The organism is Streptomyces sp. NPDC001668 (assembly GCF_042893155.1).
In the GTDB taxonomy this organism is placed as follows: Bacteria; Actinomycetota; Actinomycetes; order Streptomycetales; family Streptomycetaceae; genus Streptomyces.
Genome location: NZ_JBIAUQ010000005.1, coordinates 1 through 229223, shown reverse-complemented (window position 1 = coordinate 229223; position 229223 = coordinate 1). Strand labels below are relative to the sequence as shown.

The following is a 229223-nucleotide window of genomic DNA, read 5'->3' as shown; positions in this document are numbered from 1 at the left end:
GCACGTTCGGTCCTGCCGGGAGGTAGGTGCGTCCCGCGGCGATCTCCGCGCGCAGGAAGTCGCCCATCCGGGAGATCTGCCCGGCGACCGGTTCCAGGGCCTTCGCCCAGCCGGCTTCGACGATTTCATGCAAGGGTCGTGGTGCCACGGCGTCACCCTACTGCCGTACGGCAGACGGAGATCAACCGGTGGCCAAGGCCCCGGCGTAACCCGGCCGGGATCACGCGACCACCGCCGCCCGCACGCACAGCACGTCCGGCAGGTGCGAGGCCAACTGCCGCCAGCTGTCGCCGTCGTCGGCCGAGGCGTACACCTCGCCGTTGCGGTTGCCGAAGTAGACGCCGGCCGGGTCCGCGTCGTCCGTGCACATCGCGTCCCGCAGCACCGTGCCGTAGTGGTCCTCCTGCGGCAGGCCCGCGGTGAGCGGCTCCCAGGTCTTGCCCGCGTCCGCCGTGCGGAAGACCCGGCAGCGACGGCCGGCCGGGACACGGTCCGCGTCGGCGTTGATCGGGAAGACGTACGCCGTCTCCCCGCGGTGCGGATGGGCGGCCGCCGCGAAGCCGAACGTGGACGGCAGTCCCTCGCCGATGTCCGTCCAGTGCGCGCCCGCGTCGTCGCTCCTGTACACACCCCAGTGGTTCTGGAGGTACAGCCGGTCCGGATCGGCCGCGTCCCGGGCGACCTTGTGGACGCACTGGCCGAACTCCGGGTCCGGGTCGGGCAGGAACACCGCGGAGACACCGGAGTTGGACGGCTCCCAGCTCACGCCGCCGTCCTTGGTGCGGAACACCCCGGCCGTGGAGACGGCCACCGTCACCGCGCGCGGGTCCCGCCTGTCGGTCAGGACGGTGTGCAGGCCCTCACCGCCGCCGCCCGGCACCCACTTCGAACGGGTCGGATGCTCCCACAGGGGCCGGACCAGCTCGAAGCTCTCCCCGCGGTCCTCCGAGCGGTACAGCGCGGCCGGTTCCGTGCCCGCGTACACCACGTCGGGCTCGGCCGCCGCCGGGTGCAGCTGCCAGACCCGCTCCAGGGAGGCCCCGGTGTCCTTCGGGAACTTCACGGCGGGCCGGGCAGGCTCCGTCCAGGTGCGGCCCAGGTCGTCGGAGTGGAACACCGAGGGACCCCAGTGCGCGCTGTCGCCGCCGGCCAGCAGCCGCGGACGCTCGCCCCGGGTGTCGATCGCGACCGAGTACACGGCCTGCGCGTTGAAATACGGGCTCTCGTCGAATTCCCAGGTGCCGCCGCGCCCGCGCCCGATGAACAGGCCTTTGCGCGTGCCCACGGCAAGCAGCTTCTCGGTCATGCCGATCTCCTCCGTGACGTCTTTGTCCCAGACACCGGCCAGTCTGCACCCCGCCACTGACAGTCACCTCTGGAAAGGGCTTCACCGCAGGTCAGCGCGGGGATGGTAACCGGCCGCAGCGATTGACGGGCGGCTTTCGCCAAGATGCCCGCACCGGGCGGGCGGCCGGTGGGATCGTCGTGACGGAGAACTCGCCGTGAGCCGTGAGCATCGGGGCGGGCTCTGCCGTATGGGAGGTCGGTCCGGCATGTTCGTGCGCCCGTCGCTCATGAGGAGGATGCCCTCGATGGCGTTCCGTGGTCCCAAGGTCTGGCTGTGGCGCTGGCGGCGCAACCCGCTCAGACGCCGCGCCGACGCCCTCGAGGCGTGGGTCGTGCTCGGTGCCTGGCTGCTCACCCTGGTGGCCGGGGTGCTCGCCGGTCTGGGGGTGAACCGGGCCGTCGGGCATCAGCTGGCGCTGGAGCGGGTCGAATGGCGGCCCGTCGTCGCCCGGCTCGCCGAGCAGGCCCCCGGCACGGCCGACCCGGGCACGTCGAGCGGCGAACGGGTGTGGGGCGAGGTGGCGTGGACCGGGGCCGACGGCTCGGCCCACACGGGCCAGGTCCGCGTCGACCCCGGCAGCACCCAGGGCACCGCGGTCACCGTCTGGACGGACGCCCAGGGCCGCCTGATGACCCAGCCCGCCACCGAGGGCCAGGCCAGGATCCGCGCCGCGATGATCGGCGTCCTGGTCGGCCTCAGCACCGCGGCCGTGCCCTTTGTGGGCGGCCGGGTCCTGCGCGGCCGCATGGAGCGCCGCCGCCTCGACCAGTGGGACACGGACTGGGCGCACTTCGGACCGCTGTGGGGCGGCAGACGGGCCGACGGGAGGTGACGCCGGCGGGCGCGGCGGCCCGGTGTGCGGTGTGCGGGTGACACCTCGCGAACCGCACCCGGTGACCGCGGCGCGCTCCCTCCCCGTGGCCCCTACCCGGCCCCCAGAACCTCCCGGCAGGCCCGCACCAACCGCTCGTCGTCCAGCACGTCCTGGCTGCCGTATCCGCCGGACGTCGATGCCAGATGCCGTCGCCGGGCCGCCAGTTCCGCACGCACGAGATCGTGCAGCGGGGCTCCGACAGGGCCCAGGGCGGCAAGACAGGCGGTGACGGTCCGGCGGGTGTACGGATTCTCCGTCCAGGCCGTCCGCAGGACCGGCGCGGCGAGCTCCCCGTCCCCGGAGATCCGCCACACGGCACACGCGGCGGACACCCGCTCCCACAGGTCCTCCGCCCGGACCATCCGCCGCAACCCCGGGAGGGCCCCGCCCGCCTCGGGCCCGAGCCGCGCCAGCGCGGTCGCGGCCGCTCGCCGCCCGGGCTTCCCGTCCGCCAACTCACCGGTCAGTACCGGCAGTACGGCCGAAGCGTCCCCTGCCACGGACCACAGCGCCCCCGCGGCGACCGCCGCGTACTCCGTCTCCAGGAGCTCGCGCAGCACGGGTGTCACCACGGTGGCCGCCCCTCGCCCGAACGCGTCGAGCGCCCGAACAGCCGACTCCACCACGGCGTCCCGCAGCCGCAGCCGCAACGGCAGGCCCCGCAACAGCCGCAGCACCTCCGGTACGGCCTCCCCGTCGCCCAGGGCGGTGAGCGCCGACAACAGCGGCACCGCCCGCTCGAAGGTCCCGGCGGAGTCCGGCACGACCTCGCCGAGCCGTCGGCGCAGGGCCGGCGCGAGCTGGGCCGCCGCGGGGCCCAGGTGGCCGATCACCCGGCCCAGGTCGTCGGGGACGAGCGGCCCCGCCAGCACCTCGGCCAGTACCGGCGTCGCCCGGGAATCCCCGCTCCTGGCAAGGGCCTTGAGTGGACCGCCCAGGGTCGGCGCCACGCGCTGCCGGCGCCGTGTCCACAGGTCCGGCCGGGAGGTCACCAGGGCGGCCAGGTCGTCGGCGGCGGGTGCGGCCAGGCCGAAGAGGTCCTCCAGGACGGACACCGCCGCATCACGCAGCCTGCCCTCGTCGGTGGCCAGTTGAGCGCCGATCAGGGCGACCGGCTCCGCCCATTCGGCGCGCCACTCACGGAACAGCCCCGCTGACATCCACACCGCGTTGCACCGGTCCACGGCATCCGGACTGGTCAACTGGCCAATCAGCAGGGCGGTTCGTTCGTCGAGCCGGTCACCGAGCCCGCGGTGCAGGGTCCGCAGCAGCTGCGAGCCCTCCTCGTCCGAGGGCCGCAACCGCCGCAGCCGACGCGCGAGGGTGTCGGAATGGGGGCAGCCGACGCCGTCGCGCCCGGTGGACCGCCGCGCCGACCGCTCTCTGAGCAGCCCCACGGCGACCGCCACCAGGTCGGGCGGCAGCCGGTCGGGGGCGCACTGGGCGAGCTGGCCGAGAGCGGCGAGGCGCAGCCCGGGGGCGTGCGGCGCGGTGCTCTGTGCCGTGAGCAGGTCCAGCGCCCCGGCCGCGTGCCCGGGATGCCGGCGTACGAAAAGGCCCAGGCTCTCGGTGAGGGCGTTCAGGACCCCATCGTCCCGCTCCAGTGTGCAGCGCTCCCGCAACAGGCCCAGGACGCGGACCGGTTCGTCCAGGAACAGCACGAGCGCCCCCGGGGCGGCCCGGCGGACGGAGGGGTCGGCGTCCCCCGCCAGCCGGACGAACACCTCGGCGCCCGCGCGCAATCCGACCCGGGCCCGCGCGCGCAGACCGCCCCCGACGACGTCCTCCCGGTTCGCGCTCTCCGTGCCGATGCTGACGAGGAGTTCGACGATGCCGGACCGGTCCGCCACCTCCCCGCTCGCCACGAGCGCGAGCAGAAACGGAACGCAGGCCAGTGTCGAGTCGTACACGTCTCCCTGGTGGTGCACCGCGCCGTACATCCCGTCGAGGGCGGTCTCCCGCTCGACCGGGTCCGCGGAGGCGAGCCCCCGCAGCAGCCCGGGCACATCCCCCGCACTGCCGTACGCATGCCGCAGCGAGGCCCAGTCGACCTCGTCGATCCCCGTGAACACGTTGTCCTCCCAGGCGAAGTACCAACTGATCGGAGTCTGCACCACGGGACTGACAACGAAGCGGAATCAGTGTGTGACGCTGAGCGATCCGGACAGGGAGGTGGTCCGGTTCTCGCCATCCGGGCCCGGAACGGCCTCAGTTGACGCCGGGCAGGGCCCTCCCGAGGACCGCGTCCACGTCCGCGGCGCCGGGCAGCGTGCCGAAGGCGTGCCCCCAGTCGCCGCCGAGCCGGGTCGCGCAGAAGGCGTCGGCGACCGCGGGCGGCGCGTGCCGGACGAGGAGGGACGCCTGGAGGGTCAGGGCCATGTGCTCCACCAGCCGGCGGGCGCCCGCCTCGGACGCCGTGGCCAACAGGTCCTTCAGCCGGGCGACGGCCCCGTCCAGACGGGCGTCGGCCCCCTGCGCCAGGGCGAGTTCGCCGAACAGCGCCTGAGCGGTGTCCGGCTCACGGCGCAACGCCCGCAGGACGTCCAGGGCGTTGACGTTCCCGGATCCCTCCCAGATCGACAGCAGGGGCGCCTCCCGGTAGTGCCGGGGCATGCCCGAGTCCTCCACATAGCCGTTGCCGCCGAGGCACTCAAGGGCCTCCGCGGTGAAGGCCGGACCTCGCTTGGTGACCCAGTACTTGCCGACCGCGGTGGCGATACGGCGGAACGCCTGCTCGCCGCTGTCGCCGCGCACGGCACGGTCGGCGGCGCCGGCGAGCCGCAGCGTGAGGGTGGTGGCGGCCTCGGACTCCAGCGCCAGATCGGCCAGGACGTTGCGCATCAACGGCTGGTCGATCAGCCGGGCGCCGAACGCGCTGCGGTACCGGGCATGGTGACCCGCCTCGACGAGCGTCCTGCGCATCAGAGTCGCCGACATCATCACGCAGTCCAGCCTGGTGCAGTTGACCATCTCGATGATCGTTTTGACGCCGTGCCCCTCGGGCCCGACCAGCCAGGCCATGGTCGCGTCGAACTCGGGCTCGGAGGAGGCGTTCGACCGGTTGCCCAGCTTGTCCTTGAGGCGCTGGATGCGGAAGGTGTTGCGGCTGCCGTCCGGCAGGACACGCGGGACGAGGAAACACGACAGCCCGCCGGGCGCCTGCGCCAGCACCAGGAAGACATCGCACATGGGCGCCGACGTGAACCACTTGTGCCCGCGCAGCGTGTACACCCCGGACTCCGCGGTGGGCGTCGCCGTCGTGGTGTTCGTCCGGACATCGGAGCCGCCCTGCTTCTCGGTCATCCCCATGCCGGCGAGCAGGCCCCGCTTCTCGGTCGGCACCCTCAGCTCCGGCTCGTACTCGCGGCCCGTCAGCAGGGGTTCGTAGACCTTCGCCAGCTCAGGCTCCCTGCGCAGCGCGGGGATCGCCGCGTACGTCATCGACGTGGGACAGCCGTGGCCCGCGTCCGTGTGCCCCCACACCAGGCCGCCCGCCGTGCGCGCGACGTGAGCGCCGACGCGGTCCTCCGCCCAGGGAGTACCGGCCAGTCCCTCCGCGACGGCGGTCCGCATCAGGTGGTGCCAGCTCGGGTGGAAGTCGACCTCGTCGACCCGGTTGCCGTACCGGTCGTGGGTGCGCAGCACCGGCTCGTGCCGGTTGGCCTGATCCGCCCACTCCTGCGCCTCGGCGCTGCCGGCCAGCAGACCGAGACGCCGGATGCCCTCCTCGGCCCAGTCGGCGCCCTCGCGGCGCAGCCCTTCCAGGAGCGCGGGGTCGTCGCAGGCGTCGTAGGGGGCCAGCGGAAGGGGCTGGTTGGTGACGGAGTGGGTGGCGGACTGTTCCGGCGCGGAGAGGGAGACCATGGAGTCCATGTTGCACTTCGTCTGCGGCCGTAGCAATAGTGCAACAAGAAGGGGGTCGTACAGTACGTGACCATGCGGAGGAACGTGTCGGAGCAGTCCGGTGAGGTCGACCTGCGGCCGCTGTCCGCGCGGTCCGTCGTGCTGAGCCTCCTGCTCGGCGCGCACCCGCCGGAGATGCCGGTCAAGGACCTGGTCCGCGCGGTGGAGCCGTTCGGGGTCGGCGGCTCCACGCTGCGTGCCGCGCTCAGCCGGATGGTGGGCGCCGGTGACCTGCGGCGCGCCGACACCGTCTACGGCCTCAGTGAACGCCTGCTGGCCCGGCAGCGCCGCCAGGACGACTCCGTGCACCCCCGCACGCGCGCGTGGGACGGCGACTGGGAGATGGTCGTGATCACCGCGACGGGCCGCGGACCGGCCGAACGCGCCGACCTGCGCGCGCGGCTGACCGTCCTCCGGCTCGCCGAACTCCGCGAGGGCGTCTGGCTGCGCCCCGCCAACCTGCTCCGGGCTCTCCCCGACGACCTCGACGGGATCGCTCAGCGCTGCACGGCCCGTCCCGAAGGCTCCGGACCCGAGCTGGCCGCCGCCCTGTGGCCCCTCGACGCCTGGGCGGCCGACTCCCGGGCGCTGCTCGCCCATGTCGCCCGCGCGGAGCGGCCCGCGGACCGGCTCACCGGCTTCGCGGCGGTCGTACGCCATCTGCTGACCGACCCGGTGCTGCCGCCCGAGCTCCTGCCGCCCGGCTGGCCGGGCGCGGAACTGCGCTCGGCGTACGCGGCCTATCAGGCCGAGCTGGCGGAGACGGTCCCGCAGGACCGGCTGCGCACATGACACGGCGTACATGACATGGCGTACATGACCCCGCGCACACGACAAGGCGGCCGTGCGAAGCGCCGTGCGGGGACGCTTCGTACGGCCGCCTTCACCTGCCGAGCGGCTACTTGTAGGTGATGTCGGACGTCGCGTACTTGCAGTAAGTACCGTCCGGTCCGGAGCCGTTCGTGGTGGGCTCCTTGCCGGTGTTGTTACCGATGTACTTCTGGCACGGGACGATCTTCTTGCCGGAGTCGCCCACGATCGTGATCTTCTTCAGGGTCGCGCTGTCGCCGTAGTTGGTGTTGATGCCGACGAGCTTGTTCCCCGAGTAGGTCGCCTCGATGGTGTTGAGGTTGATCGTGCGCTTGTACTGCGTCGAGCAGTTGCCGCAGGAGCGGACGAAGGTCCCGAAGTTCTGCACGGCGAAGTTGGAGATGTTGAGCGTGCCCGCGCCGTTGAACTGGAACACCTTGTCGCTGGCCGACTTCGCGCCACCGCCGGAGACGGTGTACACGTTCGACGACGAGGAGCCGCGGAAGGTCGCCGCGTCCTCGCCGACGTCCTCCCACCAGACGTTCTGCAGCGTGCAGCTGCCCGCGCAGTGGATGCCGTCGGCGGCCGGGGCGCCGATGATGACGTTCTTGAGGACGGTGCCGGCGGCCAGGTTCAGGATCGGACCCTGGTCCTCGTCCTGGCTGTCACTGCCGAGGTCGCCCGTGCCGTACAGGCGCTTCATCCCGTAGTCCTTGGTGCCGGACAGTTCGATGGTCGAGGAGACCGCCTGGCTGCCGTTGGCCGTGGGCCAGGTGGCGGCGCTCGCCGTCGGCGCGTTGAGTGTCATGATCATGACAGCCGAAAGGCCGAACGCGGCCGCGGCTCCCGTCAGCGCGCGGGTACGCGCGCGTGGGCGTGCCGAAGAAGTCATGTCCCGAATCCTTCTTCCTTGTCGGGGGGTGGACTGGTTGGGGGGTGGTCAGAGCTTTCCGGCGCCCGCGCCGCCCGTCACCGAGGCGACGACGGAGGAGGCGGGCTCGGCGGTGTAGCCGTACGGAGCGGTGGTGAACGTGCCGACCTGCGAGATCTCGGTGGCGGCTCCACCGAGGTCGTTGCCGCGCAGGTTGGCGTAACCGTCCACGTCACTGTTCCGGTTCGTGGTGACAGCGACTCCGGTGCTGCGGAAGACGTTGTTCTCCACGAGCATCTGGGCGCCCATGCGCGAGTGCACGGCGGTCTCGGCCCCGACGACGTAGTTGTCGTAGAAGTGCCCGGTGCCGAAGCGCAGACTCGGGATGCGCGAGTTGACGTTGTTGAACCAGTTGTGGTGGTACGTCACCTTCAGGTGGCCGGTGTCCTCGCTCGCGTTGTTGTCGCTGTGGCCGACGAGCGAGCCCTTGAAGTGGTCCTTGAAGGTGTTCCACGACACCGTGACGTAGTCCGAGCCGTGGTTGATGTCCAGCAGCCCGTCGTAGTAGTCCTTGTCGTGATCGCGGTCCGCCGAGAAGGAGTTGTGGTCGATCCACACCTTCGTCGAGGCCTGCACCTCGATGCCGTCGGCGGGCGCGAGCGGCTTGCTGATGTTCAGGTTGCGGACCACGACGTTCGTGACCTTCTTCAGCCGCAGCCCGCCGCCGGTGAACCCGGACGACGAACCGACGCCCAGCACGGTGGTGTTGGAGCCGATGTCGACGCTGCCGCTCAGTGAGATCAGTCCGCTGACCTTGACGACCTTCGCCGTGTTTCCGGTGACGGCCGCCTTGAAGGCGCTCAGGGTGGAGACGGTGACCGCTGAAGCGCTGCCGCCGCCGGTGGTCCCGGCGCCGAAACCGATGGGGGAGGTCTCGGCGGCCCCGGCCGGCTGCGGAACGGCCAGGGCGGCCGCCGTCGCGAGCGCGGCCGCACCGGCGGCCAGAGCGGATCTTTGCGTGTGTGTACGTGGGGGGCGAGTACGCATGCGGGGTGCGTCCCTTCGTGGTGCCTGCCTGGTGCTTGGTTGGACATGTACGTGAAGAATGTTCGTCATGCTGAACGCTGTACACAGTGCAGAGCGGCGATGCGGGAGCCCAGTGGGGTGGGCCGATCACATCGCTGAACGGAACGTAGAGGGTAAGCGCTTTCTGGTCAACGCTTTGCGCAGAAGACATTCGGCCACCCAGGTGGGGGAGGGGGGCGGTCGGCGCGAGCGAATTCTTTCGATGTGTGGGAGCGCTTCCATGGTGGCCATGTGCATGCCACCATGCTCGCCGGAGGCTTCCCTTCCGCAAGATTTCCGAGGACTTCCGAGAGGGGTGAGCCGGTGGCGGTTCCACACATGGGTACGTTCGTCAGCGCCCTGATGCTCAGCCTGCTCGTCCTGGGAGTCATGACCGGGGCCGAGGCCGGGAGGGGCTTCCGGTACGAGGGCCGACGGCATGTCCCCATGACGACCGCGGACGGCGCGGACACCTGGAGCCTCGCTCCCCCGAGCGACGCGGGCCGGCCGCGGGCGGCCGATGTGCCCCTGGCCTTCCTGGGCGTTGCCGGGAACATCGGCAACGGCGAGACGACCCGCGGCATGCAGCCGTCCGCAAGCGCCAGTCACCCCCAACCGCGTTGCCGGCCGGCCCTGTTGACCCAGACCGACTCATCCCGCTGATCCGTCCGAAAGAGAGGGGCAAGGACATGTCCACCACCCCCAGGAGACCGCTGCGCTCGGTGCTGCTGGCCCTGCTGTCGTTGCTCGCGGCGGCGCTCGTGGCCGCCCCCGGCGCGTCGGCCCGCACGGAGGCCGTCCCCACGGCGGCCCTCACCGAGATCACCGGCTTCGGTACGAATCCCAGCAATCTCCAGATGTACCTGTACGTGCCGGACAACGTCACCGCGCACCCCGCGGTCGTGGTGGCCGTGCACTACTGCACCGGCTCGGGACCGGCCATGTACAACGGCACCGAGTGGGCCCGACTGGCCGACACCTACGGCTTCGTGGTGATCTACCCCTCGGTCACCCGCTCCAGCAAGTGTTTCGACGTGTCCTCGCCGCAGGCGCTGAAGCGGGGCGGCGGCAGCGACCCCGTCGGCATCAAGTCGATGATCGACTGGACGGTGAACACTTACTCCGCCGACACCGCGAGGATCTACGCCACCGGCATCTCCTCCGGCGCGATGATGACGAACGTCCTGCTCGGTGACTACCCGGACGTGTTCGCGGCGGGCGCGGCCTTCGCCGGCGTCCCCTTCGGCTGCTTCGCGACGACCGACGGCTCGGAGTGGAACAGCGCCTGCTCGGGCGGCACGATCACCCATACCCCGCAGCAGTGGGGCGACCTGGTACGCGCCGCCTACCCCGGCTACAACGGCACCCGGCCGCGCATGCAGGTGTGGCACGGCACCGAGGACGACGTGCTGCGCTACCCCAACTTCGGGGAGGAGATCAAGCAGTGGACGAACGTCCTCGGCGTGAGCCAGACCCCTGCGGCCACGGACACCCCCCAGTCCGGCTGGACCCGCACCCGCTACGGCGCCACCGGTGACCGGGCCCCCGTCGAGGCCGTCAGCCTCCAGGGCGTCGGCCACAACCTCTACGCCGGCGGGATGGCCGCCCGCGCCCTCACCTTCTTCGGCCTCGACAGTTCGGGCCCGGCGCCTCAACCACAGCCGGGCGCCTGCAAGGTGACGGCCACGACCAACGCCTGGAGCACCGGACTCACGGCCTCGGTCACCCTCACCAACACCGGCACGACCGCGATCAACGGCTGGCAACTCGCCTTCACCCTCCCCACCGGCCAGACCATCACCAACGGCTGGGGCGCCACCTACAGTCCTGCCTCCGGCGCGGTGACGGCGACGAACGCGACGTACAACGGCACGATCGCGCCGAACGCGAGCGTCAGCATCGGCTATCAGGCGAACCACAGCGGGAACAGTGCGGCGCCGGGAAGCTTCAGCCTCAACGGGACCGCTTGTACGGCGAGTTGACCGGCGGTCGGCCGTCAGGCGAGGCGAGCGCGCCGAAGGCGGTGCCGGGAGCGACGCTCAGACCGACCGGTGGCACTGGTCCCGAGGGCCGGCCCCCGCGTCCGCAGGGCCCCGGGAAGCCTGGAGAAGTGGAGCCGCCGTGACCTCCCCCGCCGTCAGCAGTCGTGCCCTCCCGCACCCCGAGCGCGGCGAGATCCGGCTGGAGGGCATCCTGCACGCCCTGTCCGACCCGGGGCGCCTGCGGATCGCGCGAGAGCTCGCCGCGGCCGACGGCGAGCTCTCCTGTTCGCACTTCGATCTGCCCGTCACCAAGTCGACGACCACCCACCACTTCCGGGTGCTGCGCGCGCTAGACGATCTCTTCCCGGGGCTTCTCGACACCCTCCTCGACGCCGCCGCCCGCCAGGCCGTCCGGGTCGGGAGCGGCTGAACCGGCCCTTGAGGGCAGGTGGTTGAAGAGCAGGTTCAGCACGATCGCGGTCAGGCAGCCCGCGCTGATACCGCTGTTCATCACCGTCTGGAACCAGTCGGGGAACTTCTGGTAGATCGTCGGCACGCCGACCGGCAGCACCCCCATGGCCACCGAGACGGCCACCACCGTCAGGTTGTTGTTGCCCTTGAAGTCCACCTGGGTGAGCGTCCTCAGGCCGCTCGCCGCGACCGTCCCGAACATCACCAGGCCCGCCCCGCCCAGCACCGGCGCCGGGATCGCCGCGACCACCGCACCCAGCTTGGGCAGCAGGCCCAGCAGCACCAGGATGCCGCCGGCCGTGGCGACGACCCAGCGGCTGCGCACCCGGGTCATGCCGACCAGGCCCACGTTCTGGGCGTACGCCGTGTACGGGAAGGTGTTGAAGACGCCGCCGAGGACGGTGGACAGGCCGTCGGCGCGCAGGCCGTCGGAGAGGGAGCGCGGCTCGACCCGGCGGTCCGTCATCTCGCCGACCGCGATCAGGTCACCGGTCGTCTCGGTCATCGTCACCAGTGCCACGACCAGCATCGACACGATCGCCGAGAACTCGAAGGTCGGCGCCCCGAAGTGGAACGGCGTGCTGATGCCGACCCAGTCCGCGTCCCCGACCCCGTCGAAGTCCGTGAACCCGAAGGGGACGGCCACCACAAGGCCCACCACGATGCCGACCAGCACCGCGATCCGGCTCAGGAACGCCGGCGCGAACCGCTGCACGCCCAGCACCACCGCCAGCACGAACACGGCCAGCGCGATGTTCCTCGGCGCGCCGAAGTCGGCCGAACCGACCCCGCCCGCCGCCCAGTTGCCCGCGACCGGCAGCAGGGAGACACCGATGATCAGGATCACCGTGCCCGTGACCAGCGGGGGGAAGAAGCGCAGCAGCCTGCCGAAGACCGGAGCGAGCAGCATGATCGCGAGGCCCGCGACGATCACCGAGCCGTAGATCGCGGGGAGTCCGCCGCCCGTCGTGCCGATCAGGACCATCGGGGACACGGCCGCGAAGGTGCAGCCCTGCATGATCGGAAGGCGTACGCCGAAGCGCCAGAAGCCGACGCACTGGATGAGCGTGGCGATACCGCACACCAGCAGGTCGGCGGTGATCAGATACGCCAGGTCCGCCGGCGACAGCTTCATCGCGCTGCCCACGATCAGGGGGACGGCCACGGCGCCGGCGTACATGGCGAGGACGTGTTGGAGGCCGAAGGCGGTGAGCTGTCGTACCGGGGGTACTTCGTCCACGGGGTGCACAGGGGAGGTTTGGGCCATGTCCGAGACCGTAAGCGCGTTGAACAGTTTGTTGATTTCGGGTGTGTTGCCGGTTCGTTAGGGCGTCGCTAGAAGCCGTGGGCGGCGCTGCGCAGCGACTGCCAGTCCGGGAGCTTCACCACGCCCCGCCCCAGCGACGCGCCGAGCTCCGCCTCCGCGCGCTCGATGGCGCACCACCCCGCCCACTCCACCGGCTCGACCCCCGCTGCCCGCAGCGCCTCCAGCGGATCCCCGGGCAGTTCTTTGTGTACGAGCCCGGGGGCGTCCTCCATCAGCGAGGTCACCGTCTCCTTGGCGTCCGGACGGTTGGTGCCGATCACTCCTGTCGGGCCGCGCTTGATCCAGCCGGCCACGTACTCTCCCGGGACGGCGGAACCGCCGTGCACGACACGGCCGTTGACGTGGGGGACCGTGCCGCTCTCCGCGTCGAACGGCAACCCCTCCACCGGCATTCCCCGGTAGCCCACCGAGCGCAGCACCAACTGGGCCTCGATCTCCTCGAATTCACCGGTCCCGCGCACTCCGCCGCGCCCGTCCGGCACCGTCCTCTCGAAGCGCACCGCGCCCACACGGCCGCCGTCGGCCAGGAATTCGACGGGACGCAGGAAGAAGCGCAACGAGATCCTGCGGGAGGACGGCTGTGACGGGCCGGTCGCCCAGCCCCGCAGCACCTCCACGTTCCGGCGCTGCGCCGCCGGCAGGGCAGAGGGGTCGAGGCAGGCCGGGTCCAGGGCCAGCTCCTCCGCGCGTGCGGCCACTTCGGTGTCCGGCAGGGACCCCAGCTCGCGCAGCTCCTTGGTGGTGAAGCGGGCCTGGGAAGGGCCCCGCCGACCCACCATGTGGACCTCCGCCACCCGGCTGGCCGCCAGCGCGGTGAGCGCCGGATGCGGGATGTCGGTCGGGCTGAGCTCCGTCATTCCGCGTGCCAGCATCCGCGTCACGTCTACCGCGACGTTCCCCACGCCGATGACCACCGCCGACCGGGTTCCGGCCACGAATCCGTCGGCCGTGGAGTCGGGATGCGCGCTGTACCAGGACACGAACTCCGTCGCCGACCAGCTGCCCGGCAGATCCTCGCCGGGGATCCCCAGGTGCCGGTCGGTCGCGGCGCCCACGCAGTACACCACGGCGTGGTACAGCTCGCGCAGCCGCGCGGCGGACACCCCGCCCGGGCCGATCTCGACACCGCCGAGGAACCGCACCCGCTCGTGCTCCAGGATCGCCCGCAGGCTGTTCTGCAGCGACTTGATCTTCTCGTGGTCCGGTGCCACGCCGTAGCGCACCAGTCCGTACGGGCACGGCAGCCGGTCCAGGACGTCGACGAGCACGTCGGGATCCTGCTGGACGAGGCTCTGGGCGGTGTAGCACCCGCTGGGCCCGGAGCCGACGACGGCGACACGCATACCTTCAGGATCGCACCATCGCCGCTGCGCTCACAGGGTGCTGCGAGCCAGGAGTCCGCGTGTCCGTTCGTATGGAATGTGATCATGCGGTTACGTTGCGTGTGTGCTAGAAGCATCCTTTCTTAATCTTTCTGATCGCTGTCCGACGGACGGCAGCGTGTCCGTGTGGCCCGCGTGGGAAGTGCGGGAGGGCGACGGCGCGACGGCGTGGTTCCACGTCCGGCTGGTCTTCCCCGACGGCGCCCGGGTCGACGCGCTCGCCGTGGTGGCCGGGCAGGGCGTCTCCCTGGAGGACGTACGGGCGGTGCCCGCCCTCTCGCTCGACGACCTGGGGGCGCTCGCGGACTGGATCGAGGGGCCGCTCTTCGCCGCTTGCGGAAGGGAGCCCGAAGTGGAGCCCGAGGGGGAGGCCGAGGAGGCCGGACCGCGCCGTGCCCGCCCCGCCTGGCCGCGTGGCATGGAGGGGCGTTGGCTGATCGCGCAGGAGTACCGGGCCGCCCAGGAGGACGGAGTCGACCCGGTCCTCGCCGTGATGTGCGCGACCGGGCACAGCCGCCGCAAGTCGCTCCGGCTCATCTCCCAGGCGCGTGACGCGGGCTTCCTGACACCACGTCACGCACGGCGCTGAACAGACCGGTTCATCCGCCGGACGTTCGGAGCATGTCCCGCATCCGGTTGATCTCGCTCGTCTGCTGGGCCACCACGTCGTCCGCCATCTCCTCGATCCGGACGTTGTTTCCCTGCCCCTTCACGTCCGTCGCCATGGTGATCGCCCCCTCGTGGTGGGTGATCATCAGGGTGAGGAAGAGCTGGTCGAACGCCTTCCCCTTCGCCGCGCGCAGCTTCTCCAACTGGGTCTCGGTCGCCATGCCGGGCATCGTGGCGTGCGTGTGGCCGTCGCTCTTCTCGGACTGGCCGTGCTCCTTCAGCCAGGCCCGCATCGCGGCGATCTCCGGTCCCTGGGCGGCCGAGATCCGCACGGCGAGCGCCTTGAGCCTCGCCGACTCGGCGCGGTCCGGGGCCAGTTCGGTCAGCTCCAGGGCCTGGGCGTGGTGAGTGATCATCATCCGGGCGTACGTGACGTCCGCCGAGTTGGGGGTGTCGTCGTCGGACCGCTGCTCCTCGGCGTCCTGAGCGGACAGCGTGCGGTTGGCCTCGCCCGGTTCGCCCGGCACCAGCACCGAAGGCCCGGTGGCCGAGGCCGACTTGGGGTCCGCGCCGGAGTCGCAGCCCCCGAGGGCCAGGGCTGCGAGGGCGGCCAGGGCCGCCGTCAGCAGGGGCGCGCGACGAAAAAGCACAGTGGTCACCCGTGGTCCTTTCATTAACAGTTCGTTGCCCTCTGTTGATCTGTGCATGGTGAAGACGATACTGCGGTGACGCGTGAACCGTTCCACATGAACGGCACAGGGAGGAAACAGTGATCCTGTTGAGAGAGTCCCGAACCCGGCACAGACGACTGGGAGTTGCCGCGGCCGCCGCTGGCCTCCTGGCCGCGCTGCTGACCGCCGGTCCGGCCGTCGCGACCCCCGACCCCGGGGACGGTCCGGCCGCGGGCAAAGGAGTGTCCAAGAGCACCGAGGCCGAGGTGAAGGCGGCGATCGCCGACGGCGAGATACCCGGCCAGGACGAGATCGTCCACTCCGACAACATCGAGCACCTCGTCAACATCCCCAAGGACGCACTGCCCGGCACCAATTCGGACCTGGCCTTCCAGGGCAGGTACGCCTTCGCCGGCAACTACGACGGCTTCCGCGTCTTCGACATCAGCAACCCGAAGGCGCCGAAGACGGTGGCCCAGGTGCTGTGCCCCGGCTCGCAGAACGACATTTCCGTCTCCGGGAACCTGCTGTTCCTCTCCACCGACTCCTCGCGCAGCGACAGCAGTTGCAACAGCACCACCCAGCCCGCGACCGAGAAGTCGTCGTGGGAGGGCATGAAGGTCTTCGACATCAGCGACAAGAGGAACCCGAAGTACGTCGCCGCCGTGGAGACCGCCTGCGGCTCGCACACCCACACCCTGGTGCCGGAGCGCAGGAACGTCTACCTGTACGTCTCCTCGTACTCGCCGAGCGCCACCTACCCCGACTGCCGGCCGCCGCACGACGGCATCTCCGTCATCAAGGTGCCCCGCAACGCCCCGGAGAAGGCGGCGGTCGTGAACTTCCCGGTGCTCTTCCCGGGCGAGGGTCCCGACGGCGGTGGCAATCCGGGTTCGCCCACCAACCCGGGCGTATCCAAGACCACCGGCTGCCACGACATCACGGTGCTCCCGGAGAAGGACCTGGCGGCGGGCGCCTGCATGGGGGACGGCATCCTGTTCTCCACCAAGGACCCGGAGCACCCGAAGGTCATCGACCGGGTGCAGGACAACGTGAACTTCGCGTTCTGGCACTCGGCGACCTTCAACCAGAAGGCGAACAAGGTCGTCTTCACCGACGAGTTGGGCGGCGGCGGTGCGGCCACCTGCAACGCGCAGATCGGTCCGAACCGCGGTGCGGACGGCATCTACGACATCGTCGGCAAGGGCGACAAGCGGAGGCTGGTCTTCCGCGGCTACTTCAAGATCCCCCGCCACCAGGCCGACACCGAGAACTGTGTCGCGCACAACGGCTCGCTGATCCCGGTCAAGGGCAAGGACATCATGGTCCAGGCCTGGTATCAGGGCGGTGTCTCCGTCTGGGACTTCACCGACTCCACGAAGCCCAAGGAGATCGCCTACTTCGAGCGCGGCCCGCTGAGCACCGCCACCATGCAGACCGGCGGAGCGTGGTCGGCGTACTACTACAACGGCTACATCTACTCGAACGACATCGCCAAGGGCTTCGACGTCCTGAAGCTCAGTGACAAGCGCACGGACCCGGCCAGGAAGGTGCGACTCGGCGAGCTCAACGTCCAGACGCAGCCGGACTACTTCGACTGATCCTCGGACTCCCGGCCCGTCTCGAAGAAGCGCGACAGATCCGTGTCGTACGTCCCGTCGGGTGCCTCGGTGCCCGGCGGGACGCCCTGCTCCCAGTCGAGCCGGTAGCGCGTGAACAACTCGGCGCGCAGGATCGTCATCGGCAACGGGACGTTCGGCAGCACCATCGCGTACACCGCGCCCATGAGCTGCGAGCGCAGCATCGGGTAGTCGGTCTCGACCGTCTGTGAACCGTGCCGCTCCATCGTGTCCCGCAGCAGTTCGGCGAGGCGCTGCTGCTCGGGGCACTCCACGAAACCGATGCCGTCCAGCAGGCCCGCCATGTGCTGGCGCATCAGCACCGTCCGGTCCCGGGCCAGGCCCAGGACCGCGTCGATGGCCCGGGCCATCCGCTCCCTGCCGTCCTCGGTGCGCGGTTCGCGCTCCAGCGCCTCCTCCAGTGTGCGGTGCATGAGCCGGTGCACGGCGGACTGCACGAGCTGGCGCTTGCCGGGGAAGTAGTACGACACCAGACCGCGCGCCGAACCGGCCCGGTCCGCGATGTCGCCGAGGGTCGTGGCCTCGTAACCGCGCTCGGAGACCAGCTCCAGCGCCGCCTGCAGAAGCCGCTCCCGGGAACGGCGGCGCAACTCTTCATTGACCGAGGCGCTGCGCGGGGACATCCTGAAACTCCTGCGTTGACTGGCTATCAGCCAACTATACTCAACGCGTCCGGACCGGCTCACGAAAGGCCTGGTCGGGGCTGCCGCCTGCTCTGGGCGACGCGGGGGATCGTCCAGGGTGGGCGAGCACACGCCCCAATGGTGTCCTCAGGCGACCTTCCAACGGGGCGGCCACCCGGTTTTCAGCCACTTTTTTGGCGTCGATTCCAGGCGTCGGTCCCGGGCTTCAGTCCACCAGGCCGAGGACCGTCCGCAGCGCGTCGGGCCGCTCCGCCGCCGGCAGATGATCCACGAAGTGGACCGCACAGCCAAGGGCCGCCGCGCCGCCGTCCGCCCGCCGGTCGTCGCCGACCATCAGGACGTCCCGGGGCCCGACGCCCAGCGCCGTGCATGCGGTCTTGAAGAGTCGCGGGTCCGGTTTCTGGACGCCGTGTTCGTACGACAGCACATACGCGTCGACGTACGGATCGAGGCCGTGTGCACGGAAGACCGGGCGCAGGTCCCAGCCGATGTTGCTGACGACGCCCACCTTGATCCCGCGCTCGCGCAGTGTGCGCAGCACCTCGGCGGCATCGGGGTACGGCTGCCAGGCGGCGGGGAGCATGTGCCGCTCGTACAACGCGTCGTGCAGGGCGGGATCCGGCAGCGGGACGAGCCGGGAGAGTCCGGTGTACGCGGCCCGGTGCAGCTCGGCGCTCTCGTCCCGGACTCCCCACACAGCGGCCAGCTCGTCCGGCATCGGCACCCGGGGCGCCACACCGCCGGGCAGCGCCCCCACCTTCTCCAGCTCCCGCGCGGCCCTCGTCAACTCGGCCTCGTCGAGGGAGAGTCCCGCCTCGTCGAGGACGGCCCGCAACCAGGACTCGGTGGACTCGATCCGGAAGAGGGTTCCCGAGAAGTCGAAGAGGACGGCAGCCATACGATGATCTTACGGCCCGCGTTCCAGCCCGCGGACAGCCAGGTGGCAGCCGTCCTTCACGGCCGGTACCGCTGGTGGACCGTCACCGCGAGGGTCACGAGCATCGCGCCCAGCAGCCAGCCGCCGAGCACGTCCGAGGGCCAGTGGACGCCCAGCCAGATGCGGGTGAGGCCGACGCCCACGACGGAGATCACGGCGAGGGTCAGGGCTGTGAGCCACAGGGCGCGGCCGGCGCCGTAGTGGTGGAGGAGCCACAGGAGGAGGCCGCAGACGACCGTGGCCGTCAGGGCGTGGCCCGAGGGGTAGGCCGCGAAGTGGGCGGTGTCGACGGGATCGGGCCAGACGGGGCGTGCGCGGCCGACCGCGGACTTCAGGACCTGCTGGATCAGTGTGCCCAGCGCACATGTGACCACCAGCCATACGGCGGTCCAGCGGGCGTTGCGGCGCCACACCAGCCAGATTGCCGCGACCGCGGCCAGGAGGCGCATCGCCCAGGGATCCCAGATCCAGTCGGTGAGGATGCGGAAGACGTGCGTGAGCGCCGGCTCGTCGACCGCCCAGCCATGGGTGGTGTCGGCGATGTCGCCGTCCACGCTGAGCAGCGGATGCCACTTGACCACGACCAGCACGAGCAGCAGCAGCGAGCACAGGGCGAGGGCCCCGGTCGCGCGGGCCGCGGTCCGGTGCTCCGGCGGACGGGGCGGAGAGTCGACGGACGGGGTGTGCATGGTGCGATCCTCGCCGACTTGTGTGGCTTGAGGCGAATTCCGGGGCGTGGGTGGGCTGGACGGTCCGTTGCCGGGTTCCCTGTCCTCCACGGGTGTATGCACCGATGCGTGACAGGGGAGCTCGACCGGCAGGGTCGCGGCGGTCAGAGCGTCAGCAGCATGGCCACCATCGCGATGCCCATCGACAGGCGGCACGCGCGCGAGAGTTCGGGCCGGTCGCCCCAGCCGACGCTGCCGGCACCCGCGGTCGCCGGTATCAGGCGGGCGCCGGACAGCAGGACGTATCCCACGAAGTAGAGGAGCAGGACGCCCGTCACCGCGGGGACACCCGAACCGCCGTGGTGCCCGGGAGAGGCCGCCATCACCACGGCCATGTAGACCATGGCCCCGGCTCCCACCAGGTGGTGCAGATGATGGGTGCTCGTGCGCGCCGCCCACAGCGCGCGCAGCGCGGCCCCGCCGAACACCGCCGCGCACAGCGGCCAGGCCCACGACGGGGGCGTGAACACCGCGGCCGGTACGGCCATCGCGGCCATCCCGAAGCCCATCAGCGCCTCGCCGCCCGCGGTCCGGCGCTGTTCCTCGACGCTGCTGCGCATCCGCAGCAGGCAGTACGCCCCGGTCGCCGCGCAGAGCGCCACCAGCAGCCAGCCGGGCGAAGCCGGTCCGTGCACGCCCACCTCCCCGCTCGACGGTCGGCCAAGGCATGCCCGGGCCACGCGGCGCGCAATCGAGCGCAAGGGTGTACGCGGGGAGCGTGCGACGGAGCACAGCAGGTCAGGGGGAGGGCCCGGATATCGTTTACAGGTAAAACACCTGTTAAAGTGTTGACCCATGAGCAGTGCGACCCCCCGTTCCGGCACTCCCCGTGTACGCCGACTTCCGCTGGCCGGCGTGCTGAGCCTCGGCAGGCCCTCCGACATCTGGTTCAAGCCCGCCCTGAGCGTGGTGGTCGCGGTCGCCCCGCCCAACCTGGCCCTGCTGGCCCTCGGCCGGCTCGATCTGGCGATGTACACCATGGCCGGGTCCCTGTGCGCGCTGTACGCCCACAACCGGCCCTACGCCGCCCGGGCCCGAGCGCTGGCCTGGGTGGTGCTCGGCATGGTCGCCGGCCTCGGCGTCGGCCTGGTCGCCGCCTCCCTCACCGGCAGCGCGGTGGTGCTGGTCACCGTCGGCGCGCTGGTGGCCGCCGTGCAGAAGACGCTCTGCGACGCGACCCGGATCGGCCCGCCGGGCCATGTCGTCCTCACCTTCATCAGCTCCGCCTCCCTGTTCGCCCCGCAGACCCTCGCCCAGGTCCCCGGCCACCTCGTCCTGGCCCTCGCGGCGGGCGCCTGGGCCTGGCTGGTCGGCATGGCGCCCGGCCTGCTCCGGCCGCACGGCCCGGAACGGAGGGCCACCGCCCGCGCCCTGCATACGGCTGCCACGTACGCGGAGAACCCGCGCTCGCAAGCGAGCGGAGCCGCGCACGCCGCCGTCCAGGCCGCCTGGCAGACCCTCCTGTCGGCCGGCGCCCGCTCCGGGACCCGGCGCGCCCTCGCACGCCTCGTCGTCCGCGCCGAGGTCGCCCTGGCCGCCCCGGCCGACGCGGACCCGGACCGCCTGCGCGCCTGGGCCCGCGAACTGCGCGGCACGGCACCGGTCCCGCAGGCGCCGGACGACGACGAACTCCTCGGCGTGGAGATCGAACTCACCACCCCCGCCCACCCGGTGTGGCGCATGCTCGCCCCCCTCGCCGTACGCACCGCCCTGGGCTGCGCCCTGGCCGGTTACGCCTCCCTCGCGCTCGGCGTCGGCCGCCCCTACTGGGCCCTGGTCACCGCGGCCTCCCTCTACCAGGCCAACGTCACCCTCACCTGGAGCCGGGGCGTCCAGCGGATCGTCGGCAACCTCGTCGGGGTGCTGGTGTTCGCCGCCGTCGTCCCGCTCGCCCACCTCGGGCCCGCCGCGCTCGTCCTGTGCTGCCTCGCCTTCAACTTCGGCGCCGAGGCACTCATCGCCCGCAACTACTGGCTCGGCAGCATCTGCGTCACCCCGATGGCCCTGCTCATCACCGAGTTCGCCGGACACCAGGAGCCGGGCCGGCTGATCGCCGAGCGGATCGGGGACACCCTCGTCGGGGCGCTGGTCGGCTTCGTCGCCGCCGTCGCCGTCACGAACCGGCGCGCGGGCGATCATGTCGAGCTGTCGCTGACGGCCGTCGAGCGCGCCCGGGAACACACCGCCCGCATCCTGGCCGAACCGCACCCCGCGCCCGGCGCCCTGGACTCCGCCCGCCGCGCCCTCGCCGCCGCCCTGGTCGACCTGCGCACGACCGTCGAGGCGGCGTCCGGCGAATGGTGGCAGCGCGCCCTGCCGCAGGAGAGGGTGGTGCGCGCCGAACAGGCCGCACACCGTACGCTCGCCGCGACGATCCGGCACCACAGAGCGGAGGACGTACGTCCATGACGGCACCGAACGGCCGACCGGCGGACCCCACGAGAAACGACACCGTCGCCGCCGTCGTCCGGCAGTGGCAGACCGTCCACCCCGGCCTCGACACCGGCCCAATGGAGATCATCGGCCGTGTCAACCGCTGCGCCGCCCTCCTCCAGCAGGCCGAGGACGCCCCCTTGCGCCGGGCCGGGCTCAGCCGCCCCGAGTTCGACCTGCTGGGCGCGCTGCGCCGCACCGGCCACGAGCTGACCCCCGGCGACCTGGCCCGTGAGACCTTCTCCTCCGGCGCCGCCGTCACCAAGCGCCTCAAGCAGCTGACCGAACGGGGCCTGGTGGAGCGCCGGGGCGACACCCGCGACCGGCGCGTCGCCCACGTCCGGCTCACCGACGCCGGCCGTGACCTGGTCGACGGGATCCTGCCCGAGCAACTGGCCTACGAGACGGCCGTGCTCGCCGTCCTGACCCCCGAGGCGCGGGAGGAACTCGCCGCCCGGCTGGGGGAGTTGCTCGGCCGCCTGGAGGGCAGCCTGGGCGTGCGCGTCTGACGCCCCGACCTGCGGTTTCGGAAAATTCGCCCCCCGCCGCCTGTTGACGCGGTCCACCCGCGCTTCTTACGTTCGTCCAGGTCGGTACGGAGCATCGACCGTCGTACGGAATATCGAACGAAGGATGGATGCCGTGGCTGCCGAAGGTCCCGCCCGCGAGAAGCTCACCATCGACCTCGGCACCGAGACCGGCCCCTTCCACGGAGGGGCGAGCGGCACGCTCTACGGCCTCTACGGTGACGGCGTGCCCAGCCGTGTGGTGGTCGAGGGGATGTACCCGCGCACGGTGACGACCAAGGCCCAGGACGGCGTCCAGCACCCCGGCGGCGACGCCCTGGAGATCCTGCCGCCCTTCGTCGCGGCGGGCGGCAAGGACGTCTACGTCTATCTGCCCGACTTCTACCGGGGGTTCCCGTACGAGTGGCCGGGCGCCACCGGTGAGGAGCGGCTCGCCGGGCACCTGGACGTGATCCGCCGCCAGGTCGAACAGGTCCTGACACTGGGGGAGTTGAGGTCCCACATCGTCTATGTGCCGTTCAACGAGCCCGAAGGCAACATGTTCGGCGACGGGGAGTGGAGCTACGACCGGGTCTCCTGGCGGAGCGAACCGGACCACTACTTCGCCGCCTGGGAAGCCGCCCACCACCTCATCAAGGAGCTCGACCCGGACGCGCGCGTGGCCGGACCCAACACCTGCGTCCTGTACCCCGAGGTCCGGGGCTTCCTGGAGTTCGCGAAGGCGCACGACGTGCTGCCCGACATCGTCACCTGGCACGAGCTGTCCTCGCCCGCCGAGGTCCGCACCAACATCGCCAAGTACCGGGAACTGGAAAGGGAGTTGGGTATCGGCCCGCTCCCCGTCAACATCAACGAGTACGCGCACAACTACCACGTCTCCGTCCCCGGCCAGATGATCCAGTGGATCGCCGCGATAGAGGAGTCGAAGGTCGACGCCGACCTGGCCTACTGGAACATCGCCGGCAACCTCAACGACTCGGCGGTGGAGGCCAACAAGGCCAACGGCCAGTGGTGGCTGTACAACGCCTACGGACAGCTGAGCGGAAATACCGTCCGCGTTCTCGCCCCGCACCCCAACGAGCAGTACACGCTGCAGGGCATCGCCACTCTCGACCGCGACAAGCGCCAGGCCAGGGCGCTGTTCGGGGGAGCGGACGCTACGGCGGACATCGTGTTCGAAGGCCTGGACGCCGAGGTGTTCGGATCCGTCGTCCACGTACGGCTCACCGAGATTCCGTGGACGGGCCAAGTGGGCCCGAGCGCAGAGCCTTTGCGCCTGCTGGACGAGGAACTCCCTGTCTCGGACGGCAAGGTGACGCTGAGTCCGGAGGGACTGAACGCCATGTCCGCCTACCAGGTGATCCTGTCGCCGGGCGGCCACGGAGCCGTGCTCCTGCCGCCCTCGGTGCGCTGGAAGCAGACCTACGAGGCCGAGGACGCCACCTACACGGGCGGCGGTTACTCGAAGAACGGGCCCGAGGGTTCCCCGTCCGCCGTGGACCGGTTCGCGACCTCCGGCGGCTACCACGTGGGCGGACTGCGCACCGGCTCCGACGGCGTGCTCGCCTTCGACGTCGAGGTCCCGCAGGACGGGACGTACGACCTCGTGGTCTTCGCGGGCTCCCACAACCTCGCCGACCTGGTGCGCGAGCAGGGACCCACCAACGTCTTCCTGCGCGTCGACGGCGAGGACCCGCGCGAACTGCGGCTGCCGCTCGGCTACAAGCCGGCGGTGTGGGGACACACCGACACCCGGGTGGAACTCTCCGCGGGCCGCCACCGGATCACCCTCGCGGCCCAGGACCCCGACCTCGGCGTGACCAAGGGCGACGCGTGCGTCGACAAGCTGGACCTCGTGCTGCGGGAGGAGGACGAAACCGCCCTGTACGACGCCGAGTTCGCGGACCTCCGCGGTGGCGCCCGGGTCAGCCACGCGCACCGCGGCGCGTCGGGGCCCGCAGTCGCGGTGCTCCCGCGGGGCGGCACCGTCACCTTCTGGGTGCACGCGGCCGACGACGGCGAGGCCTCCGTGACCGTCGACGTACTCGGGCCCGGAGAAGGCGTGTTGAGCGTCAACGGTGAGGAGATCGGGCGCGTCGAGCGGGGCGCCGTACCCCTCTTCCTGGCCGGGGGCGTCAACAGAGTCACGGTCACCGGCACTTCGGACCGGCTGATCGTGGACCGGCTGCGGATCGCGCCCTCGCGCGGTCTGTTGCCCGCCACCGAGTACGCGGCCGAGGAGGGCGTCCTGACCGGCGCGGCGAGGGTGACCGGATACCCGTACGCCACGGGCGGCAAGGCGGTCGAGGGGGTCGGCGCCGGGTCCGCGAACGCCCTCGCCCTGACGGTCACGGCGGACCGCGCCGGACGGCACGCGCTGACGATCCGCTACTCCAACGGCGAGCAGCCCCCCTCCACGCACTACAACCCGGACCCGGTCTGCCGCCACGCCGACGTCTCCGTCAACGGAGCCCCCGCACAGCGCGTCCTGTTCCCGACCACCTTCCACTTCAACAACTTCTGGAACCTGTCCGTACCCGTCACCCTGCGCCCGGGTCTCAACACGCTCACCTTCACCGCCGACCAACTCCCCGACTTCGGCGGCGACACCAGGAACGAGTTCGGCCGGCGTTCCGCCTACGCCCCCGTGATCGACCGGGTCACGGTGACCCCGATCGCCCCCGCGGAGGCCGATGCGCGTCCCCTCTAGAGCACGTCGGTCGCGGTGCGCCGGTACCCCGAGCGCCGGTCGTCGATGGCCTGCCAGCGGTCGCCGTAGATGTTCCTGACGATGGCCGGCTCCCGTACGAAGTCGTGCGGGAAACCGAGCGGCACCGCACTCACCTCGTCCAGACGGGCGACAGCGTCGGCGTCGAGACGGACGTCGACGCTGCCCAGGTTGTCGGCGAGCTGACTCTCCCTGGTGGCCGCGACGATGGGGACGACGTTGCCGGGTCGGCCGAGCAGCCAGGCGAGCGCCACCTGGGCCGGGCTCCAGCCGCCCTGTTCGGCGATCTCCACGACGGCCGTGACGACCTGCTCCTCCTGCGGGCTCGGCTTGTCGCCGCCCCAGGTGTCCAGGCGACCGGTCTCACCCCGCCGGTACTTGCCGGTCAGCTTCCCGCCCGCCAGCGGCGACCACGCCAGCACCGCCTGGCCGAACGCCCGTGCCTGGGGGAGCAGTTCACGCTCCGGAGTGCGCTCCAGCAGGTTGTAGTGCAACTGCGAGCCCGCGAAGGCGGTCCAACCCCGCAACTCCGCAAGGGTGTTGGCCTGGGCGATCTCCCAGGCGGGCCAGTCCGAGACCCCGACGTAGAGCACCTTGCCCGTGCGTACGAGGTCGTCGAGCGCCCGCATGACCTCCTCGACCGGCGTGAAGTTGTCCCGGGCGTGCACCCACAGGATGTCCAGCCGGTCGGTGCGCAGCCGCCCGAGGCTCGCCTCCACCGACTGCACGAGGTTCTTGCGGTGGTTGCCGGCCGAGTTGACGTCCCCCGCACGGGTCCCGCACGTGAACTTGCTGGCCAGCACGAACTCCTCGCGCCGCCCGTCGAGCAGTTCACCGAGGATGCGCTCCGAGGTGCCGCCTGAGTAGTTGTTGGCCGTGTCGACGAAATTGCCTCCCGCGTCGGCGTAGGCGTCGAGAAGCCTGGCGCTGGTCTCCTTGTCGGAGCCGTAGGCGGGATTCTCGCCCATGACCATCGTGCCGAGGCTGAGCTCGCTCACGCGCAGACCGGTCTTGCCGAACAGTGTGTACCGCACGATCAGTTCCCCCTTCAGGCAGGTCGTGCGCACGACGGTAGAAGCTGGAGCGCACTTCAACGCAAGCCGCTTCCGGGACGGCGGCCCCGCGGCCGACGGTCCGCTTCAGCCCCGCCCGGCCGGCGCCGCCAGCTTGCGCAACCGGCGCCAGTTCAGGCGGGGTTGGGCCGTCGGCACGCCCGGACGTTTCCTCGGGACGCGGACGCGGAGCGCTCCGGGGGCGATACGGCAGTGCACCGGGGCGGGCAGGACCAGGGCCTCGCCGTCGACGCCGACCTCGATCTCCGGCTGGTCGGCGGAGACGACCACCTCGCGCGCGGACAGAACCGTGAGGCCCTCCGGATCGGGGTCGAGCAGCAGCGCCGCCGCCTCGGCCGCGCTGTCCACCCTGACGCCGAGGATGCCGAGCAGCCCGGAGTCGAGCCGCTCGCGGCGGCCGAGGCCCACCGGGTCGCCGGTGCGGTAGGCGTTGTTGCTCACCAGGACGGCCTGCGGGCCGTCGATGGTGACGGCGTCGATCCGCGCGGTCAGCCGCGGGCCGCGCTGCCGGGTGAGCAGATCGGGCAGGAGTTCCAGGGTGGTGCCGATCTTGTCGTCACGGTAGGCAGGACTCTGCACGACCGCCGCGTACGCGCCGAAGGAGGCGTTGTTGACGAACGGGTGGTCCGCGACGAAGCCGAGATCCACCCGGAGTTCGACCCCGTCGGTGAGCGCGTCGAGGCAGGCCGCGGGGTCGGTGCGGTCGAGGCCGAGGTCCAAGGCGAAGTGGTTGCGGGTACCGGCGGAGACGACGAGGAACGGCAGGTCGTGTTCGGCGGCGACGGCGGCGACCAGCGCCTGGGTGCCGTCGCCGCCCGCGACGCCGAGCAGGTCCGCGCCGTCCGCCACGGCCGCCTGTGCCAGCGCGGTCACGTCCTGGTTCTTCTCCGGGTCGAGCAGAACGACCCGCGCCCCCAGCCGTTCGGCCTTCTCGCGCAGCCCGAACCGCTCGACCTTCCCGCCTCCGGAGCGGGGATTCATGATCAGGAAGGGCCGCCGCACGGACCGCGCCCGGTGCTCCTTCATACGCTTCGGACGGGTGCCGGTGCTGCGCAGCGCGTAGCGCCCGCTCCACACGGCCACGCTCCACAGCACCGGCGACAGCACGAGCACCCAGCCCAGGGTGACCACGAAGAGGACGAGGACGAGGGCGGGGACGACGACCGCGAGCCCCGCCGCCAGCCAGCGCTCCGGGCCGCGCCGCGTCAGCGTCCACCACACCGCCGCCGCGGTGACGGCCGCGCCCGCGAGCCCGGCCGCCAGCAGCAGAACGCCGCCGAGACCGCCGTACGCGAGGGGGAGCAGCACCGCGAGGGCGGCCGCCCCCAGGGAAGTCCTGGCCGCCCACCGCTGTCTGCGAAAGGCCGGGGCGTTCACGTCCACGCTCATGTGCTCCTCCACTGCTCGACGCCCTCGGGCGACGGGGGCCGGCGGAGCATATCCAAGTCGTCGAAACGGCCGGTACCAGGTGTGATGCCGACGGGTGACGGCGGGGTCAGATGCCGGGCCGGTACCGGATCGGATGGTCCGCCGGTACCTCCACCAGCACGATCGGCGTGCCGTCGGGGTCCGCCACCCACATCTCGACCAGCCCCCACGGCTCCTTCACCGGCGGCCGCACGATCTCGACTCCCTTGGCCAGCAGTTCCTCGTGCGCCGCGGTCACGTCCGCGACCTGGAGCCACAGCCGGACATCCGCGGCCGGCGGAGCCTCGGAGCGTCCCGACAGCTCCAGGAACCCGCCGCCGAGGAAGTAGACGGTGCCCCGCTCCGGCCCCGTGCCGAACTCGCGGTACACCGCGAGGCCCAGCTGATCGCCGTAGAAGACTCGGGAACGCTCCGGATCCGTGGGCCGCAGCAGGACGCGGCCGCTCAGTACGTGCACCATGCGGGCGAGCCTATCGGGGGCGCTACTCTCGACCGTGCCCGTGTCGTGCCCCTGAAGTGGAGATACGCCCCATGGAGACCACCGCCGGCCTCACCTTCCGTGACGCCACCGACGCCGACGTGGACACGCTGGTCGCGCTGGTCGAGTCGGCCTACCGCGGGGACGACAGCCGGGCCGGGTGGACCACCGAGGCGGACATCCTGGAGGGGCAGCGGACGGACCCGGAGGGTGTGCTGGCGGTCATCAAGTCGCCCGACAGCCGGTTGCTGACGGTGGAGCGGGACGGGCAGGTCGTCGCCTGCTGCCAGCTCGAACACCGGGGCACCTACGCCTACTTCGGGATGTTCGCGGTCAGCCCCGCGCTCCAGGGCGGCGGTCTCGGCAAGGTGATCATCGCGGAGGCGGAGCGGATCGCCCGGGAGACCTGGGGCGTCACCGAGATGCACATGACCGTGATCTCCGTGCGCGACGACCTCATCGCCTGGTACGAGCGGCGCGGCTACCGCCGTACGGGAAAGATGACGCCCTTCCCGTACGGCGACGAGCGCTTCGGTGTTCCGCAGCGCGACGACCTGCAGTTCGAGCTGCTGGTCAAGTCGCTGGTGTGACGTTCCTGCCGCGGCTGAGGCGGCTCACGCGGTGAAGCGGCCGGTGCGCTTGATCTGCGGGTAGTCGGTCGTCGCGCCGTCCAGCTCCAGGGCGCGTACCAGCCGCAGATGGTCCTGGGTGTTCACCACCCAGCCGATGATCTTCAGGTCCGCCTTGCGGGCCGCCTCCACGACCTCCAGGGTCAGCCGGCGGATGTTCAGACAGACCGTCCCCGCACCCGCCTCGACGGCGCGCTCGACGATGTCGGGGCCGAAGCGGCTGCCGATCAGCGCGGTCCGGACGCCGGGGACCAGCCGGCCGATCTCGGCGATCGCCTCGTCGTGGAACGAGGACACCTCCACCCGGGAGACCAGATCCCGCCGGATCATGACCTCGGCCAGCGCCCGGGCCGCCGCGATGTCCTTGATCTCGGCCTGGAGCGGCGACCGCACCGCGTCCAGCACCTCCTCGAACACCGGGACGCGCTCCCCGCGCCCCGCGTCCAGGGCGCGCAGTTCGGAGAGGGTCTTCTCGGCGATCGGGCCGGTTCCGTCGGTCGTGCGGTCCACGTCGGTGTCGTGCATGACGACGAGGGCGCCGTCCTTGCTCAGATGCAGATCGAGTTCGATGACGTCGAGGCCGGCCTGCTGGGCGGCGACGAAGGAACGGAGGGTGTTCTCGGGTTCGGTACCCATGACTCCGCGATGACCGATGGTAAGGAAGTTCAAGGTTCAACTCGCTTCCGTCGACGGCGGCTCGGTGCAGAGCCGCAGCCTAACGGCTACGCCGCGTGATGGACCCGTGCGTACACGAGGGATCGCGGTGACGTGTGGGGGAGCGGTATCTCTTACCCGGAATCACGGTGTTCATGGCACGCGACAGGAAAAAGTTCGGTGACCATTGGGGTCGGCAGGATAACTTCCCGTAACCGCTCTTGCTGGGTGGAAGCTCGTATGTATACGGTCTCCATACGCGAGCTTCTCCCGTGGAGGATGGGACATGACGGAAATTCTTGTGCAGGCGGCTTCGGGGGACCAGGTTCCTCCGGTGACCAGGGTGGTGGAGCACCCGGCATGGCCCGTGCTCAAGGATGCCGTGGAGCGGATCCGGCCATGGCAGTCCAAGGACGGGTCGATCGACTTCGAGGCCGAGAGCGCACCCGCGCGCGGGGACGCCGAGGCGGCGGTACGGCGTGTCGTCGACGCGGTGCAGGAGCTGTCGCCCCTGCTGCCGCACGACGCGGACTACCACGGCGCGCTCGTCAAGGACCTCCTGCGCTGGTCCGAGGGCGGCTTCGAGGTGCCCGACTTCCTCGACTCCCTGCTGGCCTTCCAGCCCGCCGCGAACCGCGCGGACGGCCTCCAGCACCTGGTCGTCTTCCCGATGTACACGCAGAACGGCAACCCCGACCGCAACCTGGAGGCGGTCGTGCTGCGCATGGTCTGGCCCGACTGGCTGGCCGAGCTGGAGCGCACCCGCTACGACAACCCGCTGTTCTGCGGCATCAAGTTCGAGGACTTCACGGCCGGCTACGACACCAACTCGGCCGTCCTCTTCCCCGAGACCATCGCCGTGCGCGAGGCGCCGGAACGATTCTCCTGGGGCGGTATCTTCTGCGACCGCGAGGCCGCCCGCTTCCGCCGGGTCACCGACGCGGCCGTCGACATCCTCGGCCTCGAGCTGCCCGAGGACATCGCCGCGATGGTCCACGACCAGAAGCGCTGCGAGGAGGCCTTCGTCCTGTGGGACATGGTCCACGACCGCACCCACAGCCACGGCGACCTGCCCTTCGACCCGTTCATGATCAAGCAGCGCCAGCCGTTCTGGATGTACGGCCTCGAAGAACTGCGCTGCGACCTCACCGCCTTCAAGGAGGCCGTGAAGCTCCAGGAGGACGGCGTCCCGCAGGCCCGTGACGTGCAGTACGCGGTCCTCTTCGACCGCATGTTCCGCTTCCCGGTCACCGGTGAGCGGGTCCGCAACTACGACGGCCTCGGCGGCCAGCTCCTCTTCGCCTACCTGCACAAGCACGATGTCGTGCGCTGGACCGACAACAAGCTGTTCATCGACTGGCAGCGGGCCCCGCAGGTCACCAACCAGCTGTGCGGCGAGATCGAGGACCTGTACCGGGCCGGGATCGACCGCCCGAAGCTCGTCCACTGGTTCGCCGCCTACGACCTGGTCTCCCAGTATCTCGCTCCGCACCCGGGCTCCAAGTGGGCCAAGGGCCCGGACGCCCTCGACCTGTCCCAGCCGCCCCGGAAACTCGTCGATGACGTGCTTCCGGACGAGTTTCCGCTGAGCATGTTCTATGAGGCCCTCTCCAAGAAACTGAAGAACGTGATCGCCTCCACGCGGGGCATCACGGCGGAGAGTGCCGAGCGGGTCGCCGCGTGAGCGACCGCACCACAACAGCTCAGGAGGCGAAGCGCATGGTGGGGAACGGAGCTCTCGACGGTGCGGTGATCGCGGTGGCCGGTGCGGGCGGGCCCGCGGGCCGCGCGGCACTGCTGCGGCTGGCCGAGGCGGGCGCGACCGTCGTCGGCGCGGACAACGACCCGGAGCGGCTCGCGGAGGCCGTGGACGCGGCACGCTACGCCTCGGGCGGCGCCACGGTCACCGGCGAGCCGGTCGACCTGCTCGACCTGGAGTCCACCCGCGACTGGGCCGCGCACATCGAGAAGGACTTCGGCCGGGTCGACGGCCTGGTCCACCTCGTCGGCGGCTGGCGCGGCAGCGAGACCTTCATCAAGTCGAGCCTGGACGACTGGGACTTCCTGGAGCTGCTGCTCATCCGCACCGTGCAGCACACCTCCCTCGCGTTCTACGAGGGTTTGCAGCGCAGCGAGCGCGGCCGCTACCTCCTGATCAGCGCGGCCGGCGCGACGAAGCCCACCGCGGGCAACGCCTCGTACGCCGCCGCCAAGGCCGCCGCCGAGGCCTGGACGCTCGCTCTCGCCGACGCCTTCCGCAAGGCCGGGGGCGCCGACGGGCCGAGGTCCGCGGCTGCGATCCTGGTGGTGAAGGCACTGGTGCACGAGGCCATGCGCGCCGAGCGGCCCAACGCGAAGTTCGCGGGCTTCACGGACGTCAAGGATCTGGCCGAGGCCATCGTCGATGTCTGGGACAAGCCCGCCGCCGAAGTGAACGGAAACCGTCTGTGGCTCACCGAGAAGCCGTGAACCCGACCGCCTTTACGCAGGCTCGACGCCATCACGACCCGGACGTCCGCGGCTTCGCCAGCGACAACTACGCCGGGGCCCACCCGGAGGTGCTCGCCGCCCTGGCCCTGGCCAACGGCGGGCACCAGGTCGCGTACGGCGAGGACGACTACACCGAGAACCTCCAGGGGATCATCCGCAGCCACTTCGGGGCCACGGCGGAGGCGTTCCCGGTCTTCAACGGCACCGGCGCCAACGTCGTCGCGCTCCAGGCGGTCACCGACCGCTGGGGCGCGGTGATCTGCGCCGAGAGCGCGCACATCAACGTCGACGAGGGCGGTGCCCCCGAGCGGATGGGCGGCCTCAAGCTGCTCACCGTGCCCACCCCGGACGGCAAGCTCACGCCCGACCTGATCGACAGGCAGGCCTACGGCTGGGACGACGAGCACCGCGCGATGCCGCAGGTCGTCTCGATCACCCAGTCCACGGAACTCGGCACGCTCTACACACCGGACGAGATCCGCGCGATCTGCGACCACGCCCACGCGCACGGGATGAAGGTCCACCTGGACGGCTCCCGCATAGCCAACGCGGCCGCCTCCCTCGACGTGCCCATGCGGACGTTCACCAACGCGGTCGGCGTCGACATCCTCTCCCTGGGCGGCACGAAGAACGGCGCGCTGTTCGGCGAGGCGGTCGTGGTCATCAACCAGGACGCCGTCTCCCACATGAAGCACCTGCGCAAGCTGTCCATGCAGCTGGCCTCCAAGATGCGTTTCGTATCGGTGCAGTTGGAGGCCCTGCTCGCCAAGGACCTGTGGCTGCGCAACGCCCGCCACGCCAACGAGATGGCCCAGCGCCTGGCCGAGGGCGTCCGAGCCGTCCACGGCGTCGAGATCCTGTACCCGGTCCAGGCCAACGGCGTCTTCGCCAAGCTCCCGCACGACGTGAGCGAGCGCCTCCAGAAGCGCTTCCGCTTCTACTTCTGGGACGAGGCCGCGGGCGTGGTCCGCTGGATGTGCGCCTTCGACACGACCGAGGACGATGTGGATGCCTTTGTGGCGGCGTTGAAGGAGGAGATGGCGCGCTGAGGCATGGTCGGCGGGCCGGGGGCGGCTGGGGTGTGTGCTGGCCGGGGTGAGGGGGTCCGGTGGTGTCCGGCCCGGCGGGGGAGACGTGTGGAGTGGTGTCGATCAGGCGATGCCGTGCGGCGGCGCTGCGTCGGCGTGATCCGCTTCTGGGCGGCCGCGGGCGTGGTCCGCTGGATGTGCCCTTCGACACGGCCGAGGACGATGTGGATGCCTTTGTGGGGGTGCTCAAGGAGGAGATGGCGCGCTAGATGTGCCGGCCCGGCGCGTTGGTGGCACGCGGGCCGGGCCGGAGGCCGCCTGTGCTTGCATGCCGGTGTGGATGGGACGAAACTGCGGGTCCGGCCGAGGACCGATGACGACGTCGAGGCCTGCGTGCGGGCCTTGGCGGAGGTCCATCACCGCGACGGTTATCCGGTGAACTGGCCCGCCCGGCCCGGCGAGTGGCTGGCGCGGGAGGCCGTGCTGGGGAGCTGGGTCGCCGATCTGGACGGTCGGGTGGCGGGCCATGTGAGCCTCTGTCGCGCCGGTGAGGGCGATCTGGCCCCGGTCCTGTGGAGCGAGCGCAACGGCACGAGCGGGGAACAGGCCGCCGTGGTCGGCCGGTTGTTCGTCGCCCCGCAGGCGAGAGGGCACGGGATCGGCGCCCTGCTGATGGGGCGGGCAGTGGAGGAGGCGCGGCAGCGCGGCCTGCACCCGGTGCTGGACGTCGTCGCCTCCGACACCGCCGCCGCGGCCCTGTACGAACGACTGGGCTGGACAAGGCTCGCCACGGTCGGGCAGCGGTGGAGCGCGGACCAGGTGGTGACCATCCACTGCTACTCCGCATAAATATACCGAGCATCGTAAAATAATTGACTCACGGGTGATCGTCTTCCTATGCTCTGCGGGCATGGAGCTGATCCAGAACACCCCCGACCTTTCCGCTTACTTGGTCGCAGACGAGGTCATCAACCACGATCACCCGGTGGTGAGGGAGACGGCCGCACGTCTCGCCCGGGAAGCGGTCGACTCGTATGCCTATGCGCGGCTCGCCTTCGAGTTCGTCCGCGACACCATCCCGCACTCCCAGGACTCCGGAGACCTCCGCGTCACCTGGCGGGCCTCCGACGTCCTGGAGCAGGGCACCGGCATCTGTTACGCCAAGGCCCACGCGCTGGCCGCCCTGCTGCGTGCCGAGGACATCCCGACCGCGCTCTGCTACCAGAAGTTCAACGTGGTGCACGGCCTGGTCGCCGTGCGGTTCAACGGCGCCTGGCACCGCCAGGACCCCCGCGGCAACAAGCCCGGCGTGGACGCCCAGTTCTCCCTGGACGGCGAGCGGCTGGCCTCCACGCCCGCACCGGAGTCCGACGAGAGGGACTACCCGGTCCTGTACGCAGAACCCCACCCGGCCGTCCTGAGCGCCCTCAAGGCCGCACCCGACGGGCCGCACCTCTGGAACACGCTCCCCACCGAACTCTCGGGCGGCTTCCTGTAGGAGAGACTGGCGCCGACGCCGACGCGGGACATGGAGAGGGCGGCCACCGGACCGACCGAACCGCGGGAGAAGTTCGACCGACTACCGTGTCTCGGCCTCCCGCACCGCTTCCGGCGTGGGCGCCGTCCCGCCGAGATGCGCCGGCATCCACCACGTGTCGTCCGGCCCCTTCGGCCGCACCGGGTAGGCGCGCTGAGCGGCTTCCAGGAGCTCGTTGACCCGCTCCCGGACCTGCCGCGTGATGGCTCCGGCGTACTTGTCCCGGGAGGCCTCGATCGCCTCCCCGACCCGGATGGTGACCGGGATGTGGCTGCGCTTGAAGTTGCGGGGGTGCCCCTTGGTCCACAGGCGCTGCGTGCCCCACACGGCCATCGGGATCAGGGGGACGCCCGCCTCCTGCGCCATCCGCGCCGCACCCGACTTGAAGCTCTTCAGGGTGAACGACTGCGAGATGGTCGCCTCCGGGAAGACCCCGACGATCTCGCCCGACCGCAGCGACTCCAGAGCGTGCGCGTACGCCGTCTCGCCCTGCTTGCGGTCGACCGGGATGTGCTTCATCCCGCGCATCAGCGGACCCGAGATCTTGTGACGGAAGACGGACTCCTTCGCCATGAAGCGCACGAGACGCTTCTGCGGGAGCGCGGCCAGGCCGTTGAAGACGAAGTCCAGGTAGCTGATGTGGTTGCTCACCAGTACGGCGCCGCCCGAGCGCGGGATGTTCTCCGAACCCTTGCAGTCGATCTTGAGGTCCCAGGCCTTGAACAGTGCCTGGGCGAATCCGACGACGGGACGGTAGACAAGCTCTGCCATGGGCGGGGTGAGCCCTTCCTGCTCTGCCTGGGAAGCTCCCGGCATTAAGTTACGCAGCCGTAGGTTTACGGCATCTCGCAGATCGTGCCCGAAGAACGGACGGGGAGCCAGTCCTGGTGCCCGCCCAGGGAGAGATTCTCGTCACGTCCCTCTCTTGATCCACCTCGGGGTTTTAAGCCGTCTTTACTCCGCGCGTACCGTCACCCGCCGCACGAGCAGGTACATCTCGCAGCCGAGGCAGTACCCGAATGCGGCATTGAGGAACGCCGCCGCGAGCGCCGCTCCGGTAGCGGTGAGTCCGAGCCACTCCGGCCCGATTCCGTACCCCACGAGCCCCAGGCCCGCGAAGGCGAGGCCCACCGCCTGCGCGAACCTCGGCGGTTCCGGCGCCTCGAACTCGGTCGGCGGCCCGATTCGCGGTCGTACGGCCCTGCGGAACAGCCAGCCGTACGGCGAGCGGCCCACCCCGCCCGCCGCGCCCAGCGCGAACGCCAGCGTCTGCCAGGCCAGCAACCAGACGCTGCCCGTGATCAGGACGGCCGCCAGAACGACGGTCGTCACGGCCGCGCCGAAGCGCGGTCCTCGTACGTCAATGTCCATGAATCAAGCATTCCGCAACGGGCAGACCAGGGGGAGGCGGGAATCTTTGCAGTCTCGTGAATGCTTGTGCAGGTGATGACCGGACTTGTGGTGTGCGTGGCGGTGCTCGCGGCGGCGAGCGCGTATGGAGTGCTGCAACGGCGGCGGAGCGGGAGAGTGCGGGTGCGCGGGCGCGACGACGGCAAGAGGCTCGGTGCGGCCGAGCTGGGCGAGGATCTCGGCGAGCGCGCCACGCTCGTCCAGTTCTCCAGCGCCTTCTGCGCGCCCTGCCGGGCAACACGGCGGGTGCTGGGGGAGGTCGCCGGCATGGTGCCGGGCGTGGCGCATGTCGAGATCGACGCGGAGAAGAACCTCGACCTGGTCCGCGAACTCGACATCCTCAAGACGCCGACCGTGCTGGTCCTCGACGCCGACGGCCGGGTCGTACGGCGGGCCACCGGCCAGCCGCGCAAGGCGGACGTCATCGCGGCGATCGGGGAGGCGGTTTGACCCCGGGCGCGCCCACGGTGAGGCATCTCCCATATGCCGGAACGTACTTGACTGCGTACCGCACGTATCGTCAGCCTGACCGTATGCCTACGGAACTCCTTCTGTTCGGGCGGGTCCACGTCGATCTGGCCCGCACCGCGAGCGCGCGCTGTCCGGCCTGTTGAGCAGCCACGGTCCCGCTCGACACTCCTCGCAGAAGGAACACCGCATGACGGCCACGTCCGACCTCGGCGGCCCCCGCCTCGCCTCTCCCGACCTCCTGCGCTCCGTCTTCCGGCGGCACGCCGCGGGAGTCGCCGTGATCACCGCGAGGGGTGACGGCGGCCCGGTCGGCTTCACCGCCACCTCCCTCGCCTCGGTCTCCGCCGAACCGCCCATGCTGTCCTTCGGGATCGGCACGGGCGCCTCCAGCTGGCCCGCGATATCCCGGGCCGACCACGTGGGGGTGCACATACTCGGCGAGCACCAGGAGGAGCTGGCGGCCACCTTCGCCCGCAGCGGGGCCGACCGCTTCGGCGCGCCCACCTCCTGGAGCGAGGGCCCCGAAGGTGTCCCCGTCCTCGACGGCGTGCTCGCCTGGATGGTGTGCCGGGTGCACGCGCGCGTGCCCGCCGGTGATCACCGCATCGTGCTGGCCGAGGTACGGCTCGGTGACCCCGCCGGCGCCGGCCGCCCGCTGGTCTACCACCAGGGCCGCTTCAACGGTCTGCGCGACTGATCGGCTCATCTGCTCTTCCGCTGTTGTGCGGGGCCGTCGAGTTCCGATTACGCTGCGTTGCAAAGGTCACAGTTCAAAGCGCTTGCTTAGCGGGCATGAACTGGATGTACTGGTGAGTAATATTGCGGTCGGAGCGCAGCCCGCCCCGACCGGGATCGGCCGCTTGGGGCGCCTATGCTGCCTGCAAGAGGCAGCCGAAAATGACGATGCAGTAGGAGAGCCGGCGTGAGCTTGAGGATCGTTGTCACTGTGAAGTACGTGCCCGACGCCACCGGCGACCGGCACTTCGCCGATGACCTGACCGTCGACCGGGACGACGTGGACGGTCTGCTCTCCGAACTGGACGAGTACGCGGTCGAGCAGGCGCTGCAGATCTCGGAGAACTCCGACGACGACGTCGAGGTCACGGTCCTGACCGTCGGCCCCGAGGACGCCAAGGACGCGCTCCGCAAGGCCCTGTCCATGGGCGCCGACAAGGCCATCCACGTCGAGGACGACGACCTGCACGGCACCGACGCCATCGGCACCTCCCTGGTGCTGGCCAAGGCCATCGAGAAGGCCGGCTACGACCTGGTGATCTCCGGTCTGGCCTCCACCGACGGCACCATGGGCGTCGTCCCGGCCCTGCTGGCCGAGCGCCTGGGCGTCCCGCAGATCACGCTGCTCTCCGAGGTCTCCCTCGAGGACGGCACCGTCAAGGGCCGCCGTGACGGCGACGCCGCCTCGGAGCAGCTGGAGGCCTCCCTGCCGGCCGTGGTCTCGGTCACGGACCAGTCGGGCGAGGCGCGTTACCCCTCCTTCAAGGGGATCATGGCCGCCAAGAAGAAGCCGGTGGAGTCCTGGGACCTGTCCGACCTGGACCTGGAGGCCGAGCAGGTCGGCCTGGAGGGTGCCTACACCACGGTCGACTCCGCCACGGAGCGCCCGGCCCGCACGGCCGGCACGATCGTCAAGGACGAGGGCGAGGGCGGCAAGCAGCTCGCCGAGTACCTCGCGAGCCAGAAGTTCATCTGAGGGTTCTGGCCCGCTGAGGCTCAACCCCCTTACCGCCCCTTAAGCCTTCGCAATCCGCAGGAGAGCATTCCCATGGCTGAAGTTCTCGTCTACGTCGACCACGTGGACGGTGCCGTCCGCAAGCCCACCCTGGAGCTGCTGACCCTGGCCCGCCGTATCGGCGAGCCCGTCGCCGTCGCGCTGGGCAACGGCGCCGCCGACACCGCCGCCACGCTCGCCGAGCACGGCGCCGTCAAGGTCCTCACCCACGACGCCTCCGAGTACGCCGACTACCTCGTCGTACCCAAGGTCGACGCGCTGCAGGCCGCGGTCGCCGAGGTCTCCCCGGCCGCCGTGCTGGTCCCCTCATCCGCCGAGGGCAAGGAGATCGCCGCCCGGCTGGCGCTGCGCATCGGCTCCGGCATCATCACCGACGCCGTCGACCTGGAGGCCGGTGACGAGGGCCCGGTGGCCACCCAGTCGGTGTTCGCCGCCTCCTTCACCACCAAGTCCCGTGTGAGCAAGGGCACCCCGGTGATCACGGTCAAGCCCAACTCCGCCGCCGTGGAGGCCGCCCCGGCCGCCGGTGCGGTCGCCGAGCTGAGCGTGACCTTCTCCGCGCTGGCGACCGGCACCAAGGTCACCGGCCGCACCCCGCGCGAGTCGACCGGGCGTCCGGAGCTGACCGAGGCCGCGATCGTGGTCTCCGGCGGCCGCGGTGTCAACGGTGCCGAGAACTTCGCGATCATCGAGGCCCTCGCCGACTCCCTCGGCGCGGCTGTCGGCGCCTCGCGTGCCGCGGTGGACGCGGGCTGGTACCCGCACACCAACCAGGTCGGCCAGACCGGCAAGTCCGTCTCGCCGCAGCTGTACATCGCCAACGGCATCTCCGGCGCGATCCAGCACCGCGCGGGCATGCAGACCTCGAAGACGATCGTGGCGATCAACAAGGACGCCGAGGCCCCGATCTTCGACCTCGTCGACTACGGCGTCGTCGGCGACCTCTTCGACGTCGTCCCCGCCCTCACCGAGGAGATCAACACCCGCAAGGGCTGATCCCGCTCCGGGTGTACGAGGCCCCCGCGACCGCTCCGGCGGTCGCGGGGGCCTCGGCTCATCCCAGGGTCACGGTGGCCTGCACGGGCAGGTGGTCGCTCGGGAACTGCCCGTTCAGCGAGAAGGTGTTGACGGCGGCCCGGTGGACGGTGATCCCGGGCGTGGTGAGGATCCAGTCGATGCGGTCGCCGTCCGGGGTGAGGGGTCTGTAGCCGTGGAAGGTGGCGTACAGCTTGCTGCGCTCGGCGGCCGCGTCCCAGGTGTCGACGAGTCCCGTGGCGAGCAGGATGTCGTAGGCCCGGTTGTCGTGGGCCTCGGCGTTGAAGTCGCCGGTCACCACGACCGGTAACGTCCGGTCGAACCCGGCGATCGTCTGGCCGAGGAACCGCGCGGAGCGCTCGCGCGCGTACTGGCCCACATGGTCGAAGTGGGTGTTGAGGACGTAGAACTCCCGTCCGCCTGAGGCCCGGTCGCGGAAGCGGACCCAGGTGACGATCCGGGGGAGCGCGCCGCCCCAGGTGTTCGAGCCGATCACCCTGGGCGTGTCGGAGAGCCAGAGCGTGTCGTGCTCGACGGGGGCCAGGCGCCGGGTGTCGTAGAAGACCGCCGTGGACTCGTCGTGGCTGCCGCCCTCACGGCCGGTGCCGATCCAGTCGTAGTGCGGTCCGAGGTCGGCGTGGATGTCGCGCAGCTGCTGGTAGAGGCCTTCCTGGGTGCCGATCAGGGTGGGGGCCTCCCGGCGCAGCAGGCGGCGCATCACCGGGCGGCGGGCGGCCCAGCTGTTGGGTTCGGAGGTGCTGGCGAAGCGCAGATTGAACGTCATGACATCGAGTCGGCGGTGGGACGGCTTGGCGGCGGAGGCCGGCAGCGTGCCCATCAGCGGCACGGTGACGGCGGCGGCCACGACGGTTCTCAGGCCCATACGACGCGTCATTCTGTGGGTGTCCGACATGTAGTTCCCTCCCGACGGGACAGGATGAATGGTGGAACCGGAGTGCGGTAGAGGGCGTAGGGGTTCTCGGCATCTCGAATGAACGCGGTGGCTCATGCTGTGGACGGGGTGTTGACCGTCGGGAAGCTTCGCGGATAACTTCGCTCTACGGATTGTTGATTCCGTAGAGCGGAAAACTGGAGGGTGTGGGATGGGCCAGGGCCAGCAGGAGCAGGTGGCGACGAGCCTCGCGGGTGCCGTCAGCGAGGAGATCAGCGCCTCCCTCGCGCCGGTCGACGCCGAACTGGAGCGCCGCTACCCCGGCGACCCCGGCACCCGCCAGCCCGTGCACACCGTCTACGTCCCCGGTGACGCCTTCGCCGCCGACACCGTCCGCTCCTGGGGCGACAAGGCCCTCGCGGCCCTCGACGAGCACGCGCCGGACGCCGCGTCCCTCGCCGCCGTCCTCGGGCTCTCCGACGAACTCGCCGAACCCGTCCACGCGCGTGTGCGCGCCAAGCTGGAGCGCGAGCCGATCGAGGACCTGCGCGTCGACTTCGAGGACGGCTACGGCCCGCGCCCGGACGCCGAGGAGGACGAGACGGCGGCCCGCGCGGCCCGGCTGATCGCCGAGGCGTACCGCAACGGCACGGCGGCGCCGTACATGGGCATCCGCATGAAGTGCATGGAAGCGGCCGTCCGGGACCGGGGCATTCGGACCCTCGACATCTTTCTGACCGGTCTGATGGCGGCGGGCGGCCTGCCCGAGGGACTGGTGCTGACCCTGCCGAAGGTGACCTACGCCGAGCAGGTCACCGCGTTCGTCCGGCTCCTGGAGGCCTTCGAGAAGGCGCACGGACTGGACCCGGGCCGGCTCGGCTTCGAGATCCAGATCGAGACCAGCCAGTCCATCCTCGCCACCGACGGCACCGCCACCGTCGCCCGGATGATCCAGGCCGCCGAGGGCCGCGCCACCGGACTGCACTACGGCACCTTCGACTACAGCGCCTGCCTCGGCGTGTCCGCCGCCCACCAGGCCAGCGACCACCCCGCCGCCGACCACGCCAAGGCGATCATGCAGGTCGCGGCCGCGGGCACCGGCGTACGGGTCTCGGACGGCTCCACGAACGTCCTGCCGGTCGGCCCGACGGCGAAGGTCCACGACGCCTGGCGGCTGCACTACGGCCTCACGCGCCGGGCCCTGGCCCGCGCCTACTACCAGGGCTGGGACATGCACCCCGGCCACCTCCCCACCCGCTACGCGGCCGTGTTCGCCTTCTACCGCGAGGGCTTCGAACAGGCCGCGAGCCGCCTCACCCGGTACGCCAACCGGGCCGGCGGCGACGTCATGGACGAGCCGGCGACGGCCAAGGCGCTCAGCGGCTATCTGCTGCGCGGGCTCGACTGCGGTGCCCTCGACATCGGCGAGGTCGCTCGGCTGACCGGGCTGACCCGGGCCGACCTGGAGGGCTACAACGCGCCCCGGCGCGGTGATCTGACCGTCTCCACGAAATAGTCTCCACGAAGGCGAGGGAGACGTAGCGGCCCTGTCACAGTCGCAACCACCCACTGGAGTTGTCACTCCTGCCCCGTAGTCTGTACCGCACGCATTGACGTGTCACAGGAACGGGGCAGCGGTGTCTTCGGGGGAGACCAACGAAAAGGGCCAGGACGAGGCCGGTCGCCTGCTGGCCGGGCGTTATCGGGTCGTGGCCCAGCTCGGGCGCGGCGGCATGGGTGTGGTCTGGCGGGCCGTCGACGAGGTCCTGGGCCGCGAGGTCGCCGTCAAGGAACTGCGCACCTACACCGACGCCGACGGCCCCGAACTCGCGGATTTGCGGCTGCGGATGCAGCGTGAGGCCCGGGCGGCCGCGCGGGTCCGCCATCCCGGCGTCGTCGCGGTGCACGACGTGGCCGAGGTCGACGGGCGCCCCCTGATCGTCATGGAGCTGGTCGAGGGCCCCTCCCTGGACCAGGTGCTGCGCGAGCAGGGCACTCTCGACCCGCGGGAGGCGGCCGGCATCGGCGCCAAGGTCATGGACGCGCTGGCCGCGGCCCACGAGGCCGGAGTACTGCACCGGGACGTCAAGCCCGGCAACATCCTGCTCGACCGCTCGGGCCGCGTGCTGTTGACCGACTTCGGCATCGCCACCATGGAGGACCCGGGCGACGGCTCGGCCACGAACCTCACCCGCACCGGCCATCTCGTCGGCTCCCTGGACTACATGGCCCCCGAGCGCGCCCAGGGGGCCGATCCGGGACCGGCCTCCGACGTGTGGGCCCTCGGTGCCACGCTGTACGCGGCCGTCGAGGGAGCCTCGCCGTTCCGCCGTACCTCGACGTTCTCCACGCTCACCGCGATCGTCGGCGAACCGCTCCCCGAGTCCCACCGGGCCGGCCCCCTCGCTCCCGTTCTCCAGCGTCTGCTGGACAAGCGGCCCAAGGCCCGTCCGGGAGCCGAGGAGGCACGCCTGCTGCTGCAGGCCGTGGCCGACGGGGCCGGGGCCGGCATCGGGGCGGACAGTGACACGACGACCTTGCGGGGTGCTGCGGGGCAGTCCGAGGCCGCTGCGGAGCCGTCCGGGCCGGGTGCGGCCCAGGGGGGTGGGCCGGCCCAGGGTCCGGGTGCTCGCGAAACGCCGGGGACCAGAGAGGCACCCGCGCGGCAGACCGGGCCCGCGGCGGCGTCTGGGCCCGCAACCCCCGGGCAGGACGGCCCCCCGGCGCCGTGGTGGGTGGGGGCCGCTTCTCAGGACGATGCCGCCGGGCAGGTCGGCCCCCCGGCGCAGAGCTTCGGCGCTCCCTCTCAAGGCGGCGCTCCCTCTCAAGGCGGCGCACCCTCTCAAGGCGGCGCTCCCTCCCAACCCGGCGGTCTGCCGCACGGCTCGCCCGCACCTTCGGTTCCACCCGGCTACGGGATGTCCCGGGACACGACCCCGATGGACCCGTCCACCACGCCCCGTCGCAACCGACGCGCCCTGCTCGTCGCCGCGGCCGTCGCGGCCGTTCTCGCGGTGGCCGGCACGTCCGTCGCCCTGATGAACAACTCGGGCAAGGCCGAAGCGGACGCCCGGCCCATCGCGTCCGGCACGAGTGAGCCGGCCACCTCCTCCCCTTCGGTGCGCACCGAGGACGACCCTTCAGGCAGCGCCGCGCTGACGGACGGCGAGGCCAAGAAGACCCCGAGCGCGAAGGAGACGCCGGGCGAGGACGGCAGCGCCAAGCCCACGAGCCGTGCCTCCGCGTCCTCCACGGCGAAAACCGGCGGCGGTGGTGGCGACGCGGGCGGCAGCGGCTCCGGAGACGGCGGTACGACCGGGGACGGCGACCCCAGCACCCCGGCACCCGCCCCGGCCTGCACCGCCATCGGCGGCGGCAAGTACAACTGCACCGTCTGGAAGACCGCCAAGTCGTACACCGCCTCCGGCGCCGAGGCCGGTGTCCTGGGCGCGGGCACCAACTATTTCTTCTGCCAGTCGAACCTGGGCCGCCGCGAGACCTCCGGCCAGTGGACCAACGTCTGGTGGGCCAAGACCGACGACGACAGCGGCAACACCGGCGTCTACGTCAGCGACGTCTACATCAAGGGCGGGAACAACGACGAACCGGTGCCCGGGCTCCCGGTCTGCTGAGGCGTCACATACCGCTCAAGACCGGACTCCGTCACCCGCTTCTCGTCGGCGAACAGCCGGGTCCCCGCCTCGCACAGCAGCCGGTCGGCGCGGGCCCGTGCCACGAACTCCTCCGGGGTGACCCCGAACAGCGCCCGCAACCGGGCCGATCCCACGAGGAGTTCGGTCAGCAGTTCCCGCTGGCCGGGGTGGGTGCGCGGGGCGCCGGTGCCGTCGTGCAGGACGCCGTGGCGGTTGACGTACGAGTGGACGCCCGGCAGTGTCACGCCGCCGGGCAGTTCGACCCGCACCTCGGGCGCGGGCAGCCAGGCGCGCCCGTAGTTGCCGTGCGGCAGCGGCACCCCCTCGCTCGCGTCGACGACCGCGAGCTGTTCGGCGTCCAGCCAGAGGACGAACAACTCCCGTACCGTGCCCGGTGCTTCGAAGGGCGACGCGGACACATAGCCCATGCGGCTGACGTGCGCGGAGACGCCCACGTCGACGCCGGTCACCCGTGCCTTGACCATCGGGATCGGCGAGGTGATCCCGAACTCGCGCATCTTGTGCCGCAGTTGGCCCGGACTGGCGTTGGAGCCGATCGCGAGGACGGGCGTACGGTCCTCCTGCCACCGCCGGTCACCGGGCAGCGGACCATTCAGGGGTACCAGCCGGTCGCCGTCGAGCAGCGCGGAGTCCGCCGGCCAGGCGCCGGGATAGATCAGCGGGTGATCGCGCGGTGCCTCGGCCAGGCCGAGTGCCTCCAGGGTGCGGTCCTGCATGGCCGGCTCAGTCCGCCGGCGGCAGCTCGCCCGAGCCGCGGGTGATCAGTCGGGTCGGCAGCTCGATCCGCTCCGGTGTCAGCAGCGTGCCGTCCAGCTGCCGGAACAGCCGCTCGGCGGCGGTACGTCCCAGCGTCGCCGCGTCCTGGGCGACGACCGTGACACCCGGCTGGAGCAGATCGGCGAGTTCGATGTCGTCGAAGCCGACGAGGGCGACCCGGCGGGTGTGTTCGGCGAGGACCCGGATCACGGTCACCGTCACCCGGTTGTTGCCGGTGAAGATCGCGGTGACGGGGGAGGGGCCGGAGAGCATGTCCTCGGCCGCCCGGCGCACCCGCTGCGGGTCGGTGACGCCCAGCGACGTCCAGGCGTCTGCCACCTCGATGCCGGCGTCCTCCATGGCGGCCCGGTACCCGCGCAGCCGCTCGGCGGCGGTGTGGATGCGGGGCATGTCGCCGATGAAGCCGATCCGCCGGTGGCCGTGGGCGATGAGGTGGGCCACGGCGTCGCGGGCACCGCCGAAGTTGTCGGAGAGCACCACGTCGGCGTCGATCCGGCCCGCCGGACGGTCCACGAACACCGTGGCGACGCCCGCCTTGAGCTCCGGCTCCAGATAACGGTGGTCGTCACCGGCCGGGATGACCACCAGGCCGTCCACGCGCCGGGCGCACAGGGCCAGCACCAGCTCCTGCTCGCGCTCCGGGTCCTCGGCGCTGGAGCCGTTGATGAGCAGGGCGCCGTTGGCCCGGGCGACCTCCTCGACCGCGCGGCTGAGCGGGCCGTAGAAGGGGTCGGCGAGGTCCTCCAGGACCAGGCCGATGCTGGCGGTACGGCCCTTGCGCAGCACACGCGCGCTGTCGTTGCGGCGGAAGCCGAGGGCCTCGATGGCCTCCCGGACCCGGTGTTCCGTCTCGGGTGTGACCCCCGGTTCGCCGTTGACCACGCGTGAGACCGTCTTGAGCCCGACGCCGGCTCGCGCGGCCACGTCCTTCATGGTCGGACGGTTGCCGTACCGGGTCGTGGCGAGGCGGTCCGCTCGGCTGTGGGTCTCGGGCACGATACGACGTCCTGTCCTGTGGTCGACGGGGGTGCGGCGGTCCATGATTTTGTATGAGGATGTGGCGTCGAGCATAGAGCCTGGACAACGTTGTCAGATGCGGGAGACACTGTCCACCGCAATCTGTCGGCCGGCGCCCCCACCGCGAGACCGGCCTGTCCATTCCTCAAGGCTGACCGGGGAGAACTGACACTGATGCACACCGACCTCGTGGCTGCGCTCGACATCGGCGGCACCAAGATCGCCGGAGCGCTGGTGGACGGCCACGGCCGGATCCTGCTCCGCGCCCAGCGCGCCACGCCCGCGCAGGAGGACGGCGAGAGCGTGATGCGCGCCGTCGAGGAGACCCTCGGCGAGCTCACCGACTCGCCGCTGTGGGGGCGCGCGGGCGCCCTCGGCATCGGCAGCGCGGGCCCGGTGGACGCCTCCACCGGCACCGTGAGCCCGGTGAACGTGCCGGGGTGGCGCGACTTCCCGCTGGTCCGCAGGGTCCAGGAGGCAGTCGGCGGGCTCCCCGTGGAGCTGATCGGCGACGGTGTGGCCATCACGGCGGCGGAGCACTGGCAGGGGGCCGCGCGCGGGCACGAGAACGCGCTGTGCATGGTCGTGTCGACCGGCGTCGGCGGCGGGCTGGTGCTGAACGGCCAGCTGCACGCCGGGCCCACCGGCAACGCCGGTCACATCGGTCACATCAGCGTCGAACTCGACGGCGACCCGTGCCCGTGCGGTGCGCGCGGCTGTGTGGAGCGCATAGCCAGCGGCCCGAACATCGCCCGGCGCGCGCTGGACAACGGCTGGCGACCCGGCCCCGACGGCGACACCTCCGCCGCCGCGGTGGCCGACGCGGCCCGGCGCGGCGACCCGGTCGCCGTGGCCTCCTTCGCGCGGGCGGCCCAGGCGCTGGCCGCCGGCATCGCGGCGACCGCGACGCTCGTGGAGATCGACATCGCGGTCATCGGCGGCGGTGTCGGCAAGGCGGGCGACGTCCTGTTCGAGCCGCTGCGCAAGGCGCTGGGCGACTACGCGACCCTGTCCTTCGTCCAGCGCCTGACGATCGTGCCCGCGCAGATGGGCACGGACGCCGGGCTGGTCGGGGCGGCCGCGGCGGCGCTGGCGAAGCGGCCCGACACGGCCGCGGTGATCTGACAACAGGCCCGGAGAAACGTTCACTTGGCGGCCGGCTCCGGAGGCGGCCCCGGCTGCCCAGTGGGTACGGCGGCTCTCAGCAGCTCAACCGCGCGTCCCCCCGGTCGGCGTGGTCCGAGTCGATGCCGTCGCCGCCGTCGCCGCCGTCGGTGACGACCAGCCGGACCAGCCGGGCGCCGGTGACGTCCGCGGTGAGCGGCTGGGCCGGCATGGCGTTGGTCAGGACGCCGGTGGACGCCACCTTGGTGCCGTCCGCCCACACCTCGAAGGCGACCGTGCCTGGCGTACACCACTCCACCGATGGTGATCGGATGACCGTCGCACGCGGGGCTCTCCCCGTCGGCGTCCCCTGGGGAGCGGTGACCGGCCAACTCGTGCGCAGCGAACGGCCCGTGGACAGGACGGTGGCGGAGGTCGGCGACGTCGCCTTCAGGGCCCAGTCCTCGGGGCCGGACAGCCGTACGGAGACCCGCCAGGACCAACAGGACGCCGTCCAGGCCGAGTTCGACGACGGGCGGGTTCTGCGCCACCCGCGGTCGGCGGACACCCGTAGGAGAACCGTGCCGTGCGCGGGGACGTGGCCGAGCTGGAGCCCGCGGTGCTGTAGCTCCGGTGCCGCCACGGGTCGCGCAGGGTCAGGACGCGTTGGAGTGTGGTGGAAGGGAGTCGCACGGCGTACGGCAGCGTGACTCGATCCGGGCGGTGCCGTTGATCAGCCCATGAAGAAGCGCAGCATGCTCGCCATCGCCTCCCTCGCCACCGGCTTCGTCGTCGCGGCGGTCACTCCCTCGCACGCCCTGGGCGAGGACCTCGACCACATCGACGTCGACAAGACCCTCAGCACCCTCGACCACACGGTCGCCAGCGACAGCCTGGACGGCCTGGACCAGTCCGCGCTCGGGCAGAACGACTGACGAGGGCCGCGCGGGCCGCGGCACCGGCCCCCTCGTCCTGAGGGGGCCGGTGCCGCTTTCGTGTGCCCTCATCTGCGGCTGGTTTCCGTGGCAGGGTGGAACGGGCAAGCCTCAGGGGGCCAAACAGAAGAGGGGGAGTCCGTGATCGTCTGGATCAACGGCGCGTTCGGTGCGGGGAAGACCACCACCGCACGGGAACTGATCGAACTGATCCCGAACAGCACGCTCTTCGACCCCGAGGACATCGGCGCGGCGGTCGTGCGTCTCCTGCCGCCCAAACACCTCGCCGAGGTCGGTGACGTCCAGGACCTGCCGATCTGGCGACGACTGGTGATCGACACGGCGGCCGCGATGCTCGCCGAGCTCGGCGGGACCCTGGTCGTCCCCATGACCCTGCTGCGCCAGGAGTACCGCGACGAGATCTTCGGCGGGCTCGCCGCGCGCCGGATCAGTGTCCGGCATGTTCTCCTCGCTCCGGCGGAAACGATCCTGCGTGAACGAATAGCCGGGCGGGAGACCCCGCCGACCCTTCCGCCCGCCGGGGCGGGGCAGGGGCACTGGGCGTACGACCACATCGAGCCCTACCGGGCCGCCCTCGCCTCCTGGCTCGGCGCCGACGCCCACCTGATCGACACCAGCGCGCTCACACCGTACGAGACGGCCGCCCGCATCGCCGAGGACCTCGGCGCCGGGACGGTCCCCGCGTGCGACATCGTGCAGACCCCGGAGCCCACCTCCGAGACCGTGGCGGCCGGGGTCCTCCTCTTCGACGAGCAGGACCGGGTGCTGCTCGTCGACCCCACCTACAAGGCCGGCTGGGAGTTCCCCGGCGGTGTCGTCGAGCCCGGCGAGGCGCCCGGGCGGGCCGGGATGCGCGAGGTGGCCGAGGAGACCGGCATCCGCCTCGACGACGTCCCCCGCCTCCTCGTCGTCGACTGGGAACCCCCCGTGCCTCCCGGATACGGCGGACTGCGCCTCCTCTTCGACGGCGGCCGGCTCGACTCCGTCCGGGCCGGGGCGGTGCTGCTGCCCGGCCCCGAACTGCGGGGCTGGTGTTTCGCCAGTGAGGAGGAGGCGGCCGATCTGCTGCCACCGGTGCGCTACGAGCGGCTGCGGTGGGCGCTGCGGGCCAGGGAGCGCGGGGCCGCGCTGTATCTGGAGGCTGGGATTCCGGTCGGTTGATGTGCGGGGAGGCCCCGTCGGCTCGACTGCCGACGGGGCCTCGTCATGTTCCGGGCACGTTCGAGTCAGGCAAGCGGAGTGCGAGAACCCGCCAAGGGAATCGTCGCGCTACCTCCATGTCAGAGCTAACGAAACTTCTCGCCTTCACCAACTCTTGGCAACGAGCGCAAACAATCCCCTTTTCGGTCATTTTCCGCCTTGACCGGTCTCTCGGCGTGTTGCGACAGTCCGCTCAGCCTCACGGCGCCGACAACGGCCGGCGACCGAAGCCTTTCCTTCAGGGAACAGCCCCATGTCGAGACCCTGTCCGCCGGCGACGGCGAAAACGCCGCGCCAGCCCCAGCACATACCCGGGACGTCCGCACGATGACGACGCAACAGCAGCCGATGCCCGCCGACACCGGCACCCCGCGAGCCGGCGGCCCGTCGCCGGACCCGCGGGGCGACGGCACGGTCATCACCGGGCGTTCGCCCGCGCGGATGGCCTGGCGGCGCATCAGACGGGACAAGATCACCACGGCCGCGTTCGTGATCACGGTGCTCTTCATCCTGATCGCGCTGCTGGCCCCGGTCCTGACGGCGATCACCGGCTGGGGGCCGATCACCCCCGACGGCAGGGCGATCGACCCGGACACCGGCAACTTCCCGCGCGGATCGCTGGGCGGCATCGGCCTCACCCACCTCCTCGGGGTCGAACCGGGCACGGGCTACGACCTGTTCGCCCGGATCGTCTACGGCCTGCGCACCTCGCTGCTCGTCGGCTTCGCCTCCGCCGTGCTGTCGACCGTCGTCGGGGTCGTGGCCGGTCTCGCGGCGGGGTACTCCGGCGGCTGGGTGGACTCCGTGCTGTCGCGGATCATGGACGTGATGCTGGCCTTCCCGCAGCTGCTGTTCATCATCGCGCTGACCCCGGTCATCCAGAACGCGATGCAGACCGACAGCCACGGCGGCACCGACGAGAACCTCCGGCTGCTGGTCCTCGTCCTCAACATCGCGGTGTTCGCCTGGGCCTACACCGCCCGGCTGGTGCGCGGACAGGTCCTGTCGCTGCGGGAGCGGGAGTTCGTCGACGCGGCACGCATCATGAGTGCCGGCCGGTGGCACATCCTGTTCCGGCAGCTGCTGCCGAACCTGTGGGCGCCGGTCCTGATCTCCTTCGCCCTGGCCGTCCCGCAGAACATCACCACCGAGGCGGCCCTGTCCTACCTCGGCGTGGGTGTCATCCCGCCCAACCCGGACTGGGGGGCGCTGCTCTCGGACGCCTCGCAGTTCTTCCTCCAGGACCCCATGTACCTGTTCGTCCCCGGAGTCCTGCTGCTGATTCTCGTCCTGGCGCTGAACCTCCTCGGCGACGGCGTCCGGGACGCCCTGGATCCCCGCGCGGCACGCGGCTGACGCGGTCCCCCCCAACACCGGCGCGAGCGGCCCCACTTGAGCCGCCGTCGCCGAGCCGTAGAAGAACGGAGTGTTACCTCATGACGCGCAGAAGGCGCTCGATCGCGCTCGCGGCCACCGCCGTGGCGATCGCCCTGGGGGCCACCGGATGCGGGGGCTCCTCCAGCACCACCGGGAGCGGCTCCCCGACCAAGGGCGGCACGCTGACCGTCCTCGACCACGCCGACTTCGACCACCTCGACCCCCAGCGCGTCTACACGACCGAGGGTTCGAGCATGGACCAGGAACTCGTGCGCACCCTGACCGGCTGGGACGAGACCGGCTCCCAGCCGAAACTCGTCGGCGACCTGGCCACCGACACCGGAACGCCCAGCGCGAACGACACGGTGTGGACGTTCCATCTGCGCAAGGGAGTCACCTGGCAGGACGGCAAGGCGGTCACGTCCCAGGACGTCAAGTACGGCGTCGAGCGGTTCTTCTCGCCCGACATCAACGGCGGCCCGCCGTACGCCAGTCAGTGGCTGGTCGGCGGCTCCTCCTACAAGGGCCCCTACTCGGGCAAGGAGCTCGCCTCCATCCAGACGCCGGACGCGTCCACGATCGTGTTCCATCTCGACCAGCCCGTCACCGACTTCAACCAGGCGACCGCCATGCCCGGCTGGTCCGCGGTGCCCAAGGCCCACGACACCGGCTCCACGTACGACACGCACGTCTGGTCCGACGGGCCGTACATGATCAAGTCGTACACCAAGAACAAGGAACTCGTCCTGGCCAAGAACACCCACTGGAAGCAGTCGACCGACCCGATCCGGCAGCAGAACGTCAACGAGATCGACGTCAAGCTCGGCCAGGACCAGTCGGCGATCGACCAGCAGATCAAGTCCGACGCCGGAACCGCCCAGACCTCGATCATGCAGTGGCCGATCGCGGGCTCCGACCTGACGACGATCGCCGGCGACCCGTCCCTGAAGTCGCGCCTCTACAACATCCCGGCCCCGGGCATCAACTACCTCGCGATCAACACCACCCGGGTCAAGGACCTGAAGGTCCGTCAGGCCATCGAGGACGCGATCGACAAGACCACCGTGCGCGGCGCGTTCGGCGGCAAGGCGTACGGCGGCTACGCGAGCACGATGCTCAGCCCCGGCATCGGCGGCTACCAGAAGTTCAACCTCTACAGCACCAACCCCGCCGGTGACCTGGCCAAGGCCACGGCGCTGATGAAGCAGGCCGGCAACCCCAAGCTCACCATGTCGCTGGCGGTGGAGAACACCACCACCGAGGAGCACTTCGCCGACGCCGTGAAGACCTCGCTGGGCAAGATCGGCATCACGGTCAACATCACGCCGATCGACGCGGCGAACTACTTCAGCACCATCGACAACGTGAAGAACCAGTACGACCTCACGTGGGGCGACTGGATCGCGGACTGGCCGAACGCCTCCACGGTGCTGCCCGTGCTGTTCGACGGACGGCAGATCGCGAAGCTGCCGCAGTCCAACCAGGACCTGTCGTACCTCAACGACCCCGCGGTCAACGCGCAGATCGACAAGATCGCCAAGATGACCGACATCAAGCAGGCCGACGCCGCCTACGGCGCCCTGGACCAGCAGATCATGAAGGACGCCGCCGTGGTCCCGCTGATGTACATGAACTTCAGCGAACTGGCGGGCTCCAAGGTCGGCGGGGTCATCTCGGACCCCATCCTCGCCGAGCCGAGCCTGGTCCACGCGTACGTCAAGAGCTGACCGCCACGACCTGATCGACAAGAGCTGACGCTTCCCTCCCATGCCCGCCGGCGGCCCCGGCCGGCGGGCACACCCCCTCTCACGTCAGGGCCCAGCACGACATGCTTCGTTACCTCATCCGGCGCCTGCTGGCAGCGGCCGCGATCCTGCTGGTGATCACCGTGATCACCTTCGTCATCTTCTTCGCACTGCCGTCCGACCCCGCGCTCCTGGCCTGCGGGAAGACCTGCTCGCCCTCCCGGCTGGCCGAGATCAAGCATTCGCTCGGGCTCGACCAGAGCTTCCTGACCCAGTTCTGGGAGTTCTTCAAGGGGCTCTTCGCCGGCCGGGACTTCGGCGACCAGAGCGTGCGCGTGCACTGCGACGCGCCCTGCCTCGGGATCTCCTTCCAGACCGACACCCCCGTCCTCAGCACCCTGCTGGGCGACTTCCCCGCGGACCTGTCGCTGGGTCTCGGGGCCGCGGTGTTCTTCCTGATCCTCGGCGTCGGCCTCGGCACCCTCGCCGCGGTCCGCCGGGGCAGGGCGGCCGACAAGGCGGCCGTCGGACTCGCCCTGCTGGGTGTCTCCGTGCAGATCTACTTCGTGGGCCTGCTGCTGCTCTACCTGTTCGTCGACAAGTGGCAGATCCTGCCCGCCTCTGGTTACACCCCGATCACCCAGGACCCGAGCGCCTGGTTCCAGGGCCTGATCCTGCCGTGGGCCACCCTCGTCATCGTCTACCTCGCCCTGTACACCCGGCTCACCCGCTCCTCCATGCTGGAGGTCTTCGCCGAGGACTACATGCGCACCGCCCGGGCCAAGGGCCTGTCCAATGGCAGGGTCGTCCTCAAGCACGGCCTGCGGGCCGCGATCACCCCGATCATCACCATCTTCGGCATGGACGTCGGCTCGCTGATCGGCGGCTCCGCGGTCATCACCGAGTCGGTGTTCGGCATCAACGGCATCGGCAAGCTCGCGGTCGACTCGGTGCAGAACTCCGACCTGCCGGTCATCCTCGGCACCACGCTCTTCGCGGCCACCTTCGTCGTGCTCGCCAACGTGGTCGTCGACGTGGTCTACGGCCTCGTCGACCCGCGTGTCCGCCTCGCCTGAGCCCCTCACCGCAGCAAGGAACTCCCGTGTCCCTCCTGACCTCACCACAACCGGCGGACGTCGATCCCGCGGCCGCCCCCTTCCTCGACGTTCGGGACCTGCGGGTGCACTTCCCGACCGAGGACGGGATCGTCAAGTCCGTCGACGGCGTCTCCTTCACCCTGGAGAAGGGCAGCACCCTCGGCATCGTCGGCGAGTCCGGCTCGGGGAAGTCGGTCACCTCGCTGGCCCTGCTCGGGCTGCACAAGGGCACGCGTGCCGAGGTCTCGGGCGAGATCCGGCTGGACGGACGGGAGTTGGTCTCCCTGCCCGAGCGCGACATGCGCGCACTGCGCGGCCGTACCGTCTCCATGATCTTCCAGGACCCGCTGTCCGCCCTGCACCCCTACTTCACCGTCGGCGCGCAGATCGCCGAGGCCTACCGGGTCCACCACAAGGTCTCGAAGAAGGAGGCCCGGGACCGCGCGGTGGAGATGCTGAAGCGGGTCGGCATCCCGCAGCCCGAACGTCGGGTGCGGGACTACCCGCACCAGTTCTCCGGTGGCATGCGCCAGCGCGCGATGATCGCCATGGCGCTGGTCTGCGACCCCCAACTGCTCATCGCCGACGAGCCGACCACCGCCCTGGACGTCACCGTGCAGGCGCAGATCCTCGACCTGATCCGCGATCTCCAGGAGGAGTTCGGCTCCGCGGTCATCCTCATCACCCACGACCTCGGTGTGGTGGCCGACATCGCCGACGACATCCTGGTGATGTACGGCGGCCGCCGCATCGAGTACGGCACCGTGCACGACGTGCTCAAGGAGCCCCAGCACCCCTACACCTGGGGTCTGTTGGAGTCGATGCCGCAGATCACCGGAGACGTCGAGCGGCGGCTGAACCCGATCGCCGGGTCCCCGCCGAGCCTCATCAACCCGCCCGCCGGCTGCGCCTTCCACCCCCGCTGCACCTTCAAGGGCTGGGTCCCCGAGGGCCGTTGCGCGGTGGAGCGGCCCGAACTGGTGGCCGTCCCCGGCACGGGCCGGCACCTCGCCGCCTGCCACCTCACCCCGGAGACCAGGCAAGAGATCCGCGTCCGTACGGCCGCGGGGGCCGCGCAGTGACCGCGGCGGACCGACAGGAGCAGCCCGTGAGCACCACCCAGCCCGCTGCCGGGGAGGCCCTGCTCGAAGTCACCGGCCTCACCAAGCACTTCCCGATCCGCCACGGCATCGTCTTCCAGCGGCAGATCGGAGCCGTGCACGCCGTCGACGGCATCGACTTCACGGTCGGCGCCGGGCAGTCGCTCGGCCTGGTCGGCGAGTCCGGGTGCGGCAAGTCGACCACGGGCCGCCTGGTCACCCGGCTGCTGGAACCCACGTCCGGAAAGGTGGTGTTCGACGGCGAGGACATCACCCACACCACGGAGAACCGGATGAAGGAGTCCCGCCGGAACCTCCAGATGATCTTCCAGGACCCGTACTCCTCGCTGAACCCCCGGCACACGGTCGGCACGATCGTCGAGACCCCGATGCGGCTCAACGGCATCAACCCGCCGCAGGGCCACAAGAAACGCGCCCAGGAACTCCTGGAGACGGTCGGCCTCAGCCCCGAGCACTACAACCGCTACCCGAACGAGTTCTCCGGGGGCCAGCGCCAGCGCATCGGGATCGCCCGCGCGCTCGCCCTGCGGCCGAAGCTCATCGTGGCCGACGAACCGGTCTCGGCGCTCGACGTCTCGATCCAGGCGCAGATCGTGAACCTGCTCCAGGACCTCCAGCGGGAGTTCGGCATCGCGTTCGTCTTCATCGCCCACGACCTCGCCGTCGTACGGCACTTCTGCGAGCGGGTCGCGGTGATGTATCTCGGCAAGATCGTCGAGGTCGCGGACCGGCAGACGCTGTACACCCGTCCCCGGCACCCCTACACCCACGCCCTGCTGTCCGCCGTTCCCGAGGCCGACCCGGACGGCACCCGGCGGCGCGAGCGCATCCGGCTCGCCGGGGACGTGCCCTCACCGGTCGATCCGCCGTCCGGCTGCCGCTTCCGGACCCGGTGCTGGAAGGCGCAGGAGCGGTGCGCGACGGAGGAGCCGCCGCTGGTGCGGCTGGCGGGCAACGCCGCGGACCACCTGACGGCGTGTCACTTCCCGGAGGAGCCGAGCGTCGAGGCGCGGGGTGAGGACATCGTGCTCGATCCGGCGCTGACGGTTCCGGGGGACAGCGCGTCGACCTCGTCGTGAGGGTAGGGGGTGTGTCTGCTCTCCTGTTCCAGTCGGCGGTTGAAGTCACCGACCACGACCGCGAGTCGGGCATGGCGTGAGATGAGCTCGGCGGCGGCCCCGGGGATTCCCTCGGGGCGCCGGCCGTCTGCGCAGGCGCGGATGAAGTCCTCACGCTCGTCCCGGGCGAGGCCGTACTGGTCGACGACCAGCCAGTGGACCAGGTAAGCGAGGGCGTAGGCGCGGTCGTAGTGGTGGTGGCGGTCGTGGAAGTCGCGTTCAGGCGGGGTGAGTTCGAAGCGGCCGGACAGGGCGAGCCCGTAGTCGGTCAGGTAGAGCTGGTGTCCGTCGGTGAGGATGTTGCGGAAGTGGGCGTCGAAGTGGACGAGTTGCTGCTTCTGGAGGAAGTCGGTAACGGCTTCGAGGCCTTGTTCCACGAGGGCACAGGCCGAGTCGGCGTCAGCTGAGCGAAGCTGGTCGTGGAACCAGTCGTGGAGGGTGTGCGGCTGGTACTCCAGGAACAGCGCCAGGCTCTTGGACGCGGTGCGCAGGGCCTCGATGCGTTCACGGCCGCCGCCCCAGTAGGCCACGGCCCGCTCCACGTCGGCGAGTTCCTTGGGAAGCGACTGCTGTGCCTCGGGCAGGACCCGCCAGTGGTGGAGCAGCGGGAATCCCTGGAAGCGGCCGGCGCGCACCCAGTTCGTCGTCATCTCGTGCACGGCAAGCTCGCGCCAGGCACCGAAGCCCGGGCTGCCGATCGCGCCGATGCCGTAGTGGCAATGGGCCGGCAGGTCGAAGAGGTTCGCGGTGGAGCGGACGTGGTCGGGGTGGAGTTCGGTGTCGGTGAGCGGCACCCGCTTCACGAACACCCGCACGCCGTCCACCTCCACCGACGTCGTCCGTCCGCCGATTCCGTCACCGGCAGGCGTGCCGGACGCCACGAGTTCCGCGAGGCCGCGGTCGCTCAGGAGGGCGAGGGTGGTGGCGGTGTCGGCGTGGCTGCCGAGGCGCGCGGGGAAGACCATGACCCCATGATCGGTCCTCCGTGGCCGCAGCAGGTGATGAGGGCACCGAGAGCCGCCAACTTCTCGAAGGAGCGCGGGGTTCGGGCCCGGTCGACGTTGAACACCCCGGGTATCACCTTGCCGTCCACCGGGGCGGTGGCCACCGTGTTTCCGGTGAACAGCACCCCGTCGGCGGGGAGATGGAGCGCCATGCTGCCGGGCGTGTGGCCGGGGATGTGAAGGACCCGCGCGCCGCCGCCGACGTCGAGCAGATCGCCCGCGGACAGCTCCGCGACCTGCGCCGGCCGCTCGAACCCGCCCCGCGGCAAGTGCCGTAGAGCCTCCGCGTGCGGAGGGCGCTCCCAGTCCTCGAACACCGGGGCCGGACCCGGAACTTCACCTCGCAGGCGGCGATCGAGTCGGCGGAACCCGGCGGGCCCGCGTCGATCAGGGTCGATTCGTCGCCGTCGCGCCAGAGGATCGTAGAAAGGCCCCCGTCCGTGGACGAGGGCCTTCTGGCGACAGCAGAGCAGCAGAGCCGTCGGATCAGCTCGCCGCGTAGTTGCGCAGGAACAGGGCCTCCGCCACCGACAGACGCTCCAGCTCCTCCGGGGACACGCTCTCGTTCACCGCGTGGATCTGGGCCTCCGGCTCGCTCAGGCCGATGAGGAGGATCTCGGCGTGCGGGTAGAGCGACGCGAGGGTGTTGCAGAGCGGGATGGAGCCGCCCTGGCCGGCGTACTGCATCTCCTGGCCCGGGTAGGCCACCGCCATCGCGTCGGCCATCGCCGCGTACGCCGGGCTGGTGGTGTCCGCGCGGAACGGCTGGCCCTGACCGATCTGCTCGGTACGCACGCGCGCGCCCCACGGCGTGTGCGTCTCCAGGTGCGCCTGGAGCAGCTTGGTCGCCTCGGCCGCGTCGATGCCCGGCGGCACCCGCAGGCTGACCAGGGCGCGGGCGCTCGCCTGCACGGACGGGGTGGCGCCGACGACCGGCGGGCAGTCGATGCCGAGGACCGTCACGGCGGGGCGGGCCCAGATGCGGTCGGCGACCGTGCCCTCGCCGATCAGCTCGACGCCGTCCAGGACCTTGGCGTCCGCCCGGAACTGCTCCTCCTCGTACTGGAGGCCGTCCCAGGACGCGTCCGGCGTCAGGCCGTCGATCGTCGTCGAGCCGTCCTTCGCGCGCAGCGAGTCCAGTACGCGGATCAGCGCCGCCAGCGCGTCGGGGGCGGCCCCGCCGAACTGGCCCGAGTGGAGGTTGCCCTCCAGGGTGTCGACCTGGACGCGCACCATGGTCATGCCGCGCAGGGTGGCGGTGACCGTGGGCAGACCAGCACGGAAGTTGCCCGCGTCGCCGATGACGACGGTGTCCGCCTCCAGGAGCGCGGGGTGCTGCTCGGCGTACCGCTCCAGGCCGCCGGTGCCCTGCTCCTCCGAGCCCTCCGCGATGAACTTCACATGGACCGGGACCCCGCCGTCGGCCTTGAGGGCGCGCAGCGCGAGCAGGTGCATGATCACACCGCCCTTGCAGTCGGCGGCTCCACGCCCGTACCAGCGGCCGTCGCGCTCGGTCAGCTCGAACGGCGGGGTCGTCCAGCCGGCCTCGTCCAGCGGCGGCTGCACGTCGTAGTGGGCGTAGAGGAGGACGGTCTTCGCGCCCGCGGGGCCGGGCAGGTAGCCGTACACCGACTGGGTGCCGTCCGGGGTGTCGAGCAGCGCGACGTCCTGGAACCCCTCGGCGGTGAGGGCGTCCGTGATCCAGCGGGCGGCGGCCTCGCTCTCGCTCCTCGGGAACTGGTCGAAGTCCGCCACCGACTTGAACGCCACCAGTTCGGTGAGCTCCGCCCGCGCCCTCGGCATCAGCGAGGCGACGGTCTCGGCGACCGGATTCGACGACATGGGCACGCTCCTTGTGGGTGCGACGTTGTAGCTGTGAGTGCCGTAGATCCTCCCACAGTGGTCTGTGGGCGGGCCCGCCGTAGGATGCGGGAGACAGGTGCGGCAACGGCTTGATCGGGAGCAGCAGACCATCGTGAGCAGCGAGAACTCTTCGGCGGACGGCACTTCGGCGGACGACTCTTCGGCGGACGGCGTGCGGGACGACGCGCAGCGGGTGTGGGACGTCGTCGTGGTGGGCGCGGGCCCCGCGGGGGCCTCGGCCGCCTACGCGGCGGCGGTCGCGGGACGGCGTGTGCTGTTGCTGGAGAAGGCCGAGCTGCCGCGGTACAAGACCTGCGGCGGCGGGATCATCGGTCCCTCGCGGGACTCGTTGCCGCCCGGTTTCGAGCTGCCGTTCCGGGACCGGGTGCACGCGGTCACCTTCTCGAACAACGGCCGCTTCACCCGGACCCGGCGCTCCAAGCAGATGCTGTTCGGGCTGATCAACCGGCCCGAGTTCGACCAGCAGCTCGTCGAGCACGCCCAGAAGGCGGGCGCCGAGCTGCGCACCGGCGTCACCGTGCAGCGCGTCGAGCAGCACGGCTCGGCGGTCCCGGACCGGCGCACGGTCGCCGTGGTCCTCCAGGGCGGCGAGACGCTGCTCGCGCGGGCGGTCGTCGGGGCCGACGGCAGCGCCAGCCGGATAGGGGCGCATGTCGGCGTCAAGCTCGACCAGGTCGACCTCGGCCTGGAGGCGGAGATCCCGGTGCCGGAGACCGTCGCCGAGGACTGGAAGGGGCGGGTGCTCATCGACTGGGGCCCGATGCCCGGCAGTTACGGCTGGGTCTTCCCGAAGGGGGACACCCTGACGGTCGGGGTGATCTCGGCGCGGGGTGAAGGGGCCGCCACCAAGCGGTACTTGGAGGACTTCATCGGGCGGCTCGGTCTCGCCGGGTTCGAACCCAGCATCTCCTCCGGCCACTTGACCCGCTGCCGTGCCGACGACTCGCCGCTCTCGCGCGGGCGGGTGCTGGTGTGCGGTGACGCGGCCGGGCTTCTTGAGCCGTGGACCCGCGAGGGAATCTCCTTCGCGCTGCGCTCCGGGCGGCTGGCGGGGGAGTGGGCGGTGCGGATCGCCGAGGCCCATGACGCGGTGGACACCCGGCGGCAGGCGCTGAACTACGCGTTCGCGATCAAGGCGGGCCTGGGCGTCGAGATGAGCGTCGGCAAGCGGCTGCTGACCGCGTTCGAGCGCCGTCCCGGTCTGTTCCACGCGGCGCTGACGGGCTTCCGGCCCGCGTGGAACGCGTTCCGGGAGATCACCCAGGGCTCGACCTCGCTGGGCGAGCTGGTCCGGGGCCGGCCGATGGCCCAGCGGGCGCTGGCCGCGCTGGACCCGCGTCCGGCCGGGGCCCCCGAAGGCGGGGAGGTCAGCTCTTGACCGTGATGCGGAAGACGGGGTGGTCGGGCGCGATGCGGCGCAGGTCGGCGTCGGAGGAGTCGGGGCCGACCCCCTTGAAGAAGACGCCGACCTCGGCCTTCCAGCGCTTGAGGTAGGCGCGCAGAAGCGGGACCTTGTCGTCGTCGCCCACCTCGGTCGCGGTGAACGCCTCCACGCGGTTGCCGAGGTGCAGTTCGCCGCCGCCGGCCGCGCGCATGTTGTGCGTCCACTGGACATGGCCGCGCGGTGCCACCAGGTACTGCCGGCCGTCCACCGTCAGCAGGTTCACCGGGGTGGTCCGCCACTCGCCGCTCTTGCGGCCGCGCACCGCCAGGACACGGGAGCCCCAGACGCTGAGGCCACGGCGGGTGAGCCAGGCCACCATGCGGTTGAAGACGTTGACCGTGAACCAGCCGGGCTTCTGGACGTGCGTGGACACGAGGACCCCCATTGTTCGAGAGAGCGGTGCTCTCGTTTTCGGTGGGACCAGTCTGCACGGATCGGCGTTCCAAAGCAAGAGCGGTGCTCTCGAATGTGTGCACTGCTCTGCTTCTGTGGAACACTGATCCGCATGAGCACCGCACAGGGAGCCCGGGCCCGCGCCCGGATCGAAGTCACTGCCGCCATCAAGGACGAGGCGCGCCGGCAGCTCGCGGAGCAGGGCGCGGCGAAGCTCTCGCTGCGGGCCGTGGCCCGTGAGCTGGGCATGGTCTCCTCGGCGCTGTACCGCTACTTCCCGAGCCGCGACGACCTGCTCACCGCGCTGATCATCGACGCCTACGACTCCCTCGGGGAGAGCGCGGAACGGGCGCACGCGGCCGTCGCCGGGGCAGGGCCGTTGGAGCGCTGGGTCACGGTGTGCGAGGCGGTGCGCCACTGGGCGCTCGGTCATCCGCACGAGTACGCGTTGATCTACGGCTCCCCCGTCCCCGGCTACACGGCACCCCAGACCACGATCCCGCCCGCCGCACGCGTCGGCCTCCTCCTGATCGGCATCGTGCGCGACGCCCATCAGGGCCCCGGCCTCGCGGAGCTGGCCCCGGTCCCCGAAGACCTCCGGGCGGAGTCCGCCCGCATCGCCGCCGACCTCGCTCCCGACCTGCCGTCCGAGGTGGCCGCGCCTCTGGTGGCGGCCTGGGCCCAGCTCTTCGGCCTGGTCGGCTTCGAACTCTTCGGCCAGTTCCACCAGGTCGTGGAGGAACGCGAGCCGTTCTTCCGGCATGCGGTGCGGGGGTTGGGGCGGGGCGTGGGGCTGCGGTAGCGCTCCGCTGGATGTGCCGCTGGTCGTGCAGGCCAGGCGGCGTGTCGCCCGCGGTGCCGTCGGGTGCGGCCCCTGCCGCCGTCGTACTTCCCCGGGAGTACGAGTGATCGCCACGCTCGGGGGACGCCCGCCCGGGCGGGGACGTCTAGCGTGGCTGTCATGGATGGTGAGGTGGGCGGGCGCGGGGGAGGTCCGGCGCGGTGGTGGCGTGGGGCCTCGTGGTGGCGGGGGCCCCGGGGGGACGGGCGCAAGGCCCGGTGGCCGTGGCCGTCCACGGTGCTGCTCACGTTCTTCGTGCTCGGGGGGTCGAACTACGCGGCCCATCAGCAGGTCGAGCGGGCCCCCCTCGATCTGTTCGCTCGCTCACTGCTGGTGATCGGCTCGGGACTGCTGCTCTGGCGGCATCGGCAGCCCGTGCTCGTCGTGTTCGGGACCGCGGGCGCCGCGATGCTCTACCTGGGCGCCGGATATCCGTACGGGCCCGTGTTCCTGACCGTGGCCCTCGCCTGCTTCAGTGCCGTCGTGGCCGGGCACCGCAAGGCCGCCTGGAGCGCGCTCGGGATGCTGTGGGCAGGCCACGTCCTGGTGGCCCACTGGCTCTACCGGTGGCTGCCGCCGGCCGGCGACCCGGCCGCCCCCTGGGGGCAGGAGGGTGTGATCGCCGCCTGGGTCGTCGCCATCGTCGCCGTCTCGGAGCTGGCCCGGACCCGGCGTGAACAGTGGGCCCGGGACCGGGCCGAGCGCACCCGCGCGGCACAGCGCCGCGCCGACGAGGAGCGGCTGCGGATCGCCCGCGAACTCCACGACGTCCTCGCGCACAGCATCTCCGTCATCAACGTCCAGGCCGGCGTCGGCCTCGCCCTCCTCGACACCGACCCCGAACAGGCCCGCACCGCCCTCACCACCATCAAGGCCGCCAGTAAGGAGGCGCTCGGCGAAGTGCGCCAGGTGCTCGACACCCTGCGGACGCCCGGTGACGCACCGCGCGCCCCGGCACCCGGCCTCGACCGGCTGCCCGAGCTGGTGTCGCAGGCCGCGGACGCGGGACTCACGGTCGACGTGGAGGGAACCGCGCCGACCCTGCCGCCCGGCGCGGACCTCGCCGCCTTCCGCGTCGTCCAGGAGGCGCTCACCAATGTCGTACGGCACTCGGGATCGCGGCACGCGCGTGTGCGGCTCGATCACGACGGGGACGCGCTACGGCTCCGTATCGAGGACGACGGACCCGCGACCGGCACCGACGCGGGTGGCAGCGGCAACGGGCTGGCCGGCATGCGGGAGCGGGCCGCAGCCCTCGGTGGCACGATCGAGGCGGGCCCGCGTCCCGGGGGAGGGTTCCGGGTGCTCGCCGTACTGCCGCTCACAGTGAAGGCCAAGGAGGAACACCGGTGATCCGCGTACTGCTCGCCGACGACCAGTCACTTGTGCGGGCCGGCTTCCGGGCGCTGCTCGACGCGCAGCCGGACATCGAGGTGGCGGGGGAGGCCTCGGACGGTGAGGAGGCGGTGCGCAAGGTGCGCGAACTGCGGCCGGACATCGTCCTGATGGACATCCGGATGCCGCTGCTCGACGGTCTCGCCGCGACCCGGCGCATCACCGGGGACACCGCCCTGCGGAACGTGAAGGTGGTCATGCTCACCACCTTCGAACTCGACGAGTACGTCTTCGAGGCGATCCGCTCCGGGGCCTCGGGCTTCCTGGTCAAGGACACCGAACCGGAGGAACTCCTGCGCGCGGTGAGGGCGGTGGTCGGCGGTGACGCGCTGCTCTCCCCGGGGGTGACCCGCCGTCTCATCGCCGAGTTCGCGGCCCGCTCCAAGGAGCCCGCGGCCGAGGGCGCCCTCGCCGAACTCACCGAGCGGGAACGGGAGGTGATGGCCCTGGTCGGCATCGGCCTGTCCAACGAGGAGATCGCCCGCCGCCTGGTCGTCAGCCCCCTCACCGCCAAGACCCACGTCAGCCGCACCATGATCAAACTCGGCGCCCGTGACCGGGCCCAACTGGTGGTGCTGGCCTACGAGTCGGGGTTGGTGCGGCCCGGCTGGCTGGGCTGACGCCTCTCCCGCCGGAAACGCACCAGCACGCTGACCACCCGGGCGGCGAAGACCACGGGTGCGATCGTGAGCCCGACCCGCACCAGCAACTTCTCCACGATGCCCGGCAGTTCGAACAGCAGCGCCGGCCCCGCCACCGCACCGAACAGCACCGCCGCCGCGAACAGCGCACTGCACAGCGCGTATCCGACCTCCACGGTCATGGCATCCCGCTCGGCCTGGTTCCGGCGTCCCCCGTACGTCTCCATCCCCGGAGTCTCACAGCCGCGCGCCCGGCGGAGCAAGCAGGCTCCGCCGGGCACACGGTGTCGGAGGCGTCCCCCGGTCGCGCTAGTCGCGTACGGCGACGCGCTCCGCCTCCCGCGCAGTGGACTTGGCGACCACGACGGACTGCCGCGGCCGACGCGCGCCGCGCGCTCCCGTCAGGGTGATCAGCAGCCCGGCCGCGGCGATCGCGGTGACCACGATCAGTCCGGGGCGGTAGCTGTCGAGGACGGCCTGCGGGGTGGCGTGCTCGGGTGCGCCCGCGGTCACCACGGCGGTCACGACGGCCAGGAAGATCGCCCCGCCGACCTGGACCGAGGTGTTGAGCAACCCGGAGACCATGCCCTGCTCGTGGTCCTCGACGCCGTTGGTGGCCTGGATGTTGAGCGAGGGGAAGACCAGCGCGCAGGCCGCGCCGATGAGCAGCATGGACGGCAGGATCGCGGCCGCGTACACGGGGTTCAGGTCGACCCCCAGGAACAGCGCGTACCCGACGGCCATCAGCGCGAAGCCCGCCGGGATCAGCCGGTGGGTCCCGAACCGGTCCACGATCGAGCCGACCTTCGTCGAGGACACCGCCACCAGCGCGCCCGCGGGCAGGAAGGCGAGCGCGGTGTGCAGCGCCGACCAGCCGAGCAGCGACTGCATGTACAGGGTCACGAGGAACTGGAAGCCGACGTACGAGCCGAAGAAGGCCATGGCGCCCAGTTGGGCACGGATCTGGGTGCCGGAGCGCAGCACGCCGAGCCGGATCAGCGGGCCCGGCGAGCGCCGCTCGACCAGGACGAACACGCTCAGCAGCACGGCCACGGCGAGGAAGGACAGCAGCGTGCGGGCCGAGGCCCAGCCGGACGCGGGAGCCTGGACGACGGTGAAGACGAGCAGCAGCATCGAGGCGGTGCCGAGGACGGCGCCGGGCACGTCGTAGCCGTTGTGGTCCTTCTCGCGGGCGCTGCGCGGCAGCAGCTTCAGGCCCGCGACCAGGGCGGCCAGCGCGATGGGCGCCGGCAGCAGCATGGTCAGGCGCCAACTGGCCTCGGTGAGCAGGCCGGAGAGCACCAGGCCCATGGAGAAGCCGGTGGCGGCGCAGGTGGTGTAGATGGAGAGCGCGCGGTTGCGCAGCGGGCCCTCCGGGAACGTCGTGGTGATGATGGACAGGCCCGCGGGCGCGGTGAAGGCGGCGCTCAGGCCCTTGATGAAGCGGCTGGCGATCAGCAGCGGCCCCGAGTCGACGAGGCCGCCGAGCAGCGAGGCGACCGCGAAGACGCCGAGGGCCACCAGGAACACCTGACGCCGGCCCAGCAGGTCGGCGGCGCGGCCGCCCAGGAGCAGGAGACCGCCGTAGCCGAGGATGTAGCCGCTGACGATCCATTGCAGCGTCGAGGTGGAGAGGCCCAGGTCGGCGCCGATGGACGGGAGCGCGACGCCGACCATCGACACGTCCAGGGCGTCCAGGAACATCGCGGCGCACAGCACCAGCAGGGTGCCCCAGAGCCTGGGTGTCCAGCGGACCGCTGAGGACGGGTCCGCGGAGGTGGTGAGCGGAGAGGTCATGCCGACGACACTACATGCGCATGCATCGAATGCAAGGGCATTTAATTCCGATGCAATAATGCGTCTTCTCTGCTACGGTGCCGCGCATGGTGGCGAAGAGGCCCGAGCAGGTACTCGCGGAGCAGTGGCGGGACATCCTGGCGCTGCACGCGCGCACACAGTGCGAGCTGGACCGTGCTCTTCATCAACACGGCCTGTGCGGCAGCGACTTCGAGGTGCTGGACGTCCTGGCCGACGGCGGCTGCGCCTACCGGGTGCAGGAGATCTCCGAGCGGGTTCATCTGAGCCAGAGCGCACTGTCGCGGCTGATCGCACGTCTGGAGAAGGACGGTCTCGTCGAGCGCGGGATGTGCGCGGAGGACCGGCGGGGCGTGCGCGTCTCGCTCACGTCGAAGGGACGCGCGCTGCACCGGGCCGCCCTGCCGGTGCAACGCGCGGTCCTCACAAGGATGTTGGAGCCTTCCTAGCCCACGGCGGACTTCTCCCGCCACAGCTCCGCGACCGAGGCGTCCCCGGTCACCCGCGGCAGCGGCAGCCGGTTCCACAGCGCCGGATACAGCCGCGCGGCCGGCCCGGACACCTCGCAGTCGGCGTCCCCCACCTCGTCTCGCTCGGTCGCGGGCGGCTCCTCGGTCAGTCGTACGGTCCACACGGCGCCGTCCGTGTCACTCGCCCGCACCCGCAGCACCCGGGGCTCGGCGCTGCGGACCCGGCTCTTCTCGCGGGCGTGGAAACCGCGCAGCAACTCGTCGATGCCGTCGGCCGCGAAGTCCCGCCCGAACTCCTCGGGCGTACCGCCGCGCGCCGCCTCCGCGTCGAAACGGTGCACGGCCGTCTCGTGCGCCTGCCGCCGGGCCCAGAAGGCGAGCGGCGAGGGGGCGGGCAGGAAGTGCCAGCAGCGGACGTCGGGTGCGGCCGAGTCCAGCGTGTCGACCAGACGGCGGTGGCCGGTGCGGAACCAGGCCAGCAACTCCGCCCCGTCGAGGGCCGGTTCGTCGCCGAAGGGGCGGAAGCCGGTCAGCTCCTCGGCCACGAACGCCGTCGCCCAGCGATGCACCGCGCCCGTGTGCCGCAGCAGGTCCCGCACCTGCCATTCCGGGCAGGTCGGGACCTTGGCGTCGGTGCCGGCCTGCTCGGCGGCCGACGCGAGCAACTGGCCTTCGCGGTCCAGGATGCGGATGAACTCGGCTGTCTCCATGGGAGGAGTGTGCCTGACGGCACCACCTCGCCCGCCACTGATTTCGCCGGGCTACCAGTCGCGGGCGGCGTGGAGCAGGTGGTCGCGGACCAGCGCCACGTGGGGATGGCCCGCGGTGCCGGGCCGCTGCACCAGGAACGCCGTGTTGATGGGCGGATCGTCGGGATCATGGAGCAGGACCAGCGCCCCGGAGGCCAGTTCCGCTGCGCACAGATAGCGGGGGAGCACGGTGAATCCGGTGCCCCCGACGACCGCGGCCTTGACCGCGTTCAGGTCGGGCATGGTCACGGCGGGCTGCCGTACCAGGCGTCCGCCGAACACATGCCGCCAGTAGCGGCGCACGATGGGCAGGTCCTCGGCGTAGGCGACGAGCGGGACGCCGTGCAGCGCCGCCGCGAGGTGTTCCGGCGCGCCGAGCCGCTCGGCCCAGGCGGGGGAGGCGACCAGCACGAACTCCTCGTCGTTGAGGGGCAGGGCCGTCAGAGCGCGGCCGCGCGGCCGGAAGGTGGCGATCACCAGGTCGTGGCGGCCCGCGCGCAGGCCCTCCAGGAGCGGTTCGGTCAGACCCGGCGTGACGCGCAGCCGTACCCCTTTGTCCACCAGGGGAGCGACACCGGGCAGGACGCACCGGGACAGCAGCTCGGCCGGACCGGCGAGATGTACCGGCTCGGCCGGGGTGTCCTCCGCGCTCCCGGCGAGTCCCGCCACCGTGGCGAGCGCGTCCAGGGGCTGCACGATCCGGGCGGCGAGATCGTCCGCGTACGGCGCCGGGGTCACGCCCCGCGCCCGGCGTTCGAACAGCTCGCGGCCCAACTGCCGTTCCAGGGTGCGGATCTGGGTGGTGACCGTGGGCTGGGACAGGCCGAGGAGGGGGGCGGCGGCGGTGAAGGAGCCGGTGCGGTACACGGTCAGGAAGGTCCGCAGCAGGTTCAGGTCCAACGGGACGCCGGCGATCGGCCCGGCGATCCGCCCCGCGATCTGCCCCGCGGTCTGTCCCGCATCTTCGGAGCCATTGGTGTTCCTATCCCTCATATGCGCGACCCTATTGGATTTCTATGGCAGGGCAGGACTACGGTTTCACCATGTCGAAGATCCTCTTTGTGATGACCGGTGCCGACCACTGGACCCTGGCCGACGGCACCCAGCACCCCACCGGCTTCTGGGCCGAGGAGGCCGTCGCCCCCTACGAGGCCTTCAAGGCCGCGGGACACGAGATCGTCGTGGCCACCCCGGGCGGTGTCGTGCCGACCGTGGACAAGGGCAGCCTCGCGGCCGAGGTCAACGGCGGCCAGGAGAACGCCGACCGTATCGCCGGGGTGCTCACCTCGGCCGCCGAACTCCAGCGTCCGCTCAGGCTGGAGGAGGTGAACCTCGACGACTACGCGGCCGTCTTCTACCCCGGCGGCCACGGACCGATGGAGGACCTCGCGGTCGACGCGGAGTCGGGCCGGCTGCTCACCAGCGCCCTGGAGAGCGGCAAGCCCCTCGGTGTCGTGTGCCACGCCCCGGCCGCCCTGCTCGCCGCCACGAAGGCGGACGGCTCCAACGCGTTCGCCGGGCGCCGGGTGGCCGCCTTCACCAACGCCGAGGAGACCCAGGCGGGCCTCGCCGACAAGGCCAAGTGGCTGCTCCAGGACCGGCTCACCGAGGCCGGCGTCCAGGTCGAGACGGCCGAGCCGTGGGCTCCCCATGTGATCGTCGACGGCAACCTGGTGACCGGCCAGAACCCGGCGTCCTCCGCACCGCTGGCCGCCGAACTCCTGAAGAAGCTGGGCTGAGCCGGCGCGGCCGGCGCGTGACCGGTCCTGCCGGCCGCTGCACGGCGGGTCGGACGCCGAGGGCGGGCAGGACCACGGCGTCGATGCAGCCCCGGACGAGGGCCGGGTCGGCCGGCGTGTCCTCGAGAAGGTGGTGGGCGACCACGAGGCCGAGCAGGCAGTGGGGGACGCAGGGCACGGCCGGGGCGCCCGCGCGGATCTCGCCGCGCTCGACGGGGTGACGGGCTTCTGGTGCCGCAGCGCCTCGGCGACCAGCTGGCTTTCCCGTCGACTGGCGGTACAGGGTGGCCTTGCTGCACCGGGTGCGGGCGGCCACGGCCTCCGTGCTGAGGCCGGCGTAGCCGACCTCCCGCAACAGTTCGAGCACGGCCGTATACAGCTCCGCCTCCCGCTCCGGTGTCAACCGGCGGCGCCGCCCGCCCGGCTTCACCGCGGTCGCCGAGGCCGTACGTCCGCCACTGTCGCCGTCCGTGCCCGAGCCTCTGAGGCTGCTCAAGTCGCTTGGCGGAGACGGGACATGGCCGTCACGATGAGCCGCATGCCGAAACTCACGGGACTGAACAAGAAGCACGACCACGTGCTCCTGATCCGGGACGCGGACGTCGTCGGAGAGGCCCTGCGGCAGGCGCTGGCCGCGGCCCCGCCCGAGGAGCGCCCGGGCCTGGAACGCGCAGTCGCGCTCGTGGAGTCCACCGCCGCCGCCACCGAGGCAGGGCTGCGCGCCCGCTGGGTCCGCTCGCGGCTGGCCGCGGTCGGCTTCACGGGTGACATCACCTCGGTCGCGGCGGTGCGGGCGCTGCGGAAGGCGGAGCCGAGGCTGAGCCTGTTGGCGGCGGTGGAGCTGCAGAAGGACGCGGTGGCCCATCCGGAGTGATCCGGCTGGGCCCGGGGGCGTGCGAGGCGGGGTCGTCGCTGCTCGCCATGCGGTGTGCACGAGGTCGAATCCCCGTAGCCGCTGGCCGTACCCGCCGCCTGGCCAGGTCGCTCAGGGCTGTGTCCGTCAGCGGCCTCCTGCCGCGGGGGCCTCCCGGGCCCCGGACCACGCACAGGATGCGTGTCGCCGCCCCGTGGTCGAGTGCGCCGGGGACCGGCTCGCCCAAGACCGTTCGGGGTTCGGGGCTCGCGGCTGGGCGGACTCACACCCGCTCCGTCCACAGGGACGGTTACAGGGTGGCCGCGCGGCGGGTCAGCGCGGCGATGACCGCGGCGGTGGCGGCGAGGGCCGCGACGCTGGTGAGGGCGGCCGGGAGGGAGAACCAGTCGGCCATGAAGCCGATGGCGGGCGGGCCGAGGAGCATGCCGCCGTAGCCGAGGGTGGAGGCGACGGCGACCCCGTCGGGGCCGGCCAGCCTGCCCGCGCGTTCGACGGCCACCGGGAAGAGGTTGGCGAGACCCAGCCCGGTGATCATGAAGCCGAGGAGCGCTGCCCAGACGGAGGGGGCGAGGGCGCCGAGCAGCATGCCGAGCGCGGCGGTGGCGCCGCCGCCCACGAGCGTGCGGGTCTGGCCGAGCCGTTCGAGCAGTCTGGTGCCGGTCAGCCTGCCGATCGTCATGGCGAGCGCGAAACACGAGTAACCGACCGCCGCGACGCCGGCCGTGGCGTCCAGGTCGTGCTCCAGATGCAGGGCGCTCCAGTCGGCCAGGGCGCCCTCGCCGTAGGCCGTGCACAGCGCGATCAGGCCGAAGGTGACGACGAGGCCGCGAGAGCCGGTGCCCGGGCGGTGCGCGGTGGACTTCCGGGGCGGACTGTCCTGCACGGTGGACGTCCGGGGCGGACTGACCTGCGCGGGGGCCGGGGGCCGGATGCGCAGCAGGGTCCGGCCCGCGACGGCGGTGACGAGCAGACCGATCACGGTGAGGCCGAACAGGTGCCGCGTGGGCGACAGGGCTCCGGCGACCAGCCCGCCGAGCCCGGCGCCGAGCATGCCGCCCAGGCTGAAGGCCGCGTGGAAGCTGGGCATGATGGGCCGCCGCAGGGCGCCCACGAGATCGACCGCGGCGCTGTTGAAGGCGACGTTGATGCTGCCGTACGCGGCGCCGAAGACGAGCAGCACGGCGCCGAGTGCCGTCGCGGAGTGGGTGAGCGGCGGCAGCGCGACGCTCAGGGAGAGCAGGACCGCGCAGACGACGGTGACCCGGTGGGTGCCGTAACGGCGGCACAGCCGTCCCGTGAGCATCATGGTGATCACCGCACCGGCCGAGACGCCGAGGAGTGCGAGGCCGAGGGCGCTGGCGGAGGCTCCGGTCTGCTCCTTGATGGCGGGGATGCGGACGACCCACCCGGCGAAGACGAAGCCGTCGAGGGCGAAGAAGACGGTGAGGGCGATACGGAGGCGGGTGAGGTCGTTGTCCGGCACGGCGATGCGCGTTCGCATTTTGTTTATTAGCGGCACAAAGTCAGCGTAGGTGCGCGCTCGATTGTCGGCAAGGGTGTTCGGGTGAGCGGGCCGGTCGCGTCAGGCGCCGCTCCTTTGAGGCCGGGGCCCGCACCGTGCGGGGAGCGGCGCACCGGGCACCGCCCGGCTTCACCGGCACCGGCATCGGCACCGGCACCGGCATCGGCACCGGCACCGGTATCGGCACCGTCATCGGATCTGCACCCGTCTGCACGCCAACTTCACCTGCCCACAGGGGAGTCGGATGCGGTGAGGTTGGATGCTGGAAGTCTTCGCGGAGCTGTTGAGGGCGGGAGGAGCGCTTTTGGTGGTCCTTGGTGCACGTGGTGCCACGACCGCCGGGGCGGGGGCGGTCGAGATCATGCGGCTCGGCGGGCTGTGGCGGGTGACCCGGCCCTGGCATCCGGCGTTGCGGCCGTACGTGCGCAGCTACGTCGGTTACTGGGAAGCGGTGGCCACGCCGTACGAGGCGAGGCTGGTGCCGACCGGGCGTGCGACCCTGTTGATCAGTCTTGCGGAGCCGTTCTCGCAGGTGCGGAGACTGGGCGTGCGCGGTGGGGACAGCGGGAGCATCGGGTCGCTGGTGGTGGGCCTGGAGGACCGGCCCGCGATCTGCACGCATCCCGGCGGCCAGGAGGCGATCCGGGTGGAGTTCACGCCGCTGGGCGCGTACCGGCTGTTCGGCATGCCGATGAGCGAGTTGACCAACCTGGCCGTCGGGGTCCGGGACGTGCTGGGGCCCGAGGCCGGTGAGCTGGTGGAGCGAATGGCGGCCACACCGGACTGGGCCGCCAGATTCGACCTTCTGGACGCGGCACTGCTCGCCCGGCTCGAGTTCGGGCCCCGGCCCACGCCCGAGGTGGGACATGCCTGGCACCTGCTCTCCGGCAGCGCGGGGACCATCCCGATCGCCCGCATCGCCGCCGAAGTGGGCTGGAGCCAGGGCTACTTGAGCCGTCGGTTCACCCAGCAGATCGGGCTCACCCCCAAGGCGTCCGCCCGGGTGCTGCGCTTCCGGCACGCCGTGGCGTTGCTCGGGCGCGGTGCCGCGAGTCTGGCCGACATCTCCACGGCCTGCGGCTTCTACGACCAGGCGCACCTCAACCGCGAGTTCCGGGCCATCGCCGGAACCACGCCAGGACAGATGACGGCCGCGCGCCGGGTGGAGGGCGCGGTGGCTCTCACCACGAGTGCAGATTCGTCCAAGACCGAGGAGGAAAGGGGCGGATAGCGTCCCCGCTGGTACCACCGAGGGGTGAGGCGCCCCCGTCGGTGGGGCCGGTGGCCGGTCGGATGGCGCGGGGGACCGTCCGACCGGTCTTCCGCTGTCGCTTTCGCCGTCGTTGCCGCTTTCGCTTCGTCAGGACGGCTCGTCAGGACCGCTCACAAGGGCGGCTCGTCAGGACGGCTCGTCAGGACGGTGCGGTCTCGCCGGTGCGGTCTCGCGGTGCGGCGACGGGTGCGGTGAGGTTTTGCTCCTCGGGAGAGGGCTTCGGCGCCGAGGCCGCGGACCTGGCACAACTCGTGCTTGACGGCGGCGGGTTCGGCATCGCCGGGCATGTGGTCGGTGAGTTCTTCCAGGGTGATCTGCTCGCTGTCCGGATGGCTCGCGCCGTTGAACCGGGCGCGGATCCCGACCTGTGGTGGCGTCGGGTCGCGTCGGCGCGCACCCCGGCCGGTACTCCGCGGAGCTCTGCTCACCTCGGCCGTCTCCGCGCGCCGCGACACGGTCCCATCGTCAGGCGATTCGCGCACACCCATTGACCTTCGTGATGCGTACATCTAGCCTCCGTCCTCATATGTAGATGACGTTTTCGTATGAGGACCGCGTTCAGCCGGATGACTCCATGGAGTGCTCCGCGGAACTCTCCTCACCGCACTGCCAGTTCAAAGGAGAGCTGACACATGCCGCTCGTAGTGGTCGGGATCAGCGTTCTCGTCCTGCTCCTTCTGATGACGAAGCTGAAACTGAACGGCTTCGCCGCACTTCTCCTGGTCGCTGTCGGTGTCGCCCTGGTGCGGGGCATCGCACTGGAGGAGATCCCGGACGTCCTCTCCGAGGGCATCGGGGACCAGATCGGCGACACGATGCTCACCATCGGGCTCGGTGCCATGGTCGGCCGGGTGATGGGGGACTCCGGCGCCGCCCAACGGATCGCCGGCCGGCTCCTCGACGTGTTCGGCCCGCGCTGGGTGCAGGTCGCCATGGTGCTGTCCGCGATGCTCATCGGCGTGACGATGTTCTACGAGGTCGCCTTCGTCATCATCGTGCCGGTCGCCTTCACCCTCGTCCGCGTCACCCGGGCGAACCTGCTCTGGGTGGGGCTGCCGATGTCGATCGCCCTGTCCACCATGCACAGCTTCCTGCCGCCGCACCCGGGCCCCACGGCCGTCGCGGCCACCTTCCACGCCTCCGTCGGACTCACCCTGTTCTACGGCCTGTTCATCGCCGTCCCGGTCGGCGCGTTCATCGCGCTGCTGTGGCCGCGCCTGCCGTTCGTCCGGCGGATGAACCCCGAGATCCCCAAGGGCCTGGTCAGCGAACGGGTCTTCGAGGAGGAGGAGATGCCCGGCATGGGCTGGTCGCTGGCGGTGGCGCTGCTGCCCGTCGTGCTGATCGCCGGTGCCGCCGTGACCGACCTGGCCACCTCCGGGGACAGCGCCGGGCTGCACTTCGTCGCGTTCATCGGCTCCGCGCCCATCGCCCTGCTGCTCACCCTGCTCGTCGCCGTCTGGGTGTTCGGGCCGCGCATGGGGCGCAGCCTGGCGGAGGTCAGCACCTCGTGCCGGGAGGCGGCCCAGGCGATGGCGATGATCCTGCTGGTCATCGGAGCGGGCGGCGCCTTCAAGAACGTCCTCGTCGAGGGCGGGATATCCGACTACATCAAGGACGCGACCGACGGCTGGTCGATCTCCCCGATCATCCTGGCCTGGCTGATCGCGGCCATCCTCCGCATCGCCCTCGGCTCCGCGACCGTCGCCGTCGTCACCGCCTCCGGTGTGGCACTGCCGCTGCTCGCGGGCAGCGGGGTCCACGCCGAGGTCATGGTGCTCGCCGTCTCCTGCGGATCGATCGCCTTCTCGCACGTCAACGACCCGGGATTCTGGATGTTCAAGGAGTACTTCAACCTGTCCGTCATCGACGCGATCAAGGCACGCACCACGTACACGACGGTCCTCGCGATCCTGGGCCTCGGCGGTGTACTGGTCCTGGAACAGGTGCTGGACGCCCTGAACGTCTGACCACCCACCTCTTCAAGAAAGACACCGGCCCCATGAGTCAGCCCGTCGTCACCAAGTTCTCGGTCCACCCGGTCGCCGGCCGGGACTCCATGCTCCTCAACCTCTCCGGCGCCCACGCCCCCTACTTCACCCGCAACGTCGTCGTCCTGGAGGACTCCGAGGGGCGCACCGGCCTCGGGGAGGTGCCGGGCGGCGAAGGCATCACCCGCACCCTCCGCGACGCCGAGAGCCTCGTCGTCGGTGCCCGCGTCGGCGACTACAAGCGCGTCCTGCGCCAGATCCACGACACCTTCGCCGACCGTGACCAGGGCGGCCGCGGCGCCCAGACCTTCGATCTCCGTACGACCGTCCACGCGGTCACCGCCGTCGAGTCGGCGCTCCTGGACCTGCTCGGACAGCACCTCGACGTCCCGGTCGCCGCATTGCTCGGCGACGGCCAGCAGCGTGCCGCCGTCCGGGTCCTGGGCTACCTCTTCTATGTCGGCGACCCGGACCGCACCGACCTCGCCTACGTCCGCGAGCCCGACGCGGACGTCGACTGGTACCGCGTCCGGCGCGAGGAGGCGCTGACCCCCGAGGCGATCGTGCGCCAGGCCGAGGCCACCTACGACCAGTACGGCTTCCGCGACTTCAAGCTCAAGGGCGGGGTCCTGCCGGGCAGCGAGGAGGTGAAGGCCGTACACGCGCTCAAGGAGCGCTTCCCCGAGGCGCGGATCACCCTCGATCCGAACGGTGCCTGGTCCCTGCGCGAGGCGGTCGAGCTGTGCCGTCCGCTCGTCGGCACGCTCGCGTACGCCGAGGACCCGTGCGGGGCGGAGGACGGCTACTCGGGGCGGGAGATCCTCGCCGAGTTCCGCCGGGCCACCGGGCTGCCCACCGCGACCAACATGATCGCCACGGACTGGCGGCAGCTGACCCACGCCCTCGCGTTGCAGTCGGTGTCCATCCCGCTCGCCGACCCGCACTTCTGGACCATGCAGGGCTCGGTCCGGGTCGCCCAGCTGTGCCACGCCATGGGGCTGACCTGGGGCTGCCACTCCAACAACCACTTCGACATCTCACTCGCGATGATGACCCACTGCGGCGCGGCCGCCCCGGGTGAGTACAACGCCCTCGACACCCACTGGATCTGGCAGGAAGGCATGGAGCGGCTCACCGTCGACCCGCCCCGGATCACCGGCGGCGAGGTCGCCGTCCCGGACGCGCCCGGCCTCGGGGTCCGGCTGGACCGCGACCGGCTGGAGGCCGCGCAGGAACTGCACGAGGAGGTGGCCTCGGCGGGCCGTGACGATGCCGCCGGGATGCAGTACCTGATCAAGGGCTGGACGTTCGACGCGAAGGGTCCGTGCCTGGTGCGCTGAGCTCCGCGGGGGCCGACGTCGTTGACATGAGCAAGACAGGTTATTAGCATCCGTGCCACCTTGGAAAGCGCTTTCCAGTTCATGCCTCGACTTCCCCCCACGGGATCCGCCCCCACCGGATCCACCCCCCACAAGAGGACCCGCACATGAACCCACGAAAGACCGCGGTCGCGGCCGCGCTCGCCGCCGCGCTCCTGGCCGCTCCCGGCATCGCCCAGGCCGCCCCGCCCGCCGGTCCCGCCCCTCAGGAACAGGTCGCCGCGGCCACCATCACCTGGACCCTCGAACGGGCGAGCAACCCCACCGCGGACCAGCAGTCGGCGTACACGCAGATCACCTCCGCGATGAACGCCGCCGTGGCCCGCTACAACAACCTCAGCGATCTGGGGAAGTCCATCACCGTCCGCTACGACACGAGCGTGCCCACTGCGGACGGCAATCTCAACGGGACCATCCGCTTCGGCAGCAACCGCAGTTACATGACCGAGCGGACCGCTCTGCACGAGATCGCCCACACCATCGGCGTGGGCACGAGCTCGGGCTGGTCCTCCCTCGGCGGCAGCGGCACCTGGACGGGTGCTCAGGCGACCGCACTCGTGCGGCAGTTCGACGGTTCCTCGGCCAAGTTGTCGACCGGCGGCGGCCACTTCTGGCCGTATGGACTCAACTACGAGAACGAGTTCTCCGGCACCGCGGCCGACCGTCACGTGCAGATCGTCGCCGCGATGGTGCGTGACGGTCTGTGAGCTGAGGGGTTGGTGTCCGGGGGGCGAAAACCGCCCCCCGGACACGGTGTTCGTGCGCAGGACCGGCCCCCGCGGGGAAGGGCCCTGTCGTCCGGCACCTCACCCGCGCGTACTGGAGGCTCCCTTGGACGCCCATGGCACTCCCGGCACTTTCCGGCTCGGCCCGCTCTCCCGCCGCAGATTCCTCCAGGCCGCCGGTGTCACGGCCACGGCCGTCGCGGCCACCTCCTCACCCGCCTCCTCACCCGCCTCGGCGACCGCCTCCTCCACGGCGGTCGTCCTCTCCCTGACCGCCGCCACCGGCGGTTCCGCGACGCTCTCCCCGGCCGGCGACCGGCTCGTCGCCGAGGTGCAGAACGTGCTCTGGTCGATTCCGCGGACCGGTGGCACCGCCCTCGCGCTCACCCCGCCCGGCCTCGAACCCACCCGCCCGCAGTTCTCGCCCGACGGCAGCCGCCTCGTCGTGTGCGCCTATCGCGGCGGCGGCTTCCACCTCTGGACGCTCAGGCCCGACGGCCGTGACGTACGACAGCTCACCGACGGGCCGTGGGACGACCGCGGGCCCGCCTGGTCGCCGGACGGCACCCGGATCGCGTTCGCCTCCGAGCGCGGCGGCGACACCGTGACCGGCAGTCCCTACCGCGTCTGGGTCGTCGACGTGAGCTCCGGCGCGCTGACCCGGCTCACCGGGCGCCCCGGCCAGCAGGGCCCGGCACAGGGCGGTGCCTGGGAGGACTTCGACCCCACCTGGTCGGCGGACGGCCGGCGGGTCCTGTTCGTCCGCGCGGCCGTCACCGCCACGGGCGCCCTGCGCGCCGACACCGTCGCCTCGGTCGCCGCCGACGGCTCGGGACCGGTCACCGTCGAACACACCGACGGCTCCGGCGCCCAGCTCATGGCACCGGCCCTCTCACCCGGCGGCCGCCTCGCGTATCTGCGCACCACCCCCGCGCCCAGCGCCTCGTGCACCCTCGTCGTGGACGGCACACCGGTCGCGGTCGACGGCGACGTCCTCCCGGCGCCACCCCGCTGGACCGGCGGGGGACGGCTCCTGCTCACGGTGGACGGCCGCTTCCGGCTGGTCGACCCCGAGGCGCCCGCGGCGGCGGAGGAGATTCCGTTCACGGCCGCGATGCCCGTCGAACGGCCCCGCTACCGCGGGAAGTCGTACGACTTCGAGGGCACCGGCATCCGGCCCGTGCGCGCCCTGCATCTGCCCGCGCTCTCGCCCGACGGCCGCAGTCTCGCCTTCGCGGCACTCAACTCCCTGTGGACCGCCGGGACATCGGGCGGGCGCCCGCCCCGCAAGATCCTCCAGGTCTCGCCCACCCGTTATGTGTCGGGGCCGACCTGGACACCCGACGGCACGGCCCTGCTGTACGCCGACGACCGTGACGGACTGTTCGCCGTGCGGCGCCGTGACCTGAAGTCCGGCGCCGAGACCGTGCTCGCCGAGGGCGGCCGGGTCTTCCCCGCCCTCTCTCCCGACGGAACCCGGCTGGCCTGCCTGGACATGGCCGGGAACCTGGTCGTGCGCGACCTGCCCGACGGCGGTGAACGCACCCTCGCCGCACCGCTCGGCGCGGGCGGACTGCCCGGCCGTCCCAGCTGGTCGCCCGACGGCCGCTACCTCGCCCTGTGCGACCGCAACCGGCTCAACCAGCGCTTCCGCGAGGGCTACAACCTCATCCGGGTCGTCGACACCACCACCGGCACCGCCGTCCTGCACGCCCTCGCCCCGCACACCTCGCTGTCCGACCGCTACGACTCGGGGCCGGTCTGGTCGCCGGACGGCCGCTGGATGGCCGTCATCGCAGAGTCCGCCCTGTGGCTCCTCCCGGTCCGCCCGGACGGCACCCCCGACGGGGAACCGCGCCGCCTCACCGCCGAGCCCGCCGACCACCCCTCCTGGTCGGCCGACGGCCGCACCCTGCTCTACCTCTCCGCCGGCACCCCGCGCCTGATCGACGTGCGCAGCGGCAAGGCCCGTACCGTCAAGGTCCCGCTGGCCTACCGGCGCCCCCGGCCCGCCGACACCCTCGTACGCGCCGGCCGGTTCTGGGACGGCACCGGCCCCGAGGTCCGCGAGGACATCGACATCGTGATCCGTGACGGCCGGGTCGCGGAGGTCTCACCGCACCGCGCCGGACGGCCGGCCGCACGCCGGATCGACGCGAGCGAGCGCACCGTGCTCCCCGGACTGTGGGACGCGCACACCCACCCCTGGCAGAGCACCTACGGCGGACGGCAGACCGCCCTCCAGCTCGCCTACGGCATCACGACCGCCGTCTCCCTGGGCGGCTTCGCCTACGAGCAGGCCCGGATCCGGGAGGCGGTCGCCGCCGGAGCGCTCGCCGGGCCGCGGCTGCTGACCACCGGTGAGCTGCTCGACGGTGCCCGGGTGGCCTACAGCATGGGCCGCGCGCACCGCACCCCCGAGGGCCTGCGGCGCTCGCTGGCGCGCGGGGCGGCGCTGGACTGGGACTTCGTGAAGACGTACGTCCGCGCCCCGGGCTGGGTGATGAAGGAGGCCGCCGCGTTCGCGCACGAGCGGCTCGGTGTGCGCAGCGGCAGCCACCTCCTCACGCCGGGCGTGCAGCTCGGCCAGGACCTGACGACCCATCTGCAGGCCACCCAGCGGCTGGAGTCCGGGCACGCGACCAGTGCGACGGGCCGCGCCTACCAGGACGTCCAGGAGATCTACACCAGGGCGGGCTTCCACCTCGTCGCCACCCCGTTCACGGCGCTCGCCCTGCTCGGGGCCGACCCGGCACTCGCGGAGGATCCCCGGGTCACCGCCCTGATGCCGCCGTGGGACACGGTGCTGGTCCGCCAGCAGGCCGGGCAGCCGCCCACCGCCGCCCAACTGGCCACCCTCGACCGGGAGTTGGAGGTGTACCGGCGGATCCTGGCCGACGGCGGTCGGATCGCGCTCGGCACCGACCAGCCGCTCGTGCCGGTCGGACTGCATCTGCACCTCGGGCTGCGGGCCCTGCACCGCGGCGGCCTCTCACCGGTCGAGACCCTGCGCACCGCCACCCTGCTGCCCGCCCGCGTCTTCGGCGCGGACGACGACCTGGGCACCCTGGAGGAGGGCAAACTCGCCGATCTCACGATCGTCGACGGTGATCCCTTCACCGACTTCGACACCCTGATCCGCACGGTGGCGGTGCTGCGCGGAGGCGTGTCCTTCGAGCAGGCGGACCTCGTGGGCGCCTTCGACTCCCTGCGCCGCTCCGACGCGTCCCCGGATGTGTCCTCCGACGCGGAATGGCTCGCGGTGAGCCGGCAGCTACGGCGTGAGGGGTGCTGCGATCCGGGGACCGCGCTGTGAAAGATGCGGAGAGACACGGAGAGATGCGGTGAGATACGCAGCGATGCGGGGCTGACGCCTGAACGCCCACGGGTCCCCGGATCTGACTTGTCCGATTCCTGTGCTGCGCGCACTCTGGGTCTGTGAGGCACCTCACCGCGCGAATAGAGCAAGAATGGCCACTTTTGATCAAGGGAACGGTCACAGCGGGTGGTCAGCCGAGGTCGCGACGGTCACCCTCAGCCTGGACGGCGTCGTCACAGGCTGGAGCGAGGGCGCTCGACGCCTGCTGGGCCATCGCGCCCCGGAGGCCGTAGGGCGCGCCGCGACCGATCTGCTCCTCGGTGAGGGGGCTCCCGAGGCGACCGGGCTCTCCCTCACCGGCTCCCGGGAATGGAGGGGCACGGCGGCCCTACGGCACCGGGACGGCCACCGCGTCGAAGCGACCCTGCACGCCCAGCCGTCGCTGGACGGCGACGGCAGGGCCCGGTCCTTCGTCGTGGCCCTCTCCCCGGCCCCCGCCCCGGCCATGCTGGAGTGGGCCTTCGAGCAGTCCTCGATCGCGCTCTCGACCCACGCCACGGCGTCCGGCGCCTGGCGGCGGAACGCGGTCGCGCTGGGCGGCGGGGAGCGCACTCCCCAGGAAGGCGCCGAGCGGCCGGCCCCCGCCCTCGCCGATGAAAGCTTCCTCGAGAGCGTGCGCCGGGTCGCCGAGGAAGGTACCCCGCTGCGCTACGAGTGCCCGGCCCCGGAGCCGTCCGGCGCCCTGGGCGGCACGGCAGGCGCCGCCACCCGTCAGCGTGCCTGGGTCATCGAGCTCTGGCCCGTCCGCGACCCCGGCAGCGGCGAGGTCGTCGGCGTCGGCACCGCCGCCTTCGACAGCAGCGACCAGCACGCGGCCCGGCAGCGGCTCGTCCTGCTGCAGGAGGCCGGCGCCCGCATCGGCACCACCCTGAACGTCACCCGCACGGCCCAGGAGCTCGCCGACCTCGCCGTGCCCCGCCTCGCCGACTTCGTCAGCGTGGACCTTCTCGACTCGGTGCTGCGCGGGGACGAGCCCGTGCCGGGACCGGTCGACGCGGCCGTGGTGCTGCGCCGGGTCGCCCATCAGTCCGCCGCGGAGGGGGAAGGCGTGCCCGAGGCCGCCATCGACCTCGGCGGCATGGACACCTACCCGCCGTTCTCGCCGCCCGCCCGCTGCCTGGCCGACGGCAAACCGGTGCTCAGCGGCGCGGACGAACCCGACTTCGCCGCCTGGATCGCCGGGCACGAGACCCGTACCGCCCGGGTGGCGGAGTTCGGGTTCCACTCCGTCATGGCCACCCCGCTGCGCGCCCGCGGCATCACCCTCGGCGTCGCGGTCTTCACCCGCGGCGCAGGCTCCCCGCCCTTCGAACCCGACGATCTGATCCTCGCGGAGGAACTCGCGGGCCGGGCCGCGGTCGGCGTCGACAACGCCCGCCGCTACACCCGCGAACGCACCAACGCCCTCACCCTCCAGCGCAGCCTGCTGCCCCGGGACCTGCCCAGACAGGCGGCGGTCGAGGTGGCGTACCGCTATCTGCCCGCCGGGACCGGCGCGGGCGTGGGCGGCGACTGGTTCGACGTCGTGCCGCTGTCCGGCACCCGTGTGGCCCTGGTCGTCGGGGACGTCGTCGGACACGGCATCCACGCCTCCGCCACCATGGGCCGGCTGCGCACCGCCGTCCGCACCCTCGCCGACGTCGACCTGCCCCCGGACGAACTCCTCACCCACCTCGACGACCTGGTCATGCACCTCGCGACCGACAAGGAGGACATCGACCCCGACGAGCCCTTCTTCGTCAGCGGCGAGATCGGCGCGACCTGTCTGTACGCCGTCTACGACCCGGTGTCCCGCGTGTGCACCTTCGCCAGCGCCGGTCACGTGCCGCCCGTCGTGCTGCTCCCCGACGGCACGGCCCGCGTGGTCGAACTGACCCCGGGGCCGCTGCTCGGCGTCGGCGGGCTGCCCTTCGAGTGCACCGAGCTGGAACTGCCCGAGGGCAGTCTGCTGGCCTTCTGCACCGACGGCCTGGTCGAGGCCCGCGACCGTGACGTCGGCCTGGGTCTCGACCGGCTCTGCGAGGCCCTGGCCGGGCCCGTCAGCTCGCTGGAAGCCACCTGCGACACCGTCCTGAGGGCCCTGCTGCCCGCGAGCCCCTCCGACGACGTGGCCCTGCTCCTGGCCCGCACCCGCGCCCTGCACGCCGACCAGGTCGCCGCCTGGTCGCTGCCCTCCGACCCGTCGATCGTGGCCGACGCCCGCGCCCAGGCCACCCGCCAGCTCACCGCGTGGGGCCTGGAGGAGGCGGCGTTCGTCACCGAGCTGGTGGTGAGTGAGCTGGTCACCAACGCCATCCGCTACGGCGCCGTACCGATAGGCCTGCGGCTCATCCGCGACCGGACGCTGATCTGCGAGGTCTCCGACGCCAGCAACACCGCCCCGCACCTGCGCCGGGCCCGCACCTACGACGAGGGCGGGCGCGGGCTGCACATGGTCGCCCAGCTCACCCAGGGCTGGGGCACCCGCCAGGGCCCGCAGGGCAAGACCATCTGGGCCGAACAATCCCTCCCGGCCGGCTGACCATGGCAGCGCTCACCACACGGGACGGCCTCGGCGGCGGCACGCACACGCTGGGGCTCCTCTACCCGCCCGCAGGCCGGCGGGGCGACTACACCACCATGCAGCTCGCCTTTGTCGGAGGGGTGGCCGAGGCCGCCGCCGCCCACGGCTACGACCTGCTGCTCGCGCCCGCCGGCCGGCACGAGGACCCGTCGTTCCTGCGGATGGTCGACGACCGGCGGGTGGACGGCGTGATCGTCATGGAGATCCGCCGGGAGGACGACCGCGTCGAGCACCTGGCCGAGGCGGGCTTCCCCTTCGTGGCCATCGGCCGCAACCACCGGGCCGAGGTGGCGGGCTGGGTCGACCTGGACTTCGCCGGTCTGGCCGGCGGCTGCGTCCAGCACCTCGCCGACCTCGGCCACCGCAGGATCGCCTTCGTCAACAGGTCCGAGCAGCTCTTCGACAGCGGCTACGGCTTCGCCCGGCTCGGCGACGAGGGCTACACCGAGACGATGAAGAAACTGCTGCTCACCCCGCACGCCTACCTCTGCGGCGACGACCTCGCGTCGGGGGAGGACGTCGTGGAGCGCATCCTCGCCGAGGACCCGGCGACCACCTCGCTGGTCACCATGAACGAAGCCGCCCTCGAAGGCGTCTACCGCGGACTCACCCGGCACGGCCGCAGCGTGCCCCGCGACTTCTCCGTCGTCGGCGTCGCGGCCAGCCCCTGGGCCGAACAGGTGAACCCGCCCCTGACCGCCGCCGAGATACCCGCCAAGGAGATGACCCGGGTCGCCGTCGACCTGATGATCCGCCGCCTGCGCTCACCCGGGTCGCCGCCCCGGCACGTCCTGCTGAAACCTCTGATCACCCTGCGCGGGAGCACGGGACGCTGCCGCTCGGTGCCGGGCTCGGAACCCGAGTCCGAACTACCCGATTTCCCCGATATCGACCTGGATTTCTGATACGTCGGTTTCTGTGCCCGATCATCGAACCTCTGGGAGCAGACCATGTCGTACCCCGTCGACCGCCGTGGCTTCCTGCGCGTCTCCGGCGCCGCGGCGGCCACCGCCGCCCTCGGTCTGGCCTCCTGCAGCTCGGACACGTCGGGCCCGGTGACCCTGAGCTGGTGGGACTACTTCACCCTGGACAACTTCCAGCCCGGGATGAACCGCCTGATCAAGGACATCGAGGCCGGTGTCCCGGACGTGCGGATCGAGCGGCGGAGTTTCCCCTTCGCCGAGCTGGAACGGCAGATCACCCTGGGCGCGATCTCCGGCGACCTGCCCGACCTCGCCATCGTCGACAACGTCTCCATGAACACCCTCGGCGGCAGCCGCCTGCTGGCCGACCTCACCAGCAGAGTCGAGAAATGGGGCCAGGCCGATCAGTACTACAAGGGCCCGTGGTCCGGCTGCCAGGTTGGCGGAAAGACCCTCGGCATCCCCAACAACAGCAACTGCCTCGCCCTCTACTGCAACACCCGCATGCTCAAAGCAGCCGGCGTCGAGCCCCCCACCACCTGGGACGAACTGGCCTCCGCCGCCGGGAAGCTGACCAGCGGCGACCGCTACGGTCTGGCACTGAGCGCGATCAAGACCGAGGAGGGCGTCTTCCAGTTCCTGCCGTTCCTGTGGCAGGCGGGCGGGGACCTGGACAGCTTCCGCACGCACGGCGCCACCGCGCTCACCTTCCTCGACGAACTGATCGCCAAGGGCTCCCTGTCCGAACAGTGCGTGGGCTGGACCCAGCAGGACGTCAACACCCGCTTCCTCAACCAGCGGGCCGCGATGCAGATCAACGGCCCCTGGCAGATCCCCACCCTCAAGAAGGCGGACTTCGACTGGAACGTCGTCGCCCTGCCCCGCGACAAGGAGGCCGCCACCTGCCTGGGCGGGGAGAACTGGGTCGTCATGGCGGACAGCAAGCACGTCGACAAGGCGTGGGAGGTCCTGGAGTACACCCAGCGCCCCTCGGTCCTGGTGCCCTACCTGGTGTCCTTCGGCGAGCTGCCCGCCCGCAAGGACCTCGCCGACCGGGGCAGCTGGGCCTCCGACCCGGCCCTGCGGCTCTTCCTCAGCCAGCTGCCCCTCGCCCGGCCACGCCAGTACGGCGCCCACTACGCGGAGGCCTCACAGGCCGTCGCGGAGGCCGAGCAGGCCGTGCTCACCGGGTCCGCGTCCCCCGCGGCCGCGGCCAGGACCGCGGCCGGGAAGATCGACAAGGCTCTGGGCGAGCGATGAGACAGCCTCCCTCGCCCTCCGCGCGCCGCCGCCGCACCGGCTACCTGTTCTGCCTGCCGGGCCTGGCCTTCCTCGTGCTCTTCCTTGCCTACCCGCTCCTCTACAACGTGTGGACCTCCGTCCACGACGTCGACCTGGGCCAACTCCTCGGCGGGGCCGAGCGGTTCAACGGACTGGACAACTACCGGACCGTCGTCGACGACCCCGCCTTCTGGCACTCGGTGCGCCTCTCCCTGGTCTTCACCCTGGGCTCGCTGCTGCTCCAGTTCACGATCGGCTTCGCCCTGGCCCTGCTCTTCGCCCGCCCCTTCCCCCTGGGCGGCCTGCTGCGCTCCCTGCTGCTGGTGGCCTGGCTGCTGCCCCCGGTGGTCAGCGGCACCCTCTTCCGCTGGATGCTGGACGCGGAGTCCGGCGCCTACAACGCCCTGCTGGAACCGGCGGGGCTGTCCCACGACTGGCTCACCGACCCGTCCACCTCCCTGGCCGGCGTGATCTTCGCCAACGTCTGGGTCGGCGTGCCCTTCAACATGCTGCTGCTCCTGGTCGGACTGCACACCATCGACCCCGAACTCCACGAGGCCGCCGCCATCGACGGAGCGAGCGCCTGGCAGCGGTTCCGCCACCTCACCCTCCCGCTGATGCGTCCCGTCTCGGTGACCGTCCTCCTCCTCGGTCTCCTGTACACCTTCAAGGTCTTCGACCTCGTCTTCGTGATGACCGGCGGCGGCCCCGTCGACGCCACCCGTGTGCTCTCCCTCTACGTCTACGAGGTCTTCTTCACGTTCTTCCGGTTCGGCGAGGGTGCGGCGGCGGCCCTGCTGCTGCTCGTCGTACCCCTGCTGGCGGGCGTCTGGTACGTACGACGGCTGGGGCGCGAGGAAGAGGCGCCGAGCGGGGGTGCCGTATGAGACCGCCACGCCACCCCTGGCTGCTGACCGCGACCGCCACGCTGATCACCGCCGTCTTCCTGCTGCCGGTGTACTGGATGGTGAAGACCAGCCTGACCCCGCCGGAACGCATCCAGACACCCGACCCGCAGTGGGCACCCGACCGGGTCACCGGCGAGAACTACTCGACGGCCCTGGGCTACGAGGGCCTGACCCGAGCCCTGCTCAACAGTCTCGTCATCTCCAGCGGGGTGGTCGCGCTCACCCTGCTGCTCGGCGTCCCGCTAGCCTACGCCCTCGCCCGGCTCCGGATGCGCGGCTCGGGCGCGATGGTGCTCGCGCTCCTGGTCGCGCAGCTCCCGCCCGCCATCGTGCTGGCGGCTCCGCTGTTCATCCTCGAACGCCGGGCCGGTCTCACCGACACCTACCTGGGTCTGATCGCCGCCGACACCACGCTCACGCTGCCCTTCACGGTGATCGTGCTGCGTCCTGTGCTGCGCAGCGTCTCCCCGGAGCTGGAGGAGGCGGCCCTGGTCGACGGCTGCGGGCTGCCCGGTGTGCTGCTGCGGGTCGTCCTGCCGCTCATGGTGCCCGGGGTGGTCGCGGCGGCCGGGCTGTCCTTCCTAATCGGCTGGGGGGAGTTCCTGTTCGGGCTCACCCTCGCCGAGGGGCCGGACGTCCAGCCCGTCACCGTCCTGCTGAACGCCTTCATCGGGCAGCACGGGACGTCGTGGGGCGCCCTGATGGCCACCGCCACCCTCATCAGCATCCCGGTGGTCTGTGTGTTCGCCGTCTTCCAGCGCTTCATCGTCGGCGGGCTCACCGCGGGCAGCGTGCGGGGCTGAACGCCATGCATCCCCGTGACGGCACACCCTGGGTGGCACCGCCTCCCGCCCTGGTCCCGGTCCTGCTGGACCCCCTGGCCGGTGCGTCGGTCGCCTCGGCGGGCGAGGACGGCGTGACCCTCGCCGTCCGCACGGCGGCCGGACGCACGGGCACGCTCCGGCTGCGTCCCGCGACGGGCAACTGCCTGCGGGTCACCCTGCGCCTTGACGGCGTACCCACGGCACCGCGGGCGTCCGTCGTCACCGCGCCGACGGACACCCGCTGCACGGTCGAGGCATCACCGGACGCTGTGACTCTGCGGCTGGAGTCACTCTGTCTCGAGGTCCGTCTGACGCCCCTCACCATGGAGGTGACGGACCGTCACCTCCGGCAGGCGACCGACGTGAGCGACCCCGGCGACCGCACGACCGTCCTGCCGCTCGGCGTCACCGAGCTCGCCGACGGCCAACTGGCCTACCACGACAGCTGGTTCACCGATCCGGACGAGCACTTCTACGGCCTCGGCGAGCGCTTCACCGGCCCGGACCTGCGCGGACAGCGCGTGGCCTGCTGGGTGGAGGACGCCCAGGGCTCCACCGGCACCCGCTCCTACAAGGCCGTTCCGTTCTTGCTCTCCAGCCGGGGCTACGCCGTCCTCGTGGACACCACCGCCGCCGCCTGCTTCGACCTCGCCCACAGCAACACCGGCGCCTGGTCGCTGACCGTCCCCGACGAGGAACTCGACTACTACCTGATCACCGGAACCCCCACCGAGTGCCTGCGCACCTACCGCGACCTGACCGGACCCGCCCTGCTGCCCCCGGAGTGGGCCTTCGGCCCCTGGATCTCCGGCGGCTTCCGCCACGACAGCGCGGACGAGGTGCGCGAGCGGGCTCGCCGTATCCGCGAACTCGGCTTCCCCTGCGACGTGTTGCACATCGACACCTACTGGCAGCGGCCCGGCTGCTGGTCGGACATGGAGTGGGACAGCGAGGCGTTCCCGGACCCGCGCGGGCTCATGAGCGACCTGGCCGCACAGGGCTTCCACGTCTCGCTCTGGATGAACCCGTACCTCAGCGTCGACAGCCCCCACTTCACCGAGGCCGACCGCAACGGCTGGCTCCTGCACACCACTTCGGGCGGCACCTGGATCGGACAGGTCTGGGGCGGCGCGCACCCGGACTCGGCCGTCCTCGACCTGACCCACCCGGGCGCCGCCGACTGGTTCCGCGGCCGGGTCCGCCAGGTGCTGGCCACCGGCGTCTCGGTCCTGAAGACCGACTTCGGCGAGGCGGTCCCCGTGGCGGCGGTGGCGTACGACGGCATGACCGGCGACCGGCTGCACAACCTCTACCCCCTCCTCTACAACGACCTCGTCGCCGAGGCCACCCGGGAGACCGCGGGCCACGGCCTCACCTGGGGCCGCTCCACCTGGACCGGCGGCCAGCGCCACGGCGCCAAGTGGACCGGCGACCCCAACGCGAGCTGGCAGGATCTGGCCTCCACCCTGCGCGCGGGCCTGTCCCTCTCCTTCTCCGGTCACCCCTTCTGGAGCCACGACATCGGCGGCTTCCACGGCACACCGGACCCCGAACTCTTCGTCCGCTGGGCCCAGTTCGGACTGCTGTCACCGCTCAGCAGGTTCCACGGCATGACGTCCCGGCTGCCCTGGGACTTCGGCGAGGAGGCCTACGCGGCCGTCCTGCGCGCGGCCCGGCTGCGCACGAGTCTGCTGCCGTACGTCCACCGGGCCGCCGCCGACGCGGTCCGCACCGGCGAACCGCTCGCCCGCCCCATGGCCCTGGACCACCCCGACCGTCCCGACGCCCACGCGGCCGACCTCCAGTACCTGCTCGGGCCGGATCTGCTGGTCGCCCCGCTGTACGCGCCGGGAGGACGGCGTCAGGTGTGGTTCCCGCCGGGGGAGTGGCTGCCGTACGCGGGCTCCGGAGGGCCGATCACCGGCCCCGCCTGGCGTCGGGTCCGCATCCCCCTGTCCGCCGCCCCCCTCTGGCTGCGAGCGGGAGGGCACGTTCTGTGAGCAGGGCGTCGCCCACCGCCCCCGTCGTGTGCGCCGACTGTCCGGGGCGCTCACGAGGTGGGACGCTGGGGAGGGCAGATCCGCCGAGGGGACTCGGGAGGGCCCGATGGGACGTGACGTGCCGGCCCTGGTGTTCACGCGGGAGGACCGCCGACGGTACCGGGACAAGATGCACACCTGCCTCGACGTCCTCGCGCAGATGCTGCGCGAGTCCGGCTTCGAGAGCGAACGGCCGCAGGTCGGGCTGGAGATCGAGCTCAACCTCGTGGGCGAGGACGGCCTCCCGGCCATGCGGAACACCGAGGTGCTCCAGGCGATCGCCGACCCCGCCTGGTCGACCGAGCTGGGCCGCTTCAACCTGGAGATCAACATCCCGCCCCGCCTGCTCCTGGCGGGCGGCCCCGGCTCCTGGGAGCAGGAGATCCGCGACGCCCTCAACCACGCCGAGGAACGCGCCGCGGCGGTCGGCGCGCACCTGATCATGGTGGGCATCCTGCCGACGCTGGGCGAGACGGACGTCGGCGAGACCGCCCTGTCCGGCGATCCGCGCTACCGGCTGCTCAACGAGCAGATCTTCGCGGCGCGCGGCGAGGACCTGCGGATCAAGGTGGACGGCGTGGACCGCCTCGCGATGTACGCCGACGCGATCACCCCCGAGGCCGCCTGCACCAGCACCCAGTTCCATCTCCAGGTCGCGCCGAAGGAGTTCGCGGACTACTGGAACGCGGCCCAGGCCGTCGCGGGCGTGCAGATCGCGCTGGCGGCCAACTCGCCGTTCCTCTTCGGCAGGGAGCTGTGGCGCGAGACCCGCATCCCCCTCTTCGAGCAGGCCACCGACACCCGGCCCCAGGAGATCAAGGCACAGGGCGTACGGCCCCGGGTGTGGTTCGGAGAGCGGTGGATCACCAGCGTCTTCGACCTGTTCGAGGAGAACGTGCGCTATTTCCCCGCACTCCTGCCGATCTGCGACGACGAGGACCCGCAGGAGGCGCTCGACGGCGGAGGGGTCCCGGAACTCGGCGAGTTGACCCTGCACAACGGCACCATCTACCGCTGGAACCGCCCGATCTACGCGGTCACCGACAGCGGCCCGCACCTGCGCATCGAGAACCGGGTACTGCCCGCCGGGCCCACCGTGGCCGACATCATCGCCAACGGCGCCTTCTACTACGGCCTGACGCGCGCCCTGGTCGACGAGGACCGGCCGGTGTGGACGCGGATGTCCTTCTCGGTCGCCGAGGAGAACCTGCACACCGCCGCCCGTGACGGCATCGACGCCCGCCTGTACTGGCCGGGGGTGGGCGAAGTGCCGGTCACGGAACTGGTGTTGCGGCGGCTGCTGCCCCTCGCCCACCGGGGGCTGGAGCTGGCCGGCATGGACGCGGAGTGGCGGGAGCCGCTGCTCGGGGTCATCGAGCAGCGGTGTGTCACCTCCCGCAACGGCGCCCTGTGGCAGGCGGAGACGGTCCACCACCTGGAGAAGGCGGGCTGTGACCGCCAGGAGGCGCTGCGGCGGATGACGACGACGTACATGGACTACATGCACCTCAACGCGCCCGCGCACACCTGGCCCGTGGACTGATCACCGCCACCCGTCCGAAGACGTCAACGGCACCGGCTCGGGCCGCTCCACCGACGTCGACAGCTCGATCCGCCGTCCCTCGGCCGACGAGCGGAGCAGGGCGGTCATCGTCTCCAGTACGTGCAGGGCGAGTTCACCGCTCGCCCGCGGTGCCCGCTGCCCGTCGGCGGCGGCGGAGACGAAGTCGACCAGTCCCACTCCCCGGGTGGCGTCGAGGTAGCCCGCGGACGGCGGGAGCGTGCGCCACCCCTTCTCGTCGGCGCCGAGTCCGAGGAGCCGTACCTCGCCGTCGAAGTGGTTCGGGTCCGGGACCGTGAGGGTGCCTGCGTCGCCGTGCACCTCGATCGGCGCGGCCGTGGTCGCCACTCCGTCGAAGCTCGTCGTGATCGTCGTCAGGGTCCCGCCCTCGTGTTCGAGGACCCCGGAGACATGGCTGTCCACCTCGACCGGGATCCGCTCGCCCGCGCGCGGGCCGGACCCGATGACCCGCTCGGTACGGAGCCGGCTGGACGCCCCGATCACGGCACGCACCGGACCCAGCAGATGCACCAGGGCGGACAGGTAGTACGGCCCCATGTCCAGCAGGGGGCCGCCGCCGGCGGTGTAGTAGAAGTCGGGGTGGGGGTGCCATCGTTCGTGGCCCGGGGTGACCATGACGGCCGAGGCGAACATCGGGCGGCCCACCGCCCCGGCCTCCACCGCCGCCCGTGCCGTCTGGACGCCGGTGCCCAGGACCGTGTCCGGCGCGCAGCCCACCCCGACCGCCGCCTTGGCCGCGGCCTCCAGGACGGCGTGGGCGTCGGGGAGTTCGGCGGTCAGCGGTTTCTCGCCGTAGACGTTCTTGCCGTGGGCGACGGCGCCGAGGGCGATCTCGGCGTGCGCCGCGGGGACGGTGAGGTTGAGCACCGTGTCGACGTCCGGGCTGCTCAGCAGTTCCTCGACGGACAGGGCCCGCACGCCGGGCAGTTCGGCGGCGACGGCGGACGCACGGGAGGCGTCCAGGTCGGCGACCGCGGTGACGCGCACGGTGGAGTGGCCGGCGAGCGTGTCCAGGTAGGCGCGGGAGATGACGCCGAGACCTACGACGCCGATGCGGTGCGCGTCGCCCACAGCATGCCCCTCTCTATGACGGTACGGACGTTCGGGTTCTCCAGTACGTCGACGCTGTGCCCCGGGGTCGTCACCACGACCCGTCCGGCGCCCCACCGGCGGGTCCAGATCGCCGGTGAGGTGACCGGGCGGTGCCAGGGCTGCCACGGCTGGGCGGGGTGAGTGGTGGTGGCGAGGACGTCGATCAGGTCGTCGTGCAGCACCCAGTACTGCTCGGTGTGCAGCTCGAAGTCGTCGAGGCCCGCGGTGACGGGGTGTTCGCGACCGAGATCGGTGAGGTTGACGGTGTGGGGCAGGAAGTTGTCGTCCTCGCCGCCCCGCCGCTCGCACGGTTCCTTGCCCGGGTGGGTCGCGAACTGGCCGCCCACCAGGTGGAGATAGTCGGAGGAGGCCCGGAACGAGTCGGCGATCCCGCCGTGCCAGCCGGTGAGACCGGTACCGGCCACCACGGCCGCGCTCAGCCCCGACAGCTGTTCGGAGGTGATCTCCGACATCGTCACGCACTGCACGACGAGGTCGGTGGCGGCCATCTCGGCGGTGTCGGCGTAGACCTCGGTCGACGACTCGATCCGGATGTCGTAGCCGTTGTCCTCCAGGAAGGGCAGGAACAGCTCCGTGGCCTTGACCGGCTGGTGTCCCTCCCAGCCACCTCGGACCACCAGGGCTTTCTTCCGTGTCATCTCGTTCCTTCGTGAGGCGGGAAAGGGCTCCTGGTCAAGATCCCCCGGACGGGCCCCACACATCCACGTTTCCATGGGCCGGATTCCGACAACCTCGCTATTGGTATGGACCTGTCAAGGCTGAGCGGCTAGGCTCTGCCGGGCCACACCACTGAGAGCGCTCTCAGAGAACTCTGCTGTTCCACCCCACACCGTTGGAACGACGAAGGGCAATCTCCATGAGACGCACCGCGATCACGCGCGCGGCCCTGGCCGTGCTGCTCCTGCTCGGCGCCGGAGCGACCGCGAGCACGGTCCCCGCCACCGCCGACGAGACGCAGCCCGCCTCCGCCGGACTCCTCGCGGCGATGCAGCGGGACTTCCACCTCACGCAGGCCGAAGCCGAGGCCAGGCTCGCCGCCGAGCAGCGGGCCACCGCCCTGGAGCCCAAGGTCCGCCGGACGGCGGGCACTTCGTACGGCGGCTCCTGGTTCGACGCCGGCCAGGGCACGCTGACCGTCGCGGTCATACCGGACACCTCCGCCGCGACCGTCCACCGGATACGCGCCACCGGAGCCACGGTACGCACTGTCGCCCACAGCGCCCGCGAACTCTCCGCCACCCAGGCTCGGCTCGACAGGCTCCCCGCACCGGACGCCGTCAGCAGCTGGCACGTCGACCCGAAGGCCGGAGCGGTGGTGGTGAACATCGTCCACGGCCGACAGCGTGACAACGATGTCCGGGAGTTCCTCGCCCGCGCCCGGAAGGCGGGTCCCGTCACCGTGCGGGAAGTGGCGGCCGCGCCGACCACCTTCGCCGCCGGAACCGTCGGCGGAGACCCCTACTACACCGGCAACGTCCGCTGTTCCATCGGCTTCTCGGTCTACGGCGGCTTCGTCACCGCAGGCCACTGCGACCAGCACGCCGGCAGCGTCTACGGCTGGGACCGCAGCTACGTCGGCACCTTCCAGGGCTCGTCCTTCCCGGACAACGACTACGCCTGGGTCAACGTGGGCAGCGGCTGGTGGACCGTCCCGGTCGTGCTCGGCTGGGGCACCGTCTCCGACCAGCTCGTGCGCGGCTCCAACGTGGCACCCGTCGGCTCCTCCGTCTGCCGCTCGGGCTCGACCACCCACTGGCACTGCGGCACGGTCCTCGCCATGAACGAGACCGTCAACTACAGCCAGGGCGCGGTCCACCAGATGACCAAGACCAGCGTCTGCGCCGAACCCGGCGACTCCGGCGGCTCGTTCATCAGCGGCGACCAGGCCCAGGGCGTCACCTCCGGAGGCTGGGGCAACTGCTCCAGCGGCGGCGAGACGTGGTTCCAGCCGGTCAACGAGATCCTCAACCGGTACGGGCTGACCCTGCACACGGCCTGAGCATCGACCGGGTGGGCCCGGCCCGTGCGAACTTCAGGCCGGGCCCACACCGGGCCGACCCGCGCGCCCGGCTCATGTGATGTCGGCCACCGAGAAGGTTCCCGGGCCGCTGACCCCGTACAGCACGTTCCTCACCAGCTGCGTCTTCCCGCTGCCGAGATCCTGCAAGAAGAAGGCGGCGGACACGCCGGGGCCGTTCTCCCAGCGCGCGTAGAACGCCGTGCCGTCGTGGACGGTGGTCAGCCACAGGTCGCCCTTCGGCGCCTCGACACGGCGCAGGGTCCTGCCGGTTCGCGCGTCGATGCGGGCGACCGCCGCCGCCCCCGTGCCGCCCAGCAGGGCCACGACGGCGACGGCCGCCCGCAGTTTCCGCCGGCGACGCCTGCGCGGGACCGGCCCGGCGTCGCCGAGCGCCGAGGTCTCCATCCGCGTTGTCGGCATCTCTGGGGCGCGGGACGGTTCTTCGGCCGGATTCCCTTCGGAAAGCTCCTCGGGGAGCCCCGCCAGTAGTTCCCCGAGCCGGGGCTCGCCGTGCACGGTGTGGTACGCGGCCAGACAGGCGTTCTCCGCCGCGGCTGAACTGTTCCGGCCTCGTCGTCCGGTCGAACTCTCGGGGGGAACGCAAGGGGTCGATCCCGGCACCTGCCTCTATCCTGTGGAGGCATGGAGGGGGCTCGGGGCGGGAGTGCGTTCGGTGAAGTACCGGAATCCGAGGGGTCGTTCGGTCCGTTTGTCGTCGCCGGGCCGCCGATGTATCTGAGGGCCGCGCATGTCGACCTTCCCGCGGAGAATCCCGACCCGACCGTGCTGCCCACGATCACCCTGCTGGGCCGCGGCTGGGGGCCCGGCGGCGATCCCGGGGAACTGCCGCTGCCGCCCGGGCAGTTGCTCGCGGGACAGTACCGGCTGATCCGGCCGCTCGGCTACGGCGGCATGGGCGAGGTCTATCTCGCGCTCGACACCAAGGTCGACGACCGCGAGGTCGCCATCAAGATCCTGCACCCGGAGCAGGCGGCCGCCGCGGTGGGGGCCCTCGCCCGGGAGCGGCGGGCCCTGGTCGACCTCCGCCACGACGACATCATCCGGGTCTTCAACTACGGCCATCACCCCGAGGTCGGCGACTTCCTCGTCCTGCAGTACGTGGACGGGCTCACCCTGGAGGAGGTGCGGGCACGGGCGAAACTGAACCCGGCGGAGTTCGGCGACCACCGCTTCCACGAGTTCGTGCTCGCCTACGGGGTGCGGATCCTGTCCGCCCTCGCCCATCTGCACGCCGACCGGCCCGAAAAGGTCTACGGCGACCTGAAGCCGGACAACGTCATGCACGACGGCACCACGACGAAGATCATCGACGTGGGCAGCGTACGTCCGGCGGGGGCGCCGGGCATGACCACACCCGGCTTCAGCGCCCCCACCGTGGGTCCGAACGGCGAGTCCAGGCACCGGGACGACCTCTTCAGCCTGGGCGAGACACTGCGACGCCTGAGCGGACTCGGTACGTCCGCGGAGGATCTGGCCCGGCTGGGGGATCTGGGGACGCTGGGCGCGGTTGCGGTTGCGGTTGCGGGGGAGGGGGAGGCGGCCGGAGGTGGGGTGGGGGAGGACGCCGGGAGGGCGGCGGGGCCGGCCGCGGGCAGGGGCTCGGTCGCCGGCGAGGCGGCGGGTGTTGCGCCGGTACCAGGCGTCGCCCCGACGTCGGACGGTGAGGACAGCGCGGGGGCCGCTCCGGTGCCGGGTGCCGGTGGCTTGTCGGGGGTTGAGGAGGCGCCGGGCGGCGACCCGCCCCCCGGCGCACCGGAGTCCGCCCATGTGCCCGTCCCGCCAGAGGCACACGCCGTCGCCGGGGCGCCGAGCTCCGGAGTGGCGTCAGCGGCCGGAGACCGGACGGCCGTCCAAGCAGGACCGCCGGCCAAGGAATCGTGGGAGCCCGGCGATGCCACCGCCCCCGTTCCCCGGGGCCTCGGCCTGCTCTCGCTCGCCCGTGTCCTGCGTCGCGCGACCTTGAGCGAGCGCGCCGGGCGGTTCGCCGACGCGCGGGAGATGGAGCAGCAACTGCGGGGTGTGTTCCGCGAGTTGAGATCGCTGCGCACCGGCGCCGAGACCTTCGAACCCTCGCCGCTGTTCCTCCAGTCGCCCTACGCCCTCGACGGCGCCCTCGGCTCCGCGCCACCCCTCGCCCACTGGGCCGAACCCGACACACCGTCCCCGTTCGCCCCGCCCTCGCCCGCCGAGGTCTCCCAGCGCTTACCCGTCCCGCGCCCCGACCCCCACGACGCGCACCACGCCGAGCTGAGCAGGCTCGCCGACGCCGACCCGGAGGCCCTGCTCCAGCACATCGGCGACTGGCGGGACTCCACGGAGGTCCATCTCCTGCGCTGTCGGCTGCGGTTGCGGAACCCGGCCGACGGACCGGACGCCGCCGCACGCGAACTGCGGGCAGCCGAGGCACGGATCGGCCCCCGACGTGCCCCGTACGACTGGCGGCTGGACTGGCACCACGGGCTCCTCGCCCTGGCCCGGGACGAAGTGGACGCCGCCTGGCGGTACTTCGACCGGGTGTACGCGGCGATCCCCGGCGAGTACGCGCCCAAGCTGGCCCTCGGCCACTGCGCGGAGCGCCTCGGACGCCGGCACGAGGCCCTGACCCTCTACGAGGCGGTCCGGCTGCGCAACCCGTCCCTCGGCAGCGCCGCCTTCGGCGCCGCCCGGGCCCGCCTCGCGCTGGACGGGGAGAGGGCGCGCGAGGAGGCCGTACGCGAACTGGACGCCGTACCACAGCACTCGCGGCACCGGACCGCCGCGCGTACCGCGGCCGTGCGGATCGGGATCGAGTACGTGCGCAGGGCCGGACGGGACGACGAGGTGCCCGGGCGGCTGGGTGAGGCGGTGGGGCGGCTCGCTCTGCTCTTCCACGCGCACGGCCTGACCGACGAGGAGGCCAGGGTCAGGATGACCGTAGAGGTCTGGGAGGCCGTCCAGGGCGCCCTCGACCGCGGTGCCCTGGACGCTGCGGGCCTCGCGGTCCTGTCCGCCGGCGCGGACCCCCGGCTCGGCCTCCCGCCCGACGAACACGGCCTGCGCGAGGACCTGTCCCGCCGCTATCTCACCCTCGCCCACCAGGCCGCCCGCTCCGTCGCCCCCGAGGACGCGGCCGTGGCCGAAATCCTCCTGGACCGCGCCTACGAGGTCCGCCCGCTCGCCTTCCGACACCACAGGGACAGCCCATGGCTCGGCAAGAGAGTCGCCGACTGGTTCCGGACGGCCGCCCACGCGCCGTCGCGCAGGACGCCCTCCGCCTCACGCGGGCCGTCACCGCCGTAACCGCCGAACTCGCCCGCCGGGTCCACCGCTACGCCTGGCCCGCCACCGCCGGCCACCGCAACCGCGCCTACCTGCGGGACCGGCTGGTCGCCCTGCCGCTGCTCGCCGTGGTCGCGTTCGGGGCGCTCGGCTGGGCCTACGCGGGCGTGCGCGGCGACTCCGCGTACATCCGGGACCGCGCGGCGCCCGCGCTGGTCGACCTCGCGGACGCCCGCGTCTCGCTGCTCATCGCGCAGGGCGTGGCCGAACGGAACCTCGCCGAGGGGCGGGCGGCAGAGCTCAGCGGGCTCAGCGAGCGGTACCGGACCCGCGTCGCCCGCGCCACACAGAGCCTGAACCAGGTCACCCGCAGCGGAGCCCTCACCGTCGGCGAGGAACAGGAGCTGCGGGTGGTGTCCGCGCTGGTCGTCGACTACACCGGCTGGATCGGCCGGGCCCAGGGCCACGCCACCGACCCGGTCCTGCGCGACGCCGAACTCACGTACGCGCGCAGCATGCTCTGCTCCCGGCCCGTCGCGGCGACCGGACAGAACCCCTATCCGGCCTGCCCGGCCGCCACCGGCTCCGCCGCCACCTCGATCGTCGACCGGGTGACCGGCCTGGAGGCGGGACTGCGCGACCGGCTCGCCGACCGGGCCGCCTGGGGCGCGGACACGATCGCCGCGGCGGTGATCGCCGCGCTGGCCTTCGCCCTGCTCGGCGCCGGGCTGTGGCGCACGGCGTCCTTCCTGCACCGCCGCTTCCGGATCCGGCTGAGCATCCCCCTCGCGGCCGCCGCCCTGCCGCTGCTCGCCGTTCCGTTTCTGACCGTCGACGCGCTGCTCGCCCTGGACGCCCAGCACGAGAGCGTCCCCGTCGCGGAGGCGCTGGCCGAGCGGACCTCGCCGAAGACGGAGACGGTCGCCGAGGAGAGCCCCTTCGCCGGACCGGAGCCGCAGGCCATCGAGACGCTCGGGGCCCGGATCGACGAGAACCTGGCGGACGGGCGGCTCGCCTTCCTCGACGGCCTCGCCCCGTTCGTGTTCCCCGCGGGCCTCGCCGCCGCGGCCGTGATCGCCGGGACCCTGCACGCCTACCGCCGTGAGTACCTCGTCGTAGCCCGCCCGGGAGCCGTCGCATGAGCCGTCTGCTGCGTGTCCTCCTCGTGGTGTGCCTGCTCGCCCTGGTCCCCGGCTGCGGGTCCGACACCCGCGACCCGCTGGTCGTCCTCGGCCCCTGGACCGGGGAGGAGGGCAGGGCCTTCGAAGCCCTCCTCGACACACTGGACGACGGGACCGGACGGACGTACACCTACGAGGGCACCCGCTCGCTCCGCGAGACGCTCGTCTCACAGCTGGAGGCCGACGACCCGCCGGACGTGGCGGTCCTCAACAGCATCGGGGAACTCACCGAGTACGCCCGCCGCGACAAGCTGAAGCCGCTCGCCCCGGAGACCGCACAGCGTGCCATCCCGCCCTGGGTGCCGGCTCTGATCGTGGACAACAAACTGCGCCCGTACTGGGTGCCTCTGAAGGCCGATCTCAAGAGCCTGGTGTGGAGCAAACGGGACGCGGCCGGCAAGAAGCCCACCTGGTGCGTGGGGCTCGCCTCCCAGGCCACCTCCGGCTGGCCCGGCACCGACTGGATCGAGGACCTCGTGCTCCACCAGGCCGGCCCCACCCTCTACGACGAGTGGGCCAGGGGCCGCCTCGACTGGCGCGACCCGGCCGTCGAACACGCCTGGACCACCTGGGCGAAGCTGCTCGGCAAGCGCTCCCCGGCCTCGGTGGAACGGTCCCTGACCACGTCGTTCGAGGGCGTGCCCGGAGCCGACGGACAGCCGCGCGGCCTGCTGGACTCACCCGGCTTCGACTGCACCCACGAGCACCAGAGCGCCTTCATCCGGTACGTCTACGCCAGCGACGACGTGACCGTGGAGCCGGCGGCCCGCTATCTGGACGGGCAGCCCGCATACCGGGATGTCTTCGAGGTCGCGGGTGACATGGCCGCCGTCTTCAGTGACGACCCGGACGCCCAGGAACTCGTGGACCGGCTGTCGAGCACGGCCGGGCGGAAACGCTGGTGGGCAAAGGCCGATCCCGCGGTACGGCCGCTGTTCCCCGACACGGCCGGGCTGTCGCCGCCCGCCTCCGCGACCCCGGTCGAGCGGGAGATCGACTCCCTGCTCACCTCTCGCGCCCGCGTCCTGTGCTTCGACGCCTCCGACGTGATGGCGCCCGAACTGCGGGACGCCTTCCACCGAGCGGTGCTGGAGTTCTTCCGCGACTCGACCCAGCGGCAACTCCACTCATTGCTCCAGCAGTTGGAGACCGTACGGGTCCAGGTGAACAGGGATTCCGGCACCGACCGCACGTTCCGGCCACCGCAGCACATCTGTGAGTGAGAGTTCCGTGCCGGTCCCGTCCCCGTCGTGGCGGAGTACGCGGTCGTCGGCCCGGCCTGACATGGTGGTGTCATGTGCTGGAGCGCGACAGCGGATCTCGTGGCGGGGGCGGGCATCGCGTCCGTCGGGGCGGCCTGTCTGATCCGGACCCGCAAGGCCAGGGACCTGCCCCTCGCCGCGCTGCCCCTGCTGCTCGGTGCCCACCAACTGGTCGAGGCCCACGTCTGGCACACCGGCGGAGGAACCGGCGCGGCCACCGTCGCCTGGGCCGTCATCGCCCTGCCGGTGCTCGCGCTGTGGGTGCCGGTGGGCGTGTGGTGGGCGGTCCCGGAATCCGCCAGATCCCGGGTGACCCCCTTCGTGGTGGTGGGCGCGCTGACCGCCGCCTTCCTCGCCCACGGCCTCGCCACCCGCCCCGTACGGGCCGAGATCCGCGGCCACACCATGGCCTACATCATCGGACTGCCCCGGGCTGAACTGCTCGTCGCAGGCTACCTGATCGCCACGGTCGGCGCGCTGCTGCTCTGCGGCGACCGTTGGCTCACGGCGCTCGGAGTGCTGGCGGGGGCGGGTGCCCTGGTGTGCTGGCTGCTGTGGCGGCTGGAGTTCGTGTCGACCTGGTGCGCGTTGGCGGCGGTCTGCTCGGTGGTGCTGTACGGATGGGTGCGCAGGCGTCCCGCCACGAGGCCGGCCCTTGCGGCGTGGGGCGCCTCGCGCTGATCAGTGCGCCACCCACTGAGGGGGCGTGCCGGCACCGTCCGTCTCCGCTGAACTTCCGTGCGCGCAAGGGACGTTCAGGCGGGCGGCCGCCCCGAGCTCTCCCGGACCACCAGCTCCGGCACCGAGACCGGGTGCGGGGCGATCGGCGCGGACTCCTCCAGCACTCCGTGCAGCAGGGCGAACGCGGCCCGGCCGAGGCCCGTGAAGTCCAGGCGTACGGTCGTCAGGGAGGGCGTGAGATAGGCGGAGTGCGGGGCGTCGTCGAACCCGGCCACACTGACCTCGCCCGGCACCGACCGGCCGGCCTCGTGCAGCGCGCGGAGCACGCCGAGCGCGAGGTCGTCGTTGCCGCACAGGATCGCCGTGACGGCGGGGTCCTCGGCGAGTTCCAGGCCCGCCGCATGGCCGCCGGCGGGTCCCCAACTGCCCTGTACGGGACGGGGTTCGGGAGCGCCGGCCTCCTTCAGGGCGCGCCGCCAGCCGGCGGTCCGGGCACTGGTGCGGCGGGTTCCGGAGGGGATGGCGACGTAGTGCACGGTTTCGTGGCCGAGCGACAGCAGATGCCGGGTCGCCTCGTAGGCGGCCTCGCGGTCGTCGGTCCACACCCAGGGCCGGTTGCCGGTGGGCGCGCTCGCCGGCGTCTCGACCACGCCGACGACCGGCAGGCCGGCCGGGACCGCCTCCAGGGCCCGGACTCCCGCCGGGTCGTAGGCGATCACGATCAGTCCGCCGCCCGCGTCGGCGGCGCGCTGCACCTCCACGGTGACGGCGGCCTCGTCGGCCGACTCCAGGACGCCCACGCCCACCGAGTAGGCTGCCGCACGGGCTGCCTCCTCGACACCCTGGAGGATCGAGGCGTAGCCGTAGTGCGTGGTGTTGGCGGTGAGCACGGTCACGGCCCTGCTGCGACCCCTGGCCAGGGCGAGCGCGGTGGCGTTGCGGCGGAAGCCCAGCTCGTCGATGGCGGCGAGCACCCTTTCCCGCGTCGACTGCTTGACGCTGGGGTGGCCGTTGATCACCCGGGAGACGGTCTGGTAGGAGACCCCGGCGGCCGCGGCGACATCGCGGATGCTTGCCGGACTGCGGGTGTGACCGGTCACATTCATTCCAGGATTGTGACCGGCGTGAAACCGGACGTCAAGAGAACGTAACGGTGAGCCACACGGGGGACGGTGGTGTGAGGCCGGGATCTACGTCGGGGGAGCGGCTTGCGGGTGCGACGGGACATCGAGGGCCTGAACGGCTGGACGCTCCATCGGCTACGCCACAGTGTCCTGACACGCGACGCTGAGGGCGGCACCTCCACCCCGATGCTGCCGGCCCGCTCCCGCCACGCATCCGTCCGCTCCCTGGAACGCTACGCCCGCCCCGGGGTCGACGCAGTCGCCCGACACGTCGCCGAACGCGACCCCGCCGCCCGCCGGAAGCGCTGACGCCTCCAAGATCAACTACTGGCGGCTTCTGGATCCACCTCGGTGATCCCCCTTGAGCGGCGCACCTCGGTGATCCCCCTTGAGCGGCGACGGCAGGAACACCTGACGAGCCGTTCGGGCGCTGTCGCGAGGCGGGGAACGAGCCGACCGTAGGCAACCATCCCGACGGTCCTCACCAAGGTCTGGGGTGCCACGACCGCCGCGGCCGCAGCCATGCCGTCCGGCACAGGCCGACGCCTCGCCGAACCGCCGGCGTATCGCTTAGCGGGGCCTGAGTCCGTCGACGACGACGTCCAGCATTCGGTTCAGCTGGGGGCGCTGCTCGGGTGCGCCGGCCACGGAGAGCAAACCGGCGAGGATGCCGCCTACCTCGACCGGGTCGATGTCGCTGCGCAGTTCTCCTGCTGTGGCGCCGGCCTCGAGCACCATCGCCAGGACCTGCTGGACCTCGTCGCAGACCGGTCCGGTGCCGAAGCGGCCGGAAGCGCTCATGGCGACCAGGGCCTCGCAGATGCCGCGTCGTTCACCGGCCCAGTCGGCGAATCGGAGCATCCACGCGTGGAGGGCCTGCGCGGGTGGCTCGGTGGCCAGCAGGGTGCGCGCATCTTCGCGCAAGGGCCGGATCTGGTCCCGGTAGACCTCTTCGACCAGATCCTCTCGGGTGGGGAAGTGCCGGTACAGGGTGGCGTTCCCCACTCCCGCGCGTTTGGCGATCGCGTCCAGCGAGATCGGGCGTCCGGAGGCGAAGGCTTCGGCAGCCGTGGCGATCAGCTGCTCGCGGTTGCGCTGCGCGTCGGCGCGCAGGGTGCTGCGGGGAGGTGTCATGACCTTCGCGATCGTGAGTGTCGGATGAGGCTCGGGAACGATTCGGGGACGTCCCCGGTTCAGTGTACGGTGAGACAAACGGGGAGTTCCCCGATTACGGGTGGTCTCACCCATCGCTTCAGCGACGAAAGGTTTGCCATGCCTACAGCGGTCATCACCGGGGGGACGACCGGGATCGGCAGAGCGACGGCCGAACTGCTGCACGCCCGCGGCTACCAGGTCGCGGTCACCGGACAGAATCCCGAATCCGTCTCGCGGGCGCGGTCCGAGCTCCCCGGTGACGTGCTTGTCGTCCGATCCGACGGGCGCGTGCTCTCCGACACCGACGCCCTGATGTCGGCGGTGTCGGCGGTGTCGGCGCGGTTCGGATCGCTGGACCCGCTCTTCCTCAACGCCGGGATCTTCCGTCCGGCACCGGTTGCCGAGGTGACGGAGGAATCGTTCGACGAGCACGCCGACCTCAACTTCTTCTCCTCATGAACGACGGCGGCTCGATCGTGCTGACCGTCGGCATCGGATCCCGTCGCGGCACCCCTGGCGCCACGGTGGGGGCGGCGACACGCGGCGCGCTGCCGGCCATGTTGCCCTCGCTCGCGCTCGAATCGGCCCCGCACAGGATGCGCGTCAACGCCGTGAGCCCCGGGGCCACCGACACCCCGCTGCTCAACAAGCTGGGGGTGCCCGAGAGCGGCCGGGACGCCATGCGCTCGAAGATCCCCTTCGAACGCTTCGGATCCAGCCAGGAGGTCGCGGAAGCAGTCGCCTTCCTCGCCTCGGACGCCGCCGGCTGCATCACCGGCCAGGACATCACCGTGGCCGGCGGCTACGGGCTCGGCGCCTGAAACCCGGGCGGGTCGACCACCAATCCGCACCTCTCGAACGCCACGAACCGCACCTCACAGGAGAACGCGATGGCACTCACTCTCGACACTTATCGGCTGCTGGGCCGTTCCGGACTCCGGGTCTCACCGCTGGCGCTGGGCACGGCGACCTTCGGCACCGAGTGGGGCTGGGGCGCCGAGCGCGACGAGGCGCGCAAGCTCTTCGACCGCTACACCGAGCTCGGCGGCAACTTCTTCGACACCGCCAGCACCTACACCAACGGCAGCTCCGAGCGACTGCTCGGCGAATTCGCCCGCACCAACCGCGACAAGATGGTGCTGGCGACGAAGTACTCGACGCTGCGTCAGCCCGGTGACCCGAATTCCGGGGGTACGCACCGCAAGAGCATGCTGGCGTCGGTGGAAGCCAGTCTGCGGCAGCTGAACACCGACTACATCGATCTGCTCTACGTGAACGTATGGGACTTCAGGACGCCGGTGGAGGAGATCCTGCGCGGCCTGGACGACCTGGTGAAGCAGGGCAAGGTGCTGTACGTGGCGATCTCCAGCGCCCCGGCCTGGCAGGTGTCGCGCATGCAGGCGATCGCCGACCTGCGCGGCTGGTCGCCACTGGTCGCACTGGAGACCGAGTACAGCCTGATCGAGCGCACCGCGGAGCGTGACCTGATCCCGATGGCACGCGAGATGGGACTCGGCGTGGTCCCCTTCTCTCCGTTGGGCGGCGGGGTGCTCACCGGCAAGTACAGCCGGGAGGACCAGAACCAGGCGGGCTCCGTTGTCGGCGAAACCGCCGGCAACCGCAAGAGCCTCAACGTCGCCCTGGGATGGGTCACCGACCGCAACCTCGCCATTGCCGATGTGGTGAAGGAGGTGGCCTCGGAGCTGGGCCGCACACCCGCCCAGGTCGCACTGGCCTGGACTTTGAACGCCCCGGGCGTGACGGCACCCATCATCGGCGCCCGCACCCTCGCGCAGCTGGAGGACAACCTGGGTGCCCTGCAGGTCGACCTCACTCCTTCCCAGCTGGCCCGCCTCGACGAGGTCAGCGCCATCGACCTCGGCAATCCGCACAGCCTGCTCGCCAGCGATCACATCCGCACGGTCACTACAGGCGACATGAAGATCGAAACCCTCGGCTGATTCGCGTCATGAACGGCGACATCCAGACATATCACCACGTTTTTGATGAGGGAACGGAGCAACCTCGGCATGGGTGAGTACAGCGACAAGAATGTGGTGATCACGGGGGGCAGCAGCGGCATGGGGCTCGCGCTGGCGGAGCTGCTGGTGCAAGGCGGAGCCCGCGTGGTGATCACCGGCCGTTCTCAGGCCAAGCTCAACGCGGCACGCGAGCGGCTCGGCGGGAATGCCGTGGCCGTCCAGGCGGATGTGGCCTCACTGTCCGACCTGGATATGCTCGCCGGCCGTGTAAAGAGCGAGCTCGGCTCGATCGAGGCGTTGTTCGTCAACGCCGGCATCTCACCCCTCACGCCCCTCGAGTCGACGACCGAGGACGTGTACGACGAGCTGTTCGCGATCAACGTCAAGGGCGCCTTCTTCACTGTGCAGAAGCTCGCTCCGCTGCTGAGCGCGAACGCCGGCATCGTCCTCACCACCTCGATCGCGAACGTCATCGGCATGGTGGACACCAGCGTCTATGCGGCCGGCAAGGCGGCGCTGCGCTCGATGGCCCGCACCTTCTCCCGCGAGCTGCTTCCGCGGGGAGTCCGTGTCAATGCGATCAGCCCGGGTCCCATCGACTCGGGGATTCTGGAAACGATGAACTTGTCCAAAGAGGCCGCCGACCAGTTCAGGGCGGAGCGGACCGCGAGCAACCCCATGAAGCGCTACGGCACCGTCGAAGAGTTCGCCAAGGCGGCCGCATTCCTCGCCTTCGATGCCACGTACACCACCGGCATCGAGCTGGCCGTGGACGGCGGCGAAACCCAGCTCTGAGCTCGTCTGCCCTCCCGCCACGGGCGTAAGGCCCGCTACCACGGCGGTTTCAGGGGGCTCCGCAACACGTGGTCGTGTCGATCAGGCCGAGAGCAGTTCATGCAGGCGCTCGGCCGGGGTTTCCCAGCCGAGCGTTTTGCGTGGGCGGCCATCGAGTTCGGCGGCGACGGCGTCAAGATGCTCGCACCAGGAGCGTGTCGACGGACCCGTACCGTCGCGGCCTGGCTACGACGGGGCCGTACCGTCGCGACCAGGTCACGACAGGCCCGTACCGTCGCGACCAGGTCAGCGTGGCCGATACGCCCTCGGCAGCGGCAGCCCGCGCTCGGCCATGATCTGCCGTACCCGGTTCGGGTAGTTGGTGATGATGCCGTCCACGCCCATGTCCATGAGCGCCTCCACGGTGGCCGGGTCGTCACAGGTCCACGGGATGACCTTCAGCCCCCGGGCGTGGGCCTCGTTCACCATCGTCCGGTCGGCGTAGAAGCGGAAGTCGGGGTCGCCGACCTTGCCGCTCTGCGGGAAGCCGTAGTTGGGGGAGAGGGCTTTGACGCCGGGGACCGTGGCGGCCGCCCTGACGAAGTCGCCGCCGTAGTCGTCGGCGTCGATTCCGCCGAGCCACGGGGACGCGCCGGGCTTGCCGACCTGGAGGAAGTCGTAGTTGGTGAGCGCGACGAGTGGCCACTTCGGGGCCAGCTCGTGCATCGCCTTCAGCGCGCCCCAGTCGAAGGACTGGATGGTGACCTGCTTCTCGATGCCCGAGCGGTGGATCTCCTCGTAGACCCGGCGCACGAACAGCTCGCGCGGCGCGGTCTGTTCGGGCGCGCCGGCCTCGACCTTGGTCTCGATGTTCAGCTTGACGTGCTTGGCGCGGTAGCTCTTGACCAGGTTCAGGACGTCCTTCAACTCGACCATGCGGAAGCCCTTGACCACCTCCTGCTCGGGGAAGCCCGGCAGTTGCTGGAAACCGCAGTCCATGGTCTTTATCTGAGCGAGCGTCAGATCCTTGATGTACTTGCCGACATACGGGTACATCGGGTCGCCGGCCGTCACCGGCCCCGTGTCGCGGCACTTGACGGGGCTGATCTGCCGGTCGTGGTTGACGACGACCTTCCGGTCCCTGGTGACATGGGTGTCCAGCTCCAGCGTGGACACCCCGAGCCGCATCGCCTTTCCGAAGCCCTCCAGGGACTCCTCGGTCGTCATGCCGATACCGCCGCGGTGGGCCTGGAGGTCGAAGTACGGCTTCCGTCCGTTCTGTTGGTGGCCGTCGTACGCCGTCGCGGGCGGGGCGGCCGACAGTGCGAGCACCGGCGCCAGAGCCAGGCCGGCGAGGACATGTCTTGAGGACATCGACACCTCACTCGTGTGGGTCGGGACGCCCACAGACGCTAGTGAGGGCACGGGCAGGTTCAACCCCTCGGACGTGATCCGGCCGTGAATGTCCGGGGAACGGCGGGGCCGGGCCGGGAGCAGCGAGAGGGGACGGCGTCTGCTGCGCCATGCGGCCCGGCAGACGCCGTCCCCCCTCATCCCGTCCAGGCGGCGTCAGTTGCGGCGGCCGGCCGGATCCTGCACCGGAGTGTTCCGTTCACCGCCGGAGACCGGTGCGGGCGCGGCCGGTGTCTCCTTCGCGCGGTCCGCGTGCCCCGGCCACCAGGCCGCGTGGCCGATCAGGGCCGTGAGGCTGGGGGTGAAGAACATCGCCATGACGAACGCGGCCACGGCGATACCGAAGGAGACCGCGAAGCCCATCTCCGTGAGCAGGGCGTTGCCTGCCAGCATCATCGTGGCGAAGGTCGCCGCCAGGATGAAGCCGGCCGCGGCCACGGTCGGCCCGGCGTGCCGTACGGCCATACCGGCCGCCTCGCGTGGTTCGCGGCCTTCGCGGGCCTCCTCCCTGAGCCGGGCGATCATCAGGATGTTGTAGTCGGTGCCGATGGCGACCACGAAGAGATACATGATCACCGGGAGCATGAACATCAGCCCCGAATGGCCGACCGCGCCCTGGAAGATCCAGACCGTGGCGCCGAGCGTCGCACCGAAGCCCAGGCCCACCGAGGCCATCAGGTACCAGGGGGCGACCACGCTGCGCAGCAGCAGCCCCAGGATGATCATGATCAGTACGGCGGCGACGGGGAAGACCGTCCGGTAGTCGTGGTTGACCGCGGTGTCGATGTCCTTGTAGATCGAGGACATGCCGCCCACCAGGGCCTCGGTGCGGGGCGGGGCGTCGGCGTGCGCGACGTCGCGGACCCGTCCCACCGTCTCGATGGCCTTGTCCGTCGACGCCTCGTACTTGAGGGTGACGGTGAAGTCGATGGTCGTGCCGTCCTTGTTCAGCTGCGACAGACGGGCGTTCGCGACACCGTCCACGGCCCCGAGCTTCTTCACATACGCGTCGAAGACCGTGGTGTCGATCGCCTTGCCGTCGGTGCTGGACAGGTAGACGTCGGTGGGTGCGGCGGCACCCGCCGAGTACGCCTTCTGCATCTCGTCCTGGACGACCATCGACTCCTTGGTCTTGGGCATGGAACCCGAGGCCAGGTCGAACGTGGCGTTGAAGCCGAGCGTGCCGAGCGACAGCAGGACCAGGACGAGGCCGGAGACCGCGGCGGTGAGCCCGGGACGGTTCTGCACACCCCGGCCCAGGGCGGCGAACCGGGCGTTCTCCGGCTCGCGTTGCCAGGACTTGGAGGGCCAGAAGACCTTCGGGCCGATGAGGGAGACGACCGCCGGGATCAGCGTCAGGCCTGCGATCAGGGTCACGGTGACCGCGATCGCGAGGGCCGGGCCCATCTGCTTGAGGAAGCCCAGCGTCGACAGGACCAGCGCGAGGAACGCGATGATGACCGCTCCGGCGGCGGAGGCGATGGCCTCGCCGACCCGGTCGACCGCGTTGATCATGGCCTGCTTCGGTTCGTCGCCGAGGCGCAGGCGTTCGCGGTAGCGGAACATCAGGAACAGGAAGTAGTCGGTGCCCACACCGAAGAGCACCACGATCAGGATCGACGAGATGGAGCTGTTGGCCTGGAGGTCGAACAGCTTGGTGGCGTACGCGATCAGCCCGTTGGCGATCGCCGACACCAGTCCGATCGTGATCAGGGGCAGGAAGGCCAGGATCGGCGCCCGGAAGATGATCAGCAGGGTCACCAGGATGATGACGAAGGTGCCGATGCCGATCAGTGCCTCGCCGCGCTTGGACGAGTCCTGCTGGTCGAGGGCCTGGGCGGCCGAGCCGCCGAGCTTGACGTCGAGGTGCGTGCCCTTGGCGAGTTGCTTGACGTCGTCGCGCAACACCTTGGCCGCGTCGGCCTGTTCGGGCTGGCCGGCCTTCCTGCTGTCCATCTGGACCAGGGTCATGGCGTACCTGCCGTCCGAGGACGGCTGGCCGGGGACGACCTTCTGCACCTGGTCGATCTTCTTCTTGCCGAGCTCGGAGGTGATCCGGGCGACGTCCTTCTGGTCGGCGGCGGTGAGCTTGCCGCCGTCGGTGCGCTGGTACAGCGCGATCGCGGACGGGGTGAAGGCGGCGGGGAACGCCTTCTCCTGGATTTCCGCCGCTTTGATCGACTCGTAACTCTTGGGGAGGAAACTGCTCTCGTCACTGTTCGAGGGCAGGGTCGGAGCGGTGGCCACGATCGCCACCGCGGCGATCAACCACGCAACGATCGTCCAGACGGGATGCCGGACGACAGCGTTGCCAATACTTCGGAACATGCGGAAGGTCCTCCTGGGAAGGAAGATCACCGCAACCCGGGGAGCGGTCCCTGGCATCGGCGACCCCCGGCGGCCCTCCAGGGCGCTCCCCCGTCGGACCGGCCGGAATGGTTGTCTTGAGCTCTTATCCTAGGGATCAAGGGTCAAGATCGCTTGACCATTGGTCAGCACGTCGTGACCGGCTGCGGGAGCAGGTGGGCGTAGCCGACCCGGACGTCGACCACGCCGGCAGCAAAACTGGTTCAGCAGCGCGCGCGTCAAACGCCCTTCAGGACACGATCAAGGGCCGCCCGTCCGACAGGTCCCCAGTGCGGCTTGCCGCCGGGAAGACCCCGATCTCCGTTCTGCCCCATGAGCATCAGGAAGAGGCTCTTCATGGCGGCCAGCCCGCGGGCCCGCCGGATCGACGCCTGGTCGGCCTGTGCGTACGTGTCGAAGAACCGTGAGGCCGTGTCCGCGGGCAGCAGCACCCATGCGGCGGCGAGATCCCACGCCGGATCGCCGGCGAACATGTCGCCGAAGTCGACAATGCCCGAGAGCGTGCCGTCCGAGACGACGACGTTCGCGGGATGGAGGTCACCGTGCACCCACACCCTCGGGCCCTCCCACTCGGCGGCCTCAACGGCTTCGTCCCAGACGGCCCGGACATCGGCGGCAAGGCCGTCGGGGACGACGGCCCGCAAGAAGTTCTCGAAGCCCTCCGTGCAGTTCCTGGGATGGCCACCGCGGTCCGCAGCGGTCGGTGCCTCGGTCGGCGCCTCCACATGGAGCGCCCGGAGGAAACGGGCCAGCGTGTCGGCCGCGTGGTCGCCGCGGGTGATCGAGCCGTGGTCCAGTGGCTCGCCGGGAACCCACGTCATCACGGTCCAGTGCTTGGGGAAACGCTCGGACGGTTCACCGAACCGCACCGGGGCCGGGACCGGCAGCGGCAGGCGCGGGGCCAGCACCGGTAGCCACCGCCGCTCCTTGAGCTGGTGCTCCGGGGTGGGGTCCATGCGCTGCATGCGTACGGCCAACTCGTCGCCGAGGCGCCACATTTGGTTGCCCCAGCCGCCCGCCACCTCTCGGATGGCCAGCCCCGCAAGGTCTGGATGCTGCTCCTGCAGCAGGTCACGGACGAGGTCTGCGGTGATCTCGGTGTCGGTCATCGAAGTCACTGTACTGAGGCGGTAGGGGATGCCGCCCTCGCCCTCCTGGCAGCAACTGTCCACCGGAGTCTCGGTGGACTCGACCATCGTCCGCGCGCATCAGCATCGCCGCCGGCGTTCGCACCGACCCACCCCCGGACAAGATCCGTGTGCCGCGGCCCAGCCCGTGCCCCCGTTCCCCCACCCCGTTCACGCGAGTGCCTTCTCGGGGTCGTACCCGTAGATCCAGCCGTTGCCGACCAGGGGATCGGCGTCGGCGAACGTCGCGTCGCGGGCCCGCTGTTCGGGGCCGTCGGGCAGGTGGTTGACGTCTCGGCGGGCGTGACTGACCTGCTGGAGGCGGGTGGTGCGGGCGAGGCGCGCGGACTCGTAGCGATGCAGGGCCTGTTCGGGGTCGTCGGGCGCGTCCGCCAGGCAGCGGGCCAGCACCGCGGCGTCTTCGACGGCCTGGGCGGCGCCCTGCGCGAAGAACGGGAACATCGGGTGGGCGGCGTCCCCGAGCAGCGTGATCCCGCCCCGGCTCCACCGCCGTAGCGGCTCCCGGTCCAGCAGTGCCCAGCGGCCGGGGGTGCCCCCGGCAGCGATCAGGTCCGTCACCCGGGGGTCCCAGCCGGCGAACTCGGCCCGGAACTCCTCGACGCCGGCCGTCGCGCTCCAGGACTCGTCGGTGTAGTCACCGGCCGGGGCGAAGGCGACGACGTTGACGGCCCGGCCGCCGCCGACCGGGTAGTGCACGAAGTGCCGGCCCGGTCCGAGCCAGATGGTGTGGGCGGGCCGGCGGGCGAACTCCGGCGCGGCCGCGGCGGGCACCAGCGTGCGGAAGGCGCAGACCCCGGAGTACCGCGGCGGCGTCGGCTCGGTGAGCGCGCCGCGCACGACGGAGTGCACCCCGTCGGCGCCGATCACGACATCGGCCTCCTCCGCACTGCCGTCGGCGAAGCCGAGCAGCACACCACCCCGAGCCGTCTCGTCGACCGACGTGCACCGGGCGCCCAGCCGGATCCACTCGTCCGGCACGGCGGATCGGAGGGCGTCGAGCAGATCGGCCCGGTGGACGACGTAGGTCCGCTCGCCGTAGAGCCGCTCGCAGACGCCGGTGAGCCGCTCCACCGAGAGCACCGACCCGTCCGCCCAGCGCCGTAGCTCCCAACCCCAGTCCAGCGCCACGGCCCGGCGCAGGAACCGTTCCAGCACGCCCAGGCGACGCAGCAGCCGTACGGCATTGGGGGCCGCGACCAGACCGGCGCCGACCTCGGCGAACACGGACGCCTGCTCGTGGACGCCGGCCGTCAGCCCCGCGCGCCGCAGGAATCCGGCCACGGCCAGACCGCCGATGCCGCCGCCGACGACCGCGATCCGCGGGCCGTGCGCGATATGGGGCATACGTCCAGCCTATTCGGCACCCGGGACCCTGCACCCGGCATTCGACGTCCGGCCCTCGGCATCCGGCATCCGGCATCCGGCCCGCGGCACCCGGCATCCGGCGCGCCCGAGCGGAGGCGGGTGTCGTCGGTCGTGGGAAGGGCGTCCGGGCAGTTCGGAGGGGTGGAGGGCCACCCGGTCGGAGCATCTTCTGTGGTTCTCGTCACCCCGGTGCTCGCAAATTTACTAGGACGTCCTACTATTTTCTCAGCCCGCGTTTTTCGACGTGTCCTGGGAAGGCTCCGCCATGAGCGATCTGCATCGCCCCGTCCACCCCGTCCGCCTGGTCACCGCATCGGCGCTGTTCGACGGGCACGACGCCTCGATCAACATCATGCGGCGGATCTTCCAGTCACAGGGCGCCGAGGTCATCCACCTCGGCCACAACCGGTCCGTGCGGGAGGTCGTGGACGCGGCGCTGGAGGAGGACGCGCACGGCGTGGCGGTCTCGTCCTATCAGGGCGGACACGTGGAGTACTTCGAGTACCTGGTGGCCTCGCTCCGCAAGCAGGGAGCCGAGCACATCAGGGTGGTGGGCGGCGGGGGCGGTGTCATCGTGCCCGAGGAGATCACCCGGCTCCGTGAGAGCGGGGTGACGATCTTCTCGCCCGAGGACGGCCAGCGGATGGGCCTCGCGGGGATGGTCAACACGGTCGTCAAGGACTGCGACTTCGACCTCTGGGACGGCAAGCCGGCCGACCTCACCGCGGTCCTGGCCGGCGACCGGTTCGCGATCGCCCGCGCCCTCACCGGCGCCGAACTCGGCAAGCTGCCGGCGGAGTTCCTCCAGGAGCTGCGTGCCACGGCGGCGGCGCGGCACGTGCCGGTGCTCGGCATCACCGGCACCGGCGGCTCGGGCAAGTCGTCGCTGACCGACGAACTGGTGCGCCGGTTCCGGGTCGACCAGCGGGACGCCCTGCGGATCGCCGTGATCGCGGTCGACCCGACCCGTCGGCGCGGTGGCGGCGCGCTGCTCGGCGACCGGATCCGGATGAACTCCCTCGACGGCGAGCGGGTGTTCTTCCGCAGCCTCGCCACCCGCGGCAGCCGCGAGCTGCCCGAGCACCTCTCCGACGTGATCGACGTCGTGAAGGCGGCCGGGTTCGACCTGGTGATCGTGGAGACGCCGGGCATCGGCCAGGGCGACGCGGCGATCGTGCCGTTCGTCGACGCCTCGCTGTATGTGATGACTCCGGAGTTCGGTGCCGCGTCGCAGCTGGAGAAGATCGACATGCTCGACTTCGCCGACGTCGTCGCCATCAACAAGTTCGAGCGGCGCGGCGCCAAGGACGCCCTGCGGGACGTGGGCCGCCAACTGGTGCGCAACCGCGAGGCGTTCGGGCAGCGGCCCGAGGACATGCCGGTGTACGGCACCTCCGCGGCCACCTTCAACGACGACGGTGTCACCGCGCTCCACCAGCACCTCACCGCCCTCCTCGCCGAGAAGGGGCTGCCGCTGTCCGAGGGCGCCCTGCCGCGGGTCGGCGTACGGCACTCCTCCGGCATCCGGCAGGTGGTTCCTCCCGAGCGGGTGCGGTACCTCGCCGAGATCACCGACACCGTCCGCGGCTACCACGCCGACACCGAGCGGCTGGCCGAGGGGGCGCGGCGGGTGCAGCGGCTGGAGCTGGTCGGCGCCGAGCTCGCGGACGCCGGTTCCGACGCCGCGAACGTGCACGCGCTGCTCGACGAGGCCCGCACCCGCCTCCCGCACGACATCGTGCGGCAGATCGAGAACTGGCCCTCCGTGATCGCCTCCTACTCCGGTGACGAGCAGGTCGTGAAGGTCCGGGACCGGGAGATCCGCACCAAGCTGACCCGCGAGTCCCTGTCCGGCAACAAGATCCCCCGGGTCGCCCTGCCCCGCTTCACCGACCACGGCGAACTGGTCCGGTTCTGGCGGAACGAGAACCTGCCCGGCCACTTCCCCTTCACCGCCGGGGTGTTCCCCTTCAAGCGCGACGGCGAGGACCCGGCCCGGATGTTCGCCGGCGAGGGCGACCCGTTCCGCACCAACCGCCGCTTCAAGCTCCTCTCCGAGGGCCAGCCGGCCACCCGCCTGTCCACCGCGTTCGACTCGGTGACGCTGTACGGCCGCGACCCCGACGAGCGCCCCGACATCTACGGCAAGGTCGGCACCTCCGGCGTCTCGGTGGCCACCCTGGAGGACATGAAGGCGCTCTACGACGGCTTCGACCTGGTGGCGCCCACGACCTCCGTCTCCATGACGATCAACGGACCCGCGCCGGCCGTCCTCGCCTTCTTCCTCAACACCGCGATCGACCAGCAGACCGAGCGCTTCCGCGCCGAGGAAGGCCGCGACCCGTCGCCCGAGGAGGCGGCCGACCTGCGCGCCAAGGCGCTGGCGAACGTGCGCGGCACCGTGCAGGCCGACATCCTCAAGGAGGACCAGGGCCAGAACACCTGCCTGTTCTCCACCGAGTTCAGCCTGCGGATGATGGCCGACATCCAGGAGTGGTTCATCGCGCACCAGGTCCGCAACTTCTACTCGGTGTCCATCTCCGGCTACCACATCGCCGAAGCCGGCGCGAACCCCATCAGCCAGCTCGCCTTCACCCTCGCCAACGGCTTCACCTACGTCGAGGCGTACCTCGCCCGGGGCATGCGCGTCGACGACTTCGCCCCGAACCTGTCGTTCTTCTTCTCCAACGGCATGGACCCCGAGTACTCGGTCCTCGGCAGGGTCGCCCGCCGCATCTGGGCCGTCGCCATGAAGGAGAAGTACGGCGCCGGGGAGCGCAGCCAGAAGCTGAAGTACCACGTCCAGACCTCCGGACGCTCCCTGCACGCCCAGGAGATGGACTTCAACGACATCCGCACCACGCTCCAGGCGCTCATCGCCATCTACGACAACTGCAACAGCCTGCACACCAACGCCTACGACGAGGCCGTGACCACCCCCACCGAGGAGTCCGTACGCCGGGCCCTGGCCATCCAGCTGATCATCAACCGGGAGTGGGGCCTCGCGATGAACGAGAACCCGCTCCAGGGGTCGTTCATCATCGACGAACTCACCGACCTGGTCGAGGAAGCCGTCCTCCAGGAGTTCGAGCGGATCAGCGAACGCGGCGGTGTGCTCGGCGCGATGGAGACCGGCTACCAGCGCGGCCGCATCCAGGACGAGTCCATGCTCTACGAGCAGCGCAAGCACGACGGCTCCCTGCCCCTGATCGGCGTCAACACCTTCCGCAACCCCCACGCAGACACCGCCGAGCCCGGCGTCGTCGAACTCGCCCGCGCCACCGAGGAGGAGAAGCAGTCCCAGCTGGAACGCGTACGGGACTTCCACGCCCGCCACCAGGACGAGGCCCGGCTCGCACTGGACGCCCTCAAGGACGCGGCGGTGCGCGGCGAGAACGTGTTCGCGGTGCTCATGGAGGCCACCCGGGTCTGCTCCCTCCAGCAGATCACCGAGGCCTTCTTCGAGGTCGGCGGCCAGTACCGCCGCAACGTCTGACCGTCCTCGGGATGACAGTCGTCATGAGCGGGGCGGTATTGCGCTCCGCTCACGACGACTGTCCGAGGGCAGGCGTACCCGGAATCAGTCGGCGGTTCCCGCCTCCGCCGCCGTCCCGCCCCCGACCGCGTCCACGACATGCCGCAGGAAGCCCGCCGCCGTTCCTCCGTCGCACACGCGGTGGTCGAAGGTCAGGGACAGGGTGACGACCTTGCGCGCCTCGACCCGGCCGTCCACCGCCCACGGGCGGTCGGTGATGCGGCCCACGCCGAGCATCGCGACCTGGGGGTGGTTGAGGATCGGCGTGGCGCCGTCGACGTCGAGGACGCCGTAGTTGTTGAGGGTGAAGGTGCCGCCGGTGCGGTGACCGACCGTCAGCGCGTCCTGCCGTGCCAGATCGGTCAGGCGGCGGAGTTCCGCCGCGAGCGCGTCCAGGGGCAGCCGGTCCGCATCCCGTACGACGGGCACGACCAGGCCCTTCGGTGTCTGCGCGGCGAAGCCGAGGTGCACCTGGGGGAGGCGGACGACCTCCTGACGGTCGGTGTCGACACGGGAGTTGAACTCCGGGAACTCGGCGAGCCCGGTGAGACAGGCCCGGGCGAGCAGGGCCAGCAGGCCCACCCCACTGGAGGCCCGCTCCGCGAGCAGCGCGGTGGCGTCCACGTCCGCCCAGATCGTCACCGCGGGAGTCTCACGATGGGCACGGAGGTACTTCTCGGCCGCCGCCTCCATCGGCACACGGACTTCGGATGCCTCGACGTCCTCGACCCGGTGGCCATGTGCGGTGGCCCAGCGCTCCGGCGCCCTCGTCCCGTATCCCGTCAGCACCGCACCCGAACCGCCCTCGGACTCCGCCACGGACAGCAGCGGCGCTCCCACCCGTACGGCCTCACCGGCCGGGCAGTGCAGGGCGGTCACCGTTCCCGCGAACGGACTCGGCAGCGCCACCACCGACTTGGCGGTCTCGACCTCCGCGACCACCTGGTCGTGCGAGACCGTGTCGCCCACCGCGACCTTCCACTCCAGGAGTTCTGCGTCGGACAGTCCCTCGCCCAGGTCGGGAAGGGTGAAGGTACGACTCGCCGGAGCGGGCGGCGCGGGACGGCTGAGGGGCCGACCGGCGACCCCCGAGAGCTTGCGCAGCCCGGCGACCACTCGCGGAACCCCCGGAAGGTGCGTGCCCTCCAACAACGGTGGGGGATAAGGGATGTCCAGGCCCGTGACCCGCAACACCGGTGCGCGCAGGGCGTCGAAGCACCGCTCCTGCACCAGCGCCGCGATCTCCGCGCCCACGCCCGCGAACCCCTGGGCCTCGTGGACCACCAGACAGCGCCCGGTGCGCCGTACGGACTCGGTGAGTGTCCGGTCGTCCAGCGGGACCAGGGTGCGCAGGTCCAGCACCTCGACGCCCAGGCCGTCGGCGGCGACCTCGGCGGCGGCTGCCAGCGCGACGGCGACCGAAGGGCCGTAGGCGACCACGGTGGCGTCGGTGCCGGGGCGGCGGATCGCTGCGGTGCCGAAGGGCTCGGTGCGGGCGGGGAGTTCGGTCTCCTCCTGGGTCCAGTAGTGCCGCTTCGGCTCCAGGAAGATCACCGGGTCGGGGTCCTCGATCGCCTCGCGCAGCAGGGAGTAGGCGTCCGCCGCCGTCGCCGGGGTCACCACCTTCAGGCCCGCCGTGTGCGCGTAGTACGCCTCGCTGGAGTCGCTGTGGTGCTCGACCGCGCCGATGCCGCCGCCGTAGGGGATGCGCACCACGATCGGCAGGGCCACCCGCCCGCGGGTCCGGTTGCGCATCTTGGCCATGTGCGAGGCGATCTGCTCGAAGGCCGGGTAGGCGAACGCGTCGAACTGCATCTCCACCACCGGCCGGAAGCCCGCCATGGCCAGCCCGATCGCGAGCCCCGCGATGCCGGCCTCGCTGACCGGGGTGTCGAAGCAGCGCCGGTCGCCGAAGGTGTCCGTCAGCCCGTCGGTGATGCGGAAGACCCCGCCGAGGCGGCCGACGTCCTCTCCGAAGACCAGGACACGCTCGTCCGCGGCGACCGCGTCGCGCAGGGCGGTGTTGAGTGCCCGCGCCATCGAAGTCGTCCTCAGGGCCTGGGCGGCCGTGGTCGATGCCATCTCAGTGCCTTTCCGGCTCGCCGTGCAGTGCGTCGCGTTGGGCGAGCAGTTGGGGGGTGGGGGTGGCGAGGACGTGGTCGAACAGGGTGGAGGGGTCGGTCTCGGGCTCCCGCGCCAGACCTTCGCGCAGCCGGGTCGCGTACGCCTCGGCCTCCTCCGCGACGGTGCTGACGTCCGCGTCGCTCAACAGGCCCCGCTCGCGCAGCGCGTCCTCCAGCCGGGCGAGAGGGTCCCGGGCCCGCCAGTGCTCCTCCTCGGCGGCGGTGCGGTAGCGGGAGGGGTCGTCGGCGCTGGTGTGCGGACCGACCCGGTAGGTGTGTGCCTCGACCAGCCAGGGCCCGCCGCCCTCGCGCGCGTCCTCCACGGCGGCGGTCAGCACCGCGAGCACGGCGCCCGCGTCGTTGCCGTCCACCTGCTCCGCGCGGACGCCGTAGCCGATGCCCTTGTAGGCCAGGCCGGGGGCGGCCGTCTGGGCGGACAGCGGCACGGAGATGGCGTACCGGTTGTTCTGGATCAGGAACACCACCGGCGCCCGCAGCACCCCGGCCAGGTTCACCGCCTCGTGGAAGTCGCCCTCGCTGGTGGCCCCGTCGCCGACCAGCGCCAGGGCGACCGTGTCCGAGCCCTTGAGGCGCTCGCCGTGGGCCAGTCCGACGGCGTGGGCCGCGTGCGTGGCCAGCGGGGTGCACTGCGGCGCCGTGCGGTGGCGCGTGGGGTCGTAGCCGCAGTGGGCGTCGCCGCGCATCAGGGTGAGCGTCTCGACGGGGTCGATGCCCCGGCTGACCAGCGCGACGCAGTCCCGATAGGTGGGGAACAGCCAGTCGGTGTCGCGCAGGGCGAGGGCCGCGCCCACCTGACAGGCCTCCTGGCCGAGGCTCGACGGATAGACCGCGAGCCGTCCCTGGCGGGCGAGCGCCGTCGCCTGCTGATCGAACCGGCGTCCGAGGACCATCCTGCGATACGCCTCCAGCAGGAGTTCGGTCGAAACTCCTTTCTCCAATTCTGGAAAAAAGGAAACCGGAACCTGGGAGGGGAGCCAGAAGGAGGGGTCTGCCCATTCTGGTGCCGCCCTATGCACCGACGCATCTCCCATTTCCCACAGTCCTTTCGTCGAGGCGTGTGCGAAAGGGATGCTGTCCGCTTCCCCGACTGCCGTGCAGGGGTGGCCGGGTGAAGTGCCGTTGAACATCGATCACCCTGTTCGACCGGGTGAACGTGGAGTGGTGAGCGTCCATCAGGCGTCGCCAAACGGTCATGTGCGTGTCACCACCGCTTTCCGTGGTGCGGGTTCCAATTGACCGGCCAGACACGGCACTTCGGAAAGCGAGCGAAAATGCCCCGAGCGCTCCCGGGAACACGTCACTACACGGTTGTCTGCTCTTCATGCGGAACCCGCTACGAGGACGACGGACTCATGCTGGACTGCCGTGCCTGCCGGGAACCGGCCTTCCTGCGCACCGAGTACCACGGGGCGCACACCGCGAGCGCGACCGGACTGTTCCGCCATGCCCCGCTGCTGCCCGTGGCGCGGACCTTCCCCGGGGTGCCGGGACCGGTGGTGTACCCCGCGGAGCGGCTCGGCCGGTTGCTGGGCCTGGACCGGCTGTGGGTGGCCTTCAACGGGTACTGGCCCGAGCGCGGGGCGCGGTTGCCCACCTGTACGTTCAAGGACCTGGAGGCCTACACCGTCCTCGGACGGCTGCCCGCCGACCCGCCCCTCCTCGTCATCCCCTCGGCCGGGAACACCGCCGCCGCCTTCGCCTGGGCCGCCACCCGGTTCCGGGTCCCGTGTCTGCTCGTCGTGCCCGCACCCGCCCTGGAGCGGATGCGCTTCCCCGCCCCGCTCGACCCCTGCGTACGCATCGTCGCCCTTGACGGCGCCGCCAGCTACAGCGACGCCATCGCCTGCGCCGACCTGCTCGCCCGGATGCCGGGGCACCACGCCGAGGGCGGCGCGCGCAACGTCGGCCGCCGCGACGGACTCGGCACGGTCATGCTCGCCGCGGCGGAGGCACTCGGACGTCTCCCGCAGGTCTATGTGCAGGCCGTGGGCAGCGGCACGGGTGCCATCGGCGCCCACGAGGCGGCCCGCCGGATCCGTACCGCGGGCGAGACCCTGCCCCGGCTGCTGATGTGCCAGAACCAGCCCTTCGCCGCCCTGTACGAGGCCTGGTGCCACGGCGGACAGCCGCCCGTGAGCCGTGAACTCGAGCCGTTGGCCCGTGAACTCACCAATCGCCGCCCACCGTTCGCCGTTCGCGGCGGAGTCCGGGACGCGCTGGAGGAGAGCGGCGGCCAGGTCCGATGTACGGACAACGAGGCCGCGCTCACCGCGATGGCGCTCTTCGAGGAGACCGAGGGCATCGACATCGAACCCGGCGCCGGAGTGGCCGTGGCCGCCCTCGCGGAGGCCGTTCGCGACGGACAGGTGCGCCCCGACGAACTCGTGCTCCTCAACATCACCGGCGGCGGCCGCGCACGGCAGTCCCAGGACGTCCCCCTCGTGCCGGCCGAACCCTGGCTGAACGTCACCTGGCCGGGCGGCGAGTCGGGCCCGCACCGCGTCGCCGAGCAGGTGGAGCGCCGGCTGACGGGCGTCGCGACCGCGGGGGCCGCACGATGACCGACCGTTCTGCACCAGCCGAGGTGCCGGTGACGACCGGGGCGTCCGCGCCTGCCGACGGGCTCGCGGCGACAGGGACGTCTGTGCCGGCGGACGAGTCGTCGACGGTTGAGGCGCCCGCGCCCGCCCGCCCGCTCCGCCTGTCCGCCGCCCAGCGGTCGATGTGGTTCGGCCAGCGTCTCGACTCCGCCGCCGCAGCCGCCTACAACGTCGGTGAGTACACCGAGATCCACGGCCCCGTCGACGTCGACCACTTCCGCACCGCCCTGCGTCAGGTCGTCGCGGCGACCGAGACCCTGCGGGCCCGCTTCACCGCCGAGGGCGACACGGTGCACCAGATCGTCGAGCCGGACCCCGCCTGGGAGCCGGCCGTCGTCGACCTAGCCCGAGAGGCCGACCCCGCGGCCGCGGCCGCCGCCTGGCGGCAGGCCGACCTCGCGGTGCCCTTCGACCTCGAACGCGCCCCCCTCTTCCGGTACGCGCTGCTGAGGCTCGGCGACGAGCACTGGATCTGGTACCACTGCTACCACCACATCGCCGTCGACGGATTCAGCTGCTCCCTCATCGCGGCCCGCGTCGCCGACGCGTACACGGCCCTCGCCGCGGGCGCCGCGCACACCCCGCCCGCGGCGCCACTCGCTCCACTGGTCGAGGCCGACGAGGCCTACCGCGCAGACGACCGCCGTACGGCCGACGGCCGCCACTGGGCCGGCGCCTGCGCCGACCGCCCCGACCCGGCCGGCCTGTGCGACCACCCGCCCCGGGTGACCGACGGCTTCCTGCGCAGGACCGGTCAGCTCGCCGACGCGACGGGCGACCTGGTCCACGCCGCCGCCGCCCACGCCGGCACCCGCTGGTCCCGCGTCCTGATCGCCGCGACCGCCGCCTATCTGCACCGGCTCACCGGAGCCCGGGACGTCGTCCTCGGCCTCGCCGTCACCGCCCGCGAGAGCGACACCGAGCGCGCCACCCCGGGCATGGCCTCCAACGTCCTCCCGCTGCGGCTGTCCGTACGCCCCGACACCTCCGCCCACGACCTGGTGCGCCAGGCCGCCGCCGTCACCCGCGACCTGCTCGCGCACCAGCGGTACCGGGGCGAGGACCTGCGCCGCGAGCTGGAGTGGCCCGGCGGCGACCGCAGGTTCTTCGGTCCCGTCGTCAACATCATGGCGTTCGGGCCGGAGCTGAGGTTCGCCGGTCACCCGACCACCCGCCACAACCTGTCCACGGGCCCGGTCGAGGACCTCGCCGTCAACGTGTACGAGCGGGCCGACGGCAACGGCATCCGCATCGACCTCGACGCGAGCGCGGCCTGCTACACGGAGGCCGAACTCGCCGCCCACCACAGCAGGTTCACCCGTTTCACGGAACACTTCGCGGCCGCCGTGCCGGGTCCCGGCACCCCCGTCGGCCGAATCGAGGTGACCCTGCCCGAGGAGTCGGCAGCGGCCCGGTCCGACGGCCGGCTGCCCCGGAGGGCCACGGGCACCGTGCCCGCTCTCCTCGCGGCCCAGGTCGCCGCGACGCCCACGGCGACGGCCGTCGTCTGCGGCGAACAGACCCTCACCTACGCGGAGTTGAACGCCCGCGCCAATCGCCTCGCCCACCGTCTGCGGCGCCTCGGTGTCCGCCCGGAGGATCGCGTCGCCGTCCTCACGCGCCGCTCCGAACACCTCGTCGTGGCCCTCCTCGCAGTCCTCAAGTCGGGCGCCGCCTACGTCGGTCTCGACCCCCGCGCCCCGGCCGCCCGCACCCACCGGATCCTGGACGGAACAGCGACGGCGGTCCTCCTCGCCGACGGGACGACGGCCGCGGCCCTCCGGGCGGACGGCACCACACCGTCGTACGACTGCCAGGTGGTCCTGGCCGACGACCTGCCCTCGCTCGCCACCGAGCCGGACACCGACCCCGAACTCCCCCCGCACCCGGACCAGTTGGCCTACGTCAGTCACACCTCCGGTTCCACCGGGACCCCCAAGGGCGTGGCGGTCACCCACCGGGACGTCACGGCGCTCGCGACGGACAGCGGCTTCGCGGGCGGAGCGCACACGCGGGTGCTGGTCCATTCGCCCGTCGCCTTCGACGCCTTCACCTACGAGCTGTGGGTCCCGCTGCTGGCAGGCGGCACCGCCGTGGTCGCGGGCCCGGACGAGGACGTGGACGCGGCGGCGATCAGGCGGCTGACGCGTCGCCACGGGCTGACCGCGCTGTGGCTGACGGCCGGGCTGTTCCGGCTCGTGGCGGAGGAGGACCCCGGCTGCTTCACCGGGCTCCGCGAGGTCTGGGCCGGCGGCGACACGGTCCCCGCCGCCGCCGTCCGCGCGGTCCTGGAGGCCTGCCCCGGCCTGACCGTCACCAACGGGTACGGCCCCACCGAGACCACCACCTTCGCCGCCACCCGCCCCTGCCCGGGAGCCCGGCCGGTACCGGATCCGCTGCCCATCGGCCGGCCGCTCGACGGCATGCGGGCCCACGTCCTCGACGGCGCCCTGCGGCCCGTGCCGCCAGGCACGGTGGGGGAGTTGTACCTCGCCGGACCCGGCGTGGCCCGCGGCTATCTGGGCCGTCCGGGCGCCAGCGCGGAACGCTTCGTGGCCGACCCGTTCGGGTCGCCCGGCGGGCGCATGTACCGCACGGGGGACCGTGTACGGCTGACCCCCGACCGCGAACTCGCCTTCCACGGAAGGGCGGACGACCAGGTCAAGCTGCGCGGCTTCCGCGTCGAGCCGGGGGAGGTCGAGGCGGCCCTCGCCGGGCACCCGGACGTCGGGCAGGCGGTCGCCGTCGTGCGCGAGGACCGGCCCGGGGACCGCGACCTCGTCGCCTATGTCACCGCCACCGCGGGCACGGAGGCGGACGCGCTGCGGGAGTACCTCGGCGGGTTCCTGCCCGCCTACCTGGTGCCTTCCGCCGTCGTCGTCCTGGACCGGCTGCCGCTGACCGCCAACGGCAAGGTGGACCGCGCGGCCCTGCCCGCTCCGGTGCGCACCGGCCGGGACGGGGCCCGTGGCGCGCGCACAGCCCGGGAGGAGGTGCTGTGCGCGCTGATCGCCGACGTCCTCGGTCTCCCCGACGTCGGCCCCCAGGACGGCCTCTTCGCCCTCGGCGGCCACTCCCTGCACGCCCTGCGGCTCGTCCACCGCATCCGGACCACGCTGGGCACCGACCTCAACCTGCGGGACGTCTTCGAAGCGCCGACCGCGGCCGCCCTGGCCCGGCTGGTCGCCTCCGCCGAACCGGCCCGCCCGGTACTCCCGCTGATCAGGGGCGCCGAGGACGAGGAGGCCCCGCCGGCCTCCGCCCAGCGGCGTCTGTGGTTCCTGCACCGCGCCGAACCGACCGGCGCCGCCTACCACATTCCCCTCGCCGTACGACTGACCGGCGCACCCCTGGACCGGGACGCCCTGCGCGCGGCCCTGGCCGACGTGAGCGGCCGGCACGAGATCCTGCGCACCGTCTATCCGGACACGGACGGCACCCCGCGTCCCCGGGTGCTGGCCCACGCGGCCCCGGAGCTTCCCGTCCAGTCGGTGGCAGAGGCAGAACTGCCGTCCGTGACAGCAGAGTTGGCGTCCCACGAGTTCCGTCTGGCCACCGAGGCACCCTTCCGTGCCCACCTCCTCGCCGTCGGCTCCGAGGATCACGTCCTCCTGCTGGTGCTGCACCACATCGCCGCCGACGGCTGGTCCCTCCAGCCGCTCCTGCGCGACCTGGCCACCGCCTACCGGGCCCGAGTCGCGAAGCAGGCCCCCGACTGGGCGCCGCTGCCGGTCCGCTACCAGGACTACGCGCGCCGGCAGCGCGAACTCCTCGCCGGCGACCGTGACCGGCAACTCGCCCACTGGCGGCGGACCCTGGCGGGCCTGCCCGACGAGCTCGCGCTGCCCGTCGACCGGCCCCGACCGGCCCGGGCCACCCATCGGGGCGGCGACATCCCGGTGCGCTGGGACGCGGACCTGCACCGGCGGCTGCGCGACCTCGCCGCCGACCGGGGCGCGACGGTGTTCATGGCCGTACAGGCCGGGCTCGCCGCCCTGCTGACCAGGCTGGGCGCGGGCACCGACATACCGCTCGGCACACCGGTCGCGGGCCGCCCCGACGAGGCCCTGGACGACCTCGTCGGCTGCTTCGTGAACACCCTCGTGCTGCGCACCGACACCTCGGGCGAACCGACCTTCCGGGAACTCCTCGACCGGGTGCGCGAGACCGACCTCACCGCCCACGACCACCAGGACCTGCCGTTCGAGCAGCTCGTCGAAGCCCTCAACCCGTCGCGCTCACTGGCCCGGCACCCGCTGTTCCAGGTGATGCTCGCCTTCCGCCCGACCGCCTCATGGCGTCTCGAACTGCCCGGCCTCGACGACCGCGCGCTCGCGGTGGAGACCGGCGCGACCAAGATCGACCTCACCTTCAACCTCGGCGAGCACCGGGCACCCGACGGCACCCCGCACGGCATCGAGGGCACCCTCCAGTACAGCGCCGACCTGTTCGACCGCCACACGGCCGAGGCGCTGGCCGCCCGCCTGGAACGGCTGCTGCGGGCCGCGCTCGACGCGCCGGACCGGAAGATCGGCGATCTCGACGTCCTCGCACCGGACGAACGCCGACGTCTGCTGTCCGATCTGACCGACACCGCGCGAGCCGTCCCGGACACCACGTTTCCCCGCATGTTCGAGCAGCAGGCGGCCGCTACGCCGGACGCCCTCGCCGTGACGGACGCCCGCACCTCGTTGACGTACCGCCAACTCGACTCCCGATCCGGTGACTTGGCGCGCGTCCTGCGCGAGCACGGCGCCGGTCCCGGCCGGGTGGTCGCCTTCGCGCTGCCCCGCTCGGTCGACCTCGCGGTCGCGGTCCTGGCCGCCCTCAAGGCGGGGGCCGCCTATCTCCCGCTCGACCCGGACCACCCCGCCGAACGCACGGCCCACCTCCTGGGCGACGCCGACCCGGTCTGCGTCATCGCACGGCAACCGGTCGACCCGGGCCGCCCGCACGTGAGCCCCGACGCCACACCCACCGATCCCACGGTCGCGCTCCCCGCGGCCAGGCCCGCCGACCCCGCCTATCTGATCTACACCTCCGGGACCACCGGTCGCCCCAAGGGTGTGGTTGTCGAACACCGCAACCTCACCACCTATGTGGCCCGCTGTGTCGAGGCCTACCCGAGCCTGCGCGGCACCTCGCTGCTGCACGCCACCATGACCTTCGACGCGACCGTGACCACCCTGCACGGAGCGCTCGCCCTGGGCGGCCGGGTACACATCGCGGCCTTCCACGAGGCGGGCGCCACCGAGGTGCCCGGCGGCCACAGCTTCCTCAAGGCCACCCCCAGCCACCTCCCGCTGCTGCCCGCGCTGCCGTACGACCTCTCGCCCACCGAGGAGTTCATGCTGGGCGGCGAGGCCCTGGTCGGCGAGGCGCTGCGCGCGTGGCGCCGCGACCACCCCGGGGTACGGCTGGTGAACCACTACGGGCCCACCGAACTCACCGTCGGCTGCACCGACCACCGCATCGAGCCGGGCGAGGAGCTGCCCTCCGGGCCGGTGCCCGTCGGCCGCCCCATGTGGAACACCCGCGTCTATGTACTCGACTCACGTATGCACCTGGTGCCGCCGGGCGTCGGGGGCGAGCTGTATGTGGCCGGAGACCATGTGGCCCGCGGCTACTGGAGGCGGCCCGGCCTGACCTGCGAGCGGTTCGTCGCGGACCCCTTCGGGCCGCCCGGCGAGCGCATGTACCGCACCGGGGACCTGGCCGTGCGCCGCGTCGACGGGGTCCTGGAGCTGCGGGGCAGGGCCGACGGGCAGCTGAAGATCAGGGGGCTGCGGATCGAGCCCGGCGAGGTCGAGGGGGCACTGACCGGCCACCCCGCCGTCACCCAGGCCGCGGTGGTGGTACGCGAGGACACACCTGGCACGCGGCGCCTCGTCGGCTATGTCGTCGGGGCCGCCGTCGGCGACCTGCACGAGATCCGTGCGCACGCCGCCCGGAACCTGCCCGCGCACATGGTTCCCGAGGCGCTGGTCGTCCTCGACGCACTCCCCATGACCCCCAACGGCAAGCTCGACCGGGCCGCCCTGCCCCCACCCGGCACCCACTGCCCGGCGGACGACAGGGAGCCGCGCACCCCGCAGGAGGAGACACTGCGCGCCCTCTTCGCCGAGGTGCTCGGCCGGGACGCCTCCGAAGTCGGCCTGGACACCGGCTTCTTCGACCTGGGCGGCGACAGCATCACCTCCATCCACCTTGTCAGCAGGGCCCTCGCGGAGGGGCTGCGCCTGACACCCCGGGACGTGTTCGAGCAGCGCACGGTCGCGGGCCTCGCGGCGGTGGCCGCCTCCGCGCCGACCGCTCCCGCGGCCGCACAGGACGCACCGACGGGCGAACTGCCGCTGACACCCGCCCTGCGCCGGCTGGTCGAACGCGGCGGCCCCATCGAGGCGTTCAGCCAGTCGATGCTGCTCGTCACGCCGGAGGACGCCGACGAGGAGCGCCTGAGCAAGGCCCTTCGGACGGTGATCGACCACCACGACGCCCTGCGACTGCGCCTGAACGGCGACGGTACGGCCGTCATCCCGCCCCCCGGCACCCTGGACGCCACCCGCCTGCTGGAGCGGGCCACCGTCCTGGATCTCCACCGGCCCGCGCCCCGACTCGATCCGCGCACCGGCGATCTGGTGCGCGCGGTCTGGTTCGACGCGGGCCCCGGCCACCGCGGGCGGCTGCTGCTGACGGTCCACCACCTCGCCGTGGACGCGGTGTCCTGGCACCTCCTGCGCACCGACCTCGCGGCGGCGTGGCGGGGCGAGGAACTCACCCCGCAGGGGACGTCCTTCCGGGCCTGGGCCCGTCTGCTGGAACGCGAGAGCGTGTCGAGATCCGCCGAACTCGACCTGTGGAGAGAGACGCTGGAGGATCCCGACCCGCTGCCCGGCGTGCGACCCACGGACCTCGTCGGCCAGATGCGGCACCTCACCCGGCAACTCCCGGCCTCCGGCCTGCTCACCGACGTCCCCACCGCGTTCAACGCCGGGCCGGAAGACGTCCTGCTGGCCGCCCTCGCGACCGCCTTCGCCCGCCTGCGCGCCCGGCCGGTGCTGCTGCTGGACATCGAGCGGCACGGCCGCGAGGAGATCGCGGACGGTGTCGACCCGACCCGGACGGTCGGCTGGTTCACCAGCGTCGTACCGGCCCGCCTCGATCTGCGCGGGCTCGGCCCCGAAGACCCGGCGCGGATCCTCAAGACGGTCAAGGAACAGCTGCGGGCGGCCCCCGACCACGGTCTCGGCCACGGCCTGCTCCGCCACCTCAACCCCGAGACGGCCGCCGTCCTGGCCGAACTCACCACCCCCCAGATCGGTTTCAACTACCTGGGCCGCAGCACCCCCGGCTCGGACACCCCCTGGTCGCCGGCCCCCGAAACCCTGCCCGGCGCCGCCCTCGGCGCCGCCCACGACCCGGCGCAGCGCGTCGCCCACGGCCTGGAGATCACCGCCGTGACCGACGCCGACGGCACCCTCACCGCGACCTGGTCGTGGGTGCCGCGCCTGTGGTCCGAGAACGGGATACGCGCCCTGGCCGACGGGTGGTTCCAGGCCCTGACCGCCTTCGAGGCCACCGGCACGGGCGGCGGGCACACCCCGTCCGACCTGCCCCTGGTGTCCCTGTCCCAAGCGGAGATCGACGAACTCGAAGCCGAGTTCGGAAGCGAGTGGAGGTAACCCACGGTGACCCGGTCCGGAATCGCCGACATCCTGCCCCTGTCGCCGTTGCAGGAAGGGCTGCTCTTCCACGCCCTCTACGACGACGACCAGGCACCCGATGTCTACGCCGCCCAGCAGGTCCTCGAGCTGACCGGCGACGTCGACCCCGCCGCCGTACGCGCCGCGGGACAGGCCCTGCTCGACCGCCACCCGAACCTGCGCGCCTGCTTCCGCCGCCGCGAGGCCGCCGCACCCCTCCAGATCGTCCCCACGGACGTCGAACTGCCCTGGTCCGAAGAGGACGTGAGCGACCTCGACGACGCCGCACGCGAGACCGCCTGGCAGCGGATCCTGGACGCGGAACGCGCCCACCGCTTCGACCTGGCCCGGCCCCCGCTGCTGCGCCACCTCCTGGTGCGCTGGGCGGCCGACCGGTACCGACTGGTGATCACCAACCACCACATCCTCCTCGACGGCTGGTCGAAGCAGCTCCTGGTACGGGAGTTCACCGCCCTCTACAAGGGCGAGCACCCCACCGCCCTGCCGCCGCCCCCGCCGTACCGCGACTACCTCGCCTGGCTCTCCCGCCAGGACCGCACCGCCGCGGAGACCGCCTGGCAGAAGGCCCTGGAAGGCGCCGAGGAACCCACCCTCCTGGCTCCCGGGACGGCGGCCGGCACGACGGTGCTGCCGCACGAACTCGTCGTGGAACTCCCCGAGTCGGCGACCACCGCGGCCGAGACCGCCGCCCGCGACCTCGGTATCACCCTCAACACCCTGGTCCAGGGCGCCTGGGGCGTGCTGCTGGGCCGCCTCACCGGCCGCACCGACACCGCGTTCGGCCAGACCGTCACCGTCCGTCCGCCCGAGCTGCGGAACGTGGCCTCCATGGTCGGCTTCTGCATCAACACCGTCCCGACGCGCGTACGCTGGGAGGACTCCGACACCGTCGCCGGCTTCCTCGACGGACTCCAGGAGCGGCAGGCCGCCCTCCTCCCGCACCAGCACCTCGGCCTCGCCGACATCCGGCGCGTCAGCGGCGCCGGCGACCTCTTCGACACCCTGCTGGCCTTCGAGAGCCACCCCACGGCCGCCACCGGCCCGGGCGAGGACCGTGTCACCCAGCTGACCGGCCGGGACGCCACCCACTACCCCCTCACCCTCGCCGTCCTGCCCGCCCGCCGCCTGGCCCTGCGCCTGTCCTACCGGCCCGATCTGTACGACGGGCCCGGCGCCCGCGCCCTCCTGGACCGGTTCGCCACCGTCCTGGCCCAGCTGGCAGCCGACCCGTCACGCCGCCTCGGAGAGGTGGAGGCACTGCTGCCCGGGGAGCGGGAGCAGCTCACGGGAGGCCCCGCGGGTGAGCTCCCGGGCGGCGCCGGACGGGTTCCCGCTCACGAAGCCGCGACCGGGACGCCCCACTCCGCCGCACCGTCCGTCGCCCTGACCACCCTCTTCGCCCGCCAGGCCGCCCGCACCCCGGGCGCGACGGCGGTGGTGCACGGCGACACCCGGCTCACCTATGCCGAACTCGATGCGCGCGCAACCGAGCTGGCCCGCACGATGGCCGCCCTGGGGGCCGCCCCCGAGCGCCTGGTCGCGCTGGCACTGCCCCGGTCCGCGGACCTGGTCGTCGCGATCCTGGCCGTCCTGAAGACCGGCGCGGCCTACGTCCCGCTGGACCCGGACTACCCCGCCGAGCGCCTCGCGTACATGCTCACGGACTCCGCACCCGTCCTGATCCTCACCACACGGGACGTGGCACCGGTCCTGCCCGACACCGCCGTACCCGTGCTGACCCCGGACGACCACGCCACGCCCCCGCGGGAGGCGCACCTCCCGGAGCCGACGGGCCGGCACCTCGCCTACGTCATCTACACCTCCGGCTCCACCGGCCGCCCCAAGGGCGTCGCCGTCCCGCACGGCAACGTGGTCCGCCTCTTCGCCTCGACCCGCCACTGGTTCGACTTCGGCCCCGACGACGTGTGGACGCTGTTCCACTCCTACGCCTTCGACTTCTCCGTCTGGGAGCTGTGGGGAGCGCTGCTGCACGGCGGCGCCCTCGTCGTCGTACCGCACGAAGTCAGCCGGGACCCGCACGAGTTCCTGCGGCTGCTCGCCCGGGAGCGGGTCACGGTCCTCAACCAGACCCCCTCCGCCTTCGGGGAGTTGGCCCGCGCGGACGCCGAACTGCCGCGGACCTCCGGCGAACTGCGTCTGCGCTACGTCGTCTTCGGCGGGGAGGCGCTCGACCTCACCCCCGTCGCCGACTGGTTCACCCGGCACCCCGAGGAGGCCCCCGCCCTGGTGAACATGTACGGCATCACCGAGACCACGGTCCACGTCACCGGCCTCCCGCTCGCCCGGGAGCGCTGCGAGGGCATCGGCGAGCCCCTCCCCGACCTGCGCGCCTACGTCCTGGACGCCGGTCTGCGGCTGGTCCCGCCGGGCGTGGCCGGTGAGCTGTACGTGGCCGGCGCCGGACTGGCCCGCGGCTATCTCGGGCGGCCGGGACTGACGGCGGGCCGGTTCGTCGCGGACCCGTTCGGCGGGCCCGGCGAGCGCATGTACCGCACCGGCGACCTCGTCCGCCGTACGGCCGACGGGCGACTGGAGTACGTCGGCCGCGCCGACGACCAGGTCAAGATCCGCGGCTTCCGGATCGAGCCGGGTGAGGTCGAGGCGGCACTGGCATCCCACCCGGAGGTGTCCCGCGCGGTCGTCCTGGTCCGTGAGGGGCGGCTGGTGGGGTACGCCGTCTCCGACGGAACACCCGACCCGGTGGCGGTGCGGGCCCATACCGCACGCACCCTGCCCGAGCACATGGTCCCAGCCGCGGTCGTCGTCCTGGACCGGCTCCCGCTGACCGCCAACGGCAAACTGGACCGGGCGGCCCTCCCCGCCGCCGTCACCGGCCGCTCCGTCGCCCCCCGCAGCCCTCAGGAAGAGATCCTCTGCGGCCTCTTCGCAGGCGTCCTGGGCCTGGAAGCCCACCGGGTCGGCACGGACGACGCCTTCTTCGACCTCGGCGGCGACTCCCTGCTCGCCATGCGCCTCGCCGACCGGATCAGGGCCGCCTTCGGCACCGCCCTGCCCGTACGGGCCGTCTTCGAGGCCCCCACACCGGCCGCCCTCGCCACCCGCCTGACCGGGACACGGGCCGCGCACCGGCCGGCCCTCCTGCCGCTGTCCCGCCGCCCCGACCCGATCCCCCTCTCCTACGGCCAGCAGCGACTGTGGTTCATGAGCCGTCTCGACGGCGGCCACACCACCTACACCGTCCCCGCGGCCCTGCGCCTGACCGGGCCCCTGGACCGGCAGGCGCTCACGGAAGCCCTCGCCGACGTCGTCGCCCGCCACGAACCGCTGCGCACCCTCCAGCCCGACCTCCAGGGCACCCCGTACCAGCGGATCCTGACCCCGGCGCAGGCCCGGCCGCGCCTCCACGTCGTTCCCACCACCGAGGCCGAACTTCCCGAACTGCTCACGGCAGCCGCGGGCCACCGCTTCGACCTCGCCACCGAACCACCCCTGCGCGTCACGCTGTACGACCTCGGCGACGACACCCACGTCCTCCTCCTGCTCGCCCACCACAGCGCGGTCGACGGCTGGTCGATGGGCCCGCTGACCCGCGACCTGGAGACCGCCTACACGGCCCGCCGCGAGGGACGGGCCCCCGAGTGGCCGCCCCTGCCCGTCCAGTACGCCGACTTCGCGCACTGGCAGCGGGAGTCGCTCGGCGACGACAACGACCCCGGCAGCCTGATGGCCGATCAGATCGACTTCTGGCGTACGGCGTTGGAGGGCATCCCCGACGAACTTCCGCTCCCCGTCGACCACCCCAGGCCGGCCGAGCCCAGCGGCCGGGGCGACCGTACCGCCGTCGTCCTGGGCCCCGAACTCCACGCCGGCCTCGCCGACCTGGCCGCCGCGCAGCGGGTGACGCTCTTCATGGTGCTGCAGGCCGGACTCGCCGCCGTCCTGACCCGGCTCGGCTCCGGCACCGACGTGCCCATCGGCACCCCCGTCGCCGGCCGCAACGACGAGCGGCTCGACGACCTCGTCGGGTTCTTCGTCAACAGCCTCACCCTGCGCACCGACACCTCCGGCAACCCCACCTTCCGCGAACTCCTGGCGCGGGTAAAGGACTTCGACCTCGCCGCCTACGCCCACCAGGACGTGCCCTTCGACCTCCTCGTGGACGCCGTCAGCCCCGAGCGGAGTCTCGCCCGCCACCCCCTCTTCCAGGTCATGCTGGCCTACACCGGCCATGGCGCGGACCCCGTTTTGGCCCTGCCCGGCCTGAGCGTCACCCGCCAACCCGTGCGGACGCGAGCGGCCCGATTCGACCTCTCCCTGTACCTCACCGAGCACCGCCACGACGACGGTTCCCCGGCGGGCATCGACGGTGTCGCCGAGTTCAGCACCGACCTCTTCGAGCCGGAGACCGCCCGCCGGCTGGCCCACAGGCTCAACCGCTTCCTCGACGCCGTCGCCACCGACCCGGACCGGCGCATCGGCGACGTCGACCTCCTCGACGAGGACGAACACACCCGCCTCGGCCACTGGAACACCGGCCGGGGCTCGGCAAAGCCCGAGTCCCTCGCCGAGATGTTCACGCGTCAGGTGCGGCAGCGGCCCCACGCACCCGCGCTCAACGACCTGACGTACGCCGAAGTCGACGCCCGGGCGCACGCGTTGGCCCGCTCGCTCACCGGGCGAGGCATCGGCCCCGGCGACCTCGTCGCCGTACGGCTGCCCCGATCCGTGGACCGCGTCGTCGCCCTGCTCGCGGTCGCCCTGTCCGGCGCCGCCTTCCTCCCGGTCGACCCGGCACTCCCCGCCGACCGCATCGACGCCCTGCTGGCCGACGCCCGGCCGGCACACGTCCTGACCAGCGGCACCGCGGACGGCACCCCCGGCGAACTGCCCGCCGGTCACCACCCCCACCAGGCCGCCTACGTCATCCACACCTCCGGCTCGACCGGCACCCCCAAGGGCGTCGTCGTCGAGAACCGCGGGCTCGCCGCACTGGCACAGACACAGGTCGAGCGCTTCGGACTCGGCCCCGGCAGCAGGGTCCTGCAGTATTCGGCGCCCGGGTTCGACGCGTCGGTGATGGAACTGCTGATGGCGTTCGCGTCGGGCGCGACCCTGGTCGTGCCGGACGTGCACGGGCCCCTGCTGGGCGAGGAACTCGAACAGGAGCTGACCCGGGGCCGGATCACCCACGCCCTGATCCCGCCGACCGCCCTCGCCACCCTCCCGCCCGGTGAGCTGCCCGACCTGCAGACCCTCGTCGTGGGCGCCGAGGCGTGTTCCGGTGAGTTGGTGGCCCGCTGGGCACCCGGGCGCCGGATGGCCAACGCCTACGGGCCCACCGAGTCCACGATCTGCGCGACCGTCGCCGTCCCCCTCACCGGCGACCAGGCCCCGCCCATCGGCCGCCCCGTCACCGGCACCCGCGCACTGGTCCTGGACGACTGGCTGCGCCCGGTCCCGCCCGGCACGAGGGGTGAGCTCTACCTCGCGGGAACCGGCGTGGCCCGCGGCTACCTCGGCCGACCCGGCCCGACGGCCGCACGCTTCGTCGCCGACCCGTACGGCGGCCCCGGCGACCGGATGTACCGCACCGGCGACCTGGTCCGCTGGTCGCCCGACGGACAGCTGGAGTACCTCGGCCGCGCCGACGAGCAGGTCAAGCTGCGCGGCTTCCGCATCGAACCCGGCGAGATCGAGGCCGCCCTGGCCCGTGATCCCGGGGTCGCACAGGCAGCCGTCGTCGTGCGCGAGGACGAGCCGGGGGAGCGGCGCCTGATCGCCTACGTCACCACCCGCGCCGGACATCCGCCCGCCGACCCCGCCGCACTGCGCCGGGACGCCGGGCGGCTGCTGCCGGAGTACATGGTCCCCTCGGCCGTCGTCGTCCTGGACGCCCTCCCGCTCACGCCCAACGGCAAGCTGGACCGCAAGGCCCTGCCCGCCCCCGGCGCGCAGCCGGCCGTCGAGGCGGCCCGTGAGCCGCGGTCGCCCGCCGAGCGGGTGCTCGCCGAACTCTTCCGCGACCTGCTGAAGCTTCCCCACCTCACGCTCGACGAGGGGTTCTTCGCACTCGGAGGCGACAGCATCTCCTCCATCCGGCTCGTCAGCCGGGCCGCCGAGGCCGGGGTGGTGATCAGCCCGCGCGACGTGTACGAGCACCAGACGGTGGCCGCCCTCGCGGCGGTGGCCCGCGGCCCCGTGGGCGCCTCGAACGACAGGGGTGCCGACGACGGCGTAGGCCCGGTGCCGTTCACGCCCGTGATGCACTGGCTGGCCGAACGCGGCGGACCGATCGCCCGGCTCAGCCAGTCGGTGCTGCTGACCGCCCCCGCCGACGCCGACGAACCCCGGCTGACGCGCGTCCTCCAGGCGCTCGTCGACCACCACGACATGCTCCGCTCCCGCCTCACCGGCGAACGCGCCCTGGAGGTCGGCCCGGTGGGCTCGGTCACCGTCGTCGTGGACCGCCGGGACGTCAGCGGTGAGGACGACCTCCACGCCGCCGTGGCCGAGGAGTTCGACCGTGCGCTCGGCACGCTCGACCCGGCGACCGGCGCGATGCTGCGGGCCGTATGGCTCGACGCGGGCCGGGACCGCCCCGGGCGGCTGCTGCTGCTCGTCCACCACCTGGCCGTGGACGGGGTGTCCTGGCGGATCCTCGTCCCCGACCTGGAAGCGGCCTGGGAGGCGGTCACACAGGGCCGCGAGCCTCAACCGCCCCCCGTCGGCACATCGTTCCGCACCTGGTCGTCCCTGCTGCGGGAGGAGGCGGTGAAGCGAGGCGCGGAGGCCAAGCTGTGGCGGCGGCTCGACGACACCCCGCGCAGCCCCTTCGGTGCCAGGCCGCTCGACCCCGCCAGGGACACCGCGGCCACCACCAGGTCACTGCGCCTGACCCTCGAAGCCGACGTGGCCGGCCCCCTGCTCGGCAGTGTGCCCGCCGCCTTCCGCGCCGGACCGCAGGACGTACTGCTCGCCGGACTCGCCCTGGCCCTGGCCGCACGCCAGGACGTCCCGCACGTCCTCGTCGACGTCGAGGGACACGGCCGTGAGGAGTTCACCCCGGGCCTCGAACTCTCCCGCACGGTCGGCTGGTTCACCTCCCTCTACCCGGTCCACGTCGACCTCGCCGGCCTCGACCTGCGGGACGCCCTCGCCGCCGGCCCGGCAGCCGACGGCGTGGTGCGCCGCGTCGCCGAACGCACCGGCGAACTGCCCGACCGGGGCCTCGGGTTCGGACTCCTGCGCTACCTGAACCCCGACACCGCGGGCGAGTTGGCCCAGCAGCCCGCGCCCTTGATCGGCTTCAACTACCTCGGCCGGTTCGCCACGGCTCCGGCCGGTGACATCCCGTGGTCGTTCGCCCCCGAGTCCCCGTCCCTCGGCAGCGGAACGGACCCCGGACTCGCCGCCGCCCACGCCCTCGACCTCAACGCCGTCGTCCACGACACACCGGCCGGCCCCCGGCTCGTCGCCGACTGGTCCTGGCCCGACGGCGTGCTCACCGAGACCGAGGCGCGCGAGCTGGCCGAGGCCTGGTTCGCCGCCCTCACCGCGCTGACGGACCGCGCCGCCCGCACGGGCCCAGCGGCCCCGGGCGCCCTGCTGTCGGCCCAGCTCGAGGCGGACGAACTCGACGAACTCGCCGCCGGCCTCGACGGCTGACCCGCACGGAAGGAGACGACGCGATGACCCAGCCCGCCCTGGCCGACGTCCTGCCCCTGACCCCCCTCCAGGAGGGGCTCCTCTTCCACGCCGTGTACGAGCACGAACGGGACGCCGCCGACGTCTACCTCGTACAGCTGGTCTTCGACCTCGAAGGCCCGGTCGACGCCGGACGGCTGCGCGCCGCCTGGCAGGCCCTCCTGGACCGCCACCCCAACCTGCGCGCCGCCTTCCGGCGCCGCAAGGGCGGCGCGCCTGTGCAGGTCGTCCCGCACCGCGCGACCCTGCCCTGGACCGAGACCGACGTCGACTCCGAGGACGCCTGGTCCCGGCTGCTCGACGCGGACCGCGACCGCGGCTTCGACCCGGCCACCCCACCCCTGATCCGCTGCACCCTGGCCCACCTGGCCGACGGACGGCACCGCCTCCTCGTCACCCACCACCACATCCTGCTCGACGGCTGGTCGGTCTCCGTCCTGGTGCGCGAACTCCTCGCGCTCTACGCCCAGGACACCGACCTTCCGCCCGCCCCGGCCTACCGCGACTTCCTCGAGTGGCTCGGCCGTCAGGACCGCACCGCGGCGGAGAACGCCTGGCGGACGGCCCTGGACGGGGTGACCGCACCGACCCGGCTGGCCCCGCCCCACCCTGGCCCCGGCCCGCTCGCCCAAGCCCGAGCCGAACTGCCGGAAGCCACCGGAGCAGCCCTCACCGCCCTCGCCCGCAGGCTCGGCGTCACCGCCAGCACCCTGGTGCGGACGGCCTGGTCGATCCTGCTCAGCCGGACGACCGGACAGAACGACGTGGTGTTCGGCGCCACCGTCTCCGGGCGCCCCGCGGCCCTGCCCGGCGTCGAGTCGATGGTCGGGCTGTTCGTGAACACCGTGCCGGTTCGAGTCCGGCTCCGGCCCGACCACTCGCTGACCGACCTGCTGCGCGACGTCCAGCACGGCTCCATCGGCCTTCTCGACCACCACCACCTCGGCCTCGCCGACATCCAGCGCACCACCGGCCTGCCCGAACTCTTCGACACCCTCGTCGTGTTCGAGAACTACCCCATGGACGAGACCGCCCCCGCCGGCAGCCTCCGCATCACCGGGACGAGCGGCCGCGACGCCACCCACTACCCCGTGACCCTCGTCGCCTTCCCCGGGCCGCGTCTGCGCTTCCGCCTGGCGCACCGCGCCGACCTCTTCGAGGAGGGCTGGGCCGACGCGCAACTCGCCCACCTGGTCCACATCCTGGAGACGATCGCCACCCACCCGGAACTCCCGCTCGGCCGCCTCGGCCTCCTCGACCCCAAGAGCGACCCCCGCCCCGACCCGGTCTCCGAACCGGCCCCCGCGACCCGCACCCTCACCGACCTGTGGACGGCCCAGGCGGCGGCCACCCCCGACGCGCAGGCGCTGCGAGCGGGCGGCACGACTCTGTCGTACGGCGAACTCGACGCGCGCGCCGAGCGGTTGGCCCACCGGCTCACCGCCCTCGGCGCCGGCCCCGAACGGGTCGTCGGCATCGCCCTGCCGCGCACGCCCGAGCTGGTCGTCGCCGTCCTCGCCGTCCTGAAGTCGGGCGCCGCCTACCTGCCGCTCGACCCCGCGTACCCGAAGGGCCGGCTCGCGTACATCGTCGAGGACGCCAGGCCGGTGGCGGTGCTGGCCACGGCCGACACGGCGCAGGTGCTCCCGGCAGGCACGCCACTCGTGCTGCCGGACGACGAGGTGACGGAGGCTCGGGCGACGCCCGGCAGAGCGCTTCCCGGCAGCCTCGCCTACATCACCTACACCTCCGGCTCGACCGGCCGCCCCAAGGGAGTCCTCGCCACCCACCGCAACGCCGTCGAGTTCGTGGAATGGGCCCACCGCGCCTTCGGCACCGAGGCCCTGCGGAAGGTCCTCTTCTCGACCTCCCTCAACTTCGACGTCTCGGTGTTCGAGATCTTCGCCCCGCTGCTGTGCGGCGGCCGCATCGAGCTGGTCGACGACCTGCTGTCCCTCACCGCCTCCGGGACCGACGCCGGGCTGATCAGCGGCGTGCCGTCGGTGATGGCGGGCGTGGTCGCCGAACACCCCGACGCCGTGCCGCACACCGTCGCCCTGGGCGGCGAGCCCATCCCCGCGCCGCTCCGCGCCGACCTCCGGGCCGCCTTCCCCGGAGCGCGACTGGTCAACTTCTACGGGCCCACCGAGGCCACGATCTACGCCACTGCCTGGCGCTCCGACGAGGATCCGGTGGAGGGGGCGCCGCCCCTCGGCCGGCCGCTGGCCCGCAACCGCCTGTACCTCCTCGACCAGGCACTTCGACCCGTCCCCGACGGAGTCGTCGGGGAGATCCATCTAGGAGGCGGCGGCCCCGCCCGCGGCTATCTCGGCCGCCCGGGTCTCACCGCCGAGCGGTTCGTCGCCGACCCCTTCGGAGCGCCGGGGGAGCGGATGTACCGGACCGGGGATCTCGCGGTCCGCGGCCGTGACGGGCGGCTGCGGTTCGTCGGGCGCGCCGACCACCAGGTGAAGATCCGCGGCTTCCGCGTCGAGCTCGGCGAGATCGAGGCGGTACTCACCGCACACCCCGCCGTGACCCAGGCTGCGGTGACGGTACGTCAGGACACCAGGGGCGGGCAGGAGTTGGTGGCGTACGTCGTGGGCTCCGCCGCCCCCGACACCCTGCGCGCGCACCTGGCCCGTGCGCTCCCGGCCCACATGGTCCCCTCCACCGTCGTACCGCTCACGGCCCTCCCGCGCACCGCCAGCGGCAAGACCGACCGCACGGCCCTGCCCGACCCCTCCGCACCGGCCGAGACGACCGGCGTCCCGCGCAGCCCGCGCGAGGAACGGCTGCGCACGATCGTCGCCGACATCCTCGGCCTGGATCCCTCCCGCGTCGGCATCCACGACAGCTTCTTCGACCTCGGCGGCCACTCCCTGCTCACCCCCCGCCTGACCGCCCGCATCCGCACCGACCTCGGCACCGAACTGCCGCTGCGGGCCGTGTTCGACACCCCGACCATCGCCGGACTGGCCCGACGTCTGGGGGGCGGTCCGTCGGGCGCGGCGCCCCTGGACGCCGTACTGCCCCTGCGCACCCGGGGCGACAAGGAACCCCTCTTCTGCCTGCCGCCCGCCTCGGGCCTCGCCTGGGGCTTCGCCGGGCTCGCCCGCCACCTCGACCCCGAACGGCCTCTGTACGGCCTCCAGTCGCAGGGGCTGAACCCCGGCCACCCGCGCTCGGGCAGCCTCCGGGCGACGGTCGCCACCCATCTCGCCCGCATCCGCGAGATCCAGCCCGAAGGCCCCTATCACCTGCTCGGCTACTCCATGGGCGGCCTGGTGGCCTACGACGTCGCCGTCACCCTGCAGAAGGAGGGCCACGAAGTCGCCGTCCTGGCGATGCTCGACGCGTTCCCGGGCGTCTGGATCGACCGGGGCGCCCGCGCGGCGGACCGGCCCGCGCTGCTGCGCAGCCTGCTGTCCATCCTGGGCCGCCCGCAGCCCGACGACCCGGAGCCCCTCACCGACACCCGCTTCGCCGAACTCGTGCGCCGGGTCCCCGACATGACCGCGAGCCTCGACGACGCCGAACTCGCCGCCCTGGTCGAGGTCACCGCCCAGAACCGGCGCCTGATGGAGGAGTTCGCCCCCACGTCGTACCGAGGTGACCTGTTGTTCTTCACGGCAGCACAGGATCCGGACACACACCCGGAGCGCCACCGGGCCTGGCAGCCGTACGTCGACGGACGCGTCGACAACCACGACGTCCCGTGTGTCCACGGGGAGATGACCCGGCCGGGCCCGCTGGAGCGGATCGGCCCCGCACTGAACACCGCACTCCATGGAAGGAACCCCGCATGAGCGCCAACCCGTTCGACGACGACACCATCGAGCACTTCGTCCTGGTCAACGACGAGGGACAGCACTCCCTGTGGCCCGCCTTCGCCGAGGTGCCGGCCGGCTGGACGGTCGTACACGGCCGGGCGAGCCGCCAGGAGTGCCTGGAGTACGTCGAGGAGCACTGGACCGACATGCGGCCCAAGAGCCTGATCCGGGCCATGGGCGAATAGCGCAGGGGGAGCGGAACGATGACCACGCGGCGGACGATCGGTCCGGAAGAACTCGACACGCTGGACCTGGCGGATCCGCGGCTGCACGCCGAAGGTGAACTGTCCGCCGTGTGGCGCCACTTGAGGGAGCGGGAGCCGGTCCACTGGAACCCGGCCCGCGAAACGGCCCCCGGTTTCTGGGTGGTGACCCGGCACGCCGACGTGACCTCCGTGTACCGCGACAACACCACCTTCACCTCCCAGGGCGGCAACGTCCTGGAAACCCTGCTCGCGGGCGGCGACTCGGCGGCCGGCCGCATGCTCGCGATCACCGACGGGGACCGGCACCGGGAACTGCGCCGCGTCCTGATGTCCGCGTTCACCCCGCGCGCCCTCCAGCCGGTCGTGGCGAGCGTGCGGCGCACGGTGGACCGGCTGCTGCGCGAGGCGATCGACAAGGGGAGCTGCGACTTCGCCGCCGACGTGGCCGCCGGCATCCCCCTCGGCGCGATCTGCGACCTGCTCGGCGTGCCCGAGAGCGACCGGGCCCATGTCCTGAGCCTGACCTCCTCGGCCCTCGGCTCCCACGACGCCGACGGCACCGCGGCCGACGCCTGGATCGCCAAGAGCGAGATCCTGCTGTACTTCGCGAACCTCGCCCGCGACCGCCGCGACAGCGGCCACGCGGACGTCATCGCGCTCCTCGCCCGGAGCGAGGTGAACGGACTCCCGCTGGACGACGACGAGATCATGCTCAACTGCTACAGCCTGATCCTCGGCGGTGACGAGACGGCCCGGCTCTCCATGGTCGGCGCCGCCCTGGCGCTCGTGGAGCACCCCGGCCAGTGGCAGGCGCTCAAGCGGGGCGACGCGGGTGTCGACACGGCGGTGGAGGAGATCCTTCGCTGGACGACCCCGGCGCTGCACTCGGGCCGCACGGCCACGGCCGACACCGAGATCGCGGGCCGCCCGATCCGCGCCGGGGACATCGTGACGGTGTGGAACGCCTCCGCCAACCACGACGAGCAGGTCTTCCAGGACCCCGGCCGGCTCCGCCTGGACCGCACCCCCAACAAGCACTGCACCTTCGCCTACGGCCCGCACTTCTGTCTGGGCGCCTACCTGGCCCGCGCCGAGATCGGAGCCGTACTGGAGGGCCTGCGCGACCAGGTGGAGGTCATGGAGCAGACCGGCCCGGCTCGCCCGGTGTACTCCAACTTCCTCAGCGGCCTCAGCTCGTTGCCGCTGACCTTGAAGTGAGGCTCACTCGCCGAGCGCCGCCACGAGGGTCAGGACGCCGCCGCCCGTGACGGTACATCGACCGGCAGCCGTTTCCCTCGCCCGCGTCGGCTGCCCTTGGGGCAAGGTCAACCGACGCGGGCGAGCACCTGGTCGGCCAGGTCCCGCGGAGCCGACTCGCCGTCGAGGAACACCGTGTCGCCGGGCAGGGTGTCGACTGCGGCCGTACACGCCTCGATACGGGCCTTGCACCACGCCCGCACCCGTTCCTCCCTGGCCGGGTCGTCGGGGAAGTGGCTCCGTCCGTCGATCCGCCGCACCAGGACCTCCGGCGCGACCTTGAGGAAGAAGTGATGGACGACGACGTCCGCGTCCTTCAGAGCGCCGAAGATCTCGCCCAGATAGCCGGGGTTCACCAAGGTCATGGGCACGAGAAGCGGTCGGCGGTACTCCTCGACCAGACCGACGGCGAGATCCGCGACCTGCCGCCGCCACAGCCGAAGGTCCTGGAAGTCACCGGTCGGCACGTCCACGATCTCCCGCAGCACATAGCCGACCATCTCCGGGTCGTACACCAGCGCCTCGGGCCACCGCGGACGCAACTCCTCCACGAGGGTGGTCTTCCCGCTGCCGAAAGCGCCGTTGACCCAGACGATCACAGCCGTTTCCCCCAGTCCGTCGTGCATCCCGTCCCGTCAGATCATGCACCACGCGGTGACCGGAGATTCTTCGGGCGGCCGGCAGCAGACCGATGAAGCGGGCACGCTCCGCCCGTGTCATGGCAGAGCGCGCGAACCTCCTCGCGACAGCCGCCTCACCCCCGCGGCGGCGCGGTGCTCTCCCTCACCACCAGGCGCGTCGGGACGAGATCGGTACCGGGCTGTCCGCCCTCGCGCGCGCGGATCTGCTGCAGCACCTTCTGGACACAGCGATGCCCCACCTCCGCGAAGTCCTGGTGCACGGTGGTCAGCGGCGGCACGAAGAACGCCGCGTCGGGGATGTCGTCGAAACCGACCACGCTGACATCGTGCGGCACGGACAGACCGCGCTCGTGGAACGCCCGCAGCAGCCCCAGTGCCATCTGGTCGTTGGCGGCGAACACGGCCGTGCACTCCGGCGGCTCGGCGAGCGTGAGCCCGGCCGCGTAACCGGACTCGGCCGACCAGTCCCCGTACAGAGCGGGCGGCACCGGATGGCCCGCCTCCTCGAGCACCGCGCGCCAGGCCTGGGCCCGCCGCTGCCCCGCGAAGGACGCCTGCGGGCCGGTCACATGCCATACGGTCCGATGGCCCAGGTCGAGCAGATGCCGTACGGCCTTCCGCGCGCCGTCCGCCTGGTCGGTGTCGACCACGCTGTAGCGGTCGCCGGCGTCGGAGTCCACGACGACGACATGCACCCCGGGCGGCAGCTGGACCGACCCGGTGTCGAGGAGGTGGATCTCCATGATGACGATGACCGCGTCCACGGCCAGCTCGCCCATGCGCGTGAAGGCGCCCAGGACGTTGTCCTGGGTCGGGACGTCGATGGGGATCAGGGTGATCGCGTACCCCTCGGCCGCCGCGTGCGTGGCGATCGCCTCCACGGTGCGGCTGTTGCCGGTCGAGGACAGACTGAAAAGGATCACACCGATCGTGTTGAACTGGCCGTACCGCAGGGCCCGCGCGGCACTGTTGGGCCGGTAACCCAGTTCCCGCATCGCCGCCAGGACCTGCTCGCGCGTCGAGTCGATCACCCCGGGCTGACCGTTGGAGACCCGCGAGACCGTCTGTGAGGAGACGCCCGCGAGCTTGGCGACGTCGGCCATGGACACCCGCTGCTTGCGCCGCCCACCGGGGACACCGGAACCTCCCCGCTCCACCACTGCTGCCTCCTAGGCCGGACTTAAAGACGACGCCAACTGTTGGGTATGGCACCGGATGTTACGTGTGGGAAACCTTGACGGTCGCCCAGGCGGATGCCACGATTCCGGCGCCGTCATGTTTACGTAAACATGCTGTCATTCCGAAAGGGTTTGGTCGATGCGCAAGACCCCCAGCACCCGTCGCGCCCCGAGGCTGCGTGCCTCGCTCGTAGCCGTCGCGATCGCCGCGATCAGCGGCGCGACCCTCACCGGCAGCCCCGCCTCCGCTGCCGCGCCGACCACCGACACGACCCAGTTCAAGGGCGTCAACTGGGCGGACCCGCGCGACAACTTCGCCGACGACGAACTCCAGCTGTCGGGCCTGTCGACCTCCGACACCTACGCGCAGACGTACACCAAGGCGAGCCGCATCATCTCGGCCTTCCGCGCGAACCTCGGCGCCAACACCGTGCGGCTGCCGATCAACCCGTACACCGTGAACGGCTCCTACTGGAAGTCGTACCGGGGCGTCATCGACGCGGCGACGGACCGCGGCTTCAAGGTCATCGTGTCCTACTGGGAGGGCACGGGCGACCGCAAGGACGGCTTCATCGACGACGAGGCCACCTACTGGCCGATGTGGAACACCGTCGTCAAGGCCTACAAGGGCAACTCCCGGGTCTACTTCGAGCCGATGAACGAGCCGCACGGCTACACCGACGCCCAGTGGGCCGACATCGCCGCGAAGTGGCTGGACACCTACAAGTCCGTGCCGCGCAACCGGGTCTTCGTCAGCGGCGCCGGCTACAACGACCACGTCACCACGGTGTGCGCCGACCCGCGCCTGAAGGGCACCTACCTGTCGCTGCACCACTACGGCTTCTGGAAGTCGTACGCCACCTACGACCAGTGGGTGGCCGACCTGAAGGTCCGCATCGGCGACTGCGCCAACCGGACCGTGGCGGACGAGTTCGGCGCCCCGATGACGACCGGCCTCAACTACAACGTGAAGACCCCGGACGACAACTACGTCAACTTCATCCAGGCCGTCACCGACACCTTCCGCGAGCTGAAGATGGGCTCGGTGTACTGGCCGGGCCTGCGCACCGACGACATCTACTCGGTGCAGAAGCTCGTCGGCCCGGCCAACCGGCCGTGGCTGGAGACCACCAACCAGTCCGGTGCCGACCGCCTCGCCTGGGCGTGGGGCCGCGGCAGGCCCGTCCAGGGCTGACCCGTTCCCCGGCCGGCCGTGGTGCCTTGAGGTACCGCGGCCGGCCGGCCTCCACGGCGACGATTCGGACATGGCCGACTCGCGCCCTTCTCACACCCCCTTGAACTGCCCAGACTCCTTGGCAGGAGCACAGGGGGGAGGCCGCCATGGCCAGGCGTCGACGGAGCACGGCCGCGCGCAGACGGCGGGCGCTGAAGATCAAGCGGGGTGCCGGAGGCGGCGCGGTGGCGCTGGTCCTCATGGTGATGTTCTGGGCGAGCGTGTGGCCGTATCTGTTGGGTTTCCTGCTGGTCGCTGTCGTCGGCGCGACCGGCTGGTGGCTGTGGCGCACGGACCGGCTCCTGCGCGGCGGTGACCGCCGCTGGCGCGAGGAGGACGCGGTGGCGGCCGGCCGTCGGACCCTCGCCGAGGTGGACGTCATGACGGGCACCGAGTTCGAGGAACTGGTCGCGGGGCTGTGCCGGCGGGACGGGTGCACGCAGGTCCGCCGGGTGGGCGGCGCGGGTGACAACGGCGCCGATGTCCTCGGCCGGCTCCCGGACGGCCGCACGATGGTCGTCCAGTGCAAGCGCTACGCACCGAGCAGGGCGATCCCCAACCGCGAGCTGCGCGATCTGCTGGGCGCCCGGGTGCACTTCCGCGCCGACGTGGCCGTCTTCGTGACGACCTCTCGCTTCACCGGCCCCTCACAGAAGTTCGCGCTCCAGCACGACATCCTCGCCGTACACCGCGACCTCCTCGGCCTGTGGAACAGCGGCGCCTCCCTCATGGCACTGCCCGGCGTGAACGGCCGGGGCCAGGGGGACGCACGGCACCGGGTCCGCTGGAAGAAGGCGTACGGCGGCTAAGCGCGCAGTCCAGACCGCCCCGCCGGTCTCACCGTTCGGTTCGGGCCGCGGTTCCCCACCGATGACGCGGACTCCGTAGAACCCGGCGTACGCCGCCAGTCGGAAGCTCGTCCCGTACGACACCACTCCAGGGAGACGCAGGTCACATTCATCCCTGTCACAATCCGCCGGGCAATCCAGTCATAGGTGTGTAGCCAACGACAACGGCAGAAGGAGCACACCATGGAAGCCCGACTCGACGTCTTCGCCAGCCCGCTGGCCGGCAAGCTGCTCAAGCACTTCGCCATGGCGGGCAAGGTGGTCACGGACTCGGGGCTGCCGATGACGACGCAGGAACTGGTGAAGATCCGCGCGAGCCAGATCAACGGCTGCGGGTTCTGCCTCGACATGCACACCAAGGAGGCCGCCGCCGCGGGCGAGACCGCGCAGCGCCTCCACATGGTGGCCGCGTGGCGCGAGGCCAAGGTCTTCACCGAGGCCGAGCGCGCCGCGCTGGAACTGGCGGAGCAGGGCACCCGTCTCGCCGACGGCAGCGGTGTCCCGGACGACGTCTGGGAGAACGCTGCCAAGCACTACGACGAGGAGCAACTCCTCGCCCTGGTCTCCCTGATCGCCGTCATCAACGCCTTCAACCGGCTGAACGTCATGACCCAGCAGCCGGCCGGCGACTACGCGGTCGGACAGTTCGGCTGAGGCTGAGGCTGAGGCTGAGCTGAGCTGAGCCGACGGCCGGCAGGCCGGCCCCGGGGGCTGCAGACCCCGGGCCCTCAGTCGGCCAGCGGATAGTGACAGGCCACCTGGCGGCCGGAGGCCGTCGCCGTGAGCCTCGGACGTTCCACCGCACACAGCTCCCGGGCGTAGGGACACCGCGTACGGAACGGGCACCCCGTCGGCTTGTCCGCCGGACTCGGCACCTCCCCGGTCAGGACGACGCGTTCCCTGAGCGGCCCGCCGTCCGTGAGCGTCCCGTCGTCGATGTCAGGAACGGCCGACAGCAGGGCCTGGGTGTACGGATGGGCCGGTGCCGAGAACAACGCCTCCGTCCCCGCGAGTTCGACGATCTCCCCGAGATACATGACGGCGATCCGGTCCGACACATGACGGACCACACCGAGATCGTGCGCGATGAAGACGTAGGTCAGGCCGAACTCCTCCTGGAGGTCGGCGAAGAGGTTCAGCACCTGCGCCTGGATCGACACATCGAGCGCGGACACCGGTTCGTCGGCCACGATCAGCTTCGGATTCGTCGCCAACGCCCTCGCGATACCGATGCGTTGGCGCTGACCTCCGGAGAACTCGTGCGGATACCGGTCCAGATGGGCCGCCGCCAGTCCTACGACGTCGAAGAGCTCCCCGACCCGGCGGCGGACCGCGGCCGCGTCGCCGTACCGGTGCACGAGCAGCGGTTCGGCCACGATGTCCCCGGCGCGGCGGCGGGGGTTGAGCGAGGCCTGCGGGTCCTGGAAGACCAGCTGCATGCCGGGTCGCACCGGACGCAGCCGTCGCGTGGACAGCGTCGAGATGTCCTGTCCGTCGAACTCGACGCGCCCTCCGGTGAGTTCGGTGAGCCGGACCAGGCAGCGGCCCAGCGTGGACTTGCCGCAGCCGGACTCCCCGACGACGCCGAGGGTCTCGCCGCCGCGCACCTCCAGGGAGACCCCGTCGACCGCGCGGAGCACATGACGCCTCCCGCGCACGGGGTAGTGCTTGGTGACGTCCGTGGCGCGCAGCACGATCTCCTCGCCGGGAGGAGCCGCCTCGTCCACCGTCACGATCTCCTGTGCCGTCACGACACCGCCTCCGTGTTCACGTCTTCGTCGGGCGTCGGCCGCAGTCCCGCACGGTCGTCCGGCGGCAGCCAGCACGCGTCCAGATGCGCGGTGTCGCCACCGCCCGCGGCGAGCGCCGGACGTTCCTCGCACCGCTCGTGCCGGAGCCGGCAGCGCGGCGCGAACGCGCAGCCCTCCGGGACCGCGCCCGGCGACACGGGCGTGCCGGCGATGGTCGGCAGCCGCCGCAGCCGGGCCCCGCCCACCCGGGGCACCGAGTCGAGCAGGCCCCAGGTGTACGGGTGCCGCGGACCGTGGAACACCGCCCGCCGCGGGCCCTGTTCGGCCGCCCGGCCGCCGTACATGACGAGGACCCGGTCGGCGATCTGGGAGACCACGCCCATGTCGTGCGTGATGAGGACCATCGCGGAGCCCTGCGCGTTGAGGTCCCGCATCAGATCGAGGATCTGCGCCTGGACCGTCACGTCCAGTGCCGTGGTCGGTTCGTCGGCGATCAACAGCGAGGGGTTGCAGGACAGCGCCATCGCGATGACGGCACGCTGGCGCATCCCGCCGGAGAACTCGTGCGGATAGGCGTCCACCCGCGAGGCCGCGTCCGGGATGCCGACGTCCGAGAGGAGCTGGACCGCCCGGGCCCGCGCCTCCTTGCGGGACACCTGGCCGTGCGCCCGGATCGCCTCGGCGATCTGCCAGCCCACGGTGTACACCGGCGTCAGCGCGGTCATCGGGTCCTGGAAGACCATCGCGATCTCCCGGCCCCGCACCGCCCGCATCTCCTTGTCCGCCAGGGCGAGCAGATCGCGGCCGCGGAAGCGTACTTCGCCCGACACGGTCACGTTCGCACTGGTCAGCAGCCGCAGTACGGCCAGCATCGAGACGCTCTTGCCGGAGCCCGACTCGCCCACCACGCCCATTACTTCGCCCGGGGCGACGGAGAAGGAGAGACCGTCGACCGCGGTGACGAGGCCCTGGCGGGTGCGGAAGCGCACGGTCAAGTCGCGTACGTCCAGCAGAGGTTCAGGCATGGCGGGCCCTCGGATCGAGTCGCGCGTACAGGATGTCCACCAGGGCGTTGGCGAGGACCACGAAGAACGCCGCGTACAGCACCGTGCCCATGATCACGGGCAGGTCCAGGTTCTGGAGGGCGTCGAAGGTGAGCTTGCCGATGCCGGGCAGGCCGAAGACCACCTCGGTCAGCAGCGCGGCGCCACCCACCAGCGCCCCGAAGTCCAGGCCGAACAGCGACACGATCGGGATCAGCGAGCAGCGCAGGGCGTGCCGGATCAGGATCCGCCGCTCGGACAGGCCCTTGGCGCGGGCCGTACGGACGTAGTCCTCGTTCAGTGCGGTGACGACCTCCCCGCGCAGCAGCCGGGCGTAGATCCCGGCGTACAGCAGGGCCAGGGTCAGCCAGGGGAAGAGCATGTGCAGCGCCCACTGGCTGGGATCCTGACCGAGGCCGACGTAGCCGGGCGGGGGCACCCAGGAGAACAGCGAGTCGTGCAGCTGCTTCTGGGTGAGGAGGTTGACGACCTCGCCGAGCCAGTAGGCCGGGAGGGACACCCCGACCACGCCGACGAGCATGATGATCGGGTCGGCTGCCTTGCCGCGCAGGGTCGCAGCGGCCGTGCCCATGAGGATGCCCGCCGTCATCCAGATCAGGGCCGCGCCGATGACCAGGGACAGGGTCACGGGGGTGGCCTGGAGGATCTGCGGGATGACCCGGGAGCCGCGGTTGACGAAGGACTCCAGGTCCCGGTCGATCAGCAGGTGGCGCATCATCAGCAGATAGCGGACCGGCATGGGCCGGTCGAGGCCGAAGGAGTGGCGTACCTGGGCGAGGGTGGCCGGGTCGGCGTTGCGGCCGGCGATCCGCGCCGCCGGATCTACTCCCGGGGTGGCGAAGAAGATCAGGAACACCAGCACACTGATCGAGAACATCACCAGCAGGGCCGAGCCGAAGCGCTTGAGGGCGAAGACGAGCATGGTCACACCCCTCCGCGCAGCCGGGCGCCCGGGTCGAGGGCGTCCCGCACCCCGTCGCCGAGGACGTTGAGCGCGGCCGTGGTCAGCGCGATCAGCAGACCGGGGGCGATGGTCACGGCGGGCCGGGTGTAGAGCAGCCCGAGACCGTCCTCGATGATCGTGCCCCAACTGGCGTCGGGCGGCTGGACGCCGACGGACAGGAAGGACAGCGCCGACTCCGTGAGCATTGCCAGCGCGGTCATCAGCGGGACGAACACGATCGCGGTGGGCACCACGTTCGGCAGCACCTCCCGGCGCAGGATGCGCGAGGTGGGCGCGCCCGAGCCGACGGCCGCCTGGATGTACTCCTTGTTCCGCAGCACCAGCACCTGACCGCGCAACGGCCGTGCGATGTACGGCACATAGATCGCGGCGATGATCGTGACGGGCAGCCAGAGACTCCCCGCGTCGACACTGACCGGGCCCAGTTTCAGGCCGTTGGTGAGCAGCACCACCGAAAGGCAGATCGCCAGCAGGTACACCGGGAACGCCCAGATGACGTCCAGGACCCGGGAGATGACCGCGTCCACGACCCCGCCCGCGTACCCGGCGACGATCCCCACGGCCGTGCCGAGGACGCAGGTGAGCAGAGCCGCCGTGAACCCGATGAACAGACTCGTCCGGCCGCCGTACAACAGCCGCGCCATGACATCGCGCCCCTGGTTGTCGGCGCCGAGGAAGTAGTGCGCGGGGTCCCAGGTCGGGCCGATCGGGGTGACACCGAGGCCGAGGCCGGTGCTGCTCGGGGTGAGCACCGGCACCGTCTTCCCGTTCACGACCGTGGTGCCGGAGACATGGGACTGGAACGGATCGGTGTGGGCGATGTGGTCCGCGTACAGCGGGGCGCACAGGCTCGCCAGCACGACGAGGAGCAGGACCGCGGCCGCGGCCAGGGCGGACCTGTTGCGCAGCAGGTCGCCGGCGGCGGTCCGCCAGGGGCCCGGCGAGCGCCGGGCCCCTGCCGACGGGGCGAGGGTCACTTCACCCACAGCTGCCCGACCAGCATGTAGAACTGCTTGCTGAACCGGTAGTTGCCGACCCGCGTCGAGGTGAAGTCGATCATCTTCGGGTTGATCAGCGGGACCACCGGCGACTCGCCCATGATCTGCTGGTCTACGGCGCCCCACTGCTTGTCGGCGCTCGCCTTGTCGGTCCCCGAGGTCTTCATCGCCGCCTGCATCTTCGCGTCGACGCCCTTGTCGCAGAACCCGGAGATGTTGATGCTGGAATCGCTGCCGGGGTGGTAACTCGCGCAGGACAGCAGCACGTTGAGGAAGTCGGAGGCCGCCGGGTAGTCCTGGTACCAGGACGTCAGGGCCAGCTGCACCTTGTTCTTGGTGTTCTGGATGTAGGTGAACTGGATGTTCCCCGACAGCGGCTTGAGCGTCGCCTTGTAACCCAACTGCGTGAGCAGGCTCTGCAGGTACTGCCCGATCGACTTGTTGACGTCGTCGTCCTGCGTGACGATCCCGACCTCCTGCCCGGCCGTACCGGACTGCTTCACCAGGGCCTTCGCCTTGGCGAGGTCCGCGGCCTTCCAGGTCGTACCGCCGCCCTTGGTGTAGTCGCAGGAGTCGACGTGCCCGGGGAAGCCCGGCGGCAGGATCGTGCACGCGGGGGAGGCCAGGTTGGTGCCGCCGTACAGGCGCACCACGGCGGAGCGGTCCACGGCCCAGTTGATCGCCTGCCGGGCCAACTTGTTTTTGAAGGGCGCCATGTTGACGTTCAGCGTCGCGTACCAGAATGCCGTCAGCGGGTTCACATGGGCCTGCGAGGCGTACTTGGTGCCGATCTCGCCCAGGCGGTCGGCGGGCGGCGGGTCGTACATCCAGTCCGCCTGGCCGTTCTCGACGGCGGTCACCTCGGACTCGACCGTCTGCCCGAAGGTGTAGTCGATGACATCCGGATAGCCCTGCGGCTCCGCCTCCCGGGACCACTCCTTGAAGTGCGGGTTGCGCACCAGCTTCAGCGCCCGGTTGGGGTCGTACGACGCCGCCATGTACGGGCCGGTCGACGGCAGCGGCTTGGTCCCGGCGTCCTTCGTCGGCGAGTCCTTCGGTACGACGACGGCGTGCGGGACGGCCAGCTTGTACTCGAACTCCGGGTCGGCGGCGGTCAGGTTGACGGTGACCGTGTCGGTCTTCGCGTCACCGATCACGCCCTTGGACAGGGTGCAGGAGGCCGGCGTCTTCAGACAGGCGTCGGCGCCGACGATGCCGTTGTAGAAGGTGCCCGCGGTGGGGCTGGAGACCTTGAAGATGCGCTGGAAGGACGCCACCACGTCGTCGGTGGTCAGGGGCTTGCCGTTGGAGAAGGTGATGCCCCTGCGGAGTGTGAAGGTGTACGTCTTGCCTCCGTTGGTCACCTTCGGCATGGCGGTGGCCAGGTCGGGCACGACCGTGAACGACTCCTGCCCGTTGACCTTCTTGAAGGCGAGCAGTCCGTCGTACATCGACTGGTACAACTGCCAGTACTGGAGGGTGTAGTTGACCTGCGGGTCGAAGCTGCCCGCGGCCGCGTGGGCGACCAGCTTGAGGGTGCCGCCCTTGTGCTGGGCCTGGAAGGCGGAGGACCCGGAGGTGGAGGCGCTCGGGCCGGAGGAGGAGCCCGAGTCCGAGGAGGACGAACAGGCTGCGGCGGTGAGTGTGAGGGCGACGGTGGCGGCGGCGAGCGCGCCCCGTCTGGTGGTGCGGGACATGGCGGACAACTCCTGGATCAGTCGGTGGAGTCGAGGAACTCGCCGACGATCCGGAGGTAGAGCTCCTCCTCCTCGACGTGCGGCATGTGGCTCGAGTGCTCGAACATGTGCCAGCGCACATCGGGGATGTGGTCGGCGAAAGGGCGGACGGTCTCGGGAGTCGCCTCGTCGAAGCGCCCGGACACCAGCAGGGTCGGCACCTCGATCAGGTGCAGGCGGTCGATGACCGACCAGTCCTTGAGGGTGCCGACGACATGGAACTCGTTCGGGCCGTTCATCGTGTGGTAGACGGTCGGATCGGCCGCGATGTTGTCCCAAGTGGCCTGTACTTCGGGCGGGTTGGGAGTCAGACGGCAGACATGGCGCTCGTTGAAGACCTGTTCGGCGGCCAGGTAGTCGGGGTGGTCCGTGGTCCCGGCCGCCTCGTGGGCGCGCAGGGTGTGCTGGACCTCCTCGGGAAGTTCGGCGCGCAGTTCCGCGGCGGCCTGGAGCCACAGCTCCATGGACGCGGGGGAGTTGGCGATGACCAGCCCGCGCAGCCCTTGCGGACGCCGTACCGCGTGCTCGGCGGCCAGCATCCCGCCCCAGGACTGGCCGAGGATGTGGTAGCCGTCGGCTATGCCCAACTCCTTGAGCAGGTTGTCCAGTTCGTCGAGGAAGAGCTGGACGGTCCAGAAGTCGGCACCCTTGTCGGGCAGATGGGTGGAGGACCCGGTGCCGAGCTGGTCGTAGTGGATCACGGGACGGCCCTGTTCGGAGACGCGCGCGATGCTGAGGGTGTAGTGGTGGCCGGCGCCGGGTCCGCCGTGCAGGACCACCAGGGGTGTCCTGCCCGGTTCGCCCGTGATCCGGTACCAGGTGGAATTGCCGTTGAAGTCGACGGTTCCGGTGTGGTTCGGTTCGGGGATCGCCACGCGAGAGCCTCCCAGACCGGTCGGAACCAGCCGACCGCTGTCTGAAAATCGTTGGGATGTGACGGATGGATGAGATAGTGGGGCGGTAAAAGGTCAGTCCACAAGACCTTTTAGCTGGGGCAGGGAAAGACGTAACGGCGGGTTCACACGACTCGTGTTCGTTTACAGAAACGGCGACTTACGGGAGGGCAACTGACATCCGCACCCGGACCCGGGGACGAGTACGCACGCGTCCTCGACCGCGTCCTCCTCGGCGACGCCCCGTCATCGGCGCTGCGCCCGGTGCGCGTGGCCTCGGCGGTCGACGAGGTCTGCGACCGGCTCCTCACGGCGATCGCGGTGGGCGACTTCCTCCCGGGCGAACGGCTGCCGGCCGAGCGTGAACTCACCGGGCTGCTGCGGGTGAGCCGTCCCACCGTGCGCGAGGCGATCGCGCGTCTCCAGGCGGTCGGAGTCGTCGAGATCCGCCGGGGCCGCAACGGCGGGGCGTATGTCCGCGACAGCTGGACCGAGTCGACCGCTGCCGCGGTCCGGCACACCCTGGTGCCTCGGTGGGAGGAGTTCGAGCAGCTCTTCGACCTGCGGGGGCTGGTGGAGGGCATGGTGGCCGCGACGGCCGCCCGGCGTCGGCGTTCGGAGGACCTCGAGCCCATGCGGGACGCCTTGTCGGCCTATCTGTCCGCCCGCACCCCGCGCGACGAGCAGACGGCGGACAGCGCCTTCCACCAGGCCGTCCGTGCCGCCACGGGCAACCCGCAGATCGTCATGCTCAGCCGCGATCTGCTCGCTCGGACCAGTCTCGGCTTCCCGGTCGAGCCCTGGGGGAAGGGCGAGCGGACCCACTTCCATCAGGGCGGGGAGGACCACAAGGCGCTCTACGACGCCATCGAGGCGGGTGAGCCGGAGCGGGCCGAGGAGATCGCGCAGGAGCACTTCAAGATCAGCGCCGAGATGATCCGCGACGTCCTGGCCCGTGTCCGGGGTGTGGAGCCCTCCTGAGCCCGGTCACACCTCCCGGTGATCGATCCCCAGCAGACTCGCCGCCGCCCCGAAGTCGGCGCCGTGATGCCCCACCGCGAGCGACCAGTGGTGCCCCACCCCGGTGGCGCTCCACGCGTCCACCCACTCCCCGGGATCCCGGCCGAAGTCGACCCTGCTGGTGGTGTTGCCGATCTCCAGCAGCGGACCGGGCACGACCGTGCCCTCGGAGGTGATGAACGACAGGCTGCCGTCGGCGTCCTGACCGAGCCCGAGCAGGGTGACGGGCCCCTGCCGTACGTCGAACTCCACGCTGACGCCCCAGCCGCGCTTGCCGTGGTAGACGCCGAGGCCGCGCAGCAGCGGATCCCGGGCGCTGAGCGCGAGGTGGGCGGGCCCGTCGTGGCCCATCTCCACCACCCCGTCCTCGAAGTTGAGGGCCTGGATCTCCGTGAAGGAGCCCCCCGCGCCGACGCTCTGGGAGGCCAACTGGGCGAGACTGGTGCGCAGTTCGTACTCACCGGCCGCGGGCACACCCCGGGCCGTGAGCAGCGACGCGCCCAGGATCATGCCGGCGCCGAGCCGCTCGTGCTGCTCGCCGTCCAGGCCCCGGTGGTAGTACGCGAGGGTGTCGAGGCGGAAGTCCTCCACCAGCCGGTCGAGGGCCACCGACACGGTCGCGCCCCACGCGAAGTCCTCGTCGACCACACTGTCGTCGACGGTGAAGATCCGCCGGGCCAGCTCCACCCGCTCCCGGGTCTCCGCCTCGGTCACCTTCTCCACCCGGTGCCGCAGATCGTCGAACTCCAGCACCTCGACATGCGAGCCGAAGGTCGCCGACAGCAGCGTCGGATCGGTCTGCACGTCCAGCATCCCGGGATACACGTGCCCCATCAGTCCGTGCCGCGCGTGCCGGAGCGCGGCCCGGACGTGCGCGGCCCGCACCCACCGCTCGACGCGCCGCCACGCCGACTCCTGCCGCAGCCAGCCCGACACCGACCGGAAGGGGATACCGGCCCGGCGGAAGACGTTGCCGACCTCCGGCACCGAGCACTGCGAGCAGTACGCCAGCCAGTCGCCCGTGTCGAAGGAGGCGTGGTCCATCCGCTCGGACGGCTGGAGGTCGACGACCAGCACCGGGGTGTGGGTGCGCTGGGCGATCGGCAGCACCATCGACGAGGTCAGGTAGGTCGTCAGGAACAGCACGATCAGATCGCAGTCGGCCCGCCGGAGCCGCTCGGCGGCGGCCGCGCCCTCCTGCGCGTCGGAGACGAACCCGGCGTCCGTCACCTCGGCGTCCAACTGCCCCAGCCGCTCGGCGACATACGCGGCCGACTCCTTCAACTGGGGCAGCAGCCCCGGGAACTGCGGCCAGTACGTGCCGAGCCCGCCGGAGACCAGCCCGATCCGCGGCCGGCGACGGGGCACGGGCGGCAGCAACTCGCCCAGCGCGGCCTCCCGTTCACCGGCACGTGTCGTGGTGGATTCGGTCGTCGTCGCCATGGTCGGCGCTCCTTCGGGATTCGGGTCAGGTCTGTGCGACCTTCAGATCCGCCGGTGCGGTGGCGGCACGGGACACGCGGGGAACGAGGACGCGCACGATGTACAGGCCCGCGACGGCCGACAGCGCCATGCAGCCGGTGATCACCCAGAGCAACAGGCTGGGGCTCCGGTCGAGCAGGGCGGGCGTGACGAACGCGACGCCCGCGAAGACCCCGCGCGAGACGGCGTAGGTGATCCCCTGCGTGGTGCCCCGGGTGTCCGCGGGCAGCGTCAGCTGCGACCACACCTTGTAGTTGGCCTCGCCCGCGAAGGGATAGGACAGCTGGTAGAGGACGTAGAAGACGAGGAAGCCGACGATGGCGCCCAGGGTGAGCGTGCCGATCGCGAAGGCCGCGATCTGCACGACGGTCGCGACGTAGAACATCCGGTCGCGCCGCGGGCCGTCGGCGATCCGGACGAAGGCGAGCGTCAGCAGCAGACCGATCGGGAGACAGGCCAGGTTGATGCCGGTCGCCACGCTCTGCGAGGCACCGCTGACGGTGACCAGCAGATACGTCGTGAACTGGCCCATGGTGTTGGCGCCCAGGCCCCAGGTGACGTAGAACGCGAAGGTCGCGAGCATGGGCACCAGCGCGGCCCGGGTCCAGACGTTCCTGAGCGCGACGCCGTCCTGTTGGGCCGGTTTCTCCACCGGGACCTCGTCCTGGGCCGGATCCGGACCTGTGGCCAGTTCCAGCCGCGAGCGCAGATGCCAGGTGACCAGCGCGGCGACCGCCAGATGGCCGGTGATGAGCCGCGCCCCGACCATGCCGGTGTCCGACAGGGCGAAGCCCACGAAGACCACGACGATGATGCCCATCATCCACATGACCTGCGTGAACGCGATGAGCCGCCCGCGAGCGTGGTCGGGCGCCGCGTCCGAGACCACGGCCAGGGATGTCGGAAGGTCGGCTCCGGCCGCCAGACCGGCGAGGAGGACACCCACCAGAAGGGTGATGTCGTCGGGCGCCAGCGTGATGATGACCGCCCCGAGGGCGTAACAGAGGATGTCCAGGTTGTAGAGGCGGCGACGGCCGAACACGTCGGCGAGGCGTCCGCCGACCAGGGAGCCGACGGCGATGCAGATGGTGACGATCGCGCTGATCGCCCCGGCCATCCAGACGCCCATGTCGTAGGCGTCGCGGTAGATGGCCAGGTTGACGCCGATGCTCACGATGAGCGCGGCATCGAGGTAGGACGCCATGCCGGAGAGGGTCGCGACCTTCCACAGGCGCTTCTCGATGGGCGGTTCCGGCTGGTTCGGGGCAGGCGAGGTTCGGGCCATGATGCGGCTCCGTCTGGGGAGAGTGGGTCCGAGCGGAGGGGGGGGACGTCGCTGTTCTCGGCCGATGTCCAGCGACTATAGGAGGGTAAAAACGTTCCAACAAGACGTCATGCGGCCATCCGTGGAAACGACCTGACGGCCCCGCAGCTCTGGTGAGCACCGCGGGGGTGTCCTACGGTGAGGCTGACGTAAAACGTTTTTGATCCGTGAGAGTGTCCGGGCCGTGACCGGAAGGACCCACCGTGATCTCTCCAGCCCTGCGACAGCTGTTCGACAACCCGCCCCGGGACTTCGGCCCCACCCCGCTGTGGTGGTGGTCGGGCGCGAAGGTCACCCGTGACCGCCTGGCCTGGCAGCTGCGCCGGTTCGCGGACGGCGGCGTCCACAACCTCGTGGTGATCAACCTGGCACCGGCCGGACCGACCTTCGGCGCCCGCACCGACGACCCGGTGTGGTTCGGCGAGGAGTGGTGGGCCCGCTTCACGGACGCCTGCGAGATCGCCGGCGACCTGGGCACGCGCCTGTGGTTCTACGACCAGATCGGCTTCTCCGGCGCCAATGTCCAGGGCGGCATCACCCGTCGGCACCCCGAGGCGGCGGGCCGCGCCCTGCGCTCGCGCCGGGCGGTGGTCGCGGGCGGCACGGTCGCCCTGCAGGGCACGGAGACACTGCTGGGGGCGTACGACACCTCGGGCGCCCGCCTGCCGGTCACCGGCCCGGCAGGCATCGAGGCGCCCGACGGCACCGAGGTGCGCCTGGTGCTCGCCGTCCCCACAGCCTTCGACTATCTGAATCCCGCGGCCGTCGGTCTCCTGTTCGACGCCATCCATCACGAGTACGACCGTCGTGTGCCGGAATACCTGGGCAACGTCATCGCCGGCAGCTTCCAGGACGAGCTGCCCGCCACCAACTCCTGGACCGGCCGCTTCCCCGAGGAGTTCCGGGCCCGACGCGGCTACGACCTCCTCGACCACCTCCCCGCCCTCTTCACGGGGGACGACTCCGACCGGGCCCGGCGGATCCGCGCCGACTACTACGCCGTCCGTGCCGAACTCACCGAGGAGGCCCTGTTCCGCCCCCTCGCCGCCTGGCACGAGGAGCGCGGCCTGCTCCTGGGCTGCGACCAGAGCCACCCGGCCCGCTCCGGCTTCCCGGCCCAGTCGACGCAGCTCTACACGGACTACTTCCGCACCCACCGCTGGTACAGCGCCGCCGGCAGTGACCACCACGGCGACGCCAAGGTCCACTCCTCCATGGCCCACCTCTACGGCCACGAGCGCGTGTGGATCGAGTCGTTCCACTCCTCCGGCTGGGGCGGCACCCTGGAGGAGACCTACGACTGGCTGCTGCCGTTCCTGCGCAGCGGCGCCAACCTCTACAACCCGCACGCCAGTTACTTCGGCACCGCGGGCGGCTGGTTCGAGTGGGCGCCGCCGTCCACGGACTGGCGCCAGCCCTACTGGCGGCAGTACCCGGCCTTCTCCCGGGCCGTCGCCCGGATCTGCTCGATCCTGTCGTGGGGCACCTACAGCGCCGACGTCGCGGTCCTGCACCCCACCGCCACCATGCAGTCCCTCATCCCGCTGGACGCCCCCGTCCAGCACTTCGGCGACGGCCGCCTCGGCGAGGCCCACGCCGACGCCGACGAGACCCAGCGCCACTACCTGGAGCTGTGCGGCACCAACAACTGGCTCGAGCCCGCGGTCGGCGCCCTCGACCGGCACCGCGTCTCCTTCGACGTCATCGACGACGCCTCGGTCCAGGGCGCCAAGGCGGGCGACGGGGCCCTGCGCATCCGGGACCTGGCGTACACCGCGGTCCTGCTGCCCTCGGCGAGTGTCCTGGAGCACGAGACGGCCCGCCGACTGGTGGACCTCCTCGACGCCGGAGGCCGGGTCGTGGTCGTCGGCCGCCCACCCGCGCGGGCGGCCGGGCTCGCCGGTGACGACTCGGCCGTGGCCGCGCTGCTGGACCATCCCCGCCTGGAGCGGGTGACCGACGCCGAGGCTGCTGCGGCAGCGGTCGCCGACGACGCCGGGTACGCGACGGGGGAGGTGCCGCTGCTCGTCCGCAGGAAGGGCGACACGGCGGTCGCGCTCGTCACGGGCGCGTTCCCCGACGCACGGCGGCACCCCCCGAGGGGCCGCCACGAGATCGACCCCGCGCGCTACGCCCGCACCTCCTCCGTCACCGTGCGGGCATCAGTCGCCGAGGCCGAGATCTGGAACCCGGCGACCGGCACCGGCCGCCCCGGACGCGTCACCGTCACCGACGGCGTCTCGACCATCGACGTGCCGCTGGAGGGCGCCCCCGCCGCCCTCGTCGTATGGCGCGAAGGCCCTACGGCGGACGACGCCGCGCCCCCGTCCCGCACCGAACCGACGGAGTCGATCGACCTGTCGACGGGCTGGGAGGGCCGCCTCGTTCCCACCCTGGACAACACCTGGGGCGACCTGGCCCTGCCCGCCGGAGCGTCCGTCGCCGAACCGCAGATCTGGACCATGCGATGGAGCGAGACCGAGGACTCCTGGGGACAGGCGCGGGCGACGTACGGCAACCGCGTCCGCGTTCTGCCGCCCGTGCCCTCCGCGCAGGCACCGGCGCCCCTGGACCCTGCCGCCGTTGAGCAAGTCCTCTCCGGCGAGAAGGAGTTGGCCTCGGCGGACTGGGGAGTCTCGCTGTACTCGTCGAGCCGTGGCATCCCGGACCCGGACGGGCTGCTCGGCAACAAGGGCCTGGTTCCGGAGGAGTTCGTGCGCGTGCCGGTGCCCGTGAACGGGACCGTCGCCCGCGTCAGGGCCGTGGTGGAGACCGGCCACCGGGGCCCCGCCGACCTGCACATCGGCGCGGCGGCGGTCAAACGCGTGTGGTGGAACGGCAGTCGGGTCGAGACGGGACGCGGCTATCTGGCGTCCGCCCGGGTCGAGGTCGAACAGGCCCGCAACGTGCTGGAGTACGAGCTGTCCGAAGCCCAGGACCGGCCACAGACCATCTCGGCCGCCGCCGACACCCCGTTGGGCAGCTACTTCTGCCTCTCGCGCCCGGACGCGTTCGCACCCCGCCCGCTGTTCATGCGCCTGCCCGACGGTGTACGCCCCGACGGCGGCGTGACCTACCGCGGCCGGATCAGCGCCCAGGGCGCGGCGGTCCTCGTGGTGGGCGCCGCGGTGGGCGTGACCGTGCTGCTCGACGGAGCCGTGGTGGCACGGCAGGAGAAGGCGGAGTACTACGAGTCCGACTGGGGCGCCGTACCGATGTTCTTCCGCCACGAACTGACGCTGGGCGGAGGCGATCACGTCCTCGACGTCGTGGCCGACAGCGTCGACGCACGGGACGGGATCTATGTCGACCTCGTGGCGGACACCACCGCCCTGGTCAGCGGCCCGGGTTGGCAGGCCCGGACCGGCGACTGGCGAGGGGTTACGGTCGAACACGAGGGCCGGTGGGGGGAGTTGCAGCACTGTGCCGCAGCGGTACGGCCGCACCCGCTGCCCGGCGCCGAGTGGCTGGCCGGCGCCCCGGTGCTCGGCTCCGCCGTACTGCCGCTGCGGTCCACCGACGCACTCCGGGAGGCCGAACAGCGCTTCCGGTTCACCGTACCGGCGGGGACCGTCTCGCTCGACCTGCCACTGGAGCTTCCCGCCCGGGTGAGGATCGACGGCGGTCCCGAACTGAACGCAACCGGGGGCTGGTTGACCTTGGACGAGCCGCTCGGCGAGGCGGCCGAGTGCGAGGTCGTCACCGCCCCCACGGCCGTTCTGCGCGGCGGCTCCGCCTGGCGGGGACCGGTACGGGTGCGCACGGTACCGGCGCCCCTGCCGCTGGGCGAGTGGGGTGAGCTGGGGCTGGCCGGCTGGAGCGGGGGTGTGACCTACGCGCGGACGCTGCGGGTGCCGGCCGGTGCTGACCCGGTGCTGGATCTGGGGCGGGTGCGCGGCAGCGTGGAGGTGTGCGTCGACGGTGAGCTCGTCGGGGAGGCGTTCTGTGCGCCGTACCGCTTCGAACTGCGCGGCAGCGCCGGGCGGACCGTCCGTCTCGAGGTGACCGTCCGCAACACCCTGGCCCCGTATCTCGCCGAGGCCACGCCGACCGCCTGGGCCTTCCCGTCCCAGCTTCCGTCGGGACTGCTGGGTCCTGTGCGGCTAGAAAGGCGGGTCTGAGGAAGCCCGCGTGGAGTCGCGCAGGACCAGTTCCGGTGCGAACACCCTTGCCTCGTGGGCGTGTTCGGCACGGGCCTCCACTTCGTCGAGGAGCATCTCGACGGCTGCCCGGCCGAGTTCCTCGACCGGCTGGCGGACCGTCGTCAGGGTGGTGCCCGCGAAGCTCGCGATGTCCAGGTCGCCGTACCCGACCACCTGCACGTCCTCGGGAATCTTCACCCCGCGCTCGCCGAGCGCCCGGCACAGCCCCGCCGCGAGGAAGTCGTTGGTGCAGAACACCCCGTCGGGCAACTCGTCGAGACTGTGGGCGGTCTCGCTGCCGTACGCCACCGTCATCTCCTCGGCGACGACCTGGCCGAGGCGTGCCTCGCGCCGGGTGCGCACAGCCTGGCGGGCGCCCTGGTAGCGGTCGGCGCACTGACGGATCGTGCGCTCGCCGTTCACCACCAATATGTCGCGCGCCCCGCGGTCCAGGAGGTGCTGCACGGCGATACGGCCGCCTGCGATGTCGTCGACGGAGACCGAACAGCCCTCCTGGGCGGGCATCGCGCGGTCCGCGAGGACCAGGGGGATACCGCGCTCACGCAGCCGCGACAGCCGGGTGGGGTCGGCGCTGAGCGGGACCACCACCGCGCCGACGGCCCGCTGTTCGACCAGCATGGTGAAGTAGCCCTGCTCCCGCTCCGGGTCGTCACCGCTGTCGCACAGCACGACGGAGTAGCCGTGTTCGTACGCCGCGTCGGCGGCGCCGCGCGCGATGCGCGAGTAGAACGAGTTGGCCACGTCCGGCAGCACCAGGCCGATCGACGACGAGTGGCCGGTGCGCAGACCGGCGGCTCCCGGATGGGGGACGTAGTCGAGGGCGGCGACCGCGTCGCGGACCCGCTCGGCGGTACGGGCGTTGACCCGCTCGGGCCGGTTCAGGACGTTCGACACCGTGGAGACCGAGACCCCGGCGGCGGCCGCGACGTCCTGGATACGGGCGGGGCGAACCGAAATGGCGTCCACCCCCTCGCCGTTCGCACATGAGCGACGCAAGTCTACCCCGGCTGTGGTTGAAACGTTTTCCGCAAGCGGTCGAGCAGCCCTGAGGTTCAGCGATGTCGACCCAGGCCGAACCGCATCGAAAAACCGGGGAACCTGCACACCGTTCACCGCTCGGGCACGCGGAAACCGAAGGGTGGGCATCGCCGCACGGGGGGCGGGCTTTTTGGTGGTGGAGTGTCCGTGTTCGGCACCGCACCGCGAGGAGGGGTCGGGCGCCGCGGCGGCACATCCTGTGAAGGAGCACCGTGGGGCGCCTCCGGCCGGGTGGCCGTGTCCATGCCCGGCGTGCTTCCATCCGGTGTCCCCCCTCCTCGAGGATTGCTCATGCGAAAGGAACCGCGCGCCATGAACGTCACCCCCCACATCGAGGCCGCCGAGCTCAACGACGCCGACCTGGACACCGTTTCCGGTGGTGTCGCCGCCGCGACCGCCGCCGGCCTGCACCTCCAGGTCGCGCACCTCGAGGTCTGCGCCGACGCCGGCATCGGCGTCTCCGCCGAGGGTGTCGCGCTCGGTGTCAACGCCCACGTCGGCGTGAACTGACCGAAGATCTGCCACGGGCCCCGGATCCGACGACGATCCGGGGCCCGTCGTGTTCCTCGACGGCGTCAGCGGGCGAGCGAGACGGCGAAGGGCTGCAATCCGTGCCGGCGCAGGATGTGGGGGACCAGCAGGATCATGGCCTCGGTGGCGCGGGCCGTGGTGATGTCGCCGAGGTCCTCGATCCGGTCGGGCTGCCAGCCCAGGTCGCCGAGCAGACCGGTGACCGTCTTCTTCGCCTGCTCGTCGTTGCCCGAGAGGTAGACGGTCGGTGGGGTGGTCAGGGTTTCGGGGGCGGTCATGACCGTGAACAGCATGGTGTTGAGGGTCTTGACCACCCGGGTGCCGGGCAGGGCGGCCTGGAGATGCTCGGCGAGGCTGCTGCCGGGGTAGCAGAGGTCCCCGGGCAGGCCGTCACCGGCGTCGTGGGTGGCGTTGGAGACGTCGACGAGGATCTTGCCGGCGAGTTCGGCGCGCAGGCCGGTGAGGCGGTCCAGGGCGCTGTCGCCGGGCGTCGCGTTGATCACGATGTCCGCGGTGCGGGCCGTGGTGCGCTGATCGGCGACGGTGACGCGGGGGTGGACGCCCTCGGCGGGCGCCACGACCTCGTTCACCTCGCTCCGGCGGCCGAGGACGACGTGATGTCCGCCCGCGGCGAGCTTCTGGGCGAGGTTGCGGCCGACGCGGCCCGCGCCCAGGATGCCGATGCTGGTCATGAGGTGATGCTCCTTGGGGTGTCGGGCGGGAGGAACGAGGGCGGTCCGGCTCGCGGTCAGACGATCGACGCGAGGACATCGAGGGCGGCCGCGTGGACACCGGGAGCGGCGGCCAGGAAGTCCCGGCTGCCCGTGGTCCAGGGCTCGCCCGCCAGGTCGGTGACGACGCCCCCGGCCTCGGCGACCAGCAGGGCACCGGCCACCAGGCCGGAGCGGACGTCGGAGAACTGCCAGAACGCGTCCATCCGTCCGGCGGCGACGTGGATGAGCTGCATCGTGGCGGGAACGGACACCCGGACCACAAGTCCGTCGGTGAGCAGTGCGGCGACCGACTCGCCGATCCGCCGGAAGGTGTCCTTGTCCTCACCGGGCTTGGCCTGCCCGGTGCCGACGAGCGCGGCGCCCAGGTCGGTCTTCGCGGACACCGTCAGGGGCCGGCCGTCGAGGTGGGCGCCACCATCGGCCACGGCGGTGTAGGTGTCGCCGGCCAGCGGCAGGTGCACCACGGTGAGCACCGGACGGTTGTCGCGGACCAGGGTGGCGGTGACGGCCCAGTCGGGCATGCCGTGGACGTGGTTGATGTTGCCCTCGGCGGGGTCGACGACCCACCACTCCCCGGCCGGGAGCGCGCCGCCGGCCAGCTCGTCCTCGGCCCACTGGGACCCGGGCCGGGCCCGCAGCAGCGGCTCCCGAAGCACCTCCAGCACCGCCTCGTCGTTGGCGTCGATCTCCTCGACGATCCCGCTCAGGCTCACTCCCCGGGCGTGCGGGGTGTACCGCTCGCGCAGGATGACGCCGGCGGCCTCGACGGCGGCGGTCACGTCGGACAGCAGGGTGGTGCCGGCGGCGAAAGGCATGGCTGTGCTCATGGCGGACTCCTCAAGGGATGCGGCAGGGGATTCGGTCGACCGCGGAGCGGCTGGTCCCGTACCCGTGCTTCGAAGGTAGGCCCGCTCACCATTAACAACAAGTGCATGCTATTCACTCGTAGAGTTACTCCCATGCAACTGGATCTGAACCTGCTCACCGCCCTGGACGCACTGCTGGAAGAGGGCAGCGTCACCGGCGCCGCGGAACGCCTCCATGTCACCGCACCGGCCATGAGCCGCAGCCTGGGGCGCATCCGCAAGGCCACCGGCGACCAGATCCTGGTCCGCACCGGCAGGACGATGGTCCCCACGCCCCGCGCGCTGGCCATCCGCACGCAGGTCCACACCCTCGTGCAGCAGGCCCACGAACTGCTCTCCGCGCGGCAGGAGTTGGACCTTTCGACCTTGGAGCGGGTGTTCACCGTGCGCTGGCACGACGCCCTGACCGCCGCCTGCGGTACGGCCCTGATCGCCGCCGTCCATCGCCAGGCCCCCGGCGTCCAAGTGCGGCTGCCCGCCGAACCCGGCACGGACAGCCCCGAGTTGCGCAGGGGCGAGGTCGACCTGGAATCCAGCTCCAGTACGCCGAAGCCTCCGGACATCCGGCACCGCCTCGTCGGCAGGGACCGTTTGGTCGTCACCGTCCGCCCCGGCCACCCGCTCACCGAAGGCCCTCTGGACATCGAGCGGTACGCGGCCGCCGAACACGTCACCGTCTCGCGGCGCGGACGCCTGAGCGATCCCGTCGACGACGCCCTGACCCGGCATGGCCGCCGACGGCGCGTCGTGGCCTCCACGCCCGCTGCCGGGATCGCGCTGCAACTCGCCCATGGCAGCGACCTGGTGGCCACCCTGCCGGACGCGGTCACCCGCGCGGCCCGCGAGCGACTCGGCCTGATCACCCTCCCGCTGCCGCTCCCGATGCCGGCGGTCCCGCTGTACCTGCTGTGGCACCAGCGCCACGACACCGACCGCGCCCACACCTGGCTGCTCGACCTGGCCACCGAGACAATCCAGGACCTGTTCGCGGCACCGGCCGACTCCTGACCGGCGAAGCGGGTCGCGGCGGGGCGGCCGGTGACATGCTGGCAGTCCCGGAGCGTTTCAGGAGGCCCTCATGCTCGAGCAGCCGTCCCTTCTCGCCGCGCTGGTGTCGGCCCTGCGGACCGGTTCGATCCAGGTCGTCGATCTCACCTCGCCCTTGTCGTCGTCCACCCCGGTGATCCAACTGCCGCCGCAGTTCGGCCAGACGGCGATCTTCGAGCTGGAGGAGATCAGCCGGTACGACGACCGCGGCCCGGCCTGGTACTGGAACAACTTCCGCACCGGAGAGCACACCGGCACCCACTTCGACGCCCCGAACCACTGGGTGACCGGAAAGGACCTCGCCGACGTGGCGTCGGTCCCGCCGCAGCGGCTGATCGCCCCCGCCGCCGTACTGGACTTCACCGCCGAGGCGGCCAAGGACCCCGACTTCCTCGTGGAGGTGGCGCACGTCAAGGACTGGGAGGAACGCAACGGGCCGCTGCCGGAGGGCGGTTGGCTCTTCCTGCGCACCGGCTGGGACGCCCGCTCGCACTCCCAGGAGACCTTCCTGAACGCCGACGGGAACGGCCCCCACACTCCGGGCCTGTCCCCGGAGTGCGCCCGCTGGGTGGCCGAGGAGGCCCCGGTGATCGGCCTCGGGGTGGAGACGGTCGGCACGGACGCCGGGCGCGGGCACTCCTTCGACCCCGCCTTCCCCTGCCACTCGTACCTGATGGGCTCCGACAAGTACGGTCTCACCCAGCTCCAGAACCTCGCCGCACTGCCCGCGACCGGCAGCGTGGTCATCGCGGGACCGCTGCCCATCGTCGCGGGCTCCGGCTCGCCCGCGCGCGTACTGGCGCTGGTGGAGCGGTCATGAAGGTCGCGGAGGCCGTCGGACGGGCCCTGTACGCGGCCGGGGTCGAGCAGGTCTTCGGCGTCGTCGGATCCGGGAACTTCCACCTGACCAACGCCCTGGTCGCGGCCGGCGCCCGTTTCGTCGCCGCGCGCCACGAGGGCGGTGCGGCGACGATGGCCGACGCGTACGCGCGTGTGAGCGGCACGGTGGCCGCCGTCAGCGTCCACCAGGGGCCCGGCCTGACCAACGCGTTGACGGGGATCGCCGAGGCCGCCAAGAGCCGTACCCCGCTCGTGGTGCTCGCGGCCGAGGTCACCCGGCCGACCTCCAACTTCTACGTCGACCAGGACGCGCTGGGCACGGCGGTGGGCGCGGTGCCCCTGCGGATCACCGCGGCCGAGGACGCCGTGGAACAGGCGTGTGAGGCGGTGCGGCGGGCCCTGCACGAGCGGCGCACGGTGCTCCTCAACCTCCCTCTGGAAGTACAGGTGTTGGACGCCCCCGACGGCTCCCTCGCCCAGGCGGCACCCCCGCCACCGCGACCGGCGGTCGAACCGGCCGCGTCCGAAGTGGCGTCCCTGGCGCAGGTGTTGGAGCAGGCCCGGCGCCCCGTCTTCGTGGCAGGGCGCGGCTCACGCTCACCCGCCGCCCGGGACGCCCTCGAAGCCCTCGCCGAGCGGTGCGGCGCCCTGCTGGCGACCTCGGCCGTGGCGCGCGGACTGTTCCACGGCAACCCCTGGTCGCTCGACGTCTCCGGAGGCTTCGCGTCGCCCCTGGCGGCCGAACTCATCGGCGGTGCCGACCTGATCGTCGGCTGGGGCTGCGCCCTCAACATGTGGACCATGCGGCACGGCGCCCTCATCGGCCCCGACACGACCGTGGCGCAGGTCGACGACGATCCCTCGGCACTCGGCGCGCACCGGGAGTTGCGGCTCGGCGTCACCGGCGACGTCGAACTCACCGCGCGGCACGTCCTGTCGGCTTTCGGCGGGCGCCGACAGGGCCTGCGCACCCCCGACATCGCCGAGGCCGTCGCCGCGCGCGTGCGCTGGCGTGACGTGCCGTACGAGGACACGAGCACCCGCGACCGGATCGACCCCCGCACCCTCAGCATCGCGCTCGACGACATCCTCCCCGCCCAGCGGGTGATCGGCGTCGACTCCGGCAACTTCATGGGCCACCCGAGCATGTTCCTGTCGGTGCCCGACCAGGACGGCTTCTGCTTCACCCAGGCCTACCAGTCGATCGGTCTCGGCCTCGCCACCGCGATCGGCGCGGCCCTGGCCCGTCCGGACCGGCTGCCGGTGGCCGCGCTCGGCGACGGCGGTGCGCTGATGGGCGCCGCCGACCTCGACACCGTACGGCGGCTCGGGCTCCCCATGGTCGTCGTCGTGTACAACGACGACGCCTACGGGGCGGAGGTGCACCACTTCGGCCCCGGCGGACACCCGCTCGACACGGTCGAGTTCCCGGCGACCGACATCGCGGCCGTCGCGCGCGGTTACGGCTTCGAGGCGGTGACCGTGCACACGCGGACGGACCTGAAGGCCGTGGAGGACTGGGTCGCCGGCCCGCGCTCCGCGCCGCTGCTGATCGACGCCAAGGTGGTGCGGGACCGCGGGGCGTGGTGGCTGGAGGAGGCGTTCCGCGGGCACTAGGGCGGCGGCGAGGGCAAGGGAAAAGCAGGAGCGGGAGGCCCTCGCGGTGTGCCAGCCTGGCGGACTGGACGACCCAGGGGAGCACCGATGACGCCAGGACCTCGCCTCACCCCGCTGCTGGACCAGTTCGACTGGTCCTGCGAGCGTCTGGCCGGCCGGCTCGCCGGGCCGGTCATGGACAGCGGCGACGGCTCACGGACCCCGGTCGGGGCGATGACCGACGACGAGTACCTCTGGGAACCGGTGCCGGGCTGCTGGTCGGTCCGGCGGCGTACGGACGGACCCGGGACGAGGGCGACCTTCCTGGCCGGGGCCGGCGAGTGGGGCCGGGATGCCGCGCCCCACCCGCATCCCGTGCCGCCGCCGTTCACGACCCTCGCGTGGCGCCTGAGCCATCTCAGCGAGATGCTCCTCCTGCGCGCCGACCACACGACGGGCACCCACCGCCTCACCCGCGACGACTACCGCGTCAGCGGCACCGCCGCCGACGCGATCGCCGCCTTCCACGCGGCCGCCGACGCCTGGCGCGCGGCACTGCGCGACACCGCCGACAGCGATCTCGACACCGTCGGCCGCTGCACCTACCCGCACGGGAGCGACCCCGACGAGCCCTTCCTGGACATCGTGTGGTGGGTCAACCAGGAAGTCCTGCACCACGGGGCCGAGATCGCCCTCCTGCGCGACCTGTACCGGGATCAGACCGCGGGCGCCGGATAGGTCGGGTACTCCACCCCGGTCACGTGCTGTACGACCCGGACCACCTGGCAGGAGTAGCCGAACTCGTTGTCGTACCAGAGGTAGAGGATCGCGTTGTCCCCGTCGACCTTGGTCGCGCCGGCGTCGACGATCGAGGAGTGGCGCGAGCCGATGAAGTCGCTGGAGACCGCGTCGGGGGCCGTGGTGAAGTCGATCTGGCGCTTGAGCGGGGAGGTCAGCGAGACGTCCCGCAGGTGGTCGAGGACCTCCTCGCGGGTGGTCTCACGGCCCAGGCGCAGGCTCAGGATCGCGATGGACACGTCCGGCACCGGCACCCGGATCGAGCTGCCGGTGATGGGCGCCTTGAGGTCGGGCAGCGCCTTGGCGACCGCGGAGGCGGCGCCCGTCTCCGTGATGACCATGTTGAGCGGCGCCGAACGGCCCCGGCGGTCGGCCTTGTGGTAATTGTCCAGCAGGTTCTGGTCGTTGGTGAACGAGTGGACGGTCTCCACGTGGCCGCGCAGCACGCCGTACTCGTCGGCCATCGCCTTCAGCGGCGGCACGATCGCGTTCGTGGTGCAGGACGCGCAGGACAGGATCTGCTCGTCCGGCTTGATGGTGTCGTGGTTGACGCCGTGCACGATGTTGGGGACGTCGCCCTTGCCCGGCGCGGTCAGCACGACCTTGTCGATGCCGGGGCGCAGATGCTGCGAGAGGCCCTCGCGGTCACGCCACTTGCCGGTGTTGTCGATGAGGATGGCGTTCTTGATGCCGTACGCCGTGTAGTCGACCTCGGAGGGGTCGTTCGCGTAGATCACCTTGATGGTGTTGCCGTTGGCGACGATCGCGCTCTCGGCCTCGTCGACGGTGATCGTGCCCTGGAACTGGCCGTGGATGGAGTCCCGGCGCAGCAGCGAGGCCCGCTTCACGATGTCCTGCTCGCCGCCCCCGCGGACCACGATCGCGCGCAGCCGCAGACCGTTGCCGGAGCCCGCCTTCTCGATCAGCAGCCGGGCCACCAGGCGGCCGATGCGGCCGAAGCCGTAGAGGACCACGTCCCGCGGCTCACGGCGGTCGATCTTGTTGCCGCCCGTCGCGCCGGCCACGGCCTCGGCGGTGAACTCGGCCACCGACAGGCCACGGTCGTCGCCCTTGTAGATCTCGGCGAGCCGGCCGATGTCGATCTGCGAGGGGCCGAGGTCCAGCGTGGTGAGGGCCTGGACGAAGGGCAGGGTGTCGGTGACGGAGAGTTCCTCGCCGGCGATCTGCCGGGCGAACCGGTGGGTCTTGAGGATGCTGACCACCGACTTGTTCACCAGGGAACGGCTGTGGAGGAGAACCGTTACATCACGCTCCCGGTGCAGCCTCCCGATCATCGGGATCATCGATTCCGCGATCTCCTCGCGGTTCTTCCAGTCGGTGAACGAGTCGTCCTTGACAGTCACAGAATTCTCTTTCGAGCTAGGCGGCGCTCATATGCTAACCCCCTGATGTTTTGATCGATCGTCGGGGTGTCAGAGCTCACTGCCCCAGCAACCGGGGCGGTGTGGCGTCCGGGACCGGACGCAGCAGCGCGGGGTGCGCGTCGGCCACCCGCTCCTTCGTGAACGCGGCCACGATCCGGCGGGCCAGCAGCGGATCGGCCGGGAGCGTGTGCGCGGCGAACCAGCGCGCGGGCTCCGGGTCGGGGGAGGGCTCGACGAACTCCGCGCCCGCGTAGTCGTCCAGCGGCGGGTCGTAGATGTAGCCGCAGACCACGTCGTGCCCCACCAGCCGCCGCACGAGGGCGTCGCGGTCGTCGACCAGGAGCGGCACCCGGAAGAGGGGGAGGGGGCCGTCGTGCGCCGTACGGTCGCGCAGCGCGGGCGAGGCCCACGGTGTGCCGGCCAGCAGGGCGACCCCGGCCCGGCGCCGGGCCAGGTCCTCGTCGAGCCGGGCCAGCCGCAGCCCCAACTGACCGCGGACCAGCGCGCCGTGCCGGGAGCGGTAGCCGTGCAGATCGACACGGACCCACCGTTCGTACGCGGACAGGCTCGGCGCCTCCCGCGCGGAGGCGGCGAGCCGCGGTGCGTGCAGGGCCATCCGGAACGCGTCGCGCTCCATCAGCCCGAGACGCTCCATGGTCCGCCACACCGGGCGCACCAGGTGGAGCGAGCGGACGGCGGACCGGGCCAGCGGGCGCATGGTGGTCGTCAGGTCCTCGCGCAGCCGGCCGGGGGTCAGCAGGTCGTCCCGCAGCAGCTCCAGCTCCCGGCGGGTGCGCGCGTCCTCGACGGCGAGGAAACCGCCCGCCATCCCCGCCACGTGCTTGGAGAGGCTGAACGCCGCCGCCTTTCCGAAGGTCCCCACCGGCTGTCCGGCCACATGACTGCCGATCGCGTGCGCCGCGTCCTCGAACAACGGGATGCCCAACTGCGCGCATCGGCGCCGCAGTTCGAGCACCCGGTCGGGCACGCCGTACAGGTTGGTGGTCAGGACCGCGTCCACGCCGCGCCAGGTCGGCTCCGGCACCGCGGCCGGGTCGATGTTGCCGTCCCACACGGACACGGGCGCCAGCACGGGGCGCAGTCCGGCCGCGAGGACCACGAACAGGATCACGTCGTCGTTCACCGGTGACATGAGCACCCGCGCGCCCGGCCTGCACCAGCGCCTGAGCGCCAGGTACAGGGCGAGCCGGGCCGAGGGCGTGTAGACGCACTCGCGTCCCAGTCGCCGGGTCATCGTCGCGGCCAGCCGCGAGCCGTACGGCATCGGCACCCCTTGTGTCGACGGGCCAGGAAAGGGCAAGGGAAGCGGACGCACGGGGGCGCCCCCTGTGGGAACCGGGTGGGCGGGCGCGTCAGCTCGCCAGCGGTCCCGCACGGTCGGAGTCCGAGCGGTGGCCGGAGGTACGCAGGGTGCCGACGGTCTTCAGGAGCCGGTCGGCGGGCTCGCGCAGGGCCGGGTGGGCGTTGACCGTGTTGCGCAGCCCCCGCACCGGGCGGCGCCACAGCCGGTGTGCCGTCGCGACCGGATGGGGACGGGTGGCGAATCCTTCCGCCACGCGCAGCTCACGGGTCTTGAGCCAGTCCTTCCACTCCTTGTCGCCGCGCCCCATGTCCATGAGCCGCGCCCCGCGCCGGCCCGCCGCCTCGGCCATCCGCAGATGCATGATCAGGCCGGGGGAGTAGTAGCGCAGCTCGGGGTCGTACGCGGTGAACCAGGGGGCGAACACCGTGCGCGAGGTCGGCCCGAAGTGCGCGGCCACCGGCCGGTCACCGGCGTACACCACCGACAGGACCCCGGTGAAGTGCTCCTCGCGGACCTGGAAGAGATCCTCCACCAGGTCGACGATCCACGGCCGCGCGAACCGGTCCATCCGGCCCGTCCTGCGGTACTGGGCGGACTTCCACCGCATCAGCGTGCGCAGCGGCCCGGGGTCGCGCTCGTCGAACACGAACCGCATCTCACCCAGGTCCCGGGTGAGCCGGCGCTCCTTCTTGAGGGTCGTCTTGGCGATCCCCGGGTACGCGCCGCGCAGCCACTCCGGGTAACTGTCGCTGCCCACCTTCAGATCGATCACCGGGGAGGCGAAGGTCCCCGTGACATAGGGGGCGAAGGGTCTCTGCTCCTCGACGAGGTGGTCGAACTCGAACACCGAGAGCCGGCACGCCTTCAGCAGGGCCCGGGTGTCCCAGGTGACCCCGGGGCGGTGCACCAGGCCCTGGCAGTCGGACAGTCCCAGCCCGATGGCCCGGCCGATGCCGAAGGGCCCGCGTTCGTACGGGAGGAAGCCCACGGCCTCTCCGCGCTGGTGCAGGACCGCCACGCGGGCGGCGCCACCGCGGTGCCTGCCGATCCCGGCCGCGAACTCCGGTGCCAGGAACGGGTTGGCGTACTCGGGCGACTCGTCCATCGCCCGGTGCCAGGCCCCCCGAAGCACGGCACCGAGTTCCTCGGGTCTGTGGATGGTGATGTCCGTGTCACTGCTCATCGATCGCATGGGCGACCGCACCCCCCAATTCCCCCATTGCCGATCGAACTGTCGGCAAGGATCAAACGTCGCGAAACAGCACGCACGCTGTCAAGGGTGTCTGCTGTAACGGAACAACGCGGAACGCATACATATGGTTCCCGCGGGCCGTCACGGCAGCAGCCGCCGCTCCTTGGCGACGGCGACCGCGCCCGCGCGGGTCTCGACGCCCAACTTGCCGTAGATCCGCCCCAGATGGGTCTTGACGGTCGCCTCACTGATGAACAGGGCCCGCGCGATCTCCCGGTTGCCGAGGCCACGGGCGAGTTGGGCGAGGATCTCGTGCTCGCGTACGGACAGGGCGGGGCGCGGGCTGCGCAGCCGGGTCAGCAGCCGGTCGGCCACCGGGGCGGACAGCGCGCTGCGGCCCGACGCGGCGTCACGGATGGCCGAGAACAGCTCCTCGGGCTGTTCCGCCTTGAGGAGATAGCCGGTGGCGCCCGCCTCGATGGCGCGGGTGATGTCGGCGTCGGTGTCGAACATGGTCAGCACCAGCACCCGCGGGCCCCTCTCGCCCCGGAGGGTCAGCTGCCGGGTGGCGCTCACCCCGTCCATGCCGTCGTCGAGTTGAAGATCCATCAGTACGACGTCGGGGTGCAGGTGCGCCGCCATGGCGAGGGCCTCCTCCCCGGTCGCGGCCTCCCCGACCACGTCGATGCCGTCCGCGCTGGAGAGCAGGGCCCGCAGCCCGGCCCGTACGACGGCGTGGTCGTCGCAGATCAGGAGCCGGACGGGGGAGACGGGGGAGACGGGGAAGGGGGACGGCGGCGTGCTCACAGGGCGGGCTCCTTGGCGACGAGCGGGACGGCGGCCGACACCACGGTGCCCTCTCCCGGCGTGGACTCCACGGTGAGCGTGCCGCCCGCCTGGCGGGCCCGGATCCGCATGGCAGGCAGCCCGTGCCCCCGCGTCGACGGCTCGGACTCCCGGGGCCCGGCCTGCTCGAAGCCCCGTCCGTTGTCGGCGACGTCCAGCGAGACCTGGTCGTCCAGCCACGTCAGCGTGAGCGCGGCCCGGGTCGCCGCCGCGTGCTCCCGTACGTTGGCCAGCGCGCCCTGGGCGATCCGCAGCAGCGCCCCCGCGACCCGCTCCGGCAGCGGCCCCGGCTCCCCGTCCAGCCGGAACTCCACGGTCAGTCCCGGACCGCTCTCCCGCCGGGCGAGTTCACCGAGGGCCTCGGCGAGGGAGCCCTCCGCAAGGTCGGCGGGGGCCAGGTCGTGCACGAAACGGCGGGCCTCGGTGAGGCTGCGCGAGGTGATCTCCGCCGCCGCCCGCACATGCTCCCGCGCCGCGCCCTCGTCGGCCCCCCACACCCGTTCGGCGGCCTGCAACAGCATCCGCTGACTGGACAGCCCCTGCGCCAGGGTGTCGTGGATCTCCGCGGACAGCCGCTGCCGCTCCGCCAGCACCCCGGCCCGCCGCTCGGTGGCGGCGAGCTCGTGCCGGGTGCGCACCAGGTCGGCGATCAGCAGGCGCTGCCGGGCGCCCTGCCGTTGCAGATGCACCAGTACGGCGGTGGCGACCGCGGCGACGGCGGGCGGGGCCACGACCATGTTCGGGTTGAGCGGCCCGTCGGCCACCCGTATCTCCGAGACCACGACCAGCGCGGTGAGCACGGCCGCCGCCGGCACCGCGATCCGCGGCGGCAGCGCGTGCAGTCCCGCGAACAGCAGCGGCATCACACACCAGGTGGCGCTCGGCGCGAGCGCGAGCAGGACGATCCAGACGGCGGTGACCGAGCCCAGCCACACCAGGTGACGCCCGGTGGGCGGCAGTCCCGGGCGGGGCGGCGGGGCCAGCAGGTGCCCGAGGACGTACAGCAGACAGAAGAAGGCGAACAGGGCCGCCACCCAGCCGGTGCGCGCCCCGCCCTGGTCGCGGCTCAGGAAGCGCGCGAACGACGAGGCGAGGAGCACGAAGAACGCGCCGTGCACGATCGCGCCCAGCCAGCGCTCGTCCGGATCGGTGTGGTTCATCCTCCGTGTCTAACGTGCCGGACACGCCACCGCATCAACCGATCGGCTGACATGGCGGTCACCCGAACCTCCCCGGGGCGAGAGCCGGTTGACCGAGCCGGAACCCCGGCCACCGCACCGAGGCTTGCAGCACAGCGACGACCTGCGAAAGGCCTCCCGATGCCCGCCAAGAACCTCACCGCCAACCGTGCCGCCCTCGGCCACCGCGTCGGCTACGCCCTGCGCCACCCCGACCGCGTGCCCCGCCATGTGGTCCGCGCCGCCCGGGACCTGTGGCTGCGCCGCCGGCACCCGGACCACATCTCCTACTACCGGGCCGTCATGCGCTCCGACACCCGCACCGACCCGGACGCGGCCGTCGGCAGCCGCAGCCGGGAGCGCTGGCTGGCGCTCGGGGCGATGCAGTTCGACTACCTGCTCGGCCACGGTCTGCGCCCCGGGCACCGCATGCTGGAGATCGGCTGCGGCAACCTGCGCGGCGGCTGGCGCTTCATCCGCCACCTGGACCCGGGCCACTACCACGGCATCGACATCTCGCCCGACATCCTCTTCGCCGCGCAGGACACGCTCGTCGAGATGGACCTCCAGAAGCGGCTGCCGACCCTGACCCCGGTCCGCGACCTGACCCTGCGCTTCCTGCCGGACGCCCACTTCGACGTCGTCCACGCGCACAGCGTCTTCTCGCACTCGCCGCTGCCGGTGATCGAGGAGTGCCTGGCCCACGTCGGCCGGGTGCTCGCCCCGGGCGGCTGGTTCGACTTCACCTTCGACCGCACCGAGGGCGAGGAACACCATGTGCTCCGGGAGGACTTCTACTACCGCGTCGAGACGCTCGTGGCCCTGGCCGAGAAACACGGGCTGCGTGCCCGGTTCATGGACGACTGGGAGGAACTCCCGCACGGCCAGTCCAAGCTCCGGGTGACGCACGGGGAGGGGAGCGGGTGAGGCCGGGGCCCGAGACGGCTGCGGCCGGGGCGCCGGCGCAGGGCCGAGAGGCCCGTGGAAGGCACGGCGTGCAGGTACTCCCTGCCCACCCGGCGGAAATTGCCTGTCGCCGCGGCCGGTGAGGGCACAGACTCGTCCCATGGCTGACATGGGGGAGTTCCGGGACGCGGTCACGGCGTGGGCGGCCGGCGGCCCCGAAGGCCCCGCACGCGCGCTGGCCGCACAGCTGTCCGTCAGGACCGTCGTCCTGCTCGAAGGGCCGAGCGACGTGGCGGCGGTGGACGCGCTGGCCGCGAGCCGGGGCCGGGACCTGGCCGCCGAGGGGCTCTGCGTCCTGGCGATGGGCGGGGCGATGAGCGTCGGCCGTTTCGCCGGACTGCTCGGCCCGGCGGGTCTCGGCCTGCGCCTGACGGGCCTGTGCGACGAGCGGGAGCGGCCCTTCTACGCCCGGGGCTGGGAGCGGGCCGGCGCGGCACCGCACGAGTACTTCGTCTGCGCGGCGGACCTGGAGGACGAGCTCATCCGCGCGCTGGGCGTGGAGCGGGTGAAGGAACTGGTGCGCGAGGAGGGCGACGAGCGGCCTCTGCAGACCTTTCTGGCCCAGCCCGCGCAGCGCGGCCGTACCGCTCCGCAGCAGTTGCGGCGCTTTCTCGGTACGAAGAAGGGGCGCAAGATCCACTACGGCCGGGTCCTCGTCGAGGCCCTGGACCCCGACCGCGTGCCCGCCCCGCTCGACGGCCTGTTCGCCGCTTTCTGAATCACTTGCGCCAGGCAGGTGGGCGAACGGTGTGTGTGGCGTGTTCACCGATATCACCGCCCGGGGTCTTGTTAGGACAATCGCCTGGGATCTAGGGTCGTCCCGGGAGAGCAAGCGCTTTCCCCGCACGTCAGCGTCCCCTTGCCGGACGTCCGAGGAGGACCGTATGCCCCGTCCAGCCCGCCGCCGCGTAGCCGTGGTCGGCACCGGCGCCATCGTCAGCGGCAGCCATCTGTCCGCGCTCAGGGCCCACGCCGAGCGCACAGAGCTGGTCGCCGCCGTCGACGTGGACGAGGGCAGACTCGACGCCTTCCGGGAGCTGGCGGGCGGCGAGGTCGCCGGGTACACCTCGGTCGACGGCATGCTGGACGCCGTACGCCCCGACCTGGTCCTCATCGGCACCCCGCCGTCCCTGCACCGGGAGCAGACGGTGGCCGCCCTCAAGGCCGGTGCCTGGGTGCTGTGCGAGAAGCCGCTGACGCTGTCCCTCGCCGAGTACGACGACATCGCGGCGGCCGAGGAAGCCTCCGGCGCCTACGCCTCCGTGGTCTTCCAGCACCGCTACGGCTCCGGCGCCGTCCACGCGCGCGAGCTCATCACGAGCGGCGAGCTGGGCGCCCCGCGGGTCGCGCACTGCCAGACCACCTGGTACCGGGACACCGCCTACTACGCCGTACCGTGGCGTGGCACCTGGGCCAGTGAGGGCGGCGGCCCCACCATGGGCCACGGCATCCACCAGTACGACCTCCTCCTGCACCTGCTCGGCCCGTGGGCGGAGATCCGCGCCATGGCGGCCCGGCTGGTCCACGACACCGAGAGCGAGGACGTCTCCACGGCCCTCGTCCGGTTCGAGAACGGCGCGCTCGCCACCGTGGTCAACAGCGTGCTGTCCCCCGACGAGGTCAGCCGTATCCGCATCGACTGCGCCGACGCGACCGTCGAGCTCACCCACCTCTACGGGCACCGCAACCAGGACTGGACCTACACGCCCGCCCCCCACGTGGCCGCCGAACGGGTCGACGCCTGGCGCACCCCCGCCACCGACGTGCCCAGCTCGCACGCGGCCCAGCTCGGCGCGCTCCTCGACGCGTACGACAACGGTGTCAGGCCTCCCGGGAGCGGCGCCGACGCGCGTGCCACCCTCGAGTTCGCCGCCGCGCTCTACAAGGCCGCGTTCACCGGGCACCCCGTGCGGGCGGGCGAGATCGCGCCCGGTGACCCCTTCTACCCGGCCATGCACGGCGACCACCCCCACTGGGCCCCCAAGGAGCGCGCATGAGCATCCGCGTCAGCCACGTCCACGGCGAGCACATCGCCGTCGAGGCGGCGAACGGCACGGAGATCCTCCGCTACGTCTACCGACCCGACCCCGAGGCGTTCGAGGCCAGGAAGCCCTACGCCCACCCGGTGCGCACCCTCGGCGGCCGCACGGTGACCGGCTACCGGCCCAACGACCACCGCTGGCACAAGGGCCTGCAGATGACCGCGAGCCATCTGTCGGGGCAGAACTTCTGGGGCGGCAACTGCTACGTCCACGGCCAGGGCTATCTGCCCCTGCCGGAGCGCGTCGGCTCGATGCGGCACGACGGCTTCCCGCGGCTGGACGTCGAGGACGACCGGCTCACCTTCACCGAGGAGCTCACCTGGGTGGAGAACGGCGGCACCGAGTGGGCGCGCGAGGTCCGCGGCATCACCGTCCACTCGGTCGACGAGGAAGCCGGCTCCTGGGCCCTGGACTGGTCGATCCGCCTCACCAACACCCGCGACGAGCCGCTCGCCTTCGGTTCCCCCACCACCGCGGGCCGTGAGATGGCCGGCTACACCGGACTCCAGTGGCGCGGCCCCCGTGACTTCACCGGCGGAGCGGTCTTCGCCCCGGACACCGAGGGCGACGCGGACAAGCTGATGGGCAGCCAGAGCCCCTGGCTCGCCTTCACCACCGAGCACGACGACGTGGACGCCCACTCCACGCTCGTCTTCGCGCACGCCCCCGAGAACCTCGACCCCCGGTCCGCGATCCACGAGTCGCACTGGTTCGTGCGCTCCGAACCCTTCCCGACGGTCGCGTTCTCCTGGGCCTTCTTCGAGGAGTTCGAGCTGCCGCCGGGGGAGTCCTTCACGTACCGCTACCGGCTGGTCGTGGCCGACGGGGCCTGGGACGCCGAACGGGTCGGTGAGCACCTGGAGGGGCTGCCGTGGTGAGCGGGCCGGAGCTTTCGGGGTTTCCGCACCCGCTGCCCGGCGCCGTGGGCCTGTCCCACCTGAGCGCCTACGACTGGGAGGCAGCCGACGGCGTCTGCGGCGGCAGCCCGCATCTGCACCTGGTGTGTACCGAGGCGTACGTCGTCACCGGCGGCCGGGGCGCCGTGCAGACGCTGAGCCCCGACGGCTACCGGGAGATCCCCCTGGAACCCGGCTCGATCGCCTGGTTCACACCGGGCACCGTGCACCGCATGGTCCAGGGCGGCGACCTGCGCATCACCGTGCTGATGCAGAACAGCGGCCTGCCCGAGGCCGGTGACGCCGTCTTCACCTTCCCGCCGGAGGTGCTCGCCGACCCCGCCCGCTACGCCGAGGCCGCCCGCCTCCCGGCCGGAACCGGACCGGAGACGGCCGCCGCCGCCCGCCGTCGCAGGGACCTCGCCGTGGAGGGCTACCTCGTACTGCGCGAGGCCCTGACCGGCGGGGACAGCGGCCCGTACCTGGAGTTCCAGCGTGCCGCCGCCCGCCTGGTGCGGGACAAGGTGCCGAACTGGCGCGAGCTGTGGCGGGCCGGTGCCCTGGCCACCGCCGAGCGCACCGGCGCCCAGCTCGACGCGCTGGCCTCCGGTGAGCCTTCCTACCTCGGTGCGGCGACGGCGTACGAGGCCGCCCCGACCCGGCTCGGCGGCTTCGGGATGTGCGGCAGACGCGACGAGTACAACCTGCCGGGGACGACACTGCCGTACCGCGGCGAGTGACCCGGTTCGCTCCGGGGGGAGTTCGAGGGGGGCCGTAGAAAGTCCGAGGAAGGGATGAGGTGACCTCGGCATGCCCGGACACAGGACAAAGGGGTTCTGCGCTTCGGCCGTCGCACTCGCGCTGTGCGCGCTGGCGGCCGGTTGCGGGGGACCCGGGGAATCGGCCGGCGGCGGCAAGGTCGTGCTCCGCTATACGTGGTGGGGCAACCCCGACCGCGCGGAACGCACCGAGCAGGCCGTCGACCTGTTCGAGAAACAGCACCCGAACATATCCGTCCAGACGTCGTTCTCGGGTTACGACGCCTACAAGCAGAAGCTCGCCGTCCAGGCCACGGGCGGCGACGCACCCGACGTGATGCAGCTCGACTACCGCCAGATCGACCAGTACGCCTCCGGCGGGGTCCTCCTCGACCTGGCGAAGCAGAAGGCGGTCCTGCGCACCTCCGAGATCGACCCCGGACTGCTCGCCACCGGCCGTGTGCACGACACCCAGTACGCGATCCCGCAGGGCCGTGGCACCGAGACCGTCGTCCACGACGTCAAGGCCTGGCAGGACTCCGGGGTGCCGCTCCCGCGCGCGGGCTGGACCTGGTCCCAATGGGCCACGGCTGTGCGGGAGTTGGCCAATAAGACCGGGAAACCCGGTGCCACGGACCCCGGGCAGAGCGAGGACGCCTTCGAGGTCTGGCTGCGCGGGCAGGGCAAGGCCCTCTACACCAGGAACGGGGGGCTGGGCTTCACCACCGACGACCTCACCAAGTGGTGGACCTTCACCGACGAGTTGAGGCGCGAGGGGGCCGTCTCCCCGGCCGAGCAGACCACACAGCTCGACGGCTCCGTGGAGAACACCCCGCTCGGCCGCGGAAAGGCGGTCTCCGACATGAACTGGGACGCCCCGTCGAGCGGTTACCTCGCGATCGTCCCGACCGGGATCGCGCTGGCGCCCATGCCGTCCGGCTCCGACGGCACGCCCGGCCAGTACTTCAAGCCGTCGATGTTCCTCGGCGTCTCCGCCCACACCGGCCACGCCGAGGAGGCGGCCCGGCTCGTCGACTTCCTCCTCAACGACAAGGCCGCGGCGAAGATCCTCGGCGCCACCCGCGGTATCCCCGTCAACGAGACCATCCGGAAGGAGACCGCACCGCTCCTGAAGGACTTCGACAAGACGGTCGCCGACTACCAGGCGTCCCTGGAAGGGAAGTTGAAGGATCCGCCCCAGGCGCCGCCGTCCGGCGACAACGCCCTGCAGTCCACCTTCCAGCGCGACTACGACCAGGTCTCCTACGAGCGCATGTCGCCCCGCGAGGCGGCCGAGAACTACGTCACCGAGGCGAAGGCGGAGCTGAGGTCATGACCACCACCGCGATCCCCACGGGGGAGAAGCGCCGGCCCGCCACCACCCCGGGACGCAGGACCAAGCGTCAACGCGAGGGCGCCGCCTGGGTGTTCCTCTCCCCGTGGGTCCTCGGCGCGAGCGTCCTCACCCTGCTGCCGATGGCCGTCTCGCTGTACCTGTCCTTCACCGACTACAACCTCTTCGACCCGCCCCACTGGATCGGACTGCGCAACTACACACAGATGTTCACCGAGGACCCGCGGTACTGGCGCTCGGTCCTCACGACGGTGACCTACGTCGTCATCGCCGTGCCCCTGCAACTGGCGCTGGCCCTGCTCGTCGCGCTCGCCCTGAAGCCCATGAAACGCGGCAAGGCCTTCTACCGGTCCGCGTTCTACGCGCCCTCGCTGCTCGGCGCCTCCATGTCGATCGCGCTCGTCTGGCGTGCCGTCTTCAACGACGGCGGCACCGTGGACAACCTGCTCGGCACCGGCGGCTGGGTCAACAAGCCCGGCTGGGCGCTGCTGGCCGTCGCACTGCTGACGGTGTGGCAGTTCGGGGCGCCGATGGTCATCTTCCTCGCCGGACTCCAGCAGATCCCCGCCGAACTGTACGAGGCGGCCTCGGTGGACGGGGCGGGCCGGTGGCGGCAGTTCCTGTCCGTCACCGTGCCCATGCTGTCCCCGGTGCTCTTCTTCAACCTGGTCCTGCAGACCATCCAGGCCTTCCAGGTCTTCACCCCCGCCTTCGCGGTGAGCGCCGGCAAGGGCGGCCCCGCCGACTCCACCCTCGTCTACACGATGTACCTCTACGACCGCGGCTTCGTCGCCTCCCACATGGGTTACGCCTCCGCCATGGCCTGGGTGCTGCTCCTTGTCATCGGCGTCGTCACGGCGGTGCTGTTCCGTACCTCGCGTTCCTGGGTCTTCTACGCGTCCGAGGGGGACCGATGACCACAACCGCCGCTGCCCGCAGGCCCGTTCGCCGTGGTCGGGTCGCCCTGCACCTCGGCTGTCTGGCCGCCCTGCTCGTGATGCTCTACCCGCTGGCCTGGCTCCTGGCCACCTCGCTCAAGCCCGCGAACGAGGTCATCGCCGGCCTCGACCTCCTCCCGAGCCACCTGGAGTGGTCCAACTACGAGACCGCCTTCGAGGGCGTCAACGACGTCTCCGTCTGGCGCCTGCTGTCCAACTCCCTGCTGATCGCGGGGGGCGCGGTCCTCGGCAACGTCATCAGCTGCTCGCTCGCCGCCTACGCCTTCGCACGGCTGCGCTTCCGCTTCCGCGGACCACTGTTCGCCTTCATGATCGCCACGATCATGCTGCCGCACCACGCGATCCTGATCCCGCAGTACATCATCTTCAACCAGCTCGGCCTGGTGAACACCTACTGGCCGCTGATCCTGCCGAAGTTCCTCGCCACGGAGGCCTTCTTCGTCTTCCTGATCGTGCAGTTCATGCGCGGTCTGCCGCGTGAACTGGAGGAGGCGGCCCGCATCGACGGCTGCGGTCCCTTCCGCAGCTTCTTCCGGATCGTGCTGCCGCTGACGAGGCCCGCGCTGATCACCACGGCGATCTTCACCTTCATCTGGACCTGGAACGACTTCTTCACCCAGCTCATCTACCTCTTCGACCCGGACAAGTTCACGCTCACGCTCGCCCTGCGGTCCTTCGTGGACGCCTCCAGCCAGTCGGCGTTCGGGCCCATGTTCGCGATGTCGGTGATCGCGCTGCTGCCGATCGTGCTGTTCTTCCTCGCCTTCCAGCGGTTCCTGGTGGAGGGCATGGCCGGCTCGGGACTCAAGGGATGAGCGGAATGCCGGTTCGTGAACCCGGTGAGGTCTTCGGCCCCCGGATGACCCTGTTCGCCGACATGCTGAGCGTCGGCCTGGCAACGACCGTGGTGTGCCTGCCCGTTGTGACGATCCCGGCCGCCCTGTCGACGGCGTGCGCGGTGCTGCGGGGCGCGGGGGAGGGGCAACCCGCCACCGCGGGACGCTACTTCGCGGTCCTACGGCGACGGCTGCGGGCCGGGGACCTGGCGGCGGGCGTCGTGACCCTGGCCGGTGCGCTGCTGTTCCTGGCCGACCTCGCGCTGGCCGGGGCCGGGCTGCCGGGGGCACCGCTGTTCGCGGTGGTGGCCGCCGGCATCGGGGCGGCCGCCCTGGTGGTGGGCCTGCGGGCCTGCGCCCGGCCCGAGTCGCTCACCGACTGGCCGGCCGCCGTGACGGAGGCGGCCCGGGACGCCGTGAGGGACGTCGGCGGGAGCGCCCTGGTGCTGCTCGCCGCGGCCACGGCGGTCCTGTGCGCCTGGATGCTGGTGCCGCTGGCGTTCCTGGTCCCGGGGCCGTTGGCGCTGGCGCTGAGCGCGGTGCATGTCCGACCGGCGGCCACGTCCCGCAGCTGATTCATCAGGGTGGAGGGTCCGGGCAAGGGGCGCGAGCGACTGCGCGATCAGCCACGAATCACCCGCAGTCGCCCACGCGACAGCACCTGCCGCGTTCCTGGGCGCGCGGTCCGGAAGGAACGCAGCCGCAGCGAGTTGCCCACCACGAACACCGACGAGAAGGCCATCGCCGCCCCCGCCAGCATCGGGTTCAGCAGTCCGGCCGCGGCGAGCGGCAGTGCGGCCACGTTGTAGGCGAAGGCCCAGAAGAGGTTGGACCGGATCGTCCCGAGGGTGCGGCGGGCGAGCCGGATGGCGTCCGCCGCGGCCCGCAGGTCACCCCTGACGAGGGTCAGGTCGCCCGCCTCGATCGCCGCGTCCGTGCCGGTGCCCATCGCCAGACCCAGGTCGGCCTGGGCCAGCGCGGCCGCGTCGTTGACCCCGTCGCCGACCATCGCGACCGAACGGCCCTCCGCCTGAAGCCGCTTGACGACGTCCACCTTGTCCTGCGGCAGCACCTCGGCGATCACCTGCTCGGCGTCGATGCCGACCTCGCGGGCCACGGCCCCGGCCACGGCCCGGTTGTCGCCGGTCAGCAGGATCGGGGTGAGGCCGAGCGACCGCAGCAGGGAGACCGCCTCCCGGCTGGTGTCCTTGACCGCGTCGGCCACTTCGAGCACGGCCCGTGCCTCACCGTCCCACGCGACCGCGATGGCCGTACGGCCGAGGGCCTCCGCTTCCGACTTCACCTGTCGCAGCTCCTCGGACAGCTCCAGGGACCAGTCGGCGAGCAGTCGCTCGCGGCCGACGAGGACCGCATGACCGTCGACGATGCCCTGGACCCCGAGTCCCGGTACGTTCGCGAAGTCCTCGGGCGTGGGCAGTGAACCCAGCTTCTCCAGCGCCCCGTCGGCGACCGCGCGGGCCACCGGATGCTCCGACGCGTGCTCCAAGGCGCCCGCCAACCGCAGGACTTCGGCCTCGTCGGCGCCGTGGGCCGGGTGCACGGCCAGCAGGCTCATCCGGCCCGTGGTGACGGTGCCGGTCTTGTCCAGCACGACGGTGTCGACCCTGCGCGTGGACTCCAGGACCTCGGGACCCTTGATGAGGATGCCGAGTTGAGCGCCGCGGCCGGTCCCGACGAGCAGTGCGGTCGGGGTGGCGAGGCCCAGGGCGCAGGGGCAGGCGATGATCAGCACGGCGACGGCGGCGGTGAACGCGGCGGCCGCGTCGGCGCCGTTGCCGAGCCAGAAGCCCAGGGTGCCCAGCGCCAGCGCGATCACCACCGGCACGAACACGGCGGAGATCCGGTCCGCGAGCCGCTGGGCGGCGGCCTTGCCGTTCTGGGCGTCCTCGACCAGCTTGGCCATCCGGGCGAGTCGGGTGTCCGAGCCGACCCGGGTGGCCTCGACGACGAGCCGTCCGCCCGCGTTGAGGGTGGCGCCGGTGACGGAGTCGCCGGGGGTGACCTCGACCGGCACGGACTCACCGGTCAGCATCGAGGCGTCCACGGCGGAGGAGCCCTCGACGACTGTCCCGTCGGTGGCGATCTTCTCGCCGGGCCGGACGAGGAAGCGGTCGCCCACCTTCAACTCCTCGACAGGCAAGGTCTGTTCGCGACCGTCCGTGTGCAGCACGGTGACGTCCTTCGCGCCCAGCTCCAGCAGCGCCTTCAGCGCCGCACCGGCCTTGCGCTTGGAACGGGCCTCGAAATACCGCCCGGCCAGGATGAACGCGGTGACTCCGGCCGCGGCCTCCAGATACAGGTTCCCGGTGCCGTCGCCGCGGGCGATCGTCAGCTCGAAGGGGTGCTTCATGCCCGGTGTGCCCGCGATCCCGAGGAAGAGCGCCCACAGCGACCAGCCGAAGGCGGCCGTCGTGCCGACCGAGATCAGTGTGTCCATGGTGGCCGCGCCGTGCCGGGCATTGGTGAACGCCGCCTTGTGGAAGGGCCATCCGGCGTACGTCACCACGGGCGCCGCCAGCGTCAGCGACAGCCACTGCCAGTACTCGAACTGCAGCGCCGGGATCATGGCCATCGCGATGACGGGCACCGCGAGCACCACGGCGGTCACCAACCGCTCGCGCAGTGACCGTAGTTCGTCGGAGTCCGCTTCGTCGGGGGCGGCGGGCTCGGGGGGTGCGGGTTCCCGGGCCGTGTACCCGGTCTTCTCGACGGTCGCTATGAGCTCCTGGACCGAGACGCCGGCGGGGTGGGTGACCCGCGCCTTCTCGGTGGCGTAGTTGACGCCGGCGGTGACCCCGTCCATCCGGTTGAGCTTCTTCTCGACGCGCGCCGCGCACGAGGCGCAGGTCATTCCGCCGATGACGAGTTCGGTCTCGGCTGTTTCGGTGGTGGTCATCGACGCTCCTCGTGGATACCGGGTGGGGGTATTCTGTGACGGCGCCTCCTGTATACCCCTGGCGGGTATCTTGGGCAAGCGGACGAGCGGGTTGACTTAATACCCCTAGGGGGTATGTTGAAGTGCATCGCGAACCCCGTCGGACTGAAGGAGCCGGTCATGCACGCTGGACTGAAGATCACCGCATTCGCCGCCGCGCTGGCCGCGACCTTCGGTACCGCCTACGGCGTGGGCCAGGGCATCGGCCCCGTCGTCGACGACGAGCCGCCCGCCCGCCACGACGCGCACCCGGGCGGCAGCGACTCGGGCCACTCGGGAGACTCAGGGCACTCGGGGCACTCGGGACACGAGTCACCCCCGGCCGGGGGCCTGCAGATCTCCGAGAACGGCTACACGCTGGACCTGCGGACCCCGCGGATCACGGCGGGCCGCACGGCCGACCTCCGCTTCGTCGTCCGGGGCGAAGACGGCCGCGCGGTCACCGCCTTCCGCCGCGAGCACAACAAGGAACTCCACTTGATCGTCGCCTCGCGCGACCTCACCACCTACCGTCACCTCCACCCCCGCCGGGCCGCCGACGGAACCTGGAGCATCCCCGTGTCCCTGCCACGCGCGGGCGGCTACCGGGTCTTCGCCGACTTCACCCCCGGGAAGATGGGCGCCGAGAAGAGGAGCGCCGAGAACCTCACCCTCGGCGCGGACCTGGCCGTGTCGGGTACCTACACCCCGCGGATCCTCCCGGCACCGCGCACCACCGCCACCACCGACGGCTACGAGGTGAAGCTCGGCGGCGCGCTGCGCCCCGGCGCCGCCCGCGAGCTGAAGCTGACGGTGTCCCGGGGCGGCCGGCCGGTCACCGACCTCCAGCCCTACCTCGGCGCCTACGGCCACCTGGTCGCCCTGCGCTCCGGCGACCTCGCCTACCTCCACGTCCACCCGAACGGCGAGCCCGGCGACGGGACCACCGCCGCAGGCCCGGACATCTCCTTCACGGCCACGGCACCCAGCAGCGGCACCTACCGGCTCTTCCTCGACTTCAAGCACGGGGGCGAGGTGCACACGGCCGCGTTCACGGTCCGTGCGGGTGGGGCGGCCGCAGCGCCCGTGGCGGGGGCTCCCCACGAGTCGTCCGCCGGGCACCGCCACTGACCCGCAGCGGATGCGGGCCGCTGACGCCCCCGACCCGGCCTGACGGCGAGCCCGGCGACGGGACCACCGCCGCCGCCGGCCCGGACATCTCCTTCACGGCCGCGGCACCCAGCGGCCGCACCTACCGGCTCTTCAGCCGATGCGGGCCCCCGCGCCCCCCACCCGGACCCGCGGGTCGCCCGCGCGCAGGGTCACCGTGAGCTCACCGGGGCGGCCCAGGTCCGCTCCCTGGTACAGGGTGAGGACGGCGTCCTCGGGGACCAGGCCGAGATCACGGGCGTACGCGCCGAACGCCGCGGCCGCCGCACCGGTCGCCGGATCCTCGACGACACCGCCGACGGGGAACGGGTCACGGACGTGGAAGACGGTGGCCGACTCCCGCCACACCAACTGGACCGTCGTCAGGTCCAGTCGGTGCATCAGGGCTTCGAGGCGCGCGAAGTCGTACGCCAGATCCGCGAGGCGTGCGCGGGTCGCCGCGGCCAGGACGAGATGGCGGGCGCCGGCGAAGGCGATCCGGGGCGGGAACGCCGGGTCGAGATCGGTGGCCGGCCAGTCGAGCGCGGCGAGTGCCTCCACCAGGTCGGCCTCGGTGACCTCCTCGACGTGCGGCTCGACGCTGGTGAGGGTGGCCCTGACGGTCCCGCCCTCCTCGGCGACCGCCACCGGCACGGTCCCGGCAGGGGTGGCGAACACCAGCTCTCCCGGGCCGATCCGCTCGGCCAGCGCGACGGCGGTCGCGACGGTGGCGTGCCCGCAGAACGACACCTCGGCCTTGGGGCTGAAGTAGCGGATGGTGAACACTCGTCCCTCCGGCCCGTCGAGGCCCTCGGGGGGCGCGGTGAGGAAGGCGGACTCCGAATACCCGAGCTCGGCGGCGATGGCCAGCATGTCGCCGTCGCCCAGACCGGTGGCGTCCAGTACGACACCTGCGGGGTTGCCGCCCTCGGGACGGCTGGAGAAGGCGGTGTATCGCAGGACCTCGGGTCGCGGTGCGTTCGTCGTCATGCCGACGGCAACAGAGGGCAGCGCCACCTCTATTCCGGCCAGGGCCTCAGCCCAGGGCCCGGTCCAGGTTGAACGCCGCGCTGATCAGGGCGAGGTGGGTGAACGCCTGCGGGAAGTTGCCCTGTTGCTCACCGGTGTTGCTGATCTCCTCGGCGTACAGGCCCAGATGGTTGGCGTAGGTCAGCATCTTCTCGAAGGCCAGGCGCGCCTCGTCGATCCGTCCGGCGTGCACCATCGCCTCGACGTACCAGAAGGAGCAGATCGAGAACGTGCCCTCGTCGCCGCGCAGTCCGTCGGGACTCGCCGTCGGGTCGTAGCGGTAGACGAGGGAGTCCGACACCAGCTCCTCGGTGAGCGCGTCCAGCGTGGACAGCCACTTGGGGTCGGTCGGCGCGATGAACTTGGTCAGCGGCATCATCAGGACGGCCGCGTCGAGCACGTCGCCGTCCTCGTGCTGGACGAACGCCTGCCGTGCCTGAGACCAGCCGCGGTCCATGATCCGCCGGTAGATCGCGTCGCGGCACTCCCGCCAGCGGTTCAGGTCGCCGGGCAGTCCGCGCCGGTTGGCCATGCGGATCGCCCGCTCGATCGCCACCCAGCACATCAGGCGTGAGTACAGGAAGTTCTTGCGGCCGCCGCGGGTCTCCCAGATGCCCTCGTCGGGCTGGTCCCAGTGCTCGCACACCCACTCCACCAGCGTGCACACGTCGTCCCACTGGCCGCTGGAGATCGGCTTGGACCACTTGTCGTAGAGGTAGATCGAGTCGATCAGGGCGCCGTAGATGTCCAGTTGGAGCTGGTCGGCCGCCGCGTTGCCGACCCTGACCGGCGCCGAGCCCCGATGCCCTTCCAGGTGGCCGAGTTCACGCTCCGTCAGGTCGGTGCGGCCGTCGATGCCGTACATGATCTGGAGCGGTCCCGAGGGGCCGTGGCCTTCAGGACTGACGTGCCGGATGAGGAAGTCCATGAACTGCTCGGCCTCGCTGGTGAAGCCGAGCCGCAGCAGCGCGTACACGCAGAAGGCCGCGTCGCGCACCCACACGTACCGGTAGTCCCAGTTGCGCTCGCCGCCGAGCTGCTCGGGCAGGCTGGTGGTGGGCGCGGCCACGATGGCGCCGGTGGGCGCGTAGGTGAGCAGCTTCAGGGTGAGGGCGGAGCGGTGCACCATCTCCCGCCAGCGGCCCCGGTACTTGGAGGCGGACAGCCAGTGCCGCCAGTAGGCGACGGTGCTGTTGAACTGCTCCTCGGCCTCGGTGCGCGCGCACCGGCGCGGGGTCACCTCGCCGCCCACCTGGTCCAGCGCGAACACCGCCGACTCGCCCTCGGAGAGCTTGAAGTCGGCCCGTACGTCCGCTCCTTCGGTCTCCAGAGGCACGGTCGCGGTCAGTCCCAGCGACAGCTTGGGGGACTCGAAGACCGCGACGTCTCCGACCATGCGGAGGGTGTGCGGCTGGGCGCCGTAGTCGAAGCGCGGCGCCACGCGCGTGCGGAACGGGATCGAGCCGCGGACACACACCACCCGCCGGATCAGCCGGTGCCGCTCGGTCTCCACCGTGTCGCCGTCGACCGGCATGAAGTCCTGGACCTCGCCCACACCGTCCTCGGTGTAGAACCGGGTGATCAGGACGTTGGTGTCGGGGAAGTAGAACTGCTTGGTCCGGGCCGGCACCGCCGCCGCCAGCTCGAAGCGGCCGCCGCGCTCCGCGTCCAGGATCGACGCGAAGACGCTCGGCGCGTCGAAGGACGGGCAGCAGTACCAGTCGATCGTGCCGTCGGTCCCGACCAGTGCCACACTGCGCAGGTCGCCGATCAGACCGTGCTCGGCGATCGGCAGGTACCCCGTGTGAGCCCCGGGTGATCCGCTCATCGCAGCCTCCTGCGGATCAGCCTAGGCAGGTTCCGCTGCGGGTGTCAGGGGAACGGCACCCGGACTGTCCGCGGCCGTCCTCAGACCGTGACGACCCGCACCCCGGCCTCCTCGAACCGCCGGACGGCGTCCGGGGCCGCCGCCGCGTCCGTGACCAGCGTGCCGACCTTCTCGGCGCCGCAGATCCGGGCGAAGGCCCGCTGCCCCAGCTTGCTGGAGTCGGCCGCCACGACCACCCGCTCGGCCCGCTCGCACAGCAGCCGGTTGATGGCCGCCTCCGCCTCGTCGTGGGCGGCGGCGCCGTGCGTGACGTCGAAGGCGACGACACCCAGCACCGCCACATCGAGGGTGATCTGGCCCAGCACGCCGTCCGCGAGCGGCCCGACCAGCTCGTACGACTGCGGGCGCGCGACCCCGCCGGGCAGCACGATCTTGAACTGGGGGCGTACGGCCAGCTCATTGGCGATGTTGAGCGCGTTGGTGACGATCGTCAGCGCGGGGGAGCCGCTGGAGAGGTCCCCGCGCACGGCGAGCGCCCGCGCCACCTCGGTGGTGGTCGTGCCCCCGGTCAGCCCCACCGCCTCGCCCGGCGCGATCAGCTCCCCGACCGCCTTGGCGATGCGCTGCTTCTCGGAGGCGTGGCGGGCCGTCTTGTACCGCAGCGGCAGCTCGTACGACACCCCGTGCACGACCGCCCCGCCCCGTGTGCGCACCAGCATCTGCTGCTCGGCCAGCTGGTCGAAGTCGCGGCGGATCGTCGCGGCCGAGACCTCCAGCTCGACGGCCGCCTCCTCGACGTCCAGCCGTCCCCGCTCGACCAGCAGCTCCAGCAGCGCCTTCCAACGGGCGTCCCGTGACATCCACCCTCCGCTCCTCCACCTTCCGGCGACCCTAGCGCACCCTCACTGCGCGCGAATGCTTGATTGTGCTCGAAAGATCGCTATATCTTGCAGGAACAATCAAAGTGACGGAGGGTGCGGCATGACCCATGTCGAGGACGAGCTGACCAGTCAGCCCGAGTGCTGGACCCGGGCGGCGACCGAGGCCGGACACCACTCCGGCGCGCTTCCGGCGGCCGGGGAGCGGGTCGCGATCGTCGGATGCGGCACGTCGTACTTCATGGCGCAGGCCGTGGCGGCGCTGCGCGAGGCCGCGGGCCAGGGCGAGACGGACGCCTTCGCCGCCTCGGAGTTCCCGCACGCCCGCTCCTACGACCATGTCGTGGCCCTCACCCGCTCCGGCACGACGACCGAAGTCCTCGACGTACTCGGGCAGTTGAAGGGCCGCACCCGCACGACCGCCCTCACCGCCGACCCCGCCACACCCGTCATGACCGCCGCCGACGAGGTCGTCGTCCTCGACTTCGCCGACGAACGCTCCGTCGTCCAGACGAGGTTCGCGACCACCGCCCTCACCCTGCTCCGCGCCCACCTGGGTCTGCACACCGACACCGTCGTCGCCGACGCCCGCACCGCGCTCTCGGCGCCCCTGCCTGAAGGCCTCGTCGAGTGCGCGCAGTTCACCTTCCTCGGCCGGGGCTGGACCGTGGGTCTTGCCAACGAGGCCGGACTGAAGATGCGCGAAGCCGCCCTTGCCTGGACCGAGGCCTACCCCGCGATGGAGTACCGGCACGGCCCCATCAGCGTCACCACCCGCGGCACCGCCACCTGGATGCTCGGCGAGGCACCCGAGGGACTGGCCGAACAGGTGCGGGAGACCGGCGGACTGTGGGTGCCGGGCACCCTGGACCCCCTCGCCGAACTGGTCCGCGTGCAGCGCCTCGCGGTCGCCGTCGCCGCGGCCCGGGGCCTCGACCCGGACCAGCCCCGTCACCTCACCCGCTCGGTGATCCTCGCCCGCCCCTAGGAGACGTCGTGCCCCTGGTCACCACCGGCGAGCTCGTCACCCGCGCCGCCGCCACCCGCTCCGCGGTCGCGGCCTTCAACATCATCACGCTGGAACACGCCGAGGCCGCCATCACCGCCGCCGAGTCCCTGGACTCGCCCGTCGTCCTCCAAGTCAGCGAGAACGCCGTCAAGTTCCGCCACGGCCGCCTCCTCCCGCTCGCCCGCGCCGCCGTCACCGCGGCCGAACGCGCCGCCGTACCCGTCGCGTTGCACCTCGACCACGTCCAGAGCGACGACCTGCTCCACCGGGCGGCCGACGCCGGCTTCGGCTCCGTGATGTACGACGCGGCCCACCTGCCCTACGCCGAGAACCTCGCCGCGACCCGGACCGCGGCCGACTGGGCGCACTCCCAAGGCCTGTGGATCGAGGCGGAGTTGGGGGAGGTGGGAGGAAAACAGGGGCGGCCCCCGCTGGACGCCCATGCCCCCGGAGCCCGCACCGACCCCGCCGAGGCCCGCGCCTTCGTCACCGACTCCGGCGTGGACGCCCTCGCCGTGGCCATCGGCAGCGCCCACGCCATGTCCGAACGAACCGCCACCCTCGACCACGACCTCCTCGAACGCCTCTCCGCCACCCTGGACGTGCCGCTCGTCCTGCACGGCTCCTCCGGAGTCCGCGACGACGAACTCACCGCGGCCGTCGCGGGCGGCATCGCCAAGGTCAACGTCGGCACCGCGCTGAACGCCGCCATGACCGGCGCGATCCGGGAGTTCCTCGCGGCTCACCCCGAGGCGGTGGACTCCCGCACGTACCTGAGTGCCGGGCGGGACGCCATGGTCGAGGCGGCCCGGCGGATCATCCTGCTGCTCGCGCGGTGAGGACGGGCTGGTAGAACCCGCTGGACGCCGGATCGTGCCACCGCACCCCGGCGAAACCGGCCCCGGTCACGAACTCCGTCAGCTGTGCGCGGGTCAGCGCCCACGAGGCGGCCCGGCGGACCCGGACGGTCCAGTCGTCCCCGCCACCGGGTACGAGCTGGAAGTGTTCCTGGTCGTAGTGCTCGCCGTCTGCGTGCCAGTGCCACAGCTGGAAGGTGATCAGCCGGCCCTCGGAGGTCTCGGAGACCTGCGGAGGCGGGGCGCCGGGCCTGGTCCGGCGCATCTCGTCGTAGTCCCGAACGGTGAGCACCAGGAGACCGTCGTCCCGCAGCACCCGCCGCATGCCCGCGAGCGCCGCTTCGACGTCCGGGGCCGTCAGCAGGTGAGCCACCGAGTTGTCGGCGCAGACGACGACGTCGAAGACGGACGACGCGAACGGCAACCGCCGCATGTCCGCGGCCGCCGTGGGCAGTCGGGCGCCCCGGGCCGATGCCTCCGCGGTGGCGCGCGCGGCGGCGACGGGACTCAGATCGCTGCCCACGACCCGGTGCCCGGCCAGCGCCAGCCCGATGGCCTGGGTCCCGATCCCGCACGAGCAGTCCAGGACCCGGTGGGGGCCCGGGCCCAGCAGCGGGTTCAGTACCGTCGCCTGATACGCCATGCTCGCGTCCCAGTCCGCGAAGATCCGGTGGTAGTCCGGGGCGAGCGAGTCGTAGAAGTCGCGCGCCGAGAAATCAGTCACTCGTCCTTTTTCACCGCCTTCAGCACCACGAACTTCGGGTCACTGGTGACCAGTTGACTGTTGCCGAACAGTTTACGCAGCTTCACGTGATACCCGAGATGCCGGTTCCCGACGACCCACAGCTCGCCACCGGCCCGCAGCGTCCGGCGCGCATCGGTGAACATCCGCCAGGCCGTCGCGTCGGTCGTCGCCTGGTGGGAGTGGAACGGCGGATTGTTCAGGACGAGGTCGACGCTGTCCGCCGGAATCCCGGCCAGACCGTCCCCGACCCGGAACTCCGCGTGCCCCGGCACCCCGTTGGCCTTGTACGTCCCCTCCGCCGAGGCCACGGCCTGGAAGGACTCGTCGACGAACAGCACCTCGGCCTCCGGGTCGGCCAGGGCCACGGCCGTACCGACGACGCCGTTGCCGCAGCCCAGGTCCACGACCCGCCGGGAGCCGCGGCTGTCCGGGAGGTGCTGGAGGAAGAACCGGGTGCCGATGTCGAGCCGGTCCGCGCAGAAGACGCCCGCGTGGTTGACGACGGCACGCCCGGAAGCGGCACCGATGCCGTCCGGGAGTGTGTAGCCGTACGGCCAGGGGTTCGCGGGCCGTTCGAGCGAGGGCTCCGGAGTGCAGAAGATCAGCCGGGCCTTCTTCTCGGCCAGCGAGGTCCGGGTCGGCCCGAGGATCCGCTCGAACAGCTGGAGCGTCGAGGTGTGGATCTCCTTCACCATGCCGGTACCGACGACGACCGTGTCCTCGTGCACCGCGGGCGCCAGCCGCAGCAGCTGGTCCTCCAGCAGGGCCAGGCTCTTCGGCACCCGCACCAGCAGGACGTCGATGTGTCCGGGCGGCGGGTCCTGTGTGGTGAGCAGCCGGACGGTGCCGGGCTCGACGCCGGCGCGTTCGAGGTTGCCCCGGGTCGCCTCCTGGCTGAGGAAGGAGTCGGTGATCTGCACCGGACGGTGCGCCGCCAGCGCGGTGACCAGGGCGCCCCAGCGGTCCCCGAGCACCACGACGGTGCCGGACAGGGACACCCCCTCGTCCGCGAGGTGCCTCAGCAGATACTCGTCGGAGGCGTCCCAGGCGCGCAGCCGGTCACGCGGGTCCGCGGGGAAGCGGGTGAGGGCGAGCTCGCCCCAGGGCGTCGTCATTCGGTCGTCCATCGTGCGTCCAGGCTATCGGAGCCGCAGCTCAGACCCGCTCGGGCAGGATGGAACCCATGGACGCCGAGCTGTTCCCCAGAGCCCGTACGGAGGTCGCGCCGGGAGCGGTGCACCTGCCCGACTGGATGGCCCCGGCGCGGCAGCGCGAACTGCTGGCGGCCTGCCGCGAGTGGGCCCGCCCGCCCGCCGGACTGCGCACGGTCCGCACCCCCGGCGGCGGCACGATGACCGCACGGCAGGTCTGCCTCGGCTGGCACTGGCACCCGTACGCCTACGCCCGCACCGTCGTCGACGGTGACGGGGCACCGGTGAAGCCCTTCCCCGACTGGCTGGGAGAGCTCGCCCGGGAAGCGGTCCGGGACGCCCTGGACACTGACGCCTCCGGGTACGACATCGCGCTGATCAACTTCTACGACGGCGACGCCCGCATGGGCATGCACCGGGACAGCGACGAGAAGTCGGACGCGCCCGTGGTCTCCCTGAGCCTCGGCGACAGCTGCGTCTTCCGCTTCGGCAACCCCGAGACCCGCACCAGGCCGTACACGGACGTCGAGCTGCGCAGCGGCGACCTGTTCGTGTTCGGCGGCCCGTCGAGGCTCGCGTACCACGGGGTGCCCCGCGTGCATCCGGGCACCGCGCCGCCCGAGTTGGGGCTGACGGGACGGCTGAACATCACGCTGCGGGTCAGCGGCCTGTAGACCGTCGACACGAACGGATCATGGGAGACTCACCCTCATGAGCGGCAAGGCGGACCCCCGGCCGGCGGGGGAAGGGACCACCTCGAGGGCGCGGCTGGACCGGGGGCGCGGCGCGCTCGGGCCCGCGCTGGAGCTCGTGCACACCGGACGGGCCCCCACCCGGGCCGTGCTCACCGCCGAACTGGGGGTCACGCGGGCGACGGCCGGCGCGGTCGCGGCCGAGCTGGAGGCGCTCGGGCTGATCCGGGTCGACGCCCGGCCCACCGCGGCCACCGGATCGCAGGGCAGGCCCTCGCACCGCCTCGCGGTCGCCGAGGACGGCCCGGTCGTGCTGGCCGCGCAGGTGCACGCCGACGGTTTCCGCGCCGCCCTGGTCGGTCTGGGCGGCCGTATCGTCGCCACCGCCCCCGGCTGCGAGACCGTCGACGCCGACCCGGCGAAGGTCCTCGGCTCCGTCGTCGAGGCGGGCGCCGACCTGCTGCGCACCACCGGAAGACGCTGCGTGGGCGCCGGGCTCGCCGTGCCGTCCGCGGTCGCCGAACCCGACGGCCTCGCCCTCAACCCCCTGCACCTCGCCTGGCCGGTGGGCGCCCCCGTCCGCCGTATCTTCGACGAGTGCGTGCGGGCCGCCGGCATCACCGGACCGGCCTTCGCGGGCAACGACGTCAACCTCGCCGCCCTCGCCGAGCACCGGCACGGCGCGGGCCGCGGCGCCCGGGACCTGCTGTGCGTGGCGACCGGACACCGGGGCGTGGGCGGCGCGCTGGTGCTCGACGGGCGTCTGCACACGGGCAGTTCGGGCCTGGCCCTGGAGGTCGGCCACCTCACCGTCAACCCCGAGGGCCGCCCCTGCCACTGCGGCAGCCGGGGCTGTCTCGACGTCGAGGCCGACCCGCTGGCCTTCCTCACGGCCGCGGGACTCGACCCCGGCCCCGAGCCGTCCCTGCTCCAGCAGGCCGACGACCTGGTCCGCAACCACTACGACGACCCCGCCGTGCGTGAGGCCACCGAGACGCTCATCGGCCGGCTGGGCCTCGGCCTGGCCGGCCTGGTGAACATCCTCAACCCGGACCGGATCATCCTCGGCGGCCTGCACCGCACCCTCCTGAACGCCGACCCCGAGCGCCTGCGTGCCGTCGTAGCCGACCGCAGCCTGTGGGGACAGAGCGGCGGCGTCCCCATTCTCGCCTGCACCCTCGACCACAACAGCCTCGTCGGGGCGGCCGAGTTGGCGTGGCAGCCGGTGCTGGACGACCCGCTCGGGGCCCTGAGCCGTGGCTGAACTCCTGGACGCCGAGGCGCTGCGCCTGGTCGAGGTGTCTCCCCCGGTGCTCCCGCCCGGGGTGCGGACGGCCATGGACCGTGAGTGGGACGAGGCGGTCCTGGCCAACCCGGCCCTCTTCGACGGTCCGGTGGCGGTCTGCGCGGGACTGTCCCGGGAGAGCCCCGACAGCCTGCTCGTCTCCTGGTCCCGGGTCACCTACCGCTACTTCGCGCTGCGCCGCGTCCCGGGCACCACCGTGCTGCGGTCCCTCTTCGTGAGCGTGGTCCAGCCGACGGAGGACGGGCGCGTGCTGGTGGGCCGTATGTCCTCGTCCACCGCCGCGCCCGGCCGCTGGCAGTTCCCCGGCGGATCCGTGGAACCACCCGACGGCGACGACCCCCTGGACGAGCACGCCCTGCGGCGCCACGCGGCCGTGGAACTGGCCGAGGAGACCGGCGTCGACCTCCCCGCCACCGGGCTCACCCGCTGTCTGGTCACCCACGGCGAGGACGGACAGGTCGGTGTCCACTACCTGGCCCCGCCGCTGCCCGCCTCCTCCCTCCGGCAACGCTTCACGGCTCTGGCCGCCGCCGAGACGGCGCGGGGACGCGCCCCGGAGTTCGACCGGATCGCCCTGGTCGGCTCAGCCGCCGAACTGCCGGACCTCGCAGGCCCGCACGTGGCCTACCTGGAACCCGTCGTCCGGTGGGCGAGGGGCCGAGTAGGCTCGTGACATGCGGATCTCCGTCTCCTCGGACATGGACGAACCAGTCGCGCGCACCCTCGTCGAGGAGTTGCGCGCGCGAGGCCACGAGGTCGTCGCCCACGGCGCCCTGAGCCCGGGTGCCGACCCGCAGTGGGCCGTCTGCTCGGAGGCCGCGGCCCGTGAGGTGGCCGCGGGGACGGCCGACCAGGCGATCGTGTGCTGCTGGACCGGCACCGGCGCCTCCATCGCCGCGAACAAGGTCCCCGGCGTACGGGCCGCGCTGTGCACGGACGCCTACACCGCGGACGGCGCCCGCCGCTGGAACGACGCCAACGTCCTGGCCCTCAGCCTCCGCCTCACCTCCGAGCCGCTGCTCAAGGAGATCCTCGACGCCTGGTTCACGGCGGAGGCGAGCGAGGACGCCGAGGACCGGGAGAACGTGGCCCGGGTGCGGCGCCTGGACGCCGACCGGGCCCAGCGGGGAGCCGCCGTGCCTCCGGTCAGTGGACGAGTGGCCCGGCCACTTTCAGCTCGCCGGTCTCGATCAGCCGGCTGATCGACTCGCGCACGGCCGCTTCCGGTTCGTAGCGCGGTGCGTAGCCGAGCAGGGTCCTGGCCTTCTCGATGGTGAAGCAGTGGCTGCGGTGGAGGTGCTCCCAGCTCGCCTCGGCGTGCTCGGCAGGCGTGCTCGCGCGGAACGTCTCCCAGGTCACCGGCTCCAGCGACGCGCTCCGTCCGAACCAGCCGGCCGCGATCCGGGAGTATCCCCGCACGTTCAGCGCGGTCGGGGCGACGATGTTGAAGTCCTCTCCGGCCGCCGCGTCCCGGTGCTCGATCGCCCGCTCGAAGGCCTGCGCCACGTCGTCGGCGTGCACGTGGTGCATCAGCTCGACCCCGCTGCCCGGGATCCGCAGCGGCTGCCCCGCCGAGAGCGTGTACCAGACGGTGGGGTCGAGGTTGCCCAGCGGGCCGATCGGGTGCCAGCCGGGTCCGACGATGTGCCCCGGGTGCAAGGACGTGGTCACCAGGCCCCCGGAAGCGGTCTCCTCCTTCAGCATCCGGGCGATCCGGTCCTTCTGGATGCCGTACTCCCCGACGGGCGGGGTGCCCGTGGTCTCGGAGACCGGAACCTTGTCGGCGGGGCCGTGGCGCCACACGGAGCCGCAGTGCAGCAGATGCCCGGCCGTGCCGCGCAGCCGCCCGACCAGCGCGGTGGCCGAGTCCAGGGTGAAACAGACCAGGTCGACCACGACATCCGGCTCCAGCCCGGCCACCCGGTCCCCGAAACCGCCCTCCCTGTCCTCCTGCTCCCGGTCGGCCACGACCTGCCGCACGTGCCGCCATTCGGGAGCCTCGGTGTAGGCGCTACGGCTGCCGCGGCTGATGTTGATCACTTCATGCCCGGCGCGGACCAGCCGGGGGACGAGAAAGGTGCCGATGTGCCCGCTTCCGCCGATGACGACGACTCGCATGTGCTTCCCATCAGTGTCGGGTCGGTCAGGTCAGTGTGGCCGGGGACCCGGCGGCACCGTCAAGCTCCACAGCGCCGCCACCAGCGGCCGGCGCAGATCGGACCGCCGCACGCACAGTCCGATCGGGAACTCTTCGGGCGGCGGCTCGGCGGACACCTCCGAGAGCCTTTCGCGCACCGCGCTGTGTTCCAGTACGAGGCGGGGGACCACGCCCGTGCCGCAGCCGAGGGCGACCAGCGTCAGCAGGCCTTCGTGCCCGTCGGGCTCGCAGGCCACGTCGGGGGCCGTGCCCCGGGCGCGGAACCAGCGGTCGGCCGCCTCACGGACGAGTCCGCGGTGCGGGAGCACGAACGGCCCTTCCAGGTCCGGGTCCGGCCGGTCCCGCGCGGTGACCAGGACCAGCTCGGTCACCGCCACCGTCCGGCTCACCAGCCCCTCCGGCAGCCGGGCCGGGATCCCCGCCACGGCCACGTCCACTTCGCCCTCGTCCAGCCGGGCCAGGGCCGCCGCGGCGTCACCGGTGCGCAGGTCCAGCCGTACCTGCGGATGGGCCGCCCGGAACGGCGCCAACAGGTCGGGCAGCAGGGCCTGGCAGGCGGTCACCGTCGCGAACACCGCGAGGCGGCCGGTCAGTTCGGCCGGGTCGGGGTGCTCCTCGCGGTAGGCGCGCCACAACTCCAGCGCCTGGACGGCGTATTCGCGGAAGCGGTGCCCTTCCGCGGTCAGCGACACCCCGCGCGGCCCGCGGTCGAACAGCCGGTGCCCGACGTCCGCCTCCAGGCGCTGCACGGTCCTCGTCAGCGTGGCCGGACTGACATGGCAGTCGAGACTCGTCCGGCCGAAGTTCAGCGTCTGGGCGAGGTGCAGGAAGAGCCGCAGCTCCCGGTGATCGTCCACGTGACCTGGGCCTTTCACTTCGCGCAACAGTGCGCTGCACAAGTTGCGCTTGCCGCAATGTCCAGCCGGAGCCTACAACTCCACCATGACCTCCACCACGTACACCTCCGGCGTCTTCACCCTCGAAACCATGGATGTCCCCGGCGGTACGGAGACCGTCCTGCGCGGCGGCCGGCACCTCTTCCCCCTGCTGTCCCAGGCCTTCGCCGGGATCCGCCGTATCGGCGTGCTCGGCTGGGGCCCGCAGGGACGGGCCCAGGCGCTCAACCTGCGCGACTCCCTCGCGGGTACGGACATCCGGGTGTCCGTGGGACTGCGCCCCGGCTCCCCGTCGGCCGCCGACGCGCGCGCCCACGGCTTCACCGAGGAGGACGGCACGCTCGGCGACTGGCTCGCCGTCGCCGCCGACAGCGACCTGGTCGTGCTGCTGATCGCGGACGCGGCACTCGCCGCCCACCACCGGGAGATCTTCGCGGTGTTGAAGCCCGGCGCCGCGATCGGCCTGTCGCACGGCTTCCTCCTCGGCCATCTCCGCGAGAGCGGTGGCGAGTTCCCCGCGGGCCACCCCGTGATCGCCGTGTGCCCCAAGGGCATGGGCGACTCCGTGCGCCGCCTCTACCAGCAGGGCGCCGACGTCAACGGCGCGGGAATCAACAGCAGTTTCGCCGTGCACGCCGACCCCGACGGCCGGGCCGTCGACCTCGCGCTCGGCTGGTCGGTGGCGCTCGGATCGCCGTACACCTTCCGGACCACGCTTCACAGCGAGTACCTCTCGGACATCGTCGGCGAACGCGCCATCCTGCTCGGTGCCGTCCACGGCATCGTCGAGACGCTGTACACGCGGTACCGCCTGGCCGGGGACGACGAGGTGACGGCCTACGAGAGGTCCTGCGAGAACGTCACCGGGCCGATCGCCCGCACCATCTCGCACTCCGGCCTGCGCGCCGTCCGTGACAGCCTGCCCCCGTCCGGCCGGGAGGTCTTCGACCGGGCGTACACGGCGACCTACGGGCCCGCCCGCGAGATCGTCGCGGAGATCTACGACGAGGTCGCCGACGGCACCGAGTTGCGCAGTGTGATCCTGGCCGAACGGCGGCTCGGGACACGCCCGATGAGCGAGATCGGCGGCTCACCGATGTGGCGCGCCGGTGCGCGGGTGCGCGCCCGGCGGGGCGAACGCGCGCTGCCCGTCGACCCGTTCACCGCCGGGGTGTTCATCGCCACCATGCTCGCCCAGATCGACGAGTTCGCCGAGCGCGGCCACCCCTGGTCCGAGATCGTCAACGAGTCCGTCATCGAGGCCGTCGACTCCCTCCTGCCCTACATGCACGCCCGCGACGTCGCCCACATGGTCGACAACTGCTCCCGCACGGCCCGTCTCGGCGCCCGCCGCTGGGGCCCGCGGTTCCAGGCCGCCTACGAGCAGATCGCCTGTCCGGCCGCCGAACTCCCGGCGGACGAGGGCCTGATGGCGGCCTTCGTGAACCATCCCGCCCACGAGGCGCTGGCCGCGGCGGCGAAACTGCGGCCCTCGGTGGACATCTCGGTGGCGTAGGGGCGTTGTCAGTGGTGGCGGCTAGCCTGCGGGCATGATCGAGACGACTGAGGGCGACCGCCTCTTTCCGCCCGCCCTGGCCGACGTGGCGCGAGTGGAGTTCGACTACGACGAGGGTGAGGGCGTCGACTTCGAGCCGTACGACGCCTTCGACTCCGCCGAGGAGACCACCGACTGGCTGCGCCACTGGACCGGCAACCACGAACTGGACGGCGACGCCTACCGGGTCTTCGGACAGGACGGCACCGGTGGCCTCGCAGCCCTGTGGTGCGTGCGGCCGGGGCGGCCCCTCGTCGAGCAGCCCGTGGTGTTCCTGGGCTCGGAGGGCGAGCGCGGTGTGGTCGCGGCGAACCTGTCCGACTTCCTGTGGGTGCTGGCCGACGGCCTGGGACCGATGGAGATCGTGGAGTTCGAGCGGTACGACGCCCGCCCGGACCCGGCGCTGACCGAACTCGCCGAGCGCCACGCCACCACCCCGCGCCGCTCCACCCGCGACATCGTCACGTCCGCCCGGTCCGAGTTCCCGACGTTCTCCGAGGACATCGACGCCCTGTGCCGGTGAGCGGCGTCAGGGGCGACTCCACTCCACCGCCAGGGCCCGACCGGGGTTCCGGGTGAAGATGCGCCGCACCAGGTCCTCACCCAGGTCGCCCAGCTCGACCGCGAGCCGCGGCCACACCCGGCGCAGCAGATACGGCATCCCCGGGCCGCCGTTCACCGCCCGGGCCGCCGCCGTCGTGGTGTCGCCGCCGAGCAGCAGACGGTCTCCATGGCCCGCCTCGGCCAGAGCCCGTATCGCGTCCGGCATGCGCCAGTCCGTGGCGTGATGGGCGCGCGAGGGCCCGTCGAACGCGAGGTAGCAGCCCGACTCCGCCGCCTGGCGGTGCACCGCGAAGTCGGGGGAGCGGTTGAGGTGCCCGAGGATCACCCGCTGCGGCGGCACCCCCAACTCCCCGCACAGCAGGTCCAGTACATCCAGCGCGCCGGTCCCCAGCTCCAGGTGGACGGCGATCGGCGCCCCCGTCGCGTGATGGGCCTCGGCCGCCGCGGTCATCGTCCAGCGGGCGTGTGCGTCCAGCGCGTGGAAGCCGCCCGCCACCTTGATCAGTCCCGCACGGACCCCCGACGTCCCGATGCCCTCGGTCAGTTCGGCGACGAACACGTCGGCCGGCCTCCCGCGCAGCCCGGCGAGCGTGTCGTCGTCGTAGTGGACGGCCTGGTGCAGTCCGGTCGCGGCGACGATCCGCACCCCGGTCTCCCGCGACAGGGCTGGCAGATCGGCGGCCCGCCGTCCCAGCCCGTACGGCGTCCACTGCACCACGGCGCCACCGCCCTGCGCGGCGAACGCGGTCAGTTCGGCCCGCGCCGCGGAGAGGCTCCGCAGCTCCTGGCCGGGCAGTCGGGGACTGCCGAAGAACAGGTGGTCGTGGGCGTCGCACACACCGAGCTCTTCGGCGGGGACGTCACCGGTCACCGTACGGACCGCGCCCGCCCTCACCACTGCCGTCCCCGCGGCAGCCGCTCCCGGCCCGGCGCCGACACGTGCAGCACCTCGAACACCTCGCCGTCCGCCTTCGGCGACTCGTGCGCCCAGAGCGAGAAGTGCACGAGCTCCCAGCGGGCGGTGTCCACGGCGGCCGCCGCGCACGCCGCGCCGTCCTCTCCGGCCAGCCGCTCCGTCCCACCCACCGCGTCCGCCATCACCTCGGCCAACTCCATGCCCTCCGGCACCGGTTGACGCGTTCGCACGGCCCACCGGGCGGGCGAGCCGACGGCGCCGCCCTCCTCGTACGACAGACCCGTCCACTGCCGCACCGACGGCCGCCCGAAGTCGTCGCTGAGCCCCTGGAAGGCGCCTCCCCAGAGGAAGGTGTTCATGCCCTCCACGGTGTTCCAGAGGTAGAAGGGCGCGTACTGGTTGACGGGCGAGCCGTTCACCCCGCGCTCGCGCATCAGGTACGTCTTGAAGCCCAGGCCCTCCCAGTCGTCCAGCAGGTGCCCGATCCGGGCCACGCGGGCGCGGACGACATCCATGTCGTAATCCGCGGGCAGGGTGAGCTCGTACTGCATGGCCTGCATCGGGCCTCTCCTCAGGTGGATGAACTCTCTTACGTCGTCCGGGGCTTGAGCAGTGAGAGAAGGCCCCGCACGCCCGTGTCGAACGCGGCGGGGGAGCCGGACGCGCGGGCGAGGACGTAGCCGCCCTGGACGGTCGCGAGCACGGTCGCCGCGATCTCCTCGCCGTCCAGCGAGGACGCGAACTGGCCCTGCTCCTTGCCCTCCTCGACGATCCCCGCGATGCGTTCGCGGATCCAGTCGATCGTCTCGTCGACGGGCGCGCGCAGTTCGTCGCTGGCGACGACGTCCGGATCCATGGTGAGCCGGCCGACCGGGCAGCCGCGCAGCACGTCGCGCTCACGCCGCAGATACGCCTCGATGCGCTCGTACGGCGTGCCGGGCCCGCCGAGCACCTCCTCCGCGCCGGCGCGCAGTTCCTCGGCGGTCCTTCGGATCGCGGCCAGGGCGAGGTCGGGCTTGCCCTTGAAGTGGTGGTACATGCTGCCCTGTCCGGCGCCCGCCCGCTCCAGGATGGCCTTGGGGCTGGTCCCCACATAGCCACGCTCCCACAGCAGCTCACGGGTGGACTCGATCAGTCGGTCCGAGGTGCTCATACCCGCACTGTACATACTAGTAGTTACAGAAGTCGAGGTCTGTAGGGAGCAGCCGGAACAGGCCCGCGTACTCCCCGGGAGGTATACGCACTGCCGCTGGCCGTACGACGACCCGGACCCCTGCCCGGAGCCAGTCTCGAAGCATCACCGAAGGACACCTTCAGGAACTCCAGGGAGATGAACCGACATGCAGACTCTCGCGAACTGGGACGGCGGCCCGGGCCCGTGGATCCTCTTCTTCCCACTGATCTGGGCGGCCGTCGTGCTCGGCGTCGTCACCGTCCTGCGCCGCACCGTGTGGCGCGGCCGCCGCGGACCGTGGCGCGCCATGGCCGACACCGGGCCCTCCGGCGACTCGCCGATCGCCATGCTCGGCCGCCGCTTCGCCTCCGGTGAGATCGACGAGGACGAGTACTGGCGCCGACTGTCCGTCCTGGACGAGCAGTTCGGCCGCACGACGGGCAAGGGCGGTGCGGTGTGACCGCCACGACCGCCATGACTGTGCCGGCGAAGACGCTGCCGGCCGCCCGGGTGGTCGACGCCGTGAAGGTGTACGGCGGCGGTGACACCGGTGTGAGGGCCCTGGACGGGGTGAGCGTCGACTTCCCGGCCGGCCGCTTCACCGCCATCATGGGGCCCTCGGGCTCCGGCAAGTCCACGCTCATGCACTGCGCGGCCGGGCTCGACACGCTCACCGGAGGCACCTCCTACATCGGCGACACCGATCTCGGCTCCCTCGATGACCGCCGCCTGACCCTGCTGCGCCGGGACCGCGTCGGCTTCGTCTTCCAGGCGTTCAACCTGGTGCCGACGCTGACCGTCGAGGAGAACATCCGGCTGCCGCTGGACCTCGCGGGCGGCAAGGGCGACCCGGAGTGGATCGACGCGCTGATCGACGTCGTCGGCCTGCGCGACCGGCTCCGCCACCGGCCCTCCGAACTCTCCGGCGGACAGCAGCAACGCGTCGCCGTGGCCCGGGCGTTCGCCGGCCGGCCCGACGTCGTCTTCGCGGACGAGCCCACCGGAAACCTCGACTCCCGCTCCGGCCAGGAGGTCCTCGGCCTCCTCGGCAGGACCGTGCGCCGCACGGGCCGCACGGTCGTCATGGTCACCCACGACCCGGTCGCCGCCGCCCACGCCGACGAGGTCGTGTTCCTGGCGGACGGACGTCTGGTGGACCGGATGGAGTCCCCGACCGCGGAGCGGGTCCTGGACCGCCTGAAGGCCTTCGAGGCGCCGTCCCGGACAGAGACGCCACCGCGGACAGAGACGCCACCGCAGACACAGGCGGCTTCGCGGACCGAGGCGCCCTCGCAGGCACAGGCACCCTCGCGGACCGAGCGGCCCGCGCGCACGGAGGAGCCCTCATGAACGCCTCCCTCCGCCTGAGCGTCACCTCCCTCCGCGCCCACAAACGCCGCTTCGCCGGAACCTTCCTCGCCGTGTTCCTCGGCGTCGCCTTCCTCGCCGGAACGCTCGTCATGGGCGACACCCTCCGCGCGAGCTTCGACACCATGTTCGGCAACGCGACCAGTGGCACCGACGCCGTGATCCGCAGTGCCGACGCCATCACCACGCCCGGGGAGAGCCAGGGGGTGCGCGAGCCGGTCGCCACCGATCTGGTCGATTCCGTCGAGCGGGTCCCCGGCGTCGCGGCCGCCGCCCCCGACATCCAGGGCGCCGGTCAGCTCGTCGGCGCGAACGGCAAGCCCATCGGCGGCCAGGGACCGCCCACGCTCGCCGGGAACTGGATCGACGACCCGAAGCTCAACCCGTACCGACTCGCCGAGGGCCGCGCCCCACAGAAGTCCGGAGAGGTCGTCGTGAACCGCGGCACCGCGGAGAAGGGCGGTCTGAAGATCGGCGACACGACGGTCCTGCGTACGCCCGACCCCGTCGAGGTGACGATCGTCGGCCTCGCGACCTTCGGCGGCGAGGACGGCATGGCCCAGGTGACGTTCACCGGCATGACCCGGGCCGACGCCGAGAAGTACCTCACGGCCAGGCCCGGAGAGGCGTCGACCATCCAGGTGCGCGCAGGTCCCGGCGTCAGCCAGCGGGAGCTGGTCGACCGGCTGACGCCCGTACTGCCCAAGGGCGTTGAGGCGATCACCGGCCAGGAGTCGACCGAGGAGAACACCGACATGATCTCCAGCCGGTTCCTGGCCGTCTTCACGACCTTCCTCCTGGTGTTCTCGGGCGTCGCCCTCCTCGTCGCCACCTTCTCCATCCACAACACCTTCGCGATCGTGGTCGCCCAACGCACCCGCGAGAACGCCCTGTTGCGGGCACTCGGCGCCTCCCGCCGCCAGGTCACCGCGTCGACCCTGACCGAGGCGAGCGTCGTGGCCGTCACCGCCTCCGCCGCGGGCCTCGCGGGTGGCATCGGGATCGCGGCCGGCCTCCAGGCGCTGTTCCCGGCGATCGGATTCCCCTTCCCCGAGGGCGACTTGGTGATCGGCGCGCTGTCGATGGCGCTGCCGCTCGCGGTCGGCGTCGTGGTCTGTCTGGGCTCCGCGCTGCTGCCCGCCGTACGCGCCGGACGCACCGCACCTCTCGCCGCGCTGCGCGAGACGGCCGTCGACCAGCCGGGCGCCTCCCGCGTCCGAGCGGTCACCGGCGCCGGCCTGGCCTCGCTCGCCGTGGCCGTCACCCTCACCGGTGTCCTGGTCTCGCCGTCGATCTGGCTCGCGGGAGCCGGTGCCGTCATGGCCCTGTCCGCGTTCGTGGTTCTCGGCCCCGTCGCTTCCACGACGGCCGTACGGGTCCTCGGCGGTCCCCTCGGCCATCTCCGCGGAGTCACCGGCTCGCTCGCCCGGCGCAACGCCCTGCGCAGTCCGAAGCGGACGGCCGCCACCGCGAGTGCGCTGATGATCGGCGTGGCCGTGGTGTCTCTCTTCACGGTGTTCGGGGCGTCCCTGAAGGCCACCATGGACCAGACCGTGTCCCGGTCCTTCGCGGGCGATGTCGCTGTCAGCACCCCGTCGTTCGGTGCGGGCGGCAGCGGCCTCAGCCCCCGGCTCGCCGCAGCGGTCCAGCGACTGCCCGAGGTGGACACGGCCGTGGGCCTCGGTCGCGGTGTCGCCGAAGTCGACGGCAAGGGACGGGCGTTGACCGTCACCGATCCGCTCGCACTGGAGCGCACCTTCGACCTCGGCACGGTGAGGGGCTCGCTGAGCGGCCTCGGCACCGACGGCATCGCCATCACCGAGGCGGAGGCCGAGAAGCAGGGCCTCACGACCGGGGACAAGGCACAACTCGCCTTCACCGACGGCGAGAAGGACACCTTCACCGTCCGCGCGGTCTACGGCCGGTCCGAGCTGGCCGGGGAGTACGTCATCACCCGCGCGGCCTGGGCCCCGCACCGCACACAGGACTCCGACACACTCGTCGCGGTCTCCTTCAAGGACGGCGTGAGCACGGGCGCGGGCAAGGCTGCCGTGGAGAAGGTGGCGGCACGGTACGGCCATCCCGAGGTGCAGACCCGCGACGAGTACGCGCAGTCCTCGGCCGGCGGGATCGACATGATGCTGACGCTGGTCTACGCGCTGCTCGCCCTCGCGGTCCTCATCGCGCTGCTGGGCATCGCCAACACGCTGACCCTGGCGATCCACGAGCGCACCCGCGAACTGGGCCTGCTGAGGGCCGTGGGCCAGACCCGTTCCCAGCTCCGGGCCATGGTCCGCTGGGAGTCGGTCCTGGTCGCCGCCTTCGGCACGGTCGGCGGACTCGCCCTCGGCGCGTTCCTCGGCTGGGTCCTGGTCGAGGCCTCGGACGGGGCGAGCGACAGCACCTTCGCCTTCGCGTTGCCGCCCCTGCGGCTCGCGGTGGTCGCCCTGGTGGGCCTCGCCGCGGGAGCCCTCGCGGGCCTGCGCCCGGCCCGGCGCGCGGCGCGCCTGGACATACTGCGGGCGATCGCCACCGAGTGACGGTCAAGGGCTCACAGCGGCTGGGCGGGGGAGCGCTGAACGCGCCCCGCAGGCGAACGAGCGGAAGGAAGAGGCGTCACCGCCCGGTCAGCCGGCAACGGCCGACCGGGCGGGAGCGTGTTCCGGCCTGCGGCTCTCGGCCCGCACCTCGGTGAACCGGAGCGCGGTCTTGTCGCGGACGGTTCGGCGCTGCGGCCGCGCGGCGGCGGGCGTCGGCAGGGTGAACCACACGAACTTCCCCGCCTCGCCGTCCGGCCGCACGCCCCAGCTCTCGCTGACCGCGGCGACCATGGCGAGCCCGCGCCCGCACGTGGCGAGCGGCTCGGTGTCCTTGAGGTCGGCCACGACCGGCAGACGCGGGTCGTGGTCGTGCACCGAGACCATGAGCCGGTCGAGCAGCAGCTCGATCTTCACGGTGCACGTCTTGTCGGGCTGGGCATGGCGGTGGACGTTGGTCAACAGCTCCGTCACACCGAGCACGGCCCGGTCTATGAGGGGGTCCATATGCCAGTAGCGCAACTGCGCTGAAAGGATTCTGCGGACCTGGCCGATCCGCGACGGCAGAGCTTGCAGCTCCACCGTGCAGTGCCTGCTTGGGTGAGTGATCACGGCTGCGACTCCCCGACGTGAGGTCCGGAAGAACACGGAGTTCGGATCGATCCAGCAGGTGCCGGCATGAGAACGGCCGCCTGCTGTCGTGCCCGGCGGGCTGGTTCGCAGCGTGATCGCCGGTTGACCCAGAGTGATGTGAGACCAGCGTGACTCAGGAGGCGCGGTCCCGCAACTCGCGGTGACTCAGTCGCCACGCCCCGCTGCCCGGCGTACCGCCTCGATGAACCGGCGTGCCGCGGGCGGCCCCGGCTCGCCCGGAGCGGGGTCGTGATCGCCCAGGGTCAGCAGATACCTGTTGCCGTTGAGATCGGCGAGGGCCCGGTCGTCCGCAGCGAACCAGGGCTTGGAGGCCCGCACCGCCTGTACCGGCGCGCTGTCGATCTCGCTGCCGTAACTGGTGAGCAGTTCCAGCCTGCCGTCGTTGATCCGGACCTGACCGGCCCGGGTGAGCGAGCGCAACCTCTTGCCGATCCGCACGCCCGTAGCCGTGAACTCCGGCTCCGCCATGCCGCTCCGCCCCCTTGTGCGTGTCGGTGTGCCGACCCGGGCCCCGCGGGGGCCGAGAGCCGGCGTCTGTCGTGATCCAGTGTGCGCCCCCGTCCGAGACGTCCGTCCCGCCCGGTGCAGTCTGCCCGCCGTGGACGTCGGGCACCAGTACGCATGGCATCTCACCGGGAGCGCCCGGAGCACTCGTCCGAATGCGCCCCCGCGCGGCGATCCAAGGCGTCCCCAGGGGTGTCTTTGGGGCTCTCAAAGGTGTGTTTATGCAGGTGAGAAGCGTGCGGAAGGTGTCTATGATCGAGAGGGCGGCCGCGCGACGCGCCGTCGGCGCGCGCAGTGTTAGGAGCCCCGCCGTGAGCACCCCTCAGCAGACCAGGACCGGCGACACCCTCGACGTCGACCGCAGCGACACCGCCTACCGCGGCTGGCTGAAAGAAGCCGTCCGCAAGGTCCAGGCCGACGCCAACCGCTCGGCCGACACGCACCTCCTGCGGTTCCCGCTCCCGGAGAGGTGGGGCATCGACCTGTACCTCAAGGACGAGTCGACCCACCCCACCGGCAGCCTCAAGCACCGGCTCGCCCGCTCGCTCTTCCTCTACGGCCTGTGCAATGGCTGGATCCGGCCGGGCCGCCCGGTGATCGAGGCGTCCAGCGGCTCCACCGCCGTGTCCGAGGCGTACTTCGCGAAGCTGATCGGCGTCCCCTTCATCGCGGTCATGCCGCGCACGACGAGCGCCGAGAAGATCCGCCTCATCGAGTTCCACGGCGGCCGGTGCCACTTCGTGGACGACTCGCGCACCATGTACGAGGAGTCCGCCCGCCTCGCGGTGGAGACGGGCGGCCACTACATGGACCAGTTCACCTACGCGGAACGGGCCACGGACTGGCGCGGCAACAACAACATCGCCGAATCCATCTTCCGCCAACTGGAGTTGGAACGTTTCCCGGAGCCCGCGTGGATCGTCGCCACGGCCGGCACCGGCGGCACCTCGGCGACCATCGCCCGGTACGTGCACTACATGCAGCACGACACCCGCATCTGTGTGGCCGATCCGGAGAACTCCTGTTTCTTCGAGGGCTGGACCACCGGCGATCCGGACGTCACCTGCGACTGCGGTTCGCGCATCGAGGGCATCGGCCGGCCCCGCATGGAACCGAGCTTCGTGCCCGGCGCGATCGACCGCATGATGAAGGTCCCGGACGCGGCCAGCGTCGCCGCCGTACGCGCCCTGGAGCGGACCATCGGCCGCCGCGCGGGCGGCTCGACCGGCACCGGACTGTGGAGCGCGCTGAAGATCATCGCCGAGATGGTGGCCGAGGGACGGCGGGGCAGCGTCGTCACCCTCCTCTGCGACCCCGGCGACCGGTACCTGGACAAGTACTACTCGGACGCGTGGCTGGCCGAGCAGAACCTGGACATCGAGCCGTACACGACGGCGATCGCCGCACTGCTGGAGACGGGCGTCTGGCCCGACTGAGCCCGCCACAGGACCGCGTCGTTCCCGGCCCTGCTGGACGAGGGTGGGACTCCGTCCGGCCGAAACGCGGGGCTCAAGAGGCGAACGGGACGGCGAACGACGGACCCCCCGAACGGCCTGCGAAGGCGCGCCAGGCACCGAGGCAGGGATTTACATGGAAACCATGTCCCGACTCGACAGCACAAGCCACCGGCCACTTCGCGCCGCCGCGGCACTGGGCCTGGTGGCGGCGCTGGCCGTCGGCTGCACCGGGCCCGAGGCCGACACCACCGCCGCCGCGGTCGGCCGTGCGGCTGCCGCGACGTCGCCGCTGCCCACCGTCCCACCCGCCCAGCCCCCGTCGCAGCTCACCCGGGCCGACGTCGAGACCGCGGTGGACCGGCTGGACGGCGTCGTACGCGACGCCATGCGCCGCACCGGTGTGCCCGGCGTGGCCGTGGGCGTGGTGCACGACGACAAGGTGCTGTACCTGAAGGGGTTCGGTGTGCGGGAGGCAGGCACGGAGAGCCGGGTCGGAGCGGACACCGTCTTCCAGCTCGCCTCGGTCTCCAAGCCCCTCGCCTCCACCGTGGTCGCCGCGGCCGTGGGCGACAAGACCGTCGGCTGGGACGACCCGGTCGTCGAGCACGGCTCCGGCTTCACCCTGAAGGACCCGTGGGTCACCCGCCATGTCACGCTGGCCGACCTGTTCTCGCATCGCAGCGGACTGCCCGACCACGCCGGAGACCTCCTGGAGGACCTCGGCTACGACCGCGCGTACATCCTGAACCACCTCCGCCACCAACCGCTGGCTCCCTTCCGTGCCCACTACGCGTACACCAACTTCGGGCTGACCGAAGCCGCCGTCGCCACCGCGCGGGCAGCGGGGACCAGTTGGGAGAAGCTGTCCGCCCAGAAGCTGTACCAGCCGCTCGGCATGGACTCCACCAGCTCCTCCTTCGCCGACTACGAGAAGGCGCCGAACAAGGCCGCCCTGCATGTGAAGAGCGGGGACACCTGGCGTGCCGAGCATGTGCGTGACGCGGACGCCCAGAGCCCGGCGGGCGGGGCCAGTTCCACGGTGCGGGACATGGTGAAGTGGCTGCGCCTGCAACTGGACAACGGCAAGTTCGACGGGCGGCAGGTCGTCAACGCCGACGCGCTGGAGCAGACCCACCTGCCGCACATCATGTCCGAGCCGCCGCACGCCCCCGCGGGCAGAGCCGGGTTCTACGGGCTCGGCTGGAACGTGAGCTACGACGACCAGGGCAGGCTGAAGCTCGGCCACTCCGGTGCCTTCGCGCTGGGGGCGGCCACCAACGTCAGCCTGCTGCCCTCGGAAAAGCTCGGCATCGTCGTCCTGACCAACGGCGAGCCCATCGGCGTGCCCGAGGCGATCGCCACCACGTTCCTCGACACCGCGCAGACGGGCGGGCCGACCGTCGACTGGCTGACGTTCCTCGGGCCGATCTTCAAGCAGGCGGCCGCGGGAGAACGCTCCGAGGTCGACTACAGCAAGCCTCCGGCCTCACCCGCACCCGCCAAGGCGAACAGCGCCTACACCGGAACGTACGCCAACGAGTACTACGGCCCGATGACCGTCAGTGCCCAGGGGGACGAGCTCACCATGCAACTGGGTCCCAAGAAGCAACGGTTCCCCCTGCGCCACTACGACGGTGACACCTTCAGCTACCGCACCACCGGCGAAAACGCGGTCGGCCTGTCCGGTGTGACCTTCACCGTCGGATCCGGCGGGCGCGCGGACAAGGTCCGGGTCGAGAACCTCGACACAACCGGCCTCGGCACCTTCACCAGGAACGACTGACCAGGCGCGCCCTGTCATGAGCCGGGCGGTCCGACCGGTGATCGCGAACGCGGAAGGCGTCTGCGAGCCGCTGGTCCCGGTCCTCAGGGCGCGAGCCGCCGGTCCAGCCGCTTGACCGCGTCCCGGAAGGCCCGGCCCAGCCCGGCGCGCCCGAACCTCACCACGACCCGGAACGCCGCCGTGCCGTCCACGGCGAACGTCCAGCGCACGTGGGTGCCCGCCCCGGAGGGGGTGAGCCGCCACTCCTCGGCGATGGCACGGGCGCCGGGCGCGTTGGCCACGTCGACCCGGTAGGCGTACACCTCGGGGTCCTTGGCCGCGATGATCGTCTCCCGGAAGCGGCCGCCGCCCTTGAGGTGGATCTCGCGGGTCGAGCCGTCCCCGGCCGAGCGGGCCAGCGTCACCGCGGAGAACCACTCCTCCCAGCCCGGCACGTCCTCGGCGAGCGCCCGGTAGACCGCCTCGGGCGGAGCGGACATCTCCTGCACGAACACCATCCGTACGGGCGCGGACTCGATGAAGTCGAGCCCCACCTCGCGCAGTTGGTGGGCCATGGACACACCCCCAGGTGTCGAACGGGAGTGTCACCCTAGCTGACGCTCAGTCACCTGTCTGTACCGTCAACGGACTCGCCCGCCACGACCAGCCGCCGCAGATGCTCCGAGACCTCCGCACGCGCCGAGGCCGGCAGCCCCGCGTCCGTGACCAGCGTGTCGACCTGCTCCAGCGACGCGAACGAACTCAGGCCCACGGTGCCCCACTTGGTGTGGTCGGCGACCACCACGACCCGCCGCGCCGACTGCACGAGCCGCCGGTTGGTCTCGGCCTCCGCGAGGTTCGGTGTGGACAGGCCGGCCTCGACCGATATGCCGTGCACACCGAGGAAGAGCACGTCGAAGTGGAGCGCCCCGATCGCCTGGTCGGCCACCGGTCCCACCAGGGAGTCGGACGGGGTGCGCACACCGCCGGTCAGCACGACGGTCGCCGCGCCCTGACGCGGGCCCGTGGTGCGCTGCGCCGCGTGGAACACGTCGGCCACCCGCACCGAGTTGGTCACGACGGTCAGATCCGGCACGTCGAGCAGATGGTGGGCCAGCGCGTACGTCGTCGTACCGCCCGACAGCGCGATCGCGGTGCCCGGGGCGACCAGCTCCGCCGCGGACCGCGCGATGTCCTCCTTGGCGGTCAGCTCCAGACCCGACTTCGCCTCGAAACCCGGCTCGTGGGTGCTCGCCTCGACCACCGGGACCGCGCCGCCGTGCACCTTCTCCAGCACGCCCTGGCGGGCCAGCGCGTCGAGATCGCGCCGTACGGTCATGTCCGACACGCCGAGCTTGCGGGTCAGCTCGTTGACGCGCACGCCGCCTCGGCGCCGGACCTCGTCCAGGATCAGGGCGCGCCGCTGCTCCGCGAGGAGGTTCTGATTCTCGCTCACGTACGCTCCGGTCCTTTCCGTCTGGGGCCGTCCGACACGCCCTGCGCACCCTCTCCCACAAGCACATTTTGCCCGTCCCTGGTGCGCGGGACGTCCCATACTCGCACGGGCCCCCACGGGGAGCGCCACCGACCGCCCCGTCGCGCTCCTGCCGGCGGGGTGCCACCCGGGCCTCGGCTGTCACCCGGATCGGGGAGATTCCGTGACGAGGGGGGTGCGCGACACGCCGGGCAGGGGATCCTGGTGCACGCACGGACAGATGCCGACGGCGCGTCACGGGGGAAGTGCGAGAACAGTGGAACGTGTCACGACCATGGGCGCGGACGGCCCGGCCGCCCGGCCCGAAGAATCCGGCACCGCCCTGGAACTCCTGGTCCACGGGGTGGGCGGCACCACACCGGAGAAGATGCTCGACGATCCGCGCACGGTGCGGATCACCGGTGACGACATCGCGGCCGTCTTCCGGCGCGCCGAGGACGTCGACGCGGAGACCCGGGCAAGCGGATCGCGCGAGGGCCGCACCGGACCGGTGCCCGAGGCGTACGTCTGGTGCAACCTCACCTCCGGCAACGGCACCCGCGCCCTGTGGCTGCTGTTGCTGCCGTTCATGGTGGTCAACCTCGCCCACTGGATGCGCCCCACCGCACGCGGCCGCAAACGGACCGTGCGCCTGTACGGCCTCCTGGTGCGGCTCGCCGGCCTGACCCTGACCGTTCTGCTGGTCGCCGCCGCCTGCGAGGTCGCCCTGGACCTCGCGGCCTGGCAGTGCGCGGGCACCCGCGCGTGCGCCGAAGCGCACTCCTGGCTGGGCTTCCTGTCGCCCGACGTGTCGGACCACGGCTGGTGGAGCCGGCCGGGCCGCCGCCTCGCCCTCGCGGCCCTGGTCCCGGCAGCCCTCACCGGCCTGCTCTGGTACCTGTCCCACCGCACCTGGAGGGCCTACGAGTCCCAACAGCCCATGGCCCACGACGGCGAGCCGGAGGAGGACGACGGCCGCACCGCGCTCGGCCGCCCCGGCTTCTGGTACGGCCGCCGCCTGGTCGCCCGCTTACGGGCCGCGCACACCGCGGCGGGCCTGCTGACGATCGCCGCGGCCGTCAGCTCGACGGCGGCTGGCTTCGACCGCGAACCGGGCGGCCCCGTACTCCTCGACACGCTCGGCCGGCTCCTGGAGGCCGCTCTCGTCGCCACCGGGGCCGCCGTCGTCTGGGTGGTGTGCCGGCGCGGCCGCAGCGAGAAGCACCTCGACCGGCAGCTCGACGAGCACCTCGTACGGCGCCTGCCGCTCGCCGCGCTCGTCCTGCTCGTCCTTGCCGCGGTGTACGCCGGGTGGGAGCGGCCGGGCTGGCAGTCGCAGGGCCGGCTGGCGGGGGACGCCACCTTCGGCGGCATCGCCTTCGTGCAGGGACTGCTGGTCGTCGCCCTGGCCGTGATCGCCCACCTGCTGTACCGCACGCATCCCGACCCGCGCGCCGCGATGCGCGGCCTGGCCGGACCCGCCGTGGCGACGCTGGCCTGCGCCCTGGGCGGTGTGATGTCCGGCGGCGTGTCGCAGCGCGTGGCGGACTGGCTGGACGGCACCGGCACCACGATCCTCGGGCCGCCGGTCCTGTTGACCTGGCAGGCGTCCGTGATCCCGCTGGTCCTGCTCGTGCTGCTGGGGCACTGCGCCTGGCTCGGCCGGCGCACCTGGCGCGCCGGCCGGGCCGAACTGGGCGCGGTCGAGAGCGAGTACCCCGCGGAGCCCAAGGACGCGGCACGCACCCGCCGCATCGCCCGCACCCGTGCGATGGCGGCGCTGACGGACCGGGGACCCCGCCTGCTCGGGGTCACCTCGGCCAGCACCCTTCTCCTCGGCGCCGGCGCCCTCGTGGGCGCCCTGACCTCCCGCAGGACACCGGCGAAGGCCGCCGAGGGGGCGTACGCGTTCGTCGAGAGCGCCGCCGAGACCGCGCAGGCACTCGGCTCCTGGCTGATCGGCCTCGGCTTCATCCTGTTCGTCACCTGGGGCCGCCGCGCCTACAAGGACCCCTCCGCGCGCCGGACCATCGGCATCCTCTGGGACGTGGGCACCTTCTGGCCGCGCGCCGCCCACCCCTTCGCCCCGCCCTGCTACGCCGAGCGCGCCGTACCGGACCTGACCTGGCGGATCGGGACGTGGACCCGGGCCACGGGCGGCCGGCTGGTCATCTCCGGACACTCCCAGGGCAGCGTGCTCGCGGCCGCCGCGGCCTGGCAGCTGGAGCCGTCGGTCCGGGCGCGGGTCGGGCTGTTGACCTACGGCTCCCCGCTGGAGCGCCTCTACGGCCGCTGGTTCCCCGCCCACTTCGGCCCGGCCGCGCTCACCGCGCTGCACCACGACGTGGACTGCTGGCGCAACCTGTACCGGCTCACCGACCCCATCGGCGGCCCGGTCCGGCTGCCCGGCGACTGCGGCCCCGAGGTGGACCGGGAGCCCCTGAAGGACCCGCTCGCCTACGGCCGAACCGAGCTGCATCCGCTGCCCGCGCCGATCCTCGGCCACTCCGACTACCAGGCCGACCCCGTCTTCGCGGAGGAGCGGGCGAGGCTGCTGGGCCGGCTCCAGCCGGACGTGCCGGGCCCGCGGTCTCAGGACGACTCGGGCAGGTCCTCGGCGTAGAGCAGGGTCAGGTCGTCCGTGGTCGGGTCGGCCACCTGGGCGACCCGGCTCGCGTGCCGCTCCACCATCGCCTCGAAGGTCTGGCGCGCGGTACGGCCGTTGCCGAAGGCGGGCCCCTTGGGCAGCACGGTGAAGTACTTCAGCAGAGCCTCGGCGGCGCCCGGCGCCAGCCGGTACTCGTGCTCCTCGGCCTGCTGCTCCACGATGCTGAGCAGTTCCTCGGGGTTGTAGTCGCTGAAGGTGATCGTCCGTGAGAAACGGGAGGCCACACCCGGGTTGACCGACAGGAACCGCTCCATCTCGGCGGTGTAGCCCGCGACGATCACCACGACCGCGTCCCGGTGGTCCTCCATCAGCTTCACCAGCGTGTCGATGGCCTCCTTGCCGAAGTCCCGGCCCGAGTCCTCCGGCGACAGCGCGTACGCCTCGTCGATGAACAGCACCCCGCCGCGCGCCCGGTCGAAGGCCTCCTGGGTGCGGATCGCGGTGGAGCCGATGTGCTCGCCGACCAGGTCGACCCGGGACACCTCGACGAGATGCCCCTTCTCCAGGACACCGAGGGAGGCGAGGATCTCGCCGTAGAGCCGGGCGACCGTCGTCTTGCCGGTGCCGGGGGAGCCGGTGAAGACCAGGTGGCGCTTGACGGAGGCCGCCTTGAGGCCCGCCTGCTGGCGTCGCCGGCCCACCTCGATCATGTCGGTGAGCGCCCGCACCTCGCGCTTGACGCTGTCCAGGCCCACCAGCGCGTCGAGTTCACCGAGGACGGCCTTCGAGGTGCGTGAGGGCTTGTCCGGCTCGGTGGGGGCGACCAGCGGCTCCTGCTCGGTGATGCGCTGCCCGGGGATCGCCCCGAGCAGACCGGGCGAGCGGGACTCGGTCTGCACGGCCGTCTCCCGGGCCGCGGGCGGGGTCGGGCCGCCGCTCTCGTCGCTCGTGCAGTCCTCGACGACGGGGCCCGCACCGGCGGCCCCGTCCGGGGTGTCCGCGAACTCGTAGCCGCCGCGCGCGCAGCGCTCCGTGCGGCACTTCCTGAGGGTCGAACGGGAGCCGTCTATGACATGGAAGCCGTATCCGCCGCTGCCCGTCACCCGGCAGTTCAGGAAGCTGCCGCGGCCGCCCGCGGACACGTAGAAGCCCGCCTCCGCGGGGGAGTCGACCGTGCAGCGCTCGATCGTCGGGTCGGCGCCCTTGGTGACGATCACGCCCGTCTGGGTGCCGTCGACGGTGCAGTTGTTGAGGGTGCCGCCGCTGCCGTGGTCGCGGAACCAGGCGCCGGTCGCCGCGTCCCGGATCCGGCAGTCGTCGAGCTGCGCGGTGGCGCCGTCGCTCACCGACACGGCCGTGTTGCGGACCTGGGAGATGTCGCTGTCGACGACGTCCGCGCGCGAGCCGCGGTCCAGGACGAACAGCGCGTCCGGCACGTCGTGCACCCGGCAGGAGTCCAGGACGGCGGTGGCGCCGTCGCTGACCCAGACGGCCGGGTAGTCGCCGGTGCTGTCGAAGATCTCGCACTGGTTGGCGTCCACGCGGGTGCCCGGGTCCCACACCGACAGGCCGTTGCGCCCGAACTGACGGACCGTCGTGCGGGTCAGGGTCAGCACCGAGCGGGAGCGCAGGTCGACCGCGTTCTCCGGGATGTCGTGGATACGGCAGTCGGCCAGGGTCAGCACCGCGTCGGTGTCGAGCGTGACGCCGTCGCCGGTGGTGCGGTGCACATCGCAGTCGGTGAGGTGCGCGGTGGCCCGGGCGGTGATCTGCACGCCGCTGCCGCGGACCTCGTAGACCTCACAACCCACGGCCTCCAGCGCGGAGTTCTCGCCGGTCACCGCCAGTCCGGCGCCCGAGGTGTGGTGGACCCGGCAGCGCTCCAGACGGGGGTGGGCGCCGCCGCGCACCGCGACGCCGGACTGGCCGGCCGCCACGATCTCGCACTCCTCGAACACCCCGCCCGCGCCGTCCAGTACGGCGATGCCGATGCCTGCCGGGTTGTCGACGGTGCAGCGGCGCACGGTCGGGCGGGCGCCGCCGCGCACCTCGATCCCGGCCGCGGAACGGGTGACGACCCGGATGTCGGCGAGCTCCGGTGTGCCCTCCTCGACGAGCAGGGCGGGCGCGGCCGCGTCCTGGCCCTCCACGTGCAGGTCCTGCACCACGGCGGAGGCGCGCACGGTCAGCGGCACCCCGTCCACGGGCGCGATGCGCACGGAACCGGGCGAACCCTCCGGGCCGCGCAGGGTCACCGCCCGTTGCACGACGAGGTTCTCCCGGTAGGTGCCGGGCGCGACGGTGAGGACGTCGCCGTCGGCCGCGGCCTCCAGGGCAGCGGCGAGCGACGCGTACTCACCCGTGCGGCGCCGCCACCGCGATGTACCGGTGTGCGTCACCTGGACCGTGCCCTGTGCCATGGCGTTGCTCTGCCCCCACCTCGGAGTACGCGGGTTTGTGCTGCCGAGGGACCTCGGCCGGTCCACCGTAGCGTGCGCGCGGGTGGTGGGTTGACCAGAGCCGCAAGGCCGTCAACTGCCGGTGCCGGTCCGGCCCCAGTCCGGGCCCGCCCGCTCCCAGGCCCGGTCCCAACGGGCATAGCGGCGGCGGACCATGCGCCAGACGGCGAGCCGTCTGGCTCCCTCGATCAGGCCCGCGGTCATCAGGGCCGCCCCGGTGCCGGCGAGGACGGCGTGGGTGGTGGCGGTGGCGGAGTCCAGCGGCCGGGCCGCTATCCGGCCGTGCAGGTCCGTCCACACGCTGAAGTGGTCGCCGCGGTGCGGGCTCTGGAGCTCGGCCATGACCGTGCCCTGGTGGCTGGTGCCGTCCGGCGCGGTCCAGTCGGCCACCACACGGCTGTGCACCGCGCGTCCCGAGGCGGCCTCCGGGTCGGCGTCCAGCGGAGAGCGGTCCAGCGCGCGGATCACGGTCGCCGTCACCGGCCGACGCGAGTCGTGCTGTTCACGGACCGACTGCTGCAGCGCGTCCTGGGCCACCTGGCCGGTGAGGAAGCCGATCACCGGTCCGAGGGCCAGGATCAGCAGCAGGGCCACCAGGCCCACCCAGGCCTCGGCCAGGTCGGTCCCACGGCGCAGCGGGTTGCGCCGCCAACGCCAGAGTCCGCTGATCGCTCGCACCGTCCGCACCCCCTTCCCGCTCCGTGATAACCCCACGCGGAGGCGTTCACGCGCCGGACCGGCCGAAGAGAGAGCCAAATCACCTGCGGCCGGGTCCTCTCATGAACTCCTCATGAAAGCCCCAACGCGCAGTCCCCCGGGCCGGGTTCCCGTCGGCGGAACACGGCTGGATGTGTACCTATTCGAGAATCCGGACCGGGTCACCGACCCGGATCGTGCCGCGGGACCGGGGCACCAGGTTCTGTCCGAAGACGAGCCGGCTGCCGAAGCGGCGGTGCCGGCTCAGGGTGTGCAGGGGCTCCTTGCCGCGGACGGCGGCGGCCTGGTCGGTGGTGGTCACCACGCACCGCCCGCACACCTTGGCCACCCGGAAGGTGACGTCCCCGATCGCGATGCGCGACCAGTCGTCCTCGGCCCAGGCGTCGGTGCCGCCCACGACCACGTTCGGCCGGAAACGGTTCATGGGCAGGGGGCCCTCGGCCGCGTGCCGGCCTTCGGAGATCAGGGAGTTGAGGGCGTCGAGGGACGCCGCGGAGGTGAGCAGCAGCGGGTACCCGTCGGCGAAGGTGACGGTCTCACCCGGCAGCGCGTACTCCGGTTCGACCGGGCGGCGGGTGGCGGGGTCGTCCATATGGACCAGGCGGGTGTGGGCGCCGAGGTACTCGCTGCACCACGCGTGCGCCGCCGGGTCGGCGGCGGGCACGCCCTCGATCTTGTCCCCGAAGAGATCCAGCGTGACGGTCCCGGCCGGGTCGGGCACCGGCACGGTCAGTGGATCCATGCCGGGCGCGGACAGCGCGACGCCGCCGCCGGGCATCAGCTCGGCGGCGGCCAGCGCGAGACGTGGCTGCTGTCGCTGGGTGACGACCTTTCCCCCGTCGTCGACCAGCGCCCAGCGCCGGTCGCCGGCCAGCCCCCAGGGCTCCACCTCGGCCTCCTGGAGTGCCAGACCCCGGAACGCCTTGACCGGATGGACGTGGACCGACAACAGCTGCGCATTCCCCATCAGGCCATCGTGCCAGGTGGCACCGACAGCCCGGGAGGCGAATCAGTACCCGCGGTACTGCTGGTTGTTGTACGGGTCCTGGTAGGGAGCCGGAGCGGGCCGGGGAGCCGCGGGGCGCATCGCCTCGTAGCCCGTGCCCATGGCGGGAGCGGCCGGACGTGGCTGCTGCTGTTGCGGCCCGGGATAACCGCGGGGCGCGGCGGCCTGCTGAGGGATGTACGCCCCGGGCGCCTGCTGCAGTGGAGAAGGCTGCTGTGCCTGCGGGTAGCCGTAGGACTGGGAGGGACCCGCCGGTAGAGCGGGCAGCGCGGACGGCAGCGCGGGCAGGTTGCTCGCCGGGATGTCGTACGCGGCCGGGACCCGGATCGGGGCGATCTGCGGGGTGCCCCGCTCGGCCACGAGTGAGTCGTAGATCGGAGTGTCCGGGAAGGAGGCGGAGTAGTAGCCGCCGCCATAAGTGGAGCGGGGGGAGGTCATGAGACATAAGTTAAGCCCACGATGTGCTGGTTGGGGAGACCGATAAGAGGGTTGTTTTCCGTGTCGGCAGTGACGTGGGACCCCCAATGCGAGCGAACTCGGCAAAAAAGGACGCCAATCCAGGTCCCATCCGTGTAAAGGCCGAGTTCCGAGGGGGTTACCGGCGGTTGGCCGGTGATCTTCCTGTGCGGGGGATGGGAGTTCGCTGTCCCGGGGGAATAGGTTGAACGGGTAGAACTCCGAGGGCCGCCGGGGCGCGTCCTGGCCTGCCGACAGCTGATGGGGGCGGACATGTCGATGTCGAAAGGGGCGAACGTCCAGGTGCCCACGACGGCACTGCGCGTCGAACTGGGCTGGCGTTCCGGACCCGGGGTCCCCGACGCGGACGCGTCGGCCCTGCTGCTGGCCGGCGGAAAGGTCCGTTCCGACGCCGACTTCGTGTTCTACAACCAGCCCCAGCACTCCTCGGGAGCCGTCCGCCACGGGGGCAAGCGGACCGACGGCGGCCGGGTGACCGACACGTTGTTCGTGGATCTCGCGCGCGTGGAGCCCTCGGTGGAGACCGTCGTCCTCGCCGCTTCCGCGGACGGAGGGACCTTCGGCCGGATTCCCGATCTTTATATCGAGGTGAGGGATGCCGAACGCGGCACGGTGGCAGCACGGTTCGACAGCACGGGTGCCGGCGTAGAAACCGCTTTCGTACTCGGGGAGTTCTATCGCCGTCAGGGCGGCTGGAAATTCCGCGCCGTCGGTCAGGGCTATGACAGCGGACTGGAAGGTCTGGCAACGGACTTCGGCATCACCGTGGACGAGCCCCAGCAGGCGGCACCGACGGCGCCTCCGCCCACCCCCTCCTCGCCACCGGTCCGCCTCACCAAAGTCACACTCACCAAGTCGGCCCCCTCCGTCTCCCTCGCCAAACAGGGCGGCACCTCGGGCGCGATGCGCGTGAACCTCAACTGGCAGGTACGCAAACAGTTCTCGGGCTGGACCGGCAAACGCGGCCGCGCGGTGGCCATGCACGCCGACCTCGACCTCGACCTGTGCGCCCTCTACGAACTCGCCGACGGCCGCAAGGGAGTCGTACAGGCCCTGGGCAACGCCTATGGAGCCCTGCACCAGCCGCCGTACATCCACCTCGACGGCGACGACCGCACCGGCGCCGTCGCGAGCGGTGAGAACCTCACCGTGAACCTCGACCACAAGCGGGACTTCCGGCGCGTCCTCGTCTTCGTGACCATCTACGAGGGCGCGCGTTCCTTCGCCGACCTGCACGCCACGGTCACCCTCCAGCCCCAGTACGGCGCCCCGATCGACTTCTCCCTCGACGAGTGCACGGTCCCCTCGACGGTCTGCGCGCTGGCCCTGATCACCAACACCGGCGACGACCTGGTCGTCCGGCGCGAGGCGCGCTATCTGGTGCCCGAGCGCGGGGTGAGCCCGCAGCGGACGGTGGACCACGTCTACGGCTGGGGCATGAACTGGACACCGGGCCGCAAGTGAGGACTCACCTCTCCTCGCCGACGACGGTGTCCGGGCGCGCGTAGGTGCGCCCCTTCCACGCCGCGCCGCGCCCCCGGTAGTGCTGCACCGCCGAGTCGACCGTCATCAGGAGATAGAGGAACGCGGTGAACGGCAGCAGGGGAGCGAGCCACAGGGGCTGCCTGTAGTAGCGGAGCATCGGGACGTACGTCCCCGTCATGACCAGCCACGCGAGAGCGCCGAGCAGCAGGGTCGTCGTACGCCCCGTCGCGAGGCCCGTGACGGCGGTGGCCGGCGGCACCAGATAGACCAGCGCGAGCCCGGCGACCGTCGCGAAGAGCACCAGGGGGTTGTGGCGGAGCTGGGCGTAGGCGCTGCGCGACACCATCCGCCACAGGTCGTGCAGCCGGGGATAGGGGCGCACGCTGTCCACCCGCTCGGCCAGGCCCAGCCAGATGTGGCCGCCCCCGCTCTTGACGGCCCGCGCGAGGGCCACGTCGTCGATGACGGCGTGCCGGATGGCGTCCGGGATCCGCGCCCGCTCGGCGGCCTCGGCGCGCAGCAGGACACAGCCGCCGGCCGCGGCGGCCGTCCGCGCACCCCTCTTTCCGATCCGGCGGAACGGATACAGCTGCGCGAAGAAGTAGACGAACGCGGGCACCACGAGCCGCTCCCACAGGCTCTCCACCCGCAGCCGCGCCATCTGCGAGACGACGTCGAAGCCCCCCGCGTGCGCGGCGGCGACCAGCCGCCGCAGGCTGTCCGGCTCATGGGCGATGTCGGCGTCCGTCAGCAGCAGGTACTCGGGGCCACGCGCGCGTGCCAGCCCGATGCCGTGGCGTACCGCCCACAGCTTGCCCGTCCACCCCGCCGGCGGCTCGCCGGGAGAGGACACGGTCAACGGCAGGCCGCCGTACCGCTGCGCCAGTTCGCGTGCCAGCTCCCCGGTGCCGTCCGTACTGCCGTCGTCGACGAGGAAGACCTCCGCCCGCCCCGGATAGTCCTGCGCCAGCACAGACGGCAGGCTCGCGGGCAGCACCTCGGCCTCGTCGCGGGCCGGCACCACCACTGCCACGAAGGGCCAGGCCCGCGGATCCCGCTCCGGGGGCAGTCTCACGTCCGTGCGCCAGAAGAAGCCCTGGCACAGCAGCAGCCACAGCCAGGCGGCGAGGGATACGGCGGCGGTCCACGCGATGGCGCTCACGCGCGCAGTCTGCCCCACGCAACCGGCCCTCAAGGGCTCATCGTCTATCGTGGCCGGGTGAAGATCGCGCTCTTGGACTCCGGAATCGGTCTGCTGGCGGCCACCGCCGCGGTACGGCGACTGCGCCCCGACGCCGATCTCGTGCTCTCCCTCGACCCCGACGGCATGCCGTGGGGCCCCAGGACGCCGGACGACATCATCGGGCGCGCTCTCACCCTCGCCGAGGCCGCCGCCGCCCACGGTCCCGAGGCCCTGATCATCGGCTGCAACACCGCCACCGTGCACGCCCTGACCGCCCTGCGCGCCCGCCTCGAACCGGAGCTGCCGGTCATCGGCACCGTCCCCGCGATCAAGCCCGCCGCGGCGGCCGGCGGCCCCTTCGCCGTCTGGGCGACCCCCGCCACCACCGGCAGCCCCTACCAGCGGGGCCTCATCGAGGAGTTCGCCGACGGGGTGCCGGCCACCGAGGTGCCCTGTCACGGCCTCGCCGAGGCGGTGGAGCACGCCGACGAGGAGGCCATCGACGCCGCCGTCGCCGCGGCCGCCGCCCTGACCCCCGAGGACGTGACGACCGTCGTCCTCGGCTGCACCCACTACGAGCTGGTCGCCGAGCGCATCCGCGCCGCCGTACAGCGCCCCGGCCGTGCGCCGCTCGTCCTGCACGGCTCCGCCGGAGCGGTCGCCGCCCAGGCGCTGCGCCGGATCGGCGAGCGGCCCGCGCCCGAGGCCGCGGCCACCGGCACCCTCACCGTGCTGCTCAGCGGACGCGAGGGCAGCGCCCTGCCCGCCCCCGCCCTGGCCTACGCGGAGGGCCGGCTCCTGCGGACGGCCACCCCCGCCCGCTGACCGACACGAACGGCCGGAAAACCCCACCCCGAAGCGGTCACTCTGCGCGACGACCTACCCGCGGGGCGAAACCTGAGTAACCTCGTAGGCATGAGGGACCACCACCACGGCGAGTCCACCTCGCACCACACCGACGTCTGGACCGGCCGCGCCTCCAACCGGATCCAGTGGCTGCTGGCGCTCGGCGGCGCCGCGATCGTGGCGCTCGGCATCGAGCTCGCCGTCGACTCGGCATGGACCTCCGGCGTCGCCCCGCTCGTCATGTCCGTGGTCGGCTGCATCGCCGCCGGGCTGCTGGTCCTCTTCCTCACGCTCGCCTTCGTCCATGTCGCCCTCAGGGTCGACATGGAGTCCCTGGAGGTGCGCTGCGGCCACATCGGGGTGCCGCGCCGCCGGATCCCGCTGGCCCATGTCGCCGGAGCCGAGTTCGTCCCGCACGTCACCCCGCGGCACTGGGGCGGCTGGGGCTACCGCTGGCGCCCCGAGAAGGGCACCGCCGTCGTCGTACGCCGTGGTGAGGGCCTGGTCCTCCAGCTGTGGGACGGCCACACGTTCACGGTCACCGTCGACGACGCCGAGGCCGCCGTCCGCATCATCCGCGACCGGCTGCGGCCCGGTACCGCGGGGCCGCGTCGCTGAGTCCGGGCCGGCCGGTCACTTCGGGGGCGGTTCGTCGCTGAGCGGGCGGGCCGTCGCCAGACCGGCCAGGAGCCCGACGCCCACCGACACCATCGTGAAGCTCAGTGCGTTGCCGACCGCGGCGATCGCGGCCAGCGCTGTGAGGGCCGCGCCCGCGGTGAGGACGACCGGTGTGGGGCGCGGGGAACGCCACAGCGCGTACAGCAGCCAGCAGAAGCCCGCCGCCAGCAGCAGCACCCCGGTCACCCCCTGTTCGGCGGCCGTCTGAAGCAGCGCCGAGTGGGGTCTTCCGTCGGGCGGTGACGACTGGGCCGCCGTCGTGCTGAGTTCTCCGAAGCGGCCCGGTCCCACGCCGAGGGCGGTGTCCTCGCGGGCCAGGTGCAGGGCCTCGTGCCACAGGCCGATCCGGTGCGGCGTGAGCCGGCCGCGCAGTGACTCGGTGAGTCCGTCCGGCACCGCGTTCCCGGCGACCGCCCAGATCAGCGCGGTCACCGCGGCCGCGGCGAGGGCGAGTGCCGCGATGCCCGGGCCGCGGTGGCGGGTCCGGCCCGCCGCGAGCGCGCTCAGCAGCACCGCGGTGCAGGTGACCAGCCCGGAGACCGAACCGAGCGCGGCCGAGGCCACCGTGATGCCGACGGCCAGCAGCCCCAGGAGAAGTCGCAGGGCGGGCGATCCGGTGGTCCGGGCGGCGCAGCACGCGGCACCGGTGGCGAGGGTGAGCAGGGCGGCCGTGGCGCCCGCGTGACCCAGTGGAGCGACGATTTCCGGCCCGGGTGCGAGATGGGGGAGTCCCACCGTCAGGGCCAGTCCGGCCAGCGCGGCTGTGCAGGGGGCGGCGACCGGCAGCAGCGCCCCGGAGATCCGGCCGGCGGCATAGCCCGCGGCGACGGCCAGCAGCGCGAGCAGCACGCCCTCCGGACGGCCGTCGTGCGCGGCCGCGGTGATCAGCGACCAGGCGGCACAGGCGCCGAGCACCAGTACGCCCACTCCGTCGGAAACGTTTCGTCTGTCGCCGTCCGCGTCGGAACCGGCCACAGACGTCATCCCCGTGGTGCCCACCCCGCCCCCCGAAACCCCGGTCCCCCGACCTGTGGCCCCCGCCGCCCGGATGGCTACCGGCCCGTACGAAAGGGACTCCGGCACACCGTAACGGCTGATGGTCGATTTGTGGACGACTTGCGTCGGGATGCCCGGCCATGACACGGCTCACACGCCCGGCTCGCGGCCACGGTCACCCGACGGACCGCGCTGTCGACGCCGAGGTCAACCGCCGTACACTCCCCGGGTGACCGTCACCGCAACTTCCGTGGACGAGTCGGACCGGCTGGAACCGCAGTCCGCGCCCGCCTCCCGCTGGGCCGCCCGGCTCCGCCGTCTCGTCCCGGCCGCCGCCGCGGCACTCTCCGGGGTGCTGCTCTACGTCAGTTTCCCGCCACGCCCCCTGTGGTGGCTGGCCCTGCCCGCCTTCGCCGTCTTCGGCTGGGTGCTGCGCGGCCGCGGCTGGAAGGCGGCGCTCGGTCTCGGCTATCTCTTCGGCCTGGGCTTCCTGCTGCCGCTGCTGGTGTGGACCGGCGTCGAGGTCGGCCCCGGGCCCTGGCTCGCCCTGGTGGCGATCGAGGCGATCTTCGTCGCGCTGGTCGGAGTGGGCGTCGCCGCCGTCTCGAAGCTGCCCGGCTCGCCGGTGTGGGCGGCCGCCGTGTGGATCGCCGGAGAGGCGGCACGCGCGCGTGCGCCGTTCCACGGCTTTCCCTGGGGCAAGATCGCGTTCGGCCAGGCCGACGGCCTCTTCCTGCCGCTTGCCGCGGTGGGCGGTACGCCCGTCCTGGGCTTCGCCGTCGTGCTGTGCGGCTTCGGCCTGTACGACATCGTGCGGCTGGTCGTGGAGCGGCGGGGCACCGGTGCCGTACGGCGTCCGGCCGCAACCGCGGCCCTGCTGAGCGTGGCCGTACCGGTGGTCGGGGCGCTCGCCGCCCGGACGCTGGTGAGCGACAAGGCCGAGGACGGCACCGTCACCGTCGCCGCCATCCAGGGCAACGTGCCGCGCGCGGGGCTGGAGTTCAACGCCCAGCGGCGGGCCGTGCTCGAATACCACGCGCGTGAGACCGAGCGGCTGGCCGCCGAGGTGAAGGCCGGCACGGCCCAGAAGCCCGACATCGTGCTGTGGCCGGAGAACTCCTCCGACGTCGACCCCTTCGCGGACGCCGACGCGGCCGCGATCATCGAGCAGGCGGCCAAGGCCATCGACGCGCCGATCTCCGTCGGCGGTGTCGTCGAGCGGGACGGCAAGCTCTACAACGAGCAGATCCTGTGGGATCCGGTCAAGGGCCCCACCGACACCTACGACAAGCGGCAGATCCAGCCGTTCGGCGAGTACCTCCCGCTGCGGGGGCTCGTCGGCGCGATCAACAAGAACTGGACCTCCATGGTCCGCCAGGACTTCAGCCGGGGCACCAAGCCGGGCGTCTTCCGGATGGCGAACGCCAAGGTCGGCCTGGTCACCTGCTACGAGGCCGCCTTCGACTGGGCCGTGCGCTCCGAGGTGACCGACGGCGCGCAGCTGATCTCCGTGCCGAGCAACAACGCGACCTTCGACCGCAGCGAGATGACCTACCAGCAGCTCGCGATGTCCCGGGTGCGCGCGGTGGAGCACAGCCGGACGGTCACCGTGCCGGTGACCAGCGGCGTCAGCGCGATCATCATGCCGGACGGCAGGATCACCCAGAGGACCGGCATGTTCGTGGCCGACTCGCTGGTGCAGAAGGTGCCGCTCAGGTCGTCCGAGACCCCGGCGACCCGGCTCGGCATCCTGCCGGAGATGGCCCTGGTGCTGGTCGCCGCGGGCGGGCTCGGCTGGGCGATCGGCTCCGGACTGCGGGGGCGGCGCGCCCAGGAGGCGTGACCGTACGCCGGCCCTGCGCCGTCCGGAAGATCACCACGGCGTGAAGATCACCACGGCGTGGTGCTCGGCGGTTAGGGTCGGCGCATGGCTACCCCTGATTTCATTCGCACCCTTCGGAAGTCCATCGGGCACGACCTCCTCTGGCTCCCCGGCGTGAGCGCCGTCGTCTTCGACGACCAGGACAGAGTGCTGCTCAACCGCCGCTCGGACACCCGCAAGTGGTCGCTGATCGGCGGTATCCCGGAGCCGGGGGAGCAGCCCGCGGCCTGTGCCGTGCGGGAGGTCGAGGAGGAGACGGGCGTGCACTGCGTCGTCGAGCGGGTGATCGTCGTCCAGGCGCTCCACCCCGTGACGTACGAGAACGGCGACACCTGCCAGTACATGGACATCTCGTTCCGCTGCCGGGCCGTCGGCGGCGAGGCACGGGTCAACGACGACGAGTCGCTGGAGGTGGGATGGTTCGCGGTGGACGCCCTGCCGGAGCTGAACGAGTTCGGGCTGCAGCGGATCAAGCAGGCGCTGACCGACGCACCCACATGGTTTGACTCTACGAGTTCCGACTGAAGTATGGGGCGCGACCACATGTGGTGAGGCTCGGGTGCTGCCTAGGGTCGGACCATGACCGCTAGCAGCGCCCTCCCGGGCCCCCACACCCCCACGCTCGACCTCGGCGGCCGCACCGCCCTCGTCACCGGCGCCGCCGGCGGCATCGGCCGCGCCTGTGTGCTGCGGCTCGCGGCGGCAGGGGCCAAGGTCAGAGCGGTCGACCGGGACGCGGCCGGGCTGGACGCGCTCGCCGAGCGGTCCGCGGGGCTCGCGGGCACCGTCGAACCGCATGTCCTCGACCTCACCGACCTGGACGCCGCCGAGCACGCCGCCGCGGGCACCGACGTCCTCGTCAACAACGCCGGCCTCCAACTGGTGCGCCCCATCGAGGAGTTCCCGCCCGAGGTGTTCCACACGGTGCTCACCGTGATGCTGGAGGCGCCGTTCCGTCTGATCCGCGGCGCCCTGCCGCACATGTACGGACAGGGGTGGGGGCGCATCGTCAACGTGTCCTCGGTGCACGGACTGCGCGCCTCCGCCTACAAGGTGGCCTATGTGGCCGCCAAACACGGTCTGGAGGGCCTGTCCAAGACAGCCGCCCTCGAAGGCGCCCCCCATGGAGTGACCTCGAACTGTGTGAACCCCGCCTATGTGCGCACCCCACTGGTCGAGCGGCAGATCACCGACCAGGCCAGGGCCCACGGCATCCCCGAGGAACGCGTGGTCTCGGAGGTACTGCTCCAGGACAGCGCCCTCAAGCGGCTCATCGAACCGGAGGAGGTCGCCGAGGCCGTGGCGTACCTGTGCGGCCCGCAGGCGTCCTTCGTCACCGGCACCTCGCTCGTCCTCGACGGCGGCTGGACCGCGCACTGAGCACCGAACGGCGCCGGACCGGAGTTTTCCACAGGCCTGACGGGGTGAGCGTGCGATGAGCAATCCTGAGGGCATGTCCAGCGATCACGTGCAGTCCGCCGAGCGCCCCGTGAGCAGCGCCGAGGCCCCCTTCCTCGCACTGCTGGCCAGGGGCGCCTCCGCCGACGCCTACGAACAGCCGGTGCTGATCGCCCGCGCCGAGGGAAGACCGGCCGATCGGATCGCCGCGCTCGAGGAGGCCAAGGCGGTCGCCCTGCGCGTGCGCTCCGAGCTGGAGGGCCGGCGTCGGCGCGAGGCCGAGCTGTCCGCCCTGTTCGAGACCGCCCACGACCTGGCCGGACTCAGGGACCTGGACGCGGTGCTGCGGGCCATCGTGCAGCGGGCCCGGTCCCTGCTCGGCACGGACGTGGCCTACCTCAGCCTGCACGACCCGGAGCGGGGCGACACCTACATGCGGGTCACCGAGGGCTCGGTCGCCGCCCGCTTCCAGCAGCTCCGGCTCGGGATGGGCGAGGGGCTCGGCGGACTCGTCGCCCAGACCGCCCGCCCCTACGTCACCGACGACTACTTCAAGGACGACCGCTTCCAGCACACCCTCACCATCGACTCGGGGGTGCGGGACGAGGGCCTGGTCGCCATCCTGGGCGTGCCACTGACGCTGGGGCACCACGTCATCGGGGTGCTGTTCGCGGCGGACCGGCGGGCCCGGGTCTTCGAGCGGGAGCAGATCGCGCTCCTCGGGTCCTTCGCCGCGCTGGCCGCGGCCGCCATCGACACCGCGAACCTGCTCACCGAGACCCGCTCGGCCCTCACCGAGCTGGAGCGGGCCAACGAGATCATCCGCGATCACAGCGGTGTCATCGAGCGCGCCTCCGACGTCCACGACCGGCTCGCCGAGCTGGTGCTGCGCGGCGGCGGGGTGCACGACGTGGCCGCGGCCGTCTCCGAAATCCTCGACGGCACGGTCGAGTTCACCGAGCTCGCGCCCACCGAGGCGCTGGAGGCATCCCGGGCCGAGGGCCACGCCGTACGGCACAAGGACGACTGGATCGCCGCCGTAGCCGCCGGCGGAGAACTCCTCGGCGCGCTCGTGCTGCGCGGTCACCCCGGGCTCGACCCCGTGGACCAGCGCACCCTGGAGCGCGCCGCGATGGTCACCTCGCTGCTCCTGCTGGCCAGACGGTCCGCCGCCGAGGCCGAACAGCGGGTGCGCGGCGAGCTGTTGGACGACCTGCTCGACGCCCGTGACCGCGACCCCCGGCTGCTGCGCGAGCGGGCCGCCCGGCTGGACGCCGACCTCGACGCCACCCACGTCGTGCTGGCCGCGCGACTCGACGGCCCCGCGGCCGACGCCGACCAGGAGGCGGCCGCCCGCAGACGCCTGTGGTCCGCGGCCTCCCACCTCGCCGCCACCCGGCGCGGCCTGGCCGCCGCCCGCGACGGCGGCACCGTGCTGCTGCTGCCACTCAGTGCCGGGGACACGGCCACCGAACTGGCCCGCCGCACCGCCGGGCACCTCGGAACAGCCGTCCACGAGGCGGTCACCGTCGGCGCCTCGGCCCCGGTCTCCGAGCTCGCCGTCCACCCGGACGCGGTGGCCGCCGCCTACGAGGAGGGCCGCCGCTGTCTCGACGCGTTGCGCCTGCTGGGCCGCTCCGGGGACGGCGCGGCCGCCGAGGACTTCGGCTTCCTCGGACTGCTGCTGGCCGGTGACCGGGACATCGTGGGTTTCGTCGACCGGACCATCGGCCAGGTGGTCGCCTACGACGACCGCCGCGGCACCGATCTGCTGCGCACCCTGGACGCCTACTTCGCGTGCGGGATGAGTCCGGCCCGCACCAAGGACGAGCTGCACGTCCATGTGAACACCGTCGCCCAGCGCCTGGAGCGTGTGGGGCGCCTGCTCGGCGAGGACTGGCAGAGCCCCGCCCGCGCGCTGGAGATCCAACTCGCGCTGCGGCTGCACCGGTTGTCGGCGCCCACACGCCACTGACCCCCGCGCGCAGGGCGCACGGGGGCCGGCCGGATCTGTGCCGCCCGGGTGGTTCAGGCGGTCCGGGCGTCCGCCGCGGGGGACTTGGCCGCAGGCTCCGGCTCGGCGTCCTGCTCCACGTCGGCCAGGTCCCGGTGACGGGTCTCCTTGGCGACACCGACGGCGACGACCGTCAGGACGGCCGCGGCGATGACATAGAGGGCGATCGGGGTGGAGCTGCCGTAGTCGGAGAGGAGCGCGGTGGCGATGAGCGGGGCCGGGGCGCCGGCCGCGACGGAGGCGAACTGGGCGCCGATGGAGGCACCGGAGTAACGCATCCGGGTCGCGAACATCTCGGAGAAGAAGGCCGCCTGGGGCGCGTACATGGCACCGTGCATGACGAGTCCGACGGTCACCGCGAGGACCAGGTTGCCGAAGCCGCCGGTGTCGATCAGGGAGAAGAACGGGAACATCCACAGCCCGACGCCGACCGCGCCGAGCAGGTACACCGGGCGGCGTCCGACGCGGTCCGACAGGGCGCCCCAGGCGGGGATCACCGCGAAGTGCACGGCCGAGGCGATCAGCACCGAGTTGAGGGCGGTCTGCTTGGAGACACCGGCCGACGTGGTGGCGTAGACGAGGATGAACGCGGTGATGACGTAATAGCTGATGTTCTCCGCCATGCGCGCGCCCATCGCGATCAGCACGTCGCGCCAGTGGTGCCGCAGCACGGAGACGAGCGGCAGCTTCTCGGCCGCGCCGTCCCGGGCCGCCTTGCGGGCCTCCGCCTGTGCCAACGCGTCCTTGAACACGGGGGATTCGTCGACGGACAGCCGGATCCACAGACCGACGATCACCAGGACGCCGGAGAGCAGGAAGGGAATACGCCACCCCCAGCTGCCGAACGCGGCGTCCGACAGCACCGCGGTCAGCAGCGACAGCACACCTGTGGCGAGGAGTTGCCCGGCCGGTGCGCCGGTCTGCGGCCACGAGGCCCAGAAGCCGCGCCGCCGGGCGTCCCCGTGCTCGGACACGAGCAGTACGGCGCCGCCCCACTCGCCGCCGAGCGCGAAGCCCTGGACCAGGCGCAGCACGGTCAGCAGTACGGGAGCGGCCGTGCCGACGGTCGCGTGTGTGGGCAGCAGCCCGATCGCGAAGGTCGCCCCGCCCATCAGCAGCAGGCTCAGGACCAGCAGCTTCTTACGGCCGAGCCGGTCACCGTAGTGCCCGAAGACCAGGGCGCCGAGCGGACGGGCGGCGAATCCGACGGCGTACGTCAGGAAGGACAGCAGGGTGCCGACGAGCGGGTCGGAGTCGGGAAAGAACAGCTTGTTGAAGACCAGGGCGGCCGCGGAGCCGTAGAGGAAGAAGTCGTACCACTCGATGGTGGTGCCGATGAGGCTGGCGGCGACGATCCTGCGTATGCCGGACGGGCTCGTTCTGCTCGCTGCGGGGGAGGCCATGTGCACCACTTCCAGGGGGTCTGCGGGGACGTCGGTGTCGCCACAACGTAGAAGTCCCCAGGTCAGCGGTATATGTGGGTCGTCATCACAATCACCCTCACCTGAATGTGTCAGACCACCACACGACCTGAGACGGCCCTCTCAGGCCCCCCTGGGGCAGGGTGCGTGGGCTCCCTCGGCGCTTGCGACTCGCGCCCCGCGCCTGCCCTTCGCTGGTGCGGGGCCTTCCCCCTGGGGCCGATGTTCCTCGCGATCACGAAGTACGGGCCGTCGACGGACAGCCCGGGGCAGGAGCGTGACATGACCACCACCCCCGAACCGGACCTCTTCGGCCGGTGCGCACTGTAGCCACTGCGGAGAATCCCCCGCGTAGCCTGCGACTGGCGGCCAGGGTGTCCACTTCCGGGTGACCCCCCGGTCCGGCTTCGCCGCCGCCGCGTCGTGCGTGATTGAGCATCACCAGCAGGTCCGGTCTCGTCCTGGCCGTGGAACC

188 protein-coding genes and 5 pseudogenes (1 of these 193 running past the window's edge) are annotated in these 229223 nt (G+C 71.9%); 107 read left to right on the top strand and 86 right to left on the bottom strand.

Features of this window, described 5'->3' with window-relative positions; all coding sequences use genetic code 11:
- Both ACFYZ8_RS17655 and ACFYZ8_RS17650 read right to left on the bottom strand, forming a co-directional pair.
- Positions 1 to 148, bottom strand: partial view of a uracil-DNA glycosylase gene (locus ACFYZ8_RS17655; protein ID WP_359028302.1) — the start only. The gene continues 530 nt to the left of window position 1, outside the view; the window shows 148 of its 678 coding nt (coding positions 1–148); its start codon is at positions 146 to 148; the stop codon falls past the left edge of the window.
- Between the two features lie 72 nt (positions 149 to 220).
- Positions 221 to 1306: a WD40/YVTN/BNR-like repeat-containing protein gene (locus tag ACFYZ8_RS17650; RefSeq protein WP_388530250.1), complete on the bottom strand. Its 1086-nt coding sequence runs from the start codon at positions 1304 to 1306 to the stop codon at positions 221 to 223.
- Positions 1307 to 1592: 286 nt separating this feature from the next.
- Between ACFYZ8_RS17650 and ACFYZ8_RS17645 the strand changes: the two genes are divergently transcribed.
- The gene (locus ACFYZ8_RS17645) at positions 1593 to 2180 is read left to right on the top strand and encodes a hypothetical protein (RefSeq protein WP_388530253.1); all 588 of its coding nucleotides are present in this window, start codon (positions 1593 to 1595) and stop codon (positions 2178 to 2180) included.
- Positions 2181 to 2272: 92 nt separating this feature from the next.
- Here the strand turns inward: ACFYZ8_RS17645 and ACFYZ8_RS17640 are convergent, their stop codons facing one another.
- Both ACFYZ8_RS17640 and ACFYZ8_RS17635 read right to left on the bottom strand, forming a co-directional pair.
- Positions 2273 to 4294, bottom strand: a complete 2022-nt coding sequence (locus tag ACFYZ8_RS17640; protein ID WP_388532068.1) for a HEAT repeat domain-containing protein — start codon at positions 4292 to 4294, stop codon at positions 2273 to 2275.
- A 136-nt stretch (positions 4295 to 4430) separates the two neighbouring features.
- The gene (locus ACFYZ8_RS17635; protein WP_388530256.1) at positions 4431 to 6095 is read right to left on the bottom strand and encodes an acyl-CoA dehydrogenase family protein; all 1665 of its coding nucleotides are present in this window, start codon (positions 6093 to 6095) and stop codon (positions 4431 to 4433) included.
- Positions 6096 to 6158: 63 nt separating this feature from the next.
- Here ACFYZ8_RS17635 and ACFYZ8_RS17630 point away from each other — a divergent pair, with 63 nt between their 5' ends.
- Positions 6159 to 6917 (top strand): PaaX family transcriptional regulator C-terminal domain-containing protein, encoded by a 759-nt coding sequence (locus ACFYZ8_RS17630; protein WP_388530259.1) that lies wholly within the window; start codon positions 6159 to 6161, stop codon positions 6915 to 6917.
- A 106-nt stretch (positions 6918 to 7023) separates the two neighbouring features.
- Here the strand turns inward: ACFYZ8_RS17630 and ACFYZ8_RS17625 are convergent, their stop codons facing one another.
- Entirely contained in the window at positions 7024 to 7827 is an 804-nt protein-coding gene (locus ACFYZ8_RS17625; protein WP_388530262.1) for a pectate lyase, read from the bottom strand.
- 48 nt (positions 7828 to 7875) lie between these two features.
- Entirely contained in the window at positions 7876 to 8853 is a 978-nt protein-coding gene (locus ACFYZ8_RS17620) for a polysaccharide lyase family 1 protein (protein ID WP_388530265.1), read from the bottom strand.
- Positions 8854 to 9210: 357 nt separating this feature from the next.
- Here ACFYZ8_RS17620 and ACFYZ8_RS17615 point away from each other — a divergent pair, with 357 nt between their 5' ends.
- The 3 genes from ACFYZ8_RS17615 (at position 9211) to ACFYZ8_RS17605 (ending at position 11283) form a co-directional block, all read left to right on the top strand.
- A complete protein-coding gene (locus tag ACFYZ8_RS17615; protein WP_388530268.1) occupies positions 9211 to 9534 on the top strand; it encodes a hypothetical protein in 324 nt (107 codons plus the stop codon).
- Between the two features lie 26 nt (positions 9535 to 9560).
- Complete coding sequence (locus ACFYZ8_RS17610) at positions 9561 to 10853, top strand: PHB depolymerase family esterase (protein ID WP_388530271.1); 1293 nt, start codon at positions 9561 to 9563, stop codon at positions 10851 to 10853.
- A 139-nt stretch (positions 10854 to 10992) separates the two neighbouring features.
- Positions 10993 to 11283, top strand: a complete 291-nt coding sequence (locus ACFYZ8_RS17605; protein WP_388530274.1) for an ArsR/SmtB family transcription factor — start codon at positions 10993 to 10995, stop codon at positions 11281 to 11283.
- Here ACFYZ8_RS17605 and ACFYZ8_RS17600 read toward each other — a convergent pair.
- Together ACFYZ8_RS17600 and ACFYZ8_RS17595 are read right to left on the bottom strand one after the other, a co-directional pair.
- Entirely contained in the window at positions 11203 to 12591 is a 1389-nt protein-coding gene (locus tag ACFYZ8_RS17600; RefSeq protein ID WP_388530277.1) for a nucleobase:cation symporter-2 family protein, read from the bottom strand. The genes ACFYZ8_RS17605 and ACFYZ8_RS17600 overlap by 81 nt on opposite strands.
- Before the next feature lie 68 nt (positions 12592 to 12659).
- A complete protein-coding gene (locus ACFYZ8_RS17595; protein ID WP_388530280.1) occupies positions 12660 to 13994 on the bottom strand; it encodes an FAD-dependent oxidoreductase in 1335 nt (444 codons plus the stop codon).
- Positions 13995 to 14151: 157 nt separating this feature from the next.
- Here ACFYZ8_RS17595 and ACFYZ8_RS17590 point away from each other — a divergent pair, with 157 nt between their 5' ends.
- Positions 14152 to 14622, top strand: coding sequence for a DUF6214 family protein (locus ACFYZ8_RS17590; RefSeq protein WP_388530283.1), 471 nt, complete (start codon positions 14152 to 14154; stop codon positions 14620 to 14622).
- A gap of 10 nt (positions 14623 to 14632) precedes the next feature.
- Here the strand turns inward: ACFYZ8_RS17590 and ACFYZ8_RS17585 are convergent, their stop codons facing one another.
- Positions 14633 to 15316: a DUF305 domain-containing protein gene (locus ACFYZ8_RS17585; protein WP_388532070.1), complete on the bottom strand. Its 684-nt coding sequence runs from the start codon at positions 15314 to 15316 to the stop codon at positions 14633 to 14635.
- 95 nt (positions 15317 to 15411) lie between these two features.
- Here ACFYZ8_RS17585 and ACFYZ8_RS17580 point away from each other — a divergent pair, with 95 nt between their 5' ends.
- Positions 15412 to 16914: an LVIVD repeat-containing protein gene (locus ACFYZ8_RS17580; protein ID WP_388530286.1), complete on the top strand. Its 1503-nt coding sequence runs from the start codon at positions 15412 to 15414 to the stop codon at positions 16912 to 16914.
- Here ACFYZ8_RS17580 and ACFYZ8_RS17575 read toward each other — a convergent pair.
- The 4 genes from ACFYZ8_RS17575 to ACFYZ8_RS17560 form a co-directional block, all read right to left on the bottom strand.
- The gene (locus tag ACFYZ8_RS17575) at positions 16902 to 17576 is read right to left on the bottom strand and encodes a helix-turn-helix domain-containing protein (RefSeq protein WP_359028315.1); all 675 of its coding nucleotides are present in this window, start codon (positions 17574 to 17576) and stop codon (positions 16902 to 16904) included. The genes ACFYZ8_RS17580 and ACFYZ8_RS17575 overlap by 13 nt on opposite strands.
- Positions 17577 to 17802: 226 nt before the next feature.
- Positions 17803 to 18495, bottom strand: a complete 693-nt coding sequence (locus ACFYZ8_RS17570; protein WP_359028316.1) for an HAD-IA family hydrolase — start codon at positions 18493 to 18495, stop codon at positions 17803 to 17805.
- Positions 18496 to 18551: 56 nt separating this feature from the next.
- Positions 18552 to 19223, bottom strand: a complete 672-nt coding sequence (locus ACFYZ8_RS17565; RefSeq protein WP_388530290.1) for a phosphatase PAP2 family protein — start codon at positions 19221 to 19223, stop codon at positions 18552 to 18554.
- A 143-nt stretch (positions 19224 to 19366) separates the two neighbouring features.
- Positions 19367 to 19897, bottom strand: a complete 531-nt coding sequence (locus tag ACFYZ8_RS17560; RefSeq protein WP_359028318.1) for a DUF5134 domain-containing protein — start codon at positions 19895 to 19897, stop codon at positions 19367 to 19369.
- Positions 19898 to 20057: 160 nt separating this feature from the next.
- On the opposite strand from ACFYZ8_RS17560, the gene ACFYZ8_RS17555 reads away from it, so the two are divergent.
- The 3 genes from ACFYZ8_RS17555 (at position 20058) to ACFYZ8_RS17545 (ending at position 24932) form a co-directional block, all read left to right on the top strand.
- Positions 20058 to 21671 (top strand): FUSC family protein, encoded by a 1614-nt coding sequence (locus tag ACFYZ8_RS17555; RefSeq protein WP_388530293.1) that lies wholly within the window; start codon positions 20058 to 20060, stop codon positions 21669 to 21671.
- The gene (locus tag ACFYZ8_RS17550) at positions 21668 to 22204 is read left to right on the top strand and encodes a MarR family transcriptional regulator (RefSeq protein WP_359028320.1); all 537 of its coding nucleotides are present in this window, start codon (positions 21668 to 21670) and stop codon (positions 22202 to 22204) included. The genes ACFYZ8_RS17555 and ACFYZ8_RS17550 overlap by 4 nt, the downstream gene beginning before the upstream one ends.
- Before the next feature lie 124 nt (positions 22205 to 22328).
- A complete protein-coding gene (locus ACFYZ8_RS17545; protein WP_388530297.1) occupies positions 22329 to 24932 on the top strand; it encodes a cellulosome protein in 2604 nt (867 codons plus the stop codon).
- Here ACFYZ8_RS17545 and ACFYZ8_RS17540 read toward each other — a convergent pair.
- From ACFYZ8_RS17540 to ACFYZ8_RS17530, 3 genes are all read right to left on the bottom strand, one after another.
- A complete protein-coding gene (locus tag ACFYZ8_RS17540) occupies positions 24929 to 25984 on the bottom strand; it encodes an aldo/keto reductase (RefSeq protein WP_388530300.1) in 1056 nt (351 codons plus the stop codon). The two genes, ACFYZ8_RS17545 and ACFYZ8_RS17540, sit on opposite strands and share 4 nt — an antisense overlap.
- 105 nt (positions 25985 to 26089) lie before the next feature.
- Positions 26090 to 27412, bottom strand: a complete 1323-nt coding sequence (locus ACFYZ8_RS17535) for a diacylglycerol/lipid kinase family protein (protein WP_388530302.1) — start codon at positions 27410 to 27412, stop codon at positions 26090 to 26092.
- 106 nt (positions 27413 to 27518) lie between these two features.
- Positions 27519 to 27911: a glyoxalase superfamily protein gene (locus ACFYZ8_RS17530; RefSeq protein WP_359028324.1), complete on the bottom strand. Its 393-nt coding sequence runs from the start codon at positions 27909 to 27911 to the stop codon at positions 27519 to 27521.
- 71 nt (positions 27912 to 27982) lie between these two features.
- Here ACFYZ8_RS17530 and ACFYZ8_RS17525 point away from each other — a divergent pair, with 71 nt between their 5' ends.
- Positions 27983 to 28519: a GNAT family N-acetyltransferase gene (locus ACFYZ8_RS17525; protein WP_359028325.1), complete on the top strand. Its 537-nt coding sequence runs from the start codon at positions 27983 to 27985 to the stop codon at positions 28517 to 28519.
- Between the two features lie 24 nt (positions 28520 to 28543).
- Here ACFYZ8_RS17525 and ACFYZ8_RS17520 read toward each other — a convergent pair whose 3' ends face one another.
- Positions 28544 to 29227: a glycerophosphodiester phosphodiesterase family protein gene (locus ACFYZ8_RS17520; protein WP_359028326.1), complete on the bottom strand. Its 684-nt coding sequence runs from the start codon at positions 29225 to 29227 to the stop codon at positions 28544 to 28546.
- A 271-nt stretch (positions 29228 to 29498) separates the two neighbouring features.
- Here ACFYZ8_RS17520 and ACFYZ8_RS17515 point away from each other — a divergent pair, with 271 nt between their 5' ends.
- The 6 genes from ACFYZ8_RS17515 to ACFYZ8_RS17490 all read left to right on the top strand — a co-directional run bounded on the left by ACFYZ8_RS17515 (position 29499) and on the right by ACFYZ8_RS17490 (position 34228).
- Positions 29499 to 30896, top strand: coding sequence for a DUF6421 family protein (locus tag ACFYZ8_RS17515; protein ID WP_359028327.1), 1398 nt, complete (start codon positions 29499 to 29501; stop codon positions 30894 to 30896).
- A 35-nt stretch (positions 30897 to 30931) separates the two neighbouring features.
- Positions 30932 to 31681: an SDR family oxidoreductase gene (locus ACFYZ8_RS17510; protein ID WP_359028328.1), complete on the top strand. Its 750-nt coding sequence runs from the start codon at positions 30932 to 30934 to the stop codon at positions 31679 to 31681.
- Complete coding sequence (locus ACFYZ8_RS17505; RefSeq protein WP_388530527.1) at positions 31678 to 32751, top strand: threonine aldolase family protein; 1074 nt, start codon at positions 31678 to 31680, stop codon at positions 32749 to 32751. The genes ACFYZ8_RS17510 and ACFYZ8_RS17505 overlap by 4 nt, the downstream gene beginning before the upstream one ends.
- Before the next feature lie 92 nt (positions 32752 to 32843).
- Complete coding sequence (locus ACFYZ8_RS17500; RefSeq protein WP_388530530.1) at positions 32844 to 32999, top strand: hypothetical protein; 156 nt, start codon at positions 32844 to 32846, stop codon at positions 32997 to 32999.
- Between the two features lie 67 nt (positions 33000 to 33066).
- Positions 33067 to 33579, top strand: a complete 513-nt coding sequence (locus tag ACFYZ8_RS17495; protein WP_388530533.1) for a GNAT family N-acetyltransferase — start codon at positions 33067 to 33069, stop codon at positions 33577 to 33579.
- Positions 33580 to 33640: 61 nt separating this feature from the next.
- Positions 33641 to 34228: a transglutaminase domain-containing protein gene (locus ACFYZ8_RS17490; RefSeq protein ID WP_388530536.1), complete on the top strand. Its 588-nt coding sequence runs from the start codon at positions 33641 to 33643 to the stop codon at positions 34226 to 34228.
- 81 nt (positions 34229 to 34309) lie between these two features.
- On the opposite strand, the gene ACFYZ8_RS17485 is transcribed toward ACFYZ8_RS17490, so the two are convergent.
- Both ACFYZ8_RS17485 and ACFYZ8_RS17480 read right to left on the bottom strand, forming a co-directional pair.
- Positions 34310 to 35038, bottom strand: coding sequence for a lysophospholipid acyltransferase family protein (locus tag ACFYZ8_RS17485; protein WP_359028332.1), 729 nt, complete (start codon positions 35036 to 35038; stop codon positions 34310 to 34312).
- A gap of 183 nt (positions 35039 to 35221) precedes the next feature.
- On the bottom strand, positions 35222 to 35638 hold the full coding sequence (locus ACFYZ8_RS17480; protein ID WP_359028333.1) for a DUF4395 domain-containing protein: 417 nt from the start codon (positions 35636 to 35638) through the stop codon (positions 35222 to 35224).
- A gap of 75 nt (positions 35639 to 35713) precedes the next feature.
- Here ACFYZ8_RS17480 and ACFYZ8_RS17475 point away from each other — a divergent pair, with 75 nt between their 5' ends.
- The 4 genes from ACFYZ8_RS17475 to ACFYZ8_RS17460 all read left to right on the top strand — a co-directional run bounded on the left by ACFYZ8_RS17475 (position 35714) and on the right by ACFYZ8_RS17460 (position 38894).
- A complete protein-coding gene (locus ACFYZ8_RS17475; RefSeq protein ID WP_388532075.1) occupies positions 35714 to 36127 on the top strand; it encodes a TlpA family protein disulfide reductase in 414 nt (137 codons plus the stop codon).
- Between the two features lie 208 nt (positions 36128 to 36335).
- Positions 36336 to 36845, top strand: a complete 510-nt coding sequence (locus ACFYZ8_RS17470; RefSeq protein WP_359028334.1) for a flavin reductase family protein — start codon at positions 36336 to 36338, stop codon at positions 36843 to 36845.
- Positions 36846 to 37070: 225 nt separating this feature from the next.
- The gene (locus ACFYZ8_RS17465; protein WP_388530539.1) at positions 37071 to 37859 is read left to right on the top strand and encodes an electron transfer flavoprotein subunit beta/FixA family protein; all 789 of its coding nucleotides are present in this window, start codon (positions 37071 to 37073) and stop codon (positions 37857 to 37859) included.
- A 72-nt stretch (positions 37860 to 37931) separates the two neighbouring features.
- A complete protein-coding gene (locus ACFYZ8_RS17460) occupies positions 37932 to 38894 on the top strand; it encodes an electron transfer flavoprotein subunit alpha/FixB family protein (protein WP_359028336.1) in 963 nt (320 codons plus the stop codon).
- Positions 38895 to 38952: 58 nt separating this feature from the next.
- Here the strand turns inward: ACFYZ8_RS17460 and ACFYZ8_RS17455 are convergent, their stop codons facing one another.
- Positions 38953 to 39846 (bottom strand): endonuclease/exonuclease/phosphatase family protein, encoded by an 894-nt coding sequence (locus ACFYZ8_RS17455; protein ID WP_359028337.1) that lies wholly within the window; start codon positions 39844 to 39846, stop codon positions 38953 to 38955.
- 190 nt (positions 39847 to 40036) lie between these two features.
- Here ACFYZ8_RS17455 and ACFYZ8_RS17450 point away from each other — a divergent pair, with 190 nt between their 5' ends.
- The gene (locus ACFYZ8_RS17450; protein ID WP_388530543.1) at positions 40037 to 41341 is read left to right on the top strand and encodes a DUF6986 family protein; all 1305 of its coding nucleotides are present in this window, start codon (positions 40037 to 40039) and stop codon (positions 41339 to 41341) included.
- Between the two features lie 121 nt (positions 41342 to 41462).
- A complete protein-coding gene (locus ACFYZ8_RS17445; protein ID WP_388530546.1) occupies positions 41463 to 43457 on the top strand; it encodes a protein kinase in 1995 nt (664 codons plus the stop codon).
- On the opposite strand, the gene ACFYZ8_RS17440 is transcribed toward ACFYZ8_RS17445, so the two are convergent.
- Together ACFYZ8_RS17440 and ACFYZ8_RS17435 are read right to left on the bottom strand one after the other, a co-directional pair.
- The gene (locus ACFYZ8_RS17440) at positions 43403 to 44215 is read right to left on the bottom strand and encodes a hypothetical protein (RefSeq protein WP_388530549.1); all 813 of its coding nucleotides are present in this window, start codon (positions 44213 to 44215) and stop codon (positions 43403 to 43405) included. The two genes, ACFYZ8_RS17445 and ACFYZ8_RS17440, sit on opposite strands and share 55 nt — an antisense overlap.
- A 7-nt stretch (positions 44216 to 44222) precedes the next feature.
- The gene (locus tag ACFYZ8_RS17435) at positions 44223 to 45272 is read right to left on the bottom strand and encodes a LacI family DNA-binding transcriptional regulator (protein ID WP_388530552.1); all 1050 of its coding nucleotides are present in this window, start codon (positions 45270 to 45272) and stop codon (positions 44223 to 44225) included.
- A 195-nt stretch (positions 45273 to 45467) separates the two neighbouring features.
- Here ACFYZ8_RS17435 and ACFYZ8_RS17430 point away from each other — a divergent pair, with 195 nt between their 5' ends.
- Positions 45468 to 46418: an ROK family protein gene (locus ACFYZ8_RS17430; protein ID WP_388530555.1), complete on the top strand. Its 951-nt coding sequence runs from the start codon at positions 45468 to 45470 to the stop codon at positions 46416 to 46418.
- Positions 46419 to 46494: 76 nt separating this feature from the next.
- Here ACFYZ8_RS17430 and ACFYZ8_RS17425 read toward each other — a convergent pair.
- Positions 46495 to 47105, bottom strand: a pseudogene (locus tag ACFYZ8_RS17425) (NPCBM/NEW2 domain-containing protein); the annotation flags it as partial.
- Between the two features lie 32 nt (positions 47106 to 47137).
- Here ACFYZ8_RS17425 and ACFYZ8_RS17420 point away from each other — a divergent pair.
- The 7 genes from ACFYZ8_RS17420 to ACFYZ8_RS17390 all read left to right on the top strand — a co-directional run bounded on the left by ACFYZ8_RS17420 (position 47138) and on the right by ACFYZ8_RS17390 (position 54972).
- Positions 47138 to 47332, top strand: coding sequence for a hypothetical protein (locus tag ACFYZ8_RS17420; RefSeq protein ID WP_359028344.1), 195 nt, complete (start codon positions 47138 to 47140; stop codon positions 47330 to 47332).
- A gap of 141 nt (positions 47333 to 47473) precedes the next feature.
- Complete coding sequence (locus tag ACFYZ8_RS17415) at positions 47474 to 48514, top strand: NUDIX domain-containing protein (RefSeq protein WP_388530558.1); 1041 nt, start codon at positions 47474 to 47476, stop codon at positions 48512 to 48514.
- A gap of 366 nt (positions 48515 to 48880) precedes the next feature.
- Entirely contained in the window at positions 48881 to 49909 is a 1029-nt protein-coding gene (locus tag ACFYZ8_RS17410) for an ABC transporter permease (RefSeq protein WP_388530561.1), read from the top strand.
- Between the two features lie 80 nt (positions 49910 to 49989).
- Positions 49990 to 51657: an ABC transporter substrate-binding protein gene (locus ACFYZ8_RS17405; RefSeq protein WP_388530564.1), complete on the top strand. Its 1668-nt coding sequence runs from the start codon at positions 49990 to 49992 to the stop codon at positions 51655 to 51657.
- A gap of 101 nt (positions 51658 to 51758) precedes the next feature.
- Entirely contained in the window at positions 51759 to 52751 is a 993-nt protein-coding gene (locus ACFYZ8_RS17400) for an ABC transporter permease (protein ID WP_359028348.1), read from the top strand.
- 26 nt (positions 52752 to 52777) lie between these two features.
- Entirely contained in the window at positions 52778 to 53854 is a 1077-nt protein-coding gene (locus ACFYZ8_RS17395; RefSeq protein WP_388530568.1) for an ABC transporter ATP-binding protein, read from the top strand.
- Positions 53851 to 54972, top strand: coding sequence for an ABC transporter ATP-binding protein (locus tag ACFYZ8_RS17390; RefSeq protein WP_388530571.1), 1122 nt, complete (start codon positions 53851 to 53853; stop codon positions 54970 to 54972). The genes ACFYZ8_RS17395 and ACFYZ8_RS17390 overlap by 4 nt, the downstream gene beginning before the upstream one ends.
- On the opposite strand, the gene ACFYZ8_RS17385 is transcribed toward ACFYZ8_RS17390, so the two are convergent.
- From ACFYZ8_RS17385 to ACFYZ8_RS17375, 3 genes are all read right to left on the bottom strand, one after another.
- On the bottom strand, positions 54873 to 55976 hold the full coding sequence (locus tag ACFYZ8_RS17385) for a protein kinase family protein (protein ID WP_388530574.1): 1104 nt from the start codon (positions 55974 to 55976) through the stop codon (positions 54873 to 54875). The two genes, ACFYZ8_RS17390 and ACFYZ8_RS17385, sit on opposite strands and share 100 nt — an antisense overlap.
- Entirely contained in the window at positions 55916 to 56332 is a 417-nt protein-coding gene (locus ACFYZ8_RS17380; protein ID WP_388530577.1) for an MBL fold metallo-hydrolase, read from the bottom strand. The genes ACFYZ8_RS17385 and ACFYZ8_RS17380 overlap by 61 nt, the downstream gene beginning before the upstream one ends.
- Before the next feature lie 169 nt (positions 56333 to 56501).
- Positions 56502 to 57857: a dipeptidase gene (locus tag ACFYZ8_RS17375; protein WP_388530580.1), complete on the bottom strand. Its 1356-nt coding sequence runs from the start codon at positions 57855 to 57857 to the stop codon at positions 56502 to 56504.
- A 133-nt stretch (positions 57858 to 57990) separates the two neighbouring features.
- Between ACFYZ8_RS17375 and ACFYZ8_RS17370 the strand changes: the two genes are divergently transcribed.
- Positions 57991 to 59277 carry a geranylgeranyl reductase family protein gene (locus ACFYZ8_RS17370; protein ID WP_388530583.1) on the top strand — a complete coding sequence of 429 codons (1287 nt, stop codon included), beginning with the start codon at positions 57991 to 57993 and terminating at the stop codon, positions 59275 to 59277.
- Here the strand turns inward: ACFYZ8_RS17370 and ACFYZ8_RS17365 are convergent.
- Positions 59267 to 59716 (bottom strand): nitroreductase family deazaflavin-dependent oxidoreductase, encoded by a 450-nt coding sequence (locus ACFYZ8_RS17365; RefSeq protein ID WP_359028352.1) that lies wholly within the window; start codon positions 59714 to 59716, stop codon positions 59267 to 59269. The two genes, ACFYZ8_RS17370 and ACFYZ8_RS17365, sit on opposite strands and share 11 nt — an antisense overlap.
- A gap of 132 nt (positions 59717 to 59848) precedes the next feature.
- Between ACFYZ8_RS17365 and ACFYZ8_RS17360 the strand changes: the two genes are divergently transcribed.
- From ACFYZ8_RS17360 to ACFYZ8_RS17350, 3 genes are all read left to right on the top strand, one after another.
- Positions 59849 to 60538: a TetR/AcrR family transcriptional regulator gene (locus ACFYZ8_RS17360; RefSeq protein WP_388530586.1), complete on the top strand. Its 690-nt coding sequence runs from the start codon at positions 59849 to 59851 to the stop codon at positions 60536 to 60538.
- Between the two features lie 159 nt (positions 60539 to 60697).
- Positions 60698 to 61930 (top strand): sensor histidine kinase, encoded by a 1233-nt coding sequence (locus tag ACFYZ8_RS17355; protein ID WP_388530589.1) that lies wholly within the window; start codon positions 60698 to 60700, stop codon positions 61928 to 61930.
- Positions 61927 to 62592, top strand: a complete 666-nt coding sequence (locus ACFYZ8_RS17350; protein ID WP_388530592.1) for a response regulator — start codon at positions 61927 to 61929, stop codon at positions 62590 to 62592. Before ACFYZ8_RS17355 ends, ACFYZ8_RS17350 begins: the two co-directional genes overlap by 4 nt.
- Here the strand turns inward: ACFYZ8_RS17350 and ACFYZ8_RS17345 are convergent.
- Together ACFYZ8_RS17345 and ACFYZ8_RS17340 are read right to left on the bottom strand one after the other, a co-directional pair.
- Complete coding sequence (locus ACFYZ8_RS17345; protein WP_388530595.1) at positions 62553 to 62840, bottom strand: DUF6332 family protein; 288 nt, start codon at positions 62838 to 62840, stop codon at positions 62553 to 62555. The genes ACFYZ8_RS17350 and ACFYZ8_RS17345 overlap by 40 nt on opposite strands.
- Before the next feature lie 82 nt (positions 62841 to 62922).
- Positions 62923 to 64410 (bottom strand): MFS transporter, encoded by a 1488-nt coding sequence (locus ACFYZ8_RS17340; protein WP_388530598.1) that lies wholly within the window; start codon positions 64408 to 64410, stop codon positions 62923 to 62925.
- An 86-nt stretch (positions 64411 to 64496) separates the two neighbouring features.
- On the opposite strand from ACFYZ8_RS17340, the gene ACFYZ8_RS17335 reads away from it, so the two are divergent.
- Entirely contained in the window at positions 64497 to 64877 is a 381-nt protein-coding gene (locus tag ACFYZ8_RS17335; protein ID WP_388530601.1) for a MarR family winged helix-turn-helix transcriptional regulator, read from the top strand.
- Here ACFYZ8_RS17335 and ACFYZ8_RS17330 read toward each other — a convergent pair.
- Together ACFYZ8_RS17330 and ACFYZ8_RS17325 are read right to left on the bottom strand one after the other, a co-directional pair.
- The gene (locus ACFYZ8_RS17330; protein ID WP_388530605.1) at positions 64874 to 65608 is read right to left on the bottom strand and encodes a maleylpyruvate isomerase family mycothiol-dependent enzyme; all 735 of its coding nucleotides are present in this window, start codon (positions 65606 to 65608) and stop codon (positions 64874 to 64876) included. The genes ACFYZ8_RS17335 and ACFYZ8_RS17330 overlap by 4 nt on opposite strands.
- A gap of 51 nt (positions 65609 to 65659) precedes the next feature.
- On the bottom strand, positions 65660 to 66640 hold the full coding sequence (locus tag ACFYZ8_RS17325; RefSeq protein WP_388530608.1) for a LysR family transcriptional regulator: 981 nt from the start codon (positions 66638 to 66640) through the stop codon (positions 65660 to 65662).
- A 50-nt stretch (positions 66641 to 66690) separates the two neighbouring features.
- Between ACFYZ8_RS17325 and ACFYZ8_RS17320 the strand changes: the two genes are divergently transcribed.
- Positions 66691 to 67386 carry a type 1 glutamine amidotransferase domain-containing protein gene (locus tag ACFYZ8_RS17320; RefSeq protein ID WP_388530611.1) on the top strand — a complete coding sequence of 232 codons (696 nt, stop codon included), beginning with the start codon at positions 66691 to 66693 and terminating at the stop codon, positions 67384 to 67386.
- Positions 67387 to 67669: 283 nt separating this feature from the next.
- Here the strand turns inward: ACFYZ8_RS17320 and ACFYZ8_RS17315 are convergent.
- Positions 67670 to 67753, bottom strand: a pseudogene (locus ACFYZ8_RS17315) (TetR family transcriptional regulator); the annotation flags it as partial.
- Positions 67754 to 67924: 171 nt separating this feature from the next.
- Here ACFYZ8_RS17315 and ACFYZ8_RS17310 point away from each other — a divergent pair.
- Positions 67925 to 68260, top strand: coding sequence for a hypothetical protein (locus ACFYZ8_RS17310; protein WP_359028362.1), 336 nt, complete (start codon positions 67925 to 67927; stop codon positions 68258 to 68260).
- Positions 68261 to 68549: 289 nt separating this feature from the next.
- On the opposite strand, the gene ACFYZ8_RS17305 is transcribed toward ACFYZ8_RS17310, so the two are convergent.
- The gene (locus ACFYZ8_RS17305; RefSeq protein WP_388530615.1) at positions 68550 to 69761 is read right to left on the bottom strand and encodes an MFS transporter; all 1212 of its coding nucleotides are present in this window, start codon (positions 69759 to 69761) and stop codon (positions 68550 to 68552) included.
- 328 nt (positions 69762 to 70089) lie between these two features.
- Between ACFYZ8_RS17305 and ACFYZ8_RS17300 the strand changes: the two genes are divergently transcribed.
- Positions 70090 to 71013 (top strand): helix-turn-helix domain-containing protein, encoded by a 924-nt coding sequence (locus ACFYZ8_RS17300; protein ID WP_388530618.1) that lies wholly within the window; start codon positions 70090 to 70092, stop codon positions 71011 to 71013.
- A gap of 152 nt (positions 71014 to 71165) precedes the next feature.
- Here the strand turns inward: ACFYZ8_RS17300 and ACFYZ8_RS17295 are convergent, their stop codons facing one another.
- Positions 71166 to 71483, bottom strand: coding sequence for a hypothetical protein (locus ACFYZ8_RS17295; RefSeq protein ID WP_388530621.1), 318 nt, complete (start codon positions 71481 to 71483; stop codon positions 71166 to 71168).
- A gap of 204 nt (positions 71484 to 71687) precedes the next feature.
- Between ACFYZ8_RS17295 and ACFYZ8_RS17290 the strand changes: the two genes are divergently transcribed.
- The 11 genes from ACFYZ8_RS17290 (at position 71688) to ACFYZ8_RS17240 (ending at position 88610) form a co-directional block, all read left to right on the top strand.
- A complete protein-coding gene (locus ACFYZ8_RS17290) occupies positions 71688 to 73025 on the top strand; it encodes a gluconate:H+ symporter (protein WP_359028365.1) in 1338 nt (445 codons plus the stop codon).
- Positions 73026 to 73057: 32 nt separating this feature from the next.
- Positions 73058 to 74386 (top strand): enolase C-terminal domain-like protein, encoded by a 1329-nt coding sequence (locus ACFYZ8_RS17285; protein ID WP_359028366.1) that lies wholly within the window; start codon positions 73058 to 73060, stop codon positions 74384 to 74386.
- A 146-nt stretch (positions 74387 to 74532) separates the two neighbouring features.
- On the top strand, positions 74533 to 75132 hold the full coding sequence (locus ACFYZ8_RS17280) for a hypothetical protein (RefSeq protein WP_359028367.1): 600 nt from the start codon (positions 74533 to 74535) through the stop codon (positions 75130 to 75132).
- Positions 75133 to 75256: 124 nt separating this feature from the next.
- The gene (locus ACFYZ8_RS17275; RefSeq protein WP_388530626.1) at positions 75257 to 78466 is read left to right on the top strand and encodes an amidohydrolase family protein; all 3210 of its coding nucleotides are present in this window, start codon (positions 75257 to 75259) and stop codon (positions 78464 to 78466) included.
- 154 nt (positions 78467 to 78620) lie between these two features.
- Positions 78621 to 81050, top strand: a complete 2430-nt coding sequence (locus ACFYZ8_RS17270) for a SpoIIE family protein phosphatase (RefSeq protein ID WP_388530628.1) — start codon at positions 78621 to 78623, stop codon at positions 81048 to 81050.
- Between the two features lie 2 nt (positions 81051 to 81052).
- Complete coding sequence (locus ACFYZ8_RS17265; RefSeq protein WP_388530631.1) at positions 81053 to 81997, top strand: LacI family DNA-binding transcriptional regulator; 945 nt, start codon at positions 81053 to 81055, stop codon at positions 81995 to 81997.
- Between the two features lie 45 nt (positions 81998 to 82042).
- Positions 82043 to 83275, top strand: a complete 1233-nt coding sequence (locus ACFYZ8_RS17260) for an ABC transporter substrate-binding protein (protein WP_388530634.1) — start codon at positions 82043 to 82045, stop codon at positions 83273 to 83275.
- Positions 83272 to 84183 carry a sugar ABC transporter permease gene (locus ACFYZ8_RS17255; protein WP_359028372.1) on the top strand — a complete coding sequence of 304 codons (912 nt, stop codon included), beginning with the start codon at positions 83272 to 83274 and terminating at the stop codon, positions 84181 to 84183. Before ACFYZ8_RS17260 ends, ACFYZ8_RS17255 begins: the two co-directional genes overlap by 4 nt.
- Entirely contained in the window at positions 84180 to 85007 is an 828-nt protein-coding gene (locus ACFYZ8_RS17250; RefSeq protein WP_388530637.1) for a carbohydrate ABC transporter permease, read from the top strand. Before ACFYZ8_RS17255 ends, ACFYZ8_RS17250 begins: the two co-directional genes overlap by 4 nt.
- 5 nt (positions 85008 to 85012) lie before the next feature.
- Entirely contained in the window at positions 85013 to 87028 is a 2016-nt protein-coding gene (locus ACFYZ8_RS17245) for an alpha-xylosidase (protein ID WP_388530640.1), read from the top strand.
- Between the two features lie 106 nt (positions 87029 to 87134).
- On the top strand, positions 87135 to 88610 hold the full coding sequence (locus ACFYZ8_RS17240; RefSeq protein WP_388530643.1) for a glutamate--cysteine ligase: 1476 nt from the start codon (positions 87135 to 87137) through the stop codon (positions 88608 to 88610).
- On the opposite strand, the gene ACFYZ8_RS17235 is transcribed toward ACFYZ8_RS17240, so the two are convergent.
- Together ACFYZ8_RS17235 and ACFYZ8_RS17230 are read right to left on the bottom strand one after the other, a co-directional pair.
- Positions 88611 to 89720, bottom strand: coding sequence for a Gfo/Idh/MocA family protein (locus tag ACFYZ8_RS17235; protein WP_388530645.1), 1110 nt, complete (start codon positions 89718 to 89720; stop codon positions 88611 to 88613).
- Positions 89690 to 90400 (bottom strand): ThuA domain-containing protein, encoded by a 711-nt coding sequence (locus tag ACFYZ8_RS17230; RefSeq protein ID WP_388530648.1) that lies wholly within the window; start codon positions 90398 to 90400, stop codon positions 89690 to 89692. Before ACFYZ8_RS17230 ends, ACFYZ8_RS17235 begins: the two co-directional genes overlap by 31 nt.
- Positions 90401 to 90618: 218 nt before the next feature.
- On the opposite strand from ACFYZ8_RS17230, the gene ACFYZ8_RS17225 reads away from it, so the two are divergent.
- On the top strand, positions 90619 to 91761 hold the full coding sequence (locus tag ACFYZ8_RS17225; protein WP_388530651.1) for a S1 family peptidase: 1143 nt from the start codon (positions 90619 to 90621) through the stop codon (positions 91759 to 91761).
- A gap of 72 nt (positions 91762 to 91833) precedes the next feature.
- Here ACFYZ8_RS17225 and ACFYZ8_RS17220 read toward each other — a convergent pair whose 3' ends face one another.
- A complete protein-coding gene (locus ACFYZ8_RS17220; protein WP_388530654.1) occupies positions 91834 to 92202 on the bottom strand; it encodes a hypothetical protein in 369 nt (122 codons plus the stop codon).
- Between the two features lie 222 nt (positions 92203 to 92424).
- Between ACFYZ8_RS17220 and ACFYZ8_RS17215 the strand changes: the two genes are divergently transcribed.
- The 4 genes from ACFYZ8_RS17215 to ACFYZ8_RS17200 all read left to right on the top strand — a co-directional run bounded on the left by ACFYZ8_RS17215 (position 92425) and on the right by ACFYZ8_RS17200 (position 98185).
- Positions 92425 to 95082, top strand: coding sequence for a tetratricopeptide repeat protein (locus ACFYZ8_RS17215; protein ID WP_388530656.1), 2658 nt, complete (start codon positions 92425 to 92427; stop codon positions 95080 to 95082).
- On the top strand, positions 94986 to 96203 hold the full coding sequence (locus ACFYZ8_RS17210; RefSeq protein WP_359028381.1) for a hypothetical protein: 1218 nt from the start codon (positions 94986 to 94988) through the stop codon (positions 96201 to 96203). The genes ACFYZ8_RS17215 and ACFYZ8_RS17210 overlap by 97 nt, the downstream gene beginning before the upstream one ends.
- Positions 96200 to 97465, top strand: a complete 1266-nt coding sequence (locus ACFYZ8_RS17205) for an extracellular solute-binding protein (protein ID WP_388530659.1) — start codon at positions 96200 to 96202, stop codon at positions 97463 to 97465. Before ACFYZ8_RS17210 ends, ACFYZ8_RS17205 begins: the two co-directional genes overlap by 4 nt.
- A 72-nt stretch (positions 97466 to 97537) precedes the next feature.
- Complete coding sequence (locus ACFYZ8_RS17200; protein WP_388530662.1) at positions 97538 to 98185, top strand: DUF6629 family protein; 648 nt, start codon at positions 97538 to 97540, stop codon at positions 98183 to 98185.
- Between the two features lie 74 nt (positions 98186 to 98259).
- On the opposite strand, the gene ACFYZ8_RS17195 is transcribed toward ACFYZ8_RS17200, so the two are convergent.
- Complete coding sequence (locus tag ACFYZ8_RS17195; protein WP_359028384.1) at positions 98260 to 99291, bottom strand: LacI family DNA-binding transcriptional regulator; 1032 nt, start codon at positions 99289 to 99291, stop codon at positions 98260 to 98262.
- Positions 99292 to 99399: 108 nt separating this feature from the next.
- On the opposite strand from ACFYZ8_RS17195, the gene ACFYZ8_RS17190 reads away from it, so the two are divergent.
- Positions 99400 to 99618, top strand: coding sequence for a hypothetical protein (locus ACFYZ8_RS17190; RefSeq protein WP_388530665.1), 219 nt, complete (start codon positions 99400 to 99402; stop codon positions 99616 to 99618).
- Positions 99619 to 99879: 261 nt separating this feature from the next.
- On the opposite strand, the gene ACFYZ8_RS17185 is transcribed toward ACFYZ8_RS17190, so the two are convergent.
- Positions 99880 to 100443: a TetR/AcrR family transcriptional regulator gene (locus tag ACFYZ8_RS17185; RefSeq protein ID WP_329900747.1), complete on the bottom strand. Its 564-nt coding sequence runs from the start codon at positions 100441 to 100443 to the stop codon at positions 99880 to 99882.
- 24 nt (positions 100444 to 100467) lie between these two features.
- Between ACFYZ8_RS17185 and ACFYZ8_RS17180 the strand changes: the two are divergent.
- From ACFYZ8_RS17180 to ACFYZ8_RS17170, 3 genes and pseudogenes are all read left to right on the top strand, one after another.
- A pseudogene (locus tag ACFYZ8_RS17180) lies at positions 100468 to 101285 on the top strand (SDR family NAD(P)-dependent oxidoreductase).
- A 69-nt stretch (positions 101286 to 101354) separates the two neighbouring features.
- A complete protein-coding gene (locus tag ACFYZ8_RS17175; RefSeq protein ID WP_359028391.1) occupies positions 101355 to 102425 on the top strand; it encodes an aldo/keto reductase in 1071 nt (356 codons plus the stop codon).
- Positions 102426 to 102494: 69 nt separating this feature from the next.
- Complete coding sequence (locus ACFYZ8_RS17170) at positions 102495 to 103241, top strand: SDR family oxidoreductase (protein ID WP_388530669.1); 747 nt, start codon at positions 102495 to 102497, stop codon at positions 103239 to 103241.
- A 285-nt stretch (positions 103242 to 103526) separates the two neighbouring features.
- Here the strand turns inward: ACFYZ8_RS17170 and ACFYZ8_RS17165 are convergent, their stop codons facing one another.
- From ACFYZ8_RS17165 to ACFYZ8_RS17150, 4 genes are all read right to left on the bottom strand, one after another.
- Positions 103527 to 104594 (bottom strand): glycerophosphodiester phosphodiesterase family protein, encoded by a 1068-nt coding sequence (locus tag ACFYZ8_RS17165; protein ID WP_388530672.1) that lies wholly within the window; start codon positions 104592 to 104594, stop codon positions 103527 to 103529.
- A gap of 195 nt (positions 104595 to 104789) precedes the next feature.
- Complete coding sequence (locus ACFYZ8_RS17160) at positions 104790 to 106961, bottom strand: MMPL family transporter (protein WP_388530675.1); 2172 nt, start codon at positions 106959 to 106961, stop codon at positions 104790 to 104792.
- A gap of 257 nt (positions 106962 to 107218) precedes the next feature.
- Positions 107219 to 108109 (bottom strand): aminoglycoside phosphotransferase family protein, encoded by an 891-nt coding sequence (locus ACFYZ8_RS17155; RefSeq protein WP_388530678.1) that lies wholly within the window; start codon positions 108107 to 108109, stop codon positions 107219 to 107221.
- Between the two features lie 189 nt (positions 108110 to 108298).
- Complete coding sequence (locus ACFYZ8_RS17150) at positions 108299 to 109492, bottom strand: FAD-dependent monooxygenase (RefSeq protein WP_388530681.1); 1194 nt, start codon at positions 109490 to 109492, stop codon at positions 108299 to 108301.
- Positions 109493 to 109778: 286 nt separating this feature from the next.
- Between ACFYZ8_RS17150 and icmF the strand changes: the two genes are divergently transcribed.
- Complete coding sequence (icmF, locus tag ACFYZ8_RS17145) at positions 109779 to 113009, top strand: fused isobutyryl-CoA mutase/GTPase IcmF (RefSeq protein ID WP_388530684.1); 3231 nt, start codon at positions 109779 to 109781, stop codon at positions 113007 to 113009.
- 84 nt (positions 113010 to 113093) lie between these two features.
- Here the strand turns inward: icmF and ACFYZ8_RS17140 are convergent.
- The 3 genes and pseudogenes from ACFYZ8_RS17140 to pdhA form a co-directional block, all read right to left on the bottom strand.
- A pseudogene (locus tag ACFYZ8_RS17140) lies at positions 113094 to 114071 on the bottom strand (dihydrolipoamide acetyltransferase family protein); the annotation flags it as partial.
- A gap of 69 nt (positions 114072 to 114140) precedes the next feature.
- Positions 114141 to 115130: pseudogene (locus ACFYZ8_RS17135) on the bottom strand (alpha-ketoacid dehydrogenase subunit beta); the annotation flags it as partial.
- Position 115131: 1 nt separating this feature from the next.
- The gene (gene pdhA, locus ACFYZ8_RS17130) at positions 115132 to 116223 is read right to left on the bottom strand and encodes a pyruvate dehydrogenase (acetyl-transferring) E1 component subunit alpha (RefSeq protein ID WP_388530686.1); all 1092 of its coding nucleotides are present in this window, start codon (positions 116221 to 116223) and stop codon (positions 115132 to 115134) included.
- 240 nt (positions 116224 to 116463) lie between these two features.
- Here pdhA and ACFYZ8_RS17125 point away from each other — a divergent pair, with 240 nt between their 5' ends.
- The 6 genes from ACFYZ8_RS17125 to ACFYZ8_RS17100 are packed head-to-tail and all read left to right on the top strand — an operon-like array spanning position 116464 to position 138459.
- Positions 116464 to 117753: a cysteate synthase gene (locus tag ACFYZ8_RS17125; RefSeq protein ID WP_388530689.1), complete on the top strand. Its 1290-nt coding sequence runs from the start codon at positions 116464 to 116466 to the stop codon at positions 117751 to 117753.
- The gene (locus ACFYZ8_RS17120) at positions 117750 to 125474 is read left to right on the top strand and encodes an amino acid adenylation domain-containing protein (protein WP_388530692.1); all 7725 of its coding nucleotides are present in this window, start codon (positions 117750 to 117752) and stop codon (positions 125472 to 125474) included. The genes ACFYZ8_RS17125 and ACFYZ8_RS17120 overlap by 4 nt, the downstream gene beginning before the upstream one ends.
- A gap of 6 nt (positions 125475 to 125480) precedes the next feature.
- A complete protein-coding gene (locus tag ACFYZ8_RS17115) occupies positions 125481 to 133163 on the top strand; it encodes an amino acid adenylation domain-containing protein (RefSeq protein ID WP_388530694.1) in 7683 nt (2560 codons plus the stop codon).
- 23 nt (positions 133164 to 133186) lie between these two features.
- Positions 133187 to 137011, top strand: a complete 3825-nt coding sequence (locus tag ACFYZ8_RS17110; RefSeq protein ID WP_388530697.1) for an amino acid adenylation domain-containing protein — start codon at positions 133187 to 133189, stop codon at positions 137009 to 137011.
- Entirely contained in the window at positions 137008 to 137220 is a 213-nt protein-coding gene (locus ACFYZ8_RS17105) for an MbtH family protein (RefSeq protein WP_359028404.1), read from the top strand. Before ACFYZ8_RS17110 ends, ACFYZ8_RS17105 begins: the two co-directional genes overlap by 4 nt.
- An 18-nt stretch (positions 137221 to 137238) precedes the next feature.
- Positions 137239 to 138459: a cytochrome P450 gene (locus tag ACFYZ8_RS17100; RefSeq protein ID WP_388530700.1), complete on the top strand. Its 1221-nt coding sequence runs from the start codon at positions 137239 to 137241 to the stop codon at positions 138457 to 138459.
- 107 nt (positions 138460 to 138566) lie between these two features.
- On the opposite strand, the gene ACFYZ8_RS17095 is transcribed toward ACFYZ8_RS17100, so the two are convergent.
- A complete protein-coding gene (locus tag ACFYZ8_RS17095) occupies positions 138567 to 139097 on the bottom strand; it encodes an AAA family ATPase (protein WP_388530702.1) in 531 nt (176 codons plus the stop codon).
- Positions 139098 to 139252: 155 nt separating this feature from the next.
- The gene (locus tag ACFYZ8_RS17090; protein WP_389049842.1) at positions 139253 to 140299 is read right to left on the bottom strand and encodes a LacI family DNA-binding transcriptional regulator; all 1047 of its coding nucleotides are present in this window, start codon (positions 140297 to 140299) and stop codon (positions 139253 to 139255) included.
- Between the two features lie 157 nt (positions 140300 to 140456).
- Here ACFYZ8_RS17090 and ACFYZ8_RS17085 point away from each other — a divergent pair, with 157 nt between their 5' ends.
- The 3 genes from ACFYZ8_RS17085 (at position 140457) to ACFYZ8_RS17075 (ending at position 143053) form a co-directional block, all read left to right on the top strand.
- Positions 140457 to 141512, top strand: coding sequence for a cellulase family glycosylhydrolase (locus ACFYZ8_RS17085; protein WP_359028408.1), 1056 nt, complete (start codon positions 140457 to 140459; stop codon positions 141510 to 141512).
- A 146-nt stretch (positions 141513 to 141658) separates the two neighbouring features.
- On the top strand, positions 141659 to 142360 hold the full coding sequence (locus tag ACFYZ8_RS17080; RefSeq protein WP_388530705.1) for a restriction endonuclease: 702 nt from the start codon (positions 141659 to 141661) through the stop codon (positions 142358 to 142360).
- 222 nt (positions 142361 to 142582) lie between these two features.
- On the top strand, positions 142583 to 143053 hold the full coding sequence (locus ACFYZ8_RS17075; RefSeq protein ID WP_388530707.1) for a carboxymuconolactone decarboxylase family protein: 471 nt from the start codon (positions 142583 to 142585) through the stop codon (positions 143051 to 143053).
- Positions 143054 to 143127: 74 nt separating this feature from the next.
- Here the strand turns inward: ACFYZ8_RS17075 and ACFYZ8_RS17070 are convergent, their stop codons facing one another.
- Genes ACFYZ8_RS17070 through ACFYZ8_RS17045 form a run of 6 tightly spaced genes read right to left on the bottom strand, consistent with a single transcriptional unit; the run spans position 143128 to position 149787 of the window.
- The gene (locus ACFYZ8_RS17070; protein WP_388530709.1) at positions 143128 to 144150 is read right to left on the bottom strand and encodes an ABC transporter ATP-binding protein; all 1023 of its coding nucleotides are present in this window, start codon (positions 144148 to 144150) and stop codon (positions 143128 to 143130) included.
- Positions 144147 to 145175: an ABC transporter ATP-binding protein gene (locus ACFYZ8_RS17065; RefSeq protein ID WP_388530711.1), complete on the bottom strand. Its 1029-nt coding sequence runs from the start codon at positions 145173 to 145175 to the stop codon at positions 144147 to 144149. Before ACFYZ8_RS17065 ends, ACFYZ8_RS17070 begins: the two co-directional genes overlap by 4 nt.
- The gene (locus ACFYZ8_RS17060) at positions 145168 to 146136 is read right to left on the bottom strand and encodes an ABC transporter permease (protein ID WP_388532079.1); all 969 of its coding nucleotides are present in this window, start codon (positions 146134 to 146136) and stop codon (positions 145168 to 145170) included. Before ACFYZ8_RS17060 ends, ACFYZ8_RS17065 begins: the two co-directional genes overlap by 8 nt.
- Positions 146137 to 146138: 2 nt before the next feature.
- Positions 146139 to 147164 carry an ABC transporter permease gene (locus tag ACFYZ8_RS17055; protein ID WP_388530714.1) on the bottom strand — a complete coding sequence of 342 codons (1026 nt, stop codon included), beginning with the start codon at positions 147162 to 147164 and terminating at the stop codon, positions 146139 to 146141.
- The gene (locus tag ACFYZ8_RS17050; RefSeq protein ID WP_388530717.1) at positions 147152 to 148873 is read right to left on the bottom strand and encodes an ABC transporter substrate-binding protein; all 1722 of its coding nucleotides are present in this window, start codon (positions 148871 to 148873) and stop codon (positions 147152 to 147154) included. Before ACFYZ8_RS17050 ends, ACFYZ8_RS17055 begins: the two co-directional genes overlap by 13 nt.
- Before the next feature lie 17 nt (positions 148874 to 148890).
- Positions 148891 to 149787: a proline iminopeptidase-family hydrolase gene (locus ACFYZ8_RS17045; RefSeq protein WP_359028414.1), complete on the bottom strand. Its 897-nt coding sequence runs from the start codon at positions 149785 to 149787 to the stop codon at positions 148891 to 148893.
- 282 nt (positions 149788 to 150069) lie between these two features.
- On the opposite strand from ACFYZ8_RS17045, the gene ACFYZ8_RS17040 reads away from it, so the two are divergent.
- A complete protein-coding gene (locus tag ACFYZ8_RS17040) occupies positions 150070 to 150786 on the top strand; it encodes an FCD domain-containing protein (protein WP_359028415.1) in 717 nt (238 codons plus the stop codon).
- A 6-nt stretch (positions 150787 to 150792) separates the two neighbouring features.
- Here ACFYZ8_RS17040 and ACFYZ8_RS17035 read toward each other — a convergent pair whose 3' ends face one another.
- Both ACFYZ8_RS17035 and ACFYZ8_RS17030 read right to left on the bottom strand, forming a co-directional pair.
- The gene (locus ACFYZ8_RS17035) at positions 150793 to 152268 is read right to left on the bottom strand and encodes an L-fucose/L-arabinose isomerase family protein (protein WP_359028416.1); all 1476 of its coding nucleotides are present in this window, start codon (positions 152266 to 152268) and stop codon (positions 150793 to 150795) included.
- Positions 152269 to 152293: 25 nt separating this feature from the next.
- Positions 152294 to 153592 carry an MFS transporter gene (locus tag ACFYZ8_RS17030; protein ID WP_359028417.1) on the bottom strand — a complete coding sequence of 433 codons (1299 nt, stop codon included), beginning with the start codon at positions 153590 to 153592 and terminating at the stop codon, positions 152294 to 152296.
- Positions 153593 to 153834: 242 nt separating this feature from the next.
- Between ACFYZ8_RS17030 and ACFYZ8_RS17025 the strand changes: the two genes are divergently transcribed.
- Positions 153835 to 157752, top strand: coding sequence for a glycosyl hydrolase (locus ACFYZ8_RS17025; RefSeq protein ID WP_388530721.1), 3918 nt, complete (start codon positions 153835 to 153837; stop codon positions 157750 to 157752).
- Here the strand turns inward: ACFYZ8_RS17025 and ACFYZ8_RS17020 are convergent.
- Positions 157735 to 158760 (bottom strand): LacI family DNA-binding transcriptional regulator, encoded by a 1026-nt coding sequence (locus tag ACFYZ8_RS17020; RefSeq protein ID WP_359028419.1) that lies wholly within the window; start codon positions 158758 to 158760, stop codon positions 157735 to 157737. The two genes, ACFYZ8_RS17025 and ACFYZ8_RS17020, sit on opposite strands and share 18 nt — an antisense overlap.
- A 363-nt stretch (positions 158761 to 159123) precedes the next feature.
- On the opposite strand from ACFYZ8_RS17020, the gene ACFYZ8_RS17015 reads away from it, so the two are divergent.
- Positions 159124 to 159342 (top strand): hypothetical protein, encoded by a 219-nt coding sequence (locus ACFYZ8_RS17015; RefSeq protein WP_359028420.1) that lies wholly within the window; start codon positions 159124 to 159126, stop codon positions 159340 to 159342.
- 65 nt (positions 159343 to 159407) lie between these two features.
- Here the strand turns inward: ACFYZ8_RS17015 and ACFYZ8_RS17010 are convergent, their stop codons facing one another.
- Positions 159408 to 160055 carry an NADPH-dependent F420 reductase gene (locus tag ACFYZ8_RS17010; RefSeq protein ID WP_388530727.1) on the bottom strand — a complete coding sequence of 216 codons (648 nt, stop codon included), beginning with the start codon at positions 160053 to 160055 and terminating at the stop codon, positions 159408 to 159410.
- A 56-nt stretch (positions 160056 to 160111) separates the two neighbouring features.
- Complete coding sequence (locus ACFYZ8_RS17005; protein ID WP_388530729.1) at positions 160112 to 160924, bottom strand: inositol monophosphatase family protein; 813 nt, start codon at positions 160922 to 160924, stop codon at positions 160112 to 160114.
- Between the two features lie 132 nt (positions 160925 to 161056).
- Between ACFYZ8_RS17005 and ACFYZ8_RS17000 the strand changes: the two genes are divergently transcribed.
- The 4 genes from ACFYZ8_RS17000 to ACFYZ8_RS16985 all read left to right on the top strand — a co-directional run bounded on the left by ACFYZ8_RS17000 (position 161057) and on the right by ACFYZ8_RS16985 (position 165184).
- The gene (locus ACFYZ8_RS17000; protein WP_359028423.1) at positions 161057 to 161971 is read left to right on the top strand and encodes a LysR family transcriptional regulator; all 915 of its coding nucleotides are present in this window, start codon (positions 161057 to 161059) and stop codon (positions 161969 to 161971) included.
- Between the two features lie 70 nt (positions 161972 to 162041).
- Positions 162042 to 162830 carry a cyclase family protein gene (locus ACFYZ8_RS16995; RefSeq protein WP_388530732.1) on the top strand — a complete coding sequence of 263 codons (789 nt, stop codon included), beginning with the start codon at positions 162042 to 162044 and terminating at the stop codon, positions 162828 to 162830.
- On the top strand, positions 162827 to 164467 hold the full coding sequence (locus ACFYZ8_RS16990) for a thiamine pyrophosphate-binding protein (protein ID WP_388530735.1): 1641 nt from the start codon (positions 162827 to 162829) through the stop codon (positions 164465 to 164467). The genes ACFYZ8_RS16995 and ACFYZ8_RS16990 overlap by 4 nt, the downstream gene beginning before the upstream one ends.
- An 87-nt stretch (positions 164468 to 164554) precedes the next feature.
- On the top strand, positions 164555 to 165184 hold the full coding sequence (locus ACFYZ8_RS16985; protein WP_388530738.1) for a DinB family protein: 630 nt from the start codon (positions 164555 to 164557) through the stop codon (positions 165182 to 165184).
- Here ACFYZ8_RS16985 and ACFYZ8_RS16980 read toward each other — a convergent pair.
- The 5 genes from ACFYZ8_RS16980 to ACFYZ8_RS16960 form a co-directional block, all read right to left on the bottom strand.
- Positions 165163 to 166608, bottom strand: a complete 1446-nt coding sequence (locus tag ACFYZ8_RS16980) for a glyceraldehyde-3-phosphate dehydrogenase (protein ID WP_388530741.1) — start codon at positions 166606 to 166608, stop codon at positions 165163 to 165165. The two genes, ACFYZ8_RS16985 and ACFYZ8_RS16980, sit on opposite strands and share 22 nt — an antisense overlap.
- A 76-nt stretch (positions 166609 to 166684) precedes the next feature.
- The gene (locus tag ACFYZ8_RS16975) at positions 166685 to 167914 is read right to left on the bottom strand and encodes a DegT/DnrJ/EryC1/StrS family aminotransferase (RefSeq protein ID WP_388530744.1); all 1230 of its coding nucleotides are present in this window, start codon (positions 167912 to 167914) and stop codon (positions 166685 to 166687) included.
- Positions 167915 to 168002: 88 nt separating this feature from the next.
- Positions 168003 to 169145: a GNAT family N-acetyltransferase gene (locus ACFYZ8_RS16970; protein WP_359028429.1), complete on the bottom strand. Its 1143-nt coding sequence runs from the start codon at positions 169143 to 169145 to the stop codon at positions 168003 to 168005.
- A gap of 141 nt (positions 169146 to 169286) precedes the next feature.
- The gene (locus ACFYZ8_RS16965) at positions 169287 to 169952 is read right to left on the bottom strand and encodes a response regulator (RefSeq protein ID WP_388530747.1); all 666 of its coding nucleotides are present in this window, start codon (positions 169950 to 169952) and stop codon (positions 169287 to 169289) included.
- Positions 169949 to 171151, bottom strand: coding sequence for a sensor histidine kinase (locus tag ACFYZ8_RS16960; RefSeq protein WP_388530749.1), 1203 nt, complete (start codon positions 171149 to 171151; stop codon positions 169949 to 169951). The genes ACFYZ8_RS16965 and ACFYZ8_RS16960 overlap by 4 nt, the downstream gene beginning before the upstream one ends.
- Positions 171152 to 171310: 159 nt before the next feature.
- On the opposite strand from ACFYZ8_RS16960, the gene ACFYZ8_RS16955 reads away from it, so the two are divergent.
- From ACFYZ8_RS16955 to ACFYZ8_RS16915, 9 genes are all read left to right on the top strand, one after another.
- A complete protein-coding gene (locus tag ACFYZ8_RS16955; protein WP_359028432.1) occupies positions 171311 to 172096 on the top strand; it encodes a class I SAM-dependent methyltransferase in 786 nt (261 codons plus the stop codon).
- 139 nt (positions 172097 to 172235) lie between these two features.
- Positions 172236 to 172853 (top strand): TOPRIM nucleotidyl transferase/hydrolase domain-containing protein, encoded by a 618-nt coding sequence (locus ACFYZ8_RS16950; RefSeq protein ID WP_388530752.1) that lies wholly within the window; start codon positions 172236 to 172238, stop codon positions 172851 to 172853.
- Between the two features lie 166 nt (positions 172854 to 173019).
- The gene (locus tag ACFYZ8_RS16945; RefSeq protein WP_388530754.1) at positions 173020 to 174132 is read left to right on the top strand and encodes a Gfo/Idh/MocA family protein; all 1113 of its coding nucleotides are present in this window, start codon (positions 173020 to 173022) and stop codon (positions 174130 to 174132) included.
- The gene (locus ACFYZ8_RS16940; protein ID WP_388530757.1) at positions 174129 to 175055 is read left to right on the top strand and encodes a PmoA family protein; all 927 of its coding nucleotides are present in this window, start codon (positions 174129 to 174131) and stop codon (positions 175053 to 175055) included. The genes ACFYZ8_RS16945 and ACFYZ8_RS16940 overlap by 4 nt, the downstream gene beginning before the upstream one ends.
- Positions 175049 to 175813 (top strand): cupin, encoded by a 765-nt coding sequence (locus tag ACFYZ8_RS16935; RefSeq protein ID WP_388530760.1) that lies wholly within the window; start codon positions 175049 to 175051, stop codon positions 175811 to 175813. Before ACFYZ8_RS16940 ends, ACFYZ8_RS16935 begins: the two co-directional genes overlap by 7 nt.
- Before the next feature lie 70 nt (positions 175814 to 175883).
- On the top strand, positions 175884 to 177167 hold the full coding sequence (locus ACFYZ8_RS16930; protein WP_388530763.1) for an ABC transporter substrate-binding protein: 1284 nt from the start codon (positions 175884 to 175886) through the stop codon (positions 177165 to 177167).
- On the top strand, positions 177164 to 178102 hold the full coding sequence (locus ACFYZ8_RS16925) for a carbohydrate ABC transporter permease (RefSeq protein WP_388530766.1): 939 nt from the start codon (positions 177164 to 177166) through the stop codon (positions 178100 to 178102). Before ACFYZ8_RS16930 ends, ACFYZ8_RS16925 begins: the two co-directional genes overlap by 4 nt.
- Positions 178099 to 178959 carry a carbohydrate ABC transporter permease gene (locus ACFYZ8_RS16920; RefSeq protein WP_388530768.1) on the top strand — a complete coding sequence of 287 codons (861 nt, stop codon included), beginning with the start codon at positions 178099 to 178101 and terminating at the stop codon, positions 178957 to 178959. Before ACFYZ8_RS16925 ends, ACFYZ8_RS16920 begins: the two co-directional genes overlap by 4 nt.
- A complete protein-coding gene (locus ACFYZ8_RS16915; protein WP_388530771.1) occupies positions 178956 to 179555 on the top strand; it encodes a hypothetical protein in 600 nt (199 codons plus the stop codon). Before ACFYZ8_RS16920 ends, ACFYZ8_RS16915 begins: the two co-directional genes overlap by 4 nt.
- A gap of 47 nt (positions 179556 to 179602) precedes the next feature.
- Here the strand turns inward: ACFYZ8_RS16915 and ACFYZ8_RS16910 are convergent, their stop codons facing one another.
- On the bottom strand, positions 179603 to 181897 hold the full coding sequence (locus tag ACFYZ8_RS16910) for a heavy metal translocating P-type ATPase (protein WP_388530774.1): 2295 nt from the start codon (positions 181895 to 181897) through the stop codon (positions 179603 to 179605).
- A gap of 159 nt (positions 181898 to 182056) precedes the next feature.
- On the opposite strand from ACFYZ8_RS16910, the gene ACFYZ8_RS16905 reads away from it, so the two are divergent.
- Positions 182057 to 183046, top strand: a complete 990-nt coding sequence (locus tag ACFYZ8_RS16905; protein ID WP_388530776.1) for a hypothetical protein — start codon at positions 182057 to 182059, stop codon at positions 183044 to 183046.
- 132 nt (positions 183047 to 183178) lie between these two features.
- Here ACFYZ8_RS16905 and ACFYZ8_RS16900 read toward each other — a convergent pair whose 3' ends face one another.
- The 3 genes from ACFYZ8_RS16900 to ACFYZ8_RS16890 form a co-directional block, all read right to left on the bottom strand.
- Positions 183179 to 184054, bottom strand: a complete 876-nt coding sequence (locus ACFYZ8_RS16900) for a PhzF family phenazine biosynthesis protein (RefSeq protein ID WP_388530779.1) — start codon at positions 184052 to 184054, stop codon at positions 183179 to 183181.
- Positions 184055 to 184100: 46 nt separating this feature from the next.
- On the bottom strand, positions 184101 to 185921 hold the full coding sequence (locus ACFYZ8_RS16895; protein ID WP_388530782.1) for a glycoside hydrolase family 15 protein: 1821 nt from the start codon (positions 185919 to 185921) through the stop codon (positions 184101 to 184103).
- Positions 185922 to 186001: 80 nt separating this feature from the next.
- On the bottom strand, positions 186002 to 186781 hold the full coding sequence (locus ACFYZ8_RS16890; protein ID WP_388530785.1) for a DeoR/GlpR family DNA-binding transcription regulator: 780 nt from the start codon (positions 186779 to 186781) through the stop codon (positions 186002 to 186004).
- A gap of 121 nt (positions 186782 to 186902) precedes the next feature.
- On the opposite strand from ACFYZ8_RS16890, the gene ACFYZ8_RS16885 reads away from it, so the two are divergent.
- A complete protein-coding gene (locus tag ACFYZ8_RS16885; protein ID WP_359028446.1) occupies positions 186903 to 187787 on the top strand; it encodes an SIS domain-containing protein in 885 nt (294 codons plus the stop codon).
- An 8-nt stretch (positions 187788 to 187795) separates the two neighbouring features.
- Entirely contained in the window at positions 187796 to 188647 is an 852-nt protein-coding gene (locus ACFYZ8_RS16880) for a ketose-bisphosphate aldolase (RefSeq protein ID WP_388530788.1), read from the top strand.
- Here ACFYZ8_RS16880 and ACFYZ8_RS16875 read toward each other — a convergent pair.
- Positions 188625 to 189389: a class I SAM-dependent methyltransferase gene (locus tag ACFYZ8_RS16875; RefSeq protein ID WP_388530791.1), complete on the bottom strand. Its 765-nt coding sequence runs from the start codon at positions 189387 to 189389 to the stop codon at positions 188625 to 188627. The two genes, ACFYZ8_RS16880 and ACFYZ8_RS16875, sit on opposite strands and share 23 nt — an antisense overlap.
- Positions 189386 to 190525 carry a methyltransferase gene (locus tag ACFYZ8_RS16870; protein ID WP_388530794.1) on the bottom strand — a complete coding sequence of 380 codons (1140 nt, stop codon included), beginning with the start codon at positions 190523 to 190525 and terminating at the stop codon, positions 189386 to 189388. The genes ACFYZ8_RS16875 and ACFYZ8_RS16870 overlap by 4 nt, the downstream gene beginning before the upstream one ends.
- Before the next feature lie 68 nt (positions 190526 to 190593).
- Between ACFYZ8_RS16870 and ACFYZ8_RS16865 the strand changes: the two genes are divergently transcribed.
- From ACFYZ8_RS16865 to ACFYZ8_RS16850, 4 genes are read left to right on the top strand one after another with little or no spacing between them, the layout of a single operon-like run.
- The gene (locus tag ACFYZ8_RS16865) at positions 190594 to 191235 is read left to right on the top strand and encodes an alpha-ketoglutarate-dependent dioxygenase AlkB family protein (protein ID WP_388530797.1); all 642 of its coding nucleotides are present in this window, start codon (positions 190594 to 190596) and stop codon (positions 191233 to 191235) included.
- Positions 191236 to 191272: 37 nt separating this feature from the next.
- A complete protein-coding gene (locus ACFYZ8_RS16860) occupies positions 191273 to 192517 on the top strand; it encodes an ROK family protein (RefSeq protein WP_388530800.1) in 1245 nt (414 codons plus the stop codon).
- Positions 192510 to 193232 carry an NUDIX hydrolase gene (locus tag ACFYZ8_RS16855; RefSeq protein WP_388530803.1) on the top strand — a complete coding sequence of 241 codons (723 nt, stop codon included), beginning with the start codon at positions 192510 to 192512 and terminating at the stop codon, positions 193230 to 193232. The genes ACFYZ8_RS16860 and ACFYZ8_RS16855 overlap by 8 nt, the downstream gene beginning before the upstream one ends.
- A gap of 1 nt (position 193233) precedes the next feature.
- Positions 193234 to 193761: an RpiB/LacA/LacB family sugar-phosphate isomerase gene (locus ACFYZ8_RS16850; RefSeq protein ID WP_388530806.1), complete on the top strand. Its 528-nt coding sequence runs from the start codon at positions 193234 to 193236 to the stop codon at positions 193759 to 193761.
- Here ACFYZ8_RS16850 and ACFYZ8_RS16845 read toward each other — a convergent pair.
- Complete coding sequence (locus tag ACFYZ8_RS16845; protein ID WP_388530808.1) at positions 193706 to 194677, bottom strand: NAD-dependent epimerase/dehydratase family protein; 972 nt, start codon at positions 194675 to 194677, stop codon at positions 193706 to 193708. The two genes, ACFYZ8_RS16850 and ACFYZ8_RS16845, sit on opposite strands and share 56 nt — an antisense overlap.
- 30 nt (positions 194678 to 194707) lie before the next feature.
- The gene (gene ilvY / locus ACFYZ8_RS16840; protein ID WP_388530810.1) at positions 194708 to 195574 is read right to left on the bottom strand and encodes an HTH-type transcriptional activator IlvY; all 867 of its coding nucleotides are present in this window, start codon (positions 195572 to 195574) and stop codon (positions 194708 to 194710) included.
- An 85-nt stretch (positions 195575 to 195659) separates the two neighbouring features.
- On the opposite strand from ilvY, the gene ACFYZ8_RS16835 reads away from it, so the two are divergent.
- Positions 195660 to 197129, top strand: coding sequence for a ketol-acid reductoisomerase (locus ACFYZ8_RS16835; RefSeq protein WP_359028456.1), 1470 nt, complete (start codon positions 195660 to 195662; stop codon positions 197127 to 197129).
- Positions 197130 to 197163: 34 nt separating this feature from the next.
- Entirely contained in the window at positions 197164 to 197691 is a 528-nt protein-coding gene (locus ACFYZ8_RS16830) for an SMI1/KNR4 family protein (RefSeq protein WP_388530812.1), read from the top strand.
- Between the two features lie 6 nt (positions 197692 to 197697).
- Here the strand turns inward: ACFYZ8_RS16830 and ACFYZ8_RS16825 are convergent, their stop codons facing one another.
- The 3 genes from ACFYZ8_RS16825 to ACFYZ8_RS16815 are packed head-to-tail and all read right to left on the bottom strand — an operon-like array spanning position 197698 to position 199816.
- A complete protein-coding gene (locus ACFYZ8_RS16825) occupies positions 197698 to 198630 on the bottom strand; it encodes a phosphotriesterase (protein WP_388530816.1) in 933 nt (310 codons plus the stop codon).
- A complete protein-coding gene (locus ACFYZ8_RS16820) occupies positions 198624 to 199208 on the bottom strand; it encodes a DUF4865 family protein (protein WP_388530819.1) in 585 nt (194 codons plus the stop codon). The genes ACFYZ8_RS16825 and ACFYZ8_RS16820 overlap by 7 nt, the downstream gene beginning before the upstream one ends.
- Before the next feature lie 29 nt (positions 199209 to 199237).
- Complete coding sequence (locus ACFYZ8_RS16815; RefSeq protein ID WP_388530822.1) at positions 199238 to 199816, bottom strand: TetR/AcrR family transcriptional regulator; 579 nt, start codon at positions 199814 to 199816, stop codon at positions 199238 to 199240.
- 172 nt (positions 199817 to 199988) lie between these two features.
- On the opposite strand from ACFYZ8_RS16815, the gene ACFYZ8_RS16810 reads away from it, so the two are divergent.
- The 3 genes from ACFYZ8_RS16810 to ACFYZ8_RS16800 are packed head-to-tail and all read left to right on the top strand — an operon-like array spanning position 199989 to position 203730.
- On the top strand, positions 199989 to 200282 hold the full coding sequence (locus ACFYZ8_RS16810; protein WP_388530824.1) for an SHOCT domain-containing protein: 294 nt from the start codon (positions 199989 to 199991) through the stop codon (positions 200280 to 200282).
- The gene (locus ACFYZ8_RS16805; protein ID WP_388530827.1) at positions 200279 to 201172 is read left to right on the top strand and encodes an ABC transporter ATP-binding protein; all 894 of its coding nucleotides are present in this window, start codon (positions 200279 to 200281) and stop codon (positions 201170 to 201172) included. Before ACFYZ8_RS16810 ends, ACFYZ8_RS16805 begins: the two co-directional genes overlap by 4 nt.
- The gene (locus ACFYZ8_RS16800; RefSeq protein WP_388530830.1) at positions 201169 to 203730 is read left to right on the top strand and encodes an ABC transporter permease; all 2562 of its coding nucleotides are present in this window, start codon (positions 201169 to 201171) and stop codon (positions 203728 to 203730) included. The genes ACFYZ8_RS16805 and ACFYZ8_RS16800 overlap by 4 nt, the downstream gene beginning before the upstream one ends.
- Positions 203731 to 203817: 87 nt before the next feature.
- Here the strand turns inward: ACFYZ8_RS16800 and ACFYZ8_RS16795 are convergent, their stop codons facing one another.
- Both ACFYZ8_RS16795 and ACFYZ8_RS16790 read right to left on the bottom strand, forming a co-directional pair.
- Positions 203818 to 204339, bottom strand: coding sequence for an ATP-binding protein (locus ACFYZ8_RS16795; protein ID WP_359028462.1), 522 nt, complete (start codon positions 204337 to 204339; stop codon positions 203818 to 203820).
- Between the two features lie 186 nt (positions 204340 to 204525).
- The gene (locus ACFYZ8_RS16790) at positions 204526 to 204849 is read right to left on the bottom strand and encodes a hypothetical protein (protein ID WP_123987341.1); all 324 of its coding nucleotides are present in this window, start codon (positions 204847 to 204849) and stop codon (positions 204526 to 204528) included.
- A 347-nt stretch (positions 204850 to 205196) separates the two neighbouring features.
- Here ACFYZ8_RS16790 and ACFYZ8_RS16785 point away from each other — a divergent pair, with 347 nt between their 5' ends.
- Positions 205197 to 206321: a PLP-dependent cysteine synthase family protein gene (locus tag ACFYZ8_RS16785; protein ID WP_359028463.1), complete on the top strand. Its 1125-nt coding sequence runs from the start codon at positions 205197 to 205199 to the stop codon at positions 206319 to 206321.
- Between the two features lie 163 nt (positions 206322 to 206484).
- Positions 206485 to 208125, top strand: coding sequence for a serine hydrolase (locus tag ACFYZ8_RS16780; protein WP_388530835.1), 1641 nt, complete (start codon positions 206485 to 206487; stop codon positions 208123 to 208125).
- 83 nt (positions 208126 to 208208) lie between these two features.
- On the opposite strand, the gene ACFYZ8_RS16775 is transcribed toward ACFYZ8_RS16780, so the two are convergent.
- Positions 208209 to 208679: an SRPBCC family protein gene (locus ACFYZ8_RS16775; protein ID WP_388530838.1), complete on the bottom strand. Its 471-nt coding sequence runs from the start codon at positions 208677 to 208679 to the stop codon at positions 208209 to 208211.
- Between the two features lie 50 nt (positions 208680 to 208729).
- Complete coding sequence (locus tag ACFYZ8_RS16770) at positions 208730 to 209560, bottom strand: DeoR/GlpR family DNA-binding transcription regulator (protein ID WP_359028466.1); 831 nt, start codon at positions 209558 to 209560, stop codon at positions 208730 to 208732.
- A gap of 259 nt (positions 209561 to 209819) precedes the next feature.
- Between ACFYZ8_RS16770 and ACFYZ8_RS16765 the strand changes: the two genes are divergently transcribed.
- A complete protein-coding gene (locus ACFYZ8_RS16765) occupies positions 209820 to 212201 on the top strand; it encodes a hypothetical protein (protein ID WP_388530841.1) in 2382 nt (793 codons plus the stop codon).
- On the opposite strand, the gene ACFYZ8_RS16760 is transcribed toward ACFYZ8_RS16765, so the two are convergent.
- From ACFYZ8_RS16760 to ACFYZ8_RS16745, 4 genes are all read right to left on the bottom strand, one after another.
- Positions 212171 to 214606 carry a right-handed parallel beta-helix repeat-containing protein gene (locus ACFYZ8_RS16760; RefSeq protein WP_388530844.1) on the bottom strand — a complete coding sequence of 812 codons (2436 nt, stop codon included), beginning with the start codon at positions 214604 to 214606 and terminating at the stop codon, positions 212171 to 212173. The genes ACFYZ8_RS16765 and ACFYZ8_RS16760 overlap by 31 nt on opposite strands.
- Positions 214607 to 214717: 111 nt before the next feature.
- A complete protein-coding gene (locus ACFYZ8_RS16755; protein ID WP_388530847.1) occupies positions 214718 to 215323 on the bottom strand; it encodes a hypothetical protein in 606 nt (201 codons plus the stop codon).
- A gap of 178 nt (positions 215324 to 215501) precedes the next feature.
- Positions 215502 to 216329 carry an MOSC domain-containing protein gene (locus ACFYZ8_RS16750; RefSeq protein ID WP_388530849.1) on the bottom strand — a complete coding sequence of 276 codons (828 nt, stop codon included), beginning with the start codon at positions 216327 to 216329 and terminating at the stop codon, positions 215502 to 215504.
- A gap of 42 nt (positions 216330 to 216371) precedes the next feature.
- A complete protein-coding gene (locus ACFYZ8_RS16745) occupies positions 216372 to 216806 on the bottom strand; it encodes a DUF6643 family protein (protein WP_359028470.1) in 435 nt (144 codons plus the stop codon).
- Between the two features lie 297 nt (positions 216807 to 217103).
- Between ACFYZ8_RS16745 and ACFYZ8_RS16740 the strand changes: the two genes are divergently transcribed.
- Positions 217104 to 218309, top strand: coding sequence for a TerD family protein (locus ACFYZ8_RS16740; protein ID WP_359028632.1), 1206 nt, complete (start codon positions 217104 to 217106; stop codon positions 218307 to 218309).
- Between the two features lie 4 nt (positions 218310 to 218313).
- On the opposite strand, the gene ACFYZ8_RS16735 is transcribed toward ACFYZ8_RS16740, so the two are convergent.
- A complete protein-coding gene (locus ACFYZ8_RS16735) occupies positions 218314 to 219510 on the bottom strand; it encodes a glycosyltransferase (RefSeq protein WP_388530852.1) in 1197 nt (398 codons plus the stop codon).
- 39 nt (positions 219511 to 219549) lie between these two features.
- Here ACFYZ8_RS16735 and ACFYZ8_RS16730 point away from each other — a divergent pair, with 39 nt between their 5' ends.
- Both ACFYZ8_RS16730 and ACFYZ8_RS16725 read left to right on the top strand, forming a co-directional pair.
- The gene (locus ACFYZ8_RS16730) at positions 219550 to 220338 is read left to right on the top strand and encodes an aspartate/glutamate racemase family protein (RefSeq protein WP_359028472.1); all 789 of its coding nucleotides are present in this window, start codon (positions 219550 to 219552) and stop codon (positions 220336 to 220338) included.
- 90 nt (positions 220339 to 220428) lie between these two features.
- A complete protein-coding gene (locus tag ACFYZ8_RS16725) occupies positions 220429 to 220977 on the top strand; it encodes a hypothetical protein (protein WP_388530855.1) in 549 nt (182 codons plus the stop codon).
- A gap of 15 nt (positions 220978 to 220992) precedes the next feature.
- Here the strand turns inward: ACFYZ8_RS16725 and ACFYZ8_RS16720 are convergent, their stop codons facing one another.
- Positions 220993 to 222021, bottom strand: a complete 1029-nt coding sequence (locus ACFYZ8_RS16720; protein ID WP_359028474.1) for an O-antigen ligase family protein — start codon at positions 222019 to 222021, stop codon at positions 220993 to 220995.
- Positions 222022 to 222262: 241 nt separating this feature from the next.
- Between ACFYZ8_RS16720 and lnt the strand changes: the two genes are divergently transcribed.
- The 4 genes from lnt (at position 222263) to ACFYZ8_RS16700 (ending at position 227288) form a co-directional block, all read left to right on the top strand.
- Entirely contained in the window at positions 222263 to 223876 is a 1614-nt protein-coding gene (lnt, locus tag ACFYZ8_RS16715) for an apolipoprotein N-acyltransferase (protein WP_388530858.1), read from the top strand.
- An 84-nt stretch (positions 223877 to 223960) separates the two neighbouring features.
- Positions 223961 to 224440 (top strand): NUDIX domain-containing protein, encoded by a 480-nt coding sequence (locus tag ACFYZ8_RS16710; protein WP_388530861.1) that lies wholly within the window; start codon positions 223961 to 223963, stop codon positions 224438 to 224440.
- 54 nt (positions 224441 to 224494) lie between these two features.
- Positions 224495 to 225295, top strand: coding sequence for a 3-hydroxybutyrate dehydrogenase (locus ACFYZ8_RS16705; RefSeq protein ID WP_388530864.1), 801 nt, complete (start codon positions 224495 to 224497; stop codon positions 225293 to 225295).
- Positions 225296 to 225368: 73 nt separating this feature from the next.
- The gene (locus tag ACFYZ8_RS16700) at positions 225369 to 227288 is read left to right on the top strand and encodes a helix-turn-helix domain-containing protein (protein WP_388530867.1); all 1920 of its coding nucleotides are present in this window, start codon (positions 225369 to 225371) and stop codon (positions 227286 to 227288) included.
- A gap of 53 nt (positions 227289 to 227341) precedes the next feature.
- On the opposite strand, the gene ACFYZ8_RS16695 is transcribed toward ACFYZ8_RS16700, so the two are convergent.
- Positions 227342 to 228730 (bottom strand): MFS transporter, encoded by a 1389-nt coding sequence (locus tag ACFYZ8_RS16695; RefSeq protein WP_389049839.1) that lies wholly within the window; start codon positions 228728 to 228730, stop codon positions 227342 to 227344.
- Positions 228731 to 229223: the final 493 nt, after the last annotated feature.

What these genes read in the sequence shown, in the direction of transcription:
- ACFYZ8_RS17650 (WP_388530250.1), bottom strand. Translation starts at nt 1,306, where the DNA reads ATGACCGAGAAGCTGCTTGCCGTGGGCACGCGCAAAGGCCTGTTCATC.
- ACFYZ8_RS17645 (WP_388530253.1), top strand. Translation starts at nt 1,593, where the DNA reads ATGGCGTTCCGTGGTCCCAAGGTCTGGCTGTGGCGCTGGCGGCGCAAC.
- ACFYZ8_RS17635 (WP_388530256.1), bottom strand. Translation starts at nt 6,095, where the DNA reads ATGGACTCCATGGTCTCCCTCTCCGCGCCGGAACAGTCCGCCACCCAC.
- ACFYZ8_RS17630 (WP_388530259.1), top strand. Translation starts at nt 6,159, where the DNA reads ATGCGGAGGAACGTGTCGGAGCAGTCCGGTGAGGTCGACCTGCGGCCG.
- ACFYZ8_RS17625 (WP_388530262.1), bottom strand. Translation starts at nt 7,827, where the DNA reads ATGACTTCTTCGGCACGCCCACGCGCGCGTACCCGCGCGCTGACGGGA.
- ACFYZ8_RS17620 (WP_388530265.1), bottom strand. Translation starts at nt 8,853, where the DNA reads ATGCGTACTCGCCCCCCACGTACACACACGCAAAGATCCGCTCTGGCC.
- ACFYZ8_RS17615 (WP_388530268.1), top strand. Translation starts at nt 9,211, where the DNA reads ATGGGTACGTTCGTCAGCGCCCTGATGCTCAGCCTGCTCGTCCTGGGA.
- ACFYZ8_RS17610 (WP_388530271.1), top strand. Translation starts at nt 9,561, where the DNA reads ATGTCCACCACCCCCAGGAGACCGCTGCGCTCGGTGCTGCTGGCCCTG.
- ACFYZ8_RS17600 (WP_388530277.1), bottom strand. Translation starts at nt 12,591, where the DNA reads ATGGCCCAAACCTCCCCTGTGCACCCCGTGGACGAAGTACCCCCGGTA.
- ACFYZ8_RS17595 (WP_388530280.1), bottom strand. Translation starts at nt 13,994, where the DNA reads ATGCGTGTCGCCGTCGTCGGCTCCGGGCCCAGCGGGTGCTACACCGCC.
- ACFYZ8_RS17585 (WP_388532070.1), bottom strand. Translation starts at nt 15,316, where the DNA reads ATGAAAGGACCACGGGTGACCACTGTGCTTTTTCGTCGCGCGCCCCTG.
- ACFYZ8_RS17575 (WP_359028315.1), bottom strand. Translation starts at nt 17,576, where the DNA reads ATGTCCCCGCGCAGCGCCTCGGTCAATGAAGAGTTGCGCCGCCGTTCC.
- ACFYZ8_RS17570 (WP_359028316.1), bottom strand. Translation starts at nt 18,495, where the DNA reads ATGGCTGCCGTCCTCTTCGACTTCTCGGGAACCCTCTTCCGGATCGAG.
- ACFYZ8_RS17565 (WP_388530290.1), bottom strand. Translation starts at nt 19,223, where the DNA reads ATGCACACCCCGTCCGTCGACTCTCCGCCCCGTCCGCCGGAGCACCGG.
- ACFYZ8_RS17555 (WP_388530293.1), top strand. Translation starts at nt 20,058, where the DNA reads ATGAGCAGTGCGACCCCCCGTTCCGGCACTCCCCGTGTACGCCGACTT.
- ACFYZ8_RS17550 (WP_359028320.1), top strand. Translation starts at nt 21,668, where the DNA reads ATGACGGCACCGAACGGCCGACCGGCGGACCCCACGAGAAACGACACC.
- ACFYZ8_RS17545 (WP_388530297.1), top strand. Translation starts at nt 22,329, where the DNA reads ATGGATGCCGTGGCTGCCGAAGGTCCCGCCCGCGAGAAGCTCACCATC.
- ACFYZ8_RS17535 (WP_388530302.1), bottom strand. Translation starts at nt 27,412, where the DNA reads ATGAGCGTGGACGTGAACGCCCCGGCCTTTCGCAGACAGCGGTGGGCG.
- ACFYZ8_RS17530 (WP_359028324.1), bottom strand. Translation starts at nt 27,911, where the DNA reads ATGGTGCACGTACTGAGCGGCCGCGTCCTGCTGCGGCCCACGGATCCG.
- ACFYZ8_RS17525 (WP_359028325.1), top strand. Translation starts at nt 27,983, where the DNA reads ATGGAGACCACCGCCGGCCTCACCTTCCGTGACGCCACCGACGCCGAC.
- ACFYZ8_RS17515 (WP_359028327.1), top strand. Translation starts at nt 29,499, where the DNA reads ATGACGGAAATTCTTGTGCAGGCGGCTTCGGGGGACCAGGTTCCTCCG.
- ACFYZ8_RS17510 (WP_359028328.1), top strand. Translation starts at nt 30,932, where the DNA reads ATGGTGGGGAACGGAGCTCTCGACGGTGCGGTGATCGCGGTGGCCGGT.
- ACFYZ8_RS17490 (WP_388530536.1), top strand. Translation starts at nt 33,641, where the DNA reads ATGGAGCTGATCCAGAACACCCCCGACCTTTCCGCTTACTTGGTCGCA.
- ACFYZ8_RS17485 (WP_359028332.1), bottom strand. Translation starts at nt 35,038, where the DNA reads ATGGCAGAGCTTGTCTACCGTCCCGTCGTCGGATTCGCCCAGGCACTG.
- ACFYZ8_RS17480 (WP_359028333.1), bottom strand. Translation starts at nt 35,638, where the DNA reads ATGGACATTGACGTACGAGGACCGCGCTTCGGCGCGGCCGTGACGACC.
- ACFYZ8_RS17475 (WP_388532075.1), top strand. Translation starts at nt 35,714, where the DNA reads ATGACCGGACTTGTGGTGTGCGTGGCGGTGCTCGCGGCGGCGAGCGCG.
- ACFYZ8_RS17470 (WP_359028334.1), top strand. Translation starts at nt 36,336, where the DNA reads ATGACGGCCACGTCCGACCTCGGCGGCCCCCGCCTCGCCTCTCCCGAC.
- ACFYZ8_RS17460 (WP_359028336.1), top strand. Translation starts at nt 37,932, where the DNA reads ATGGCTGAAGTTCTCGTCTACGTCGACCACGTGGACGGTGCCGTCCGC.
- ACFYZ8_RS17455 (WP_359028337.1), bottom strand. Translation starts at nt 39,846, where the DNA reads ATGTCGGACACCCACAGAATGACGCGTCGTATGGGCCTGAGAACCGTC.
- ACFYZ8_RS17450 (WP_388530543.1), top strand. Translation starts at nt 40,037, where the DNA reads ATGGGCCAGGGCCAGCAGGAGCAGGTGGCGACGAGCCTCGCGGGTGCC.
- ACFYZ8_RS17440 (WP_388530549.1), bottom strand. Translation starts at nt 44,215, where the DNA reads ATGCAGGACCGCACCCTGGAGGCACTCGGCCTGGCCGAGGCACCGCGC.
- ACFYZ8_RS17430 (WP_388530555.1), top strand. Translation starts at nt 45,468, where the DNA reads ATGCACACCGACCTCGTGGCTGCGCTCGACATCGGCGGCACCAAGATC.
- ACFYZ8_RS17420 (WP_359028344.1), top strand. Translation starts at nt 47,138, where the DNA reads ATGAAGAAGCGCAGCATGCTCGCCATCGCCTCCCTCGCCACCGGCTTC.
- ACFYZ8_RS17410 (WP_388530561.1), top strand. Translation starts at nt 48,881, where the DNA reads ATGACGACGCAACAGCAGCCGATGCCCGCCGACACCGGCACCCCGCGA.
- ACFYZ8_RS17405 (WP_388530564.1), top strand. Translation starts at nt 49,990, where the DNA reads ATGACGCGCAGAAGGCGCTCGATCGCGCTCGCGGCCACCGCCGTGGCG.
- ACFYZ8_RS17400 (WP_359028348.1), top strand. Translation starts at nt 51,759, where the DNA reads ATGCTTCGTTACCTCATCCGGCGCCTGCTGGCAGCGGCCGCGATCCTG.
- ACFYZ8_RS17385 (WP_388530574.1), bottom strand. Translation starts at nt 55,976, where the DNA reads ATGGTCTTCCCCGCGCGCCTCGGCAGCCACGCCGACACCGCCACCACC.
- ACFYZ8_RS17375 (WP_388530580.1), bottom strand. Translation starts at nt 57,857, where the DNA reads ATGTCGTCGAATCCGGTCGCCGAGACCGTCGCCTCGCTGATGCCGAGG.
- ACFYZ8_RS17360 (WP_388530586.1), top strand. Translation starts at nt 59,849, where the DNA reads ATGAGCACCGCACAGGGAGCCCGGGCCCGCGCCCGGATCGAAGTCACT.
- ACFYZ8_RS17355 (WP_388530589.1), top strand. Translation starts at nt 60,698, where the DNA reads ATGGATGGTGAGGTGGGCGGGCGCGGGGGAGGTCCGGCGCGGTGGTGG.
- ACFYZ8_RS17345 (WP_388530595.1), bottom strand. Translation starts at nt 62,840, where the DNA reads ATGGAGACGTACGGGGGACGCCGGAACCAGGCCGAGCGGGATGCCATG.
- ACFYZ8_RS17340 (WP_388530598.1), bottom strand. Translation starts at nt 64,410, where the DNA reads ATGACCTCTCCGCTCACCACCTCCGCGGACCCGTCCTCAGCGGTCCGC.
- ACFYZ8_RS17335 (WP_388530601.1), top strand. Translation starts at nt 64,497, where the DNA reads ATGGTGGCGAAGAGGCCCGAGCAGGTACTCGCGGAGCAGTGGCGGGAC.
- ACFYZ8_RS17330 (WP_388530605.1), bottom strand. Translation starts at nt 65,608, where the DNA reads ATGGAGACAGCCGAGTTCATCCGCATCCTGGACCGCGAAGGCCAGTTG.
- ACFYZ8_RS17325 (WP_388530608.1), bottom strand. Translation starts at nt 66,640, where the DNA reads ATGAGGGATAGGAACACCAATGGCTCCGAAGATGCGGGACAGACCGCG.
- ACFYZ8_RS17320 (WP_388530611.1), top strand. Translation starts at nt 66,691, where the DNA reads ATGTCGAAGATCCTCTTTGTGATGACCGGTGCCGACCACTGGACCCTG.
- ACFYZ8_RS17310 (WP_359028362.1), top strand. Translation starts at nt 67,925, where the DNA reads ATGCCGAAACTCACGGGACTGAACAAGAAGCACGACCACGTGCTCCTG.
- ACFYZ8_RS17305 (WP_388530615.1), bottom strand. Translation starts at nt 69,761, where the DNA reads ATGCGAACGCGCATCGCCGTGCCGGACAACGACCTCACCCGCCTCCGT.
- ACFYZ8_RS17290 (WP_359028365.1), top strand. Translation starts at nt 71,688, where the DNA reads ATGCCGCTCGTAGTGGTCGGGATCAGCGTTCTCGTCCTGCTCCTTCTG.
- ACFYZ8_RS17285 (WP_359028366.1), top strand. Translation starts at nt 73,058, where the DNA reads ATGAGTCAGCCCGTCGTCACCAAGTTCTCGGTCCACCCGGTCGCCGGC.
- ACFYZ8_RS17280 (WP_359028367.1), top strand. Translation starts at nt 74,533, where the DNA reads ATGAACCCACGAAAGACCGCGGTCGCGGCCGCGCTCGCCGCCGCGCTC.
- ACFYZ8_RS17270 (WP_388530628.1), top strand. Translation starts at nt 78,621, where the DNA reads ATGGCCACTTTTGATCAAGGGAACGGTCACAGCGGGTGGTCAGCCGAG.
- ACFYZ8_RS17265 (WP_388530631.1), top strand. Translation starts at nt 81,053, where the DNA reads ATGGCAGCGCTCACCACACGGGACGGCCTCGGCGGCGGCACGCACACG.
- ACFYZ8_RS17260 (WP_388530634.1), top strand. Translation starts at nt 82,043, where the DNA reads ATGTCGTACCCCGTCGACCGCCGTGGCTTCCTGCGCGTCTCCGGCGCC.
- ACFYZ8_RS17255 (WP_359028372.1), top strand. Translation starts at nt 83,272, where the DNA reads ATGAGACAGCCTCCCTCGCCCTCCGCGCGCCGCCGCCGCACCGGCTAC.
- ACFYZ8_RS17250 (WP_388530637.1), top strand. Translation starts at nt 84,180, where the DNA reads ATGAGACCGCCACGCCACCCCTGGCTGCTGACCGCGACCGCCACGCTG.
- ACFYZ8_RS17245 (WP_388530640.1), top strand. Translation starts at nt 85,013, where the DNA reads ATGCATCCCCGTGACGGCACACCCTGGGTGGCACCGCCTCCCGCCCTG.
- ACFYZ8_RS17240 (WP_388530643.1), top strand. Translation starts at nt 87,135, where the DNA reads ATGGGACGTGACGTGCCGGCCCTGGTGTTCACGCGGGAGGACCGCCGA.
- ACFYZ8_RS17230 (WP_388530648.1), bottom strand. Translation starts at nt 90,400, where the DNA reads ATGACACGGAAGAAAGCCCTGGTGGTCCGAGGTGGCTGGGAGGGACAC.
- ACFYZ8_RS17225 (WP_388530651.1), top strand. Translation starts at nt 90,619, where the DNA reads ATGAGACGCACCGCGATCACGCGCGCGGCCCTGGCCGTGCTGCTCCTG.
- ACFYZ8_RS17220 (WP_388530654.1), bottom strand. Translation starts at nt 92,202, where the DNA reads ATGCCGACAACGCGGATGGAGACCTCGGCGCTCGGCGACGCCGGGCCG.
- ACFYZ8_RS17215 (WP_388530656.1), top strand. Translation starts at nt 92,425, where the DNA reads ATGGAGGGGGCTCGGGGCGGGAGTGCGTTCGGTGAAGTACCGGAATCC.
- ACFYZ8_RS17210 (WP_359028381.1), top strand. Translation starts at nt 94,986, where the DNA reads ATGGCTCGGCAAGAGAGTCGCCGACTGGTTCCGGACGGCCGCCCACGC.
- ACFYZ8_RS17205 (WP_388530659.1), top strand. Translation starts at nt 96,200, where the DNA reads ATGAGCCGTCTGCTGCGTGTCCTCCTCGTGGTGTGCCTGCTCGCCCTG.
- ACFYZ8_RS17200 (WP_388530662.1), top strand. Translation starts at nt 97,538, where the DNA reads ATGTGCTGGAGCGCGACAGCGGATCTCGTGGCGGGGGCGGGCATCGCG.
- ACFYZ8_RS17195 (WP_359028384.1), bottom strand. Translation starts at nt 99,291, where the DNA reads ATGAATGTGACCGGTCACACCCGCAGTCCGGCAAGCATCCGCGATGTC.
- ACFYZ8_RS17185 (WP_329900747.1), bottom strand. Translation starts at nt 100,443, where the DNA reads ATGACACCTCCCCGCAGCACCCTGCGCGCCGACGCGCAGCGCAACCGC.
- ACFYZ8_RS17175 (WP_359028391.1), top strand. Translation starts at nt 101,355, where the DNA reads ATGGCACTCACTCTCGACACTTATCGGCTGCTGGGCCGTTCCGGACTC.
- ACFYZ8_RS17170 (WP_388530669.1), top strand. Translation starts at nt 102,495, where the DNA reads ATGGGTGAGTACAGCGACAAGAATGTGGTGATCACGGGGGGCAGCAGC.
- ACFYZ8_RS17165 (WP_388530672.1), bottom strand. Translation starts at nt 104,594, where the DNA reads ATGTCCTCAAGACATGTCCTCGCCGGCCTGGCTCTGGCGCCGGTGCTC.
- ACFYZ8_RS17160 (WP_388530675.1), bottom strand. Translation starts at nt 106,961, where the DNA reads ATGTTCCGAAGTATTGGCAACGCTGTCGTCCGGCATCCCGTCTGGACG.
- ACFYZ8_RS17155 (WP_388530678.1), bottom strand. Translation starts at nt 108,109, where the DNA reads ATGACCGACACCGAGATCACCGCAGACCTCGTCCGTGACCTGCTGCAG.
- ACFYZ8_RS17150 (WP_388530681.1), bottom strand. Translation starts at nt 109,492, where the DNA reads ATGCCCCATATCGCGCACGGCCCGCGGATCGCGGTCGTCGGCGGCGGC.
- icmF (WP_388530684.1), top strand. Translation starts at nt 109,779, where the DNA reads ATGAGCGATCTGCATCGCCCCGTCCACCCCGTCCGCCTGGTCACCGCA.
- pdhA (WP_388530686.1), bottom strand. Translation starts at nt 116,223, where the DNA reads ATGGGAGATGCGTCGGTGCATAGGGCGGCACCAGAATGGGCAGACCCC.
- ACFYZ8_RS17125 (WP_388530689.1), top strand. Translation starts at nt 116,464, where the DNA reads ATGCCCCGAGCGCTCCCGGGAACACGTCACTACACGGTTGTCTGCTCT.
- ACFYZ8_RS17120 (WP_388530692.1), top strand. Translation starts at nt 117,750, where the DNA reads ATGACCGACCGTTCTGCACCAGCCGAGGTGCCGGTGACGACCGGGGCG.
- ACFYZ8_RS17110 (WP_388530697.1), top strand. Translation starts at nt 133,187, where the DNA reads ATGACCCAGCCCGCCCTGGCCGACGTCCTGCCCCTGACCCCCCTCCAG.
- ACFYZ8_RS17105 (WP_359028404.1), top strand. Translation starts at nt 137,008, where the DNA reads ATGAGCGCCAACCCGTTCGACGACGACACCATCGAGCACTTCGTCCTG.
- ACFYZ8_RS17100 (WP_388530700.1), top strand. Translation starts at nt 137,239, where the DNA reads ATGACCACGCGGCGGACGATCGGTCCGGAAGAACTCGACACGCTGGAC.
- ACFYZ8_RS17085 (WP_359028408.1), top strand. Translation starts at nt 140,457, where the DNA reads ATGCGCAAGACCCCCAGCACCCGTCGCGCCCCGAGGCTGCGTGCCTCG.
- ACFYZ8_RS17080 (WP_388530705.1), top strand. Translation starts at nt 141,659, where the DNA reads ATGGCCAGGCGTCGACGGAGCACGGCCGCGCGCAGACGGCGGGCGCTG.
- ACFYZ8_RS17075 (WP_388530707.1), top strand. Translation starts at nt 142,583, where the DNA reads ATGGAAGCCCGACTCGACGTCTTCGCCAGCCCGCTGGCCGGCAAGCTG.
- ACFYZ8_RS17065 (WP_388530711.1), bottom strand. Translation starts at nt 145,175, where the DNA reads ATGCCTGAACCTCTGCTGGACGTACGCGACTTGACCGTGCGCTTCCGC.
- ACFYZ8_RS17060 (WP_388532079.1), bottom strand. Translation starts at nt 146,136, where the DNA reads ATGCTCGTCTTCGCCCTCAAGCGCTTCGGCTCGGCCCTGCTGGTGATG.
- ACFYZ8_RS17050 (WP_388530717.1), bottom strand. Translation starts at nt 148,873, where the DNA reads ATGTCCCGCACCACCAGACGGGGCGCGCTCGCCGCCGCCACCGTCGCC.
- ACFYZ8_RS17035 (WP_359028416.1), bottom strand. Translation starts at nt 152,268, where the DNA reads ATGGCGACGACGACCGAATCCACCACGACACGTGCCGGTGAACGGGAG.
- ACFYZ8_RS17030 (WP_359028417.1), bottom strand. Translation starts at nt 153,592, where the DNA reads ATGGCCCGAACCTCGCCTGCCCCGAACCAGCCGGAACCGCCCATCGAG.
- ACFYZ8_RS17015 (WP_359028420.1), top strand. Translation starts at nt 159,124, where the DNA reads ATGCGAAAGGAACCGCGCGCCATGAACGTCACCCCCCACATCGAGGCC.
- ACFYZ8_RS17010 (WP_388530727.1), bottom strand. Translation starts at nt 160,055, where the DNA reads ATGACCAGCATCGGCATCCTGGGCGCGGGCCGCGTCGGCCGCAACCTC.
- ACFYZ8_RS17005 (WP_388530729.1), bottom strand. Translation starts at nt 160,924, where the DNA reads ATGAGCACAGCCATGCCTTTCGCCGCCGGCACCACCCTGCTGTCCGAC.
- ACFYZ8_RS17000 (WP_359028423.1), top strand. Translation starts at nt 161,057, where the DNA reads ATGCAACTGGATCTGAACCTGCTCACCGCCCTGGACGCACTGCTGGAA.
- ACFYZ8_RS16995 (WP_388530732.1), top strand. Translation starts at nt 162,042, where the DNA reads ATGCTCGAGCAGCCGTCCCTTCTCGCCGCGCTGGTGTCGGCCCTGCGG.
- ACFYZ8_RS16990 (WP_388530735.1), top strand. Translation starts at nt 162,827, where the DNA reads ATGAAGGTCGCGGAGGCCGTCGGACGGGCCCTGTACGCGGCCGGGGTC.
- ACFYZ8_RS16985 (WP_388530738.1), top strand. Translation starts at nt 164,555, where the DNA reads ATGACGCCAGGACCTCGCCTCACCCCGCTGCTGGACCAGTTCGACTGG.
- ACFYZ8_RS16975 (WP_388530744.1), bottom strand. Translation starts at nt 167,914, where the DNA reads ATGCCGTACGGCTCGCGGCTGGCCGCGACGATGACCCGGCGACTGGGA.
- ACFYZ8_RS16970 (WP_359028429.1), bottom strand. Translation starts at nt 169,145, where the DNA reads ATGCGATCGATGAGCAGTGACACGGACATCACCATCCACAGACCCGAG.
- ACFYZ8_RS16960 (WP_388530749.1), bottom strand. Translation starts at nt 171,151, where the DNA reads ATGAACCACACCGATCCGGACGAGCGCTGGCTGGGCGCGATCGTGCAC.
- ACFYZ8_RS16955 (WP_359028432.1), top strand. Translation starts at nt 171,311, where the DNA reads ATGCCCGCCAAGAACCTCACCGCCAACCGTGCCGCCCTCGGCCACCGC.
- ACFYZ8_RS16950 (WP_388530752.1), top strand. Translation starts at nt 172,236, where the DNA reads ATGGCTGACATGGGGGAGTTCCGGGACGCGGTCACGGCGTGGGCGGCC.
- ACFYZ8_RS16945 (WP_388530754.1), top strand. Translation starts at nt 173,020, where the DNA reads ATGCCCCGTCCAGCCCGCCGCCGCGTAGCCGTGGTCGGCACCGGCGCC.
- ACFYZ8_RS16940 (WP_388530757.1), top strand. Translation starts at nt 174,129, where the DNA reads ATGAGCATCCGCGTCAGCCACGTCCACGGCGAGCACATCGCCGTCGAG.
- ACFYZ8_RS16930 (WP_388530763.1), top strand. Translation starts at nt 175,884, where the DNA reads ATGCCCGGACACAGGACAAAGGGGTTCTGCGCTTCGGCCGTCGCACTC.
- ACFYZ8_RS16925 (WP_388530766.1), top strand. Translation starts at nt 177,164, where the DNA reads ATGACCACCACCGCGATCCCCACGGGGGAGAAGCGCCGGCCCGCCACC.
- ACFYZ8_RS16920 (WP_388530768.1), top strand. Translation starts at nt 178,099, where the DNA reads ATGACCACAACCGCCGCTGCCCGCAGGCCCGTTCGCCGTGGTCGGGTC.
- ACFYZ8_RS16915 (WP_388530771.1), top strand. Translation starts at nt 178,956, where the DNA reads ATGAGCGGAATGCCGGTTCGTGAACCCGGTGAGGTCTTCGGCCCCCGG.
- ACFYZ8_RS16910 (WP_388530774.1), bottom strand. Translation starts at nt 181,897, where the DNA reads ATGACCACCACCGAAACAGCCGAGACCGAACTCGTCATCGGCGGAATG.
- ACFYZ8_RS16905 (WP_388530776.1), top strand. Translation starts at nt 182,057, where the DNA reads ATGCACGCTGGACTGAAGATCACCGCATTCGCCGCCGCGCTGGCCGCG.
- ACFYZ8_RS16900 (WP_388530779.1), bottom strand. Translation starts at nt 184,054, where the DNA reads ATGACGACGAACGCACCGCGACCCGAGGTCCTGCGATACACCGCCTTC.
- ACFYZ8_RS16895 (WP_388530782.1), bottom strand. Translation starts at nt 185,921, where the DNA reads ATGAGCGGATCACCCGGGGCTCACACGGGGTACCTGCCGATCGCCGAG.
- ACFYZ8_RS16890 (WP_388530785.1), bottom strand. Translation starts at nt 186,781, where the DNA reads ATGTCACGGGACGCCCGTTGGAAGGCGCTGCTGGAGCTGCTGGTCGAG.
- ACFYZ8_RS16885 (WP_359028446.1), top strand. Translation starts at nt 186,903, where the DNA reads ATGACCCATGTCGAGGACGAGCTGACCAGTCAGCCCGAGTGCTGGACC.
- ACFYZ8_RS16870 (WP_388530794.1), bottom strand. Translation starts at nt 190,525, where the DNA reads ATGACGACGCCCTGGGGCGAGCTCGCCCTCACCCGCTTCCCCGCGGAC.
- ACFYZ8_RS16865 (WP_388530797.1), top strand. Translation starts at nt 190,594, where the DNA reads ATGGACGCCGAGCTGTTCCCCAGAGCCCGTACGGAGGTCGCGCCGGGA.
- ACFYZ8_RS16860 (WP_388530800.1), top strand. Translation starts at nt 191,273, where the DNA reads ATGAGCGGCAAGGCGGACCCCCGGCCGGCGGGGGAAGGGACCACCTCG.
- ACFYZ8_RS16850 (WP_388530806.1), top strand. Translation starts at nt 193,234, where the DNA reads ATGCGGATCTCCGTCTCCTCGGACATGGACGAACCAGTCGCGCGCACC.
- ACFYZ8_RS16845 (WP_388530808.1), bottom strand. Translation starts at nt 194,677, where the DNA reads ATGCGAGTCGTCGTCATCGGCGGAAGCGGGCACATCGGCACCTTTCTC.
- ACFYZ8_RS16835 (WP_359028456.1), top strand. Translation starts at nt 195,660, where the DNA reads ATGACCTCCACCACGTACACCTCCGGCGTCTTCACCCTCGAAACCATG.
- ACFYZ8_RS16830 (WP_388530812.1), top strand. Translation starts at nt 197,164, where the DNA reads ATGATCGAGACGACTGAGGGCGACCGCCTCTTTCCGCCCGCCCTGGCC.
- ACFYZ8_RS16820 (WP_388530819.1), bottom strand. Translation starts at nt 199,208, where the DNA reads ATGCAGGCCATGCAGTACGAGCTCACCCTGCCCGCGGATTACGACATG.
- ACFYZ8_RS16815 (WP_388530822.1), bottom strand. Translation starts at nt 199,816, where the DNA reads ATGTACAGTGCGGGTATGAGCACCTCGGACCGACTGATCGAGTCCACC.
- ACFYZ8_RS16810 (WP_388530824.1), top strand. Translation starts at nt 199,989, where the DNA reads ATGCAGACTCTCGCGAACTGGGACGGCGGCCCGGGCCCGTGGATCCTC.
- ACFYZ8_RS16800 (WP_388530830.1), top strand. Translation starts at nt 201,169, where the DNA reads ATGAACGCCTCCCTCCGCCTGAGCGTCACCTCCCTCCGCGCCCACAAA.
- ACFYZ8_RS16790 (WP_123987341.1), bottom strand. Translation starts at nt 204,849, where the DNA reads ATGGCGGAGCCGGAGTTCACGGCTACGGGCGTGCGGATCGGCAAGAGG.
- ACFYZ8_RS16780 (WP_388530835.1), top strand. Translation starts at nt 206,485, where the DNA reads ATGTCCCGACTCGACAGCACAAGCCACCGGCCACTTCGCGCCGCCGCG.
- ACFYZ8_RS16775 (WP_388530838.1), bottom strand. Translation starts at nt 208,679, where the DNA reads ATGGCCCACCAACTGCGCGAGGTGGGGCTCGACTTCATCGAGTCCGCG.
- ACFYZ8_RS16765 (WP_388530841.1), top strand. Translation starts at nt 209,820, where the DNA reads ATGCCGACGGCGCGTCACGGGGGAAGTGCGAGAACAGTGGAACGTGTC.
- ACFYZ8_RS16760 (WP_388530844.1), bottom strand. Translation starts at nt 214,606, where the DNA reads ATGGCACAGGGCACGGTCCAGGTGACGCACACCGGTACATCGCGGTGG.
- ACFYZ8_RS16750 (WP_388530849.1), bottom strand. Translation starts at nt 216,329, where the DNA reads ATGGGGAATGCGCAGCTGTTGTCGGTCCACGTCCATCCGGTCAAGGCG.
- ACFYZ8_RS16745 (WP_359028470.1), bottom strand. Translation starts at nt 216,806, where the DNA reads ATGACCTCCCCCCGCTCCACTTATGGCGGCGGCTACTACTCCGCCTCC.
- ACFYZ8_RS16740 (WP_359028632.1), top strand. Translation starts at nt 217,104, where the DNA reads ATGTCGAAAGGGGCGAACGTCCAGGTGCCCACGACGGCACTGCGCGTC.
- ACFYZ8_RS16725 (WP_388530855.1), top strand. Translation starts at nt 220,429, where the DNA reads ATGAGGGACCACCACCACGGCGAGTCCACCTCGCACCACACCGACGTC.
- ACFYZ8_RS16720 (WP_359028474.1), bottom strand. Translation starts at nt 222,021, where the DNA reads ATGACGTCTGTGGCCGGTTCCGACGCGGACGGCGACAGACGAAACGTT.
- ACFYZ8_RS16710 (WP_388530861.1), top strand. Translation starts at nt 223,961, where the DNA reads ATGGCTACCCCTGATTTCATTCGCACCCTTCGGAAGTCCATCGGGCAC.
- ACFYZ8_RS16705 (WP_388530864.1), top strand. Translation starts at nt 224,495, where the DNA reads ATGACCGCTAGCAGCGCCCTCCCGGGCCCCCACACCCCCACGCTCGAC.
- ACFYZ8_RS16700 (WP_388530867.1), top strand. Translation starts at nt 225,369, where the DNA reads ATGTCCAGCGATCACGTGCAGTCCGCCGAGCGCCCCGTGAGCAGCGCC.
- ACFYZ8_RS16695 (WP_389049839.1), bottom strand. Translation starts at nt 228,730, where the DNA reads ATGGCCTCCCCCGCAGCGAGCAGAACGAGCCCGTCCGGCATACGCAGG.